A 219,227-nucleotide genomic window follows, 5' to 3' on the forward strand; every position below is an offset into this window, starting at 1 on the left:
GACGGACCCACATAAGAGTTTGCATAGTATTTCCTTGATTACGCAATACTAACGATCGGCCATGACGGAGCGACCGCGCTCGAACTCGGCGCTATCACACGATCTTTGGCGTACACGCGAACTAGTAGAACTGTACGGCTGTTCGGTCCACCTGCAAGAACCGACATTCTTTTATTGGATGCACCGTTATTGTGCGGTAGCTCCAATACAGAGCAACCACGAACCAACTATGAGCACGGAATTCAACGTCACGGAGACGCTCGACGTGAAAGGCGCATCGTGTCCGATGCCGGTCGTGAAGACGAAGAACGCGATCGACGACCTCGGCGAGGGCGACGTCCTCGAGGTCCTGGCGACCGACTCGGGCAGCATGAGCGACATCCAGGGGTGGGCCGACGGTACCCCCGGCGTCAGCCTCCTCGATCAGGTCGAGGACGGCGACGTCTACAGACACTACGTCGAGAAGACCGAGTGAAATGAGCACGGAGACGGACGAGTCCGGCGGGGAACCCGAGGCGCTCGACGAGGACGCGCTCCGCGCGCGCGTCGAGGAACTCGACGACCGGCTGGCGGAACTCGAAGCGGCAACGGGCGACGAGCAGAAGAAGATGACCATCGTCGCCACGAAGGGGAGTTTCGACATGGCCTACCCGCCGCTGATCCTCGCGAGTACGGCCGCCGCCTTCGGCTGGGAGGTCGTGGTCTTCCACACCTTCTGGGGGCTCGACATCCTCCACGAGGAGAAGTCGAAGAACCTCAAGCTGAGCGCCGTCGGCAACCCGAACATGCCGATGCCGAACGCGCTCGCGGCCCTGCCGGGGATGGACTCGATGGCGACGAAGATGATGCAAAAGCGCATCGACGAGAACGGCACCGCGACGATCGAGGAGCTGATCGAACTCTCGCTCGAAAGCGGCGTCGACCTGCAGGCCTGCCAGATGACCATCGAGCTGATGGAGTACGACGAGGACGACTTCTACGACGGCGTCACCACCGGCGTAGGCGCGGCGACCGCGCTCCAGCACATGGCCGAATCCGACGTCCAGTTGCTGGTCTGAGACGTTCCCGGTGACGCGACCTCCCGGTAGCACCGAGTTCCGACCACCGCGGCCGCGGCGAGCGCGGGCGCGAGTCCGAACGGTTCGAGCCGACGTCCGTACCCGATTCTGCCGTCCGCGTCACGCCTCCAGGACGTGATCCAGTAACTTCGCCTGGGCGGTCGCGAGGTGTTCTCTGAACGTCGCCGACGAGATTTCGAGTTCGGCGGCGACCTGCGCGGCGTTGGCCGAGCGCGGGTGCGCGAAGTACCCCATCTCGTGGGCGGTGTGGAGGACCTGTCGTTGCCGGGCGGTCAGGCCGCTTCCGTCGAGGACGAGCGGACCGTCGTCGCTCCGGTCGGGACCCGATCGGGTCAGCCGCCGGATCGCCACGTCGTCGAACGCCCGATCGAGTTCGCTCACGACGTCGCGGACCTCGTCGACGTCGCTCGCGTAGAACGAGAGCACGAGCGCGCCGTCGACGGCGTGGACGTCCCACACCGGGTGGCCCGTCTCCTCGACGACCTCGCAGACGCACCCCTGGCGGGCCTCGCGAGCGTACTGGTAGACGGTCCGCGAGTCGTACGAGAACGCCTCCTCGAACTCGCGGGCGGTGACCTCGGCGTCGGTGGCGAACTCCTCGATCACCCGCCCGGAGCGGTCGGCGGGCGCGCTCCGGGCGACGTCCGTGACTCGCGCGCCGTCCGTCGTCAGGGGGGCGAGCTGGCAGTGTTCGGGGCTTCCGACGTACACCTCCACCCGGATCCTCGACGCCATGGGGTGGTCTGCCCACGTCCGGCCGCATAAAGGGCCACGGTAGCGTGGGGGCCGTCATATCCCCGTCCGCGGCTTCACGTAGCGGTGTGACAGTACGGCACCTGCGGGTCCTCGTGCGCCCGCCGTCCGGGCGGCTCACCGGCGGATCCGTGGAGCGCCCGCGACGCCCGGCCGGCGCCGTCGACGGAGGGGCGCGATGAGGCGGGAACTCCTCGTTATCGGCGCGGTAGTCGCCAGCGTACTGCTGCCGATGTGGTTCGTCGCGATGCAGGGCGAACCGCCGTCGGAGGAGATCGCGATCGATCGGAGCGTCTCCGACATCCGGCCGCTCGACGGGTTCGTCGACGCGCCGAACAAGCTCTCGCCGAGTCAGGTCGGCACGATCGTCTGGATCGCGCTGTTCGCGCTCGTCGGCGTCCTCGCCGCCGCCCACCGGTTCATGAACTACGCCGTCCGCCCGAGCGCCGAGCGGACCGAGGGGGCGGCGGAGACCGACGGCGGTCGGACCGGCACGTCCTGGCTCGCGACGGACGAACGCTGGGTCGTCGAGTACGCCCGCCCCGCCGAACAGGCCGAGGGGCTGATCGCCATGGCCGGGTTGACGATCGTCGCGATCGTCTTCGCCGCGCTGTTCATCGGCGAGTACCTGACGCTCGCACGCACCCAGTACTTCGGCGTCTACGCCGCCGCGATGTTCCTCGCGCTCGCCGGGTCGACCGTCGCCTACTACGCGTGGTTCATGCCCCACGTCGAGGTGGCCGAGTACCGCGACCACCGCCGGGGTGAACGATGAGCGACGACGCCGACGGCTCGCGTCCGGGCTGTCCCGGTGAGTGCGAGGGGACGTCGGCGCCCCGGCGGCCGTCGCTGTTCACCGACGACCGCGCCGAACTGGGCAGGCGCGACGTCGCGAAGGTGCTCGCGACGATCGGCGGGCTGACCGCCCTCGGGAGCCTCGCCGTCCCGCTGGCGGGGCTGACGCGCGTGTTCGAGCGCGGCTACAGCGGCCCGATCTACGGCGACGGCGTCGCCCTCGTCGACGAGGAGGGCGAACCGGTCGACGAGAACGCGCTCGCCGTCGGCGAGCACATGACCGTCTTCCCCGAGCCGCGACCCGGGATCGCCGACGCGCCCACGCTGCTCGTCCGCTTCGAGGAGGACGCCTACGGCGGCGAGACGAAACTGGAGTTCACCATCGGCGGCTACGCCGCCTACTCGAAGGTCTGTCCGCACGCGGGGTGTATGGTCTCCGACCGGGACGACTCGGTCCTCGTCTGCCCGTGTCACTCCGGCAAGTTCGACCCCCTCACGGGCGCCGAGGTGGTCGGCGGCCCGCCGCCGCGGCCGCTCCCCCAGCTTCCGCTGACGTTCTCGGCGGAGGGCGCGCTGATCGCCGCGGGCGACTTCGACGGGGCCGTCGGCCCCGGTGGTGGGTGATGGCCGCCGACGGGCGGTCCGCGACCGGGCGCGTCGTCGACGCCGGCAGACGCGCCTACGGCTGGGTCGACGCCAGGCTGGACCTCGACCGCGACGCGACGCTGCTCGGAAAGGCGTTCCCCGCCGAGGACTCGTTCCTGCTGGGCGAGGTGGCGCTGTTTTGCTTCCTCGTGCTCGTGCTGTCCGGGATCTTCCTCGGCTTCTTCTTCGAACCGAGCACGACCGAGGTCGAGTACGAGGGAAGCGTCGACGAGTTCCAGGGCGAGGAGCTTCCGGCCTCCTACGTCAGCGTCCTGAACGTCACCTACGACGTCCCCTTCGGCATGTTCCTCCGGCGGATACACCACTGGGCGGCGCACTTCTTCGTCGCCTCGCTGGGGTTGCACATGTTGCGGGTGTTCTTCACCGGCGCCTACCGCAACCCCCGGGAGCCCAACTGGCTGGTCGGGAGCGGCCTCGCGGTGCTCGCGATGGGCGCCGCCTACACGGGGTACGCGCTGCCCTACGACGAGTTCGCCAGCACGGCGACCGGAATCGGGTTCAACGTCGTGCAGTCGATCCCGGTGATCGGGGAGACGTCGGCCGACATCGTCTTCGGCGGACGATTCCCGTCGAGCGCGACGATCCCGCGGCTGTACTTCCTGCACGTGCTCGTGATCCCGGCGACGATCGGCGTGCTCCTGGCGGCGCACCTGTGGATCCTCGTCCGGCAGAAACACACCGAAGCGCCCCGCGACGGCGACGTGACCGGCGGGGACGAACGCGTCGACCGGGACGACGACGGCGTCGTCGTCGGGCTGCCGGCGTACCCGAACCAGACGGCGGTGAGCGCGGTCGTCTTCTTCCTGACGCTCGCGGCGCTGTCGCTGCTCGCGGGGTTCCTGCCGGTCCACAACGTCGCCGAGTACGGGCCGAACGACCCCGCCTCGACGCCCGAACTCATCATGCCCGACTGGTTTCTCATGTGGGGGTACGGCTTCCTGAAGCTGATCCCCTCCTGGATGAGCTTCGACGTCCCGCTGGTCGGCGTACACGTCAGCTCCGAGTTCCTCGGCGGCGTCGTCCTGCCGGGGCTTGTCTTTCTCGCCGTGTTCGTCTGGCCGTTCGTCGACTACGAGTCGGAGCCGACTCACTTCACCGCCGACCCGCTCGAACGCCCCTGGCAGACCGCGGTCGGGGTCGCGGGCGTCGTCTTCGTGATGATCGCCTCGCTGGCCGGGATGGACGTGATCCTCGCCGACGTCCTCGGGACGGACTCGACGGCGCTGCACGCGCCGCTGACGGTGGCGCTGTTCGTCGGACCGCTCGTCGCCGGCGCGATCACCTACTGGACGCTCGGCGGGTTCGGCGAGGAGGGTGGGGGCGGCGACCCGGTAGCGGCCGACGGCGCCGGTGACGAGGAGGTGACCGGCGGTGAGTGAGGGCGAGCGCCGGGCCGTCGCGCTCTCGCCGCGCGCGTACGGCTGGCTCGACCGGACGACGAAGCTTCTCGGCGTGGCCCTCGTCGGGGCCGGCCTCGAGGTCGGCGGCGGCACCGCGGGCGGGGTGATCCTCGCGGTCGCGGGCGCTGCAGCCGCGCTCGCGACCGTCTTCGTACAGCGAGACGACGAACGGGACCGATCGACCGACGGAGATCCGACGAATGAGTGATCGAGAGCACGACACCGAGGAGGCGAACCGCGAGGAAACCGACCGCAGTCGCGCGACCGCCGACCGGCGATCGTTCCTGCAGGGGATCGGCGCGAGCGCCGTTCTCGGCGCGACGGGCGGCGCGCTGGCCGACGACCTGTTCGCGATGGAGCGGCTACAGGTCGTCGACGACCCCATCGGCAACTACCCCTACCGCGAGTGGGAGGACCTCTACCGCGAGAAGTGGGAGTGGGACGACGTCGCGAGGAGCACCCACAGCGTCAACTGCACGGGGTCGTGTTCCTGGGACGTCTACGTCAAGAACGGACAGGTGTGGCGCGAGGAGCAGGCCGCCGACTACCCGACGTTCGACGACGACCTCCCGAACCCCAACCCGCGTGGCTGTCAGAAAGGCGCCTGCTACACCGACTACGTCAACGCCGACCACCGCATCACCACCCCGCTGCGCCGAACCGGCGAGCGCGGCGAGGGCAAGTGGGAACAGCTCTCGTGGGACGAGGCGCTGACCGAAATCGCCGAGAAGGTCGTCGACGAGGTCGAGGCGGGCAACTACGACGCCATCTCGGGGTTCACGCCGATTCCGGCGATGAGCCCGGTCTCCTTTGCCTCCGGCTCGCGGCTGCTCAACCTGCTGGGTGGGGTCTCACACTCGTTTTACGACTGGTACTCGGACCTGCCGCCGGGGCAGCCGATCACGTGGGGCGTCCAGACCGACAACGCCGAGAGCGCCGACTGGTACAACGCCGACTACCTGATCGCCTGGGGCTCGAACGTCAACGTCACCCGGATCCCAGACGCCAAGTACTTCCTCGACGCGGGGTACAACGGCACCAAACGGGTCGGGATCTTCACCGACTACTCGCAGACGGCCATCCACTGCGACGAGTGGCTCTCGCCGGACCCGGGCACCGACTCGCTGCTGGCGCTCGGGATGGCCCGGACCATCGTCGAGGAGGACCTCTACGACGAGGCCCACCTCAAAGAACAGACCGACATGCCACTGCTCGTCCGCGAGGACACCGGGAAGTTCCTCCGGGTCGCCGACGTGCCGGGGCTGGGCGGGGACGTCGACCGTCCCGAACACGCGATGGTCATGCGCGACGGGGGCGGCGACCTCCGCGTCGCGCCGGCGTCGCTTGGCGACCGCGACGGCAAGAACGACCCCGACGCGAGCATCGAACTCGGCTTCGACCCGCGACTCGACGTCGACGGGACGGCCGAGACGGGGGACGGAAGCGTCGCGGTGCGGTCGGTCTGGAACCGCCTGCGCGAGGAACTCGACGAGTACACGCCGTCGTACGTCCACGAGGAGACCGGCGTCGGCGAGCGGACCTACCAGCGGGTCGCCCGGGAGTTCGCGACGGTCGACCGGGCGAAGATCATCCACGGCAAGGGCGTCAACGACTGGTACCACAACGACCTCGGCAACCGCGCCATCCAACTGCTCGTCACGCTGACCGGCAATCTGGGTCGTCAGGGGACCGGCCTCGACCACTACGTCGGACAGGAGAAGATCTGGACCTACGAGGGGTGGCAGAAGCTCACGTTCCCGACCGGGGACGTCCGCGGCGTCGCGACCGCGCTGTGGACCTACTACCACGCCGGCATCCTCGACCGGGTGGAGACCGGAACCGCCGAGCGGATCGAGGAGGCGATCGATCGCGGGTGGATGCCGCTGTACCCCGAGGAGCGCGAGGACGGCTCGCGACCCGACCCGAGCGTCCTGTTCGTCTGGCGTGGCAACTACTTCAACCAGTCCAAAGGCGGCGCGGCGATCCAGGAGAACCTGTGGCCGAAACTCGACCTCGTGGTCGACGTCAACTTCCGGATGGACTCCTCGGCGCTGTACGCCGACATCGTGCTCCCGACGGCGAGCCACTACGAGAAGTACGACCTGTCGATGACGGACATGCACACGTACGTCCACCCGTTTACCCCCGCCGTCGAACCGCTCGGCGACGCGAAGTCCGACTGGCAGATCTTCCGCGACCTCGCGGCGAAGATTCAGGAACTCGCCCGCGAGCGCGGCGTCGAACCCGTCCCCGATCGGTCGTTCGACCGCGAGATCGATCCGACCACCGTCTACGACGACTTCGTCCGCGACTGGGAGACCGGCGAGGAGGGCGCTCTGGAGGACGACCGCGCGGCCTGCGAGTTCATTCTCGAACACTCCGAGGAGACCAACCCGGAGGGAAGCGACGAGCGGATCACCTTCGAGGACACCGACGAGCAGCCCCGGCGGTTCCTGGCGGCGAGCGACCACTGGACCTCGCCGATCGAGGACGGCGAGGCGTACACCCCCTGGAAGCGGTTCGTTCGGGGGAAACGCCCCTGGCCGACGTACACGGGTCGCCAGCAGTACTACATCGACCACGACTGGTTCCTCGACTTCGGCGAGGAGTTGCCGACGTTCAAGGCGCCGCCCGAGCCACAGGACCCCGAGGAGTATCCGCTGCGGTACAACACGCCCCACGGCCGGTGGTCGATCCACTCGACGTGGCGCGACAACGAGACGATGCTCAGGCTCCAGCGGGGCGAGCCGCTGGTCTACCTCCACCCCGAGGACGCCGCCGAGCGCGGCATCGAGAACGGCGACACGGTCAGAGTCTACAACGGCTTCGACTCGGTCGAGTTGCAGGCGAAGATCTACCCGAGCAGCGAACCGGGCGTCGCGCGGATGTACTTCGCCTGGGAACGGTTCCAGTTCCCGAACCGCGGCAACTTCAACACGCTCGTCGGCATGTACCTGAAGCCGACGCAACTGATCCAGTACCCGGAGGAGACCGGCGAACACCTCTCGTTCGTCCCCAACTACTGGGGGCCGACCGGGGTGAACAGCGACGCCCGCGTCGAGGTCGAGTTCGTCGAGGCCGGCCCGCGCCGCGAGGAGGGCGGCGAGGACGTGCCGGACGGGCTGTCGGTCCCCGAGGCCGCCGCGGAGGACGCCGGCGACGGTAACGAGACGGACGCCGGAAACCGGACGGACGCCGACGGCGCCGACAACGCGACCGAGGGCGAGGGAGGTGAGGGGACGTGAGTTCCGACGGCGACCCCGCCTTCCAGGTCGACCTCGCCGACGGCATCGACCACCAGGTCGCGATGGTGATGGACCTGAACAAGTGCATCGGCTGTCAGACCTGCACGGTCGCGTGCAAGACGCTGTGGACCCGCGGGGGCGGCCGCGAGTACATGTACTGGAACAACGTCGAGACCCGACCCGGCGAGGGTTACCCTCGCGACTGGGAGGGCTCCGGCGGCGGCTGGCAGGGCGACGATCCGGACGGCGAGGGCGGCCAGCCCCCCGAAGAGCGCAGCGTCGGCAACGTCCGGCCCAAGCGCGACTTCGGCGGCGACTGGGCGTTCAACCACGACTCGGTGTTCTACGACGGAACCGACGAACCGCTGCGCCCGCAGGCCGACCCCGAGTGGGGGCCCAACTGGGACGAGGACGAGGGCGGCGGCGAGTACCCCAACTCCTACTACTTCTACCTGCCCCGGATCTGCAACCACTGTACGCACCCCTCCTGCGTCGAGGCCTGTCCGCGCTCGGCGCTGTACAAGCGATCCGAAGACGGCATCGTGCTGGTCGACCAGGAGCGCTGTCGCGGCTACCGCTACTGCGTCGAGGGCTGTCCCTACGACAAGGTCTACTACAACGCGATGACCAAGCTGTCGGAGAAGTGCATCTTCTGTTACCCCCGCATCGAGGGGGCGGGTCCCGACGACGAGGTCCACGGCCCCGCCTGCGCGACCGAGTGTCCGCCACAGCTACGGTTCGTCGGCTTCCTCGACGACGAGGACGGCCCCATCTACCGGCTCGTCGAGGAGTGGGAGGTCGCCGTGCGCCTCCACCCTGAGTACCGCACGCAGCCCAACGTGTACTACATCCCGCCGTACGCCCCGCCCCAGCACAACGACGACGGCGAGACCGTCGACGTCGACCGCATCCCCCGCGAGTACCTCCGCGAACTGTTCGGCCCGGCGGTCAACGACGCGCTCGACACCATCGAACGCGAGCGCGAGACCGTCATGCAGGGCGGCGAGAGCGAACTGATGGAGCTGCTGATCCACACCGACTACGCCGAGCAGTACCGCCTCGAGGTGTTCGACGGTGACTGACGGCGGGCGCGCCCGCGGGTTCGCCCCCCTCGTGGTCGCCGTGGCGGTCTGTCTCGTCGCGTTCACCGTGCTCGTCCCGACGCTCGGCGAGGGGCGCCCGGCAAACGAGATCGCGCTCGTCGACCTCTCGGACGACCGCGACCCCGCCTCGCCGACCGCCGAGGCGTGGGACGACGTTCCGACGACGGACGTGCCGATGGCGAGCGCGCAGGCGGACGTCCCGAACGCCGAGGACGTGACCGTCGAGTCGGTCGCCGTCGAGGCCGCCAGCACCGACGACCGGCTGTACCTCCGGCTGTCGTGGAACGACTCGACCGTCGACGACGAGAGCGGCGCGCCCGAGGCGTTCGCGGACGCGGTCGCGGTCCAGTTGCCCACCGACGGCACCGAACAGCCCCCGATCACGATGGGCGGCGACGACAACACCGTGAACGTCTGGTACTGGAACGCCCGGGCGGGCGGACAGGAACTGCTCGCCGGCGGCCCGGGGACGACGACGGCGCTGGGGAACTCGACGGTCGAGACCGAGGCGGTCCGCGACGGCGACCGCTGGCGCGTCGTCTTCGTGCGCGACCGCACGGTCGACGGGGCCGACAACCGGACGGCGATCGGCGGCGACCGCGACGTCGACGTCTCGCTTGCGGCCTGGAACGGGTCGAACGCCGAGCGAGCCGGCCAGAAGAGCGTCAGCGAGTGGTACTACCTCCCGTTCGGGCCGGGCCCGGCGGGGCCGCCATACGAGGCGATCCTCTGGACGGTCGCCGGCCTCGCCGTCGCCGTCGTGATCGCCGTGACCATCCTCGGCGTCAGGAGGACCTGACCGTGAGCGAACGCACGGACCGGGACGTCGGCGGGTTCGAGGTGGACGAGCCAGCGGCCGCCCGCGGTGCCCTCTACGCGCTGCTGGCACGCGGGTTCGAGGCGCCGGGCGAGCGGTTCGCCGCGGCGGCCGCCGACGGGACGCTCGCGGCGACGTGCGAGCGCCTGCTCGCGGCGTCCGCCCTCGACGTCGACGCCCCGACCCTCGACACCGCGGACGACCGCCGGACGCTCCAGGCACGCTACAACGACCTGTTCGTCACCGGCTACGTCGAGTACGAGGACCGCACCGACGGCACCCTCGACGCGACCGGGCCGGCCGTCTCGCTGTACGAGTCGTCCTACCGGTCCGACGTCGCCTGGACCGACGTCAACCTCGACCTCGCGCGGGCGTACGAGTACTTCGGGCTCGCCGTCGACGAGTCGCGCCGGGAGCACCACGACCACCTCCGACTCCAACTGGAGTTCGCGGGGTACCTCGCCCGGCGGGAGGCGGCCGTCTCGGCGGACGCCGCCGGCGCGAGGCTCGACCTGCACGACCGCCACCTGCGGTACGTCGCCGCGGGCGTGGCCGAGCGCCTCGACGCCGAGCCGGGAACGGGCCTGTACGGCGACCTCGGACGGCTCCTGGACCGGTTCACGGCGGCCGATCGGGCGGACCTCGTCGAGCGCCTCGACGACGGCGGCGTGGGCGCGGGCCGCCCCGACGCCGGGGGTGGCGACCGGTGAGTTCCCGCTCGCTCGGCGCGGACGCGGCCGCGTTCGTCCGGCTGGTCGAACGCGCCGGCGACCGCGCGCGCACGGCCCTCCCCCTCTCCGTCCGGGAGGGCGCGGGGGCGCTCGCGCTCGCGACCGTCGGCGCGGCGCTCCTCGTTCGGCTGGTCGTCGAGGCGCCGGTCGACGGCGCCCCGGTCGTCGGCCTCCGGAGGCCGGCCGCCGCGGCCGCCCTCGCGGGGACGGCGGTCGCCGCGCTCGGGCTGGCGACCGTCGCACGACGCGACGCGGGCGCGTTCGGCCTCGTCCTCGTCGCCGTCTTCGCCGGGGCGGCCGCGGCCGACGACGCGGCCGTCGTGCCGGCGACGGGCGCGCTCCTCCTTGGCGCCGCCGCGGTCGTCGCCCCCGCCCTCGAACGGCGGCCGAACGACCTCGCGGCCCCCGCCGTCGCCGCCCTCGCGCTCGTCGCGCTCGTCGCGTCGGCACTCGCGTTCCTGGGGATCGAACCGCCGTCGCTGCGCCCGCTCGGCTCGCGCGCGTGGCTGCTCGCGCTCGCGGCCCTCGGCGGCGTCGCGCTCGAACGCCGGGACGGCGCCGCCGTCGCCCTCGGGCTGGTCGCCGCCGCGGGCGTCGCGTGGGCGGGAGCCGCCGCGCCCTTCGCGTTCGGGGCGGCGGCCCTGATCGCCGGCGGCGTCGTCGGCGCGCCGGGGGTCGCGGTCGCGCTCGCGGTCGGCGGCGCGGTCGCCGGCGCCGTCGCGTTCGCACGGGCGGGCGAGCGCGCCCGTTCGCTCGGCGCCGGCGTCCTGCTCGCGACCGGCGTCCCGGTCGGCATCGCGGCGGGGCTCGCCGCCGTCGTCGGCCTCGCGCTCGTCCGCGGACCCGGAGGTGAGCGGTCGTGAAAGACCCCGACGAGGCCACCGACGGGCCGCCGGACCCGCAACTCGACCCCGAGCGCAGCCCCGGCTTCGGGGCGGATCCGGACGGACTCGAGAGCATCGAGGTGAGCCGGCCGGACGTGACCATCGGCGAGGCGACGCCGCGGGAACTCACCGCGAGCGACACCGAACCGCTCGCCGACGAGCCGACCGAGCGCGTCCTCGCGCTGCTCTCGGGCGACGACCCGGTCGAGCGGCGGCGGGCCGCGCTCGCGCTCGCGGACGGCCCCGACGACGACGTCGTCGACGAGGCGCTCGCGCGGGCGGTCGCGTCGGACGCCGACGCGGACGTCCGCCAGTTCGCGGTCGAGGCCCTCGGCAAACGCGGCGGCGAGGTCGCGTCGGCGGCGGCACGTTCCGCGCTCGCGGACGGGAACCCGTGGGTGCGCGCGGAGGCCGTCGTCGCGCTCGACCGGATCGACCGCGAGGCCAACGCCGACGCCGTCGACCGCGCGCTCGGGGACGACCACCACGCCGTCCGGCGCAACGCGGCTATCTCCGCGTTCAAGCGCCGCGGCGAGGGCGCCATCGAGGTGTTGCTCGAACAGGCCGACGACGAGAGCGAACGCGTCCGCGAGTGGGCGGCGCACCTGCTGGCGGGCGTCGACGACGACCGGGCGCGCGAGAAACTCCGCGCGCTGGCCGCCGACGAGGCCGAAGCCGAGGTCGTCCGCGCGACGGCGGCGCGCTCGCTGGCGGCCGACCCCGCGCGCTTCCGCCGGACGTTCCGCGGCGCGCTCTCGGACCGTCGGCGGACGATGCGCGGCGAAGACGTGCTCAACCGAACGCCGGACCTGTAACCGTGACACGTGACGCACACACCCCGAACGCGAGTGGCGCCGACGAACCGGACGGCGACGTTCGAGAGCGCGTCGAGGCGGCGCTCCGGCGGGTCGTCGATCCGGACGTGGGGACGAACGTGATCGAAGCCGGACTGGTCGAACGGATCCGCGTCGACCGCGAGGCGGACGCGGCGCCGGCGGTGACCGTCGAGGTGGCCCTCGACGGGTTCGACGCTCGCGACGGCCGGTCGGTGATGGACGCGATGCTCCGGTCGGTCCGCCACGAGGGGATCGAACGGGTCCGCGTCGAGCCCGCCGCGGCACCCCCGAGCGAGGGACGGACGGCGGGCGTCGCCGGCTTCGACGCCGTGATCGCCGTCGCGAGCGCGAAAGGCGGCGTCGGCAAGTCGACCGTGGCGACGCACCTCGCCTGCGGGCTGGCCGCCGACCGCTCGGTCGCCCTGTTCGACGCCGACGTCCACGGCCCGAACGCGCCGTCGCTGCTGGGCGCGACCGGACCCGTCCGCTCGGACGACGAGGGCCACCCGCTGGCGATCGACGCCGGCGGCCTCGAGATCATGAGCGTCGGCCTGATGGAGGAGGGGGCGCCGCTGGCCTGGCGCGGCGCGATGGTCCACGACGCGGTGACGGAACTGTTCCGCGAGACGGCCTGGGAGGCGAGCGACGTGCTCGTGATCGACCTGCCGCCGGGCACCGGCGACGTCGTGTTGACGACGCTCGACGAGGTGCCGGTCGACGGCGTGCTGTTCGTGACCACGCCGTTTCACGCCAGCGTCGCCGACACCCGCCGGAGCCTCGCGCTGTTCCGCGAGAACGGCGTGTCGGTGATCGGCACCGTGCGGAACATGGCCTACAGCGAGTGTTCCCACTGCGGGGAGCGCGAACCGCTGTTCGAGCCGACGGACGCCGGAGGAGACGACTCGATCGACGCGGCGACGGTCGCCGAACTGCCGTTCGACCGCGCCCTCCAGCGGACCGCCGAGCCCGGCGTCGCGCCCGACGCCGTCGAACCGGTGGTCGAGGCGGTCGCGGACCTGCTCGGGCCGGCGGCCGTCCCCGACGCGGCCGTCGACATCAGGGGGCTGTCCCCGGGCGAACGGCGGGAACGGGTTCGAACCGCCTTCGAGTCGACCGCGCCGGGTGACCCGTTCGTCCTCGCGAGCGACCGCGACCCGTCGCCGGTACGCGGGTTCCTCGCGGACGTCGCGGGGGTCGACGAGCGCGACGGCTTCCCGAGGTTCGACGTCGAGCGCGCCTCGCTCGGGACGTGGCTGCTCCGGACGGTCAGGCCCTGACGCCGATCAGCTCATCCGGGACGGCGGCACGATCAGCACGTTGCCGTTCGCCCGGGCGACGACCTGCTCGGAGACGCTGCCGATCAGCAGGCGGCGCAGTCGGCTGTGACCGCGCGAGCCGAGCAGGATCACCGTCGGATCGACCGCCGCCTCGGTCGCGAGGATCTCCTCGGCGGGCTTGCCCTCGCGCACCTGCGTCGTCGTCTCGATCCCCCACTCTTCGAGGTCGGCCGCGAGGTCGTCGAGGCGCGTCTCGGGGTCCTCGACGGCCGCGTCCGTCCGCCGCTGCTCGGGGCCGGCGACGTGGAGCAGCGTCGCCTCCTGGGTCGCATCCTTGAGGTGGCGGAACTGCTCGAACGCCCGTTCGGCGTTCTCCGAGAAGTCCGTCGCGTACAGCACGCGCTGGAAGAGGTGCTCGCGGACGACCTCGTGGTCGCCGTCGTCCTCGGCGATGCGCTCGATCAGCAACGGCGCGACGGTCGTCCGCGCGATGTTGCGCGCGGTGCTGCCGATCAGCCGCCGTTCGAGCGGGCTCTGCCCGCGCGAGCCGACGATCACGAGGTCGGCGCGGATTCGCTCGGCGAGGCCGTTGATCCGCCGGTGGGGCGTGCCGCGGACGACGTGCGTCTCGACGTCGAAGCCCGCCTCCTCGAAGAGTCGGCGCTGGGCCGCGAGCGCGCGCTCGCGTTGCTCGTCGAAGTTGATGCCCGGCATCCCGTAGTGGACGTTCGCGCTCAGGACGGTGATCAGGTGTACCTCGTCGATCCCGATGCGTTCGAGGCACTCGAGGCAGGTCCGCGAGGAAATCGCCGTCTCGCTCGCCTCGGAGAGGTCGGTCGCGAATATGGCCCTCATAGTCGGAGGAAGGGGCCGACGACACATGAATATTGCGCGTAATTCCCACTATCGCACACATCGTGTCGCCGGCCCGCAGTTCCTTTCCGCGCGATTCGGTTCCGACGGGACGGAACTCGCTGGCGTCCCCGCCGCTCGAAGGTCGGGGTAGGGCTCCCCGTCGGCGTCGACGGCCGGCGTACGACCGCCCAACGGCTATCTCGCCTGCCGTGTAACCCCCTCCGACGCGGCGCCGTCCGCGGATCCGCGTGCGGCCCGGTGAACGCCCATGCAAGACCTGAACGTCGCGCTGGTGACGATCGGCGGCCTGACGCTGGTGTTGAGCCTGATCGCCGGCCTGCTGCACGACAAGTCTTACCTCCTGTCGGAGCCGCTGGCGGCGCTGCTGCTCGGCGTGGTCGTCGGCCCGGCCGGGCTGGACCGCCTCGGGGTCGCCGGTCTCGGGGACCCGCACGTCGTCGCCGAGCAGTTCGCGCGCCTCACCGTCGGCGTCGCCGTCGTCGGCCTCGCGCTGCGGCTGCCGCGGGGGTACTTCCGCGAGCACGCGACGGGGATGGCGGTCGTCCTCGGCCCGGGGATGGCGGGGATGTGGCTCGTCAGCGGCCTGCTGGCGTACGCGCTGCTCGACCTGTCGTTCTGGGTCGCGATGCTGCTCGGGGCGGTGGTGACGCCCACCGACCCGGTACTCGCGGGAACCATCGTCACGGGGGCGACGGCCGAACGGAACATCGCCGCGGAGACCCGCCACGTGCTCTCCGCGGAGGCGGGCGCGAACGACGGCCTCGCGTACCCGTTCGTCTTCCTCTCGATACTGGCCCTCGAACACCCGCCGGCGACGGCACTTCGCGACTGGCTGACCGAGACGCTGCTCTGGGAGGTCGGCGCGGCGGTGGTCCTCGGGCTGGCGGTCGGCGCCGCGGCCGGCCGGCTCGAACGCTGGTCCCGCGAGCACGAGTACCTCGAGGAGACGTCGATGCTGACGGTCACGGTGGCGCTGACGTTCGCCGTCCTCGGCGGCGTCAAACTCCTCGGCAGCGACGGCATCCTCGCGGCGTTCGTCGCTGGGCTCGCGTTCAACCGGCTCGCCGACGCGCGTGACGAGGCCGACGAGCAGCGGGTCCAGGAGACGCTCACGCGGCTGTTCACCTTCCCCGTCCTCGTCGTCTTCGGCGTCGTCCTCCCGTGGGACGGGTGGGCGTCGCTGGGGTGGACCGGCGTCGCGCTCGCCGTCGGCGTCCTGCTGTTGCGCCGGGTCCCGATGGTGATCGCGTTCCGCTGGTTCGTCGAGCCACTCGAGAACGCGCTCGACGCGCTCTTCGCGGGCTGGTTCGGCCCGATCGGCATCGCGGCGCTGTTCTACGCGATGGTCGCGCTCCGCGAGGTCGGCCACGAGGTGGTCTGGACGGCCGCCAGCCTCGTCATCGCTGGCTCGATCGTCGTCCACGGCCTCACGTCGACGCCGTTCACGAAGCTCTACGGGCGGGTGGCCGAGCGCGCGGGGCCGCGTCAGGGCGCGGCCGCGGCACCGACCGAGAAGTGAGGCGACGGCCGGGCCAAGCTATTTCGACGCGCGTCGGGTAGACGGCCACCATGACCACGACGTTCGACCCCGACGCGGTCGAGGCGGTCGCGTTCGACTCCTACGGCACGCTCGTCGACGTCGACGCGGTCGTCGACTCCCTCGCCGAACACGTCGCCGAACCGGAACTGGTGGCGACGATCTGGCGGGAGCGGTCGCTCGCGTACGCGATCGTCGGCGACGCGGTCGGCGAGTACGACGCCTTCTACGAGTTGAACCGCCACGCGCTGCGGTACGCGCTCGAAACCGCCGGCGCCGACGTCGACGAGGCCGACCGCGAGGCGATCCTCTCGACGTACCGCGACCTGCCCGCCTTCGACGACGTCCGCGGCGGGATCGAGCGGCTTCGCGAGGCCGGCTACGAGTGCTACGTCGTCTCGAACGGGGACGCGGCGATGCTGGAGTCGACGATCGAGGGGGCGGGTCTCGGTGACCTCCTCGCCGGGACCGTCAGCGCCGACGAGGTCGAGCGGTTCAAACCCCGCCCGCGGCTGTACCGCCACGCCGCCGACCGGATCGGCGCGCCGCCGGCGTCGCTCGCGTACGTCGCCGCGGGCTGGTGGGACGTCCCCGGCGCGATCACCGCCGGGATGCAGGGGGTGTGGCTCGACCGGGCGGACGGCCGCTGGGGGCCGTACGAGGTCGACCCGGACCTGCGGATCGAGAGCGTCCACGACCTCGCCGACGAACTCGGCGCGTGATCGGTGCCGATCCCGTCGCGGTCCTCACGCCGACGTTCGCGGTCGGCCTCGCGGTCGTCCACCTGTTCGGCGCGCGACTCCTCTCGCTGGACGTGATCCCGCGCAGTCCGTGGCTGTCGCTGGCCGGCGGCGTCTCGGTCGCGTACGTCTTCGTCCACGTGTTGCCCGAACTCGCGGCGGCCGCCGAGACGATCGAGCGCAGCGAGAGCGCGCTCGCGGCGATCGAGTACCACGTCTACCTCGTCGTCCTGACGGGGTTCGTCGCCTTCTTCGGCCTCGAACGGTACGTCCGCGAGGCGAGCGGCGAGGGCGACGGCGAGCGGGAACCGGACGGCGTCTTCTGGCTCCACACAGCCTCCTTCGGGGCGTACAACGCGCTCGTCGGCTACCTGCTCGTCCACCGCGACGAGCGCGGCGTCACGGCGCTCGCGCTCTTTTTCGTCGCGATGGCGCTGCACTTCGTCGTCAACGACTACGGCCTCCGCTCGCACCACGGGCGGACCTACCACCGGTACGGCCGGTGGGTGCTCGCCGGGGCGGTGCTCGTCGGCTTCGCGGTCGGGTACACCGGCCCCGTGAGCGAGGTCCTCGTGGCGGTCCTGTTCGCGTTCCTCGCCGGCGGCGTCATCCTGAACGTGATGAAAGAGGAACTGCCCTCGGAGCGCCGGAGCCGCTTCTGGGCGTTCGCCGGCGGCGTCGCGGGCTACGCGCTCGTCCTGCTGGCGATCTGAGCCGACCGTTTATCCCGTTCGAACGCGCAGGGTACGGCAACGTGACCGATCGACGGAGCCGTGACGACCGCTGTACGCTGTGTGGGACGGCCCTCGCCGGGTCGGCCGTCGAGGCGGACGCCGGCGAGCGGTTCTGCTCGTCCGGCTGTCGCGACGTCGCCGCCCTGTACGGGAGCGACGCGGACGAGGCGGACGCCGACAGCGAGCGCCCGCGCTCGGACGGCACCGTCCGCACGTTCCTGCGCGTCGACGGGATGCACTCGGCGACCTGCGAGGCGTACCTCGAATCGGTCGCCGAGGCCGAGGACGGCGTCGTCGACGCGGCGGCCAGTTACGTCACCGAGACGGTCCGGGTCGACCACGACCCCGACCGCGTCTCGCCGGCCGCCCTCGAAGCGACGCTGACCACGACCGGCTACACGGCCTACCGCCGCGACGAGGCGGCCGCCGCCGACGGCGAGACGGGCGGCACCCGCCGGTCCCGGGAGGTGACGGGGATGCGAAAACGCCGGGCCGACGACGTCTTCGAGATGCGGTACGTCGTCGGCGTCGTCTTCGGCTCGTTCCTGCTGTTGCCCTACGTGGCGGTGCTCTACCCGGTCTACCTCTCGTCGTTCGCCGACTGGGGGATGCTGGCGCTGTTCGGCGAGGCGTTTACCGGCCTCGACGAACCGCTGTTCCTCTCGGCGTTTTTCGTCCTGACGGGCATCGTCCTCTATCTGACCGGGATGCCGCTGCTGCGGGGGGCGTACGTCGGCCTGAAGATGCGCCGGCCGAACGCGGCGCTGCTCGCGGCGCTCACCATCGTCGGCGCCTACGCCTACGGCACCCTCGCGGGCGTGACCGGCGGGCTCGACGTCTACTACGATCTGACGGTCGCCGTCGCGGCGGTCGTGATGGCCGCCTCGTTCTACGAGGCGACGGCCAAGCGCCGGGCGACGGACCGCCTCACCGACCTCACGGTCTCGCAGGTCGACGAGGCCCGCCTGTACGACGCCGACGGGACGACGGCGACGGTCCCCGTCGAGGAGGTGGCCGCCGGCGACCGCGTGCTCGTCCGCCGGGGCGAGCGCGTCCCGGTCGACGGCACCCTCGCGGAGGGGTCGTGTACGGTCGACGAGGCCGTCGTCACGGGCGAGTCGCTCCCGGTCGCGAAGGAGGCCGGCGACGCGGTCGTCGGCGGGTCGGTCGTCACCGACGGCGCCGCGGTCGTCGACGCGGGCGAACGGACGACGAGCAGCATCGACCGGCTCACGCGGGCCGTCTGGGACGTCCAGAGCGCCGACCACGGCGTCCAGCGCCGCGCCGACGACCTCGCCTCGCGGCTCGCCCCGCTCGTCGTCGGCGCCGCCGTCGTCGTCGGCGCGGGGACGCTCGCGCTCGGCGCCGACCCGACGGCCGCCGCGATGGCGTCGCTGCTGACGCTCGTCGTCGCGAGCCCGTGGGGGCTCGGCTTCGCGGCGTCGCTCTCGGTCGCCGCCAGCATCGAGGAGGCCGTAGAGCGGGGGCTCGTCGTCTTCGACGAGACGGTCTTCGAGCGCCTCCGCGCGGTCGACGTCGTCGTCTTCGACAAGACGGGGACGCTCACCGCCGGCCGCACGGAGGTACTCGAAGCGGACGCCCCCGCGGACCTCCTGCGGGCCGCCGCCGCGCTGGAGGAGCGGGCGTCCCACCCCGCCGCCGAGGCCATCGCGAGCGCGTTCGCGGGAGAGGGGACCCGGGCGGACGGCGGTTCGCTGGCGGACGACGTTCGCGTGTGCGACTTCCGGAGCCACGCGACGGGCGTCGAGGGGGTCGTCGACGGGCGGCGTACCCTCGTCGGCCACCCCGACCTCTTCGCCGAGCGCGGGTGGACGGTCGACGAGGCGCTCGAACGCCGCGTCGCGGACGCCCGCGGGGTCGGCCGCCTGCCGGTCGTCGTCGGCCGCGACGGCGCCGCGGAGGGCGTCGTCGTCGTCGGCGACGAACCCCGTGCGGGCTGGGAGGAGACGGTGACGAGCCTGCACGAGAGCGGCCGCGAGGTCGTCGTGCTCACCGGCGACGACGAGGCCGCCGCCGACGCCTTCGCGCGCCACCCGGCCGTCGACCGCGTCTTCGCGGGCGTCCCGCCCGACGGGAAGACCGCCGCCGTCCGCCGCCTGCGCGCCGGGAACCGCGTCGCGATGGTCGGCGACGGGACGAACGACGCGCCCGCGCTCGCGGCGGCGGACCTCGGGATCTCGCTGGGCGGCGGCACCGCGCTGGCGGCCGACGCGGCGGATCTGGCGATCGTCGACGACGACCTCGCGGCCGTCGAGCGGGCGTTCGCGCTCTCGGCCGCGGCGGGCGAGCGCCTCGACCGGAATCTCCGGCTGGCGGGCGCGTACAACGCGGTCGCGATCCCCGCGGCGCTGCTGGGCGTTCTCAACCCGCTGGTCGCGATGGTCGGCGTCGTCGCGACCGGCGCGCTCGTCGCCGCGAGCGCCTGGCGGCCGCTCCTCGAGGAGTAGCGATCAGTCCGCGGTCCGGTTCTCGGCCCGGTCGGGGCCGGCCCCGTTCCCGGGCGCGTCGATCGGCGCGCCGGGGTCGCGGTCGCCGGTGACCGGTTCGCCGACCGAGTCCCCGGCGATCGAGCGCGCGATTTCGGCCGTCTCGGGGCCGCCGAGGCTGCTCGCGCGCTCGCGCACCTCGCGGATCGACGCGGCGTCGACGCCGCGCTCGCGCAGGACGTCCGCGGGGAGGCCGTCGGCGGTGGCCGCCGCCGCCGCGACCTGTCGCTCCACGGCCCGCGTCTCCGCTTCTATCGTCGCGACCTCCGCGCGGTACCGGCCCTCGCCGATCTCGCCCGCCTCGCGGGCGGCCTCCAGTTCGTCGAGTCGCGTCTCCAGTTCGTCGAGTCGCGCGTCGGCCGCCGCGACGCGCTCGGCGACGACGTCGGCCCGCTCCTGGTCGGTTTCGGCGTTCGCGACCGCGACGCCGTGTGACCGCTCGGCCACCTCGCCGTGCAGTTCCGCCCCCTGAACGCCGACGACGCCCGCGAGGCGTTCGCCGGGCCGGACGCCGTCGTCGCTCGCGTTCACATCTCCTGTGGTCCCGTCGCCCTGGACGCCACCGGCCGCGAACCCGCCCGCCGCGGCGAAGGGGACCGCCGCCAGCGCGACGGCGGCCGCGAGCGCCAGCGCGATCGACGTGCTCCGTCTCATTGCGCGGTCGTACGGACTCGCCCGCCATATACGTCCGCGATCGTGATCCCGGTTCGACGACCGTCAACGCCGTTCAACGCCGTTTTCGACGCGACGCGGGCGGGCGATTTCGCGGCGTTTCGTTCGCGCATCGTTTGTCACTCGTCGGACTCGTCCTCGTCGGGCAACGAGAGCACGTTCTCCCGGCCGAGGCGGAACGACTCCAGTTTCCCCGCCTCGCGCAGGCCGGTCACGACCTTGCTCGTCTTCGCGTCGGTCCAGCCGAGTTCGGAGACGACCTCCTGTTGTTTCATCCGGCCGCCACGCTCCTCGACGAGGCGGAGCACCTGCTCCTCGTTGCTCAGGAGGTCGGTCGCGGGCTCCTCGCCCGCCGGGGGCTCGGCTCGCCCGCCGCGGTCGTCGCCGCGGTCGTCGTCGTCCGTCCGCGTGGCGAGCGGGGCCCTGCGCTCGTGGGTACGGTACCAGTAGACCGCCGCGACGCCGACCGCGCCGACGAGCGTCGCGGCCGCGACGAGCGCGAGTCCCGGCCCCGCCGGTGAGACGACGACCCGCGGCTCCCCGGCGACGAAGTCCGTCCGTCCGCCCCGCCAGATGACCGCCCGCTCGCGCCGGTCGTCCGGGTCCGGGGCGACCGCGTCGAGTTCGTACCCCTCGGGCCACGCGATCAGCAGCCGCGTCCCGTCGTCGAGGTAGATCCCCTCGACGGCGTCGCCGACGCGCAGTTCGTCGCCCTCGACGGCGGCGAACCCGCGCCAGACGAACGTGTACCTGACGACGCCGTACTCCCGCGGGACCGACTGTCGCTCGGTTTCGACGGCGAACTCGTCGGCCGACATCTCCCGGCCGGTCGCCTCGCTCGCCGCCGCGACGGTCTCCTCCATGCGGCCGGCGAACTCCCCGACGTGTCCCTCGGAGTCGTTCTCGACGTCGCTCCTGAGCGACTCGAACGCCGCCTCGCTCTCCTCGTCGTCCAGACGAATCCAGAACTCGAGGGTCCACTCCGCGTCGCCGTTCTCTCGGACGGCGACGTCCATTCGCACCTCGTCCGCGTCGACCTCGTCGAACTGCGGGGCGAGGGCGTCCTGTGACCCCGCCGGATCGGCGGCCGCGGCGGGGGCCGGAACCGCCCCCGCGAGGACGGTCGCGATCACCAGCACCGCCGCGAGACCGACGCGAACGCGCATACGGGTCGGTGTTCGTATCATCGCTTAAATCGTCCGAAAGTCGTTCGTTCGCTCGGTTCTACACGCCGGGGACGCCGAACGCGCCGACGCCGACGCCGAAGAGACCGTCGAGGACGGACAGGATGACGGCCGCCGCGAGCCAGGCGACGACGCCGATCAGCGCGGCCGTCGCCCACCCGCCGGGGTACCGCCGCTCGATCACCCAGACCCAGGCGACCAGCGCGAGCAGCGGTCCGACGAGCGGGACCCAGGCGGTTAGCGCCCACGCGAGCGCCCCGACGAGGGCCGTCACGACCGCGTGGCCGTAGTCCTCGACGCCGACGATGATCGTCGCGCCGACGAAGATAGCCAGTCCGCCGACGAGCAGCGCGACGACGAACGCGACGATCGATCCGACGAAGGGAACCATTTCGTGACTCCCTTTCGAACTGGAAGGTAAAGTTGTGGTGGTCTCGGGAGCGGAGCATCGGCGAGAACCGGCGGCCGTCAGGCCCCCGGCACGCCGAGCGCGCCCGCCGCGCCGAGGCCGAGCAGGTCGAGCGCCGCGAGGGCGACGACCGCGGCGGCCCAGGCGGCGACGCCGATCGCGGCCGAGCGGAGCCAGCCGCTCCGGTAGCGCCACCGGACGACGCCGACCCAGGCGACGAGCGCCAGGAGGCCGCCCAGCAGCGGTACCGGCTCGAACAGCGCCCAGACGAGCGCGCCGAGCAGCGCGGTGACCACCGCGTCCGCGTAGCTCCGCGCCTCCGCCACCGCGTAGGCGCCGGCGTGGATCGCGGCGCCGCCGAGCAACAGGCTCGCCGCGAACGTCACCAGACGATCATCGAGGCCGACGGCGGCCGGAGTAGCCGGCATAGGTTGGGGGATGGCGTGTCGGACTACGCGTCCTCGTCGTCACCGTCGTCGGCGTCACTCGGCGTCACGTCGCTGATGGCGTCGCCGAGCGGGCCGCCGAGGTCGCCGCTCAGGAACGCCGTGATCCGGTCGTGGATCTGGCTGACGTGATCGGGCACCTGGTCGGGGAGGTCGACCGGGGGCCCGCGAACGCCGTCGGCGTTACCGTTGGCGTTCTCTGCGGGTGCGTTCTCTGCGGGTGCGTTCCCGGGGTGTTCGTCCGCGTGCTGTTCGCTGTCGTTGGCGGCGTCCGCGGGCGCGTTCCCGGGGGCCGCGGCGGCCACGCCGGCGGTCACCACGAGCACCGCGAACGCGATCGCGAGCAGTTTCGTTCGGATCATGCTGCACTCGATCGTCGGGGGTCGGACCGACTTCAACCCGGTCGGAAGTGGACGCCGTTTTCCGACGTTTGACGGACGTTTGCGCCCGTTTGTCGCGCTTTTCGGTACGATTCGAACGGCGTTGAATCGGCGAAAACGTGTCGTTCGGGCGGCGACCGAACCGCCTGCCGTCCGGGGTCCACCTCGATCCCTCGCTCGCCGGCCGGCCGAGTGCCGATCGTTCTCGATTTCTGGAAATCGGTGTCGCGTCTTATCCGCAGTTAGTTCGAACGTCTAGGCGTGATGACCCCCCGGAGTCCCCCCGCGGCGACGCCCGACCGCCCGCTGCCGCCCGTTCGCCTCGTCGACGACGAGGGGGTCACCGTGCGCGTCAGGCCGTACCGGCCGTCGGATCGCGATCGGCTGTTCGAGATGTACGAGGACTTCGACCCGAACCACCGCGCGCAGGGCATCCCGCCGCTGACCGCTACCCGACGGGAGAACTGGCTCGACCGCCTGCTCGAGGAGGGGACGAACTTCGTCGCCGAGCGCGAGGGACGGATCGTCGGCCACAGCCTCTACGTCCCGAGTTCGCGCCCGGAGCCCGAACTCGCGGTGTTCGTCCACCAGGCGTTCCACGGCCGCGGCATCGGGACGGCGCTGTGTGAGTGCGTCGTCGCCTCCGCGGCCGCTCGCGGGCGCGACGCGCTCGTGCTCGAAGTCGAACAGTGCAACCGCGTCGCCGTCCGCCTCTACCGCTCGCTCGGGTTCGAGACGGTCGAGACCCGGCGGGGCGAGATGCAGATGCGTCTGCCGCTGTCCCCCGCCGACGCGATCCGCGTCCGGATTCCGGCCGCCGCGGCGACCCGTGACTGGCGGCCGGCGGACTAGTCCCCCGCGAGGTCGTCGAGATAGCCGTCCTCCCACTCGCGCCGATCCTCGATCTCTCGCCGGCCCCGGTCGGTGAGCGAGTAGACGTTCGTCCGCCGGTCGAGTGCCCCCTTCTCGATCAACCCCTTCTCGACGAGTTCGTCGAGGTTCGGGTAGAGCCGGCCGTGGTGGACCTCCGAGGAGTAGTAGCTCTCGAGTTCGTCCCTGATCGCGAGCCCGTGGGGGTCGTCGAGCCCCGCGGTCACGTACAGGAGGTCGCGCTGGAAGGCGGTGAGATCGTACATCGTCCGTCACGTTGTTCCTCTGACAGTCACCACTGTAAGTCTCTCCCGCGATTCGGTCGACAGTCACGCTCGCCGACCCGTTCGCCCGCGGCGAGGGGGTTCCTCGCTCGTCGTCGGACCGCGCCGTATGCGCGTCACCGTTCTGGCGACGGGCGAGACCATCGAAGGCCGGGCCGACTCACTCCCCGCGAGACGCGACGCTCGGCGCCTCGAACTCCGGGAGTCGGGCTTCGATCCCTTCGCGGTCGTCTTCGAGCCACTCCGGGAGGGTCAGGCGCGAGCCGAGGTTCTCCACGTCCTCGTCGACCGCGAAGCCGGGGCCCGTGGTCGCCACCTCGAAGAGGACGCCGCCGGGTTCGCGCGAGTAGATCGATCGGAAGTACTTCCGGTCGACGACCCCGGTGACGGTCAGCCCGCGGTCGGCGAACGCCTCGCGCCAGCGCTCCTGTTCCTCGACGTCGCTCGCCTCGAACGCGACGTGGTGGACCGTCCCGACGCCCGTCTGCCCGCGGTCGGCGTCGGTCTCGACGAGGTCGACGACCGATCCCGGCCCGCCCCCTGCCGCGCGGTACCGTCGGCGGCCGTCCGCCTCGGCCTCGAACTCGTAGCCGAGGACCGCCGCGAGCACGGACGCGGTCGGCTCGAACGACGCGACCGCGAGCGTGACGGAGTGGAAGCCGCGAAGCTGACGCTCCTCGGGGACGGGCCCGTCGGTCCACGGCGTCGCGTCCGACTCGCGGGCCGCGTCGCTCGCGACGAGTTCGAGGCCGACGCCGTCGGGGTCGGCGAACCGGAGGACGGGGTCGCCGAACCGTTCGGCTCGGTCGACGTCGACCCCCGCCGATTCGAGCCGATCGACCCAGTAGTCGAGCGCGTCCGGGGGGATCAGGTACGCGGCGTCGCGGGTCTGTCCGGCGCCGAACCGACCCCGCGGACCGCCGTCGGTCCACGGGAAGAAGGTGACGTTGGTTCCGGGCGTCCCCTCGCGGTCGCCGAAGTAGAAGTGGTACGTCCCCGGGTCGTCGTGGTTGACCGTCCGCTTGACGAACCGCAGGCCGAGCGTCCCGACGTAGAAGTCGGCGTTCTCCCGTGGGTCGCCCGCGATGGCGGTCACGTGGTGCAGGCCGGGCGTCGTCGGTGTCATGGGAGGCGGTACGGGCCCGAGGCAGGTAGGGGTTGCTCGGACGCCGGCGTCACCCGGTTGCGTCGGGGATACCGTCGCCCGGTTCGGCGAACGGTTCACGCTCGCTGAACCGTAAGCCGGCCGGCACGTCCCGTGCGAGCCGCGGCGTTCACGGCGCGAAAACGGCGCCGAACGGTTCGTAAACCGTCTTGCCGCCAGTAAAGAGTTTCAACGGAGGCGGACGTTCATGGGGCCCTGACGCCGAGCGCGGGACACGATGCGACCGAAACCGACTCACGTCGCGATACGCGAATCGTTCGGCGGTCGAGAACGCGTCCGCGCGATGAGCAAACTGGTGCTCGCGGCGTTCTCGACCGTCTTCGTGCTGTATCTGCTCGCGCTCCTCCCGGGGATCGACCGGCTGCTCCCCGAGACGCGCGTCTCCGTCGCCGCGCTCGCGAGCGCCGTGGCGACGTTCGCCGTCGTCGCGCTGCTGTGGTACCTCGCGTCGGGGCTCGCGGCGCTCGTCCGGACCCTGCTCGCGCCGCGGGACCTCGCGGCCAACGTCGCCTCGATCGTCCACTGGGTCGTCGTGCTCGTCGCGGTGCTGGTCGCCCACCGGGGCCTCGCGCCCGCGGTCGTCCCGCTGCTCGGGGAGGCGGCCTGGGCGTACGACGTCGCGTTCCTGCTGGTCGCGCTGGCGCCGCTCTCGTTCGTCGCGGCCGTGCTGTACGTCACCCTCGACCCGGCCGCGGACCTGATCGCCGGCCGGGTCGCCGGCGAGCAGTCGGCGGAAGCCAACGGCGGGAGTGCGAGTACGGACGGACGCGACGACGACTCGCGCCGCCGGATCGACGTCGGCCCCGAGCGGCCGGCGTCGAACACGCAGTCGAACTCGGACGACGAAACGGCGGACGGCGGTGACGACGCCGACGATGCGGTCGGGGACGGTGTCGCCGGGACCGGCGACAAAGCCGGCGGCGACGAGTCGGCCGAACCGAGCGACGACCCGGCTGACGAAACCGACGAGCGATAGCACGGTCCGTCGCGGGTACTCCCCGTCCCGGCGCGGATGGTGTCGATTCGAGAAACTATTTACTGCCGCCGACACACTCGACGGATATGTACGACTTCGTCGTGGTCGGCGTCGGCCCGCCGGGCGCGCGCTTCGCCCGGCGCGCGGCCGCGGAGGGGTACGACGTACTCGCCCTCGAAAAGGGGCGGATCGGCGAGCCGCTGGCGTGTTCGGGCCACGTCAGCACCGACGTCTGGTCGTTCGCCGGCGCGGACGCCCGCGCGGCCCTCCTCCAGAACGAGGTCCGCGGCGCCCGGTTCCACGTCGGCGGCCCGGGCAGCGACTCGTACCCGTTCTACAAGCGCGAGGTCGTCTCGAACGTCATCGACCGCGTCGGCCTCGACCGCCACCTCGCGGACCGCGCCCGGGAGGCGGGCGCGGACGTCCGCGAGGGCCACACCGTCACCGAAGTCGACGAGCGCCGCGACCGCGTCCGCGTGACCGCGACGGGCCCGGACGGCGTCGAGACCTACGAGGCGAAGATGGTCGCCGGCTGCGACGGCCCGCGCTCGCGGGTGCGCGACGCCCTCTCGCTGCCCGAACCCGGCGAACTCCTCCACGGCGTGCTCGCGTTCGACGAGGACCCCGACGACGAGGAGTTCGTCGACGTCCACCTCACCGCGCCGCGCTTCTTCGCGTGGCGCATCCCCCGCGGCGAGGCCGGCGTCGAGTACGGGCTGGCCGCGCCGCCGGGCGCCCACGTCGGCAAGCACTTCGAGGACCTGATCGACGGCTACGAGGTCGACGTCTCGGGTCGCTGCTCGGGCGCGATCCCGATCGGCCCGCCCGAGCGGGTCACCTCCCGGCGAGGCTTCCTGATCGGCGACGCGGCCGCCCAGACCAAGCCGTTCACCGGCGGCGGCATCCTCTACGGGATGACCTGTGCCGACCACGCCGTCCGCGAGATCGACCCCGACCGGCCGACGACGCTCGCCGCCTACGAACACGCGTGGCGGGCCGACCTCGAACGCGACATCCGGCTCGGCCACCTGCTTCGCCGGGCCTACTCGCTGCCCGAACCCGTCCAGCGGCTCGGCCTCGGGGCGCTCTCCGGCGAGATCGGGGTCCACATGGACCGGCCGACGTCGGTCCTCTCGGTCGAGCACCTGAAGGCGACGCTCACGAGGTCGTAACCGCTCGACCCGTTACCGCCCGAGGAGGCTGCCGTCGGCGTACTTCTCCTCGTACTCGCGTTCGTCGGCGACGAGCATGAGGATTCCCTCGACGATGCCGAGCAGCGCCGGAATGCCGGTCCAGAAGAAACACAGGTAGATCAACCCGAGCTTCACGTTGCCCTGATAGAACTTGTGCGCGCCGAGTCCACCGAGCAACAGGGCGAGGACGCCGGCGGCGATCTGGTCCGAACTCGAACCGCCGGTCAGGTCGGGTTGTCGTACCCCACACTCGGGACAGACCTCCGCCTGTTTGGCGATCAACTCGCCGCAGTCGACGCAGTACTTCTGGTTCTCGCCGCGCTCCTCGTACGCGCCTTCGAGCGGCTTCGTCTGGTTGACACCGCAGTTCGAACAGAGTTCGGCCTGATCGTCGATTTCGGCGCCGCAGTTCACACAGTGTTTCATCACTGTGTTTCACGTCTCAGCCGGATTGTAAATACCTGTCCTCCGGGCCGTCAGTACTCGTCGTTTACGTACAGTAACGTTCCGGCAGCGACCGCGTAGACGGCACCGACCGCCACCACCGGGAGCGCCGCCTCGAAGAGCAGGCGCGCGACGCCGAGGCCGTAGCCGTAGCCAAGCGCCGCGCCGGTCGCCGTTCGAACGGGGTTGGTGCCGCGGCGGTCGGTGAACGTCGTGACCGTCCAGTCGACGAGTGCCGGTGCGGGAACCGCGGCGACGACGGCAAGGCCCGTGACCGCGCCGGGAGCGAGGAAGTAAGCGAGCACCCCCAGCGCGATTCCGGGATAGACGCCCGTACAGCGGGCACAGAGTCTGATCCGCCGGCCGAAGACCACCGGCGCGTAGCACCGGTACCACTCCTCGGGTTCGTGGTGCGAGAGGACGTACCGTCGGGTCTCGGCGAGGCCCTCCCCGAGTTCCGCCGGATCGAGTCCCACACGCGAGGGTCGCGCCGATGTCAGTTGAACGTGTGGGTTCGCGCCGCGCGACCCTCGCCTGCGGTGCTCGGCGTTCCGATCGAACGTCGCCTTCGCCGCTCAGGCGTCCGGGTACTCGGGGAGCCGTGCGGACGGCTCCGACCCCTCGACGAACGGGAGGGCGGTCCGGCGGGCGGGGACCGCCGCGCCGTCGACGCGCACCGCGAGGGCCTCGTCTGCGAGGTCGAACTCGACCAGCGCGAGCGCGACCGGCGCCTCGCGGATCGGGCTGGTCCCCGCGCGGGTCACCTCGCCGACGGTCGCGTCGCCGGCGACGACGGCCGCGCCGTCTTCGGGAACCGCGTCCGCTTCGACCGTCAGCCCGACGAGCCGTCGGCTGGGCTGGCCGCGGTTCTCGACGCGCGAGACGACCTCCTGACCGACGTAACAGCCCTTCTCGAAGTCGAGTGCGACCCGCAGGCCGAGCACGTTCGGGACCGTCCCCGCGAGTTCGGTCGCGAACAGTGGCGTGCCCGCTTCGAGCGTGAGGGTGTCCCAGGTGCGGTAGCCGAACGGGGCGGCGTTCATCCCGCGGGTCAGGAGGTCGTCGAAGACCGTCCCGGCGTCGGCGGCCGCGCAGACGACCTCGTAGCTCTCCTCGCCGGCGGGTGCGTCGGTGCGGATCACGCTCACGCCCGCCTCGCCGATCGAGCCGCGGACGAACGAGAGGCGCCGGTCGGGGGAGGCGGCGCCGCCGAGGACGCTCGCGACCTTCTCGGTCGCCGTCGGGCCGTGGACGCCGAAGACGGCGAACTCGTCGGTCGCCTCGCGGATCTCGACGTCCTGGATGAACACCTTCCCGGACCAGTCGGCCGCCAGCGCCCCGGCGCGGTCGGGCGCGGTGAACAGCAGCAGGCGCTCGCCGGCGTTGTAGACGTACAGTTCGTGCTCGATCCGTCCCTGCGGGTCGAGCACGAGCGCGTAGCAGCCCTCCCCGTCCTCGCTCGGGACGCGGTTGGTGACGACGTTGTCGACGTACTCGACGCGGTCGTCGCCCTCGACGACGACGACCCCGTAGGCGGGTTCGAACAGGCCGACGGCGTTGCGGACGGCGCGGTGGGCGCGCTCGGGCCGCCCGTAGTGGTCGACGACCCGCCGGCCGGCGCGCTCGCCGAACGTCGCGCCGAGGTCCTCGTGTGCCGACTCGATGACGCTCATGGGGAACCGGAGGCGTCGGAGCCTCTCGGGCGTTTCGGTGTCGCGTCACCCGCCGCTCGCCGCCAGTCAGAAGGGCATCCGCCGGCGGAGCCAGTCGGCGATCGACTCCTCGTCCTCGACGGTCGGTTCGTCGGGGATCACCCGGTCGGCGGGCTTGATCACGGTCCGGTCGGTGCTGGCGTCGACGACGATCAGGTCGTCGTCTTTCAGCGTCGCCAGCGCCGCCTCGAGTTCGTCGATGCCGACGGACACCGCCGCCCGGAGTTCGAAGATGGTCATCCCGTCTTCGGCTCGATTGACGAGCACGTCGAGCACCGCAACCTGCGTCGCCTCCCGGTCCCGGTACTCACGCTTCGCTCTCATCCACGTGGATATTCGTCGACCCGGGATTTGACGTTTGCCGTTACCGTCGACCCTGTCAACCGACCTATCGGATTCGGTACGTTTTTCATACTAGGCTTGGTACAGTGGAGCAATGGTCGTGCGATGTTCGCTGCTCGGGCACGACTTCGGCGACCCCGAGGTCGAACGCGAGCGGGAAGAACGGGGCAGCGAGGTCGTCGTGGTCGTCACCGAGTTCGAGGAGTGTGACCGCTGTGGCGAGCGTCACGTCCTCAGCGAGAACACCGAGGTGACGAGCCTCGACGCCGGGGCGGGGGCGGACGACGAGGCCGACGCCGACGCGGCCGAGGGCTTCGACGACGGATCCGGGGTACCGACCGACGAACAGGGCGACCCGATCACCGACGACGCCGAGATACTCGACGACGGGCCGACCGCCTCCGAGCGCGGCCACGGCGAGTGGCCCGACTCCGACGACGTCGGCCCGCCGGTCGGCGCGCGGGACGAACCCGCCGCCTGGCCCGACGCCGACGACGGTGCCAGCGACGTCGACGTCGGCGAGGCGTTCTCCTTCGAGGAGGACGACCCCGTCGACGCGGCCGAGGACGACGCCGTCTTCGTCGACGCCGACCCGGACCCGGCCGAGGTCCAGACCGAGGCCGAGACGGGCGAGGCCGACACCGGCATCGCCAGCCCCGGCGCGGCGCCGGCGCCCGGCGAGAGCGCCCCGCGGGAGAGCGTCCCCACCGAGTTCTTCTGCCCGCGCTGTGAGTTCGTCGCCCCCGGCGACCGGGGGTCCTTGCGCCCCGGCGACATCTGCCCCGAGTGTCGCAAGGGCTACCTCGGCGAGCGCGAGCGCTGACGGCCCCCTCGCAGGGGGCCGACGCGACCGCTCTCGCTCCTGTCGACGGACGAAAACGTTGGCTATGAAAAGAGGTATACACGCCCACGTGTACCATCGAGCCATGAAGGAGTACAAGATGCGTCGCGGCGAACACCTCGAAGACCGTATCCCCGACATGGAAGCCACCGTCGAGGAGTACTTCGGCTCGATCACGAGCACGGAGGAGTACAAGGGCAGCGAGCTGTACGTCGTCGACGAACCCGACAACCCCGTCTTCGAGCGGATCGTCGTCGGGGCCGTCCAGTACTCCGGCAAGAAGGACAAACTCGGCGTCGAGTTCTACGAACGCGACCCCACCGAACTCGGCCCCGACGAACTCGAGGCCGCCGGCGAGGCCGTCTCCGCGAAGAACGAGTTCCTGCTCGAAGCCACGGGCCGGGACGCGAAGGCCCGCCGCGACTCGCTGAAGCGCTCGGTCGAGGACGACCCGGACCACGACTTCTGAGGACTCACCGTTCGTGTTGCGTGCGGCCGCGGAGCGACCGCACTCGGCAAACGCTTGCCAAAAACCTCCGCCTTTCGCTCCACTCGCTTCGCCCGTTCCGGGTCGGTCGTCGGCCCGCTCTCCCGGTCAGTCCCGGTTCTCGCGGCGCCGGTGGACCGAGATGACGCCCGCGCTGGCGTCGCCGTACCGAACGTCGACCACGTCGCCGACCTCGACTTCGTTGAAGTCAGAGCGGACGACCGGGGCGGCCCGACAGCCCTCCGCCTCGCCCGGGCCGGCCAGCGACTCGCCACAGCCCCGGACGGCAAAGCGGACGGTCTCGAACTGTCCGTCGAGTTCGCTCGCGAGGGCCTCCGAGACGACCAGCGGGTCGTCCGTTCCGATCTCCGGGGCCAGCGGCTCGCGGATCTCGCCGTCGTAGTACGGCCCCTCGTCGGGATCGAACCGCCGGACGGCGAGTTCGTCCCGGGCGCTTCCGTCGCTCGCCTGCACGACCTTCTCGACGATCTCGACCCTGTCGGCGAGTCCGAGGCGGGTCGCACAGCCCGCGAACGCGACCGTCGGCGCGGAGACGAGGAACGCTCGTCGGTTCACTACCTCCCCCACTCTGGGGCGTCGCCGAGTACTTTTCCCCTGCGGCCGACTCCGAAACCCCTAAGCGCGCGTCGGCGAACCCTCGGGCGATGAAGCTCCGGACGTTCCTCGTCGCGACGGCTGTCGCCCACGCGGGCCTCGCGGTCGGCGTGACGGTCCACGCGAACGCGACCGACCGCGACCCCGGCAGGTGGCCGCTTCTCACCCTCGTCTTCGGCGTGTTCGGGGCCGCAGGCTACCTCCGCTCGGATGACGCGGCGAAGTCGGGACGACGTTGATCGCTCGGCCGTGTGCCGGAACGCCGGCGTCGTCGGCCGCCGCCACCCCGCCGGCCCGCGCGCCGCCGTCGAATCGATCGTCGGCCTGCATTTCGGGCGGGCGTATCAGGCGGTGTCGCCGTCGATGGGACTCACCGTGACCTGCGACGCGGCGAACCGGACGATAGGCCGTGGAGCGTGCCGGTTGCGGCTCAGGCGAGGAAGACGTGTCGCGGCCGGTCGGCGAGCACGTCCCGACCCCACTCGACGGTCTCCCCGAACTCGTCGCTGCGGAAGAACGCCATCGCGTCCTCGCGGGAGTCCCAGCGGCTGGCGATGAACGTGTCGTTCTCGTCCTCGCGGTTGACGAGCAGGTCGCTCTTCCGGTGGCCCTCCATGTCCGCCAGCACGTCGGCGACCTCCTCGAAGGTCTCGACGAACTCCTCGCGGTAGTCGGGTTTGACCGTGTAGAACATCCCCATCGTCCCCCACGAGTCCTCGTCGTCGCCGGCCTGCCGGACGATTTCGGGGAGGTCGGCGAGAAAGCCCGCCGCGGTGTTCGCCGCCTGTTCGGTCTCCCAGAGGCTGACGACCGCCGTCTCGGAGGCGCCGGTCTCGGACTCGTAGACCGCGGTTTTGACGTGGGTGTCGTAGTGGTCGAAGTTCGACCGCAGGCCCTCGACCTCCTCGAACAGGTCGTCGGGGTCGGCCGCCGAGTAGAGGACGACCGCGTGGACGTCCTCGCCGTGGGGCGTGCCGGCGTAGACGCCCATCTCGTCGAGTTCGTCGCGGACCCCGTCGTCGCCGGTGCCGTGGCCGTGCGGGTGGCCGCCCTCGTCCGCGCCGTGGGACGACCCGTGGCCGCGTGCGGACCCGCCGTGTGGGTCGGTCGCGGCCGCCTCGGGCACCCGCTCGCCGGCGAGGTACGCCCCGAGGTTCTCGGGGGCGAGTCGGCGGCCGAAGCGGAAGCGGCCGAACTCGCCAAAGCGGGAACTCGCGGGGTCGAAGCGCATCTCGTAGAGCAGGTCCTTGACGTCGGTGGGATCGTCGGCGAAGAGCGTGACGCCCCACTCGTGGTCGTCGAAGCCGACGCTGCCGGTGATGATCTGGCTGACGCGGCCGGCGTAGCCCTTACCGATCTCGCCGTGAGAGCCCATGTACTCGGCGCGCTCGTCGAACGGCGTGTCGTACCAGTTCCACTCCGGCCCCCGGCGCTTGTCCATCGGGTAGAAGGTGACGTACTCGGCGTCGGGAATCTCGGGTTTCAGCTTCGACTCGATGTAGCTTTCGAGCCCGGCATCCACGTTCTCGGGGTTCTCGAAGTACTCCTGTGAGACGTAACCCGACACCTCGGTCACCGAGAGGTAGGAGTCGACCCGCTCGGTGAACTCGGCGACGGCGGTCCGCTCGAACTGCCGTTCGAGGGCCTCCAGCTCGGCGATCGACGGCCGCAGGTGTACCAGCATGAGGTCGGCCTCGTGGCCGACGACCGCGTAGGTGGCCGACGCGCCCTCCGCGGCGTCGTCGACGCGCTCGCGGGCCGTGAGGTAGTCGATCCCCTCGTCGATCGCCCGCTCGCGGCGGTGGTCGGGTGCCTCCCGCCAGGCGTCCCAGTCGACCGAGCGGAAGTCGTGGAGGGCGTACCAGCCCTCGGCCGTCCGTGGCGGTCTCCGTCGTTCCATACCCGCGAGTTCGGGCGGAGCACAAAAGAACGAACGGTTTCCGCGCCGCGGCCGGACCCGTCGTTTCGAGGGCCGCGAAACGGCCACATCGGGCCGCTCTCGGCCGCGAATCCGGTACGTCGTCACCCCGACCGAAACCCTTTACCCTCGTCCGTTTAAATCACAGGTCACATGCGGAAAAGTGGGCCGCCGAAAGGACTCATCGCCTATCTCGTGCTCGAACTGCTCGAGGAGAAACCGCGGTACGGGTACGAGATCCTCAAGGAGATCCGCGACATCAGCGGCGGCCACTGGGAGCCCTCGTACGGCTCGGTCTACCCCATCCTCTACAAGTTCGAGGAGAAAGGGTGGGCAGAGCGGATCGACCGCGAGGACGAACCCGACCGGAAGTACTTCGAACTCACGGACGCGGGCCACGAGGAACTCGCCGAGCGCCGCGAGTCCAGCGCGGAGAAGGCCCGCGACTTCGCCGACGTCATCCTCGGGTTCTTCCACGTCTACGCCGCGTTCTCGACCGACGAGCGCTTCGAGATTCCGGAACTGGAAGCCGAGTGGCGCTTCGACGAGACGTTCAGCGCCTGGATCGTCGAACAGGTCGTTCGCCACCACGAACACTACTTCGACACCGAGTTCGAGCGCACCGACGAGACGCCGGAGGAGTTCTACGACCGACAGGGCGTCGACCACGAGTGACTCGCCCCCGATCAGCCGGCGAGTAACTGCGGCCCGAACAGCATCGTCAGGAAGCTGATCAGCATCGTCAGACCGACGGTCGTCGTCACGACCCGGACCATCCCGCGGGTGGCCTCGATCGGGAGCCGCGAGATGACGGCCTCGGTGCTCGTCCGGAGGATGTGCCCGCCGTCGAGCGGGAACGCCGGGACGCAGTTGAAAAAGCCCAGTTGGACGTTGATCCAGCCGGTCCAGAACAGCGCGTTCGCGAGCCCGAAGACCACCCAGTCGCCGAGCAACGCGAGCGGCCCCTGCACCTGATAGAAGTTCTCGATGCCGCCGACGAAGCCGGCGAAGTTGAACGGGAAGACGCCGACGACCGACGCCAGCGGCAGGAACAGCGCGAGACCGATCTTTCCGAGGAAGCTGTCGGCGACCTCGGCGCCGGCGCCGTCGCCGCCGAGCGCGGCGAGGAACTGGTCTGCGGGGTAGGCTTCGACGCCGATCGCCGTCGCCGAGAACCCGGAGACGCCGGGCGTCCCGAGGATGCCGAGGAAGCCGGCGTCGGTCCGGGGGTGCTCGCCGAGGGTGACCTCGTAGGAGACGCGCTCGCCGTCGCGGTAGCCGGCGACGGCGACCGTCTCGCCGGGCTCGCGGTCCGACAGCGCCCCCGCGAGTTCCTCGTACGCGTAGATCCGCTCGCCGTCGAACTCGGTGATCACGAGGTTCGCCCCGCCCGGGGCGCCGCTCGCGGCCAGCGGGCCGTCGGCGTCGACCTCGACCGCGGCGCCGATCGGCACCTCGCGGTCGACGCGGTCGCCGCCGTCGGCGCGCTCGATCGTCAGCGTGACGACCTCCGCGTCGCCGACGGCCGCCAGCAGGCCGTCCTCGGTCGCGATCGACTCACCGTCGACCGCGAGGATCGAGTCGCCGACCGCGAGGTCGGCCGGGTTCGTCGACGCGGCCGCCGTCACGACCAGCGAGCGCTCGATCGTTACCGTCTCCTCGCCGTTGCGCTCGACGGTGATCGTCTCGCCCTCCGCGGCGTCGAGGCGTTCGAGGAGGTGGTCGTTGTCCGCGACGGCGACCCCGTCGATTGCGGTGATCCGGTCGTTCGGCTGGACGCCCGCGTCCGCCGCCGGCGAGCCGGGGGCGACGCCGCCGACCGCGGCGCCCGGGGCGACGGCGATCGAGCCGGCGACCGGGCCGAAAAGCAGCGCGAACGCGACGACCGTGACCGCGAAGTTGAACGTGACGCCGGCGGCGAACATCCGGGTCTGCCCGCCGCGGGAGGCCTGCTTGCTGCTCTCCTGGTTGGGTTCGACGAACGCGCCGATCGGGAGGATCGCGAGGGTCGCGACGCCCATCGACTCGATGTCGATGCCCTCGACGCGACAGAGCAGGCCGTGGCCGCCCTCGTGGACGACGAGGCCGACGAGCAGGCCGATCACGATGCCGGGCGCCGCCGACAGCGGCAGGAAGTCGTTGACGCCGGGGATGACGAGGGCGTTGCGGGGTTGCTGGACCGGCGAGGCGGGCTGTGGGTTGGTGAGCGTGCCGACGGCGACGATCACGAGGAAGACGAACATGCTCACCATCACGACGAGGGCGATGCCGACGCCGAGGTTCGCCCACGCGCGCCAGAACCGCTTCGGCCGGGAGAGCCGGTCGAGTAGCTCCCGGCCCCGTTTCGTGTGAATCGTCAGGATCGGCCCCTGCGTCCCGACGTACGACGGGAGGAGGCCTCGCTGGCGGAGGGCGACGATCGCGAACCAGTAGACGGCGACGCCGGCCAGAACCCACGTGAGCGTGCTCGAACCGGTCACGTCGGGAACGCCGACCGCCGCCGGGGGACCGTACTCCATCGGTGTTACTTCCGGGGGGCGCTTTCAAATGGCTTTTGTCTGTCCCTCAGCGCTCGCGGCGAAGCCTGTCGACGACGAACTCCCGGTCGACGTTCGCGAGGAACGGCCCCAGCTTCGGCCCCTGCTCCTCGTCGAAGAACAGGCGGTAGCCGGCGGCGAAAAAGTCGCCGACGGGGACGTCGTGACGTTTCGCGGTCTCGTAGATCTCGCCCTGGATCTCGTCGGGGCCGTGGCCCGCCGCGACGAAGTCGGCCAGTTCGTCGAGGGCGTCCTCGGTCGCCGCGTCGAACTCGTGGTCCGGCAGTTCCGAGCGCTTGAGTTCGTAGTCGAACTGGTTGCCCGTCCGGCGGGCCCACGTGCGGGCGCGTTCGACGCGTTCGAGGGCGTCCTCGATGGCCCACTCGGGGGCGTCCTCGGGAACGTGGCCCTCCCGGCGGGCGATCTTCTCGCGCAGGTCGGGGTCGTCGGTCATCCCCAGCACCGCGGCGAACGTGTACGGGAGGCGGAGCCGCTCTTCGCGGGGTTCCTCGACCACGAGCGGGTACACCCGCTCGGCGAACGCCCGCTCGTCCTCGCTCGCGTCGACCTCGCCGAAGTAGATCGCCTCGAACCGGTCGAACTCGTCGACCAGCAGGTCGAGGCGTTCGACGCTGAAGTCCCGGGCCTTCGAGGGGTCTTTCGCGAAGAAGTACCGCAGCACCTCGGGTTCGAGCAGTTCGAGGACGTCGGAGACGAGGATGACGTTGCCCGCCGAGGAGGAGAACGGTTCGCCGTCGAGGGTGAACCACTCGTAGACCATCGGCACCGGCGGTTCGATCCCGAGGACGTTCCGGGCGACGTCCTCGCCGCTGGGCCACGACCCCTCGGCGTGGTCCTTGCCGAACGGCTCGAAGTCGACGCCGAGTACCTGCCACTGGCCGGGCCACTCGAAGCGCCACGGCATCTTCCCCTCGCGGAGGGTGGCGGTCCCCTCGTGGCCACAGCCCTCGATGGTCCGGTCGCCGGCCTCCATGTCGGTACAGCGGTAGTCGACCGTGCCGACCTCGCCGGCGTCGAGGTCGACGCCGGTGACGGTCTCGGTCACCTTCCCGCACTCCTCGCAGATGGGGTTGAACGGGACGTAGTCGTCGTCGACCTTGTCCTGGTACTTCGAGAGCACCTCGCGGGCGTGCTCGCGGTTCCCGAGGACGTGGCGGGTCACCGCGTCGAGGTCGCCGGACTCGTAGAGGTCGGTCGTCGAGACGAGGTCGATCGGCACGTCGACGGCGTCGGCGCTGTCCTGGATGATCGTCGAGAAGTGCTCCCCGTAGGAGCCACAGCAGCCGAACGGGTCGGGGATGTCGGTGTAGGGCGCGCCGAGGTTCCGGCCGAGCGCGCCCGCGTCCACGTCACCGAGGTCGACGAGGTTCCCGTCGAGGTCACAGAGGGTGCGCGGAAGTTTGCGGAGGGGGTCGCGGTCGTCGGCCGTAAACACCTGCCGGACCTCGTGGCCGCGCTCGCGCAGCACCGCGGCGACGTAGTAGCCGCGCATGATCTCGTTGACGTTGCCGAGGTGGGGGACGCCCGAGGGGGAGATGCCGCCCTTGATGACGATGGGTTCGTCGGGGTCGCGGGCCTCGATCCGGTCTGCGACCTCGTCGGCCCAGAAGACGTGGTGTTCCTCGCCTCCCTCGCGCTCGCGCTGGAGGGTGTAGGGGCTCTCGGCGTCGGCGTCGTCCTCAGCGCTCATCGCTGGCCCAGTATGTCGGTTCCTCGCCCGCCCCCGCGGGGACGACGTCCGTGCCGTCGTGGTCGCCGTGGCGGACGGCGCGGGCGATCCGCTCGGGGTCGGTGCCGTCGAGGACGATGGTCCGCATCCCCGAGCGCTGGATGATCTTCGCCGCCAGCAGGTCGACGGGCGCCGAGGCGCCGGCGTTCATCTCGAGGCCGGCGATCACGTCGACCAGTTCGGCGGCGGTCAGTTCGTCGTACTTCGTCGCCTCGTCGTCCTCGTTCGGGTCGGCGCTGTAGACCCCGGGGACGCTCGTCGCGTACACCAGCAGGTCGGCGTCGACGTACTCGGCGAGGGCGGCGCCGACGGCGTCGGTCGTCTGGGCCGGGGCGACCCCGCCCATCACGCAGACGTCGCCCTGCCGGAGCGCCTCGCCGGCCTCCTCGTAGTCGAGCGCGGGCGCCCGGACGGACTCCTCGCCCAGCGCCGCGATCAGCAGGCGCGCGTTCAGCCGGGTGACGTCGATCCCTAGCTGGTCGAGTTCGATCTCGTTCGCTCCGAGGTCGCGGGCGGCGCCGATGTACTCGCGGGCGACGCCGCCGCCCCCGACGACGGCCCCCACTCGACACCCGTCCGCGACGAGGTCTTCGACGACGGCGGCGTGCTCGGCCACCCGGTCGGCGCCGGGTTCGGGCACGAGCACGCTCCCGCCGATAGAAACGACCACTTTCATACTATGGCCGAGTAACCGGGTTGCTCTCTTAAGGGTTGCCAACTGACCGGCGACAGCTACAAAGCCCGAGCGCGCTATCTCACCACCATGCACGTACTCGGGGTTCTCGACGGCGGGGCGGGCGCCGATCCGCTCGAACGGACCGTCGATCGACTGGTCGACGCGCTCTCGCGGCGCGGCCGCGTCGGCGTCGTCCGCTACGACGCGACCATCGCCGACGGGACGGCCGCGTTCGGGGAGTCCGCCGCCCGCGCGGGCGGGGACGTCACCTACGCCCTCGGCGCCGACGGCGACTGGTCCGCCTGCGGCACCGGCCTGTCCGTCGACGACGCGCTCGCGTCGCTGGCGACCGACTGCGCGTACGCCGTCGTCGTCGGCCTCTCGCCGCGCCGACACCCGTCGGTCGTCGTCGGCGACGAGGACGCGGCGGACGATGCGCTCGCGACGGTCGACTCGCCCGCGGATCTCGACGCCGAGGCGGTCGCCGACGCGCTCGACGCCCGCGACCCGTACGAGACGCTCGACTCGCTGGTCGCCCGCGTGAAGGCCGCGCCCGGCGCCGACCGCTCGGGTGCGATCGCGACGTTCACCGGCCGCGTCCGCGCGAAGGACGGCCCGGACGACCCGCGGACCGAGTCCCTCGAGTTCGAGAAGTACGACGGCGTCGCCGACGAACGACTGGCGGCGATCCGGGAGGACCTCGAGGCGCGCGAGGGCGTCCACGCCGTCGAACTCCACCACCGGACGGGCGTCGTCCGCGACGGCGAGGACATCGTCTTCGTCGTCGTGCTCGCGGGCCACCGCGAGGAGGCGTTTCGCACCGTCGAGGACGGGATCAACCGGCTGAAAGACGAGGTGCCGCTGTTCAAAAAGGAAGTGACAGTCGAAGAGGAGTTCTGGGTTCACGACCGCTCGTGAGCCGTTCGTTCTGTCCGCGTCCGTTCGAAATATAATCGGGCCGTGTCACGGAATGACACGCGATCCGGGGCCCGATCCGGCGAGCCGAGATAACGAATCTCAGGCGATTTTAAAACGTCTACGGCGATCTAAGACACTCGTAAAACATCGCGAAACGGGGCGCAAAACGTATTCGTTACGGCCCGATCCGCTGAACGCAACCGAAACGCCGCTAACCATCCCGCCTTTATAATCCATCTCCGCCGCTACGGTTCGATGTCGATGAGCACGACAGCCCACCCCTCCACGGACAGCAAGGAAAGCCGCCTGAAGCGATACCTGCACGAACGCGCGAAAGACGGTGAGCTCTACTTCAAGGGCAAGTTCATCGCCGACGACGTCGGCCTGTCCCCGAAGGAGATCGGCGCGCTCATGGTCAAACTCTCCGAGTCGTGCTCCGACCTCGAGATCGAGAAGTGGTCGTACACCAGCGCGACCACGTGGCGCGTCGAGCCGGCCTGAGGTTCCTGCGCCCTCCGTCGACGCACGAACCGCTCCGAACCGACCCGCCGACGGCTCCCCGCTCGGCCGACGCGCGATCACACGCGCGGATTCTCGGCAGTCGATTTATAGCCGGCGGCGCCGAATGACCGACGATGTACGACGTTGACCCGCCCGAGTCCGGCCCTTCGCTCGAGCGGATCGAGTCGGTCTTCGCCGTCTACGACGTCGAGACCGACGGCGACGAGCTTCGATACTACGGCGACCCGTTGCTCGACCCGGAGGCGGCGATGCGCGAACTCTGGCCAGCGTTTCGCGAGGCGGGCTACGAGGCCCAGCTCCGGCTTCGCCACGGCGAGTACGTCGTCGTCGCCGAACCGATCTCGATCGGCGTCGAGGGCGTCCCGTGGACGAACGTGATCCTCTTTCTCGCGACCGTCGGCTCGACGCTGTTCGCCGGCTCGCAGTGGTACTACATCGACCCGTTCGCGAACCCGACGGGGATGCTTCGGGCGTGGCCGTTCACCGTCGCCATCCTCACCGTGCTTGGCGTCCACGAGATGGGCCACTACGTCCTGAGCCGCTACCACCGGGTCGAGGCGTCGCTGCCGTACTTCCTGCCCGTCCCGACGCTGATCGGGACGATGGGGGCGGTGATCAAGATGAAAGGCCGGATGCCCGACCGCAAGGCGCTGTTCGACATCGGCGTCGCCGGCCCGCTGGCCGGCCTCGCGGCGACGGTCGTCGTCACCGTGATCGGCCTGCACCTGCCGCCGGTCCACGCGCCGCCCGAACTCGTCGACAGCACGAACACGATCGAGATCAGCCTCGGCTACCCGCCGCTGCTCGAACTGCTCGCGGCGGCGTTCGACCAGCCGCTGTACCGCGACGACCCGACGACGGTCGTCCACCCGGTCGTCATCGGCGGCTGGGTCGGGATGTTCGTCACGTTCCTCAACCTGCTGCCGGTCGGTCAACTCGACGGCGGCCACGTCCTCCGGGCGATGGCCGGCGAGTTCCAGGAGACCATCGCCGCGCTCGTCCCCGGCGCGCTGTTCGCGCTCGCCGCCTACCTCTACTACGTCAGCGGCTACAGCGGCAACTCGGTGTTCATCTGGGTGTTCTGGGGGCTGTTCGCCACCCTCATCGCGGCGGTCGGGCCGGCCCAGCCGGTCGACGACTCCCGGCTCGGCGTCGGCCGGTTCGTCGTCGGGGTCGTCACCTTCGCCCTCGGCGTGCTCTGTTTCATGCCGGTGCCTATCGCCGTCGTCAGCTGATCGTCAGTGCGTGTAGCCCCGATCCGGCAGGGGTTCGCCGTCGAGCGTGATCCCCTCGGCTTCCGCCTCGACCGTCCCGATTTCGGCGATCGGTACGTCCGCGTCCTCCCGGGCGGCGTCGAGGTCGGCCTCGCGAACGGTGACCACGAGTTCGAAGTCCTCGCCGAAGGTCATCGCCGTCTCCAGTGGCTCGTCGACGACCTCGCGTACCGTCTCGTCGACGGGGACCCGGTCGGCGTCGACGGCGAAGCCACAGCCCGAGGCCTCGGCGAGTTGGTGTAGCGAGCGCGCGAGGCCGTCGCTCGAATCCATCATCGCGGTCGCGTACGGCGCGAGCGCGCGGCCGGCGGCCACCCGCGGCTCGAAGCGGAAGAGGTCGTTCGCCCGGTCGGCGTCCCCGCGCTCGAAAAGCTGGAGGGCGGCGGCGCTCCGGCCGAGCGTCCCGGTGACGCAGACGACCTCGCCCGGCCGGGCGCCCTCGCGGTAGACGGGGTCGTCGGTCCGACCGATCGCGGTCGTCGCGACGGTGAACTCCTCGTGGGCGTCGAGGTCGCCGCCGACGTAGTCGGCGCCGACGCGCTCGCAGACGTCCCGGGCGCCCCGGACGAACGCGAGCAGTTCCTCGCGGTCGAACGCCGGGGCGGCGTAGGCGGCGACGGCGGCCGTCGCCTCGGCGCCCATCGCGGCGACGTCCGACAGCGACGCACCGACGGCCCGCCAGCCCGCGGCGTACCGCGTCGTGCCGGCGGGGAAGTCCGTCCGCTCGTGGAGCATGTCGGTCGTCACGACGAGGTCGTCGACGACGGCGGCGTCGTCGCCGGCCGCCTCGAGTTCCTCCGCGAGGGCCGCCAGCGCGTCGCGTTCGTCCATAGGGTCACGTTCGATGCGAAGCCGAAAAGGGACTCGGAAATCGGCCGGCCCCCGCGGGATCGACACTCCGGTGGCTTGAAGCGTCCGGTGGTCCTCCGAACCGATATGTCAGCGCCAGCGCGGCGGCGGTCGATGATCGCGGGGTTTGCGGGCGCGCTCATCGTGCTCGCGGTCCTGCTGTGGCTCGTCGGGGTCGGGGAGGTCGTCGCGACGCTCCGGCGCGCCGACGTCGACGTGCTGGCGCTGGTCGCGCTGGCCGCGCTCGGCTGGCTGCTCGCGTGGTCGCTCGCGCTCCGGACGGTCCTCGCCATCCTCGGCATCGACGTCAGCGTGAGGCAGGCGACGGCGGTGTTCGCGGCGACGGTCTTCGCGAACAACGTCACCCCGTTCGGCCAGGCCGGCGGCGAACCGGTGAGCGCCCTGCTGATCTCGTCGGTCGCCGACACCGAGTACGAGACCGGCCTCGCGACGATCGTCAGCCTCGACGCGCTCAAACTGTTGCCCCCGATCGGGTTCGGCCTGCTGGGGATCGCCTACTACGCGACGACGATCACCCTCTCCGAACGCCTCGAAACCGCCGCGGTGGCGCTCTGTGCGCTCGCGGTCGGCCTCCCCGCGGTCGGGCTGGCGCTGTGGCGCCGGCGCGACGGCGTCGCCTCGGGAACCGCCCGCGGCCTCGCGGCGGTGCTGGGCGGCCTCGGGCGCGTCATTCCGCGGTGGCGGCCGCCGACCGCCGCCGCGCTCGAACGCCGCGCCCGGGGGTTCGTCGGCGCGCTCGAACGGGTCGCCGGCGAGCCCCGCGCGGTCGCGTTCGCCCTCGCGTACGTCTCGCTGGGCTGGCTCGGGCTGATCGCCTCGCTGTGGCTGTCGCTGGCCGCGCTCGGCTTCGGCGACCCGCGGCTGCTCGCGGCGGCGTTCGTCGCGGTCCCGCTGGGAAGTGTCGCCTCCGCGACGCCGTTTCCCGGCGCGCTCGGTGGGATGGAGGCGGCGCTGGTCGTCCTGCTGACGCCGATCACGGGGCTGCCGGCGTCGGCGGTCGGCGCCGCGGTCCTCTGTCATCGGTTCGCCACCTACTGGCTGCCGACGCTGCTGGGCGGGGCGGCCGCGTTCGCGTTCGGCTCGACGGCGCGCTGGTGAGCGAGAGCGCCTTCAACCGGACAACGATGCTCTTAAATGGCGCCGAGGGGAACGAAACCCCAATGGCTACGATGTACGACGTTCCGGCGGACGCGCTCATCGACGCGCTCGCCGACGACCTCGCGGAGCGACTCGACGAACCAGACTGGGCCAAGTTCGCCAAGGCCGGCGCCGACCGCGAACTGCCCCCCGAGCAGGAGGACTTCTGGGCGGTCCGGGCCGCCAGCCTGCTCCGGAAGGTCGCCGACAACGGCCCCGTCGGCGTCGAGCGCCTCGCGACCGAGTACGGCGGCTCCAAGGGCGGCTCGAACCGCTACCGCGTCGCCCCCGACCGCCGCGCCGACGGCTCGCGCAGCGTGATCCGGACCATCCTCCAGCAACTCGAAGCGGAGGACCTCGTCGAGACCGCCGAGGGCGAGGGCCGCCGGATCACCCCCGAGGGACAGAGCCTGCTCGACGAGACCGCCGGCGAGGTCCTCGCGGAACTCGACCGCCCGGAACTCGAACGCTACGCGTAGAGCTATTCTCGCTCGTTTCGACGGCGATTCGTTCCGCAAGCGACGCGGCGGAACGGACCGGTCCGTAACGCTTGTATTCGCCCTACGACCACGTAGTTCAGGAACGTGACTCTCGTAACCCGGCGACGAGCGGACATCGCCGTCGGCGCCCTGATCGCGAGTATTCTGCTGGCTGGCGCCGTCAGTGCCGTACAACTGTCCCTGATGGACGGTTCGGCGATGGGGCAGATGGAGTCGGCGCCCCTGCTCCACTCCGTCGGGCCCTTTCTCGGCAGTCTCGTCGTCGCCAGTCTCGTCGGAGGCGTCTACGTCCTCGTCCGCGGGCAACTGATCCCGGACGCGTCGGATCGCGCGACGCAAACGACGGGTGATGCCGCCGAAGAATCCGCCGAAATCGACGCGACGGAGGGCGCGAACGCGGCCGATCCGTCGCCAGCCGACGCGGCCGCGAAGCCGCGGATTCTGGCGGTGCTCCCGGACGACGAGCGCCGAATCCTTGAACCCGTCGTCGAGTCGCCCGGCCTGACACAGAGCACGGTCGCCGACCGGTCGGGATTTTCCAGAAGCAAAGTCAGCCAGACCGTCACCGACCTCGAAGAGCGCGGCTTGCTGTATCGGGAGCCACAGGGGCGGACGTACCGCGTGTATCCCGCCGACGACCTCGACGAGCGCGCGTGAACCGCCGAATTCGCTTCGGACAAACGGTTACGGGAGAAATAAACGTTTAGGACGTCGTAGAACGCGTCTCGAACGGTCTCCTCGATGAATTCACGCCCTCCTTCATAACAGTCTCCCGTCCGTAGTGGCTCCCGTGGTGAACACCGATGCGATCAAACGCGACGATACGGCGGACGATTCGGCCGCCAGCAAGCACCCGGCGAGTCGGACGGGGGGAGCGACGATGACGAACGGCCGGTCCGCCCTCCGGACGTCGGTGCTCGTGCTCGCGGCCGTCGTGGCCATCCCGGTACTCGCGATGGCCCTCGGAGTGTCGACCATGGCGATCGGAGGCTGGGGTCACATGGCGGCCGGGACCGGCGCCTGGGGCGGAGCGATACCGGCGGTGCTCCCGCTTCTCGTGCTCGTCGGTCTCGGCTACGTCCTGTACGCCGGCCTGAACGAGGGGGACAGTCGGCGGACGGACGGCGCGCTCGAAGAACTCGAGGTCGCGTACGCTCGCGGGGAGTTGTCCGACGAGGAGTTCGAGCGTCGACGAGAACGACTGCGCGAGGGCGAGTAGCGCGCTTCGGCACGGGCGCCCATCCAATTCTGTGTGATGCGGTGAAAATTGCGTGACGTCAGCGGAATCTGGCGATATACGGAGCGCGCACTGTTCGACGTGCGCTACTACGTGGCACTCCTATCACACCATCACCATAACTGCTTATGGAGCGAGGAGATGTCTCCCCTCTATGGCCGATTCGGGTAACGACGAGTTCGACCCAACGGCACCGGACCAACGGGAGATCGGCCGCGAAATGGTCGACGACAGTACGGGACTCGGTCCGGTGATGGCCCACGCCTATCGCGGAGAGATAGACCGAGTGGGGACGTGGCGCCAGCGCCTCGACGAGACGACGACGTGGGCGGTGACGCTGATGGCAGCAATCCTGACGTGGGCGTTTTCGAGTACCGATAACCCACACTATATCTTGCTGATCGGGATCGTCGTCGTCACCGTCTTCCTGGGCATCGAAGCACGGCGGTACCGGGACTACGATGTCTTTCGCTCTCGTGCTCGAGTCATCCAAGAGAACCTGTTCGCAAACGCTCTCGATCCGTCCCAGGGCACTGAAAGTCACGACTGGCGAGCGGAACTGAGCAGGGACTATCGCAGGCCGACGCTGAAAGTCTCGTTCTACGAAGCACTCACGAACCGGCTCCGACGTGTGTACCTCGCTCTGCTCGGTGTCCTGCTGGTCGCGTGGGTCTTCAGGATTACAGCGTTCGCGCCGCGCCAGGACTGGCTGACAACCGCTGGAATCGTCCGTATCCCCGGGATCGTTGTGGTCGCCGTTGTAGGTGTGTTCTACGTCGTACTGCTGGGTGTCACCTTCTGGCCCCGCGAGCGCCATGCCAAGGGTGAATTCCGTGAAGGGGACCCGGACGACTGGAAAGAGACGGACCGATAACTCTGTTCTCCGCACTGACCGCGGCGGTCACGGCAGTTCGAGGTGGATAACCCGACCCTCGGGATCGGAGAGGAAGCCGCGCCGCCGAGTGAAATGCGATTCCGTTCTTCCGCGTACCGAAGACGCGCTACCGGGGCAGGTGAGATGCCCGCGTCTCGCGGCTCCGGCGAGCGAGTTCGCCGGACGGCGTCGTCGGTTCGCACGGCCGAACCGAAAACGGCGCTCCGTAATCATTTTCCCCTGCGCCGGACAACACGGATGCATGAGCGGCACACCGGACGACGACGATCTCGAGGAGCTCCGGCGCAAGAAGATGGAAGAGCTTCAGGAACGCGCCGAGACTCAGGGGGCCGACGAGGAGGCCCGCGAGGCCGCCCAGCAGCAGGCCGAAGCCCAGAAGCAGGCGCTGTTGCGCCAGTACCTCACCGACGAGGCCCGCAAGCGGCTCAACACGGTCAAGATGAGCAAGCCCGGTTTCGGCGAGCAGGTCGAACAGCAGGTCGTCGCGCTCGCGCGCAGCGGCCGCATCCGGGACAAGATCGACGACGAGAAGATGAAACAGCTGCTAAAGGAGCTACAGCCCGAGAAGAAACGCTTCGACATCCGGCGGCGCTGATGCGGCTCGGGCTGCTCTACAGCGGCGGCAAGGACTCGACGCTCGCGGCGCTGCTCCTCGACGAGTTCTACGACGTCACGCTGACGACGGCACACTTTGGCGTCACCGACGACTGGGAGCACGCCCGCGCGACCGCCGAGGCCGCCGGCTTCGCGTTCGAGCGTCTGCAACTCGACCCGGGCGTCGCGAACGAGGCCGTCGAGCGCATCCGCGAGGACGGCTTCCCGCGAAACGGCATCCAGCACGTCCACCAGCACGCCCTGGAGCGGGTCGCAGAGGAGGGTTACGACGCGGTCGCCGACGGCACCCGCCGGGACGACCGCGTCCCGACGGTCTCGCGGGCGCAGGCCCAGAGTCTCGAGGACCGACACGACCTCGACTACATCGCCCCGCTGTCGGGGTTCGGCCGGCGCGCGGTCGACCGGCTGGTCGAGGAGACCCTCGACGTGACCGTCGGCCCGAGCGAGGAGATCGCCCGCGCCGACTACGAGGCCGAACTGCGGGCGATCATCGCCGAGGAGGACGGCGAGGAGGCGGTCGCCGACCTCTTCCCCGACCACGAACAGACGCGCGTCAACCGGATCCACGAGGGCTGACGCCCGGGAGCGGCGGCCGGCGGGCGAATCGCGGGGTTCATGTCGCCCCGACGGAGTCCCGTAACTAGATGGACCCCGGACTCGGCTACTCGGTTCTCGCGGCGGTCGTCTGGGGGGTGTACCTGTTCGGGCTCAAGCAGTACTTCGAGGGGTATCCGGCGACGACCCTGTCGGTCTGCATCAACGCCTTCGCGATCGCCTTCTACCTCCCGGTGACGCTGCGGGCGCTCTCGGACGGTGCGGCGGCCTCGCTCTCGGATGCGGGGGCGACCCACGTCGGCGTCGTCGCGCTGACCGTCTGCGCGACGGCGGCGGCGTTCGTGCTCTTCCTGTACGCGATCGCCGACGGCGACGTCTCCTACGTCGCGCCGATCAACAAGGTCGTGCCGGCGTTCGTGTTGCCGATCGAGGTGCTCGTCCTCGGCCAACTGCTCGCGCCGCTGCAGGTGGTCGGCGTCCTCGTGGCGACGCTGGCGATCTACGTGGCGAACTACCGCGCCGGCGGCCTCCTCGACCCGTTCCGCCGGGCCGCCCGCTCGCGGCCCGCCCAACTCGCGTTGCTGTCGGCGGCGCTGTTTGCCGTCAGCGACGTCGGCAAGCGCGTGGCGCTGCAGGAACTGGCGATTCCCACGGCGCTGTGGGTACCGCTGTTGCTCGCGGGGGTGCTCGTCGTCTTGCTCCCGTCGGCCGTCCGCGAGCGCCCCGACGACCTGCGTGGCGACCTCCCGAAGTTCGCCGCCGCGGGCGCGGTCGTCGCGCTCGGCGAGCACACCACCACGGTCGCGTTCTCGCTGGTGCCCGCCAGCGTCGCCTCGCCGATCATCAACACGCAGGCGATCGTCGCGGTGTTGCTCGGGGGCGTGTTGCTGGGCGAGGAGCACTTTCGCGTCCGGATCGTCGCGGCGGTGCTGGCGGTCGCGGGCGTGACGCTCATCGCGCTGTGATCGCCGTCGAGACGCGAAAGACAGGTTTCAAGCGTCCGCTCCGCTAACCCGCTCGCATGTACGAGGGCATCAAGGGGTTTCGAGACTTCTACCCCGAGGAGATGCGGGCCTACCGCGAGACGATCGACGAGATCGAGGCGACGGCCCGCCGGTACGGCTTCCGCGAGATCGGAACGCCGGCGATGGAACGCGCGCAGATGTATGTCGACAAGAGCGGCGAGGAGATCGTCGAGGAACTCTATAGCTTCGAGGACCAGGGAGGACGGCACGTCGCGCTCACCCCCGAGTTGACGCCGACCGTCGCGCGGATGGTCGTCGCGAAACAGCAGGAACTGTCGAAGCCGATCAAGTGGTACTCGACGCGGCCGTTCTGGCGCTACGAGGAGCCTCAGCAGGGTCGGTTCCGCGAGTTCTACCAGACCAACGTCGATATCTTCGGGTCGAGCGACCCGTCCGCCGACGCCGAGATTCTGGCGGTCGCCGGCGACACGCTCACGAACCTCGGTCTGGAGCGCGAGGACTTCGAGTTCCGCGTCTCCCACCGCGACATCCTCGGCGGCCTGCTGGAGACCTTCGAGGGCGAGGTCGACACCCGCGAGGCGATCCGCGCGGTCGACAAGAGCGCGAAAGTCGAGCGCGCGGAGTACTACGACCTGCTGGCCGAGGCCGGCCTCTCGTACGATCAGGCCGAGCAGTTCGACGACCTGCTCGCCGTCGGCGAGGGGAACCTGGACGAACTGGTCGAGTTCGCCGGCACCGACCGCATCGAGGCGGCGGTGACGAACCTGCAGGAGGTGCTGTCGGCGGCCGAGGACTTCGGCGTCCGCCAGCACTGTACGCTCTCGCTGGAGACCGCGCGGGGGCTCGACTACTACACGGGCGTCGTCTTCGAGTGCTTCGACTCCGCGGGCGAGGTCTCGCGTGCGGTCTTCGGCGGCGGCCGCTACGACGACCTGATCGAGAGCTTCGGCGGCCAGCCGACGCCCGCGGTCGGCTTCGCGCCGGGCGTGATGAACTCGACGTTGCCGCTGTTGCTCCAGCGCGCCGGCGTCTGGCCCGAGGAGGCGCTGCGGACCGACTACTACGTCCTGCGGGTCGGCGACACCCGGCCGGTCGCCGCCCGGATCGCCCGCGACCTGCGCGAGCGGGGCCACGTCGTCGAAACCGACGTCGCCGGCCGGTCGTTCGGCGCACAGATGAACTACGCCGACTCGATCAACGCCGAGACGGTCGTCATCGTCGGCGAGCGCGACCTCGAAAACGACGAGGTGACGGTCAAGGACATGGAGTCGGGCGATCAGGTGCAGGTGCCCGTCGACGAGTTCCCCGGGGACCGCACGCGGCCGACGTACGACGACTTCGCCTGACGGCGGCCGCTCACCCGTCTTCGAGCAGGCCGACGATCGATCGGGTCCGGGGCCGGACCCGTCGCGGCGCGTCGCGACCGGCGCCCGTCCGTTCGATCGGCGCGTGACCGGTCTCGACGTGGTGTTCGATCATCGCGCGGTCGAGGTCGGTCCCGGTCCCGTCCTCGCCCGCTCGCGCCTCCCAGCCACACTCGCGGCAGTACGCTCGGCTCACGGTGGGACGTTTCGAGGCCGGCCCCTTAGCCGGTCGGCTCGATCTGGACAGCGTTGACGGTCGGCGCCGGCGCTGGGCGTAGCGTTAACTGCCGGGGTGGTGTACGTCGTCCGATGGCCGACAGCCGCCCCAACGTCCTGTTCGTTCTCACCGATCAGGAGCGCTACGACTACACGGCCCCCGACGGGCCGCCGGTCGAGACGCCGGCGTTCGACCGCCTCTCGCGGGCGGGGATGCGCTTCGAGCGGGCGGTCACGCCGATCGGCATCTGCACGAGCGCCCGCGCCTCCCTGCTGACCGGGCTGTGGCCCCACGCCCACGGGATGCTCAACAACGCCCACGAGGCGGACGCGATCCGGGCGAACCTCTCGACTGCCCTGCCGACGTTCTCCGGGCGACTCGCCGCGGCGGGCTACGACACCACCTACACCGGCAAGTGGCACGTCGGCCGCGACCAGACCCCCGAGACGTTCGGCTTCGAGTACCTCGGCGGCAGCGACAGACACCACGACGACATCGACGAGGCGTTCCGGGAGTACCGCCGCCAGCGGGGGACGCCGGTCGAGGAGACCGACCTCGACGACGAGATATACACCCACGGCGGCCCCGACGAGGGCGTGCTCGCCGCGGCGACGACGCCGGTCGACGTCGAGGACACCCGGGCGTACTTCCTCGCCGAGATGACCCTCGACGCGCTCGACGCGTACGCCGACGGCGACCGGGAGGGACCGTTCTTCCACCGGACGGACTTCTACGGCCCCCACCACCCCTACGTCGTCCCCGAGCCGTACGCCTCGATGTACGACCCCGACGAGATCGATCCCCCGGAGAGCTACGCCGAGACGTTCGACGGCAAGCCCGCGGTCCACGAGCAGTTCCTGCGTTACCGCGGCGTCGACGGCTTCGACTGGGAGACGTGGGCCGAGGTGATCGCGAAGTACCGGGGGTTCGTCTCGCTCATCGACGACCAGTTCGGCCGCGTCCTCTCGGGGCTCGACGACCGCGGACTCGCCGAGGAGACGGTCGTCGTCCACGCCGCCGACCACGGCGACTTCGTCGGGGGCCACCGCCAGTTCAACAAAGGTCCGCTGGCGTACGACGACACCTACCGGATCCCGCTGCAGGTGCGCTGGCCCGGCGAGGTCGACCCCGGGTCGACCTGCGAGGCGCCGGTCCACCTGCACGACCTCGCGCCGACGTTCCTCGAGATCGGCGGGGTGTCGGTCCCCGACTCGTTCCAGTCGCAGAGCCTCGTGGCGCTCCTCCGGGGCGAGGCCGCCGACCGCCGGGACTCGACGTTCTCCGAGTACCACGGCGACGAGTTCGGCCTCTACACCCAGCGGACGGTCCGCACTCGCGAGCACAAGTACGTCTACAACGGCCCCGACCGCGACGAACTGTACGACCTCGCGGCCGACCCCGCCGAGTTGCGGAACCTGATCGACCACCCCGACTACGCCGACGTCCGCCGCGAGATGCGCGAGCGACTCGTCGCGTGGTTAGACGAGACGGCGGACCCGAACCGGACGTGGGTGTCGAAGGCGCTCGGCTGAGGTCGCCGCGCTCGGCGACTCGAACCGACCTCGAACACCGCGTCGGCTACGGCGTTTGCATCCCCCGGTGGCTCAGGACGACCCCGATCACGAACGCGCCCGCCGCGAGGTAGATCGGCCCGAGGTGGGTCACCCAGTCGTGTTCGAACCCCCCGACCCAGTGCATCGGCAGGGCGATGGCCAGCCCGACGACCGCGGCGACGGTCGCGGTGGCCCACGCCCACCGCTGGCGCCGACGGACCCCGTACCACGAGAGCGCGGCGACCGCGATTCCCGTGGAGATGATGAACGCCGCCGTGGCGACGTGCAGGTGCCCGATGTAGAACGCGACTGTCGGATCCAGATCCGCCCGGGCCGCCCCGTCGAGGCTCGCGACCCCGAGTTCGAAGCCGCTCCCCGCGAAGTTCATCGCGAGGAAGACGATCCCGTAGCCGACGAAGCCGACGCCGGCGAGCGCCATCAGCACCGATCCGGTTCGAAGCTCCGCGTTGCGTTCGACCTGTCCTACCCGATCCGCGACCCCTTTCGTGACTCCCATGATATTCCCCGCCGGAGGCGACGCGCTCCACGTCCGTCCGCCACGCGGTGGCCGCCGGCCCCGGCGGGAGACGCTACGGGGACCCGGGTTAGGTAGCTATCCGGTGCCGGTTCGGCAGCCGCTGCCGTTCGGGCGGCCGGTGAACGGCGAGCACCGGCCGCCGCCCGGTCGCCGTGCCCGTGCGAGTCGTCCCCGTCCCGCGACGCCGCGTCCCGCCGACCACGTCACTCCGCGACCGATTCCGGCGCCAGCGGCCGCGCCTCGTCCCGGAACGACGCGTACGTCGCCGTCGCCCACTCGCGGGCCGCCGGCGCGTCGGTGTCGATCAACACCCGGACCGCCCCGCTGCCCTGATCGTAGCAACTGACGGCGATCCGGTCGTCGAAGAGCCCCAGCCCGTAGGGCGGCAACTCGTCGTGTAGCAGGACCGAGAGGTTGCCGCTCTCGAGGGGGGCGGCGCAGTGGTCCGGATACGTCGAGAGGATGTACCGCGCGACGCTCGGCGGGTCGACGATCTCCGTGTGCATCCCGTCGACGATGCGCCGACGGAGCACGTCCTTGCAGGGTTCGAGCAGGGCGACGTCGGACCCGACGAACCGGAACTCGTCCGTCTCGGCCAGCAGCAACAGGAACCGGTTCACCGGGCGGTACGGGGCGTCTGGCTCGGCGACGGTCACGACCGCGTCCGAACACATCTCGATCGTGAAGCCGCTTTCCTCGCCCGGGAGCCACTGCCAGACGCCGCGGAGCGCCCGCTCGGCCTCGATCCGGTCGATCAGCGCCTCCATCGCGGCCGCGACGAACGCTCCGGGCTGTGTCGCCCCGTATCGCGGCCCCTCCCTGCGAACCCAGTTGCGGTCCTCGAACTCGCGGAGCGTCCGTCGCACCGTCGACGACGAGACCCCGGTCAGATCCCCCAGTTCGGCCCGGCTCAGGGGCCCTGTGGCCAGCGCGACGAGCGTCGGGATGCGGTGTTCGGCTCGCGCGAGGTACGCGATGTCGTCGATCGGCGACCCCGCCGTGCTCGAACTCGTGGCTCGCAGAACCATGTTACTCGTACGCACACTGGGGGTATAGAACTATTCGGTGTCCGGGGCCGACGGCGCTCGTCGGCCCTAGACGGTCTCCATGTACTCCTGGCGGAGTTCGTCGTCCGTGTAGTCCTGTCCGTGCACCTCCCGCATGTGGCTTCGCGCCAGTTCGACGGCCTCAGTTTCGTCCTCCGACTGGACGATGAACCGGCAGTCGGCGGCTTCCTTCTCGCAGTCGAGTCTGTGTGCCTGTGTCATAACGGTCACCTCCTCGCAGGGGACGCTACGCGGTCCGGGAGTAGGTAGTTATCCGCTGCCGGTCCGGCAGGGGGTGCCGGTCGTGCAGCCGGTGGCGACCGGGCGCCGAGCGCCTAGAGGTACCCCAGGTCGGCGAGTCGCTCCTTCGTCGAGTTGCGCATCGAGACGCTCCCCGACGCGTCGGCCACTTCGACGCCCTCGAACCGCCGGTCGAGGCGCTCGCGGAGGTCGGCGGCGACGCGGAGTCGTTCGTCGGCGAGGTTCGTCTTCTCGTCGGGGTCGGTCGGGACGCGGTGGAGGCGCTCGAAGCCGTCGTCGCCGGTCACGTACTTGTACTCCGACGTGCGGATCGCCCGCAGCCGCCGGTCGAACGCGCGGACGCGGTCGGGCACCTCGCCGAACCGATCCTCGAGGATCTCGATCGACGGCTGGGGCGTGACGTACTCCGCGACGGCGGCGTCGCGGGGCTCGCCCGCGGCGCGCGGGTGCAGCGACCGGCCGTGGCTCTGCTCGCGCAACTCGGGGTCGTCGACGCCGGCGGCGTCGAGCAGCGTGTCGGGCAGGTCGAGCAACTGGACGAACGCCTCGCGGCGGCCGCCGCGGTCGAACGGGCCGCCGGCGATCACCAGCGGGACGTGCAACAGCGTGTCGTAGAGGTTGTACTGGTGGCCGAAGAAGCCGTGTTCGCCGACGTTCTCGCCGTGGTCGCCGCAGACGACGACGACGGTGTCCTCCCACTCGCCGGCCCGGACGAGCGCGGCCCGGAGCCGGGCGAGCTGGTCGTCGACGTAGGCCAACTCGCCGCTGTACAGCGCCCGCAGCAGTTCGAACTCGCGCTCGTCGAGGTCGTACTCGCCGACGTCGTAGGCCCGCGGGGCCTGCCGGATCGCCGTCGCCTCCTCGTAGTCCGTGCCGTCGGGGAGGAACCGCTCGGCGTGTTCGCGGGGCGGGCGGTACTCGACGTGAGGTTCGAGGTAGTTACAGAACAGGAAGAACGGGCGGTCGTCGTCGCGGTCGGCGAGCCATCCCTCGATCCACTCGGTCGTCCGGTCGGCGCCGTCGTCGCCCTGTGGCCGGACGAACTCGCTGTAGACGACGTTCGCGGCGTTGATCAGCGGGTTGCCCTCGAAGAGCCGATCCCTGGCGGCCCGCAGTTTCGCGCGGAGGTGTTTCGCGCGGATCACCCCGCCCATGTCGACCTCCGACTGGAGGTACTGCCACCCCCGCCGGAAGCGCTCGAAGCCGCGGTCGAAGCCGAACTCCTCGGTGATCCACGTGTTGTTCGAGACGCCGACGGTCTCGTAGCCCGCCGCCGAGAAGGCCTCGCTTACGGTTCGCAGGGAGTCGTCGAGGTAGGTGTGGCCGCCGTGGGCGCCGTGTTCGGAGGTGTAGGTGCCGGTGAACAGCGACGCGTGCGAGGGGAGCGTCCAGGGCGCCGTCGAGAACGCCCGGTCGAAGGCCGTCCCCTCCTCGGCGAGCGCGGACAGCGTCGGCATCGTCCGCTCGTCGACGCTTCGCGCCCGGGCGGTATCGAGGACGACCAGCGCCACGTTCGGGCCGTCCTCGATCCGATCGGTGGAGTGGCTGGGTGCATCGCCCCCGTTGTCCTCATGTCTCGCCATAGTACCCCCACCTCCGCCGGTCGTTCGGAAGGCCACCCCCCCGGCGAGCGCAGGGCGTTGAGGTTGCGCGACGCCGCTTTCGCGGACCGACGCGATTAACGCCCCCGCGGCCCTCGGTCGAACCGATGCCGACGCGCGCCTTCCGGATCGCCTACGACGGCCGGGACTACTACGGCTTCCAGCGCCAGCCGGACGTCCCCACCGTCGAGGACGCCGTCTTCGACGCCCTCCGGGCGCTCGGGGTCCTCCCGGCGGAGGCCGACCGGCCGGCCGGCTACGCCGCCGCCGGCCGGACCGACGCGGGCGTCTCCGCGCTGGCCCAGACCGTCGCGTTCGAGGCGCCCGACTGGCTCACCCCCCGGGCGCTGAACGCCGACCTCCCCGCCGACGTCCGGGCGTGGGCCGCGGCCGACGCGCCCGCCGGCTTCCACGCGACCCACGACGCGACCCGCCGGGAGTACACGTACTACCTGTACGCGCCGGCCGACGCCGCGCCGCCCGCCGTCGAGGACGCCGCGCCCGTCGACGACGACCGGTTCGCCGCCGCGCTCGACGCCCTCTCCGGTCCGCAGGACGTCGCCAATCTCACGCCCGACGACGACAACACCGAGCGAGCGCCGACGCTCTCGGCGAGCCGCGAGGGCGACTTCCTCGCCGTCACCGTCGCCGCGGGCGGCTTCTCGCGGGAACTCGTCCGCCGACTCGTCTCGCTCGCCCGCGACGTCGGCGCCGGCGTCGAGCCCCCCGAAAAGATCGACCGCGTCCTCGATCCGGAACCGCTGCCCGGGCACGAGGGGGTCGCCCCCGCCCCGCCGGAGCCGCTGGTGCTGACCGCCGTCGACTACCCCGACCTCGCGTTCGCGGTCGACGAGCGGGCCGCCGCCGGCGCCCGCGCGGTGTTCGACCGCCGGCGCATCGACCGTCTGACGGGCGCGCGCGTCTCGCGGCGCCTGCGCGACGGCGTTCGGTGAGCGATCCCGCCGAACGGTTCGATGAACGGGTTCACGCGCCGACGGGCGGCGGTGGGTGCGTTTTTTGTCGGCCGAACACACTGGTCGACGCATGGAACTCTCTCCCGAGGAGTACGGCGCCTACTGGGGGGCGGCGACGCGCGTCGCGGCCGGCGCGCTCGTGCTCTTCTTCGGCTACCGGTTCGCGGCGCCGTTGCTCGACCACCCCGAGGCGGGCGCGACGGTGCTCGGCGTCGTCCTGTTCGCCGGCATCGTCTTCGTCGGGTGCTTCCTCGGCGTGCTGGGGGTCGCTCGCGTCGTCAGAACCGCCGTGGACGCCGAGATGCGCCGCTGATCACTTCCACTTCGGCGGCCAGATCCCCGATGCTCGCATTCCGGGCTCGTAGGCCTGCTCCCGGAGCGCGTCCCGGAGGTCGTCGTCGTCGATCCGCGGGACGTCCGTCCGGGTCAGGTCGCGGACCAGCAACGCGGTCAGGACGGCGTGCTCGCGGAGGTTCCGCGGGTCGACCTTGTCGCGGGTGTCGGCCGCCGTGTGGCCCCAGCCGCGGCCGCGCTCGCCGCCGTCGGCGGGGTCGCTGTGCAACTGGAGGGCTGGGACGCCCGCACGCAGGAACGGCCAGTGGTCGCTGAACGGGTGCGGGTCGCGCTCGTGGACGACCGGCTGGCCGTAGCGGTCGGTCACGCGGTCGGCGAGCGACGCGAGTTCCGGGGCGGCGTGGCTGTACGCCTTCAGGCCGCGGAACCGGCCGGCGCCGTCGACGTTGACGACCGCGTGGACGGCGCCGAGGTCGAGGTCGTCGGCGAGCGCCTCGGCGCCCAGCAGGCCGACCTCCTCGCAGCCGACGGCCGCGATCCGCACCCGGCGGGCGAGGTCGTCCTCGATCCGCGCGAGCAGGCGGGCCGCGCCGAGGACCGTCGCGATCCCACAGCCGTTGTCGAGTGCCCCCTCCGCGACGTCGTGGGCGTCGTAGTGGGCGACGACGACGATTTCCTCATCCGTGTCGGGGCCCACGGTGCCGACGACGTTCCGACTCGTCCCGGCCTCGGTCGTCGCGTCGACGCGCAGGCGGGCCCGACCGCCGTCGCGGGCGTACTCGGAGAGCCAGTCGCCGGTCTCGGCGCTGACGCCGACGCCGGGCATCGCGGCCTCGCCGTCGAACGCGAGCGCGCCCGTCGGCGGCAACTGGCCGGGGACGTGGTTCGCGAAGACGAACGCCTCGGCGCCCGCGGCGACGGCGTGGCCGAACTTCTCCATCCGGTGGACGAACCGCCGGCCCGGCGGGGTCGTCGTGCTCGCGACCGCGATGCCGCCGCGCAGCGTTTCGCCGGCGGCTTCGATCTCCTCGGGGGTGCCGTAGCCGACGTCGACCAGCGGTCCCTCGACGTCGCCGGCCGGCGAGTACGGCAGCGCGATCGCCTCGAAGGACCGCTCGTCGGGCCCGACGACGGCGAACTCGCTCGTCCCGCGCTCCCAGTAGCGCATCGGGAACTCGTCGACGTCGACCTCCCGGAGGCCGGCGTCCGCGAAGGCGTCGCGGACGAGTTCGGCCGCCCGACGCTCGCCGGGCGAACCGCCCATCCGGTGGTCGAGGGCGGTCAGTTCCGTCAGCAGTTCCCACGGGGCGTCGTCGGCCCACGCGCGACCGATCGCGCGTTCGAGGGCGGGGTCGCGGTCGTCGGCGTCCGTCATGGCCCCCGTTTCTCCGGGCGGCGACAAAAGCCGTCGGGTCGTCGTTTCCGGGTTCGACACCCTTTACCACCCTCGTTTCGAAACGGGTGCCATGAGTTCCGTGCCGGAACGCTCCGAGGTCGACCGGGAGTACACCTGGGACCTCGAGAGCATCTACGCGAGCGACGAGGACTGGGAGGCGGCCTACGAGGCCACGGCCGAGCGGGTCGACGACCTCGCAGCGTACGAGGGGCGGACCGTCGAGGACGCCGCGACGCTGCTTGCGGTGCTCGAACTGCGCGACGACCTGATGCGGGAAGTGTCGACCGTCTTCGCCTACGCCCGGATGCGAAGCGACGAGGACACCCGCGATCAGGAGTATCAGGCGATGTCGGCGCGCGCGCAGTCGCTCGTCGCCGACGCGCAGTCGGCGGCCTCGTTCATCGAGCCCGAACTCCAGGAGCTGACCCGCGAGGAGTTCGCGGCGATGGTCGACGAGGAGCCGTCCCTCGAAACCTACGACCACTACGTCGACGACGTGTTGCGGATGAAACCACACACCCGCTCGGCGGAGGTCGAGGCGCTGCTGGCGGACCTCGGCGAGGTCACGGGCGCCACCGGCGAGGTCTACAACATGCTCTCGAACGCGGACATGGAGTTCCCGACCGTCGACGATTCGGACGGGGAGCCGGTCGAGATCACCCAGAGCAACTTCACGAACCTGCTGAAGCGGCCCGACCGCGCGTTCCGCCGGCGGGTCTACGGGGCCTACTTCGACGAGTGGGAGTCGGTGCGCAACACCGTCGCGACCTCCTACAAGAACAGCGTCAAGGCCGACGTGAAGCTGGCGCGGGCGCGCGACTACGACACCGCCCGCGAGGCGGCCCTCGACGGCCCCAACGTCCCCGTCGCGGTGTACGACACGCTCGTCGAGAGCGTCCGGGACAACCTCGGGAAACTCCACCGCCACGCCGACCTCAAGCGCGAGGCGCTGGGGGTCGACGAACTGCAGATGTGGGACCTCTACATGCCGCTGACCGGCGACGAGGGCCCCGAGATCGAGTACGACGAGGCGGCCGAACACGTCGTCGAGGCCGTCGCGCCGCTGGGCGAGGAGTACCAGTCCCGCGTCGCCGAGGGCCTCGACTCGCGCTGGGTCGACGTCTACGAGAACGCGGGCAAGCGCTCGGGGGCGTACTCCGGCGGGACGTACGACACCCAGCCGTTCATCCTGATGAACTATCAGGACGACGTCGCCTCGATGTACACGCTCGCACACGAACTCGGCCACTCGATGCACTCCGAACTGACGACGGAGACCCAGCCGTACGTCTACTCGGACTACGAGATCTTCGTCGCCGAGGTCGCGAGCACCGTCAACGAGGCGCTGCTGACGAACCACCTGCTCGACGCCGTCGACGACCCCGCGTTCCGCCGGGCCGTCCTCAACGAGTTCCTCGAACGCGTGCGCTCGACGCTGTACCGCCAGACGCTGTTCGCGGAGTTCGAACGCCGCACACACGAACTCGAGGAGAACGGCGAACCGCTGACGGCCGACCGGCTCGACGACCTCTACGGCGGGCTCAAAGAGGCGTACTACGAGCCCGCGGTCGTCGACGACCGGATCGCCCGCGAGTGGATGCGCATCCCGCACTTCTACCGGGCGTTCTACGTCTACCAGTACGCCACCGGCATCTCGGCGGCGCTGGCCATCGTCGACCGCATCGACGAGGACGGCGAGGCGGCCGCCGAGGAGTACCGCGCGTTCCTCCGGCGCGGTTCGCGGGAGTACCCGCTCGAACTGCTGCGGATCGCCGGCGTCGACATGAGCACCTCCGGGCCGGTCGACCGCGCGCTGGCGACCTACGGGGAGCGTCTGGACGAGATGGCGGCGCTGCTGGAGTGACGAGCGTCCCCGCGGGCTGACTCGGCGCCGGGTCGGCGGCGTTCACCGGACGACCTTGCCGCTGCCTGCACCGGAAACCGGCCGGGACCCAAAGGCACATTTATCCTCGGCATCTTACCCGTGCACGTCAGGATGTCTCGAAGCCCGTCTCTCCCCGATCGTCCCCGTCGCGAGATCGACCCGGATCTCCCGCCCGACGAACGGCTCGAGGCGCTGCGCGGCCACTTCGAAGAGCTCGTCGAAGTCAACGCCCAGCTGTCGGACCAACTCGACGCCGCCACCGAGCGACGCGAGCGCCTCAAGGAGAAAGTCGACCGCGTCGAACGTGAGAACGACGCCCTCAAGAGCTCCTCGCTGTACGTCGCGACCGTCGAGGACCTCTTCGAGGGGGAGAACGAAGCCATCGTCAAACAGCACGGCAACAACCAGGAGGTGCTGACGGAGCTCTCCCCGCGGATGGAAGAGCGCGTCGACCCCGGCGACCGCGTCGCGGTCGACGACTCCTTCGGCGTCCAGCGGCTCCTCGACGCCGAGACGGACGCCCGCGCCCAGACGATGGAGATCACCGAGCGCCCCGAGGTGAGCTACGCGGACATCGGCGGCATCGACGAGCAGATCAGGGAGGTCCGCGAGGCGGTCGAACAACCCCTCTCGGATCCCGCGGTGTTCGAGGAGGTCGGCATCGAGCCGCCGTCGGGCGTGTTGCTGCACGGGCCGCCGGGGACGGGCAAGACGATGCTGGCGAAGGCCGTCGCCAACCAGACCGACGCCACCTTCATCAAGATGGCCGGCTCCGAACTGGTGCGCAAGTTCATCGGGGAGGGGTCGCGGCTGGTCCGCGACCTGTTCGAGATGGCCCGCCAGCGCGAACCCGCCATCATCTTCATCGACGAGATCGACGCCATCGCGTCGACGCGCACCGAGTCGAAGACCTCCGGCGACGCCGAGGTCCAGCGGACGATGATGCAACTGCTCTCGGAGATGGACGGCTTCGAGGCCCGCGGGGAGATCCGGATCATCGCGGCGACGAACCGCTTCGACATGCTCGACCGCGCCATCTTGCGTCCGGGCCGGTTCGACCGCCTCATCGAGGTGCCCGAACCCGACCGCGACGGCCGCGAGCGGATCTTCGAGATCCACACCCGCGAGATGAACGTCGTCGACGACGTCGACTTCGACGGACTGGCCGACGCCACCGAGGGCTACTCCGGGGCCGAGATCGAGAGCGTGGCGACCGAGGCCGGCATGTTCGCCATCCGGAACGACCGCGACGAGGTGTGCCAGGAGGACTTCGAGGACGCGCTGAACAAGATCGAGAACGACGACACGACGGACGTGATCCCGTCGGAGAACTACTTCTTCCAGTAGCGACCGGGACGACGGGCGGGCGGTGTCCGACCCGCTTTCGTCCGCCGATATCAGTTTTCGTCGGCCGGCGAGCGGTTTCGGGCACTCGTGGGGCTCTCGCTCGTCGAGCGTACCGGGTCGGAGCGGCCGCGGACGCCGGCTAACGGCGAGGCGAGGAGCGCGAGCGCGGCGAGGACGATGATCCCTGCCTCGATCGCGAGCACGCGAGCGGCGCCGACCGCCTCGAGCAGCGGCCCCGCGACGGCGATCGCCAGCGGCGGCGTGGCCAGCGCGAGCGCTTTGACGATGGAGAAGACCCGCCCGCGGTGATCGTCCGGGACGAGCGCGTGCATCAGCGTCCGGCCGGGGACCTGAACGGCCGCGATACCCGCGCCGAACGCGGCCATACAGAGCGTCCCGGTCACGAGCGGGAGGGGTGCGCTCGCGGCGGCGATCGGGAGTGTGGCGAGCGCGACGCCGCTGACGGCCAATCCGACGATCATGACCGGCCCTCGCGATTCGGTGACCGCGTTCGGTTTCGCGCCGACGAGCACCGACCCGCAGATCGTCCCGACGAAGGTGCTCCCGTAGAGGAGGCCGTAGGCGGCACTCCCGCCGTCGAGTTGCGTCTCGACGAAGAAAGGGAGGACGACGGCGAGAGGGCCCGTCGCGACGCCGGCGATCATCGAGAGGAAGACGACCGACACCACGATCGGCGTTCGAACGACGTATCGAAGCCCGTCGACGGCGTCGCGGAGCACGGTTCGACTCGTCCCGTCGCTCGCGTCGCTCTCGGGTACGCCCGCGCTCGTCGGAACGCGACCGAGGAGGACCGCGGCGAGGAGAAAGCTCGCCGCGTTGATGCCGAACGCGACGGTCGTCCCGAGGACGGCTATCAGCGCCCCGCCGAACACGTAGCAGATGCGCGCGGCGTTCGTCGTGAGGGCTAACAGCCCGTTCGCTGCGTCCAGCCGTTCCCGGTCGACGATCGCCGGGATCACGGCGCTCCGGGCGGGCGTCACGAACGCCGCCATCGACCCCTCGACGACGGCGGCGGCGACGACGGCGGGGAGGAGCCACGACTCCGGCCCGTAGAGCGCGACGACCGGGAGCGCTCCGACGGCAACGGCCCGGGTGAGGTCGGCCGCGATCATCACCCGCTTTCGGTTCCAGCGGTCGACGAGCGCCCCGGCCGGCACCGAAAAGAGGAGGTCCGGAACGAGCGCCGCAACCGCGACGGCGGAGACCACCAGCGGATCGCCCGACACGTCGTACGCCAGCCAGATGACGGCGATCGAGTGGACGCTCGATCCGACGCTTGAGACCAGGTTGGCCGCCCAGAGGGCCGCGAAGCGGCGATTCTCTAAGGCGCGTCCGAGCCCCTCGGTCATCCTGACTCGTCGGCCCGCCCCCTCGTGATCGTCTCGAGGTGGTCCGCGGACGCCACCCGGTCGGCGAGGGCTTCGTTGACGACCTCCTTTTCGGGGACGCGGGGGACGTAGAGCGTCTGGACCGCGTTGATCTCGTCCGACATGGCCTCGAACTCCGAGAGGGCGAACGTCAGCCGTCGCGACTCCGTGAACGGGTACGTCGCCGTCTGCAGGAGGTGTACCTCGTGGTCGTCCGGATAGAACCGCTGGAGGTACCGCCGGATCCGGGAGAACCGCTCCGGGCGGTGGTCGGCCTCCGTGTACCGCAGCGTTTCGACGATCCCGATCTGCCAGATCATCGCTGGCGCTCGCGGTTCGAGGTCGTACTCGTGGAGGAGCAGGTCCGTCGCCTCGTACATCTGCACCCCGTTCGCCGCCGGATCCAGCGGGAGGTCGGCGTACAGGCAATCCATCGAGGAGACGCCGGGACGCTTCTCGACGCACAACCCGCGTTCCGGGGCCTTCTCGACGATCCAGCGGCTGGGCGAGACGAAGACGAACGGGTGACCGTACAGCGCGAGCGTGACCGGCTCGTCGCTCGCCTCGGCCGCGTCCAGAACGGTCTCGGCCATCGCCTCGTACGAGTTCTCTCGAAGGCCGCCCTCGTCGTACAGCTCACGGAGGTCCGTGACCTCGGCGTCGAACGAGTCGAGGTGTCGGCGCATGATCTCTGGCTGGTGATCCAGCAGGTACACCTCGCTCGACGACTCGAAGGCGAGTTCGACTTCGCGGGTCAGCTGTCGGGTGCCGACCATTCCGGTACCGACTACGTAGATGTCGCACAGGTGTTCTGACATGTGAGGAGGTAGGTGGTGGGCGTTCGGGGGCGGTCTAGACGACCACGATGATGACGACGGTCGAGGTCTCGATGGAGAAGACGTCGACCGCCGCCTCTTCGTCCCGGGCCGCGACCGCGTCGGCGGCGTCACCGTCCAGGTCGTACTCCTCGACCACCGCCTCCGGGTCCGAGCGCACCTTCGCGAGGAAGGATTCGTCGTTCATCGAGCGATCGATCATCGCGTCTGCCATGCGTGCGGACATAGCACCCCGGGTTACCCCCGTGTTAGTATTTAAACCTGTTTCCGAGCTGACCTGCGGCGACCGTCCCGCAAAATCGCAAGCCCTTACGCCGTCGAACCCCCAGCCCGACTATGGGAACGATCCGAATCGTCTGGGGCTCAGGCTCCGCGCCGACGGCGATGGCCTCCTACGACGCCGCGCTCGCGGACGCGGGGGTCGAGAACTACAATCTCGTGCCCGTCTCCTCGGTGATCCCCGCGACCGCCGACGTCGAGGCCGTCGGCACCGCGCCGGACCTCGGGCCGGCCGGCGAACGGCTGACGGTCGTCGAGGCGCGCGCGACGACCGCCGGCCCGGGGCGGGTCAGCGCCGCCCTCGCGTGGGCGCAGTCCGACCGCGGCGCGGGACCGGGGCTGTTCTACGAGGTGGCCGACGAGACCGACGCCGCGGACGTCGAGACCCGCGTCCGGGAGGGGCTGGCCGCGGGCCAGGAACTGCGCGACTGGGCGTTCGACGACCCGACGGTGCGCGCCGAGAGCGCGGCGGCCGAGTCGGGTTCGTACACGACGGCGCTCGTGCTGGCGGTCTACGGCGAGAGCGAGCCGATCGTCTAGGTCGGCGTTGTCGGAAGGCGAACCCTTTTTGCCGCCGGTCCCTTTGTACTGTTTAACGAATTCTCATGAACGGAAACACGCCGTACGCGGGGCTGCCGGGTGTGACGCAGGCCGGCCAGCGAGCAGCGGCGGACGTCCCGGCTCTCTCGCGCGACCAGAAGCGGGTCCTCCACCGCGACGTCTCCCGGATCGCCGCCCGGACGCGCGAACTCCTCCCCGACGAGTACGCGGTCGACTCCCAGATTTCGGCGGGCGTCGCCGGGCCGCAGGTGACCGTCGCGGTCCAGCCGCCGGTCGGCCACCCCGTCAGCGCCGGCTTCTCGCCCGACGTCGACGAAGCGACCGAGATCACGGAGGCGATCATCGACGCCGACGAGCGCGACGAGGTCGCCCGCGGACTGGCCGCCAGCGCGGCCCTGCAAGTCAAGCAGGCCGTTAGCGACGACGTGAAGCCGACGGCGCGGTAGGCCGCCGCCGTCACCCGCGGTTCAGGGACGCGGTGACCGCCTGCGGCAGGAAGACGCCGACGACGAGCAGGATCGCGACGACCGCCCGCGACCCCCAGTCCGTGACCGTGACCGCGAGTACCGTGAGGGCGAGCGCCAGCGCGACGAAGCTGGCGACGACGCGGTTTTCGCGGGAGACCATGCGGTCGCTTCCGCGTCGGTCGGACAAAAAACTACTCGCCTCTCACTTCCCCCAGAAGCCACCGAATTGTACAACAGATTGTTCACACAAAAATATCGGGGCGAATCGCGCTCCCGTCTGGCGATTTCACCCCTATCAACGGTCTGTTCGAGTACCGACGGAACTATCAGAATGAGTTTATCAGAATAGTTATCACCGCGCTGTACGGCGATTCACGTCTCAAGGGTAGTGCGACCCCACCGTGGCAAAATTAGGTCTTACAGAGGGGGTGCACACGCGGCTGGTGGGCCATCAGACTGCGCGCTCTCTCCCGCGCTTTGATGTATCACAGTTGCAAAGAGCGGGTATGGTCTCAGAGACAGTGCTCAGCACACTCGGGGGCGTTATTGTCGGTTCGCTTCTGACTGGTGGGTTCAACTATCTCAATACACAGCAGCAGGTACAGTCAGCCAACCAGCGACAACGGGCCGAATTTGTTGCAGAGAGGAAAGTTAACGAACTGTTGGACTTGTCTTCAGAAATCAGCCATTCATACAAATTTATACTGAAATGTCTCTCACTCGCTGTTGATGACGAAAGTCTTCCTGTGGAACGGCTTCTACAACTGCCTTCAGAAGTCGAAGCGAAGGGCAACGCTGCAGGGATGTTTTTGGATAATGAGAAGATGGAGCCAATTGACACCTATCACTTTCAGTTAGTGAATGCTCAGTTATTCCTTCTTGAAGCCACTGAAGAGAACATTAGTGAGATTGAAAATCATTTACTACATTCAGAATTTTTACATGAAGAAGAGATTGAAAGGCGCGCATCGATGTTCGATTTTGACGAATTCAACGAAGCCTACGCGGAAGCAAACTCCGTCCTCCGATGGGAAGTAGCGGAGCCGATAGAGAGGCTACGTTAACCCTGTAACCCGTTTCGTAGTTTCATCCAGAGATGCATAGCCGCCACACCAGCGGCAGCATATACGTCCGCGAGAAAAGCACGCACCCTACTCATCCCGCTCTAATTCCGCTCGAAACCCACACTGATAGGATAGTGACGGACACGACCCCCACTCTTTGATGTATCAAGGTTGTGAACAGCCGATATGGTCTCAGACACGGTTATCGGCGCTGTTATCGGTGTAAGCGGGGCTATAATAGGTTCATTGGTCACTGGCGCGTTCAATTGGCTATCTACACGGCAAAGAATGGAAGCCGAACGCGAAAACCTCCGAATCAGACAGCAAGCCGAGACAGAACGACGGAGAGGAGAGTATTATCTTCAGCAGAAGGTGGAGGCGCTGATGAGCCTCTATGCGATTCTCGAAGAGACACGGCGGGAGTACAAGAAAACGGCAGATAAGGCTGTGTACGGAGAGATTTCACAAGAAGAGTATGATGATGTGATTGACTGGTATCATAAGTATGAGCGAGCAATGGATAGGGCCGCAGTTTTTCTCAGCGACGAACAGCATGAGATTCTGCTGGAAGCCTTCAATAAAATTCACGACACTAACTCATTTCTCCACCGCAAGGTAGACAACCCCAAGCAAAGCGACTACTCTGAATTTGGACTATCAGAATACAACGACCGATTCAATACCGCAGAAGAGATGCTAAAAGAGGAAATCAGAGGGCCAATTGAAGCACTCCATTGCAGTCGCTACTAATGGCGCGTCTCATTTAGTCGTTGTACACAGTTGTGTGTACGATTTCGTCTACTTCCCCCAGAAGGGGTCGCGCTTGCGCCGCTTCTCGAGGTACATGTTCAGCGCTTCGAGTTCGTCGGCCGGAATCTCGCTCGCCAGTTCCTGCTCCAGAATCTTCGCGTGCTTCTCGGGAATCTCCGTCCAGAGTTCGTCGTCCTCCTTGACCTGCCGGCCGACCGTCGGGCCGTCGATGGCGACGGAGACGCGCTCGCCCGCGCGGGCCTCGTCGACGTCCTCGCCTTGCTCCTGTATCCCCTTGATCTGGCCGACCCGCTCGGGTTCGTTGTTCTCGAAGTTCACGACGAAGGCGTTGTTCCGGAGGGTGCCGGAGTTGACCTCGACGCCGACGACCGCGGGGTCGCTCTGGCGGAAGGTGTGATCCGGCAGCACCCGGAAGCGGGCGGGCCGGGTGATGTTCTTGAGGATGGTGTCCTGCTGGGCGCGTTCGATCCCTTCGACGTACTCCTCGTACTCCTCGATCAACTGGTAGATGACGTCGTCGGTGAAGATGCGGACGTCGTCGTCCTCGGCGCGGCGCTCGGCGTCCGGGAGGACGTCGACGCTGAACCCGAGGATGACCTGCTCTTTGGGGTCGTCGGCGGTCGAGGCGACCGAGACGTCCCGCGGCGCGACGTCGCCGACCTCCGCGCGGACGATGGGCACCTCGGCCTCGGAGAGCGCGTCGGCCATCGCTTCGAGGCTGCCGAGGGTGTCGGCCTTGACGACGACCCCCTCGTCTGCGGTGTCGACGGCGATGTCCGCGAGTTCGGCCTCGACCTCGCGGATCACTTCCTCGCGGTCGCGGTCGCGGACGACCCGGACGGGGGCGCCGGCCATCGCGTCCGCCAGGTCGGGGGCGGCGACCTTGATCCCGGCCGCGGCGCCGACCTCGTCGACCTTCTCGAAGCGGTTCTCGGTGCGGATCTCGGCGAGCGGGCGTGGCTGGAGCAGCGCGCGCACGTCGGTGACGATCGGATCGTTCATCCCCCCGACGACGATCGTGTCGTCGGTGCGGATCGTCCCGTCGTACATGACGGTGTCGATGGTCGTCCCGAACCCCTTCTCCTCTTTGACCTCGAGGACGGTGCCGACGCCGGGGCCGGCGACGTCGATCTCCATCTCCTCTTTCATGTACCGCTGGGAGAGGCCCATCATCACGGCGAGCAGGTCCGGCACGCCCTCGCCGGTCATCGCGGAGACGGGGACGACGCCCACGTTGCGCTGGAAGTTCTGTACCCGCCAGTAGAGGTCGGCGGAGAAACCCTCCTCGGAGAGGTTGCCGATGATCTCGTAGAGGCTCTCGTCGAGTCGCGAGCGGACCCGGTCGGACTGGTCCTCGTAGGTTCGGGTGATCGGCGCGTCCTCGGTCGGGTTCCAGCCGGGTACGGTGTCGATCTTGTTCGCGGCGACGATAAAGGGCGTCTGCGAGCGTTTCAGGATGTCGAGCGCTTCGAGGGTCTGGGGCTGGAAGCCGTCGTTGACGTCGACGACGAGGATGGCGATGTCGGCGAGCGCGCCCCCGCGGGAGCGAAGCGTCGTAAAGGAGTGGTGCCCCGGGGTGTCGATGAACAGCAGACCGGGCAGGTCGAAGTCGTCGGGGTCGACGAGTTCGCCGGCGATCGAGGAGATGACGGAGAGCGGGACGGCCGTGGCCCCGATGTGCTGGGTGATCGCACCTGCTTCGCCCTCGATGACCGCGGAGCCGCGGATCTTGTCGAGGAGACTCGTCTTACCGTGATCGACGTGTCCGAGGACGGCGACGATCGGCGTTCTGAGAGACGTGGGGTCGCGCGTATCCGTATCCGACATAGTGAACCACCCGAGAAGGTCCTTGCAAAAACGTCCGTACGCCCGTAGTTAAACCCATCGTCATCCGGGTCTCCCCCGCGAACGACGCGACGCCGACGCGCGTCAGACACCCCCGTGGTTTTTAATATCGACTACCCGAAACGGGGGTGTATGAGCGAGATACTCGCCGAGAACCTCTCGGGGAAGGCCGTCATGGGATCCGACGGTACGGAACTCGGGATGCTCTACAACATCACGATGGACCTCAAATCGGGCAGCCTCCACGACCTCGTCGTCGAACCCGACGAGGAACTCGCCCTCGACGCCGTCCGGTTCAAGTACGACGACGCCGGCCGGTTTCTCGTCCCCGTCAGCCGCGTTCAGGCGGTGAAAGACTACATTGTCGTCACGCGCTAAGGGTATGTACGTTCTCGACTCGTCGGCTTTTATCCACGACTTCCACACGACCGAACAGACCGCGACGATCCCGCTCGTCCGCGAGGAACTCGAAGACGAGAGCGCCTACCGCTACGACGCCATGGAGGGGTCGGGGATGCACGTCCACATCCCCAACGACGACACCACCGAGACGGTCCACCGGGCCGCCCGCGAGTCCGGCGACCTCGACGTGCTCTCCGAGACCGACGTCCGCCTCGTCGCCGCCGCGTTCGAACTCGACGCCACGCTCGTCACCGACGACTACGCGATGCAAAACGTCGCCGAGAAGCTGAACGTCGACGTCGAGGTGATCGCCCGCGAGGGCATCTCCGAGGTGCGCGACTGGCGGTTCCAGTGTCGGGGCTGTGGCCGCGAGTTCGACGAGGAGAAAGACCGCTGTCCGATCTGCGGCTCCGGGCTGGCGCGGAAGAACCCGACGTAGCCCGGCCTCGACGCGCTTCTCAGGCGTACGCGCCGTAGAGGTTGGCGAAGACGATGGCGTTGTAGAGGCCGTGGACCGCCGCGGGGACGAGCAGGTTCTCCGTGCGCTCGTAGACGATTCCGAGCGTCAACGAGAGCCCGAAGACGGTCGCGAGGCTGGCGAGGACGGCCCCGAACGCGGCCGTGTCGTAGGCCGTCAGGTGGACCGCGGCGAAGATGACGCTCGCGACGACGACCGCGCCCGCCCGCGAGAAGACGCCGTACAGCGACTTCTGGATCACGTTGCGGTAGAGCAACTCCTCGAACGGCCCGATGACCAGGATCGCCGCGGGGACGTACACCAGCATCAGTTCCGGGTTCTGCTCGGCCTGCTGGGCGGTCCCGTGCTGTGAGCTCTCGGCCCCGACCGCGGCCATGAGCTCCGTGATCGCCACCACCGCGGCGAACAGCGCGATCACGCCCCCGATTCCCCACGCGAGGTCGCGCAGCGACGGGACGCGCAGGTCGACGAAGCCGAGGTCGTACCCCTTCAGCCGGAGGTAGCCGACCACGAGGGCGAGCGTACCGACGGCCCGGCCGACCTGACTCAGCGCGACGAGCCCTCCCTGGGTCGGCTCGCCGACCGCCGCGAAGACGGGCAACGCGACGAGCACCGTCCCGATCTGGGTCGCGATCAGGCCGGCGGCGCCGACGATCGTCAACTCGACCGCGAGCGTCGTCCGCCGCCACAGCCCCGCGTTCGACACGCCCGCGTACTGGGCGACGCCGAGGCCGGCCGCCCCGCCGCCCGCGAGGAACGTCACGAACACGAACGGGAGCGTCCCCGAGAGCCCCGGCAGCCCGACGTCGCCGGTCGCGCCGACGTTGAGCGCGTACCCCGACGAGAGGACGACGCCGACGCTGGCGGCGACGGCGACCGCTCCGGCGCGTCGCCGCTCGACGACGCCGTACCGGCGGGCGAGGAACGCGCCGAGCGCGACGAGCGCGAGGACGGTCGCCGTCGCGACGGCCGGCTCCGCGACGCCGCGACGGATCGGGACGGCGACGCCGCCGGCGGCGACCGCCGCGAGGGCGGCGCCCGCGGCGGAGGCGGCGCCGTCGGCCGCGAGAGGGCCGTCGTCGGCCCGCGCTGTCTCGTTCATGGGTGATCGTTCGGCCGGACCCTCATAGGATCACCGTTCGACGCGCAGTTCCGTCTTCTCGGCGACCGCCTCGGCCGCCCCGTCATCCCCGCCGAGCAGCCCGCGGGTGGCCTTCTTCGCCCACTCGACGGCCGGCTGGTCGAAGGCGTTCACGCCGTAGAGTTCGCCCGCGAGGACGCAGGCGGCCTCCATCCCGTACAGCAGCCCGCCGAGTTCGCGCGCGTCGACGCGCTCGATTTCGACGCGGACGTTCGGCCGGCCCGCGGCCGCCAGACTCGCCTCGGTCGCCGCGAACTCGGCGTCGAGCAGTTCCCGGAGCGTCGCGTCCCCGAGGTAGGCGAGGGCGTCGACCTCGGTGGCGGGGATCGGCCGATCCGCGCCCGCCCGCGGCCGGACGAACGTCACCAGTTTGTCCCGCGGCCCGGCCCGGTAGAGCTGTAGCTGGGAGTGCTGGTCGGTGACCCCGAGCGCGCGCACCGGCGTCTGCCCGAGGTCGTCCTTCCCGAGGCTCTCGGCCCACAGCTGGGCGAACCACTCGGCGTAGGTTTCGAGCGACTCCGCGTACGGCATCATCGCGTTGATCCCGGCCCCGCGCCCGTCGAGGGCGTACGCCGTCGCGCCGTAGGCGTAGGCGGGACACTCGAACAGCGACCCCGTCAGGCTCTCGGCCTCCGCCCGCGCGCCGTCGAGCAGCGCTTCGAGGTCGACCCCGCAGACCGCGGCGGCGACCAGCCCGACCGCCGACAGCGCCGAGAACCGGCCGGGGACGCCGTCCGGGACCGCGAGCGCGGGCAGGCCGTGGCGGTCCGCGAGGTCCCGAAGCGGCCCCGCGTCGCCGGTCGTGACGACCGTCCGCTCGGTCCAGTCGACGCCCGCCGCCGCGAACGCCTCGCGGACGACGAGGAAGTTCGCGAGCGTCTCCGCGGTCGTCCCCGACCGGGAGACGACGTTGACCGCCGTCCGCTCTAACGGCAGGTCGGCGAGGCGCGCGGAGACCCACGCGGGGTCGACGTTGTCGAGGAAGACGGTCTCCGTGTCGTCGCCGAGCGCGTCCGTGATCGTGGCGGCGCCCAGCGCGCTGCCGCCGATGCCGACGGTCACGAGCGCGTCGGCGTCCGCGACGGGGTCGACCGCCGCGCCGACCTCGTCCGGGTCCGTCCGTTCGGGGAGGTTCAGCGCGGCGTAGCCGTGCTCGTCGTTCGCCCGCCCGGCCTCGATGCGCTCGTGGGCGTCCGCGACCCGCTCGTCCAGCCGTTCGAGGGCGTCCCGCGAGACGCCCGGCGAGGCGACCGACGCGAGCGCGTTCCCGATGTCGACGTCCATGCGCGAGACGGCGACGGCCGGGGCCAAAGGCGTTCCGTCATGGCCCCGCTCTCGGCGCGCGCGGGCCGGCGCGGGGTATATTCGCCCGCGGGCCGAACGTCCCGGCGATGGGCGAGGACGGCTACCGGGGGTTGCCCGGGGCGCTCTGGTTCGCGTTCCGCCACAGCGACTCCCTCCTGTTCAGACTCTACGCCCTCGTGGGCGCGGCGCTCGCGGCCCTGATCGCGCTGCTGTTCGCGCTCGGGCTGATCGTCGTCATCGACGCGACCGCCGACGCCTCCGCGACACTCGCGTTCTCGCGGTCGTTCGTCCTGCTGGTCGGGGTGGCCCTGCTCGTGCCGATCCTCGCGCCGATCCTGCTGGTCGCGCGCCGGCACCGCCGCGGCGCCGACGACGCCCGCTACGACCGCCGGCTGGCGCTCGCGGGCTTCTGGTTTTGCGGCTGGCTCTACGTCGGCCTCGTGGCGACGGTCCCGCCGGAACACCGGGAGGCCGCCGGCGGCCCCCTCGGGCCGGTCGTCGCCCGGCTGTACGAACTGCCGCCGACCGTCGGCCTCGCGGTCGTCTGCGCCGCCGCGGCGTCGATCTACGCCGTCCACCGGCTCTCGCGGTGAGGCCGCGCCGGAGGTACGCTTAGGTTCACACCCCGCGTACCACCGGTGGGGATTCAGATGACAGTCGAGGACTCGATAGCCATCGTGACCGGCGGTGCGAGCGGGATCGGCTACGGTATCGCGGAGGTGCTCTCGAACGACGGGGCGACGGTCGTCGTCGCCGACGTCGACGAACCGGCCGCCGAGGCGGCGGCCGACGACCTCCCGGGGCCGGCGACGGCCGTCGGGGTCGACGTGACCGAGCGCGAGTCGACCGAGGCGCTCGCCGAGGCCGTCGTCGACGAGTACGGCCGCATCGACGTGCTGTGTGCGAACGCGGGCATCTTCCCGTCGGCGCCGCTCGAAGAGCTGTCGGTCGACGACTGGGACCGGGTCAACGACGTCAACGTGAAGGGGGCGTTCCTCTCCGTGCAGGCGTGTCTGCCGTACATGCGCGAGCACGATTACGGCCGCATCGTGCTCACCTCCTCGATCACGGGGCCGATGGTCGGCTACCCCGGCTGGGCCCACTACGGCGCGAGCAAGGCCGCGATGCTCGGCTTCGTGCGGACCGCCGCCATCGAGGTCGCCGACGCGGACATCACGATCAACGCGGTGCTCCCGGGGAACGTCCGCACGGGCGGGCTCGACGACCTCGGCGAGGAGTACCTCGACCGGATGCGCGAGTCCATCCCGAAGGGGGAACTCGGCACGCCCGAGGACGTCGGCCACGCGGTGGCGTTTCTCGCCTCCGACCGGGCCGGGTACATAACCGGGACGACGCTCGTCGTCGACGGCGGCCAGACGCTCCCCGAGTCGCAACTGGCCCTCGAAGAGGTCGAGTAGCGTCGGCGGCGGCCGCGAGACGAAACCCCAAAAGCCGTCGCCGACGAACGCCCTCCCATGACCGAGAAGACGGGCACGTTCGTCGTCACTCACGCCGAGTCCGAGTCGGCCGTGGTCCGCGACGTCGACACCGCGCAGGTACACACCCTCTCGTCTAACCCGGGCGTCGAGGTCCACGACGTCATCGAGGCGACCGTCGCGCCGGACCCGCCGCTGTCGGTCACCTGGAAGGTCGTCGAGGTCGACGAACGACGGACGATCGACCTCGTCGACAGCGACCTCGAACCCACCCGCCAGTCCGTCGAGGCCGCGGGCGAGGCCGACGTCGGGGATCTGGTCCGGACCGAGCGCGCCGGTGCCGGCGAGATCCACGTCCTCTCGCTCCCGCCGGCGGAGACCGAGAGCGCGGCCCGCGACGTCCTGGAGGACGTCGAGACGGTCGCGCGGGCGGCCCGCCTCGGGGCCGTCCGGGTCGAGGTGCGCCGGTCGCCCGAGGAGGGCGTACTCAGCGTCCGCTACCTCCCGGACTGAGCGGCATCGGCCTCGCTCGCCGGCCCGGCCGACCGCGCGCCGCAGGAATAACCGTTCGAGTGGTCGCTCACGCCCTGCCCGGCCCGCCCTGACTCTGGACGCGCCAGCTTCCCTGAATGTCACAGGCCTCGCGCACGTCGTACTCGATGTCGGTGTCCTCGTCGACCCGCGGGCCGCCCTCGACGCGCTCGACGTGCAGAGGGACGTCGAGGGTGTTGCCACAGCAGCCGACGCCGACGAACTCCTCCCAGACGTCGCCCTCGCGGGCCTCCTCGCGGGTCTTGCGCAGGAACGCCCGGAACGAGGGTTTCTCGACCTGAAACCGCCCCCAATTCGAGAGGTCCTCGGGGTAGGAGACGACGACTCGCTTTGCGGTCCCGTCCGCGCGCTCGCTCGGATCGGCGCTCATGCGCGACGGTAGGGGATCGACGGGCAAAGGTGTGGCGTGCCCCGCGGACGGGGGTCCCGTCACAGCGGTAGCGAACCCACGGCGAAAGCCGTGGGAGGAACGCGTACGCGCCGTGCCACGGTTCCGCCGACGATGGCAGGGCCGACTCCCCACCGGAGTCATCCGAACGGAACTGCTTCGGCGGTGGGTGGCTGACGAATTGAGAAGGCTTACTTTGGCCGGGGGACACAGGGCGAATATATGGGCTATTTCGAGGTACCGGAGATCGACTACTCACGGTACACGAACCGTCAACTTGCGGCGGTTCCGCTCGCGCTTCTCGCGGTCGCGTTGCTCGTCCTCGCGGGCGGCTGGGTCGTCTACGGGACCCCCGTCCAGCTGGGGATGGACTTCTCCGGGGGCTCGGAGCTCACCGTCCAGACGTCGACGCCGGAAGGGGACATTCCGGCCGCGTTCGACGAGGAGCCCGAGTCGATCCAGTCGATCCAGACCGAAGACCAGTACATCGTCAAGTTCCCCGCCGCCGACGACGTCGACGGGGAGGCAAGCGGCGACGGGGAGAACCGCCTCACCCAGCTCAGGGAACAGGCGGCGTCGAACCTCCAGCCGATCGAGGGCTCCGACGAGGTCGTCCTCTCGGCGTCGTCGACCTCGGCCAGTTTCGGCCTCGAGACCCTGCGGACCGCGCTGCTGGGCCTCTCCGCCGCGTTCGTCGGCATGAGCCTCCTCGCGTTCGTGCTCTTTCGGACGTTCGTCCCGTCGATCGCCATCGTCGTCTCGGCGTTCTCCGACGTGATGATCCCGCTCGCGTTCATGAACGTCGTCGGTATCCCGCTCTCGCTGGGGACGATCGCCGCGTTGCTGATGCTGATCGGCTACTCGGTCGACTCAGACATCCTGCTGAACAACCACATCCTCCGCCGGAGCGGTAGCTTCTACGAGAGCACGTACCGGGCGATGCAGACCGGCGTCACGATGACCGTCACGTCGATGTCGGCGATGTTCGTGATGGCCATCTCGGCGTGGGCGTTCGGCATCGACCTGCTCGCGTCGATCGGGATCATCCTCGTCGTCGGCCTCGCGACCGACCTGCTGAACACCTACATGCTGAACCTCAGCCTGCTTCGCTGGTACAAGTTCGAGGGGGTGGCCCGATGATCGGGGCCCTGCGCGAGAACTGGCGGATCGCCCTGCTCGGGGTCTTCGTCGCGTTCGCGCTCGTCGCGCTGTTCGTCCCCGGGGGCGTCTTCGCCGACGACAGCTACGCCGGGGCGGAAGACGAGAGCTTCCGGGAGAGTCCGACGAACCTCGAGTACGGCCTCGGCCTCGACGGCGGCACCCGCGTCAGCGCGCCGGTCGTCGGAATGACCGTCGAGGACGTCGACCTCGGGGTCGACCCGACGACGGACGACCCGCAGGTCGTCGCCGACCGCGAGGACGAGGTCGAGGCGACGCTCTCCGAGGAACTCGACCTCGAAACCGGCGACGCGGCCGTCCGCTACGACGAGGGCAGCAACGAGTTCACCGTCGAGGTGTTCGTCGAGGACGTCACGAAAGCGGAGTTCGCCGCGGCGCTGAACGAGGCCGGCGTCGACGCCACCGAATCGGACGTCCGCGACGGGGTCACCGCCCAGACCCGCGACGAGATCGTGACGACCGTCGAGACGAAGGTCAACGAGGCGGGGCTCAGCGGTGCGCGCGTCTTCGACTCGTCCTCCGGGTCGGGCAACCAACACTACATCGTCGTCGAGGTGCCGGACATGACCTACGAGGAGGTCCGGGGCCTGCTGGAAGACCGCGGCGTCGTCGACGTCGTCGCCCACTACCCCGGCGAGGACGGCGAGCACGTCAACGAGGTCGTCCTCACGCGCGACGAGATGGACACGATCAGTCCCCCCCAGTACAACGACCGGGAGGGGTACTACTACGTCGCGGTGACCCTCGAGGACGACGCGGCCGAGCAGTTCGAGCAGAAGATGGTCGACACGGGCTTTACGAGCGACCCCGTCTGCCGCTACGAGGAGAACGGCTCCAGCGAGGGCCACTGCCTGCTCACCCGGGTCGACGGCGAGGTCGTCGACGCCCGTGGGATGAATCCCGACCTCGGCGCGGACATGGAGTCCGGCCAGTGGAAGAACAGCCCGACGTACATCCTGCCCACGCAGGACCGCCAGGAGGCGCAGGTGCTGTCGGTCAACCTCCAGGCCGGCGCGCTGACCGCGCCGCTTGACTTCGAGAACGATCAGGTCTACTCGCTCCAGCCCGCACTGGCCGAGCAGTTCAAGGTCTACTCGCTGTTCATCGGCCTGTTCTCGGTCGTGACGGTCAGCGGCGTCGTCTACCTGCGCTACACCGACGCGCGCGTCGCCGTCCCGATGATCCTGACGGCGGTCTCGGAGGTCGTCATCCTGCTCGGCTTTGCGGCGCTGATCCGGATGCCACTCGACCTCTCGCACGTCGCCGGCTTCATCGCCGTCGTCGGGACGGGGGTCGACGACCTCGTCATCATCGCCGACGAGGTGTTAGACGAGGGCGACGTCAACTCCCGGCGCGTGTTCGAGTCGCGGTTCAAGAAGGCGTTCTGGGTCATCGGCGCCGCCGCGGCGACGACGATCGTCGCCCTCTCGCCGCTGGCGCTGCTCTCCCTCGGGGACCTCCGCGGGTTCGCGATCATCACGATCCTCGGCGTCCTCGTCGGCGTCCTCGTGACCCGGCCCGCCTACGGCGACATCCTCCGGCGGCTGCTGACCGACCGCTAGACACCGGGTCACCGTTCTTCGCGACACCGGCCGGCCGCAGTTCGTACAGGTTGGCATCCGGCTCGACTCCGTGCCGGACGGGTAGCCACGACGGTTGCACACGCACGCACCGCTCGACTCAGAACTCCCCCAGACTCGCCTGCTCGGCGGTCGCAAGCACCTCCTCGCAGGTCGCCCACGACGACCGCGCGCACGGGGGTAACTCGCCCCGGTCGTCGACGTACGCTTCGAGGAACGCCCGCGTCGCCGGGTCGCTCGGGTAGCCGCTGCCGACGCCGCCGTACTCGTCGTACTCGGCCGCGATGGCGGCGACGTGGGCGTCGCGTTCGACCTTCGCGATCACGCTCGCCGCGCCGACGAGGGCGTCCTCGTCGTCGGCGCCGTGGCGCGCCTCGACGGTCGCGTCGATCCCGCAGGCGTCGGCGACCCGCCGCGCGAAGCGGTCTGCGTCGGTGTCGCAGGCGTCGCACAGTCCCGCGGGTCCCTCCGTTCCGGCCGCGTCGGCGGCGGCCTCGATGGCCTCGGCGTGGGCCGCGACCGCCAGCGAGTTCATGTCGGTCTCGGGGTCGTCGATCCGCGCGGGGGTGACCTCGGCGACGCCGATCCGGACCCCGTCGCTCGCGCGCATCCGCCCCGCCAACTCCTCGCGGCGTGTGGGCGCGAGACGCTTCGAGTCGGCGATTCCGTCGGGCAGGCGCGCGCGGTCGTCGACCCAGACCGCCGCCGCGAACATCGACCCGAGCGCCGGCCCCTTCCCCGCCTCGTCGACGCCGAACGGCATGGCCGATCCCTCGTAACCGGCCGGCATAACGGTTGTGACTCCACGGCGGGTACGTGAGACGGGCGCGCGGACGGACGACGAAGAACTCGACGAGCGACCCGGAAGCCGGTCCCGCTCAGTCGTCCCGGGGTTCGTCCCGGAAGTACGCCTCGCGCTCGAACGGCTCGTCCTCGCCCTCGACCCCCGTCACGTCGAGCGCGGTGACCTCGGCGCCGACGCCGAGCAGTCCCGCGAGGCTCGGCTCCGTGCGGCCGTCGTCGCCGCTTATCAGCTCCTTGACGTAGAGCCCGCCCTCGCCGTGGATGTCGACCTCGGCGCGGTCGGCTTCGAGCAGTTCGCCGTCGATCTCGTAGACGGTCCGCGTGCGGGTCAGGTTCGCCCGCCGGTGGTCGACGCGCTGGGGGGTGTACTGCTCGACGGTCGTCCCGCCGAGTTCGGCCAGTGCGGCCTCGAACTCGTCGGCGGAGACGGGTTCGTCGAAGGCGACGTCCGCGCGGTAGCGCTTGCTCGCGTCGTGTTCCTTGACGCGCTCGACCATCTCGTAGGTCGCCAGCCGCAGCCCCTCGACCTCGACCGCGCCGGCCGTGGCCTCGTTGATCTCGCGTTCGAGGGCCTCGACGTCCGGGCGCCGCTTTCGGGGGCGTTTCACTTCGAGGACGAACGGCCGGCCCGCGCCGAGCATCCGGGCGTCGACGTCCTCGCGACCGGCGCCGTGGAACTTGCCCTCGTCGCCGTCCATCGCCTCGACGACGTGCGGGCGGACGGCCTGCTCGACGCTCGTCTCGTACATGTACCCCGAGCCGCCACAGTGCTCGCAGGGTTCCTCGCCCTCGTCGCCGAGCTGGACGCCGTCGCCGCCACACTCGCGGCAGGGCCACTCCGTCTGCGGGATCTCCCGTTCGAGCTTCCGGTAGCGACCGTAGACGAACGCCGGGTTCACCTGGACGTCGACCGCGTGGCTCGTGACCTCGTCGTCGTCGCGCGGGTCGAACGCCTCGAGGTCGAGGACGACGAGCACGTCGGGCCGTTCGAACTCGACGTCGGCACCGGTCGCCGCGCCGACGCGGCGGCCGACCTCGCGGTTGACCTCGCGCTTGAGCGGTTCGCCGGCGTCGGCGGGGAGGCCGGCGTCCTCGCGCAGCAGTTCCTCGTTCTCCTCGACCAGCGGCGGGACGCGGCTGCCGACCTGATAGGTCTCGAACCCGACGCCGTCGAGGGCGTCGACGACCGTCTCCGCGAGCGCGTCGAAGGCGCCGCAGTACCCCTCACAGACCCAGCAGTCGGCGGGCTCGACGGCCTCGAAGGGCTCGTCGTCTTCCATGGCGACGGTCGTCCGCAGCGCCCGCCCCCGCTCGGCGTTTGCCAGACCGAAACTCCGGTCGGCGAACGGGCGCCCGAGACAGGAGTCACAGACCGGCCCCGTCGCGAGCGCCGCGCGGGCGTCGTCGGTGAGCGTCATGTCCACCCGTGGGCGCGCCGCCGGTAACACGCTTTCCCTTCGGCGCTCGCCGCCGAGCGGTCGAATAGCCGAGGTTGAAATACGTGGCGTCCGACCGATCGCGTATGCGACAGGCACCACTCGGTCGCCGCGCGTTCCTCGCGGCCGGCGCCGCGGTCGCCGGGACGCTCGCGGGGTGTGCAGGGCCGCGGAGCGAGGCGTCGGACGCGTCGATGCGCGGCAACTCCTCCGTCGGGGCGGGAATCGACCGCGAGAACCGCGCGGACGGGTCGACGTACACCGACGTCTACGAGGCGACGATCGACTCCGTCGCGCTCGTGCAGGTCGACGGCGTCACCGACCCCGCGACCGGCGAGGAGGGACGCGGCTCCGGGTCCGCGTTTCGCTACGGCGACTCGTACCTGCTCACGAACCACCACGTCGTCGCCGGCGCCGACGCGGTCGACCTCCAGTACGTCACCGGCGACTGGAGCGGCACGACGGTCGTCGGTACGGACCCCTACAGCGACCTCGCGGTGCTCGACGCCGACTACGTCCCCGACGCCGCGGCGCCGCTGTCGCTGTCCGAGCGCCGGCCCGTCGTCGGTCAGGAGGTGCTCGCGATCGGCAACCCGCTGGGGCTCAAAGGCTCGATGTCACAGGGGATCGTCAGCGGCGTCAACCGGTCGTACGCGCCGCCGGGCGCGCGGTTCTCGCTACCGAACGTCGTCCAGACCGACGCCGCCCTCAACCCGGGCAACAGCGGCGGGCCGCTCGTGGACCTCGACGGCGACGTCGTCGGCGTCGTCCACGCCACGGGCGGCGAGAACGTCGGCTTCGCCGTCTCGGCGGCGCTGGCGCGGCGCGTCGTCCCGTCGCTGATCGAGACCGGCAGGTACCGCCACTCCTTCCTCGGGGTCGAACTCGCGACCGTCGACCGGCGGATCGCCGCGGCGAACGACCTCGACGAGGCGTCGGGGGTCATCGTCGTGGACGTCCTCCGGGAGGGGCCCGCGGCGGGCGTCCTCGACGGGAGCGACGGGACCGACGGGACCGACGGGTCCGGCCTCCCCGTCGGCGGCGACGTGATCCGCGAGATGGCCGGGCAGCCGATCCCCGACATGCACGCGCTCACGACGTTCCTCGCCCTCGACACGAGTCCGGGCGATACCGTGCCGATCCGCCTCCTGCGCGACGGCGACCCGACGACCGTCGAGGTGACCCTCGGCGAGCGGCCCGCCCCGAACGGGTGGGCGTCGGGGTGAAAACCGTTCGAAAGCGGTGCTTACCCCGGCGGAAGACCCCTCCTACTGGCGGGCTGTGGCCCGTAGCGCGGTCGTCCGCGCCGATCGCCGCCGTCGCTCGACCCCGGTCAATTCGACTGAATTCGGAGCCAACGGGGCCGGTTCGTCGCGCCGGGAAGGTATAGCCTATCGATAACAATACCCCGCTCGGCCGTACCGAAGACCCGTCATGAGCTCGGACCCCGACGTCGACACCCGGCGCGACGGCGCCGACCCGCAGTCGCCGCCGATCGATCACGTCACGGTCGAGAACGACGACGCGCCGAACGAGTGTGCGCTCTTCCCGCGGGAGGCGAGCGAGGAGGAGCTACTGACGACCTGGATCACGGCCCACGAAGGCTCGTACGTCGACCTCGAGTCGATGCGGTGACGGATGCGACGCGGACCCGGGCGAGCGATCACCGTCGTCGGCTTCTGGCTCGGCGCTCCTGCCGGTCGCCTACCTCCCGGTGTTCGTCCTCGGGGTGGACTCGCTCGCGCGGCTCTGGCTGGTCCTCGGGCTGCTTGCGGTCAACGCGCTCGCGCTGATCGTCGGCCACGACTATCCGGCGAGTCGCACCCGGTGAGGGTGGCAGATCGGCGCACCCCTGTCGGGTCGACCGCGGCCCGTGGCACCGGCCCCCGCCGGCCGCGACGGCCCGATCACTCGCCCGAAATCGCCCAGAACTGCGCCCGGGGCGTGCCGCAGCTATCGCAGACGGCCGCCCTGTTTCCCTTGTACCGCTCGCGGACGAGCGTCCCGTCCGCGCAGAACTCGCAGCCCCGCCCTTCGAGCGCCGACAGCACGCCGCGCCCGCTCGACAGTGATTCCGCCATACACCGAGGTGTCGCCCGACGCGGCGGAAACCGTTGGCCCTGCCCCTGCAATGTGGGTTCGGCTGACGGTCACGGCTCGCGACGCGTCGGGAGCCGAAGCGCCTATGCCGCCGGTGAGCGAAGCCCGGGCCGATGTGGCCCTGGGGACACCTCGCCGTCGCGTACCTGTGCTACCGCGTCTACGCCCGTCGACGCTACGGCCGGACGCCGCGAGCGCTGCCGGCGGTCGCGCTCGCCGTCGGCTCGCAGGCGCCGGACCTGCTCGACAAGCCGCTGGCGTGGACGGCCGGCGTCCTCCCCGCCGGCCGGACGCTCGCGCACTCGCTTTTGTTCGCCGCGCTGGCCCTGCCCGTAGTCTACGCGCTCGCCCGTTCGGCGGGCCGCGCCGAGGCGGGGGTCGCGTTCGTCGTCGGGCACCTCTCGCACCTGCTCGCCGACGTCCCGCCCGCGGCGTTCGCCGGCGACCCCGCGACCGCGGCGTACCTCGTCTGGCCGCTGCTCCCGGCGCCCGAGGAGGTTGCCGTCGCCGGCATCCTCGACGCCATCCTCACCTACTACGCGATGGGGCCGTTCGAGTGGCTCCAGCTCGGCCTGTTCGCCCTCGCGGTCGCCGCGTGGGTCCGCGACGGCGCACCCGGCCTCGAGTACGTCCGACTTACGGGGCTCGACGCGACGGGCGCGGGGCGGTAGGCACCGGTCGACGTCCGCCGGCCGCGTCGCGTACGGCTCGCGTACTCCGGGTCGGCTCGCCGGCCCGTTCGCGGCCCGCGGACGGGGACGGCGGTAACCTCGACCCCTCGAATCGGTACGCGCCAGATAGTGATAGGGGTCGCCGTCGTCCGTCGAAACGCGCATCCGCCGGCCACGGATGCGCCGTGTCCCACCGTCCGTGATCGTCGCCGTGGGCGCGGCCGGGTCGCCCGTCCCGCGCCGTCTCCTTTCGCCTTCCGTCCTGCCCCCGCCCGACCCGGATGCGAACCGGGGCGCCTATTCCCGCCGCGCCCGTCGATCCGCCATGCGCCAGTTCGTGCTCATCGGCCACGACGTCCCCACCGAGCCAGACTTCTCGCTCGACGACCTCGCCGGCGGCGCCGGTCGCCTCGACGCGCTCTGCCGGTCGATCACCGCCTCGCTTCTGACCTCCCACGGCATCCGCGAGGACGTCCGCGTCCACCTCGTCGCCCGCGACGAACTGACGATCGTCTTCGACGGGGCCGACCTGCGGCGACTCAACCCCGACGAGCGAAGCACCGCCGCGCTCGTCCGGAAGGCCTTAGAGCACCGTGAGGAGGCCATCGGGGCGCTCCCCGCCGAACCCAGCCCCGGCGTCGAACTCTACCGCCGGGGCGTCGCCGAGACGCTCGCGGCCGTCGCCGACGAGGGGACCGTCGTCCAGCTCCACGAGGACGGCGAGCCGATCGTCGACGCGTCCGTCCCCGAGGACCCCGTCTTCGTCCTCTCGGACCACCGGGACTTCACCGACGAGGAGGCCGCCGAACTCGAATCGGCGGCCGACCTGCGGGTTCGCCTCGGGCCGACACTGCTACACGCCGACGACGCGGTCGCGGTCGCCCACCACTTCCTCGACACCGACGGCTACGAGCGGTTCTGACCGTCGGGAAGCGCAACCGACAAGACCCCGCCGTCGCATCTTGCGACGAACGACATGTCCGAGCGAACGCGACTGGTCGTCGTCTGCGGGCTGCCGGGGACGGGGAAGACGACGGTCGCCAGGACCGTCGGCGAGCGCCTCGGGGCGACGCTCCTGCGGACCGACGTGGTGCGAAAGGACCTGTTCCCCGAGCCGTTGTACGCCGACGCCGAGACCCGCGCGACCTACGACGCGGTGTTCGAGCGCGCGAGCGACGCCCTCGACCGCGGCCGTCCCGTCGTCCTCGACGGCACCTTCCGGCGGGCGCCGCTGCGCCGGCGGGCCCGCGCGCTCGCGGCCGGCGCGGACGCGGCCTTCGACCTCGTCCGGGTGACCTGCGCCGAGGACGTCGTCCGCGAGCGGATCGCCGCGCGCGAGGGCGACGAGAGCGACGCCGACTTCGAGGTCCACCGCCTCCTGCGCGCGGAGTTCGAGCGCCCGGCGATCGACCACCACGTCGTCGACAACTCGGGGACCGAAGCCGAGACCCGCCGGCAGGTAGAATCGCTGCTCTGACCGCGCGGGTGGCGTCCAGGCGTCCCGGCAGGGGGTTTTCGGAAGCGTTAAACGACCGGACGCCCACGGTTCGAGTGCGGGCCGGTGGGGTAGCTTGGTATCCTTCGGCCTTCGGGTGGCCGTAACCGCAGTTCGAATCTGCGCCGGCCCACTTCTCCCGCACTTCAAACCGCCGAGCGGCGCGGCTGCGACGCGAGGCAACCGACGTGCGGGAGTCGACGACGGCGCGCAGATTCGAATCAGGGAGGAGCTTCGCTCCGACCGTGGTTCGACATCTGCGCCGGCCCACTTCTCCCGCATCGCAACGCGAGGACCGGAGTGACGAGTCTGCGCGGGCGAACGGACCCGAGCAGCAGCGAGGTCGTGGTCAACGACGACGGTACGGTCCGGCTCTTTTCCGAGAAGAGCCGTCGGGTGATCGCAGCGCTCGCCGCGGACCTCGAACGGAAAGATAACCAACGCCGCCCCGCGTCGCTCCCGTCTTGTACTACCTCTCGTCGAACGCCCGCTGATCCGTGTCAGCGAAGTCGAGGATTTCGGATCACGCCGTCTCCGTAACGACCACCTCCAATCGCTCGGATTCAGCCGACAGAACCGCGTCGGTCAGGCGAACGACCGCCGCGTAATGTTCGGGCGGATTCGACTGCAACACGGCGGCTTTGAACTCACCGAACCACTGCTCGAGGTGGTCCCGGATGAACGTACGCTGCCGTTCGACGCTTTCGACGTCGCCGCTCGCTTCCCTGGCCCGCAACTCGCCGAGAAACTGGAGTTCGATACCGACGTGGTCCGCCGGTTCGTGTTCGTCGTCGTCCGTGATGTCCAGACCGGCTTCCCTGTACTCGTTGCGCACTGCCGTGGTCGACGCGCCGTAGATGGTCCCCTCACGATAGAGGGACTCGTACGGCGGGTCCGGTGACGCCTCGGAAAGTCCCCGGAAGAGACGCGGAAAGGCTGGCGAGACGTCTTCGACGTCGTCGCGGTCGGTCTCGCGAATCGTTTCCAGGGGGGATTCGACGTTCGCGGGCAGTGTTCCGTCGGCGTGGGTGAGCCAGGCGTCGGCCCACTCGCCGAGTGCGTCGAGTTGGTCGGCCGTCGGTGGTTCGAGATATACCTCTCCGAGGGTCCGATAGACGCGGGCGGTCGCAGTCGTGGTGATGGCCGTCATGGTGGTGCTATCTCTCGTGACTATTCACCGGCCTGTTCGACTGTCCCCACTGGAACCAGCGGCAGGAGCTTCGACAGGACGACGAACCCCAGGACCACCAGCGACACCGTTCCGATCACGTGGGCCCACTCCGCCAGTGACGGGACGTACTCGCTGACCGGGTACAACATTTCGGGGTACGTCAGACCCCCGACGACCAGGACCGTCTCCATTCCGAGGATGCCGACGAGCAGAACGACGCTCGACAGCAGGGTGGCCGTCCTGTTGTACGTGTCGGAGGCGATCTGTACGGCGAGTACGACCGCCGGGATGGCGATTGCTGCGATGGCGAGTAGCATCATCGTCGACAGCGGACCGGCCGTCATCGCGGAGGCGACGTTCGATGGGGCCATCGACGCAGCGAACGATCCCGACTGGATGGCAAAGAGCGCAGCGACGAGGTAGAAGAACCCGACGCCAGCCGTCACACCGCCGAGGACGGCGAGTCGCCGATCCGAGAAAACCGACGACCATCCGTAGACGACACGGAGGACGCCGGCGGCGAGCAGCACCATCGCGAACCCGCTCGTCAGGCTCATCAGGAGGAACTCCGGCCCCTGGACCGCGCCGAACCAGTTCATGTTGACCCCGAGCTGGGACCAGGCCCACGGAACGAGGCCACCCCCGACCACGGGCACGAAGGCCAGGATGATTCCGGCAATCCAGCGAGACGCCGCCGACCTCTCACGCTGCGCCGGCGTTCCGGCGAGCCACCCGTGGAGTCCGTTGTCGTCCAGATTGCCTTCCGCCACGAGGCGACTTACGTCTTCACGAACTGTGACGACGAGGAAGACCACACTCAAGACCACGAGCCCACCGACGAGAACGATGTCCCAGAACAGCGGCGATTGCAGTTGCGGATAGAGAACGGTGTTGACGACTCGGCCCGGGCGACCGAGGTCGTAGAGGATGTGGAGGAAGCTCGCGAGGAACGCGAGCGGTGCCAGGAACTCTCCGACGCGGGCGAAACCGAGGTAGCTATCGATCCGCAGGACCCGAATCGCTGCAGCGAGGAGGAGCGCGCCGATAGCGATCCCTGTCCACCAGCCGAACGCGCCGATGTCGAGCCCCCAGGGTACCCCTGCCGACGTCCCCCAGTTGCCGAGATTGGTCACGTGGCCGCCAGTCACCTCGATGAGCCACGCAGCGATGCCGACGACGGCGAGAATCGCCGTCACGATGACGATGCCGTAGAATCTGCTTCCTCGCCTCTCGAGTGGGGCGAGGAACCGGTCCATGTCCGTGGGGAGTTGCGTACTCATTGTTCGACCTCCGTCTCGACCGATTCAGGCGGGTGGTTCTCGATCTCGATCGCCGTTTCCGGATCCTTGAACGTGTCCGCGTCTTCGATCGGTCGTGCGTCCGCCGACGGCTCTTCGCCGAGATAGACGACGTTCGGCTTCGTCCCGCGGTCTTCCATCAGCTTGAACCGGGATTTCCCCTGGTTCTGGCGGAGATACCGCCGCGGTTCGCTGTTCGGGTCGTCCATGTCGCCGAACTTGATGGCATCTGCCGCACACGTCTCCGCACAGGCGGTCGTTCCCCGTTTCGACTCGGAGTCCTGACGGTGGACACACAGCGTACACTTCCCCATGACGCCCCGTGGCTGGTTGCCGGAGGCGTTGGTCTGTCGAGGCGCTACCGGTTCGTCGTGGACGGGGTTTCTCCACGGCGTGGAGTCCGAATCCACCTCGTCCGCGAGGCTGCCGGAACCGTACCAGTCGGCCCCGGCGTTCTCGTTTGCGAACCCGTACTGTGCCTCCTCCGGGGAGCGGAACTGTGCGTAGTTCACGCCGTAGGGGCATCCGACCTCACAGTACCGGCAGCCGATACAGCGGTCGTAGTCGGTGAGGACGATACCGTCTTCCTCCCGTTTGAACCGCGCACCGGTCGGACACACGTCCGCACAGGACGGTTCCGAGCAGTGCTGGCACGGGCGGGGCATAAACTCCTGGTCGACGTCGGGGTACTCGCCCTCCTCGTACCGGAAGACGTGCATCCAGAACGCCCCTCGTGGGGTGTTGTTTTCGACTTTGCAGGCTTCGACGCACGCCCGACAGCCGAAACAGGCGTCCGTGTCGATGACCATTCCGAGTTGCGTCATTAGCTGTCACCTCCCTTTTTCGTCACCTTCGTCATCACGTGGAACGAATGACCGTTGTCGAGAGCGATGTAGCCCGGCCCGTTCGGGAACGCCGAGTTGACGTTCGGGCCTTCGTCGAGTGCCTCGCTCGTCGGGTCTTTCCACGTACCGTGGTGGGCGGGGACGTCGATGACGCCCGGCTTCATTCCCTCCATCACCATGGCGAGGCCTTCTATCTGATAGGTTTCGCCGGTCTGTGCGTTGTGGCTCTCGACGACGACTTCGTCACCGTCCTCGATACCGAGGTCCTCGGCATCCGAGGCGTTCATGCGGATGTGACTTCGCGGCGTGATCTCGTTGAGGAGCTTGTTGTTCGCCGTCCGGGACTGCTTTTGCTCGATCTGGTGGGCGCTGATCATCGAGAACTCGTACTCGTCGGGCGACTGCCACATCGTCGGCTCCCGCCAGGTCGGGAAGGCGTTGTAGTCCTGGAGGTACGGGAAGTCGCTCTCGTCGTACCCCTCCTGGGCCATGAGTTCCTCGACGCGCTCACCCATCTTCAGCAGCGTTTCGCTGTAGAAGTCGTGTTTGACCGCGTACGGGTTGTACTCGCCCCACTCCTCGCGGTCGCCCCACGTGTACGCGTACCGATTGCCGTCGCCGACCTCCCACTCGTTGACGATGACGTTGCCCTCGCGGAACCACTCCAGGCTCTTGCCCTTGCTCTTCGCCCAGCGGTCCAGCCCTTCTTCGAGGAAGGTGTGTGGTTCCTCGAAGAGGTCCTGATCGTCGACGGGGTCGAAGGCGTAGTCGGTCCCGTCGATACCGAGTTCGTCGTTGATGTCGGCGAGGTACTCCTCCTCCGCGTCGACCGCCGCCGCCATCTGAATGAAGATTTCGGCGTCGGGCAACGAGTTCCACATCGGCTCCATCGCCGGGAACCGGATGTGGCTGATGTCCCTGTAGCCGTCCCAGCCGCCGGTCGGCCCCTGTAGCTTGTCAGCCGTCGCCGCGGGCAACACGTAATCGGCCCCGACGTCCGCGGTCTCGCTCATGAACGGATCGACCACGATGACCGTGTCGAGTTTGCTGTAGGCCTCGATCTGCGATTGCGTGTTCGGCCCCGACATCACCGGATTCGCCATCTGGACGACGAAGGCCATCTCCTCCGGGCCGTAGGGCAGGTTATACTTATCGGGGTTGTTGAGACTGACCGGCGTCTGCGTGTACCCACCCGAGTCGATGGGGTGGAACATGCTGCCACCGAGCGACGGACCGTCGGGCTCCGGCGTGATCTTCTCCGGGTTGTAGGCCAGATCGCGGAAGTCGGCGCGGTAGTCCTTGGGACCGTCGTATTTCGCCTTCCGGACGCGCGTCGAACCGACCGCGTCGACGGCACCGACGAGCATGCTCGCGTGGTACTGGGCTATCGTCGCCATCACGCCCTGCTCTTCCTGAGCCACGTGGTACCCGTGGACGCCGACCGGTCGGTAGGGGAGTTCTTCGCCGTCGATCTCCACTGTTGCGCCGATCTGTGCGGTTTCGCCCCACTCGATGGCGATTCGCTCGATGTCCTCGGCGGTGATGCCGGGCGTATCGTCGAGGTCTTTCCGGTTGACGATGGCCTCTGCCCATTCGGGGGTGTACTCCTCGATGTGTTCCGTGTACAGCTGGAAGGCGGGTTTCGCCTCGACGCCGTCCACCGTGACGGAACCGGTGAGTGCCGGATCGTCGGCCTCTTCGTGGGGAACCGGCTCGCCAGCCGCTTCGTCCCACACCAGTTCGCCGCGTGGCCACTTCCACGACTCCGCCGGGTCTTCGGCGTCCGCAGCACGCAGGATTTCGCCCTCCCCGTCGCCTTCAGTCGCCACCAGGCACGGCGCGTTCGTCGAACGGGTGAGGTACTCTTCGTCGATGTACCCCTCGCGGACGAGGACGTGGTTGAACGCACTCCAGAACGCGAGGTCCGTCCCGGGTTCGATCGGAAGCCACTCGTCGGCGTACGACCCCGCGGACCGCCGCTGCGGGTCGACCGAGACGACGCGCATGCCCTGATCGTTCCGGGCCTGCGAGATCTGGCGGGGCCACGAGAGCGCACAGTGGTGGGCGCCGCCGCCGCGGGTGATGTTGTGTCCCCACGCGATCATCATCTCGCAGTTCTCGAAGTCGGTCTCCGAGACGCCGTGGGTTCCGAAGGTGAGTTCCTGACCCCGGTAGCCCGAATCGGAACAGGTCGCGCCGTGGCCGTACTTCTCCATCGATCCGTACTTGTTACTCGCTCCGGTCACCCACGCGTCTTCCTGCCACTGTGGCGATTTCTTCCGGCCGACCTGGAAGACGACCCGCCGGGGGTCGTCTTCGAGTTTCGCTTTCAGGTCGTCGCCGATTTCGGCCATCGCCTGGTCCCAGGAAATCTCCTCCCACTCGCCGTGCTGGCCCTTCTCGTTCGTTCGCTTCAACGGAGCCTTCACGCGGTACGGGTCGTAGATCTGGGAGATCTGGGCCTGACCTTTCGGACAGAGGCCGCCTCCGGTGCGTGGTTCCTCCGGGTTGCCCTCGAACTTCACCACGCGGTCGCCGACCTTGTGGGCGGTCGCCGAGCAGTCCATCTTGCCGATCCAGCAGGCGGTCGGGACTGTGTCTTCCGAGAGTTGGGCCGCCGTGGCATCCGCGTTCAGGCTGCCGAGTTTCGTGGATGTGCCGCCGAGACCGATGCCGGCGGCGGCAACTCCACCGGCCTTCAATGCGTCACGTCGTGTGAGGTCGTGTCCGTCGTCGTTTTCGTCACTCATCGTCGAATCCCTCCGGTTTGGAGTTTCGTTCGTCGCGACCGAACTCGCGCACGACTGCTTCGTGGTGTTTTTCGTGGAACTTCTCGCGTGAGAGTTCCCCGTTCGCTACCCGACGTGCGTCTTTCGCCAGTCGCTTCCCGAGTTCCGTATCGAACGGTACGTCACCGAGAATCGCCTCGGCACGCTCTTCGACGTCGTCTTCGAATATGTCGTGGGCCCCGCTTTTGTTGTACACAATTACACCCCCTACTTCACTCGAATACAGACATCTGAGGGGGATATCCCTTCCAGTCAACATCTGAACGGGTTTATAGGGAGACGAAATAGCGAAGGGAGTATGTTACGAGAGCTACATCAGACGATGGTTCGACGCCTGTCAGTGATGCGAGTTGACGTAGAGCTACACCACAATACCGCCCCGAACGTCTGATTCTGGTGGCCGTGCCACGATCCATCGACGCCACGAACTCGCCCGTTGGTAACTGCGTTTTCTCACTTCCGGGCGGGGTGTCGGTGGTCCGACGCAGTTGTCGGGCGATCGTGTGGACGACGGATAGCGTCGGCGTGAGACGTTGTAGCGGGCGATCGAAACTCGGTCCCAGAGTGGTGGCCGTTATTCCTCACACACTTCTCGAAAGGCGGATTCGCTGACCTGTGTTCCACACAGATAACAGCCATTCGCGAGCATGTCCGCTCGAATCACCGCGTCCACGATCGGTGACATTTCACAGGCCGGGCACGTGAACCGAAACATCGTCTCCGTCCCGGCTTTCCCACTCATTTCCGTCCCTCCCGGCGGGTCCGTCTCGGCCAGGAATCGGCGCCTGTCCTTTCTGGTACCCTCGCCTGATAGGCGCAGTTGGACTGCACTCGAACCGTCCCCGAGTGAACGTGCGACGGAGCGAATCGGCCCACGAGGGGGTCTCGAATACCGGGCTTGCACGTGGACGTGGTGATGGAGTGCACTCTTGAGCCTCCCGTTTTCTTACTCTGTCGGCGGGTATCTGGATAAAGACGGGACTCAACGTTCGAACATGTTTAAAAAAAGATCGGGAAACGGACGCTCCCGGTATCGAAATTTCGAAGGCGCGCAGCTATTATTTCAGGCCGAGAGCCGGTTCGATCTGTTCGAACAGTCGCTGTTCGATCGAACGAACCCGTCGAGAGACCATCGAGGGGGATATCCCCAGTTTGTCCGCGAGTTCGGCCTGTGAGATGCCGCGGGGTGATGCGAAATACCCTTCTTCGAGAGCGAGCTGGAGGAACTCCTGTTGCGTATCGGTCAGGACGCTCACGTCCACCGATGTCGAGGTGTGTTCGCTCTCCGTGGACCTCGTTTCCCGGAGACTGTCGATCCGGACGGACCCGGCGGCACTCTTGAGGTCGGTGACGAGCGCTCTGAAGTGCTCCCGGTCCGGGGACAACGCCCTGATGACGATACTGCCATCGGCGTATCCCTCGATCTTCGGGGTGCAACCGTGCCGCTTGAACGTCGAACAGATACACCGCTTCGGACGGCGCAACGACAGGCGGACGACCCCCTCTTCGTCGGCGTCCTCACAATCTTCGGGAGGACAGATCCCATCGTGACGTTCGACGGTGTGACAGTGTTCGTCGAGATCGTCGGTAGAGTATTCCACGATACATTCGTCGTCACCGACCTCGACGTGGCGAACTGACCCGTTGCAGCCGAGAACCGACATCGGACAGTCCTGATCGACCGAAACCCGAACCGTCGTTTCGAGGCGTTGCACTTCGCTCTGCAAGCCACTGCCCCGTTCGGCCTCGTTCGAAACGACGACTGGTTCTACGAGGCGATTGTAGAAGGGCATGTCCGTATCACGTGTTGGGTGGCCCATAGGGTTGGCCTCGATTTCTACGATTTGGGAACGCTACACTCGACTGCGGGATTTTGCGATGGACGACGTCGAGGCCCGGCCGAGTCCCGCTCGCGTACGCGACCATCGACGGCATCTCGTCGGTGGGGGTTATCGTCACGCCGACGAACACCGCACCGATGGCGATGTTGCCGAGGTGGCGGGAGAACGGTAGTTCGTCGCCCCTGACCTCATCGGTCTTTCAGGACCGCGTTCGCCAGCGCCGCGCCGAAGCCCAAGGGGAGGTCGATGCCTACGGGGAGTCCAGCAAAGCGGATCCGGAGCGGTCCCTCGACGCCGTGGACCTCACGGTGTGCATCGACGGCGAGGCGGTCGACGATCCGGTCCGGCACTGGGGTGCGTTCGAGCGAAACGACGAGGGGAACTGGATCGTGTGGTGGAGCTACGTGACGCCGCCGAAGTCACCCGGCCTGCACGGGTTCGAGGTCGTCTTCGCCTATCCCGACGGCTACACCGACGCGGACCTCGTCATCGAACCGGGGCACCGACGGGCGTGGGCGGGTTACTACGAGGTCGTCGCGGGGAGAGGCAGGTAGGGCTCGTTCCGCTCTCGCCTGCCGGAGATGGTTTCCGAATATTCGGGTCGAAACAAGCGCGTCCAGCTAACCGGGTCACGTTCATCGGGTGCTTGAACGACTCGCTCGCGGCGGGCGAGCGAGAGGTGGCCGACCCCATCGACGACTCGTCCGCGGCCGCCCGTGCGAAGGGGGACTCGGTTTCAAAGCGGTGCCGTTTTCCCGTCACGAAACGCTCTCCGCCGCCTGCGGGGCGAACGGAAACCGGCCGACGGGGCGGCTTCAAGAGAGCGCTGTACGGCTTCTGTCTGACGCTGGTTATCAGATATGAAAACGGTTCTTGTTGGCGTAAATGCAGTATTACTTGACTTTCAGGTAGCTTTATTACCAGTGGCTTCAGTGAGTCTATCCAACACCAGACGCGGCAGGAAGGTGACGGTGATGGGTGCGGGCGGTGGTCTACTCCCCAACCCCGTCGCCCTCAGCCTCCACGTGCAGCGGAATAAGCCTTCCGTACGCGAGAAGGTGTTGTGGTAGATACCATGCAATTCGCAAAAAAGCTAATCGGCGACGAAGAGGAACGGGCTGTATCGCCAGTCATCGGGGTAATCCTGATGGTGGCGATCACGGTGATTCTCGCGGCCGTGATCGCGGCATTCGTGCTGGATATGGGGAATCTGGGAGAACCTGCTCCAAACGCGCAATTAAGCCATTCGGATTCAGAAACGGAAGTCAGTGGCGTTACTATTCCACAAATCGTGACGACACACGACGGTGGAGATGAAGTCTCTTCGGATGAAATCCGTATTGTTGTCAGAGACTCTAGTGATAATAGTGCAATTCAAACATTAACTCCTGATGGGGCTAATGGGTTCAACACGACAGATTATACCTCTGACGCCGTTGGTACCACCGATGACTGGTACGTAACCAAGAACGGTGATGAGGTCAGTGGCACTATTTCGACTGGTGATACGCTCGTTGTCACTTCCTCGATGGATACTAGTACTACTGGTTCGAATCCCGACCTTCATGACACGGATGTAGAAATTCAGATCATCCATGATCCTAGTGATAGCATGATTAGCAACAGCAACCTGAGCTTCGGCGAATACGAGACGCCGTAACAACTTCTCCCCTCTATTTTATAGGCCAACAAAATAATAATTAGATAGTGATATATATATATAGGTACTAATTTATTAGCACATTCTACATTTAGAATCCCCTAGCTATAACTCCATTAATAAATTTGGAAATATAAATCTAATTGCGACAATAATACCCTATCAAAATTGTCAAAACCCATCCGAACCAACACGAACGCCCGCCACTACATTCCACTCGGCCGCAACAATAATCAGCTCTCACCCGTCATTCGATTATAATGGTCGCGTCCCGATTGCTACCGTGGGTACTCGCAGCAGGCGCCGTGCTCGCCGTTCTCCTGACCTATCCGTTCGTCGCGACCGCGATCTCCTACCGGCGGAGCGACAACGGGTTGGCCTACATCCTCTTCGTGATCGGCATCGGCCTCTGGAACGGGATGTTCGCCGCGCAGTTGCTCGACCCGAACGCGCTGGTGAAGGGCTTCTTCTTCGCGCTCGCCGCCGTCGGGGCGTCGCTGGCCGCTCTCGGCTGGTTCCTGTTCGCGGCCACCGCGAGCAGCACGCGCCGCGTCCCGCGGCGGGGGCCGGTGTACGGGGCCGCGGCCGTCCTCGTCGGCGTCGACATCTCGCTCATCATCACCGCCCCCGTCCACGACCTCTACTGGGCGATCCCGGCCGGGGCGACCCCGTCGGCGTTCGCCGTGATCGTCCCCGCGGTGGGCTACTGGCTGCACACGCTGTTGCTGGTCGTCCTGTTCGCCGCCGGAACCGTCCTGTTCGGGTTCGCGTGGGAGGCCGGCACCACCGTCCGGTTCACGCGCGCGTACGCCGTCGCGGGCGCGGCCACCGCCGCGGCCGTCGCCGCGAGCAACGTCGTCTTCCTCGGCGGCGGGTCGTTCGCGCCGCTGGTCGCGGCCGCGCTGACGACCGTCGGCTGGGTGCAGGCCGACGACGGGCGGACGCTCTACCGCGTCCGGCCGTACCTCCAGCCGATTCGCTCGATCAAGTAGCGCGCCGGATCGCCGCGCCCGCCTGCATCGACCGCGGGAGGGCACCCCGGCGGGACGCACTCGCCGCTCGCGGTCGGCGGTCACCTCCGGTATCGTGACCGTACGTCCGCGGCGACCGTCCCCGAAGCCTGTCCCTCCGGATCGCTCATCAACTCCTTACTGACCGTTCACCTCGCCTACCCGAACGCGGCCGAGAGGCGGCCGTCCCGTTCGCTCGAAATAACAATCGGGTACTCCGTTGGCCGAACGTCACGCACGATGAAACGACGAAAGTACCTCGCGGCCGCCACGGCGGCCGCCGTTCTCGCTGGCTGTGCGGGCGGCGAAGAAACCGACGATCCGACGAACGAGACCGACAACGACGAGGAGTCGACGAACGAGACGGACGACGAGGAGGAGTCGACGAGCGAGACCGACGAGGAAACGGAGGAGTCGACCGGCGCGGACGTCGAGACGTTCGACGACTTCGAGGACCTCGACGCGTGGGAGACGGTGATGGGGTCGCTGTCGGCCGACGAGGAGCGTTACTACGACGGCTCGCAGTCCGCGCTGCTCGAAGCCGCGACCGGCGACCAGCAGGTCCGGATCGTCCGGGAACTCGACTCGACCGAGGACTTCTCGGGGATGCGTCCCGGCCTCGCGATGACCGCCGAGACGACCGTCGACCCGGTGATCCAGCTGATCGACGACGACGGGAACCGCATCGACTTCCGCCAGGAACTCGACGGGGGGCTGCCGATGACGCGGTGTAACTTCGGCGTCGCCGAGGTCGACGGCGACCCGGACCTGAGCGAGGTCGCCGAGATCCAGATCGCCCTCTGGACGGGGACGGAGTACGAGGGCCGCCTGTGGGTCGACGACCTCCACTTCGTCCCCACGCCCGAGACCGGGAAGGTGATGCTCCAGTTCGACGGGGGCTACGAGACCGACTACACGAGCGCCCTCCCGCTGCTCGATGAGTACGGCTACCCCGCGACGTCGTTCATCACGACGGGCCGACTCCGCGGGGACGAGGAGCACGACGGCGACCGCCTCGTCGAGGACCACGTCGGCGAACTCGCCGACGCGGGCTGGACGATCGCCAGCCACACCGCCCACGGGACGATCCTGACCGATCCCGGCGAGCGCGACCGCGAGGCGGAGGTCGCCGACGCCAAGGAGTGGCTCGAGGACGAGGGCTTCGAGGACGGCGCCCGGTTCTTCTCCTACCCCGGCGGGCAGTACGACGTCGAGACCTACGAACTGGTCGAGGAGTACCACGACGTCGCCTTCGCCGGCCGCTACCCCGCCCAGGGGTACGCCGCGAACCCCCTCCTGTGCTCGCGGGTCACCGATCCCGGACCCGACGAGGCCCGGCGCGCGCTCGACCTGACCGCGGAGTTCGGTGGGATCACCTCGCTCTGTTACTACCGGCTCGACGGCGGGTCGCGCTCGGCGCTGGAGGCGGCGCTCGCGCACCTGAGCGACCTGGAAGAGGCGGGAGAAGTCGAGGTGATCACGCCGACGGAGTTCGAGGAGTATATGGCCTGAGACGCCGGGCTCAGACGGGCTGATCCGGCGTCTGCGGCTCGCTTCGTTCCGTACCGTTCAGTTCGGTCATCACGAGCGCGCGGTAGGCCCGCCGGAACCGCTCGGAGAGCGCCTGGTGGGAGACGCCGAGTTCGTCGGCGAGTTCCTCCATCGACGTCTCGCGCGGGATCGTGAAGTAGCCGTGATCGAGGGCGACCAGCAGCGTCTCGTACTGTTTGGCCGTGAGCCCGCAGGCCGCCGGCGTCTGCTCGCGCAGTTCCGAGAGCCGGACGAGGTTCGTCCCGATCCGTCCCTCCCCGAGGCGGTCGTAGAGCCGACTGGCGTCCTCGCGGTCGACGAACCGCACCCGGAGGTGCCAGCGGCCGTCGGCGGCCGAGGCCGCCAGCACCGTCCCGCCCTCCGAGAGGATCAGCCCGAACACGTCGGTCGCGTCCGCGGCGAACGAGACGTCGAACAGCCAGCGGTCGTCGCCCTCGCTGACCAGCGACGCCTCCCGGACCGTCTCGTCGGCGTCGAGGGCCGCCTCGACCGTCTCGCGGTCGGCCCCGTCGAACCACAGCCCGTAGCCGTCGGAGGCGATCACCTGCTCCATCTCGCAGGTCGCCGCCGGCGCTCGCTCGAACGTCGTCCCGAGCACCGTCTCCGCCGCCGGAAGCTCGAATTCTGCGATCGTGGTCATGATCGGATGCCCCGACGTATGCCGACCGGTACGATAACCTCGTTTCCAAAAATTTTAGCCCGATTCGGACTGAAATTCACCCCACGGAGAACGACCCGTCGATTCGCCGGCCGCAGGCGTTATGCGCGTCCGTCCCGTCTCGCCGCGGGATGACCGACGAACCCGGACTCGACCTCGCGCTGTCGGGGGACGCGGCCGCGGTCGCCGCCCGGCGCGACGAGGTGGCCGCCACCATCAGGGCCCACGCCGGCGAAGTCGCGCGCGAACTCTCGCTGCTCGGCGGCGGCGACTACGGCCGCGAGACGTTCGAGACCGACGCCGGGGAGTGGACGCTGAAGTACGAGGCGGGCGACGTCGAGTACCTGCGATTCTCGCCGGCCGGCGGCGGCGAGACGTACGTCGTCTCGACGAAACAGCCGCCCGAACCCGACGCGCTGGCCGACGCCGCCGCCGACTATCCCGCGTTCGTCGAGGCCTACAACCGCCACCTCGACGCCTACGAGGGCGTCCTCGACGACGTCCCCTCGACGTTCCCCGAAGTGCGCCCGGTGGGCCCGCTGGTCGCCGAGCGCGACCGGATCGTCGGCCGCATCCGCGACGTCGCCGACGCGATGGCGTCCCGCCTCTACCGCTACGAGGGCGAGTACGGGACGTTCGCCCGCCGCGTCTCGGGGACGCGCTGGGAACTGAAGTGGGACGGCGAGGCCGCCTCCTATCTCCGCGTCGGCGGCGAGGGCGGCACCTACCTCGTCTCCCAGTACGATCCGCCGGCGGCGACGGACGTCCGCCGGTACGCCGACGACGTCGCCGGCTTCGTCGAGGCGTTCAACGCGTTCGTCGACGAACTCGAGGCGGACCTCTCGCGGGTCTCCTTCGACGAACCCTAGCTCCCCCGCTCTCGCCAGCCGTACGGAGCGCTCTATACGTCACCTAGAAGCGTGTTTACGTCCGCCGCACGGATCGTCGGCCGAGGCGTCACGGGACGCCCGGACGATACACATGACCGGGACCGCCGACGTTTCCGACGACAGCACCGTTCGCCAGCGACCGTCCCCCCGCGCGGCCGACGGTCCGATCGACCTCGAAGCGGTCGTCGTACGCTACGACGACCGACCTGACCGCTGTACGCTCGTCCCCCGGGGGTGTCCGGACGAGCGGAAACTGACCACCTGGTACAGCGCGAACCTGACCGCGTTCGTCGACCTCGGCGACGCCCGGTGAGCGGCCGTCGCCGCCGGCCCGGCGGACGTTGGAAACCGTGGCCCCCGCCGCGTCGCGGCGGGCGACGTGAGGGTTAGACGTCGACGTACTGATTCACCCACTCCTGTCGCTGTTCGAGGGCTCGCTGCCCCTTCGGGGTCAGCGCGTAGTAGTTCGTCCGGCGGTCGAGTTGCCCCTTCTCGACGAGTTCCTGCTCGACGAGCGCGTCGAGGTTCGGGTAGAGCCGGCCGTGGGTCACCGGCTGGTCGATGTACTCGTTGATCCTGTCGAGAATCTCCTGACCGGACGGACGGTCCATCCCCGCGATGACGTACAGCAGGTCGCGTTGGAAGCCTGTGAGCTGATCCATGGATCACCCTCTGAGTGGCGACCTTCACCGATTTGTGGCTTTGTTATAGGGCTGGTACGTGCCGTCGGGCGATCGGAACGGCCGACGTATGGTCGGTAAGCATCGACGTTCCGACCGATCGGTCGCGCCGGCCCCTCGCGGGCGCGTCGCGGCGCTTTTGAACGCACCGGTCGTAGCAGCGGCCATGTCGAGCGATCCGCTCGCCTGGGAGACCCTCGACCGGCGAGTAGCGTACACCTGTCCGGGTTTCGACGTGGTTAACGAACGCGTTCGACTCCCCGACGGGAGCGAAACCGACTTCGATTACCTCTCCGAGCCACCGAGCGTCTGCATCCTCCCGTTGACGCCCGACGGCGACGTCGTCTGCATCGAGGAGTGGCGCCAGGCCGTCGACCGCGTCAGCTACGGGCTCCCCGCCGGCGGCGTCGAACCCGACGACGGCGACCTGACGGCGGCCGCCCGCCGGGAACTCGCCGAGGAGACGGGCTACGAGGCCGGGTCGCTCGACTCGCTGGTGACCGTCGAACCGGCCAACGGCATCGCCGACGCGCTCTTGCACGTCTTCGTCGCCGCCGACTGTCGGCCGACCGCGGAGCAACGGCTCGACTTCAACGAGAGCATCCGCGTCCGGCCGACGCCGTTCGAGGACCTCCTCGCGGCGGTCCGCGACGGCGCGGTCCGGGACGGCCGGACCGTGCTCGCGGTCTCGTACTACCGGCTGTTCGACGACGGCGCCTAAAACGGGAGTCGGGCGAAAGCGATCCGCAACGTCTCGCCCGCGTCGCGTCGGTTACGCGCTCTCGTTGTCGGCTGCCTCGTCGGTTTCGTTGTCTGCGGTCTCGTTCTCGGCTGTCTCGTTCTCGGCGGTTTCGTTCTCGGCGGTTTCGTTCTCGGCAGTCTCGTTGCCGCCGTCCTGGAGTTGCTCCTGGAGCCCCTCGGCGTCGCCGACGGTGATCGTCTGCGCCGTGGAGTCCTCGACCGTCATCTGGCTGGCGGCCGCGGACGTGACGGTCTCGGTGGTGCCGGTCTCGTCGTCCATCGTCTCGTTGTCCATCGTCTCGTTGTCCTCGCCGTCCATCGTCTCGTTGTCCTCGCCGTCCATCGTCTCGTTGTCCTCGCCGTCCATCGTCTCGTTGTCCTCGCCGTCCATCGTCTCGTTGTCGGCGGTCTCGTTGCCCGCGTCGTCCGCCTCCTCGGCGCTCTGGAGCGACTCGATCGTCATCGACTCGAACGTGACCTCCTGGACGCCGAACTGCTCGACGGTGAGTTCGTCGATCTCCTGCGTCGTCATCTCGCCGTCCTGCGCGGTCTCGTTGTCGGCAGTTTCGTTGTCGGCGGTCTCGTTGTCGGCAGTTTCGTTGTCGGCAGTTTCGTTGTCGGCAGTCTCGTTGCCGTCCTCCTCTTCCTCGTCGTCACCGCCGAGCAGTCCCTCGAAGAAGTCGCCGATCCCCGAGAGGATGCCGTCGTCGCTCTCCTCGACGGTCAACTGCTCGATGGTCATCTGCTGGACGTCCATCCGCTCGATGGTCATCTGCTGGACGGTGAGCTGGTCGGCGTCCTCGTCGATCAGGTCCTGCGTGCCGGCCGTCTCGTTGTCCTCGGTTTCGTTGTCCTCCTGGACGGAGATGGCGGCCGCCTCGTCGGTCTCGTTGTCCTCGCCGTCCATCGCCTCGTCGGTTTCGTTGTCCTCGGTTTCGTTGTCGGCGGTTTCGTTGTCCTCGTCGTCCATCGCCGCGTCGTCCATCGCCTCGTCGTCGACTTCGCCTTCCTCGATCCGGAGGTCCTCGATCGAGACGTTCTCGAGTTCGAGTCGCTCTATCTCGATGTCGGAGATGGTCACCGCCTGGGTGGCGTTGTCCTCCTGGGTGGCGTTGTCCTCGCCCTCGTCTTCGGTCTCGTTGAGTTGCCCCTCGAGTTCCTCGCCGTTTTGCACGTCGAGCTGTTCGACGTTTAGCTCCTCGATGGTGGCGTTCTCGACCGTGATGTTCTCGAGTTCGAGTGTCTCCACCTGGAGGTTCTCGATCGTTGCGCTCACGTCTCCAGCGTCGCCCTCGTCGGTCGCCGTCGTCCCTGCGCCCGCGGCTCCCGCGAGAGCGGGCCCGCCCGAGAGGGCGACCAGCAGGGCGACGAGTGTGACGCCGATTGCCTGCGTTCGTGATGCCATACGAACGAGCCTAACGCGTAAGCGCGGGCTAAAACGAGGCGACTGTTACGTCGTTGTCTCGGTCCAAAGGACTGTTAGGTCCACGTAACGGTCGCTAATCGTCGCTTCACATGTCCGACCCGGAGACCGTCGTCCGCCACCCGACGCCACACCCCGCGGGGGCTCGACCCCGGGAACGGAACGTTTACCGGCACGCTCGCGAACAGTCGCTCGATGCGCGAGCACTTCGAACTCCGGGAGACCGACGCCGGCGGGCGGATCGGCGAGCTGTACGTGCCGCGCGCGGACGTCACCGTCGAGACGCCCGCGCTCCTGCCCGTGATTAACCCGAATTTGCGGACGATCCCGCCACGTCGGCTCGCCGACGAGTTCGGCGCCGAGATTCTCATCACCAACTCCTACATCGTCCACGGCACCGACGACCTCCGGGAGCGGGCCCGCGAGGATGGCCTCCACGAGGTGCTCGACTTCCCCGGCGCGATCATGACCGACTCCGGCTCGTTCCAGCTCGCCGAGTACGGCGAGATCGACGTCACCACCGAGGAGATCCTCGCCTTCCAGCGCGAGATCGGCTCGGACATCGGCACGCCCGTCGACATCCCGACGCCGCCGGACGTCCCCCGCGAGCGCGCCGAAGCCGAACTCGAGACCACCAACGAGCGCCTCGAAGTCGCCGACGCGGTCGAGACGGGCGACATGCTCGTCAGCGCGCCCGTCCAGGGCTCGACCTACCCCGACCTGCGCGAGGCGGCGGCCCGTCACGCCGACGCGACCGACCTCGACGTCTTCCCGATCGGTGCGGTCGTCCCGCTGATGAACGACTACCGCTACGACGACGTGGTCGACGTCGTCGCCGCCGCCAAGCGCGGCCTCGGCGCCGACGCGCCCGTCCACCTCTTCGGCGCCGGCCACCCCATGATGTTCGCGCTCGCGGTCGCCGCGGGCTGTGACCTCTTCGACTCGGCGGCCTACGCGCTGTACGCCCGCGACGACCGGTACCTCACCGTCCGCGGCACCCGCCACCTCGACGACCTCGAGTACCTCCCCTGCTCGTGTCCCGTCTGCACCGAGTACGCCCCGGACGACCTCCGCGCCCTCCCGGACGAGCCGCGAGAGGCGGAACTCGCCGCGCACAACCTCCACGTCACCTTCGCCGAGATCCGCCGGATCAAGCAGGCGATCCGCGCCGGCAACCTGCTGGAACTCGTCGAGGCCCGCGCCCGCGCCCACCCGACGATGCTCGACGGCTACCGCGCGCTGCTCGATCACGCCGCCCAACTCGAACGCACCGACCCCGTCTCGAAGGGCGCGTTCTTCTACGTCTCCCACGAGAGCGCCCGCCGGCCCGAGGTGCTGCGCCACCGCGAGCGCATAGAGCGCCTTTCGGTCCCCGACTCGGTTTTTCTCACCGAGGGCGAGCCGTCGAGCGGCGACGAGTACGACGCGTCGTGGCGGGTCGTCCCGCCGTTTGGCCCCTTCCCGCGGGCGCTCTCGAAGACCTACCCGCTGACGGCGGAGGTGCCCGACCGGACCGACCGCGCGGCGGTCGAAGCCGCCGCGGAGGGGGTCGCCCGCCTCGTCGAGGCGAACCCCGGGAGCGAGTTCGCACTCGGCCACCGCGGCTGGCACGAGGCCGCGCTCGCGCTCGTCCCCGACTCGGTCGCCCTGATCGACCTCACCGTCGACCGCGTGTAGCCGCCGTACCGGAAGGGCGAAGTTCCGCCGGCGGCGTCGGTACCGTATGATCGGAACGGGATCGCTCGCGATCGGCCTCGTCGTCGGCGTCGTCGCGGTCGCGTGGGCGCTCCGGCGGCTCCGCGGCCGGCCGTCGGCCGACGAGCGCGCGTCCGCGCGCCGCCACCGCGAGGCGCAGGCGCGTGACCCGCCGGTCGAGATCGGCGACGAGTTCGAGGCGGGGGTCGTCGACTTCTCCCGGCACCACTCCGGCGAGCGCCACGCCGTCTGCAAGGTCGAGGGGTTCGTCGTCTTCGTCGAGGACGTTCCCGACGACCTCGAACGGGCGGACGCGATCCGCGCGAAGGTCCTCTCGTTCAACCGCGGGCACACCTCGGCGACGGCGACGTTCCTCGGACGGGCGTGACTCGCCGGCTATCGATAGCCTCTTTCACGCTCCGCCACCCAGTTCGGGTATGACCGACTACTTCGAGATCCACGAGCGCGACGGGGCCGCGCGACTGGGCGAACTCCGCCTCGAGTCGCCGCTCTCGACCCCGGCGCTCGTCGACGACGTCCTCGTCGACGCCGGCAGCCTCTGGTCGGCCGACCGCGAGGTACCCGACGGCGACGAGTCGCGGCTCACGGTCCTCCCCCACCGCGGGTTCCCCGGCGGCACCGCCGCCGAGGTCCGCGAGTCGTTCGCCGTCGACCACCCCGACGTCGACTACCCGAGCGCGGCCGTGATTTCCAGCGAGTCGCCCGCGGATCACGGAACGGACGCCTACGTCGTCTCCGACGTCCAGTCGATCGTCGGCCACGGCGAGGCGCTCGTCGAGGCCGTCGTCCGGGTCCGCGAGGCGATTCCCGCCGACACCGCGCTCGTCTGCTCGGGCGTCGCGACCCCGCGGAACGTCGCCGTCCTCGCGTACGCCGGCGTCGACGCCGTCGACGCGACGCGGGCGGTCGTCAAAGGGACGCAGGGCAAGTACCTCACGACCGAGGGCGAGTACTTCCTCGAGGACCTCGACGAACTCCCCTGCTCGTGTCCGGCCTGCCGGGGTCCGCGCGAGGACTTCTCCCGCGAGGACTGCGTCGAACACAACCGCAACGCGCTCGCGGCCGAACTCGCGGTCGTCCGCCGCCGGATCCGCGACGGCCGCCTGCGCGACTACGTCGAGGGGCAGGCCCGCCACGAGCAGTGGCTCACGGCCGCGATGCGCGAACTCGACTCGCAGTGGTCCTACCTCGAAGAGCGCACGCCGATCCTCCGCGACGCCGCCCTCGACGCCGCCACCGAGGACGCCCTCCGGCGGGTGGAGATCCAGCGCTTTGCCGACCGGGTGACGACGCGCTACCGCAACCGCTTTGCGAACCCGCTCGTGCTCGTCCCGTGCTCGGCGCGGAAACCCTACAGCGAGTCCCAGAGCCACGAGCAGTTCCACCGCGCGATCCAGTGGCGCGCCCACCTCGTCTCGATCACGAGTCCCATCGGCGTCGTCCCGCAGGAACTCGAGACGACCTACCCCGCCCAGCACTACGACACCGTCGTCACGGGTCGGTGGTCGGAAGACGAGAAGCGGTTCGTAAGCGAGGCCCTCCGGCGCTACCTCGAACGCAACGAGTACCCGCGGATCGTCGCGCACGTCCCCGACGAGGGCTACCGCGACGTCGTCGAACGGGTCGAGGCGGAACTCGACCTCGACGTCGAGTACACCGTCCCCGAGGGCGGCCACCCCACGGACGACGACTCGCTATCGAACCTCTCGGCGGCGCTGTCGGGCGAACTCAAGTACTCGAAGCGCGAGCGCGAGCACAACACCGTCCGCGCGATCGCGGACTACCTGCTCGGCGACGGCGCGGGCGACGCCCTCTTCGACGACGTCCGGACGACGAGTCGCTATCCCCGCCTGCAGGTCCGCGACGCCGACGAGACCCAGCTCGCGACGATGGTCCCGCAGTACGGCACCCTCTCGTTCACGCTGGAGGGGGCCGAGCGCTGGGTCGAGAGCGACGCCCCGGTCAAGCGCGTCGAGATCGACGGCTTCGTCCCGCACGGCAGCGTCCTCGCGCCGGGGGTCGTCGACGCCGACGAGGAGATCCGGGTCGGCGACGAGGTGGTCGTCGAGGGGCCGAAGGCGTTCGGCGTCGGCCGCGCCGAGATGTTCGGCCGCGAGATGGTCGAGAGCACCCGCGGCGTCGCCTGCGAGATCCGCCACGTCGAGGAGACGTAACTACTCCCGCTCGCCCGGACACGCCTTCAGCAGGTGCTCGCGGTAGACGGGCGCGGGGACGGATGCGCCACAGGCCTCGCACTCGATCCGTCGTCCCTCGTGGTCGCGGCGCTCGTCGCTCACGTCCACGCCGTCTCCGCCGCGACGGGTAACGGTTTCCCCGCCTCGCCGCCGTCGGGTCCCGTCTCCCCTCGTCGACCGCCCTCGCCCCCGTTCGTCCCGGTTTCGGACTGGTCCGTTTGCCCGACTTACTGTCAACCGAGCTATCTGTTTTATCATCTCACACGTCGTACGACTAGTGTGGTTACAATGAGCACAGTTACTCCCGACGCCGACTCCCCCGGCTACTCACTCCGGACCGGCTGGCGCACCCTCGCGCTCGCCGGCGGTATCGTCGCCCTCCTCGGCATCGCCGCGATGGCGTTCCCGTTCGTCTCGAGCATCTCGGTCGCGATCGGACTCGCCGCGGTATTTCTCGTCTCGGCGGTCGTCCACGCGGCCCACGCGTTCACCGCCCGCGGCTGGCGCGGCAGGCTGTGGCAACTCGCGCTCGCGGCGATCACCGCCATTGCCGCCGTCGTCTTGCTCGCGAACCCGATCCTCGGCCTCGCGAGCCTGACGCTCCTGCTCGTCGCCTACCTGATCGTCGACGGCGCGGCGGAACTCTGGATGTCGGCCCGGATGGCCGGCGAGTCCGGCCGCGTCGGCATCGCCGCCAGCGGCGCGATCTCGCTCGTCCTGGCGGCGATGCTCTGGATCGGCTTCCCCGCCGACGCCGTGTGGGCGATCGGCCTGCTCGTCGGCGTGAGCCTGTTCGTGACCGGCCTCTCGATGGCGTTCGTCGCCTACGCGGGCCGCGCGGTCGACGACACCGCCCGGGCGCCGGCCCAGCCCCGCGGCGCCTGAGCATCCGGGCCTCCCTCTTTTCCCCTTACTCCGAGCGTTCGCTCTCCTCGGCCTCGCCGAAGACCTCCTCGAAGAACTTCCGCTCGGCCGCCCGGAGGTGCTGGGTGAACGTCGCCGGCGAGATGTCCAGTCGCTCGGCGACCTCCTTGCCGCTCGTCGTCCGCGGCCACTCGAAGTACCCCGCCGCGACGGCCGTCTCGAGGGCGGCGTGTTGTTTCTCCGTGAGCTTCCGTTCGAGGGTCGCGTACTCCGGGAGCCGGTTCTCGTCGCGCTGGATCGTCCGCTGGGCGACGTACTCGACGCCCGCGAACGCGCTCTCGACCGTCTCGATGAACTGGCCCGTGTCGCTGCGCTGGGGGAGTTCGACCACGACCCGGAACTCGCCGTCGTCGACGGTCGCCGACTGCACCCGGCCGCCGTGGGTCGCGACCGTCTCGAACAGCGGCACCTCCCGCGAGGCGATCAGTTCGAACTCGTAGTCGGTCCGCCCCTGCGTGAGCGCGCGCATCTCCTCGAGGAAGTCGGTTCGCTCGACGGCCTCCGCGAACGGCTCCCGCGGGACGTCCGTCGCCGAGCCGTAGATCAGCGTGTCCTCGCCGCTGCGGATCAGCCGCTCGAACCGCAGGCACCCCTCCTCGGCCGCCGAGAGGTCGACGAGCGGCTCCGCGACGCCCCCGACCCGGAACTCGAGTTCGAGCGCCGCGTCCGTCAGCAGCGCGTCCTTGCGTTCGAGCGCGGTGATCGCGTGGCCGACGATCTCCCCCAGTCGGGCGAGGACCTCGACTTCGGTCTCGGAGAACGCGTCGGGCGTGCCCGCGTAGACGTTGAGCACGCCGTGGAGCAACTCCCCGTAGACGATCGGGATCGCCGCCGACGACCGGTAGCCCCGCTCTCGGGCGTCCTCGCGCCACGGTTCGAACGACGGGTCCGTCTCGATGTCGCGGACGACCTGCAGTTCCTTCGTGCGGACCGCCTCCCCGGCGGGGCCGCGTGCGGTCGGGCTATTGTCGACCGTGACCGTGATCTCGTCGAGGTACCCCTCCTCGACGCCGGCCGAGACCGTCGGCGTCACCTGCTGTCGGCCGGGCGCCACCTCGCCGATCCAGGCGAACCGGTAGGCGTCCGACTCCGCGAGGCGGTCACAGACCACCTGTTCGAGCTCCTCCCGCGTCGACATCCGGATGACGGCGTGGGTGACGTCCTGTCCGATCCGGTTGAGCCGGTTGAGCGCCTCTAGCTGGCGGCGCCTGCGGGCGCGCTCGAGTTCCTGTTGCTTGCGCTCGATCGCGTGCTGGATCGAGCGCACGAGCAGCGCGCTCGTCACCTCGTCTTTGACGAGGTAGTCCTCGGCGCCCCGTCCGATCGCCTCGATCCCGGTCCGCTGGTCGCGCAGGCCCGTGAGGACGACGATCGGCGCCTCCTCGTCCGCGCTCTCGACGGCCTCCAGCGTCTCGAGGCCGTCGCTGTCGGGCAGGTTCAGGTCGAGCAGGACGACGTCCGGGTCGTGCTCCTCGAGGTACTCGAGGCCGTCGGCCAGACGGTTCTCGCGGTGGATTCGGGGACGACCCGCCGTCGACCGCTCCGGATCGATCCGCCGGGGGAGTTCGCGGACGTCGCTCAGCATCTCCTCGATGAGGCGGGCGTCGCCGGGGTTGTCCTCGACGAGGAGGACGTCGAGTTCGTCGTCGTCGTTCGCGTCGGTCATTGCGGATCCCCGTTCGGCGGGAGGCGCACGACGCTGAACCAGAAGGTCTCGAAAGACCGGATCGTGTCGATGAACGCCTCCGGGTCGATCGGCTTCGTGAGGTAGGCGTTGGCGTGGTGTTCGTACGACTTCACGATGTCCTCCTCCGCTTTGGAACTGGTCAGGACGACGACCGGGATGCACTTGAGGTCGTCGTCGCTTTTGAGTTCCGCGAGCACCTCGTCCCCGTTCTTGCGCGGCAGGTTCAGGTCGAGGAGGACGAGGTCCGGCCGGGGGGCGTCCGCGTACTCGCCCTCCTGCCGGACGAACGAGAGCGCCTCGACCCCGTCGGTCGCGACGTGGAGGTTGTTCTCGATCCGCCCCTCCTTGAACGCCTCCCGCGTGAGTCGAACGTCGCCGGGGTTGTCCTCGACGAGGAGGATATCGATCGGCTCGCCGTCATCGCCCGCGTCGGGCGCGTCGTTCTCGTCGGTCATCGGCGCACCTCCGCCGCCGCCGGGAGCGCGACCGGGAACGTCGACCCCTCGCCGGGGTCGGACGCTACGCGAATCTCGCCGCCGTGGCGCTCGACGATTCGCCGACAGAGCGCCAGCCCGATCCCCGTCCGCAACACCAGCGTCTCGCCGTCCGGTCGGAGTTCGAGCGCCTTCGCGTACTCGCAGTCGAGCGTCTCCGCGACGGCGGTCGCCTCCGCCAGCAGTCGGTCGAGGGACCCGGCTTCGAGCGCCCGCTGGCCGAGGTCGGCCACGACCTCCTGCTGGCGAATCCGGGTGCGTAGCTCGGCTTCCCGCGGCGGCCTGGCGGTCATCGTGGAACTGTCGTCACAAGAGGCCGCGAGTACGTGTAAATGTAGTGCTCACCGTGGGGGCGTCTCACTCGTTTCCGGCGCCGTGGCCGCCGCGGACCGGCGGTCTCCGGTCACCGGTCGTCGGTCACCTTCCCGTCTCGGCGGTCGCGCTCGCGCAGGTCGGGGTCGCGCGCGTCCGGGTCGCCGTGGCCGCCGCCGCCGGGCGTGCGGACCGCGACCACGGTGCCGGGGGCGACGTCGACGGTCGTCTTCGGCGCCACGACCTCGCCGTCGATCAGGTTCTCGCCGCGGGCGCCCGGTTCGCCGCCGTCGACGCCCCGCGGCGGGTGCCGGCGGCGTTCGGTGAGCAGCGAGACCGTCGCCTCGGCCTCGACCCGGACGCGCCGTTCGAGGCCGAGGCCGCCGCGGTGGGCGCCGGCCCCGCCGCTGTCCGGGCGCAGGGCGTAGCGCTCGACGCACAGCGGGTACGCGGATTCGAGCGCCTCGACCGGCGTGTTGAGCGTGTTGGTCATCCCGACCTGTACGCCGTCGGCTCCGTCGCCGCCGGCGCGGCCGCCGGCGCCGCCGCCGACGGTCTCGTAGTAGGTGAACGAGCCGTCGCGGGCGCCGATCGTGAGGTTGTTCATCGTCCCCTGACCCTGCGCCGGGACCCGTTCGGGGGCGGCCCCCGCCAGCGCGAGGAAGACGACGTCGGTCACCCGCTGGCTGGTCTCGACGTTGCCGCCGACGACCGCCGCGGGCGGCCGCGGGTTCAGCAGGCACCCCTCCGGCGCCGAGACCGTCACCGGCTCGTAACAGCCCGCGTTCGGCGGGATCTCGGGGTCGGTCAGACAGCGGACGACGAAGTAGACCGCGCTCCGCGCGACCGACGGCGGCGCGTTGAGGTTCCCGTCGACCTGCGCGGCGGTGCCCGCGAAGTCGACCTCGATTTCGCTCCCGTCGACCGTCGCGGTCGCGTGCACCTCGACGTCCTCGTCGGTGACCCCGTCGCCTTCGAGGACGTCAGTCGCCTCGTAGACGCCGTCCGGGAGGGCGTCGATCTCCCCCTCGATCCGCTCGCGGGAGTAGTCGATCACGGCGTCGAACCCCTCGCGCACCCGGGACGCGCCGTGTTCGTCGAGCAGTTCGTCGAGGCGGCGCTCGGCGCGCTCGTTGGCCGCCAGTTGCGCCCGGAGGTCCGCGCGCCGCTCCTCGGGGCCGCGCACGTTCGCCAGCAGCAGCGAGAACAGGTCCTCGTCGCGCTCGCCCTCGCGGACGAGCCTGATCGGCGGGATCCGCAGCCCCTCCTGGTGGATCTCACGGGCGCCGGCCGGCATGCTCCCGGGGGTCGACCCGCCGACGTCGGCGTGGTGGGCCCGCGAGACCGCGTAGCCGAGGATCTCGCCCCGGGGGGCCAGCGGCGAGACGATCGTCACGTCCGGGAGGTGCGTCCCGCCGGCGAACGGGTCGTTGAGCGCGAACGCGTCGCCGGGGCGGGGGTCGCGCTCGACGACGGCGTCGACGGCCTCCGGCATCGCCCCGAGGTGGACCGGGATGTGCTCGGCCTGGGCGACCATCCGGCCCTCGCGGCCGAACAGCGCCGTCGAGCAGTCCCGCCGCTCCTTGACGTTCGGGGAGTAGGCCCCGCGGATCAGCACCTGCCCCATCTCCTCGGCCGCGCTCTCCAGTTGGTTGCGGAAGACTTCCAGCGTGACCGGGTCGAGCGCGTCGCTCACCGCGGCCCACCTCCGTCGGCCGCGTCCGTCCCGTCCCGCTCGCGGTCGAGCACGAGCGCGCCGTCCCGTCGCACGCTCGCCCCCCAGTCGGGCGGGACGACGGTGGTGCTCTCGGCTCGCTCGACGACCGCCGGGCCCGCCACCGACGTCCCGGGCGCGAGCGCGGCACCGTCGTACATCGCGGTCTCGACGGCCCCCGCGCCGGGGAACCGCGCCTCGCGCTCGCCGCGGCGGGCGTCGCCCGCGCCCTCGCGGCGGATCTCGGGCGCGGCGCGGTCGATCGTCGCGGTCGCGCGCAGGGTGACGACCTCGACCGGCGCGTCGAGCGCGTAGCCGTAGGCCCGCTCGTGGCGCGCGCGGAACCGGCGTGCGACCGCCTCGGGGTCGAAGCCGTCGACGGGCACGGTCAACTCGAAGCTCTGGCCCTCGTACCGGCAGTCGGCCGCCAGTTCGACGCGCGCGGCGTCGGGCTCCGTGGCGTCGGCCAGCGCCGTCTCCGCGAGGTCGTCGTAGACCGACTCGACGGCCTCCGGGTCGGCCTCGGCGAGCGTCGTCCCGACCGTCCGGAGGGCGTCGTGGGTCTCGTCGGCCGCCAGCAGCCCGTACGCCGAGAGGACGCCAGCCGGCGCGGGGACGATCACCCGCTCGATATCGAGGCGGGCGGCGAGCGCGGCGGCGTGCATCGGGCCGGCGCCGCCGAACGCGACGAGGTCGAACTCCCGGGGGTCGCGGCCGCGCTCGACCGTCACCGACCGGATCGCCCGGGTCATCGTCGCGTTCGCGACGCGGAACGCGCCGCGGGCGGCCTCGGCGGCGCCGTCGAGGCCGGCTTCCTCGGCCAGCCGTTCCAGCGCGGCCCGCGCGGCCGCCGGGTCGATCCTCAACTCGCCGCCGAGGGCGGTCTCCGGCCCGACGTACCCGAGGACGACGTCCGCGTCGGTGACCGTCGGCCGCTCGCCGCCGCGGCCGTAGCAGGCCGGGCCGGGGTCGGCGCCGGCGGACTCGGGGCCGACGCGCAGCGCCCCGCCGGCGTCGGTCCAGGCGATCGAACCGCCGCCGGCGCCGACGGTGGCGACGTCGACCGTCGGCGTCCGGATCGGGACGGCGCCGATTTCGACGTCGGTCGTCCGCTCGGCCGCGCCGTCGCGGACGAGGCTCACGTCGGTCGAGGTGCCACCCATGTCGAAGCTGACGGCGTCGGCGGCCGCCTCGCCCTCGCCCTCGCCCTCGCCGGCGGTCGCCGCGGCGCCGACGACGCCCGCGGCGGGGCCGGACAGCGCCGTCGCCACGGCGCGCTCGCGGACGGCGTCGGCGGTCGCGACGCCGCCGTTGGCCTGCATCACCAGCGGCTCCGGGACGTCCACCTCCCGGGCGCGCTCGGTCAGTCGGCCGAGGTAGCCCTCGACAGCGGGCGCGAGGTAGGCGTCGGCGGCCGTCGTCGCCGTCCGCTCGTACTCGCGAAACTCCGGCAACACCTCGTGGGAGGCCGACACCGGCACGTCCAGTTCCTCGCGGAGGACGCTCGCCGCGCGGCGCTCGTTCTCGGGGTGGGCGTAGGCGTGTAAGAAGCAGACCGCGACGCTCTCGGCGTCGACGGCCTCGATCTCCGCGGCGATCGCCCGGACCTCCTCGGGGTCGACCGGCCGCTCGACGCCGTCGACGGTCGCCCGCTCGTCGACCGCGAACCGGCGGCGCCGCGGCACGAGCGGCGCCGGCTTCTCCGCGTCGAGGTCGTAGAGGGCGGGTCGGTCCTGTCGGGCGATTTCGAGGACGTCCCGGAAGCCGGCGGTCGTGACGAGCGCCGTCCTCGCGCCGGCGCGTTCGAGCAAGGCGTTGACCGAGACGGTCGTCGCGTGGACGAACGAGTCGATCCCCGCCGGTTCGATCCCGGCGCGGCCGCAGGCCTTCCGGATCCCGTCGAGCACGCCGACGCTCTGGTCGGCCTCGGTGGTCGGTACCTTCGCCGTCGTCAGCGAGCCGTCGACGTGCAGGGCCACGTCGGTGAACGTCCCCCCGACGTCGACGCCGATTCGTACGTCCGTCATCGCCCGCGCGTTCGGTCGCGGGCCGTCCGGCTGTCGATCACGGTCGCGACGAACGGTTCGCGCGCCCATAGCCGTTCCGCCGTCCGACCGGGCTCACCGGACGCCCTCGTCGACCAGCCGGTAGGTTCGCCCGCGCTTCTCGCCGACGGCCTCGATCAGGTCGTAGTGGACCATCTTCGTCAGGTAGTTGCGCAGCGTCCGGCTGGTCTTCGGGTCGTCGACGCGGCGCTCGTACTCGTCGTAGAGGTCGCCGGGGGCGATCTCGCCGGCCTCGGCGATCACGTCGTAGAGCACCCGCTGGTGTTCGATCAGCCCCTCGACGGTCTTCCGGCGGATCGCGGTTCTGGCGTTCGGCACCGCCTCAGCCAGCACCTCGTCGGTGATGCGCTCGTCGCTGCGGCGGTCGGCAAGCCGCGCCGCCGACCGGAGGACGCCGATGGCCACCCGGGCGTCGCCGGCCGCCGCGTCCGCGATCGTTCGCAGCTGGGCCTCGGTCACGACGTCGGGTTCGAGCCCCTCGGTCGCCCGGCGTTCGAGGATGGCCACGAGTTCGTCGGTGCCGTAGCGGTCGAACTGCACCCGCGTCCCCGCGAGCAGGCGCGAGCGCACCCGGTCGTCGAAGCTCGCGAACAGTTCCTCCTCGCGGTTGGCGATGCAGACGAGCGAGACGTGGCCCAGCCGGTTGAGGTCGTACAGCGCCTCCGTCTCCTCTAGCTGGTCGACCTCGTCGAGGATCGCCACGATCGGCCCCTCGTCGACCCGCCGGAGTCGCTCGAACAGTTCGTCCTTCGGCGTCGAGCGGTGGACGTCGAACGACCGGTCGGTCGCCTCGAGCAACCGGTAGAGCACGCGAAACCGGGTGTACTCCTGCCAGCAGTTGACGTAGGCGACGCGGACCGCCGGCAACTGCTCGCGCAGGCGGCCCACGGTGTAGCGGGCGATGCAGGTCTTGCCGACGCCGGTCGGCCCGAACAGGAACGCCGTCTCCGGCCGTTCGTCGTACAGCAGCGGCTCTATGGTCTCCGAGAGGTGGCTCACCTCGTCGTGGCGGTGGACCACCTCGCTCGGCACGAAGTCCTCGCGGAGGACGCGCCCGTCGACGATCACACCCTCCCGGTTTTCCCTCCAGCCCCTTAAGCGACCGCGCGCCGTTTCCGAAATTCCGATACCGCCGCAGCTTTTCCCTGCCGCCGGGCGACGGTCGCGCATGGACGTCGCCGTACAACTCTACTCGCTTCGCGGCCTCGACCGCCCGACCGCCGACCTGCTCGACCTCGTCGCGGACACCCCCGCCTCGGGTGTCGAGTTCGCCGGCGTCGACGACCCGGACGCCGTCGCCGACGCGCTCGACCGCACCGGCCTCGCCCCGGTCGCCGCGCACGTCCTGATCGATGATCCGGAAGCCGACCTCGCGGGCGTCGCCGAAACGTACCGCGCGATCGGCTGCGAGACGGTCGTCGTCCCGTGGCTCGACGCCGAGCACTTCGCGGAGCCGGCCGCGGTCGACGCGGCCGCCGACCGCCTCTCGCGGCTCGCCGACGAACTCGCCGCCTACGACCTCGACCTCGCCTACCACAACCACGATCAGGAGTTCACGGCCCTCGCCGACGGGGACGCCTTCGACCGCCTCGCGGCCGGCCTCGACGCGGGCCTCGAACTCGACGTCGGCTGGGCCGTCGCCGCCGGCCGCGACCCCGTCGCGTTGCTCGACCGCCACGGCGACGCGGTCGACCTCGTCCACCTGAAGGACGTCGACGGCGACCGCCCCTGCGCGCTGGGAACCGGCGACGTGCCGCTCGACGCCTGCGTCGACGCCGCCCGCGCCGCCGACGTCGAGTGGTCGATCTACGAACACGACGAGCCGGCCGACCCCGAGGCGGCGCTGCGCCGGGACGTCGACCGGGCGACGGCTCTGCTCGAGTAGCGCCGCCCGGGCCGACCGTTCGCGCCGTCTCGCCCCGTCGTCGGGCGCGGTTTCGTCGCGTCGCACCCGGTTTCGTATCGCAACATTCGATTTATCAGGCCCGCCCCGATCGGCCGACGGACCGCCGAGAGGCACTCTCGCGGCCGCGTGGGCCCGGATACCGGCGACAGGTGCGACGTCGGCGTGGGTCGGGGCGAGGGGACCCGGCGCGCGGATCGACTGCTTTCGAGGCTTCGAATCCGGGGGTGCGGGGCGACGGACCGGGTTCCACGCGCCGCGACGATACGTCGGGGTAGCTTGCGGCCCGGTTTCGCGGGTTCAGTTCGGTCGGCTGAGAACGCACGCGCGACCGGCCGCTCTCGGAGTCGCCCGTGTGCGGGGGCCGTACGCTGTCGCCTCCAGTTGGGGTACTGCCGAATCACGGCCGTCGTTCGTACGCCGGGGTCCGACCGTGCCGTCGGCTCGCGGGAAGAACGCGACCGGACGGGTCGGGCCGTCGAGAGAAGCCCGCGGGAGTTGCGGTAGGTGGTGTGTCAGAATGACGGCTCCCGGGGCGTCCCGACGGTGATTTCGTGGTAGTATAAATCCGGGGGTCGATTTATCCCGGTATTATAGTCGTTGAATTTATCACCGGCCGATTTCCGCCGCCCTCGGTTCGGTTCGCGCGGGTAATCTCTCACTTCCGGACTCGCGTGGCGGCATCTCCGACCTCGGGCGCAGAATCGGCGCGGCGAAACGGTTCGCCGGGCGCTTCTCGGCGGTCGGTCGTCGCCCGGCGAACAGTCGTCGTCGCGTCGGTTCGCCCGGTGAGAGCCGCGCTCGCCACAGACGGACGAGCGAAGCCGTGACGCCGACGTTTCGGGACCCGCTCAGTTCGGGCCGGTGTGGAGATAAACGGCATACCGGTATATCGAATCGCGCCGGTGTCGCCGGGCGCGGCGCCTCGAAGCCGGCGGCCCGCCGGGTTCGACGGCCGTCGCTCCCCGGATCGGGTGGTTTCTTGACCTCGGCGGCGTTACTTCCGGATATGGACGGAGTGTCACTCGGTGTGCCGGAACCGCTGCTCGAACGCCTCCCCGAGGACGGCGACGACGCGGCGACGGACATGCAGCAGGCGGTGTCGGGGTGGGAGACGCGGCTCAACCGCGCGATCGAGGAGGCCGACGACGAGGCCGAGGCCGCGGGGTACGTCCTCGACGCGGTCGAGCGGTTCGAGGACCGTCTCGAGACGTACGACGAACTGGTGCCGGAGTTGCGCGCGTGGGGGCAGTCGCCGATCTACGCCATCGCCTGGCGGACCCTCTACGCCGACCTGATCGCCCAACTGTACGAACACGAGGACCTCGCGGCCCACCTCGACCGCGAACGGAACGCGCGGCTGGTCGAGGACGGCATCCGACTGCAGGACCTGTAACCCCGACGCCAGTTCCGCCGCCGGGATCGACCGCGCCCTCCGGTCGCCTCGGCCGGCGTTGCACCGATCGAGCGAACCCACAAAGCCTTTGCTCTCGGCATCGCTAGCTATCCTCGTGCCGACCAGCGACGAGACCGACACCGCCGGGGACGACCTCGACCTGACGACGCGGCTCCGCCGACGCGTCCTCCCGACCGTCCACCGGATCAAGGAACCCTTCGGCGGCTTCGCGCAGTGCACCCAGCACCCCGCCGAGTACGTCGGGACGGTCCACCGCGAACTGCGGGAGTTCCACTCGGAGCTCGAGGCGATGGAGTTCGACCCCGAACCGGTCGCCTCGCTGAAGGTCCACGAGGACGGCCACTTCTCCGCCGGAAGCTGGGTCAGGCGAAACTCGCCGCTCGCGAAGTGGCAGCTACACGTCACGCTGTTCCGCGAGCAGCGCCACGAGATCGAGGTCTTCGCCCACCGCGAGTACTCCTGGTTGCGTCACCCGTACAAACACTACACCGGAGAGGGCTGGGACACGACGGGCGGCGTCGAGCGAATGCGGTCGCTGCTGTCCGATCACGGCGTCACGTTCGTCGTCGACTGAGCCCGGACCGCTCGTTCACCCTACACAATATATTCGTCCCTCGATACCCAAGCGGCCGACGATGACGCGAGTCGACACCGTCGCGGCGTTCACCGATCTCTACCTGCCGACGGTCAACGGCGTCACGTACACTGTTCAACTCTGGCGCGAGCGCTGGCCTCGCTTCCGCGGAGCGATGCCCGTCGTCTACCCCGAGATGGACGGCCACGAGCCCCGGGACGGCGAGTACCCGATCCCGAGCGTGCGCGCGCCGCTGTACCCCCAGTACCGCCTCGGCCTCCCGACGATCCCCGAGGACATCGGGTCGCCCGACCTGGTTCACGTCCACACGCCTTTCACCATCGGCTTCGCGGGCATCCGCTTCGCCCGCAAGCACGACCTCCCCGTCGTCGCCTCCTATCACACCCTGCTCGACGACCGCGCCGACCAGCACGTCTCCGGCAACGTCCTCGACGGCGTCAAGCGCACCTGCCGGCTGTACGAACGGTCGTTCTTCGAGCGCGTCGATCACGTCACGGCGCCGACGGCGTTCGCGCGCGACCACCTCCTCGAGGAGGTCGACGCCGACGTCGAGGTGACCGTCGTCTCCAACGGCATCGACACCGACTTCTTCCGGCCGGTCGACCCGACCAGCTTCCGCGAGCGCTACGACCTCCCCGACGACCGCCCGATACTCGGCTACACCGGCCGCCACGGCGAGGAGAAGAACATCGGCGAGGCCATCGAGGCCGTCGACGGCACCGACCTCGTGCTCGTCGTCGGCGGCGACGGCCCCGCCCGGGAGGACCTCGAAGCGAAGGCCGCCGAAGCCGACGCCGAGATTCGATTCCTGGGGTTCCTCGACCGCGAGGAACTCCCCGCGTTCTACTCCGCGCTCGACGTCTTCGTCTTCCCCAGCCCCGTCGAGACCCAGGGGCTCGTCGCGCTCGAAGCGACCGCCTGTGGCACCCCCGTCGTCGCCGTCGACGAGGGGGCGCTCACCGACTCGGTGATCCAGGGCGAGACCGGCTACCGCTACCGCCGGGGGAGCATCGGCGACCTCCAGTGGGCCGTCGCCAGAACTCTCGACGAGCACGACCGCCTCTCGGACCTCTGCCGGCGCCGCCGGGCGATGCTCTCGGTTGAGCACTCGCTCGAACAGCTGTCGCGGATCTACGACGACCTCGCGTAGGACGGTAAAAAGCCCGTACTGGGCGGCCCCAGCGTTCAAATCCTCGCGGCCCCTTACCGGACGGCATGGAGTACGCCGTCTCCCGCGAGGGAACGACGCTCGTGACCCTCCACGAGGGGACCGACACCACCGCCCGCGCCGCGGCCACCGAGGAGTTCGCGACCCAACTCGAAGCTCTCGCCGCCGCCGACCGCATCGCGGACTGGGCGGTCGCCGACGCGGACGTCTACGAGCACCCGACCGCCCCGTTCGACCCGTACACGATCACCGTCTCGTTCGCCGTCACGGTCGCCGTCGAGGCCGAAGACGCCGACGCCGCCGCGGTCGCCGGCGCGACGGCGATCGACGAGGCGCTCGCGGCCGCCGACGCCGACGCGCTCTCGTACACCTCGGAGGCGACCGCCTCGGCGGCGTCCTGACGGCGCCGACCGCCCGGACTTATGGTCTCCCGCGCCGACCCTTCGTGCATGGAACTCGACCTGCGGTTTTTCGCCACCTTCCGCGAGGCCGTCGGCCGGAAGGAACTCTCGCGGGAGTTCGACGACGACGCCTCCGTCGGCGACGTCCTCGCGGCGCTCGAATCGGAGTACGGCGGCCTCGACGGGCAGTTGCTCGCCGACGGCGAGATCCGGCCGCAGTTGAGCGTGCTGAAGAACGGCCGCGACGTCGTCCACATGGCCGGCGTGGAGACGTCGCTCGAAGAAGGCGACCGACTGTCGGTGTTCCCGCCGGTCGCGGGCGGCTGACATGACGCGCATCGAGCGGTCGTTTCGCGGCATCTCCGAGCGCCTCGCGATCCACTACCTGACGAACCTCGGGGGCGAACGCGTCGACGACGCCACCGTCGAGGGCGACGGCTGGACGGCGACGCTCTCCTCCGAGCGCGTCGACATCGGCCCGACGCTGTCGCTCACCGAGGTGACCGTCGTCTTCGAGGGCGACGAGGAGACCGTAGAGCCGCTGGTCGAACGATTCGCACAGAAGGCGATGCGGGCGGGTGGCTGACGGCGATGGCGGGCGATCCGATCGAAGGGCAGGTCCTGTTGCTCGCGGCGGCGAAGGCGAGCGTCCCGCCGACGCGGCTGCCGGAACTGGTCGACCGCGTGCGGGACGAACTCGACCCCGGGGTCGAGCGCTACCGCCGGGAGTACGAGTGCGTCCACGAGGACGACGAGCGCGCGGCGTTCCTCGTCGAGTGGGGCCACTGGGAGGACGTGGGCGAGCGCCTCGGGTTCTCGCGGCGGGAGGTCGCCGCGGTCCGGCGCGCCCACGAGGAGCAACTGCTGCGGATCGGCCGCCGGGCGGGCCGCGAGGCGGAGTTCGAGACCGCCCTCGAAATCCGAGAGCCGGTGATCGTGGCGACGGAAGCGGACGCGGAGACCGAGTGAGGCGCGTGCCCCCGCCGAGAAACGTTTTTACTCGCGACCGAGAGAACCCTACGGCATGAGCGACGAGCGCCGGGTGGCCTGCCTGTACCTCGAGACGCAGTCACGGGAGCAGCGGGCCGCCGTCGAGTGGGCGAGCGAGGCCGGCGAGGTCGAGGCCGTCCCGATGGCCGCGGTCCGCGACGGACGCGCCGACCTCGCCGCGTACGACGTCTGCTGGTGGCACCGCGACGCCCCCCTGTCGGTGACCGACCGCGTGGCCGCCTGCCGGCCCGCGATCGAGTCCTATCTGGAGGGCGGGGGCGGTCTGTTGCTGACGCTGCACGCCCTCTCGGCGGTCGCCGCCTGGGGGATCGACCCCGTCCCGCCGGACGCCGCCGGCCGCGAGGAACTGCCCGAGCCGACGGGCTACCTCCGGAAGGCCATCTACGCCGACCACCCCGTCTTCGACGGCTTCGAGCGCCTGCGCGTGCCGACGCGCGAGCCGACGCCGTCGAGCCCGTTCGCCCGCTACGAGCGTCTGCTCCCGGAGCGCGCCGACGTGCTCGGCTGTACGGTCCGCGGCCCCGACGACGTCCCCCACGAGGCGACGCTGTTCTCCTGGCGGGTCGGCGACGGCGCCGTCCTCGGCGCCGGGACGGCGCTCGCGTTCGCCGGCGACGCCGACCACGCCGGCAACGGCCGGCGGCTGGTCGGGAACGCCCTCCGGTACCTCGCGGGCGACGCGGACGGCGGGGGCTCGCCCGTCCCCACCGGCCGACCGAAAGCCGCCGCGGGCCTCCGGGCCATGCGCGCGGCGCTCGCGGACGACCCCCACCGGCCGCGTTACCACCTCGCGCCGCCGGCGAACTGGCTCAACGACCCCAACGGCCTGTTCGAGTGGAACGGCCGCTACCACGTCTTCTACCAGTACAACCCCGGCGGGCCGTACCACCACGCGATCCACTGGGGGCACGCCGTCAGCGACGACCTCGTGCGCTGGCGGGACGAACCCGTCGCGTTGACGCCCTCGCCGAACGGACCCGACCGCGACGGCTGCTGGTCGGGGTGTGCGATCGACGACGACGGCGTCCCCGCCCTGCTCTACACCGGCGGCCGCGACCGGAAGCAGTTGCCGTGTCTCGCCACCGCGGCCGACGACGACCTGCGGTCGTGGCACAAGCACGACGCCAACCCGATCATCGACGCCGCGCCGGCCGACCTCGACGTCCTGGAGACCGACCACTGGGCCGCCGAGTTCCGCGACCACTGCGTCTGGCGCGAGGACGGGACGTGGTACCACGTCATCGGCTCCGGCGTCCGGGACGTCGGCGGCGCGGCCCTGCTCTACCGGGGCGAGGACCTCGAAAGCTGGGCGTACGTCGGCCCGCTGCTCGTCGGCGACTGGGACGGCGCCGGCGAGGTCTGGGAGTGTCCCGAACTGCTCGACCTCGGCGCGCGCGACCTGCTGCACGTCTCGAACTACGAGGAGGTGCGCTACTTCCTCGGCGAGACCGACCTCGGGACGGGCACCTTCGAACCCGAGGAGCGGGGGCTGCTCGACTACGGCGACTACTACGCCCCGCAGTCGATGACTCTCTCGGACGGTCGGACCCTCACGTGGGGGTGGCTCCCCGAGGCCCGGTCGGCGGCGGCCCAGTGGGACGCCGGCTGGTCGGGGACGCTCTCGCTGCCCCGGGAACTCTCGCTCGGCGAGGACGGGACGCTCCGCCAGCGCCCCGCGGCGGAACTCGAGGCGCTGCGGGGCGACCCGCTCGTCGACGCGACGCTCGCGCCGTCGGCCGGCGAGCCCGTTTCGGTCGCCGACGGTCGCGCGCTCGAACTCGCGCTCGAAGTCGGCCTCGGAGGGGCCGAGGCGGTCGACCTGCGCCTGTTCGAGACGCCCGACGGCGCCGAGCGGACGGTCCTGCGGTACGACGGCGAGTCGGTCACGGTCGACCGGCGTCGGTCGAGCCGCGACCCGGAGGCGACCGAGACCGCACAGTCGATGCCGGTCGACGCCGACGGCCCGCTCTCGCTGCGGGTCTTCGTCGACGGCTCCGTGATCGAGGCCTTCGCGAACGAGCGCCGCTGTCTCACGAGCCGGGTCTACCCCACGCTCGCCGACGCGACCGGCGTCTCGCTGGCGGCCGACGGCGGCGACGCTCGCGTGGCGTGTACGGTCTGGCGGCTCGAGGGCGCGTGGGACCCGGAGTGAGCCGACGGCGCCGGCGTCAGCCGAACAGGTCGCCGAGCCCCTCCGCCGACACGTCCTCCGCTTCCTCCTCGGGTTCCGCCTCCGCTTCGGGCTCTTCTTCCTCGGCTTCGGCCTCCTCGGCCTCGGCGTCGGCTTCGGCCGGCTCGGCGGCGCCCGCGGCGGGGACGGCCGTCGCCTCGGCGACCGCTTCGTCGATGTCGACGTCCGCCAGCGCGGCGACGAGCGCGCGGACCCGCGAGTCGTCGACGTCGGCGCCGGCCGCCTCCAGGACCGCCGTCACGTTCTCCTCGGTCACCTCCCGGTCCGCCTCGTGCAGGATCATCGCGGCGTAGACGTACTCCATGGCTCCGCGGGCTCTTCCACCGAGGACCGCCTTAGAGCTTCCACCTTGCGGGTCGCCCCGCAAAGGAACTTGGCCCCGGTCGTGGTACGTCCGGCGGACGGCCCCGTATCGCCGTTCACTCCACCCATGACAGCCATCGCCAGACTCGAGGTCGTTCCGATCCGCGAGCAACGCATGTCCGAGGACATCGCCGCGGCGCTCGACGCCGTCGAGGCGTTCGACGTAACGTACGAACTGACGCCGATGGGAACCGTCCTCGAAGCCGACGACGCCGGCGAGATCTTCGCGGCCGCCCGCGCCGCCCACGACGCGATCGACGAGGATCGCGTGCTCACCTCGCTGGAGATCGACGACCAGCCCGACCGCGAGCAGGACCTCGGCGACCGGGTCGAGGCCGTCGAGCGCGAGCGCGGGCGCTCCTGACGCTTACGCCCCGAACGACAGCACGAGTTCCTCGCCGTCGCGCTCGAACTCGGTCCCGAACGGTTCCGATAGCTCCCGCATCCGCTCGCGGCTCCACCTCGCCGCCTCCGGTCCCGCCCGCTGGACGCGGCAGTCGTCGATCTCCGTCGGGAGCAGGCGGAGTTCCGTCGGCCGACCCTCGTCGTCCGCCGACAGTTCGAAGAGGAAGCCGCGGTCGTTTCGCAACCCGGGGTCGACCGCGTAGTCGTCGACGAAGTCGCCGGTGTCGTAACAGATCGGCGTTCCGTCGTACGCCTCGATCCCCTGGAAGACGTGGGCGCTGTGGCCGTGGACGACGTCGACGCCCTCGTCGACGAGCCAGCGGGCGAACTCGCGGAACGGCTCGGGCGGGGTCGTCCGCATGTTCGGCCCCCAGTGCAGCGAGGCGACGAGCAGGTCCGGATCGGCGGCCCGCGCCCGGCCGAGCGCCTCGCGGACGATCCGGCGGCTCCGGTCGTCGCCGGCGTCGATCTCGACCCACGCCGTCCCCGGCGAGTCCTCGTCGGCGGCGAACTCGGGCGTGTTGTCGGTCAGCGAGACGACCGCGACGTCGAGGTCGCCGGCGTCGAAGGTCGCGGGGTCGAGCGCCTCGTCGAGCGTCCGCCCGGCGCCCGCGCGGGCGATGCCCGCCCCGTCGAGGTGATCGAGGGTGTCCCGCAGCGCCGGCTCCTCGTAGTCGAGGACGTGGTTGTTCGCGAGCGCGCAGGCGTCGACGCCCGCGCGGGAGAGCGCCGGGACGGCCCAGTCGGGGTCCGCGCGGAAGTGAAACGGCCGGCGGGTCCGTCGCCACGGCCGCCCGCGCGTCGAGAGACAGCACTCGAGGTTGATCAGCAGGCCGTCGAGGTCCCGCAACCGGTCGTGGACGTCGCCCCAGACGGCGTCGACCGGCCGGCGTCGCTGGCGCCGGTCGACGACGCGCCCGAGCATGACGTCGCCGGTGAGTCCGATCCGGGCGACCATCGCGGCTCCGTTCGCCGCGAGGGGGGAAAAACCGTCCCCGTACCAGTCGGGGCGGCGACCGGTTGGGCGTCGCCTTCGGCTACGGATACGAGTATTCGTACGTCGCCGTCTCTTCTCCGCCCTCTCCGCCGAGCCGTCCGTCCGCGACGAGGTCGCCCAGCAGCGGCGGCAGGTCGTCGTCGCCCGCCGGCAGGTGCCAGTGGGCGAGTTTGCCGAGGAGTCGGGTGCGGTCGCCGTCGAGGCGCAGACGCATCGTCGGCGCCACGGTGCCGCCGAACCGGCGCAGTTGCTCCTCGCCGGGGAGGGTCCCGACGTCGTCGATGCCGAGGCCGCCGAGGTCGTAGTAGTTGAAGAAACTCGAAACCAGCAGTTCGCCCGCGTGCTCGTAGGCGAGCCACGAGTAGGTCTGGTACGGCGCGTTCGCGGGGTTGGTCAGCACCAGCCCGGAGCCGTTCAGCGGCCGGTACGGCCCGCGCAGCGAGTCCGCGACGAAGCCGTACAGCGCGTCGTGCCCCTCGAGGTCGGGCGCGAACGTGTGCAGGTGACTCGAGACGAAGAGGTGGTAGCGGCCGTCTCGCTCGACGACGTGGGGGCGCTCTAGCTCCTGATTGACCCCGACGGCGTCGAGGATCGGCTCCTCGAAGACCCAGTCGGTCGGGTCGCCGGTCGGCGACGTCGCGAGGCCGACCGAGCCGTTGAACGCCTGTCGTGCGGGGTCGCCGTCGGCGACCGCGGCACCCTCGGGGACGGGCGTGTTCGCCTCGAACAGGAGGTGGGTCTCGCCCGTCGCGGGGTCCTCGTAGAACCACGGGTCGCGGAAGGTGTAGATCATCCCGCGCGATTGCGCCTCGGTCTCGTAGCGGTCGCCGTCGGCCGCGAGCAGGATCTCGTGGTCGAACGGGCCGACGAGTTCGAGGCCGTCCCCGTCGGCGTCGATCCGGCCGCCGGCGCCGACGGCGATGCGCTGGTGGTAGGTAAGGTCGGCCTCGTCGCGGAAGCCGGCGGCGGTGTAGAAGAGGGACACGGTGCCGTCGTCGTCGTACAGCGCCGAACCGGCCCACTGCCGGGAGCCCAGGGCGCGTCCCGCCTCGAAGACGGGCCCGCCCGCGTGCCAGCGCTCGCCGTCGCGGGAGTAGAAGTACCGGATCGTCGCGACGTCGTGGCGTTTGCCCGGCAGGCAGTCCGCGGGGGCGGTCAGCGAGAAGATCACGCGCCAGCCGTCGACCTCGGCGATCGAACCGTCGCGCTCGCGCAGGAACCACGTGTCCCAGACGTGTACGTCCGGGGCCGGGTCGGCCGCCGGCGGGTAGACCACGGGGGCGGTGTTCGAAGGCGTCCGTTCGATTCGCTCGGCCTGCTCGCGGCTCCAGCCCGACCGCGCGCCGAACCCCGGCGCCGGGTCCGGGTCGTCGTCGACACTCATAGGCCATCGACCGCAGCGGGGCGAGTTAAACGTTTACTCGCGTCCGAGTCGCCGTTAAAAGGAGGGTCGCGATCAGTTGCAGTTCGAGCCGAAGTTCTGGGTGGCGTACAGCCGGCCGTCGTCGGTGACCGCGACGCCGATGCCCTCGGCGTCCCAGCGCGAGTCGAGCAGGTTCTCGCGGTGGCCGGGGCTGTCCATCCACTGCTGGACGCTCTTCTGGGCGACGGTCTCGGGGTCCTCGCCGGCGTGGTAGTTGTAGAGGGCGTTCTCGCCCCAGGCCTGACAGGTGACGCCGGCGCGGTCGTAGCGGTCGCCGACGGTCGACCCGTCGGAGCCGGTGTGCGAGAGGAACCGGTTCTCGGCCATGTCCTCGCTGTGCGCGCGGGCGACGGCGGCGAGGTCCTCGTCGTACTCGAGCGCACGGAGGCCGCGGTCGGTCCGCACCTCGTTTACCTCCTCGTGGATGGCGCGCTCGACCTGCTCCTCGTAGCTCAGTCCGTCGGCCGCGTCGTCGGTGTCGTCGGAGTCTTCGGGCTCGTCGGCGTCGGTCCCGTCGGAGTCTTCGAGTTCGTCCGCGTCGTCGGTCCCGTCGGAGTCTTCGAGTTCGTCCGCGTCGTCGGTCCCGTCGGAGTCTTCGAGTTCGTCCGCGTCGTCGGTCCCGTCGGAGTCTTCGGGTTCCTCGACGTCGGTCGAGTCGTCGGCATCGTCTGCGTCGTCGTCGACCTCGTCGTCAGCCTCGTCTCCCTCGTCGTCCGTCTCGTCGTCGTCGGACTCTTCGGACTCGTCCGCCCCGTCGTCGTCAGCGCCGTCGTCGGCAGGTTCGTCGGCGTCGCCGAAGTCGAAGTCGAACTCGAAGTCGTCGAAGGCGTCGAAGCTGTCCGAATCGTCGACGCCGACGGCGTCGTCGTCCCGATCCGTCGTGATCCAGTCGACGTCCACGACCGAGTCGCCGGACGCGCCGACGTCGACCTCGACGTCGAGGTCGCCGGTCTCGGTGACCGTCTCGACGGCGCCGTCCTCGGCGACGCCGTCCAGCAGGCTATCGACCCAGGCGAGGTCGACGTCGATCCGGTCCGCGAGCGCGTCGTTCGTTCCGTCCGTCGCGTCGTCCACACTCGCCGTCCCGGCCGCGGCGGCCGTCGGCGCGAGCAGACCCGCGAGGAGCAATCCGATACCCAGCCAGCACAGCGTTCGCGTCGCTGTCCGGCCTCTGGCGTGCAGTTCGCGTGCCATACGACTCCACCATTCGCTTTCGTTACTATGAACGTTTTCGAAGTAAAGTTAGATAACTTTCGGCGATACTCACTAAAATATTTATATCGTCGAAGACACGTGTCGCCCCGGCGGACGAACAGTCACCGTTTCATCGGGCGCGGCAGGGTGCCGCTGGAAGACGGTCGTTCACTCCGGGAGGAACTCGACGATGGCGTCGCTCACCCGCGCCGGACGGTCGACGTGGACCCAGTGGCCGGCGTCGGGGAACCGTTCGACGCGGACGTCGGTCGCGTACCGGTCGAGCCCCCGCGTCCGCTCGACGGCGAGCGCGGCGTCCCGCTCGCCCCACAGCACGAGCGTCGGCGCCGTCACGGGGTCGACCGGGTCGACGAGCCGCGGGCCGACGAGCGGAATCGCGCCGGGCAGGTGCTCGGGGACGGTCCTCCGGACGAACGCCCGGTAGTAGCCGAGCGCCGAGCGCAGCGCGCCCGGGCGTCCCATCGCCGCCGCGAACCGGCGCACGTCCTCGTCGGTGAACGCGTCCTCGCGGACCGTCCCCTCGCGGAAGAGGCGTTCGAGCGCGCGGAAGTCCCCCGCGCGAAGCCCGGCTTCCGGCAGTCGGGGGAGCTGGAAGTACAGCACGTACCACGACCGGGCGAGTTGTTCGAGCGAGAGTTCCCGGACGCCCTCGAACGGATGCGGCGCGTTCAGGACGACGAGGCGGTCGACGGCGTCGGGGTGAGCCGCGGCGGTCGCCCACGCGACGGCGCCGCCCCAGTCGTGACCGACGACGTGGGCGCTAGCGTCCGCACTCTCGCCCTCGCCCTCGCCCTCGCGGGCGACGGCCGCGATCAGGCCCGCGACGTCGCCGGCGAGGCGGTCGAGCCGGTAGGCGTCGATTCCGTGGGGTTTCTCCGAGCGGTTGTAGCCGCGCATGTCGGGCGCGACGACGCGGAAGCCGGCGTCCGCGAGCGCGGGAAGCTGGCGCCGCCAGGTGTACCAGCACTCGGGGAAGCCGTGCAGCAGGACCACGAGCGGGCCGTCCTCGGGGCCGGCCTCGACGTAGTGCAGGCGGACGCCGTCGGCGATCACCTCGCGGTGGGTCACGAGGGCGTCGACGTCGACCGCGGGACGGTCGGCCGTCGCCCGCGCGCTCCGAGTCGGTTCGGGCATACGCGGAGGGCCACCGGCCGCGGTGAAACCGTTTGGGTTCGCTCCGTGACGCGGGCGGGGAGAAGGGGGATGTGCAGGCCGCAGGCTTTAGCCGATGCCGGGGGTAGGGCGACGCCCTCCCACGATGATCGACGGAGACGACGAGCCTGCGGCGCGGTCGCCGACCCGGTCGTTCCACGGCGAGCGATCGAACGCCTACCTCTCGTGGGCGGCGGTCGTCGCGGTCCTGCTGGTCGGCGCGCGCGGCCTCCTCGACGGCGCGGTCCACGACGCCCTCTTCGCCGCGACCGTCGCGGCAGTGGCGCTCGTCCCCGTACTCGCGCTCGACTCGCGGCGGGCCGCGCTGCCGTGGGAGGTGACCGTCGTCGCGGTGCTCCCGGTCGTCGGCGCCGTCCTCGCGCCGGGCGGGTTCGCCCGACAGCTCACCCTCTACGCGGGGGCGGCGGCGCTCGCGCTCGCGCTCACCCTCGAACTGCACGCGCTCACCGAGGTCAGCCTCGAACGGTGGCTCGCGGTCGCGTTCGTGGCGATGCTGTCGGCCGCGCTCGCGGCCGGCTGGGCGACCGCCACGTGGCTGGGGGACCTCGTCGTCGGCACGGACGGCGTGCCGGGCAACGACCGGCTGATGTGGCTGCTGTTCGCGGCCACGGGGTCGGGGCTGGTCGCGGGCCTGCTCTTCGACCGCTACTACCGCCGGTTCCCCGGCGAGGAACTCGTCTCCGCGCCCGTCGACGGGGTCGACGAGGACGTCTTCGCGCGGCGGACGGACGTCGACGACTACCCGACGCTCGAGGACCGCCTCCCGGCGTCCGCGCGCCGCCAGCGGCTGGCGATCCGGGCGCTGCGTGTCGGCATCGTCGCCGTGCTGGCGTACGGCCTCGTCGCGTTCGAGGTCCGCGCCGCGGCGAACGCGGCCGGAATGCTCGTCGTCACCTACCTGCCCGCCGCCCTCCGGCGGCGGTACGGCCTCCCGTTCGACTCGGGGCTCGTCCTCTGGATCACGTTCGTGGCGTTCCTCCACGGGATCGGGTCGGCGGCGCTGTACGACCTGACATTCTGGTGGCACAACCTCACCCACCCGCTGTCGGCGACGCTCGTCGGCGGCCTCGGCTACGTCGCCCTCAGGACGCTCGACGCCTGCCGGGACGACGTTCACCTGCCGCCGCCGCTGCTCCCCGGCTTCGTCGTCCTGTTCGTCGTCGCGCTGGGCGTCTACTGGGAGTTCGGCGAGTTCGGGCTCGACGCCGTCGCCGGCGCGAGCGGTCTGGAGATGCCGCTGTCCCAGCGCGGCCTCCACGACACGATGACCGACCTCGTCTTCGACACGGTCGGCGGCGTCGTCGTGGCGCTGTGGGGCATTCCGTACCTCACCGATCTCACGGACGCCGTGATCGATCGGCTGGAGGACGGGTCGGTTCTCGGGCGGTGAGCCGCTGCGAGGACGGTCTCAGACCGTCGTGCCCATGTCGAGGACGAAAGCGCCGAGGATCGCCGCGAGGACCACGACCGTGGGGAGGTAGAGGACGAGGCCGAGTATCGCGGCGACGGCGGCCTTGCCCCCCGACACGTCGTGGAACGCGGAGAGCCCCTTGATCTGGAGGTAGAGGCCGTAGATGCCCAGCGCAAGGTTGACGATCGGCAGCCACCACAGCCCGAAACGGACGACCAGCGGGAAGGCGTACGCTTCGAGCGTCGTCGCGACCCCGCGTGCGCCGAACAGGTAGAGGACGCCGTGGGCGACGAGCGCCTCGACGACCGCCTGCACCCACAACAGCAGTCCGAACGCGACGGCGACTCCGGCCCCGAGGAGCGCCTCGCTGGGCGTCGAGAGGTTGCCGCCGACCCAGAGCAGGCCCAGCGGCACCATCGCCACCGCGCAGGTCAGCAACATGTACGCGAGCGGGTAGCCGACCCCGTGGGATTCGGCGTAGTTCGAGAAGAACGCGTCCGGATCCTTGATCATGTAGCCGGTGACCCCCCTCCACTGTTTCGTCAACTTCATGCCGAGAACCGTTCGGCTGATTTGATAAAAATCTATTGACCTGTTCGGGGGTTGACCCTGCAAATCGCGGCGAGAAGGAAGTCGCGTTATTCGTCAGCGACCGCGGGTCGGCGACGAGACGCCGCCCCGATCAGTCGTCGTCCTGCCCGTCCGAGACTGCGGGTCGGCGACGAGACGCCTCCCCGATCAGTCGTCGGACGGGGCCGCCGCCCCACCGTCGCCGCTGACGCCGGTGCCGGGGCCGATGTCGATCCCGAGTTCGTCGAGTTTCTCGTCGGGGACGACGCCGTCGACCCAGCCGCGGTGCTCGTAGTACTCTTCTTTCATCTCCTCGAGTTCGCAGTACTCGCCCTCGCTGGCGCCCTGACCGCGGACGCCGTCTTCGAGGAACCGCTCCGGCAGCGAGTCGTCGTCGCCGTCGAAGCCGACGAGGTTGTTGTAGTAGCGTTCGAGGTTGTAGATGCGCTTGCCGGCCTCCATCAGTTCGTCCTCGGTGACGTCGCGGCCGGTCATCCCGTTGTACTGGAGGACGTACTCCTCGATGCCCTCGGCGAAGGCGTTGAACTTGCAGATGTCGAAGCTGTCGGAGATGGCGTGGAGGTTCTGGAAGGCGGCCGTCAGTTCGCCCTTGCCCTCCCACTCGTAGGGATCGACCTTCTCGGGGACGCCGAGAATCTCCGCGGCGGGGGTGTACCCGCGCAGGTGGCAGGCCCCGCGGTTGGAGGTGGCGTAGCCGATGCCCATCCCCTTCATGCAGCGGGGGTCGTAGGCCGGAATCGTCTGGCCCTTGACGGCCAGCGAGTTGTCGTGGGCGTCGCGGGCCTCGGCGATCCGGCGGGCGCCCTCCGCCAGCAGGTCCGGGAGGCCGTCCTCGCGGTGGGCGATCCGCTCGATCATCTCGATCATGGTCTCGGTGTCGCCCCACTCCAACCCGCCGACGTCGTCGAGTTTGCCCTCCTCGGACATCTCCATGGCCATCGCCATCATGTTGCCCGTCTCGATGGTGTCGATGCCCATGTCGTTACAGCGGTCGATCATGAGCGCGACGTCGTCGCGCTCGCTGTGTCCGGAGTTCGGCCCGAGCGCGAACGCCGACTCGTACTCGTAGGACTCCATCCGGACGTTCATCTCCTCGCCTTTGTGCATCGCCTGCACTTCGACTTCCTTCTTGCAGGCGACCGGACAGGAGTGACACGTCGGCTCGTCGACGAGGATGTTCTCGCGGACGTTCTCGCCGGAGACCTCCTCGGCGTCGAGGTCCATCCCGAGTTCCTCGCGGGCGCTCTCGGTCGAGGTGTACCGGCCGTTGCGCGTCGGAAGGCCGTCCATCTCCTCGGTGATGTTCATCAGGACGTTCGTCCCGTACATCGAGAGCCCGCCCTCGTTGGGCGCGGTGACGTCCGACTCCTGGATGGCCTGCATCGCCTGCTGGTGGCCCTCCTTGAACGTCTCCGGGTCGGCGGGCTGGGGCATCCTCGTCGTCGACTTGACGACGATCGCCTTCAGGCCCTTGTTACCCATCACGCAGCCGGTGCCGCCGCGGCCCGAGGCGCGGTCGTCCTCGTTGATGATGCAGGCGTAGCGCACCTCGTTTTCCCCGCCGGGCCCGATGGCCATGATCGAGAGGTTCTTCCCGTAGGTGCCGTCGACCTCCTCTTCGATCGTGTCGCGGGTCTCGTGGACGCCCTTCCCCCAGAGGTGGGAGGCGTCGCGCAGTTCGACCTCGCCGTCCTCGACGAAGGCGTACACCGGGTCGTCGGCCTGTCCCTCGAACAGCAGGCCGTCGAAGCCGGACCACTTCAGTCGGGCGCCCGACCAGCCGCCGTGGTGGCTGTCGGTGACCGTGCCGGTCAGCGGCGACTTCGTCACGACGGCGATCCGGCCGCTCATCGTGGTCTGCGTGCCCGACAGCGGCCCGTTCACGAAGGCGAGCAGGTTGTCCGGTCCGAGCGGGTCGACGTCGGGTCCCTGCTCGAAGACGTACTTCACCCCGAGGCCGCGAGCGCCGATGTACTTCTCCGCGTCCTCGTCGTCGATCGACTCGTAGCCGACCGATCCCTCGCCGAGGTCGACGCGAGCAACCCTGTCTTGAAAACCACCGAGTTCTGTCATGGTAAACCCCGTACGTTGTCGTACGATCCGCATCCTGTTAGTCGTTCCCAACGATGTGTAACCAGTTCAGGTTACGCGAGGAGATCCGGCGGGACGCCGCCGCGGGGGCCGATCGGAACGACGTTGGCCGACCGTCGATCCGGCCCCGGCAGTGGCAAATCCTGTCACTTCGTAACCACAACTACCCACGACCGCCGACGGTCGCAGCGCTCGCTTGGGACCGTCCGCGATCTACAACAGCAGCGCGACGATCGCGAGGACGATGAAGATCAGCACGAAGATGCGCGCGATCTCCATCGAGATACCGGCGACGCCGCGGGCGCCGACGGCGGCGGCGACGAGCGCGAGGACGAAGAAGACGATCGCCCAGTACAGGAAGCCGCCACCGCCGAACTGAAGCGGGGTCGCGAGTTCGAGCATACGAACCCCGAGGCCGACCGGTCACATAAACCGGGGTGACCGTCCGGGACCGTTCGAGCGGCTAAGTGGGGCCTACACCCCGGTAAGGGCACGTTCAACGGTTCGTCAGTCGTCGCCGAAGAACGCCCGGCACAGTTTCGCCTCGGCCGTCCGCAGGTGCTCGTGGAACGTCGGGCGGGCGACGCCCATCGACTGGGCGAGTTCCTCGCCGGTCGTCGGCCGCGGCCACTCGAAGTACCCCCCGAGGTAGGCCCGCTGTAACGTGGCGAACTGGCGGTCCGTGAGGTCCGCTTCGAGTCGCGCCGCCAGTTCCCGGCGGGTGTCGCCGTCGCGCTCGCGCCCGCGGAACGAGGTGACGTCCGTCCCTGGGTAGCGTTCCTCGACGGCCTCGACGACCCCGCGGACGTTCTTCGAGCGGGGGACGTCGAGGGCGACGCTGGCGCTGCCTCCCTCGGCCTCGATGGACCTGACGACGACGCCGCGGTCCGAGAGCCACGAGACGAGGTCCGGGCCGTCCGTGCTGGCGAGTTCGACCACGCCGCCGTCCTCGCCCTCGACGAGCGTTTCGAGTTCGATCCCGTCGAGGTCGGCGGCCGCGGCCTCGATATCGGCCGTCGACGCGCCCGCGGCGGTGAACACCGCGGCCGTCGCGTCGGCCTCCTGCACCGATCGGTTGTACTCGAGGCGGCAGTCGGCGTCCGCCGAGAGGGCCACGGGCGCGAGCGAGCGGTCGACGACCTCGAGTTCGACGGCGACGACGGCGTCGGTCGCGAGCGTTCGGCTGGTCTCGCGGGCGTTGACGCCGCTTGCGACCGCGCGAGTGAGCGCCGAGAGGATCACCCGCTCGCGTTCCTCGACCGGCCGCTCGTCGGCCGTCCGAACCACGAGGACGCCGTACTCGACGTCGTTGTACTGCAGCGGGAACGCGGCCAGGGTCGCCCCGTCGACGCGCTCGACCGCGGCGTCGGCGGTCGCCAGCGTCGCCGCCGCCGGGTGGTCGCTGCCGGCCGGGACGTCCTCGGGGTCGACCGTGGCGGCCGCGCGGACCTCGACGGTCTCGGTCGCGGGGTTGCGCTCGCCGATCCACGCGCCCTCGTAGGCTGGTTCCTCCGCGACGCGCTCGCAGACGGCCGCTTCGAGGTCCGACCGCGAGGTCGACCCCGCGACGGCGGCGGTGACGTCCTGGATCAGCCCCTCGACCCGGTCGAGAATGTACTCGAGTTCCTCCCGGCGGCGTTCGGCTTCGAGTTCGGCCTCCTTGCGGGCGGTGATCTCGTTCTGGAAGCCGACGTAGTGGGTCAGGTCCCCGCGGTCGTCCCGCACGGGGGCGATGGTGACCTCGTTCCAGAACGGGGAGCCGTCCTTCCGGTAGTTTCTCACTTCGACGGTCACCGGCTCCTCGGCGTCGATCCCGCGGCGCATCTCGGCGACTGCCTTCGGGTCGGTGTCCTCGCCCTGCAGGAACCGGCAGTTCTGTCCGACGACCTCGTCGGCCGTGTAGCCCGTGATCTCCCGGTAGGCCTCGTTGACGTAGACAAGCGGGTTGTCCTCCCGCGAGGGGTCCGAGATTGTCACGCCGACCGGCGCCTCGTCGACCGCGCGCGCTTTCACCGCTCGGTCGGTGTCGGTCGGGCGGCCGTCGGCCGTCTCGAACGTGACGGTCGCGCCGTCCGCGCCGCGGTGGACCCGCGCGTCGTAGCCGTCGTGGTCGAGCGCGACGTGCCTGCTCGTCCCGACGGTCGCCTCCGCTATCTCCTCCTCCAGGGTCTCCCAGACGCCGTTCAGGACGGTTTCGGCGGGTCGCCCGTCGGCGTCCGGGGGCAGGTCGAACGCGTCGCGGGCGGCCTCGTTCGCGTACGCGACCGTCCCGTCGACGACCGCGACGACGGGGTCGACGACGTACGCGAGGGCCGCGGCCGCCCCCTCGCCACCTCCGACTGGCCGGGAGTTCCGTTCGGTGTCGACGTCCTCCATAACCCTACTAGCGTAGGTGGCGCTATTAACTGTGGGGCCAGCAGTTATGGGGTTCGATGCGGTATGATAAAACATGGCACTGGAGAAGGGGCGATCGCCGTTCGAACGGCTCCGTCGGAAGTTCGAGGCGTCGGAGCGGCGCTGTTCGGCGTGCGGGCACGTCGACACCGAGGGGGGCTGGCGGGTGACCGCCTCGGGGAGCCGCGTGCGCTACCAGTTCGTCTGCCCCGTCTGCGACGCCGTCGAGACGCGGGACCTCCGCCTCGGATGAGCGCCGCTCGCGGGCGGTCGGTGGCCGCCGAGCGCCGCTGCCGGCGGTAGACGAAGGCGCTTTACGCCCGCGGGCGCTTTTCCCGGTAATGAGTGAACCTACGCCCGAGGTCTACGAACAGGGCAGGGGTATGGACGCCCACAACCGGGTGATGCGCGAGATCCGCTCGCGCAAGGAGCGCAGCTACGACCCCCACGAGCCCACCCGCGTCTGGCTGGACGAGGACAACACCCCCGACGGCGTCACCGAGAGCCTGACGATCATCCTCAACACCGGCGGCTGCCGGTGGGCCCGCGCCGGCGGCTGTACGATGTGCGGCTACGTCGCCGAGAGCGTCGAGGGCGGCAGCGTCAGCCACGAGGCGCTGCTGGACCAGATCGACGTCTGTCTCGAACACGAGGCCGAGACTGCGGACGACCCGGCCGACCTGATCAAGATCTACACCTCCGGCTCCTTCCTCGACGACCGCGAGGTCGGCCCCGAAACCCGCGAGGCCATCGCCGAGACGTTCGCCGACCGCGAGCGGATCGTCCTCGAGTCCCTGCCCGACTTCGTCGACCGCGAGAAACTCGCCGCGTTCACCGACCGCGGCCTCCAGACCGACGTCGCCATCGGCCTCGAAACCGCCACCGACCGCGTCCGGCGCGACTGCGTGAACAAGTACTTCGACTTCGCGGACTTCGAGGACGCCTGCGCCGAGGCCGTCGCCGCCGACGCGGGCGTGAAGGCCTACCTCCTGTTGAAACCGCCCTTCCTCACCGAGTCCGAGGCGGTCGACGACATGATCTCCTCGATCGAGCGCTGTGCCGAGGTCGACGGCTGTCACACCGTCTCGATGAACCCCTGTAACGTCCAGCGCTACACCATGGTCGACGAACTCCACTTCCGCGGCGGCTACCGCCCGCCGTGGCTCTGGTCGGTCGCGCACGTCCTCGCGGAGACGGCCGACGTCGACGCCATCGTCGTCTCCGACCCGGTCGGCCACGGCTCCGATCGCGGCCCGCACAACTGCACGGACTGTGACGACCTCGTCCAGAAGGCGATCAAGGACTTCGACCTCCGGCAGGACCCCTCGGTCTTCGAGCAGGTCTCCTGTGAGTGCGAGGCGACCTGGGAGGCCGTGATGGACCTCGAACGCGGCTACAACGGGCCGCTGACGCGGTAATTTTAGGCCCGCTCGAACCCGCGGAGGACCCCCTGCCCGTCGGTGCCGCCGACGTCGGGCAGCGTCGCCCGCTCGGGGTGGGGCATCATCACCGCGACGGTGTCGCGCTCGCCGAGGACGCCCGCGACGTCGTGCTTCGAGCCGTTGGGGTTCGCCGCCGGCGTCACCTCGCCGTCGGCGTCGCAGTACCGGAAGAGCACGCGGTCGTCGGCTTCGAGTTCCGCGAGGCGGTCGTCGGCGACCTCGTAGCGGCCCTCGCCGTGGGCGATGGGAATCTCGATCACCTCGCCTTCCTCGTAGGCCGCGGTCCACGGGGTGTCCGCCCGCTCGACGCGCAGGTGGACGTGCTCGCACTGGAAGCGGGCGCTCTCGTTCGTGGTGAACGCCCCCTCGGTGAGCCCCGACTCGCAGCCGATCTGGGCGCCGTTGCAGACTCCCAGCACGGGGACGCCCTCGCTCGCGGCCTCGCGGACCTCGGCCACGACCGGCGAGCGGGCGGCCATCGCGCCGGCGCGCAGGTAGTCGCCGTAGGAGAAGCCGCCGGGGAGGACGATCCCCGTCGCGTCGGCGGGGAGGCCGTCCTCGTGCCAGACGATCTCGGCGTCGATGCCGAGGTGGGCGAGCGCGCGCTCGGCGTCGCGGTCGCAGTTCGAACCGCCAAAGCGGACGATCGCGACCGTCACGGGCGCCACCTCCCGGCGGTCGCGGTCGGCGTGATCGCGACGGTCATCTACCGCTCCTCGACCTCCACGTCGTAGTCGTGGATGGTCGGGTTCGCGAGCAGCCGTTCGGCCATCTCGCTCGCGCGCTCGGCGGCCTCCTCGCTCCCCTCGGCGTCGAGGTCGATCTCGAAGCGGTCGGCCGAGCGCAGCGCCTCGACCTCGAAGCCGAGGCGTTCGAGGGCACGCCGCGTCGTCTCGGCCTCGGGGTCGAGCACCCCCCGTTTGAGTCGGACGGTCACCGTCGCGGTGTAGGCGGTCATCACCCGAAACCCCGCATCCGTGCTCAAAAACGCTTTCGGCTTGCCTCGGTCATGCACGTTCGTGGATATGGGCGCGACGGCGGCGGGCGCGGGCGCCGATCCGTGAGGTTTTCGGTCGTCGAGCACCCATTTCGTTCGGTCATGGACTCCATTCGCACGGGCCTGAGTTACGGTGACGTGCTGCTCGTCCCGCAGCGGTCGCCGGTCGACAGCCGGGGCAACGTCGACCTCTCGACGAAGCTGACGCCGACCGTCGAGCTGGAGACGCCGCTGCTGTCGGCGGCGATGGACACGGTGACGGAGGCCGACCTCGCCGTCGCGCTCGGCGAGGCCGGCGGCTTCGGGACGATCCACCGCTTTCTCACCGTCGAAGAACAGCGCGCGGAGGTACGCGAGGCGGCCGACGCGGGCGTGCCGGTCGGCGCCGCCGTCGGGATCAACGAGGACTACGTCGGCCGGACCGAGGCCGCCCTCGAAGCGGGGGCGACGGCCGTCGTCGTCGACGTCGCCCACGGCCACCTCGAACGGACGCTCGAAGCCGTCTCGCGGCTCCGCGAGGAGTTCCCCGACGCCGAACTCGTCGCGGGCAACGTCGCCACGCCGGAGGGCGTGCGCGACCTCTACGAGGCCGGCGCGGACTGCGTGAAAGTCGGCATCGGCCCGGGATCGCACTGCACGACCCGGAAGGTCGCCGGCGCGGGCGTCCCCCAGTTGACGGCCGTCGACGACTGCGCCGAGGTGGCCCACGACCTCGGGATCACCGCCATCGCCGACGGCGGCATCCGGACCTCCGGCGACGCGGCGAAGGCGCTGATGGCCGGCGCGGACACGGTGATGATGGGCAGCCTCTTCGCGGGGACCGAGGAGGCGCCGAGCGAGGTACTCGAGATCGACGGCATCCGCTACAAGCGCTCGCGGGGGATGGCGACGACGGCCGCGGCGGAGGAGCGCCCGGACAAGGAGGAGAACGTCCGCGCCGACGAGGGCGTCGAGGGGTTGACGCCGTACAAGGGCCCCGTCGCCGACGTCGCCGAGGAGTTCTGTGCCGGCATCGCCTCCGGGCTCTCCTACTGCGGCGGCCACACGATCGAACGCGCCCGAGAGAACGCCGAGTTCATCCGGGCCGCCCCGAGCGCCAAGGAGCGCGAGGGCGCCCACACCGACCAGGAGTGGGAGACGATCACCGTCGACAGCATCGAGCGGGCTCGCGTGGACGACTGACGTCCGCTCGGTCAGGTTTACGCGGAAGGGAGGGCTTTTGACCGTCCGCCGCTTGAGCCCGTACTGATGTCTCGAACGCCGCTCGAGCGGAGGTGGAGCCGATGACGACCGATCTGACCGAGATCACGGTCGTCGGAGGAGACGACACCGGGCTCGTCGCCCGGGTGACCACGCTCCTGTTCGAGCGCGGAATCAACATCGAGGACGTAGATCAGGCGGTCCGCGACGGCGTCTTCCGGATGTACCTCGCCGTCGACACCTCGGAGATGGTCTGTACGCGGGAGAAACTCCGCGCGGACCTCCACGACCTCGGGGACGAACTCGGCCTCGACGTACAGGTGCGGTTCCCCGCCGACCGCGAGACCCAGCAGATCGCCGTCCTCGTCACGAAGGAGAGCCACTGCCTCGAAGCGCTGTTCGAGGCGTGGGCCAACGACGACCTCGGCGCGGACATCGGGGTCGTCATCGGCAACCACGACGACCTGCGGCCGCTGGCCGAACACTACGGCGTCCCGTTCCACGACGTCGGCACCGAGAACGGCCGGCAAAACGAGGAGCGACTGCTCGACCTGCTCGCGGAGTACGACGCCGACCTGATCGTCCTCGCGCGGTACATGCGCATCCTCAGCCCGAACGTCGTGTTCCGCTACGAGGACCGCATCATCAACGTCCACCCCTCGCTGCTGCCGGCGTTCCCCGGCGCGGAAGCCTACCGGCAGGCCCTCGAAGAGGGGGTACGGGTCGCCGGCGTCACCGCCCACTACGTCACGACGGACCTCGACCAGGGGCCGATCATCACCCAGCGGGCGTTCGACGTCCCCGACGACGCCGACCTCGCGGAGATGAAAGCCCGCGGCCAGCCCCTGGAGGCCGAGGCGCTGCTCGAAGCGGTCCGCCTGCACTTAAACGGCGACGTCTCGGTCCACCGCGGCCGGACGACGGTCCGCGAGAACGGCACCGGCTACCAGCTCGGCCTCCCGGCGGAGGTCGACGCGCTCACGCCGGACCGGCCGGTCGACGGGATCGGGTCGGCGGTCGCCGAGGACGACTAGACCCTCTCCCACGCCGCCAGACACGTCTCGTCGCAGAACTGCCGGTAGACGACCTCGCCATCCTCTACGGTGGTTTCGACCCGTCGGCGCCCGTCGGCCGCGATCCGGTCGCCGCAGGTCGCACACCGCGGCGAGGGGTCGTCCGCGTTCGAGTCGACCATCGGACGGGAGGAGGGCCGAGACGCACTTGAACGAACCTGTTGCGGCGGTATCGGCCGCCCGGGGGACCGCCGCGGCCGACCGACCTGACGGCTCAGTCGCCGTCCCGGCCGACGTCGACGTTCTCGAAGAACGGCCGGACGTCGTCGGTCAGTTGCGCCTTCAGGTTCCGGAGTTCGCCCTCGGTGAGCGTCGCCGTCAGCGCGTCCGTGACGGCGTCGGCGTACCGCTCGGCGTCGTCCGGTTCGAGGTCCGTCCCGCGGAGGCGCTCGGCGACGCGGTCGACGAACGCCGCGCGGTCGTAGCCGGCGGCGTCGTGGTCGGCGTGCTCGATGGTGCCCGCGAGGTCGTCGGGGAGCCGGGCGGCCACGTCCTCGGCCTGCCCGCCGCTGACCGTCTCGCCGAGCGTCCCGAGGACGGCCTCGCTCGCCGCCTGCGCCCGGTCGTCCCCGTCGACGTGGCCGTGCCGGCGAACGAGCGCGTAGAACTCAGTCTCCTGCATGCGCCTCGACCGAGGCCGGTGACGGGAATCGGCGTTGGGCAGTCAGGTGCAAGCCCGTCGGTGCGGTTCGACGCGCGGACCGACACGGTTTATCATCACGAACGGCGTACTATAGCATGGTATGGCACAACAGGAAGTACAACAGGAGCTGTACGTCGACCGGTACACGCTCGGACTCGTCGGGCCGGACCAGGAGTGGGCGGGAACGGTCGCCGACGGCGGGACGATCCGGACGTACACGCCGCCGGGTTGCTGGGGCCCGATGATCACGCCCTCGTTTCGCGGCGGCCACGAGGTGACCCGGCCGATCCGCGTCGAGGGGGCCGAGGTCGGCGACGCGGTCGCGCTGACGATCCGCGAGATCGAGGTGACGAGCATGGCGACGAGCACGGGCTCGATGGCCGAGCGCGAGGACGCCTTCGGCGACGACCCGTTCGTCGACCACCGCTGTCCGGAGTGTGGGACCGAGTGGCCCGAGACGGTCGTCGAGGGGACGGGTGAAGACGCGATCCGCTGTGCGGAGTGTGGCGCGAACGCCTCCTCGTTCGGCTTCGAGTACGGCTACACCGTCGCGTTCGACGACGACCACGCCGTTGGGATCACCCTCGACGACGCGGCCGCCCACGAACTCGCCGAGGACGCCGAAGACGTGATGGATATTCCCGAGAACTCCCGCCAGCACCCCATCCTGCTGTACGCACCCTCGGAGATGCCGGGGACGCTCGGACGGCTGCGGCCGTTCATCGGGAACGTCGGGACGACCCCGTCGGTCACGATGCCCGACTCGCACAACGCGGGCGACTTCGGCCAGTTCCTGATCGGCGCCGACCACGACTACGGCCTCGACGGCGAGGCCGACCTCGACGCCCGGACCGACGGCCACATGGACGTCCCCGAGGTCCGGGCGGGCGCGACGCTGATCTGCCCCGTCAAGGTCGACGGCGCCGGCGTCTACGTCGGCGACCTCCACGCCAATCAGGGCGACGGCGAACTCTCCTTGCACACGACCGACGTCAGCGGGGCGGTGACGATGGACGTCGAAGTGATAAAGGGCCTCGACGTCGACGGCCCGATCCTCCTGCCCAACGAGGAGGACCTGCCGTTTATCAGCCGGCCCTACAGCGACGAGGAGCGCGAGCGGGGCCGCGACCTCGCGGCCGACCACGGCGTTGACCTCGAAGAGGGGATGGGCCCGATTCAGGTGATCGGCTCGGGCGCGACGATCAACGACGCGACCCAGAACGCCTTCGACCGCGCGGGCGCCCTGCTCGACATGACCGAGGGCGAGGTCCGTTCGCGGTGTACGTTCACCGGCGGCGTCCAGATCGGTCGCCTGCCGGGGGTCGTCCAGCTCGACATGCTGGCCCCGATGGACGTCCTCGAACAGCGGGGGCTCGCCCACCTCGTGCGCGAGCAGTACGGCCTCTAACTCCTCACCCGCGGCCGCCCTGAACGGCCGGAAACAGCGTCAGCTCCGCGTCCGGCGGAACCGGCGTCTCGAGGGCCACGCGCTCGCCCTCGCGGGCGACGCGGACGCTCGGGCGCAGGTCGTCCCCGTCGTAGAGGTACGGCCGCGCGCGGGGGTAGGCCGCGACGAACGCCGCGACGGCGTCGGCGGCGATCCCGCCGTCGAACGCGACGCGAACGGTCTTCTCGCCGGTGGCGGCTCGCAGCGGTCCGTAGACGGTCAGTTCCACGGCGGCGCTTCGCTCGCGACGGAGAAATGACCACCGGTCGACGGGGGTCCGGAAGAAGTAGCGGTCGGTCGGCGCCGTAACGGTCGGGATTTGCGGGGTTCTCCGTCCGGCCGCTACAGCCGCCCCACGGCGCCGACGGCGTTCGACAGCGGCGGCGCGTCGAAGAACTCGCGGCCGGTGTAGGCGTTCGTCCCCGCGCAGTACAGCTCCCGGACGGTCTCGATCACGTCGTCGGCCAGCGGTTCCGGGCTCGCGTCGCACAGCGACTTCCAGTCGGCGACGTCGCGGCGTTTCGCCTCCGCCTTCGCCGCCTCGACCGCCCGCACCCACTCGGGCTGGGTGCGCTTGTGGTACTGGCGGACGACCTCCTTCGAGAGCTGGGTCCCCTCGTAGCTGAAGCGGTTCTCGTCGAACGTGCCGACGACGTCCGCCACCCGGATCTCGCCGTCGAAGTAGAGACACTCGATCTTGCCGTCCTCGTGGACGAGCCCCGCTGACTCCGCCCGGTCGGTGACGAGTCGGTTGACCTCGCGGGCGACCGCTTCGAGGTCGTCGACCGACGCCGCGCCGGCGACGTAATCCGCCTCCTCGCGGTCGAGGTAGCGGTCGCCCTCCTCGTACTTCGTCGAGAACTCGACGATCGGCTCGTCGAGGTCGACGGGGTCGTCGGGCCACTCGTCGAACGCGAGCCCGTGGTCCGCGGGGTCGGTTCGCGTACGCAGGCTCGATCCGACGGGGACGCGGTTGCGGAAGACGATCTCCAGCGGGATCAGGTAGTTCTCGCCGGCCGCGTCGTGGTAGGCCTCGTAGTCGTAGTCCCGGCCCTCGTGTGGGAGGTCGGGCACCTGCGTCAGGTCGATCGCCATCTCGCGGGGCGGCGCCGCCGCCTCGGCGAGGGGGGCCGGCTCGTCGGCGCCCGCCGGGAGGACGCCGCGGTAGTGGGTCGGGACGCCGGCCGCCTCGAGCAGTTCGAAGTTGAACGCCCCCATCGTACAGAGGCTCGCGCCCTTCTCCGGGATCTCGTCGGGCATCTTGCCCCAGTCGAAGACGGAGTAGTCGTCGGTGAAGACGAACGAGCCGCGTCCGAGGGCCTCGCCCGTGGGCGCGGCGTCGACGCGGAACTCCTTGACGCTGGTCATGGTTCAACTCGCGACAGCCCGGCCTATGTAGCTGCCGGAAGGCGGTCGTCACTCCCGGCTCGCCCGGAGCGCGGTACCGCCGAGCCGAGCGAGGGCGACCTCGACCGCGCGCCAGCCGACGCCGACCAGTATCACGAGGCCGGCGAGCGCGGTCAGCCCGAGCCACGAGCGGAAGACGACCGCCGCGCTCGCGCCGGCGGCCACCGCCGCCGGCCAGACGACGAGCGGGGAGAGCAGGCCCGCGAGCGCCGCCAGCGCCGCGAGGACGAACAGCAGGCGCTGGTGGCGGCGGAACCGGACGCCGGACTGGTCGTCGGCCGGGATGGCGAGCCCGATGGCGGTCACGATCAGGCCGGCGACGACACAGAGGTACAGAAAGAAGGCGACGACCCCATCGACGAAGCCGTTGCTGCCGACGGGCGGTTCGGGGAGCGTCAGCAGCCGGTAACCCGACGCCGCGACGAGGAGCAGGCCGACGCCCGCGACGGGAAGCTGGAGGGACGTGAGGAGGGCCCTGACTCGCATGCGTGTCACCACCCTCGCGCGACGAATAAGCCTTCTGCTGGCCGACAGGTTCCGATACTAATCAGTTCGGGCCGGCATCCCCACCGTTTTAACGGTGGACGGCGGTGGTAGGGACGATGCCAGACGGGTTCGAAACCGGGGCCGGTGCGGGGACCGAGACGGCGGTGCCCGGCGACGAGGAGCTATCGTTCGAGCACGTCCCCGAGACGGACCAGTCGTTCGAGAACGCCATCGCGAAGGCGCGTGACGGCGTTCGGCTGACCGTCGCGGACGCGGTCGAACTCCTGACGACGGGGACCGACGTGGAGGGGATCGACCCCCGGCGCAAGGAGCGGGTGCTGGAGGCCGCCGACCGCCGCCGGGCCGAGGTCGTCGGCGAGGAGGTGACGTTCGTCGCGAACCTGAACAACAACGTCACGACCGCCTGCAACGTCGGTTGCCTGTTCTGCAACTTCAAGGACGCCGCCCACACCTTCGAGCGCGGCTACGACGGCGAGACGCACGGATTCACGAAGACGCCCGCCGAGTCACGCGAAATCGTCCGCGACGCGGTCGAGCGCGGGATCTACGAGGTCACGTCGGTCTCCGGTCTCCACCCCGCGTTCGCGCTCGACGAGGACCACCGCGAGGCCCTCGAAGCGCACCCGAACCCGAAGGCGATCAACTACACCTCGCCCGAGGCCTACGAGACGAGCCCCGGCACCTACGTCGACCAGATTCGCGCGATGGACGTCGACGGGGTGCACGTCCACTCGATGACCCCCGAGGAGGCCGCCCACGCCCGCCGCGGCACCGACCGGAGCTACGAGGAGGTCTACCGCCGGCTGAAAGCCGCCGGTCTCGATACGGTCCCCGGGACGGCCGCCGAAATTCTCGTCGACGAGGTCCGGGACGTGATCTGCCCCGGCAAGATCGACACCGGGGAGTGGCTCGAAGCGATGGAGGCCGCCGCGAACGTCGGTCTCGGCCTCACCGCGACGATCATGTACGGCCACGTCGAGAACGAGGCCCACCGCGCGCTCCACCTGAAGCGGGTCCGCGACCTGCAAGAGCGCGTCGACGGCGCGATCACCGAGTTCGTCCCGCTCTCGTTCGTCCACCAGCGGACGCCGCTGTACGAACACGGCGTCGTCTCCGGCGGCGCCAGCCGCGACGAGGACGAACTGATGATCGCCGTCTCCAGACTGTTCCTCGACAACGTCGACCACGTCCAGTCCTCGTGGGTCAAGTACGGCGACGAGGGCGGGCTGAAGATGCTGACCTGCGGCGCCGACGACTTCATGGGCACCATCCTCTCCGAGGAGATCACCAAACGCGCCGGCGGCGAGTACGGCGAGTTCCGCTCGTTCGCCGACTACGTCGACCTCGTGGCGTCGATCGGCCGGACCCCCGTCGAGCGCTCGACGGATTACGAACGGCGCCGCGTCATCGACCCCGACGACCCGCCGTTCGGGCCGCGACTGGGGCCGAAAGCCGACGGGACGCCGCTGGTCGAACCGGAGGAGCGGCCGACCCCGGCCGACGACTGACCCGGGGCCGAGCGGGGACCCGCGATGGGGTCGACGCCGAACGGGCCGTGACAGGGGTCGGCCCGGCCCGTTCCGAGGAGGTCGGGTCGACGGACCCACCGGCCCGGCGGTTCCACGTCGCACCGCATATACGTTGGTTGTCATTCTCAGGCGCGGAAGTGCGCGGCGGCGGGCCGCGGCCGGAAACCGTTAAGGCCGCGGCGTGACACTCCCGACACATGATCGTATACCACGTCGCCTTCCTGATCCTCTTCGTCGGGACCGCGGCCTTCTTCACCCTCCTCTCGGCGCTCAACGTCCGCCACGGGCGGCGGGCCCTCGACCGCGAACGCGAGTGGGTCCGCGACCGGTTCGCCCTCGACGACCCCGACCGGGTCGCCGCCTACCAGCGCGCCCGGGCGCGGCTCTCGGCCGCCGAGACGTGGGCGTTCGTCGCGCTCGTCCTCGCGGTCCTCTACTCGGGCGCGCTCGCGTCCGTCGTCGACGCGCTCGAATCGCTGGGGTACGGTCCCGTCCTCACGGGGACCCTCTTTTTCGTCGGGGTCGTCGTCGCGCTCCAACTGTTCTCGGCCCCGTTCGACGCCTACGGCACGTTCGTCGTCGAGGAGCGGTTCGATTTCAACGAGCAGACGCCCGGCCTGTTCGTCAAGGACCTGCTGCTCGGGACGGCCATCGCCGCGGCGTTCGCGGCGGTCCTCGCCGGCGGCGTCCTCTGGTTCGTCGACGCCGTCCCCACCTACTGGCCGGCGGCGGCGCTCGCGCTGTACGCCGCGTTCTCGCTTTCGATGCTCGTGATCTACCCGCGGGTGATCGCCCCGCTGTTCAACGACTTCGAACCCGTCGAGGCGGGCGACCTGCGCGAGGCCGTCGAGCGCGTCTTCGAGCGCGCCGGCTTCTCCTGTGACGGCATCTACGTGATGGACGCCAGCAAGCGCTCCTCGCACTCGAACGCCTACTTCGTCGGCTTCGGCCGGACGAAGCGGGTCGTCCTCTTCGACACGCTGGTCGAGCGGATGGACCTCCCGGAGATCGAGGCCGTCCTCGCCCACGAACTCGCCCACTGGAAGAAAGCGCACGTCTGGAAGGGCTTTGCCGCCGGCCTCGTCCGCGTCGGCGCCATCCTGCTCGCGCTGTGGCTCCTGATCGAGACGACGTGGCTGTACGCGATGTTCGACCTCCCCGGGACGGCCTACGTCGGCCTCGCCGTCGGCGCGCTGTGGCTCCGGCCGCTGGCGCGGCTGACCCGGCCGCTGGAGAACCGGCTCTCGCTGGCCCACGAGCGCGAGGCCGACGCGTTCGCGACCGACGTGATGGGAAGCGGCGAACCGCTGGTCGAGGCGCTCTGTCGGCTCACCTCCGAGAACCTCTCGAACCCGTTCCCACACCCCCTGTACGCGACGTTCCACTACACGCACCCGCCGATCCCCGACCGAATCCGGTACATCCGAAGTCTCGACGACGGCGCGACCGAGGAGGCCCCGTCGGCGGGCGCCAGCGGCGCGGACTGATCGCCTCACGCCCGCTCGACGAGGGCGGGACGAACGCTCGGCGCCCGGTTCGTCACGGCGTCGCAGTGTCCGCGACCGCCGGGCGTCGCAGGCTGGCCGCTTATTCGCGCCGGACGCGGACGGACGCCCGATGAGCGAACTCGGCGACCGAATCCTGCTGTTGATCGTCGCGGCCACCGGCGTGTCCGTCCTGATCGCCGGCTGGGCGGGCGGACTGGTCGAAGCGGAGGCCGGCGGCTGGACGGAACTCGCGCTGTTCGGCTTCCTCGGCTTCCTCGTCTTCGTCCTCCTCGTGGGGCTCTGGCGCGGGTTCGGCGAGATCGGCTGACCTCCTACGTTCCGAGCACCGCCCGGTACCGCTCGCCGGCGTCGTCGTCGGCCTCGATGGCCGCCTCGATCCGTGACGGGAGCCAGCCCTCCTCGACGAACCGCTCGTACACCGGCAGCCGTTCGCGCAGCGGCACGTCCGCGGCCTCGGCGATCGACTCGAGTTCGCGTAGCGCGGGCCACGCGTAGTCGGGGTTGACGTGGTCGTCGGTGACCGGCGAGACGCCGCCGAGGTCGTCGATGCCGCAGTCGACGAGGTCGTCGGCGGCGACGAGGTTCGGCGGGACCTGGACCGAGATTTCGTCGGGAAGGGCCGCCCGCGCCATCGCCGTCGTCCGCCGGAGCGTTTCGAGATCGGGCGTCCCCCCGCGCCAGCGCTCGTTCTCCCGGACCGGCTGGACGATCACCTCCTGGACGTGGCCGTGGCGCTCGTGCAGTTCCCGGATGGCGAGCAGGCTCTCCGCGCGATCCGCCCAGCCCTCGCCGATGCCGACGAGGATGCCCGTCGTGAAGGGGACGCCGAGTTCGCCCGCGGTCTCGATCGTCCGCAGGCGCTGGCCCGGCACCTTCCGGCGGGGGCCGGCGTGGGCGTCGACGTCCGCGGTCGTCTCGAGCATCACGCCCATGCTGGCGTTGACGTCCGCGACCGCGGCCATCTGCTCGCGCGTCTGGTCGCCGGGGTTCGAGTGCGGCAACAGCCCCTCCTCTATGGCGACCTCGCAGGCAGCCCGGAGGTACGTGTGGATCGAGTCGTAGCCCCACTCGTCGAGTCGGTCGTGGATCGCCCCGTAGCGGTCGTCGGGGTCGTCGCCGAACGTGAACAGCGCCTCCGTACAGCCGGCGTCGGCCCCGCGCCGGCAGATCTCGCGGACCTCCGCGAGCGAGAGCAGCGACGCCTCCCCCGGCGGGTCGAAGTAGGTGCAGTAGGTGCAGGTGTAGCGACAGGCCGTCGTCAGCGGGACGAAGACGTTCCGGGCGAAGCTGAGTTCCGGCGCGGGCGCGACGTCGTCGGGGCCGACCGCGAGCAGTCGTTCGACGTCCTCGTCGGCGATCGTCACGTCGACGCCGTAGTCGGCCGCGCCGGGGATCATCACGTTGGAGCGTGGCCGCCGGGCTCAATAAGTACTTCACTTCGCGGCCGTCAGCCGGACGCGTCGCCGGGGCGTCGCTCGACCGTCACCCGACCGTCGGTCGTCGCGAGTTCGAAGCCGACGTCTTCGAGGAACGCCCGCGAGCGGCCGCCGCCGTGGAGCAACACCTCCGCGAGGTCCCCGGGTTCGTCGACGTCGGTCGCCAGCCGAAACGAGTCGACCGTCGTCAGGTCGGCGCCGACCTCGCGGGCGATCCGGCGGTGGTCGCGACACGACGCGCCGTGGTAGTCGACGCGGAAGTCGGGGTGGCGCGCGACGAGCGCGTTCGTCCCGCCGCCGCGGCCCGGCGCGAGGACGACGTCGCCGTCGGCCCCGAACAGCCGGTCGAGCGCGGCCGGGGTCGCGAGCGCGAGGTCGGCCATGACGACGGCGACCGCCTCCGGGTCCCGACGCTCGCCCGCCGCGGACAGGACGGCGTTGACGGCCCGCGAGAGCGGCCGGTCGTCGATCCGGACGTCGGCCCCGACGTCGAGGTCGACCGGCGCGGTCGCCAGCAGCGTCGGCTCCGCGCCGGCGTCCCGGATCGCCTCGCAGACGTCCGCGAGCATCGCCCGGGCGAACGCTCGCCGCTCGTCGGGCGTCAGCGCCGGCGAGAGGCGCGTCTTCGGCGAGTCGACCGCGAACGGGACGACGACCTGCATTCGTCGGACGTTCCGCGAGCGCGAGCAAAAACGCGTCGGAGTCGCGAGCGCCCCGCTGACCGCCGCGGGGACGGCGGCGAGCCGGCGGTCCGGCGTCGAGAAACGGTCGACGGGATCAGAACAGCGGTTCGAGTTCGTCCTCGCCGTCGTCGACGAGGCTCTCGAGGTTCTCCTCGCTTTGCTGCTGGATGTCCTCGATGTTGTCCTGGGCCTCGATGGCGACCTGCTGGAGCCGCTTGATCCGCGGGACGTCCGTGACGCCGGCGAGCAGGATCACCGCCGAGACCTCCGGCACGTTCCGCGGGTAGTCGCCGCCGCGGACCTCCATCGAGCCGGTCTCCTCTTCGAGCCACTTGCGCCCGCGTTCGATCCCTTTGCGGTTGAGGTACTCCGTGGGCCCGGAGAGCACGAGCAGGGCGCGCTCGGTGCCTTCGATCTCGCAGGGAAGGGTGAGTCGTCCGAGCGCCGCCTTGCGGACGAGGCTCGTGATCCGGTTTGTGGTGTTCGCGGCGTCGAGGCCGTCGTCGGCGCCCCCGTCCTTGTTCGTAAAGCGCGAGAGGAGCCCGCCGTTCGTGTTGAGTTCGACCTCCTCGCTGGCGAAGCCGACCGTGGAGACGCCGCCGCCGGAGAGCGTGTTGATGATCTCCGAGGAGTCGACGACGCTCTCCGCGACTTCCTGGCCGCCGCCGACCTCGCCGGCGCCGAAGAGGACGCCGAACCGGCGGACGATCTCCTCGTTGATCTTCTCGTAACCGCCCTCGACGGACTCGCCGGTCTGTCGCCACGAGTCGTTGTCGAAGACGAGCAGGTTGTCGACCTCGCGGACGAACGTCTGGAACGAGCGGGCGGCGTTGAGCGTGTAGATGCCACCCTCGTCCGTCCCGGGCAGCACCCCGAGCCCGTAGACGGGGATCGTGTAGATGCGCTTGAGGTGCTTCGCGAGCACGGGCGCGCCGCCCGAGCCGCTACCGCCGCCCATCCCGGCGACGATCAGGAACGCGTCGACCTCGTGGGTCGGGATCGAGTCGATAGCGTTCTGGACCTCGTCGATGTCCTCCTCGGCGACTTCCGCGCCGAGTTCGTTGTCCGCACCGACGCCGTGGCCTTTCACCCGGGCCTGGCCGATGAGGACGCGATTCTCCTGAGGAATGTTCTCCAGGCCCATGAGGTCCGCCTTCGCGGTGTTTACGGCGATCGCCGCGCGGACGATCCCGCTGTTCGTTCGATCGTCGTAATCGAGGAACCGATCGACGATTTTCCCACCGGCCTGTCCGAATCCGATCATCGCCAGCTTCATTGTTAGTCAGGGGGCTCCGTTGCATTGACACCAGAGCAATTGAGGATATAAACCTTGTGATGGTCTGACTTTCTCGCGTAATTTTATATTGTGGGAAATCGCCGCCGACACCCCTCGTGCGGCCAAAAATCGGTCCCGAGAAACTATCTTTAATCGACTAGTGATACGCCAGTGTCATTTGTGTGGCCGGGGGGTCTGTGCCCCCCGAGTCCGGGTTCACTCAGCGCCCGTCCGGGCCCGTCCGCGACGCGGTTCGAGGCCGAGGTACGACCGGAGCGTCCGCAGGTCGTCCTCGGAGCGGCCGAACGCGGTCACGTCGTTGTCGTCGACGGTGTTGTCGACCCCGAGCGCGCGGGCCTGATCGGGGCCGAACGGGACGAACGGCAACGGGCCCGCGGCGGCGAGGCCGATCCGGGCGAGTCCCATCGGGACCGGGAGGACCGTCACCGACTTCCCCTCGGCCTCGTAGGCGAGTCCGGTCACGTCTTCGAGCGTCAGCACCTCCGGGCCGCCGATCTCGTAGGTCTCGCCGGCGTGTGCGTCGTCCTCGACGGCGTCGGCCAGCATCGGGACGAGGTCGCCCACCCAGATCGGCTGGAACGGCGTCTTCCCGCCGCCGGGCAGCCCCGTCAGGTACGGCGTCGTCAGTTTCTTCGTGAACTCGACGAACTCCGCGCCGTCGCCGAAGACCACCGAGGGGCGGAAGATCGTCCACGCGAGGTCCGACGACCGGACGACGCGCTCGGCCTCGCCTTTCGCCCGGAGGTACTCGGTCGGCCCCCGCGGGTCGGCCCCGAGGGCGCTCATCTGGACGAAGCGGTCGACGCCGCCCTCTGCCGCGGCGGCTACGAGGTTCTCCGTCCCGCGGAGGTGGACGTCCTCGTGGCTCACCCCGCCCGGCGGTTCGAACAGCGGCGAGAGGGAGACGAGGTTGACGACGACGTCCTGTCCCTCGATCGCCTCGACGATGGAGTCGTACGCCTGCACGTCGCCCATCGTGACGTCGACGCCCGCCGGGAGGGCCGTCTTGTCGGGGTCACGCGAGAGCGCCGTCACGTCGTGGCCGCGCTCGTCTAACTCCGTACAGAGGGTCGTGCCGATGAAGCCGGTGCCGCCGGCGACGAGGACTCTCATGATCGAGACGTGTATTTCGAGCGGTAAATAGCTACGCGGCGACGCGGGCGCGCGGGCGAGACGCCCACTCGACAGATTGTAGTACTCGCCGCCGCGAGTCGAGGTATGCTCGTCACGCTCGAGGGACTGGACGGCAGCGGCAAGACGACGGTCTGGGAGGCCCTCCACGACGTCTACCCGGACGCGACGTTCACCCGCGAGCCGACGACGTCGTGGTACGGCGAGGCGGTCTCGCGGTCGATCGCCGACGACGACGCCGACCCGCTGGCGGAACTGTTCCTCTACACCGCCGACCACGCCGACCACCTCTCGCGGGTGATCGAACCCGCCCTCGAGCGCGGCGACCTCGTGATCTCGGACCGCTACTCGGACTCCCGGTACGCCTACCAGGGCGCGTCCCTCGACGGCGAACTGACCCGCCCGATGGAGTACGTGATCGGCGTCCACCGCGCGTTCTCGATCGACCCGGACCTCACGATCTACCTCGACGTCGACCCCGAGACGGCCGCCGCCCGGGCCGGGGCGACGAACAAGTTCGAGCGCGCCGGCTACCTCGCCCGCGTCCGGGACAACTACGAACGGCTGGTCGAGAACGACCCCGGCCGCTTCGTCCGCGTCGACGCGACGCTGCCCCCGGAGGACGTCCTCGACCGCGTCGAGGCGGTCCTCGCGGACGCCCTCGACGACCGCGAGGGCTGAGTCGCGCCGGAGCGCCTCCCTCACCGCTCGTCGTCCGTCTCCGCGACGTCGACCTCGTCGGGGTGGGGCATCCAGAAGACGTCGACGGTAGCGCCCAGCACGAGCGGCAGGACGATCGTGACGACGACCGCCAGTTCGGGCGAGCCCAGATCGGGGCCGAGGCGCAGCGGGCCGCTGACCAGCAGCGTCGAGGCCAGCAGGACGACCGGGATCACGAACGCGGCGTACAGCGCGGCGCCCCACCGGGTTTCGAGCCTGATCCGGAAGAAACGGGTGGCGACCGCCGCGAACAGCGTGTGCAGGCCCACGACGACCAGCAGGCCCACCGCGGAGACGAGCGACGCCATACCGTCCGTACCGCCCCGACGCCCTTCTGGGTATCGCAACCGCTTTCACGAGGGCTGATGATTCCCCGCCATGCACCGAGTCATCGGGGAACGCGGTCTCGACGGGTCGCGCTTTTCCGTCGAGGAGGCGCTCGCGCTCTACCGAGACGTGGTCCGGACGCGACGTTTCGACGAGCGGGCGCTCGCTTTGCAGCGTCGTGGCTGGATGAGCGGCTACCCGCCGTTCCGCGGCCAGGAGGCCTCCCAGGTCGGGGCGGCCCACGCGCTGGCCGAGGAGGACTGGTTCGTGCCGACCTACCGCTCGAACGCGATGCAGATCGCCCTCGGGGTGCCGATGAGCGACATTCTCCTGTTCCGGCGGGGGCACCCCGAGTTCGCCTCCGACCACGACCTGAACGTCCTCCCGCAGGCGGTCCCCATCGCCACCCAGATCCCGCACGCGGCGGGGCTCGGGATGGCCGCCGACTACGCGGGCGACGACGCCGCGATCTGCTGTTACTTCGGCGACGGCGCCACCTCGGAGGGGGACTTCCACGAGGGGCTGAACTTCGCCGGCGTCTTCGACGCGCCGGTCGTCTTCTTCTGCGAGAACAACGGCTGGGCCATCTCGCTGCCCCGGGAACGCCAGACCGCCAGCGAGACGATCGCCGGGAAAGCCGAGGCCTACGGCTTCGAGGGGGTGCGCGTCGACGGCAACGATCCGCTCGCGGTCCGCGAGACCGTCGCCGACGCGCTCGAACGCGCCCGCGAGGGCGACCCCGTGCTCGTCGAGAGCCTCACCTACCGGCAGGGTGCCCACACGACCAGCGACGACCCCTCCCGGTACCGCGACGACCCCGACGACCTCCCCGCGTGGCGCACTGCCGACCCGCTCGACCGCTACGAGACGTTCCTCCGCGAGGAGGGCGTCCTCGACGACCAGCTCGCCGACGCGATCCGCGAGGACGCCGACGCGGAACTCGAGAAGGCGGTCGACGTCGCCGAGGAGGCGCCGCGACCCGACCCCGCGGAGGTGTTCGACCCCGTCTACGCGGAGCCCTCGTCGCGGCTCCGCGAGCAGCGGGCGTGGCTGGAGTCGTTCGCGCCCGAGCACGACGTCTACGAGCTAGAGCACTGACCCTGCGTTCCTCCGTCGGCGCCGGCCCGCCGCCCCCGTGTTCCCGGCCGTAGTCGGTCAGCGAATCCCGGCCGGCGCGGCGGGCGACCGTCGCCTCGCCGCCGGCGAGGTCGCCCGCGAGCGAACGGCGAGGCGTGCTTTCGATCGAAATTCTCTCGGCGAGAGACGTCGTGTGGCGTCGCCGCCGGCGCGACAGACTGCGGCGCAAAACTTCCCGTTAGTCCATCGCGATGTACGTCTTCGTGTCGGTCACGCCGTCGAGGCTCTGCACGTCGGTGGAAGCGGTGTGGAGCACGTCGTACACCTCGGGGACGTCGGCCTCGGCGATGATGTCGAAGTTCCCGGCGACGATGTGGGCGTCCGAGACGGCTTCGAGGTTCCGGATGTCAGCGAGCAGTCCCTCCGACTTGCCCGCGGCCGTCTTCACCATGATGAACGCGTGGACCATCTGACTCGGGGTGTGGTACTCTGTGACACGACTAAAGCCTTTCCTCGCGGGGGCGCCTCCGCCGGGGCAAACTTATTCACGGGTGGCGGCGTACCTCCGGTCCATGCGGTTTGTCATCATTGGTGCCGGTCGGGTCGGCCTGCGGACCGCGCGCGTGTTGCGCGAGGAGGGCCACGAGGTGACGCTGCTCGAACGCGACGAGGTGACGGCGCGGCGGGCCCGCGATCAGGGGTTCGAGGTCGTTCGCGGCGACGGCGCGCGGGAGTCGCTACTGGAGGCGGCGGGGATCGAGGCGGCCGACGCCGTCGGCGCGCTGACCGGCGACCTGAACGTCAACTTCGCGGCGTGCATGATCGCCAAACACTACGACTGCCGGACGGTCATGCGCATCGACGAGGACTACCGCGAGGAGATCTACCGCAAGTACGCCGACGAGGTCGACGAGGTGATCTACCCCGAACGGCTGGGCGCGATGGGCGCGAAGAACGCCTTACTCGGGGGCACCATCCGTGCCATCGCCGACGTCGCCCCGCACCTCCAGGTGGTCGAGTTGACGATCACCGAGGACGCGCCCGTCCGCGGCTACACGATGGGCGAACTCGAACTGCCCGCCGACACGACGATACTCGCGTTCGGCAAGCGCGACGGCGCCCTGCGGATCCCGACCGCCGACGAGTCCCTCGAGGCGGGCGACCGGCTGGTGGTGCTCGCGGACTTCGCGGTACTGAGCGACGTGCGACAGATTCTGGTCGGCGAGACGGCCGACCTCGCGGCGGCCAACGCGGGTTCCGGAGGTGTCTGAACGTGGTCACGGCGTTCGTCATGGTGAAAGCGAACACGGGCGAGGCGGATCGGCTCCGGGAGAGCATCGAGGGGATCGACGGCGTCGAGTCGGTCCACATCGTCGCGGGCGACGTCGACCTCATCGCGAAGGCGCGCGTCGACGCCCCGGCCGCGGTCAAGGAGATCGCGGCGAACCGGATTCAGGGCATCCGCGGCGTCGAGGACACGCAGACGTACATCGCGATGGACTGAGACCTGCCTTTTACACCGGCGTTCGACCTCGCTCGCGGTCGCGTCTCCTCGAACGCTCACATCGGCATGCCGCCGCTCCCGCCCGGTTCGCCGCTGCGCTCGTCGTCGGCGGCCTGCCGGCCGTGGCGCTGGGCGTTCTCGACCAGCGCCTTCGCCGGGCCGCGGTACTCGTAGCCGGGGACGATCCCCTGTGCGAAGGTGCCCTCGACGTACTCGATCAGGGTCTTGGCGTCGTCGACGCCCTCGCCGGCGTCCCAGGCGACGTACTCGAGGATCACCCGGACCTCGTCGTCGTCGCGTTCGAGTCGCGGTTGCTCGTGGGTGCTCGTGTGTGCGACCGAGAAGACGTCGGCGAGGCGGCGTTCGAGGGTCTCGAACCAGCCGTCCTCGACGACCGGCGCGACGGTCTCGCCGGCGACGGCGGCGTCCAGCGTCGGGACGGCGACGACGACGCGGAACGCGCCGTCGCGCTCGCCCTCGGCCTCGTCGGCCGTCACGGCGGCGTCGAAGACGGTCGTCTCGAGGTCGTAGCCGTCGTCGGCCGGTTCGAACGCGTCGTGGGACTCGAGTTCGCGCGCGACGGGGTCGGGCAGGTCGGTCATCACGCGTGGGGAGGGGCGGCGAGCCAAAGGGCGTTTCGCGTTTCGGTCGGTGCGGGCCGGCGGACCGGCCGCGCGGGCGACCGTTTCGGACCGTTTCGGGCGGAAGTCACCCGTTTCCCCCGCGAACGAGCCGCATAACTACGGGGGTGATCGCCGTCTGTCGCCGGCATGGCTATCGACAGACACGTGGCCGAACGCCGGCGATTCGCCCGGCTACTGGGGACCGACGACCGACTCGGCTCCGGCTTACCGATCGGTGGGAACCGCGAGGAGACTGCAGACGAGGCGACCGACGACCGGGGAGCGGACTGACGGGTCAGGAGAGCGTTCGTTCTTCGAGCACCGACCGAACCGCGGTGGCGAGTTCCTCGAAGTCCTTGACTGTCAGCCCGTCGGTCGTGACGAACACGCCCTCGCGGTCGGAGGTGACCCGGATCAGAAAGCCGTTGTCGAAGACGCGGATCGTGTAGCGGTAGTCGCCGAGTTCGGTCCCCTCGTAGGCCGTCCGGGCGACCGTGAAGCCGCGCCACTCGTGGCCGATGAACGTCGAGAGGTCGGCGTCGCGTGTCAGGTCCTCGCGGAGGTACAGTTGTTCGAAGTCGTCGCGCGTGAAGTACGTGACCGACCGCAGGCTGTCGCCGACGGCGGTTCTGGCGGTCGTCACGAGTCGATCCGCGGTGTCCGGTGGGAGCAGCCCCGTGGCCATATCGACCCCTCGCGCTCGCCCACCTTAAGCGTCGGCGCCGCGCTCGGCGACGGGCGCGTACAGCGCCGCGGCCGAGGCCGCCAGCATCCGGACGACGAAGTACCTGCCCGTGAACCGCCCGATCCGTTCGAGCGCTTCGACGGCGCTCACGGCCGCTCCCCCGCACTGTCGTGCGAACGCATACCGCGACGCATGTCGGTCGGGCGTACTAAACGGTCCGCTGACGGCGCCGGTCAGGCCTGCTCGATCGCCCGGTCGAGGTCCGCGATCACGTCGTCGACGTCCTCGATGCCGACCGAGAGACGCACGAGGTCGTCGGTGACGCCGCTTGCGAGTTTCTCCTCCTCGGTGAGTTGCTGGTGGGTCGTGCTCGCGGGGTGGATGATCAGCGTCTTCGCGTCGCCGACGTTCGCCAGCAGGCTCGCGAGGTCGACCTCGTTGCAGACCGTCTCGGCGGCGTCGTAGCCGCCTTCGAGGCCGAAGGTGATCATCCCGCCGTAGCCGCCGTCGAGGTACTTCGTCGCCTCCTCGTGGGTCTCGTGACTTTCGAGGCCGGGGTAGGTGACCCACGCGACGTCGGGGTGGTCCTCGAGGAACTCCGCGACCGCCTGGGCGTTCTCGCAGTGTTTCTCCATGCGCACCGGCAGCGATTCGAGTTTCTGGAGGGTGACCCAGGCGTCGAACGGGGACTGCTGGTTGCCGAGGTCCCGCAGGCCGCGGGTGCGGGCGGCGACGGCGAACGCCTGCTCGCCGAACGTCTCGTAGAAGTTGACGCCGTGGTACGCCGGGTTCGACTCGGTGAGTTCGGGGTAGTCGCCCTCGTCCCACGGGAACGACCCGCCGTCGACGAGGATGCCGCCGACCGTCGAGCCGGCGCCGTGGAGCCACTTCGTCGTCGAGTTCCAGACGAGGTCCGCGCCGTGTTCGAGCGGCCGGCAGAGGTACGGCGTCGCGAAGGTGTTGTCGACGAACAGCGGGACGTCGTTCTCGTGGGCGATGTCCGCGATCCGTTCGATGTCCGGGGTGACGAGCGCGGGGTTGCCGATCGTCTCGAGGTGAACGAAGGCAGTATTCTCGTCGATGGCCGCCGCGTACGCGTCGTAGTCGAGCGTGTCGACGAACGTCGTCTCGACGCCCCGCTTGGCGACGGTGTGGGTGAGGTAGGTGTACGTGCCGCCGTACAGCGACGACGAGGAGACGATGTTGTCGCCCACGTCCGCGAGGATGAACGTCGCGAGGTCGAACGCCGCCATACCGCTCGCGGTCGCGAGCGCGCCGACGCCGCCTTCGAGGCTCGCGACGCGCTCTTCGAGCGCCGCGTTCGTCGGGTTCATGATCCGCGAGTAGATGTTGCCGAACTCCTCCAGTCCGAAGAGGGCGGCGGCGTGGTCGGTGTCCTCGAAGACGTAGGAGGTGGTCTGGTGGATCGGCGGCGCCCGGGCGCCGGTGGTCGGGTCGGGTTCGTGGCCGGCGTGGACGCTACGGGTCGCGAAGCGGTGGGGGTCGGTCTCGTCGCTCATACGCGCCGATTGGCCGGCGCGTACGTAAAGCTGTGAGTCGCGGCACCACTGGACGGTGCTCGCGAGAAGTGGCAAGGTTCGTCGCCGGTCGGAGACGTTCGGCCGCCCCGCGCCGTCAGGTCGCGACGACCGAGAGCGCGCCGACGCTCTCGAGGACCAGCCAGACGACAAACCCGCCGTACAGCGCCAGCAGCCCCCACGCCTCGCGCCCGGAGAGCAGCATCTCCGTCCGCGCGACGGCGAAGAAGGCGGTCGTCGCGAGGACCAGGTAGCCCATCATCGGCACGACGTGCGCGAACGTGACCGTCAGCGACCCCGCGACGAGGACGCCGACGGGGACGGCCACGAGGAGGTCGAACGTGTTGCTCCCGAGGACGTTCGCCACGGAGACCGTCGGCCGGCCGGCCCGCGCGGCCGCGATGCTGACGAACGCGTCCGGGAGGCTCGACCCCGCGGCGACGACGGTCATCCCCCAGAGGAACGTCGGGGTGCCGAACGCCTCGCCGAGGCCGATCGCCGCGCGGACGAGCGCCTCGACGCCGACGACGATCAGCGCCAGTCCGAGGCCGAACGCGAGCCACGTCCGGACGACGTCGACGTCGTCGCTCGACGCGGGTCCGTGATCCGCGGTGTCGAGGTACTGGGCGAACAGGTAGATGCCGTACAGCGCGAGCGGGAACAGCGCGAGCGACCGCGTGACGGTCCCCGGGAGCCCGCTCCCGTCGGCCGGGTTGTAGATGACCGCCATCGAGAACGTCAACAGCAGCGCCGCGACCGCGAGCATGTAGAACAGCGCCTCCTTGTAGACCAACTCGCGCGTCGTGGGGAGCGCCCCGCCGATCAGCGCCGCGGCGCTCGGGATCACCAGCAGGTTGAACACCGCCGATCCGACGACCGCGCCCACCCCGAGTTCGAACTCCTGGTGGAGCAGCGTCGCCAGCAACACGCTCGAGAGTTCGGGCGCGCTCGACCCCACGGCGGCGACGATCGCCCCCTGGACGACGACCGGCAACCCGTAGGCGGCCGCGAGGTCGTCGGCGGCCCCTTCCAGCGACTGGCTCCCCGTCCAGACGACGACCGTGCCGACCGCCGCGAGCAACAGCGACGTCGCGACCGCGAACATAGCGGGTCGTTCTCAGCGCGGTCGGATAAAAGAGTCGAGAAGCCGTGCGGGACCTCGCTACGCGCCGATCTCCGTGCGCTCGACGACGACGTTACCGGCCCCGTCCGCGACTTCGAGGGTCACGCGGTACGTATCGCCGGCGCCGTGTTTCACCTCGGTCGCGAACGACCCGCTCGCGGCGTCGCCGGCGACCGACTCCTCGGCGGCGTCGACGACCCGCCCGTCGCCGTCGCGGATCGTCACCGCGACCGACGAGAGGTCGCCGTCCGCGTCGGCGACGGCCCAGTCGACGGCCAGTTCGGCGTGCGGGTTCGACGAACTCTCGTCGACGCCCGCGAGTTCCTCGACGGTCGGGTCGTGCTCGGCGACGTCGGTCGTCAGGGTCGCGGTCGCGCCCGTCTCGACGACGCCGTCGGCGCGGACGACCGCGCGGTACTCGTACTCGGTCTCGGGTTCGAGACCCGTCAGCGAGGCGTCGAACGCGCCCGGCGCGGTCAGCGTCTCGCCGTCGGTCTCGACCCACGCGCTCTCGCCCGCCGCGCGGTACTGGACGGCGACGGTCGCGGCGTCGGCCCCGCCGAGGTCGACGAGGTCGCCGGCGACGGTCGCCGACGCGTCGTCGACGGCGGTCGCGGCGCCGGTCTCGACCGCGGGGTCGGGGAGCGTCTCGAACGACTCGACCGCGCCGACGTCGGCGTCGCCGTCGGTCGCCTCGGCGACGACGCGGAACTCGTAGGTCGTGCCGGGTTCGAGGGCATCGACCGCGGCGCTGACGCCGGCGGCCGAGTCCGGCGCGACCGCCTCCGTCGTGGCCCACTCGTCGGCCCCGCTCGCGCGGTACTCGAACCACGCGCTCGCGCCGTCGGCGCCGCCGAAGTCGACGACCTCGCCGGTCAGGGTCGCGCCCGTCTTCGAGACGTCGGTCGCGGGCCCGGTCGCGACGACGAACGGGTCGTCGGTCGTGAACGTCTCGTAGCCGGCCGAGTAACCCGTCTGATCGCCGTCGTCGATGTGGGAGGTGAACTCGTACTCGGTCCCGGGTTCGAGGCCGTCGACGACCCGGTCAGCGAGGCCGGTCGACGTGACCGTCACCGGGTCGGTCTCCGTCCAGTCGGAGTGTGGTTCGTCCTCGTCGGTCGGGCTGTAGGAGAACCACACCGTCGCCGAGTCGGCGCCGCCGAGGTCGGTCACGTTCGTGACGAGCACCGCACCGTCCTCGGTGACGTTCTCCGCGCCGACGGTCGTCGCCGCGGGCCGGTCCGGCAGCGTCTCGATCGTCCGGGTCTCGCCGCGGTCGACGCCGACCGCCGTCTCCGCGACGGCGCGGTACTCGTACTCGGTGCCGGGTTCGAGGCCCGTGAGGTCCTCCGTGACAGTCCCCGTCGCGTTCACCCGCTCGCCGTCGGAGACGGCCCACTCGTCGGTCCCGTTCGCGCGGTACTCGAACCGGACGGTCGCCTCGTCGGCGTCGCCGAGGTCGGTGAGGTTCCCGGCGACGATGAGGGCCTCGTCGCTCAGGTAGTCGGCCCAGAGGGTGTCGACCGACGGGCCGGCCTCGTCGGTCGCGGTCGTCGTCGCGTCCGTCGACGCCCCCGCGACCGGCGCCGCGAACGCGGCGCTCAGTGCGAGTACGGCGACGAACACTACAGTACGTGCGTCGGCTGGTTCGCTTCGACGTGTCATCCGACCGTCCGTTAAAATTCACGATACAATAACTTTTCTACGAAGTATAAGGTACGGCTGGTTGACGATACGGTCGACCGAACCGACCGGTCCAGCGTCCGCGGGGCGCCGCGTCACTCCAGCAGCGACTCGCCGGTCATCTCCGGGGGCTGCTCGACGCCGATCAGTTCGAGCAGCGTCGGCGCGATGTCGGCGAGCGTGCCGCCCTCGCGGACGGTCCGACCGCCGTCGGTGCCGTCGGGGGCGACGTAGACGAGCGGGACGTCGTTGTACGTGTGGGCGGTGTGGGGGTCGTCCTCGGTACCCATGTCGTCGGCGTTGCCGTGGTCCGCCGTCACGAGCACGTGCGAGCCGTTCGCTTCGAGGACGCGGACGAGTCGTCCGAGTTCGGTGTCGACGGCCTCGACGGCCTCGACGGCGGCGCGGTAGTCGCCGGTGTGGCCGACCATGTCGGGGTTGGCGTAGTTGAGCACGAGCACGTCCGGGTCGTCGGACTCGACGATCGAAATCGCGGCGTCGGTCACCTCGGCCGCGCTCATCTCCGGCTGGTGGTCGTAGGTCGGCACGTCGGGGCTCTCGACGATCTCGCGGATCTCGCCGTCGAACTCGACCTCGCGGCCGCCGTTTAAGAAGTAGGTGACGTGGGCGTACTTCTCGGACTCGGCGATCCGAAGCTGGGTCTTGCCGGCGTCGGCGAGTACCTCCCCGAGGACCTGCTCGGGCTGGTTCGGCGGGAAGGCGACGGGGAGGTCGAACGTCTTGTCGTACTGGGTCATCATCACGACCTCGACGTCCGGCGGGCTGGTTTCGAACTCCCACTCGGGGCGGATGTCCGCGAGCAGCCGCGTCAACTGGCGCGCGCGGTCCGAGCGGAAGTTGAACCAGACCGCGGCGTCGCCGTCTTCGAGCGCGGGACCGCCCTGCTCACGGCTTCGCCGTTCGCTTTCCGAGGCGCCGGGCGCCTCGCTTTCCACCAGCGTCGGCTCGACGAACTCGTCGGTCTGGCCGCGCTCGTAGGACTCCCGCACCGCGTCGACCGCCGATTCGGCGGTGAACTCGGCCTCCCGGTTCACGATGGCGTCGTACGCGCGCTTCGTCCGCTCCCAGTTCTGGTCGCGGTCCATGGCGTAGTAGCGCCCTGAGACGGTCGCGACGTCGCCCGTCCCGGCGTCGGCGGCCACTTCTTCGAGTTCCGCGAGGTACTCCTCCCCGCCGTGTGGCGAGGTGTCCCGGCCGTCGGTGAACGCGTGGGTGACCGCCTCGACGTCGCGGTCGGCGGCCATCCGGATCAGCGCGTGGAGGTGCTCGTGGTCGGAGTGGACCCCGCCGTCGCTGACCAGCCCGAGGAAGTGGACGCGGCCGCCGCCCTCGCGGGCGCGGTCGAACGCCGCGTTGATCGCGTCGTTCTCGCGGAAGGAGCCGTCGGCGATGGCGTCGGAGATCCGGGTGTACTCCTGGTGGACGACCCGGCCGGCGCCGATGTTGAGGTGGCCGACCTCGCTGTTGCCCATCTGCCCGTCGGGGAGGCCGACCCGCCGGCCTTTCACTTCGAGTCGCCCCCGCGCCCCGTTCGCCGAGAGCCGGTCGAACACCGGCGTGTGGGCGGCCTCGACCGCGTTCCTGCCCTCCGTGTCATCCTCACCGAGTCCCCAGCCGTCGAGGACGATCAGTGCCGCCTTCATGTGCGGAGAGTGTCGCCGGCGAGGTAACTAGCTGTCGTTCGGCGCCACCGTCGACGGCGTCCGGGCCCGGTCGCGCCCGCCCGACGGGGCTCCGGTCGAGATTTGTAGCTAGGTCTTGAAGTGGCGAGTCGACATCGGTCGAAATCCATGAACGTGCCGTCGCGTTCGCTCCCGACTCGCGAGCGAGTCGACGCCCGCCGGGCGCGCGTGTGGGGTCGATTCCCGTGAGGATCCGCGTCGACTGGCGAGTCAGCTGTAGCCTCGTCGGCACCATCCTGAAGTGGCTGGCGGTGCCGCTGGCGTTCCCGCTTGCGCTCGCCGTCTACGACGGCGTCGACGTGGTCCCGTTCGTCGCGACGATCCTCGTGACCCTGTCGCTCGGCGCCGGCCTCGAACGCCTCACCGACGACCGCGACCTCGGGGCCCGCGAGGCGTTCCTCATGGTGTCGCTCGCGTGGTTCTCGATCGCGGCGGTCGGGGCGGTTCCGTTCGTCCTCGCGGGGAACGGGTCGCTCGCGCACCCGCTCGACGCCCTCTTCGAGAGCATGAGCGGGGTGACGACGACGGGGGCGACGGCGATAACCGACTTCGACGCCCACTCGCGGGCGATCCTGCTGTGGCGACAGCTCATCCAGTGGCTCGGCGGGCTCGGCATCCTCGTGCTCGCGACGGCCATCCTCTCGCGGCTCGGCGTCGCCGGCGCGCAACTGATGGAGACGGAGACGCAGACGCGGGACGTGACGAAGCTCACGCCGCGGATCTCCGAAACCGCGAGGCTCCTCTGGAGCCTCTACATCGGCATCACCGTCGCGCAGATGGGGCTGCTCTACGTGCTTCACCTGCTCGGGCTGGCGCCGAACATGACGCTCTACGACGCGGTCGCCCACCCGCTGACGACCGTCTCCACGAGCGGCTTCTCCCCGCGACCGGAGAGCCTCGCGGCGTTCTCCCCGGCGGTCCAGTGGGTCACGACCGCGTTCATGGCGGTCGGGGCGACCAACTTCATCCTCATCTACCTCGTCTTGCAGGGGCGGTTCGAACGGCTCTACCGGAGCGACGAGTTCCGCTTCTACGTCGGCGTCCTGCTCGGGTTCGGCGCCGCCGTCGCCGCCCTGCTCGCCGTCGAGGGGCCGTCGCTCGGCGGCGTCGAGGCGACCGTCCGCCACGCGCTGTTTCAGGTGGTCTCCATCACGACGACGACGGGGTACGCCAGCGTCGACTTCAACGACTGGTCGGCGTCCGCGAAGAACCTGCTGTTCGTCTGTATGTTCATCGGCGGGATGGCCGGCAGCACGACGTGTTCGATCAAGGCGCTGCGCTGGCTCGTGGTGCTCAAGGCGTTCCGGCGGGACCTCTTCGTCGCCGGCCACCCGGCCGCCGTCCGCCCGGTTCGGCTGAGCGGCGAGGTCGTCGACGAGGGGACGATCAGGGACATCTACGCGTACACGCTGGTCAGCCTCGTGTTCTTCATGGCGGGGACGGTGTTCGTCGTCCTCGACACGGCCCGGTACGGCCTGACGATCGGCGAGTTCGACGCGATGAGCGCGGCGGCGGCGACCTTCTTCAACGTCGGCCCGGGGTTCGGCGTCGTCGGCCCCTTCGAGACCTACGAGGTGTTCCCGCCGGCGACGAAGGTCGCGATGATCCTGCTGATGTGGACCGGCCGCATCGAGATCATCCCGGTGCTGGTGTTGCTGACGCCGGCCTACTGGCGCCGGTGACCGCCGGCTCCCGGCGTCGAGCGCCCGTACCGCGGGATTTTTGCGGGTGGCCCCGGTGGGGACGGCCATGACGCTCGATCCGGTTCACTTCGACGGCATCGCGCGGCTCGCGCGACGGATCGACGGCGGCGCCGACGAGCGCGACCACCGCGAGTTCGCCGAGACCGTCTGGACCGAGTTCCTCGATCCCCTCACCGACGAGCGGGGGCGACTCGTCCTCGAACCCGTCGAGTCGCTCTCGCGGCACCTCGTCGACCGCGAGGGCGTCGCCCTCCGCGAGCGGCCGTTTCCGACCGAACACGGCCTCGACGCCGGGACGATCAACCCGACGACGTTCCGCAACGGGCTGGTCATCGACATCGCGCAGGCGGCGATGAGCGCGACGCCCTCGGACCTCGAACTGCACCGCTCGCGGACGGTCGTCGCGACGGTCCACTCGAACGACGAGACCGCGACCGTCGACGACCGCTGGGATCGCTTCGACGAGGGGTACAGCCGCTCGCGGGCGGTCAAGGTGCCGCCGCTGCCGCGGTTCGCCGAGGGGGTCGTCCACGCGCTCGCGCTCTACCTCGCCGAGAGCACCCACGCCCGCGAGCACGCCGGCGACGTGGACGACCTGCTCGTCCTCGACGGGCCGCTGTACCCCCGCGGGCTGTTGCGCTGGAGCGACCGCCACCCCGACCTCGCGGACTTCCTGCTCGAGGACCCCCGGCCGACGACGGTCCTCGAAAACTACGTCCGCCTCGTCGAGGAGTTCGTCGAGCGGGACGTCCCGCTCGTCGCGTTCGTGAAGAACCCGGCGACGCGGGTGCTCACCCGAACCGTCAAGCGGACAGGAGCCGACGCGCCGTGGGCCGACGACGCCGCCTTCTTCTCGCGGGTGCTGGAGCGCGGCGAGTACGTCGACGACGTCGACGGCCCGCGCTGGGAGCGCGAGGAGGACGCGCTCACGTACACCGGCTGGTTCCGCTCGCGCGGCGGCGTCGACCGGCCGCTATCGGCCGACGGCGACGCTCTGGGGGTCGAACGACGGCTCGACACCGAGCAGTACGAGGTGACGTTCTTCGTCGTCTACGATCCCCGCGAGGACCTCGTCTACCGGATCGAGGCACCGTACGCGTTCACCCGCGACCCGGAGGTCCGCGAGCGGCTGACGATGCAACTGCTGAGCGACGTCGCGATCGCCGGCGGCCCGCCGCGGATCGTCGAGAAGGCCGACGAACTCGCCCGGATCAGCGCACGCGAGAAGCGGTCGCTCCGGGAGACCCTCGAAGAGCGGTTCGAGACGACGTGGGACCGCAGCTACGACGACGTCCGCTGGCCCGAGGAGTACGACGCCTGACCCCTCAGACGGGCTCTAGACGCTCGATAGAGCGTTCGTACGCTCGCTCGACGCGCCGGCGCTCCTCCTCGTCGCCGTCGCGGCGGCGCTTGACGTCGTAGCCGTAGATACCCGGGCCGTCGTCGTCCCCGTCGCCCGACCGCAGGCGGACCCTGTCCGGGCGGTCTGCCGTCGTCGGCTCGGCGTAGTCGCGTTCGAGCCACTCCTCGACGGAGACGGCGTGGCGCTTCTGGGCCGGGTCGCGGTACAGCCCCGGCAGGACGTTGTACGCGCAGAACGGGGCGACGCGGCCGTCGGGCATGCTGTAGTGGATGTCACAGCGTTCGACCCGGTCGACGTCGTAGTTGTACGGGTCCATGAAGTGCATCGTGCCGAGGAACAGCGCGTTCCGGTGGAACTCGACGAGGCCCTCGTAGCTGCCGGCGGTCAGCGCTTCGAGCAGCCAGCGGCCGATCCGGGCGCCGTCGGGGGCGGCGTCGGCGTCGACCGTGCGGTGCAGTTCCCACGCGAGTCTGGCGGCCGCGCGGGCCCGGTCGAGGCGGCCGAGGTCGCCGTCGTAGTGGCCCGCGAGGTCGTCGAGCGCCGCGAGGAACGCGTCGACTTCGAGGAAGTCCGTGATGGGGACGAGGTCGTCGCCGTCGACGTACACGTAGGTCGCCATCCCGCAGGCGAAGTGATTCGAGAGCCGGTAGGACGGCTCGCCGGACCACGCCTCGACGAAGTCGCTGACCGCGGTCACGCTGGGGATCGGGTACCACGACGCCGCCGGGACCGCGCCGTCGGTGCCCCGTTCGATCGCCCGGATCACGTCGGGGATGGTGACCCGCTGGCGTGCGCGCTCGTGGTCGGGCATCCGCCCGACGAACGAGACGGGCTGGAAGTTCACGCCGCGGACGACGTCGCTGTTCGCGGCCGCGAACCGGACGACGTCGCCGAGTTGGTCCACGTTCTCGCCGCCGATGACCGTCGGCACGAGCACGACCGGGAGGTCGGCCTCGCGGTACGTCCTGATCGCCGCGGGCATCTCCCAGAAGTTTTTCACGTTGAACTCGGGGTCGAAGCCGTCGAAACTCGTGTAGATCGTGTTGACGCCGGCGTCGCGCAGGCGCTCGGCGAGGTCGAGGTCGCCCGCGAGCCGCCCGCTGTGGGTGTTCAACTGGACGTGGTCGACGACCTCCGAGACGGCCGCGACGACCTCGACGATGTCGTCGCGTACCGTCGGCTCCCCGCCGGTCAACTGGATCGCGTTGCAGCCGATCGGCTCCTCGTCGGCGACGGTCTCGACCATCTCGCGGATCTCCTCGACCGTCGGCTCGTACAGCGGGTCGTCCTCCTCCGCGTAGAAGAAACAGTACCAACACGAGAGGTCACACCGGTTCGTGACGGTCACGTTCCCGAGCCCCGTGTGGGACTCGTGGAGCGGACAGAGCCCGCAGGACGCCGGGCAGTCGACCCCCTCGGAGTCGACGGCGGCGTGGGCGGACGCGAGGTAGTCGCCCTCGTCGCGCCACCGCTTCGCGCGGTAGTAGAGCCCCGCGTCCCGCCAGTAGACGTCCCGGACGACGCCGTGGTCGGGACACTCCTTCGCCAGCCTGATCTCGCCGGCCTCCTCGTAGACGACCATCGGAATCGTCGTCGGAACCCCGTCGCCGTCGGCGACGCAGGCCGGACAGAGGCTCCCGGTCAGCTTCAGGTACCGCTCGGCCGTCGGCGCCACCCGCCGCGCGAACCGGGACGCTTCTCCGCCGTCGACTGGCGCGTGCTCGGACACCGTCGGTTCCTCCGCCGGCCGCTGGTCGGGTCGGCTCTTCATACGAAGTGATACGTGTGTCGAGCCGATACGTGTGTATTGGAGCACGCCAACCCGTCTCGGATTAGTTACACGAGGTGGCGCGAACGCCGCGAGGGCGGGCCGGCGTCGCGGCCCTCAGGACTCGGGGCCCTCGGTGAAGCCGACCGTCCGGTCGGCGTCCGTGAACCACGTCACCAGTTCCGACTCCGCCCGGCGGAGCCGGTAGGAGAGCGTCGACCGGGGCAGGTCGAGTTTCTCGGCCAGTTCCTCGAGGGTGATCCGCCGCGGCACGTCGTAGTAGCCGTACTCGACGGCGTAGTGCAGGACCCGGCGGTGTTTGAGGGGCAACAGCCGCTCGGTCCCCGTCCCGCCGAGCCGTCGCCCCTGCACGTCGGTGTACTGGCTCAGTTTCGCCCGGACCCGCCCGTCGAGGCTCCCGTGGAGGTCCTCGAGGAACGACTGGACCGCCGGGTCGCCGGGGAGGAGGAGCCGCCACGTGTAGTGGCGGCCGTCCCACTCCGTCTCGAAGACGATGCCGTCGCCGAAGTGGTCGAGGGCGAGGTGGGGCAGGGAGACGGCGTCCGGGGGCCGTCGCCACCAGGCGTAGGCGACGAACGACTCCTCGGTGCGGTCGAGGACGACCGTCTCGCGGTCGGCCGCCTCGGCGGCGTCGAGGCGGTCGATCGGCACGTCGTGATCGAGGTACCCGTCCTCGATAGCCGCCAGCGCCTCCCGGGTGCCCGCCGCGTAGTCGACCCGCCAGAGCGTCTCCGGGGTGGCGTGACACGCGAGCGACCGGACGGTGGCGCCGTGGTGGGCCGCCAGCGCGTCCGCCAGCGGCGACCGGCCCGAAGCGTACTCGAGGTCGACGACGAACTCCCGCATACCCGTTCCTATCGGCCGGTCGTAAAAAGCCGCGTCGCCTCTCAGGACGGCTCCCCTTTGGTGACCTCGATCTCGACCGCCTCGGGGTCGACGCCGACCCGGGCGAACTGGGTCCGGATGTGGTCTTTCGCGGCCCCGATCGCCTGCTCTCTGGTGTCGAAGCCGCGGGGCATCGGGGACTCGAACGCGATGTGTACTTCCCGGTCGTCGATGAGCTGGACGGTCCCGCCGCTGTCGACCTCGTAGAACTCGTCGCAGATCCAGACGTAGGGGGCGTCCTCGTCGGGCGACCCGGGGAACGTGGGCGCGCGCTCGCCCCGTTCGAATATCGTGCCCGTGAGGGTGGTCCCCCCGGCGGAACCCTCGACGAGTATCATGGTGCGGTCGGGGTTCGGTCGCCGCGCTCGTCGTGTGTCCCCGCGAGCCCGGGCGAGCCGGTTCGACCGCCTGCTCGGTGCATACCACCGTTCTACGCCCTCGCGACGGAAAAACCCGACGGGGGTGGTCCGAACCCAACAGTGCCCGTACAAACGCGAATCAACTCGCCGACGGATGTTCGACGGATCGGGCGAGAAACCGGGTATTCGGCGGCGTTCGGTCCCGTTCCCCGTCGCAGGCCGGACGTATCAGCTCCCGAACCCAAATTGTTTTGGGGACGGGTTTAACCCTGTACAGGGGATCGATCCGGTAATGAGTTCGGACGCCCACGGCGACAGCGGCGGCGGCGACCGCGGCCCCGCGTCGGGGCCGACGAGGGCCGAGTGTGACGTCTTCGGCCACTCGCGACGGATCACCGTCCTTCAGGTTCTCGAAGCCGAGTCGACGGCTACCGTCCGGGAACTGGCCGGCCGCATCGCCGCCCGCGACGTCTCCCGGGCGGTGTCCGACGTCACGCCCGCCGAGCGCCGACGCGTGACGATCTCGCTCGTCCACGACCACCTCCCTCGACTCGTCGATCACGGCGCCGTCGAGTGGGACCGCGAGGCGGAGACGGTATCGCTCGCGGCCGACGCCACGCCAGTCGACGGCTCGCTGCTCGAAGCGTGGGCGACGCTCGACGACGAGGCGTTCCGGACGCTCGCGCACCCGGCCCGACTGGCCGTCCGCGAGGTACTCGCCGGGGCGGAGTCGACGCTCTCGGTCGACGAACTGGCCCGTCGGCTCGCCGCCCGCGCGGGGCCGCCGGCCGGCGACGCGGACCGCCTCGCGGTCGAACTCCACCACGCCCACCTCCCCGCGATGGCGGCGGCCGGCCTCCTCGACTACGACGCCGCCGCGGGAGCCGTCTCGGCCCGCGACCCGCTGTCGATGCCCGGTCAGTAGCCGCGCCCGCCGTGAACGACGCCGAACTCGCCGCTCCCGTTTTCCCGACCCGCGCGCTCGCCCCGTCGGGCGACACGCGTATGCCGCTCACGCCGGTAGTGGGTGCCATGAGCGACGGCGCGACGCCCACCCGACGGCGGGTGCTCGCCTCCGGCCTCGCCGGCACCCTGCTGTTGGCCGGCTGTCTCGGCGAGGACGGCGACGACGCCGACGAGGACGCCCCGCCGTCGTTTCCGGCGGTCGAGGACCCGCCCGAGGCCGTCTACCGCCCGACCCACCGCGAGGCCGTCCGCGCGCTCGACCCGGTGCGCGCCGGCCCGTACGCCGTCGAGCCGATGGTCACCTACCCCCACCGGTTCTGGACCGTCACCGGCCGGGACGCCGAGCGCGTGGACCCCGCGGCCGGCGACGACGTCCACCTGATGGCGACCGTCCGCGACGCCGAGACGGGAACCGTCGTGCCGCTCGGCGCGGGCGTCGAGTTCTCGGTCTCGCGTGCGAGCGAGGGCGACGACGAGGGCGAGACCGTCGCGGAACGGCGGCCGTGGCCGATGCTCTCGCAGGGGATGGGCTTTCACGTCGGCGACAACGTCGCCCTCGACGGCGACGGCACCTACCGCGTCGAGGGATCGATCGACCCGCTCGACGCGACGCTGACCGGCGCGTTCGCCGACCGACTCGGCGGGGCGGCCGACGTCGCGTTCTCGTTCACGTTCGACGACGACCTCCGGCGACTCGCCGCCGAGGTCGACTACCTCCCGGAGTCGGAGTGGGGCGAGCGGGGCGCGCTCGACCCGATGCAATCGGCCGACGGCGACGCCCCCGCGGCGCTCCCGCCGGCCGAGGACCTCCCCGGCGCGCTTCAGGGGACCCCCGAGACCGGCGACGCGGTTCTGGCGACGACGCTGCTCGAACCGGGGTCGCGGGTCGCCGACGGCTGGTACCTCGCCGTCTCCGCGCGGACGCCGTACAACCGGTTCCCGCTCCCGGCGGCGACCCTCGAAGCGACCCTCGCGGGCGGCGAACCGATCGGCCTCTCGGCGGCGCTCGACCCCGAACTGGGGTTTCACTACGGCGCGGGCGTCGACGCGCCCGCCGACGGCGACGCCCTCGCGATCGAGACCCGGGCGCCGCCGCAGGTGTCGCGCCACCAGGGGTACGAGACCGCCTTCCTCGAGATGCCGCCGGTGACGACCACGATCACGCTATGACCCGGAGCCGATACCGCCGCCGACGAACCGCTCGCGCGCCCGGGCGACTCGCCGTCGCGCTCGTCGCCTGCGCCCTCCTCGGAGCCGCCGCCTTCGGGGCCGTCCTCGGGACCGTCGCCGCCGGCGACCAGCTCGCGACCGTCTCGCCGTCGCCCGAGGCGGTCGCGGCGTCGCCGGGCGAGGAGGTCGAGGTCGACGTGCTGATGCGGAGCAACGGCGGCCACGCCGGCGAGGGCGTCGTCTCGGTCGCGCTCGTCGCGCAGTACCACCCCGACTACCTCGAAGTGGTCGCCGTCGAGGCGGGGCCGTGGCTCGCGGGCGACGGGACCGAGGTCCGCGCCGAGGCCACGGTCGCCCACGAGGCGGGGACGGTCGTCCTCGACCAGCGCCGCGAGCCGCCCGCGGGCGGCGCGACCGGCGAGGACCGCCTCGCGACGCTGACCGTCGCGGTCGCCGAGGACGCCCCGCCGTCGACGGCGACGGTCTCGTTCGCCGAGACGGCCGTCGAACTGGAGGGCGACTGGCCGTTGCCGGTCTACGACCGCGACCTCGCCGTCGAGATCGACGGCGGCGGGGAGCCCGCCGGGACGTTCGACCACCCGGACCCGGACGCCGTCGACGGCGAGACGCGGCGCGTCGACGGCCCCGCGGACGACGGCGGCGACGCCGACCGGATCGCCGGACTCCCGCTCACGGCGGCGGCGCTCGCGGTCGCGACGGCGCTCGTCCTCGCGCTCGCGGCCCGGCGGCGCTCGTGAACGGAGGGAAACGCGTTTTACGGACCGTCCGGATATCACGTACATGACCGATCTGGGCGACTTCGGCGAGTTCGACGCCGACGGCGGCGACGAGGACGACGGGGCGCCGTCGGGCGACGCGGCGGAAACCGACGACCGCTTCGAGACGGTGCCCGTCGAACCGAGCGGCGCGGACGCCGGGATCGGGACCGTCTGCGTCTCGCGGGGGCTCCGGATCGCCGAGGACGAGGAGGACACGACACTGCAGGCGTACGTCACCGCCGGGAACCGCTCGGCGGTCCGGATCGGGACGTACCTGCTCGCGCCCTACCCGGACGGGGAGACGCTGTTCTGTCGCATCTCGGGGCTGGAGTACGCCCAGCAGTACCGCGCCGACGACGCGACGGAGATCCACGCCCGGCGGGCGATGCGCCGCGACGGCTTCGACGAGGACGACGAGGCCGACTACAAGTTCGTCGCCTCGCTCGACCCCGTCGCGGTCCTCTACGACGACGGGGACGACCTCAAGCGGCGGATGACTGACCGCGTCCCGAAGCCGGGGACGGTCGTCCGCGAGGCAAGCGACGTCGAGGAGATCAAGACCGGGCTGAAGATCCCCGAGGCGGGCGTCTTCCTCGGGCACCTCTCGGTCGGCGGCGAGAAGGTCCGGACCGCGGCCTCGCCGCCCACCATCGACTACCGGCTGAAAGACGACTACGAGGCCGGCGACCCGCTGGTCTTCCGACACACGCTGATCGCCGGCGGGACGGGGTCGGGCAAGACCCACGGCGCGAAGAACGTCCTGCGACAGTACCTGAGCGAGGCGCGGACCTACCCCATGGAGGACGGCCGCGAGGTCCAGCCGGCGGTCGTCCAGTTCGACCCGCAGGACGAGTACGCCCAGATGCACGACGACAACCCCGACCTCGACGGCGAGTTCGCTCGCCGACTGGAGCGCGAGGGGATCGCCTACGGCGGCCACGACGACACGGTCGCGTTCGTCCCGAAGGTCGGCACCGCCTCCTACGCCGCGGGCCACCACCGCGCCGAGCAGGTCGAGTTCACCGTCCCGTTCTCGATGGTCTACGACAACCCGTGGCTGGTCGCCGGCAGCGGGCTGAACGACAACCAGTACGGCGCGCTGGTGAGCGTCCTCCTGCCGCGGTTCCGGCGCCACTACGGCGACGGCGGCACCTACGAGGAGTTCACGACGTTCCTCGACGACCCCGCGCTGCGCGAGGAACTCGACGAGTCCGGCCGCGTCCACGAGGCGACGTTCGACGCCGTCCGCCGGCGCGTGCTCGGCTTCTCGCACGTCTTCGATCAGGACGCCCGGCCGATCACCGACCTCGTCGGCGAGTTCGTCCGACCCGGCCGGCTCTCGGTCGTCCCGACCTACCACGTCAACGACTCGCGCGCGACGGAGACGGTCGTCCTCGCGCTCTCCTCGCTGCTGATCGACCAGAAGCTCTCGAACGACCCCGACTACGAGCGCATCGAGGAGACGCCGCTCGTGCTCGGGATGGACGAGGCCCACAACTTCCTCTCGGAGGCCGACAGCGTGCAGGCGGGGAAGGTGATCCGGAAGTTCACCGAGGCGGCAAAGCAGGGCCGCAAGGAACGGCTCGGCCTCTTCCTGATCACGCAGGACCCACAGGACATCGACGACGCCGTCTTCAAGCAGATCAACACGACGATCGTCCTCAACCTCGGCGACGAGGACGCCATCAAGAGCGTCAACATCCCCTCGAATCTCGAATCGAAGGTGCCGTACATGGAGAAAGGTCAGATGGTCGTCTACTCGCCGGACAACTCCGAACCCGTCGAGTTGATCGGCCTCCCGAAGTGTCTGACCCGCCACGGGCGGGACTGAGTGCGGCCGGACGCGCGGCTTCCGCCCCCGTTACAGGTACCCCAGCAGCGTCCCGCCGAGTACCAGCACCCACGTCGCGGCGCCGGCGACGAGCATGTCGTTCCAGCGCGACTCGCGGGTCGCCCGCTTTGCGGCCCCGGCGGCGATCAGGCCGAGCGCGATCACGACGAGCATCCGCTGGCCGACCACGTCGATCGGCAGCGAGTCGACGCCGAGCAGGCCGTAGTCGAGCCAGATCGCGACCGCGAGGCCGCCACTCGCCGCCACGGCGGCGTCGAGGCGGCGTTCGAGCCCGGCGGCGAGCAGGTACGTCGCGGCGGGCAGGCCGACGCCGACGATCGGGTAGAGCAGCGCCGCGATGGCGTGCATCGAGAGGAAACCGGCGTGGCGTTCGAGGGCGATTCCGCCGATCCGGACCCCGAGGACGACCGCCACGGCCGTCACGACGAGCAGGAGGTGGCCGGTCTCCAGCCGGTCGGCCGCGGCGGCGAGGCGGCGCCGGTCCGTCTCGGTCAGCCGGTCGTCGACCGCCTCGCTCGCGCGCTCCCCCATCGTCGCGCCGACCAGCAGCGGCGCGAGCGCCAGTCCGAGGAGGTCGACGACCGTCGCCCAGCCGTCGGCGTCGGAGGGGCCGTCGTTGGCGAGGTAGACGCGGCTGACGTCGTCGCGCACCTCGATCCCGGGGAGGGCCATGAGGTCGGCTTCGAGGCGCGACTGGGCGGCCTCGACGCCGTCGACGCGGTGGCGCAGGGTGAACCAGTCGAAGTGCTCGGTGTGGGTCTGCATCGCGACCCAGTCGCCGTCGGGGCTCTCGTACAGCCGGACGTGGTAGCGCTGGCCGTAGTAGCTCCCGTCGTGGAGTTGCCCGCTCTCCTCGATCCACTGCCCGCCGTCGCCGTCGTGGACGTAGGCGTAGCGGGTCGCGCCGGTGGTCCGCGTCCACGCGATTTCCGTCGCGCCGAGTTCGAGCCCCTCGTCGACGGCGTCGACGCCGTCCTCGTCGGTCCCGTTTCCGACGTCCAGCGCGTGGGTTCCGGGGTCGGCCTCCTCGTGGGCCTCGTCGGTCTCCTCCCAGTCGGTGTCGCCGGCCTCGCGGAGGAGCCGCGTCACCTCGTCGGCGTCGCCGACGACGACGACGTTGATCGGACTGCGCTCCTCGAACGCCTGCCGCGAGTTGAGGTACGGCCAGAAGCCGCCGTCGCCGTCGTTCGGCCGCACGATCCCGGGGTCGTCGGTCTCCGCGGGGGCGACCTCGGCGGTCGACGGCGACAGCAACAGTGACGGGCCGCCGACGAACGCAGACGCGATCGCGAGCAGGACGGCCGCGACGACGACGGAACGGCGCATTCGACTCGGCGTTACGGGGGCAGCCGTATCAATCCTAGCCTCTCCGATACGTGCAGTGAGGGCGGCTCAGACGTCGGGACCGACGGTGAGGACGGGTGCGGGCGCCGTCCGGACGACGCGCTGGGAGACGCTGCCGACGACGTTGCGCTCGTAGTCGTCGCCGCTGGTTCCCATCACGATCAGGTCCGCACCGACGGCGGCGGCGTAGTCGACGATGCGCTCGGCCGGGTGGCCGGTGTCGACCGCCGTCTCGGCGGCGACGCCGCGTCCGTCCGCGGCGGTCGCCGCCCCGTCGACCGCTTCGAGCGCGCGCTCGCGGAGGTCCTCGCGAACCGCTTCGACCCGTTCGTCGTCGAGGACGAGGAACGCGCGGTCGTCGACGACGGAGAGGACGTGCAGCGTCGCACCCCGCGTCTCGGCGACGTCGATCGCGTGCTCGAGGGCGGTCGCCGACTGCTCGCTCCCGTCGGTGGGAAAGAGGATGGTCTCGTACATCCGTACCGATCGTTCGGTCGGGGCGGAAAAGAACTTCTCCATCCGTTCTCGTGCCGCGGGAACCCCGAAATCGGGGGGTTCAGGCGCCCGGAATGCCGAGCGCGTCCGGCGCGACGATCCCGAGGACGGAAAAGCCGTAGACGATCGCCACGGCGACCGCCCACGCGACGACGCCGATCGCCACCGCCGTCCCCCAGCCGCCGGGGTAGCGCCAGTTGATGATGCCGACCCAGGCGATCAGCATCAACACCACGCCCAGAAGCGGGATCCAGCCGACGAGGTAGCTCGCCGCCGCCCAGACGATCGCGCCGATCAGGGCGGTCAACACGGCGTTTCCGAGGCCGGCGTCCGAGTCGACGATCAGCCGCGCGCCGACGAGGATGGCGACCGTCCCGACGACCAGACTGAGCGCGAAGATCAGGGCTGCGTCTACCGCCGACATCTCAGGGTTTCCAGCTAAGTTCGAGTTCGATCGTCTCGCGCTGCCCGCGAATCTTCGACGATCGTTCGATGACCTCGATCGAGACGTCGACGTTGTTCGCCGGCTGGAGGTGTACCATCCGGTTCCCGACGCCGATGGCGATCTCGTCGTCCCCGCGTTCGAGTTCGTCCGCGAGATTCTGGAGGTACTCCGCCAGTTCGGGGCGCGTCATCGTCTCGTCGGCTGTCGTCCGTTGAGCCATGCCGGACAGTAAGCGGCGTCCGCGGGAAAAGTATGGTCAGCGAACACCCGCGTAACACGATTTTACTCCGATTCGGCTGTCATCCGGACGTTGCGCTCGCCGGCCGGGTCACGACAGGGGGCTTTTTGGCCGCCCGGGGGCTACCGGCGGACGATGGAGGTCGACGTCGGAATCGTCGCCCAGCGCGACAACGAGCGGGCCCGCACCCTCGCCGCGAGGCTGGTCGAAGCGATCGAAGACGGCGGCGACCGCGCGGTCGTCGACGAGTCGACCGGCACCGCGGTCGACGCCGAGACGGTCCCGGTCGCCGAGATGAACGGCTGTGACTTCGTCGTGAGCATCGGCGGCGACGGCACCTTCCTGTTCGTCGCGCGCGAGGCCGGCGACGCCCCGATCCTCGGCGTCAACCTCGGCGAGGTCGGGTTCCTCAACGCCGTCGCGCCCGAGGACGCCGTCGACGCGGTGACCGACCTCGTCGCGGACGTCCGCGAGCGCGGCGCGGTCGACGGCCGCGAGGTGAGTCGACTGCGCGCCTGCGGCGACGGCTGGGACCTGGCGCCCGCGCTCAACGAGGTCGTCGTCCACGGCCCCCGGCGGGGCCGCGGCGGCGGCGTCGACGTCGAGGTCCGCGTCGACGGCCGGACGTACGCATCGAGTCACGCCGACGGCGTCCTCGTCGCGACGCCGACGGGGTCGACCGCCTACAACCTGAGCGAGGGCGGGCCGCTCGTCCGCCCGACGGTCGACGCGCTCGTGGTCACCCAGATGTGCGCGGCCGAGGCGATGCCGCCGCTGGTCGTCGATCAGGGAAGCGACCTCTCGCTCGTCCTCTCGGGGACAGAAGCCGCCTACGTCATCAGCGACGGGCGCAACCGGCGGCGGGTCGACCCCCCGGCCGAGGTGACGGTCGAACTGGCCGACGACGCGGTCACGCTGGCCGGCCCGCCGGTGAGCTTCTTCGACGCGCTCGGAAAACTCGAGTGAGCCGGGTTACGAGCCCTCGACGAGTCGTTCCAGCCGTTCCGGCGGCACGACGCCGCGGGCGGCGTCGCCGTCGGCGACGAACGTCGGGACGCCCGTGACGCCGTCTCGCTGGGCCTCGGCGAACCGCTCGTCGAGGCGCTCGCGGAGACTCTCGTCCGCGGTCGCCTCGCGGACCTCGTCGGCCGGGAGGCCGACGTCGGCGGCGAGGTCGGCCAGCACGTCCGCGTCGCCGATATCGCGGCCCTCGCGCCAGAGCGCGTCGTAGATCGCGCGGTCGAAGGCGAGCCAGCGGTCGGGGTGCTCCTCGCGCACGTAGAGGGACGCCTGCTGTGCGAACAGCGAGTCGACCTCGGTCGCTATCTCCTGGGCCATCTCGACGTCGTAGCGCTCCTGGAGTCGGCGGACGTTCTCCCGCGCCCGCTCGTAGTACTGTTCGTCCTTGCCGTCGTCGGCCGAGCGGTCGATCGAGCCGTCCGGCCGGCGCTTATCGCGCCGGAGGTCGAACGGGTGCCAGTCGACTTCGAGGGGGTCCTCGCGGGACTCGCGGTACCGCCTCAGGGACTGTCGCCCGAGGAAACAGAACGGGCAGACGTAGTCGGCGTAGACGACGATCCGGTCCGTCGCGTCCGCGTCGGTGGACGTCACGGTCGGAGTAGGGCGTCGCCGCACAAAAGTCGCCGGAAGTCGGTCAGGCGTCGGCGCGGTCGCTCCCGTCGCTCGCCGTCTCGGGGAGGTTCGGGTCGCGGTGGGGGTTGCGACCGTACGCCGGCAGTTCGTCGTCGAGTTGGGCCTTCAGCACCCGACGGAGCCGGTTGAGGCTCGTCGTGTCGAGGCCGTGCTGGGCCGCGAGACGCTCGAACGTCGGGTCGTCGGTGATGTCGTGGGCGCGGTACTGGCCGAACAGTTCGTCCATCCGCTCGGGCGAGAGCGACCGCACGTCGAGGTCGTCCAGCCCGAAGTACGCCCGCCGGTCGACGTCGACGACGTGGCGGATCACCACGAGCGCGACCTTCGAGATGGCGCGCTGGCTACCGAACTCGGTGAGATCGATCTCGTCCATCACGCCCAGCGCGAGGTCGCGCTGCCACGGCGTCAGTTCGAGGGCGTTGCACAGCGCCTGCGTGGTCCGCAGTCGGTCGAGGCGGTGGGCGCGCTCGCCGTACCCCGGCGTGGCCGCGTGCTGTTCGTCGTGGAGTCGGCGGACGCTCTCGGAGAGGTCCGCGTTCGGCGACTCCGCTCGTCCGATGACGGTCGCACTCGGCGTGACGATCCCCCACCGGCGGACGGTCGCGTCCCGCTGGACCTCGGCCCGCGAGAGCGATCCGGACCCGGGACGCGTCTCGAGCCGTCGCTCGTCCTCGGCGGCCGTCGGTTCGACGCCGGCCCCGGTCGAGGCGCCGTTCCAGCTCATCTCGTTGGTGGCTCGGACGTAGACCGTCAAAAACCCTCGCTCGCATCCTCGCGGATTGATACGTTCCGTCGGACGAGCGTCGGACGGATTCGAGACCCGCGCCGGGGTCGGAGGGCCGGACGAACGACGAGAGCGAGGCTCGAACGGGCCGTACCGGCGGCTCGACGCGATCGGTCGACCGGCGAAAATCCCTTCGTAGCTTCAGCTTGTGACGAGAGGCACTTAAAGGGTCCCGGGGGTCGGGGTTCGATGCGGCAGTCGGACGAGCGAGCCCGGCCGCTCGGCGGAACGCGGAAGCGAGAGAACCGCGAAAAGCGACGATCTCCCGTCGTATCTCCACCTTGTGACCAGAGACACTTAAAGGCCGTCGAGGCCGCGCCCCGCTCTCGGACGGCCGAAGGCGCGGCTCGAAGCGACGAATCGTCCGAAAATCCCCTCGTATCTCCACCTTGTGACCAGAAGCACTTAAAGGACGCCGGCGACCGACCGCCGCGGCGGGTCGGACGCTCGACGGGAATGCTCCTTTCGAAAGGCCTAATCGGCCGCTGTCCCGAAGAAACGTCAATGAGTCACCAGCTGCCGGACGTGCAGGCGACGTCGCCCGAGGTCACCGTCGGACTGAACCGGGTCGGCGTCACGGGCGTCGACAAACTCGTCAAGATCGCCCGCGAGGACGACCGTCCCATCGTCCTGACCGCCGAGTTCGAGGTGTTCGTCGACCTCCCCTCGTGGCGCAAGGGGGCGGACATGAGCCGCAACATGGAGGTCATCGACGAGACCCTGGAGGAGGCGACCCGGGAGGAGGCCTACCGGGTCGAGGACGTCTGCGGCGACGCGGCCGAGCGGCTGCTCGAGAAACACGACTACACCTCGCGCGCGGAGGTGTCGATGACCGCGGAGTTCATGCGCCGCGAGCACACCCCCGCGAGCGACCGCGAGACCCAGCACACCGTCGACGTCGTCGCCTCCGCGACGGCGACCGACGAGGGCACCCGCGAGGAGATCGGCGCCCGCGTCACCGGGATGACCGTCTGTCCCTGCTCGCAGGGGATGTCCGTCGCCCGCGCGAAGCAGAAACTCGAGGACCTCGACGTCGAGGCGGAGGTCATCACGGAGTTCCTCGACGAGATCCCCCAGCCGGGTCACTCCCAGCGGGGCCACGCGACGCTCGCGATCGAGGCCGACGGCGCCCCCGACGTCGACCTCAACGACGTGATCGACGTCGCGCGCGACTCGATGAGCGCGCACATCTACAACCTCGCGAAACGCCCGGACGAGGACCACATGACCTACGAGGCCCACGCGAACGCCAAGTTCGTCGAGGACTGCGTGCGCTCGATGGCCGAGGGCGTCCTCGAGGAGTTCGGGCACCTGCCGGACGACGCCGTGATCACGATGAGCCAGTCGAACGACGAGTCGATCCACCAGCACAACGCCCACGCGGAGCGCGTCGTCGAGATGGGGACCCTGCGCGCGGAAGTCAACGGCGAGGACTAGAACTCGAGTGCCGTCGCCTCCTCCCAGCGCGGGAGGAACTCGTCGTGGACGTCGGTGGCGAACTCGGGGTCTTTGAGGTCGATCATGCCGAACGCCTCACCGGAGGAGAGCGGGTTCGGCACCTGGATGCAGACCTCGACGTCGTCGATGATGTCGAACGTCCCCGTCACGTCCTCGCTCGTGCGCACCGCGAAGTCCTCGCGCGACTGCAACGCCCGCTGGTAGCGCCGGCCGACGCTCGGCGAGAGCGAGTCCACGAGGTCGCGGCTCATCAGGACGTCGACCTCGACGCCGCGGTCGAGCGCGTCCTCGAGGTTGGCGAGCACCTCCTCCCCGACGGTGCGGATGTCGATCTGCGGGGAGGGGTCGGCGGCGACCATGACGATGTGGCGGTCGGCGGCGGTCAGCCGTTCGAGCAGGAGGTCGATGGTCTCCTCGGGGCCGACGGCCGCGGTCCAGAACTGATCCTCGACGGGTTCGGCCGCCTCGAGTTCGTCCGAGAGTTCGTCGACGATCGACTCGTACTGCTCGGCTTTCTCCTCGAGTTCGCGCTTCTTGTCGTCGAGCAGGCGGTCCAGCGCCGTCGCGGGTTCGACCGCGACGTACTTCTTGGGACGGCTCGCGGTCTGGCTGCGCACGAGGTTGTACTGCTCGATGCTGTTTAACACGTCGTAGATCCTCCCCATCGGGACGTCGCTCGCGCGGGACAACTCTTTGGCGGTTGTGGGCCCCGTATTCAGCAGCGCCCGGTACGCGCGCGCCTCGTACTCCGAGAGGCCGAGGTCCCTGAGAGTGGCCATGTCGATGTAACTTCCGACCGCGAAGATATAAACCCTGTGGTAGTTTTACAACCGAGGGATTGTTGACCCGCGGTCCGCCGCCTCACTCGAGCAGCGATCGGACCCGCTCGCCCACCGCCGCGGGGGTCTCGGCGGGGTCTGCCGTCCGGTCGCCGCGTTCGACCACGACGGTCCCCGCCGAGACCCCGTCGGCTTCGGGGACGACCACTTTCTCGTGGTCGGCGACGCGCAGCGCGGCCCGGTGGAGGTCCGCGCCCGCGTCGGTCCCGACCCGGACGACCAGCGGTTCCTCCAGGAGGCGCGCCGCGACCGAGGCGTAGCGGGCGACCTGCACGCCGAAGCGGTCGCTCGCGCCCGCGAAGTCTTCGAGGGTCTCGCGGGCGACCTCGCGGTAACGCGTCTCGCCGGCGTGGACCGAGAGGTCGAGCAGCGCGTCCGCAAGCGCCACGTTGTCGTCCAGCGGCCGGAGCGGCCGCGAGAGCAGCCCCGCGCCGGTCGCGGCCGCGTCGACGAACGAGTCGCCGTCGCGCAGGCGGTCGATCGTCGCGTCGGCGACCGCGACCGCCTCCGCGGTCGTCTCCGCCCCGAGGACGCTCCGGGCCGAGAGCAACGCGCCCAGCACGCGCGCCTGGTTCGCGAGCAGGCACCGCTCGCCCTCGTCGCCGTCCTCGCGGTAGTGGACGACGACGCCGTCGTCGAGCAGGTCCTCGCGCAGCGTCCGGAGCGCCCGCTCGGCGTACCGGCGGGCGCGCTCGTCGTCGGTGTAGGCGTGGTAGGTACACAGCGCCTCGACCGCGAGGGCGTTCGCGCCCGCGAAGACGGTGCCGTCGACCGGCGGGTCGGCCGCGGCCTCGCGGTCGCTCGCGTCGAGGGTGTAGTCCTCCGGGTCGCCGGGGGCCTGACTCGCGGCGAACGCGCCCGCGCCGCGGTCGGCCCGCCACAGCGTCGTCGTCAGGTACTCGATGGTCCGCTCGGCGGGCCCGCGGTACTCCTCGCGGCCCGTGTAGAGGTAGGCGTTCGCGAACGCGCGGACGAGCGCGGCGTTCGAGTCGAGCAGCTTCTCGTGCTGGAGGCCGGCCCAGTCGCGCTCGGTCGCGAAGCGGTAGAAGCCGCCCTCGTACTCGTCGAGGAGGTTGGCGGCGACGGCGTCGAACGACCGCAGCGCCATCTCGCGGTCGCGCTTGAGCGCGAACTCCAGTGCGTCCGGCAGCGGGAACTTCGGCGCCTCGTCCCAGCCGCCGGCGACCTCGTCGTAGCGCTCGGTCAACTGGCCGAGCATCGCCCGTTCGACGTCGGGCGTGAGCTCACCGGACGGGGGGTCGTCGTCCTGCAGGGGCCGGGGGATCCGTCCGGCGTCGGCGCCTTTCGTCTCCCACATCGTCCGGACGCTGTCGAGTACCTGCCGGAGGCCGTCGGGGCCGAGGTAGCCCGCGCCGGTCAGCAGCGAGCCGTCGGGGGCGAGAAAGACCGTCGACGGGAACCCGCCCATGTTGTACCGGTCGCGGACGCGCGGGCGGCGGTCGACGTCGACCCGGACGGGGACGAAGCCGTCGTTGACGTTCGCCGCGATGGTCGGGACGGCGTAGGTCTCCCGATCCATCTCGTGGCAGCCCTCGCACCAGCTCGCGGTGAGCGAGAGCAACACGGGGACGTCGGCCTCGGCGGCCGCCGCGAAGGCGTCCTCGCCCCACTCGCGCCACTCGACCCGCGTGACGTCTTCCATGCTCGGTTCGAGGCACGTCCGCGGGGTAAGACCTTCGTTCGCGGGCGGGACCGGCGTCGGCACGGGCCGTCAGCCCCCGCGGAGCGCGCCCCAGCGGACGACGCCGGCGTAGTCGACGAACAGCCCGTCGACGCCGGCGTCGACGAGTTGCTCGACCTCGTACCAGGTGTCGACCGTCCAGACGTTCACCGGCAGGTCGCGGTCGTGGGCCTCGGCGACGACGTCGACCGCCTCGTAGGACTCGTCGTCGAAGAACGGCGTGCCGTGGATCATCTCCATCGGCGGGTTGATCGCCTCGGTGTCGTACTCGTCGGTGACCGCGAGGCCCTCCTCGATCGAATCCCACAGGAGGTACGCCGCGGGCAGGGCCGGCGCGAGGTCCCGGACGGTCGCGAGCGCGCCCTCCCAGAACGTCGAGAACAGGAGGTCGTTCTCGTAGCGAGTGGCGACGTCGAGCACCGTCTCGAGCCACGCCCACTCCTCGCGCTCGGCCTCGGGGTCGTCAACGCGGCCGAACTCCACGTCCGGCGACCCGGCCTTGATGTCGACGTTGACGCCGACCGACGACGGTACGGCCTCCATCGCCTCCGCGAGCGTGGGGACCGTCTGGCCGCTCTCCATCACTTCCGCCGAGAAGACCGTCTCGGACGGCGTCTCGTAGATCACGCCGTCGACGTCGGTCAGGCTCCCGAGGTGTGCGTCGTGGAAGACGGCGATATCGCCGTCACCGGTGGGGAAGACGTCGAGTTCGACCCAGTCCGCTCCCCGCCGGGCGGCGCCGTCGTTCGACCCGCCCCGCGTCGAGAGTTCGAACGCCGCGACGGTGTTCTCGGGATAGGTGTCCGCGTAGCCGCGGTGTGCGATGACCGTCGCCCGGTCGTCGCGGCCCTCGCGACCCTCGCCCGCGGCGTCGGCGGCGCGCTCGCCGTCCGATCCGACCGCGCCGACCGCCGACGCCGCGGCGCTTCCGGCGACCGCCGCGCCCGTTCCAGCTACGAACCGCCGTCGGTTGAGCATGCTCGCGTCTCGCATGACGTCCGCGTGGCCCACGACCCGCGACGTATACGTTTCCGTGAGATACAGGAATTGATTACTACCGAAGGCGACTCGCAGGTTCGTTCGGCCGCGGCGCCGTCGCGGGAACCGTCGGGAGTCCGGCCGAATCCCGGGCCGAAACGAGAGTAAAGCGTTTTCACCTTTCGGAAGCTACCTGCGGGTATGCTCCGGTGGCTCTTCGCGCTGTTGCTCATCCCGCTTCTCGACGCGGTGTTGCTGGCGGTCCTCGTCAGCCAGTTCGCGGCGGTTAGCTGGGTCGCGATGGTGTTGCTGGTCGTCCTGACGGGCCTCGTGGGGATGTTGCTCGTCCGCGCGGAGGGCCGCCGGACGATCCGGAAGATCCAGCGGTCGCTCTCCCGCGGCGAGCCGCCGACGAACGAACTGCTCGACGGCGCGTTGCTGATCGCCGCGGGCGCGTTCCTGCTCACGCCGGGGCTGGTGACCGACCTCATCGGCTTCCTGCTGGTGTTCCCGGTCACCCGCATTCCGATCCGGGCGGGGATCAAGCGGTTCGTCGTCGTCCCGTACGTGGACAAGAAGGCCGACGGCTTCGCCTCCGGGAACGTCTGGACGTTCGGCTTCCCGCAGGGCGAGGGGTCGCCGGGCGGGACGACCGGCGGGTCACGTTCGACGGGAACGGGCGGCACCTACGACCTCTCGGAGGACGCCTACACCGTCGAGGAGGACGACGACTCGTACACGATCGACTTCGGCGACGAGTCGTCCGGGGACGAGGACGACCGCCGCGCTCGCTAGCGGTTCTCACGGGTCCCCGAGAAAGAAACGTTTAAACCTCCCACCGGGCAACGTGGTGATGCGAAGCGGGCCAATAGCTCAATTAGGTTGAGCGCCACTCTGATAAGGTGGAGGCTCTCGGTTCAAATCCGAGTTGGCCCATACTTCTGCGACGGACGATTTTGCGAGTGGCATCCTGCTCGGTCTCGAACGGTCCGTAGACGCCCGAAAACGCCGGGCAGGTCCAACACCGCGGCCGAGTCCGGCGGGCGCGGTCGAACGGTCCGGCCGATTGCACGGGGCCTCCGATCCGAGTCGGGTGTATCTTTATTACTGGTCAGCGGGACAGCAGTTCCATGGCCGATGGTAGCGCACCACGAGACGGGACGGATCCCATCGGACTCCTCGACGCCGTCGCGATCGAAGTCGGTCTCATCGTCGGCGGTGCGCTGTTCGCTCTCGTCGGCGTCGGCGTCTCGATCGCCGGTGCCGGGGTGCTCGTTTCCTTCGCCATCGCGATCGCCATCGCGGCGCTCGGGCTCGTTCCGACCGCGCTGCTGGGGGCGACGGTTCCCACGACCTGCGGTCACTACCGGTATCCCGCGCGGTTCGTGTCGCCGCCGCTCGCGTTTCTGGCGGCGTGGGGCCTGGGCGTCAGCATGTTCACCGGCGGCCTGCCGCTGTACGCGTTGACGGCCGGCGAGTATCTGACGTCGCTGGTCTCGCTCCCGCCGGCGGTACTCGGTCTCGCGGTGTTGACCCTGTTTTTCGTGCTGAACCTCTTCGGCATCCGGCTCGCCGCCCGCGTCCAGACGCTCATGTTCGTCGCGCTCGTGGCCGCGCTCGGATCCTTTATCGCGTTCGGCCTGCCCGCGGTCGACGGCGCGAACCTGACGCCGCTGTTTGGCGATCCCGTGGGCATCGTCGCCGGCGCGGGCGTCCTCTACTTCGCGTGTCTGGGCGCGAATTTCGTCATCGACGTCGGCGGCGAGGTACGGGACGCCACCGTCACGATCCCCCGGTCGTTTCTCGTCAGCGTGCCGCTCGTGTTCGTACTCTACGTACTCGTCGCGGCCGTCGCCATCGGTGCGGTCGGCGTCGAGACGATGGCGAACGAGACGCTCTTCGTGCCGGCCGAACTGGTCCTCTCGCCCGCGTTTCAGACGCTGTTCGTCGTCGGCGGGGCGCTCTTTGCCGTCGCGACGAGTCTCAACGCCGCGTTCATCCTGATCCCGCGGTACGCACGCGCGCTCGTCGAGGACGGCATCTTTCCCGCCGTGTTCGGCGTCACGAACGATCGGTTCGGGACCGCCCACTGGACCCTGCTCGCGACCTACCTGCTCGGCGCCCTCGTCATGCTCGCCCCGCTCCCGTTCGAAGCCCTCGGAACGATGCTCGCGTTCGGCGGCGCGCTGGTGGTCACCGCGGTGATGCTCGCGGTCGTCGCCGTCGTCCGCGATCCGCCGCCGGAGTTCGACCCGTCCACGTTCCCCGTCCCGACCCGGTACGTCCGCTGGATGGCCGGGCTCGCGGTCCCGTCGAACCTGCTTCTCATCGCGTTGCTGGCGACGCAGTCGACGCGGCTGTTTCTCGTCTGGCTCTCGCTGCTCGTCGCCGGATTCGGCGTTTACGTCGTCCGAACGAATTATTACGACGCGGAGGGCACCTCGCCCACGGAGCATCCGAGACGATGACCGTCGAGACTACGGGCGTGGTCGGCGCCGGGCTCATGGGGCGTGACATCGCCGGGCTGTTGGCGAACGCCGGATACGACGTGGCGCTCGTCGACGTCGATCCGGACGCGCTGGATCGAGCGCGGGCGGTTCACGAATCCGCTCTCGCGGACGAGTTACGGGCGGGCGGACTCGACGTCTCCGGGACGCCGGCCGACCGCATCGCCTACGGGACGGACCTCGAAGCGCTCTCGGACGCCGACTTCGTCGTCGAAGCGGTCCCCGAGGACCTCGAACTCAAACGCGACCTCGCCGGTTCGCTGGAGGGCGTGATCGACGACGACGCCGTCCTCGGAACGAACACGTCGTCGCTGACCCCCGGCGACGTCGCCGCTGGCATGGAGCGTCCCGAGCGGGTCGTCCTCTTTCACTTCGCGAACCCGGCGATGCGCCGCGACCTCGTCGAGGTCGCCGGCGACGACGCGACCGATCGCGCACTGGAGACGGCCCACGACGTCGCGCGGGCGATCGACCGCCGGCCGATCCGGCTCCGACGGGAGTACAGGGCAAACGGGCTGTCTCGTCTGTCGGCGAGCATCAAGTGCGCCGCGACGTGGGAACTCCTCGAAGCGGCGCCGGCCGCGGTCGACGTCGGGGCCCGAAACGTCGGGTTCGACCGCGGACCGCTGGAGTTGATCGATCTCATCGGTCTCGACGTTCACCTCGCTACCGTCGACAACCTGGCCGAGACGTACGGCGACCGGTACGCACCGCCACCGGAGTGGCGCACCCGGATGGAAGCGAGGGTCGCCGACGGCCGTCTCGGGAAGAAAACCGGCGCGGGATTTTTCGAGTGGGACGGCGAGACGTGTGTGATCCCGGAGCCGGCGGAACCGCACGACGTCACGCCGATCCTGGCGGCGCTGGTCAACGAGGCCCACCGTCTGGTCGACGACGGCGTCGGGGACCCGGAGACGATCGACGAGATCCTGAAACGCGGCTCCGGCGGCGACGTCGGGCCGTTCGACGTCGAGGCGATGTTCGGCCGCGAGTCGCTCCGCGAGACGCTCGAACGCCGGCGTCGAGAGACGGACGCGCCCGTCTACGAGCCCGTCTTCTGACCGCGGACCGGATACCGGCGGTGTCGCCCCCTCACACGAGTATCGGGGGCATGGCGTACGGATCGACCTGGACGTCGAGCAGCGTCGGCTCGTCGCTCCCGATCGCCCGTTCCAGTTCGTCGACCAGCGCCGCCGGCGTTTCGACTTTCGCTCCACGACAGCCGAATCCGCGAGCGACCTGCGCGTAGTCGACGCCCTCGTGGAACTCCGTCGAGAGCTGGAAGTTGTCCGTGGCGATCTGGCTCGCCTTCGAGGAGCCGAGCCCGTCGTTGTTCATCACGACGACGGTCACCGGGAGCGATTCCCGGACCGCGGTCTCGAGGTCCGCGACGTGATAGCCGATGCCGCCGTCGCCCGAGAGCGCGACGACGGGGCTGTCGGGACGGGCGACCTGAACGCCGAGCGCTTGCGGCAGCGCGGCGTTGATGCCGTCGCTGCCGCGTGCCTGAACGTACCCGAGTCCGGGCTCCTCGACCTCGTAGAACGCCCCGGTGAAGAACCCGGAGAAGCTCGTCGCACTGACCAGCACGCCGTCGCCGGGGACGAGGCGATTCAACTCGGCGACGACGCGCTGGGGGAGCACCGGTTCGTCGTCGCTCGCGAGTTCGTCCTCGTGGAACTCGCGCCACTCGGCGCGGTCGGTCGCGAGCCGTTCGATGCGGTCGGCCCGCGACTCGTAGTCGTCGGCGTCGACGCGTTCGAGCAGGCCGTGGAGGGTCTCGCGAACGTCCGCGAGGATTCCGACGTCGGGCTCGACGTTTCGGCCCAGCCACGCCGGGTCGAGGTCGACGTGGACGACGGACGCCTCGTCCGGAACGAGCGACCACCCCACCGTCGTGAGGTCGCCAAAGCGCGTCCCGAGGCCGATCACGAGGTCCGCGCTCTCGAGTGCGTCGTTCGCGACCTCGCAGAACCCCCACCGGCCGGCGACGCCGAGCGCGTACGGTTCGGTCTCCGCGACGGCGCCTTTCCCGTTGATCGACGTGACGACCGGCGTGTTCGTCCGCCCGGCGAACGCGGCGAGCGCGTCGCTCGCGCCGGCCCGGACGACTCCCTCCCCGGCGAGGACGACCGGCGCGTCGGCCTGCTGGAGTAACTCGACGGTCGAGGTCAGTTCGGTCTCGCCCGGTGCCGGCCGTTCGGCCGGATAGGTCGCGTCGAGGGCCTCGGACGGCGAGTAGTCGGACGACGCTTCGAGGACGTCGCCGGGGACGTTGACGTGGGCTGGCTTCGGTACGCCGGTCGTCATCCGCCGGAGTGCGGTCTCGACCGCCTCGACCGCGCGGCTCCCCGATTCGACGTCGTACGTGACGCTCGCGTGCGGTTCGAGGATGGCCTCGTTGTCGGCGTCCTGGATGACCTCGCGGCTGCGGATTCCGCGCTCGTTGTCCCCCGTGATCGCCAGGACCGGACTCGATGCGCCGTCGGCCTCGCACAGCCCCGCACCCATGTACGCGGCGCCGGGGCCGCCGACGCCGTCGACGACGCCGACACGCCGACCGGCGCGCGCGTAGCCGTCCGCCATCAGCGTCGCGCTCGCCTCGCTCCGGGCCAGGACGTGTCGAATCGACGACGCCGCGAGGCTCGAGTAGTAGGGATCCATCTGCTCGCACGGGAACCCGAACACCGTATCGATGCCGCTCGTTTCGAATACTCCGACGATCTGGTCTGTCGTGTCTGTCATCGTGGCTCAACTCGAACCGCGTCTCGATCCCCCATGCGAGTCAATCGCACAAAAAGATGTGCCCGAAAACTGACGTGACGCGTTACAGACGGCGATCCGGCGGGCGGATACGATACCCGCCGGAGGATTTATCCGTCGAATCGACGACGACCTCCGTGAGAATCGATGACAGAACGCGTTCTGGTTCTGGGTGCCGGTGGCGTGATCGGACGGAAATGCAAGACGCGACGAGTACGGCCGCGTCGGTCGGCACGGAACTCCTGCTCGACGGTCGACTCGACGGCGGCGCCGGCGTCCGACCGCCCGAGGTGGCCGTCCCCCCGGAACCGTTCGTCGACCGCCTCCGGTCGGAACCCGGGCTGGAGTTCTGGACCGGACGCTGTCGAAGAGTCGCGTGAGCGACGCCGACGACCGCACGATACAAGGGCGCGCTCCACTCGAACCCTGATATGGAACTCCTCGGCCGGTTGGCGGCGCTGCTCGTCCTGCTGGTGGCGGGGACCGGCCTGCGACTCGTCGGCCTCCTCGACGAGTCCCGGACGGCGCGGCTGAACGCCGTCGCCTACTACGTCGCGCTGCCGGCGCTCGTCTTCGTCTCCACGTACGACCGGGCGATCGGCGACCTCCTCTCGGCGGAGTTGCTGGCGGGGCTCCTCGCGGTGCTGTTCGCGACGGCGGCGCTGGCGTGGCTCGTCCACCGGAACCGCCCGTCGAGCGCGCGCCGGAGCGTCGCCATCGTCCAGTCGTACCACTCGAACCTCGGCTACCTCGGCCTGCCGCTCGTCGCGGCGACGTTCGACGCCGACGTCACCGCGATCGCGAGCGTGATCCTCGGCGTCTTCTCGCTGGCGCAGGTCCCGCTGACGATCCTCGTGCTCGTGCGGATCACCGACGGCGACGCGACGCTCGGCCACGAACTGGGACGGCTGGTCCGGAATCCGGTGCTGGCGGCGCTGGTCGCCGGCCTCGCGGTCGGGTCGACGGCGCTCGTCGTTCCGGGGCCCGCCGCGGCCGGCCTCGACGCGCTCGGCTCGGCCGCCCTCCCGCTCGCGTTGCTCTGTGTCGGCGCGTCGCTCGAACTCGACGCGCCCTCGCTGGACGTCGGGGCGACGGGTTCCGTGATCGCGCTCAAGGTCGGGTGCATGCCGGCGCTGGCGTGGCTCGTCTTCTCGCTGCTCGCCGTCGACGCCGCGACGTTCACCGCCGGCGTCGTGATGCTCGGGACGCCGACGGCCGTCTCGACGTTCGTGTTCGCGAGCGAACTCGGCGGCGACGCGGCGTTCGCATCGCTCAACGTCTTCGCCACGACGGTCGCGTCCGTCGGGACGCTGTTCGTGCTGATCCTCCTGGTGGCCTGAGGGGGCGACTCGTTCGTCGGCCGGTGTGACGCGGCTACGGCCGCTCGCGGAGACACTCCAACCGGCGACGACGCCACCGGCGTCGTCGCGCCGTCTCGCGGTCTAACGGCGCCGCGTCGACGAGGTCGCCGTCCTCGACGGTGACGAGCAGGACGTCGCCGTCCTCGACGTCCGGCAGGTCCTCGCGGGGGACGACCAGCTGATCGACCACCTCGCCGTCCGCCTCGAGCAGCAGGACGACGTGTTCGCCGTCGACGACCCGGTCGACGACCGCGACGGACGTGCGAGGGCGGTTCGCGCGGCCGGCGCCGAGGGTCGGTTCGGCGCCCCGTTCGAGCCGTTCGCAGGGCGGTGTGGCGGCTTCGGCCCGTACGCCGGCCGCGGCCGGGAGCGCCAGCGCGGCGGCGAGAAGCGAGGCGAGCGTTCGCAGTGCGGTTCGACGCGTGCTGGCTGTGCGCGACATGGGCCGTCTGGCCGCGGATTCCTACATAAACTCGCGGACGGGCCGACGGACGTGACGAGCCGTGACAGTCGGTTCGAGCGGAGTCTTTGCCTCGCTCACCAAAATACTCAACCCCGTGTCAGGAATACGTTCCACGGAGCGCGCCGGGGCTCCCGCGCGACTCAGGAGACCGATCCGATGAGCGAGACACCACAGCGCGAGCGCGACCGCATCGACCCGGAGTTCGACCACCTGCGGGCGGAGGGGGTCGACGAGGAGCGACTGGAGGAGTTGCTCGACCCCTACGCGATCGGCCGGGACGACCACGAGAACGCCCCGGCGTTCGTGATCCGCGCCGACGAGGTGCAGGCGGCGCTGACGACGCTGCGCGACGAGGCCGGCTTCGACCACCTCTCGTGTATCACGGCCCAGGAGTACGAGGACCGCTACGAATCGATCTACCACCTGACGAAGTACGACCAGCGGACCCACGAGGTGAGCCTCGTCGTCCCGCTGCCGACGGACGACCCGGTCTGCCAGACGGCCGAACCGGTGTTCAGGTCGGCCGACTGGGCCGAACGCGAGAACTTCGACCTCGTGGGCATCGCCTACGAGGGCCACCCCGACCCCCGGCGGATCCTCCTGCCGGAGACGTGGCAGGGCCACCCCCTCTCGCTGTCGTACGATCAGGACAGGCCACAGGTCGTCCGGTTCGCCGAGCACGCGAACCCGCTGGAACCCGACCACCGCGACGCCGAGTCGGACACGATGTTCCTCAACATCGGGCCACACCACCCGGCGACCCACGGCGTCTTGCACCTGAAGACGTCGCTTGACGGCGAGACGGTCGCCGACGTCGACCCGGACATCGGCTACCTCCACCGCTGTGAGGAGCAGATGTGCCAGCAGGGCACCTACCGCTACCAGATCATCCCGTACTCGAACCGCTGGCACTACACGTCGAACCTGCCCAACGAGTGGGCCGTCGCCCGCGCCATCGAGGACCTCGCCGACATCGAGGTGCCCGAGTACGCGCAGGTGCTGCGGACGATGTCGACGGAACTCGGGCGGATGCTGGGACACTTCCTCGCGCTGGGGACGTTCGCGCTGGACGTCTACGGCGACTTCACCGCCATCTTCCAGTACGCATTCCGCGACCGCGAGGAGGTCCAGAACATCCTCGAAGACCTCACCGGCCAGCGGATGATGTTCTACTTCTTCCGGCTTGGCGGGGTCGCCTGGGACCTGCCGGAGCCCCGCGAGGAGTTCATCGAGAAGACGCGCGACTTCCTCGACGGCCTGCCACGGAAGATGGACGAGTACCACGCGCTGCTGACGGGCAACGAAATCTTCCAGCTACGCTGCGTCGACACGGGCCACCTCGACCCCGAAACCGCCAAGCAGTACGGCTGTACGGGCCCCGTCGCCCGCGGTTCGGGGATCGACTACGACCTCCGCCGGGACGACCCCTACGGCTACTACCCGGAACTCGACTGGAACGTCGTCACCGAGGACGGCTGCGACAACTACTCGCGCGTGCTCGTCCGTCTGGGCGAAGTCGAGGAGAGCGCCAAGATCGTCGAGCAGTGTCTGGACCTGCTCGAAGATTGGCCGGCGGACGAGCGGACCGTCCAGAGCAACGTCCCCCGCACCCTGAAGCCGGAGGCGGACACCGAGACCTACCGCGCCGTCGAGATCGGAACGGGCGAACTCGGCATCTACGTCCGCTCGGACGGCTCGAACAAGCCCGCGCGGTTCAAGATCCGCAGCCCGTGTTTCCACAACCTCGCGGCGCTGCCGGAGATGGCCGAGGGCGAGTACGTCCCGGACCTGATCGCCTCGCTCGGCAGCCTCGACATCGTCCTCGGGAGCGTCGACCGCTGACGGCGACGCTGCGGCTCTCCTCGCGCTCGCGTCCGTGCTGCCGGCCCGCGACGCCCGCTCACCCCTCGGTTCGCTCCCTGAGGTAGGCCAGACAGTACTCCCGGGCCTCCTCGATCCGCTCGGCGGCGTCGCCTTCCGCCTCGTCCTCCAGCCCCGCCAGTTTCTCGGCCACCTCGGACACGCGGTCGACCTTCGGCCCCGGGTCGTCCTGGGTCCGCGCGCCGTCGAGTTCCTCGGCCAGCCCCTCCTGCAGCGAGTCGACCTGCGTCTGGACCGGCCGGTCGGCCGCGTCGCTCGCCCGCCGGAGTTCCTCGCGCGCCCGTTCGAGGGAGTCGGCTTCGCCCATAGCTCCGCTCACGGCCGCCGGACGGAAAGCGACCGGGCGGCGAGCGCCGGGCGCGGCCTCAGCCGTCGCGCCACTCGACGGGGCCCGCGGCCGCGAGGTCGGCGGCGAGCGCGTCGAACCGCTCGAACGACAGCGGCGGCGGGTGGGCCCGCCGCGCGCGTATCTCGTCGGGGAGGTCCGCGTGGTAGCGCACGAGCGTCTCGACGTCGTAGGGGTAGGCCGCCGGGTCGACGCCGACGAAGCCGCTTCGCTCCCGCGCGCGGTCGAGCGCCGCCCGCCACCGCGAGGCGGGGGCGAAGCCCGCCGACTCGACGCCGTGGGAGAACAGCGTCGCCCGGACGTCGTCGTACGGCCGCGTCCCGTCGAGGTACGATTCGAGGCGCCGCACGTCGGGCCGGGTGTTGAACGCCGCCCAGTACGGCACGGAGCCGGTTCGCAGCGTCCACCACGGCTCGACGAGCGCGAACGACTGGACGAGCAGCCGCCCCGACGGCCGCCCCCGCTCCGCGTACCGGCGCCGGTAGCAGTCGGCGACGAACGCGCTCAGTTCCCGGGGGTCGTCGAACGAGAGCCGGCGAACCTCGTAGCCGCGCTCGTCGGCGAGGCGCTCGACGTCCTCGCGGAGCGCGGGGTCGAAGCCCCACTCGGCCTCCGGGACCGTCCCGTCGGGGTCGGGGGTATCCCACGTCCGCCGGTCGGCGCCCCGAGCGGCGAGGAATCGAGCGATCCGCTCGCTGCCGTCGTAGTACTCCCGCGGGGCGAGGCCGCCGAGGCCGCCGACCTGGTAGGTGTGGCGGTCGCCGAGGTCGACCGCCGGCCACTCGTAGCCGCACTCGACGGTGACGACCGTCCCGCCCGGTTCGAGGACGGTCCCGAGGAACTCCTCGTAGGCCTCGCCGAGGCGACGGCTCTTCGTCCGGAAGTACGCGAGCCGCCGGACCATCAGCCGGTCCTGGTTCGGGTCGTGCATCTGGTGGAGGGCGACGTCGGGGTTGGCCGCGAGGAACGGCCCGGCGTGTCGGGCGCCCCACGCGGCGTCCTCGCGGATCGCGTCGGGGTGTAGCGACCGCCTGACGGGAACGAGGAACGTCTGGGGGAGCCACGGAATCCCGAGCAGGGCGGCGAGGAACACCGCGGCGCCGTTGCTCGACCCGATCAGCACCGCCGGGTACCCTCTGGCGGGGTACCGCTCGGTGACCCAGCGGCGGAAGGCCTCGACGTCGACGTCCCCCAGCCGTCCCGGCGGCGTCCCCTCGTTCGCTCCGCCCCACGTGTACGCCGAGGTCCGCACCCGGCGGGGGAGGCGGTTGAGAAGGGGCGTCGCCGCCGTCAGCTTCGGGTGGACCAGCCCGAGCGCGGGGAACTCCTCGCCGCGGAGGTAGCTGGCGGTCGCGCGGACGAAGACGGTCGTCGAGTCGAAGTTGGCGAGGCCGTGGGGGGTCGACCGGTCGGCGGCGAGCAGCCGCGAGAGCCTCATCGGTTCGACGGACCGGCGGTCGATGTCGGTGGCGCTGTCGGTCGCACGGAGCCGTCGCCTACCACGGCCGGACGGTTAATACCCGCCGGCTCAGGTGACGGGCCAAGCTTCAACCGTGCCCGCGGCGTACGTCGGCCGCCACGGAACGCGGTTCGTGGACGTGATACCATGGGATCCGAGACAACGGGAGGAGACGCACTGGATCGGCGGCTGGCCGACGGCGTGCCGGTCGCCGACGGCTCCGGCGAGACCGGACGGGACGAGACGGACGCGGAGTCGGACGACGAGGACGAAGACGAGGACGAGTGGGACCGGCAGGACGAGACCGACGCCGAGCCGCCGCGGGAAGGCGAGGACGAGGACGACGCGGACTCGTAACCGTCGAATGCGCGACCCGCTGGGCCTGCTCAGACGCGGTCTCCGACGCCCGCTGAAGATCCCGCGGTACGTCTTCGGACTTCTGGTCCCCTCCTCGCGGTGGGGGCCGACGTGGCGCAAGCGCGGCGGGGTCGTCCGCTTCGAACCCGGCGGCTACGCCGCGAGTCCGCGCGACCGGCCCGAGTTCGCCGCGAACCTCTACTACGAGGCCTCCGGGCTGTGGGCGGCGCTTGCGGCCCACCTCGACGAGCGGCCGGCGCGCTCGCTCGAAGTCGGCTGCGGCTACGGGCGGCTCTCGCCGTGGATCGCGGCGTGGTCCGACGAGTTCCTCGGCGTCGACCCCGACGAGGGGGCGCTCGACCGGGCGGCGACGCTGTACCCCGGCCTCGCGTTCGCCCCGGGGCGGGCGGACGCGCTGCCGGCGCCGGCGGACGCGGCCGGGCTGGTCGTCACGTGGACGGTCCTCCAGCACGTCGACGATACGGCGATTCGCGCGGCGGCGGCCGAGATCGAGCGGGTGCTCTCCCCCGGCGGGACGCTCGTCTGCTGTGAGCGAACCGGGCCGCCGGGCGACGGCCACCTCCACCCGCGGTCGGTCGGCGCGTACGACCGGCTGTTCGCCGGCCTCGACCTCGTCGACGTCCGCCAGCGGCCCGCCGAGCCGACGTGGGGCGAGTCGATGCCGTCGGCCCGGCCGCCCGAGCGCCTGCTGGTCTTCCGGGGGTGACGGCGGGGCGTCCCGATACCCAACTGGTTAGGCGCAGCCTTCCTGTCCGCACGTGCGCTACGGTAGCGTACCGTCCGGAGACGGACGGCGGCCCCGGGGGCGCACGTGGGAAAACGACGGGGCCGATTTTCGATTCCCTCCCTCCCTCCCGAGGAGACCCCGTGTGCCGGCGGACGGGGGCTGCCACGGACCCCGTTCCGTCACCCCTGCCGAACCCTCCGTCCACCTCGCCCGCGATCACCGCCGGTCGGCGCGTCCGGCCGGGCGGGCGGGGTCGATCACCGTCGCCGGGTGCGCCGGCTCGCGTGCCAGCAGGTCGTCGAGCTGGTCGCCACAGGAGGCGCCGCTGGCGACGACCCGCCGGTCGCGGGTCCCGTCGCTCGTGAACTGCGCCCGGAGACGGTCGCCGACGTCCAGACTCAGGTCGTAGTACTCCGCCTTGTAGCCGAAGCTCCCGGCCATCCCGCAGCACTCGACGTCGCTCTCGACCACGTCGTAGCCCAGCCGTTCGAGGACGGCCGTCGTGTAGGCATCGAGGCCGAGCGTCCGCGCCTGACAGTGGGCGTGGTAGGCGACGGCCTCGTCGCCGGCACGCAGGCCGTCGGGGTCCGCGTCCGCTTCCAGCAGGCCGTAGACGTACTCGAACAGTTCGTAGCTGGCGTCGGCGAGGCGCTCGAACGCGGGGTCGGGGAGGAACCGCTCGTAGTCGCGCCGGAACATCGCGAGGTCGGAGGGTTCGATCACGACCACGTCCCGGCCCGCGTCGAGGTGGTCGGCGAGCGCGGCGTACACCTCGTCCGCTTTCGCGTCGGCAGTCGCGATCATCCCCTGCGAGAGCGGCGCGCGGCCGCTCTCGGGGACCGCCGGCATCCGGACGCGGACGCCGAGGGCTTCGAGGACGCGGACGGCGGCCTGCCCGCGCTCGACGGCGACGTAGTTCGTGTAGACGTCGGGGTAGAGGACGACCTCGCGGTCGGCGTCGGAGACCCGGGAGCCGCGGTCGGCGTACCAGTCCCGCAGCGTCTCCCGCCTGAACTCGGGTAGCCGCCGGCGGGCGTCGATCCCGGCGACGCGTTCGAGGAGCGCGCGGGCCGGTCCCCAGCCGGCCAGCCGGTTCGAGAGCGGGGCCGTGGCGCTCGCCAGTTTGGCGAGGGTCTCGTAGTTGCCGAACAGCCGCTTTTGCAGGTCGAGACCCGCGGGCTCCTCGTCGGGGACCAGTTCGTCGTAGACGAACGCGAACCGCCCGGGGTCGTCGCCCCGGTTCAGCCGGTCGCGGACGACCGCGTTGATCCACGGGATGTCGATCTTCACGGGACACTGGTTCACGCAGCGCGTACAGCCCGTACAGAGGTCGTTGAACTCGGCCGCGGCGTCGTAGCCGTGGACGCCGGCCTCCCAGCCGGTGGCGATCCCGCCCGAGTAGGTCTCGCCGCCGAAGGCGTGGCCGCCGACCGACTGGAAGTTCGCACACGAGTTCGCACAGGCCGAACACCGGATGCAGTACAGCGTCTCCTTCAGGTGTTCGTCCTCGCGCATGGCCGTGCGGCCGTTGTCGACCAGCACGAGGTGGAACTCGCGTTCGTCGGCGGTCTCCGGCGAGAGGGGGTCGTCGTCGCCGCGGTCGAGCGACGGCGAGTCGACCGGCGGCGTCAGCACCGAGACGTACGACGTGATGTCCTGACCCGTCCCCGACTTGCCGATCAGTTCGACGAACGGCCGGAGGTCCTCGACGGCCGGCACGATCTTCTCGACGCCGGCGACGGCGACGTGGACGTCGGTCGCCGTCACCGTCTTGCGGGCGTTGCCCTCGCTCGTGACGAGCGCGATCGACCCCGAGTCGGCGGTGACGAAGTTCGCGCCGGTCATCCCGACGTCCGCCTCGCGGATGCGCTCGCCGAGGAACGCCCGGGCGAACCGCGTCAGGTCCGCGGCGGTTTCGAGGTCCTCGTCGGGGTCGAACCGCTCGTGAAACAGCTCTGCGATCCCCTCGCGGGACTTGTGGATGGCGGGGGCGACGATGTGCGAGGGGGCCTCGTCGGCGACCTGCAGGACGAACTCGCCGAGGTCGGTCTCCCAGACGTCGACGCCGTCGGCGTCGAGCGCCTCGTTGACGTCGAGTTCCTCGGTCGTCATCGACTTCGACTTCACGACCGTCTCGGCGCCCGCGTCGGCGACGACCTCCCGGACGTAGCGGTTGGCGTCCGCGGCGTCGTCCGCGAGGTAGACCGCCCCGCCGTTGTCCTCGACGGCCTCCCTCGTCGACTCGATCAACTCCGGGAGGGTCGCGATGGCGTGCTCTTTGATCTCCCGGGCGCGCGTCTTGAGCGCCTCGTACTCCTCGAGGTCGGCCACCGCGTCGTATCGCCCCCGGTTGAACGTCAGGGTGTTACGCTCGACGGCGTCGCCCTCGGTCGCCAGCAGGTGGCGGATGCGGGCGGCCTTCGCCTCGCGGGAGTCGGTGTCGGTGTCGGTGTCGGTGTCGGTGTCGGCGTCGACGTCGGCGCTCATCGGTCCTCGATCACCACCGCGCGAACCGCCTTCGGTCCGTGGGCACCCGTCACGAGCGCGCCCATGTCCGCCGTCGCGCTCGGGCCGGTCGCGAGCACCGTATCCGCGTCCCCGTCCCGGACGGCCTCGCCGAGGCGGTCGAACGCCGCCCCCATGTCCGGGAGGACGTCGCTCGCGGCGACGACCGCCACGTGGACGTCGGCGTAGAGGCTGGTCGGCTCCTCGCCGGCCGGCGAGGCCCGGATCGCGACCGAGCCGTAGTCGGCGACCGCGAAGTCGACGGCCGTGATCGCGGTCGTCGCCGCCTCCAGTTGCGCCGGCGTCGGCGCCGTCTCGACGCCCTCGGGGAGCGAGACGCCGTCGAACGGGAGGGGAACGCCGACGACGGGGGCCTCGACGCGGTCGGCGAGGACGGCCTCCGCGCCGGCGGCGTCCGTCCGCTCGACCGCCACGTCGAGTCGACGCAGGGACGCTTCGAAGGTCTCCGTGACGTCGGTCTCCATTGGTATCGCGTTATCACCTATCACAATGATCGTTTCGCCGGTCCGGCGCGCTCGCGCGATCGTTTCGAGTCGAAACGTACAAAAGAATATTATGTTCCTCCGTAGAATGTGCCACCGACTCTCATGAGTCTGGCTCGCACACACACGACATCCGACGTTCGGCATCGCAGATCACCGTCCGCGTTCGCGCGCCGCGTCGACGAGGTGAGCGCCGATGGCTAGCCCGCTCGAACTCGTCGCGGCGGCGTTCCCGCTCCTGGTCGTCGGGGCGTTGCTCGTCGGCCTCCTGTGGCCGGCGACGCGCGCGATGCCGCTCGCCTGGATCGCCGCGCTGGTCGTGGGCTATGCGGTGTGGGGGAACTCGGTGGATTACCTCGTCGGCGCCTCGCTCGTCGGCGCCATCACCGCCTTGGAGATCCTCTGGATCGTCTTCGGCGCGCTCGTGCTGCTGTACACGCTGATGCAGGCGGGCGCGTTCGACCGGATCAACCGGGGTTTCGCCGCCGTCTCCGACGATCGGCGGGTACAGGTCGTGTTGCTGGCGTTCTTCCTCGCGACGTTCATCGAGGGGGCGGCGGGCTTTGGCACGCCCGCCGCGGTCGTCGCGCCGCTGTTGCTGGCGCTTGGCTTCCCGGCGCTTGCGGCGGTGATCGCGGCGCTGATCGGCCACATCATCGCCGTCACCTACGGCGCCGTCGGGACGCCGATCATCGTCGGCATCGAGACGCCGCTGCGCGCCTACGAGGACGCCATCGTCGCCGACGGCGGGATGACCGTAGCGGAGTACGCGGCCGAGGTCGCCGCCTGGGCCGCGACCTATCACACGCTCGTCGGCTTCGCGATGCCGCTGTTCGCCGTCGGCATGGTCGTCTACTTCTTCGGGGAGGAGCGCTCGATCGAGCCCGCCCTGGAGGTGGCGCCGCTTTGCCTGTTCGCCGGGGTCGCGTTCGCGGTCCCGTACTGGGCGTCGGCGTGGTTCGTCACGCCGGAGTTCCCCAGCCTGATCGGCTCGATGGTCGGCGGCGCGGTCACGGTGGCCGCGCTGCGCGCGGGCTACTTCGTCCCCGACGACGAGTGGGAGTTCCCGCCCCGGGAGGAGTGGCCCGCCCACTGGCTCGGCACGATCGAACCGGGCAGCCCCAGCGAGATCGACGCGCCCGGCGTCGGCGGCGCTGGCGGCGACGCGCCGGCCGCTGACGGCGGCACGCCGTCGACGTCGGTCTCGGCCGCGGGCGAGATGTCGCTGCTCCGGGCGTGGTCGCCGTACGTGTTCCTCGTCCTCTTGCTCGTCGTCACCCGCGTCTCCGATACGATCAGCGAGTTCCTCACCGAGGGCGTGATCGTGCCGATCGAGACCGGCGTCGGCGAGTTCGTCGTCGGCGTCGTCCTCGCCTGGAACGGCATCCTCGGGTACGAGAACCTCGAAGCGGGCATCGGGTGGCTCAACGTGCCCGGCTTCTGGCTGATACTGAGCGCGCTCGTCGCCATCCCGCTGTTCGGGATGAGCCGCCGACAGGTGCGGGACGCGTGGTACGAAGCCGGCGAGAAGATCGTCTCGCCGTTTATCGCGCTGGTGTTCGTCATCGCGATGGTGCAGGTGATGATCAACGCCGGCTCCTACCCGGGGGCGGCGATCGAGGAGAGCATGATCGAACTCCTCGCGGTCGCGACCGCCGACGCGACCGGTGCCGCGTACCCGACGATCGCCGCGCTGATCGGCGCGCTCGGGGCCGCGATGACCGGTTCGAACACCGTCTCGAACATCACGTTCAGCGGCTTCCAGTTCACCGCGGCCCGGGAACTCGGCCTGTCGACGCAGCTCATCGTCGGCGCGCAGGCCGTCGGCGGCGCCATGGGCAACCTCGTGGCGATCCACAACGTCGTCGCCGCGCTGGCGACCGTCGGCCTCGTCGGTCAGGAGGGCCGGGTCATCCGGTTGAACCTCATCCCGCTGGCCTACTACGCCGCGTTCGTCGGCTTCTGGGTCCTGCTGTTCGTCTACGCGCTCGTGCCGGGCGCGTTCTGACCGCCTGACCGCGGCGGACGGCGGCGCGGACCGCGGCCGCGATCTGCCGTCCCATTCTTGTCGCCGCGGGCGCAATCGATATTCGACGACCGCCGACCGCCGACCGCCGACCGAAGGACACGTGATCCACATGGCTACCGACCCGACCGAACCGACCCCCGCGGCCGATCCCCGCGCCGACTACGACTACCGCAGCGACGACGTCGACCGACCCGCGCTCGTCGACGACATCGAACGCCTCGTCGACGGCGACGTCCGCGCCGACTCCTACTCCCGGCGGCTCTACGCGACCGACGCCAGCATCTACGAGGTGACGCCCATCGGCGTCGTCTTCCCGACGTCGACGGCGGACGTCGCCGCCGTCGTCGAGTACTGCGCCGAGCGCGAGATCCCCGTCCTCCCGCGGGGCGGCGGGACGAGCCTCGCCGGCCAGACGGTCAACGAGGCCGTCGTCCTCGACTTCACCCGGTACATGGACGCCGTCGTCGAGGTCGACTCCGACGCCCGCCGGGCGACCGCGCAGGCGGGCGTCTACCTCGGGACGCTGAACGAGGCGCTTTCCCCCCACGACCTCAAGTTCGCGCCCGACCCCGCGTGGGGTGACAAGAGCGCCCTCGGGGGCGCCATCGGCAACAACTCGACCGGCGCCCACTCGCTGCAGTACGGCAAGACCGACGCCTACGTCGAGGAGTGCGAGGTCGTCCTCGCCGACGGCACCGTGACGACCTTCGGCGAGGTCGCCATAGAGGACCTCCCCGACCTCGCGGCCGGCGACGACCTCGAATCGCGGATCTACGCGGAGGTCGCGCGGATCCTCGACGAGGATGGCGACCTGATCGAGGAGACCTACCCCGACCTCAAACGGAACGTCTCGGGGTACAATCTGGACTGGCTCGTCAGCGAGGCACGCGGCACCTCGGAGCGCGCGAACGGCGAAGCCGTGAGCGAGGACGCCCGCGGCGCCGAGCGGGGCGTCGGCGAACCCGACGCCGACGGCGGAACGATCAACCTCGCGAAACTGCTCTGTGGCAGCGAGGGGACGCTCGCGATCGTCACCGAGGCGACGGTTTCCCTCGAACCCGTCCCGGAGACCAAGAGTATGGCGCTGCTCGCGTACGACTCGGTGCTCGACGCGATGCGCGACGTCGCGCCCATCGTCGAACACGACCCCGCCGCCGTCGAGGTCCTCGACGACGTGCTGATCGACCTCGCCCGCGGGACCGCCGAGTTCGCCGGGGTGACCGAGATGCTGCCCGACGGCACCGGCGCCGTCCTGATCGTCGAGTTCTACGCCGACGATCCGGCCGACGGCAGGCGGAAGGTGGCGAACTTACTCGCCGACCGCTGCCCGGCCGTCGACCCCGAGGGCGAGGCCGACCCGACCGACGAGCGGACGAGCCTCGACGCCGACGTGCTCGCGTTCGACGCCCTCGAAGCCTACGACGAGGAGAACCGGGCGAAGATCTGGAAGCTTCGCAAGTCCGGGCTGCCGATCCTGCTCTCGCGGACGACCGACGAGAAGCACGTCGCGTTCGTCGAGGACACGGCCGTCCCGCCCGAGCACCTCCCGGAGTACGTCGCCGACTTCCAGGCGGTACTGGAGGACCACGACACCTACGCGAGTTTCTACGCCCACGCCGGCCCCGGCGTGCTCCACATCCGGCCGCTCGTGAACACGAAGACCGGGGAGGGCGTCGAGACGATGGCCTCGATCACCGACGCGGTGACGGACCTCGTCGTCGAGTACGGCGGCTCGGTCTCCGGCGAGCACGGCGACGGCCGAGCGCGCACGCAGTGGAACCGGAAGCTGTACGGCGAGGAACTCTGGGAGACGTTTCAGGAGCTGAAGACGGCGTTCGACCCCGACTGGCTCCTGAATCCCGGTCAGGTCGTCTTCCGCGAGGACGACCCGACGGACATGACCGAGAACCACCGGTTCGGCCCCGACTACGCGTTCGAGGCGGAGTTCGAGCCGGTCTTGCGGTGGGAGAACGACGACGGCTTCCGGGGGATGGTCGAACTCTGTCACGGCTGTGGGGGCTGTCGCGGCGAGCAGTCGACCACGGGCGGGGTGATGTGTCCCACCTTCCGCGCCAGCCGCGAGGAGATCACCAGCACCCGCGGCCGGGCGAACGCGCTCCGGGAGGCGATGAACGGCGAACTCGAACCGGGCGAGGCGTTCACCGACGAGTTCGTCGAGGAGGTGATGGGGCTGTGCGTCGGCTGCAAGGGCTGTGCGATCGACTGCCCGAGCGAGGTCGACATGGCCAAGCTGAAAGCCGAGGTGACCCACGAGCACCACCGGCGCAACGGCGCGACCCTGCGCGACAGGCTGTTCGCGCGCGTCCACGACCTCTCGCGGCTGGGCAGCGCGCTCGCGCCGCTGTCGAACGTCGCGCCGAAGCTACCCGGTGTGCGACGCCTGCTCGAATCGACGGTCGGCATCGACGCGGACCGGCCGCTGCCGACGTTCCACGCGACGACGTTCCGCGACTGGTTCGAGAAGCGCGGCGGCGCTCGCGTCCCCGAGGCCGACGCCGAGCGCCGGGCCGTCGTCTACCCGGACACGTTCACGAACTACAGCAACCCCGCGGCCGGGAAGGCGGCGGTTCGCGTCCTCGAAGCCGCGGGGGTCCACGTCGCCGTCCCGGATGCCCCCGGCGACACGGGTCGGCCCGCGTTCTCGAAGGGCTTCCTCGACCGGGCGCGCGAGACGGCCCGGGAGAACGTCGACGCCCTCGCGCCGTACGTCGAGGACGGGTGGGACGTCGTCGTGATCGAGCCGTCCGACGCGGTGATGTTCCAGTCGGACTACCTCGACCTCCTCGGCGAGGAGGCCCGGCCGCTCGCCGAGCGGACCGACGGCGTCTGCGAGTACGTCGACGTCTTCCGGCTCGACGAGCGCCTCGCGTTCGACGAGACCGGCGAGCGACTGACCTACCACGGCCACTGCCACCAGAAGGCGACGGCGAAGGACCACCACGCCGTCGGCGTGCTCCGGCGCGCGGGCTACGAAGTCGACCCGCTGGACTCCGGCTGTTGCGGGATGGCCGGCAGCTTCGGCTACGAGGCCGAACACGCCTCGATGAGCGACGCCATCGCGTCGGTGCTGTTCGAGCAGGTCGAGGAGGGCGACGGCGAGCGGGTCGTCGCCCCCGGCGCCTCCTGCCGGACCCAGCTGTCGACCCGGCCGGGCGGCGAGGAGCCGCCGACGCCGATCGAACTGGTGGCGGCGGCGCTCGAGTGAGCCGGCGACGCGCGCCCGCGGCGGCGTGTGAAAGGCGGCATTACTAAAGGACCGCCGGGGTGGAGAACGGTATCGCAATGCTCGAGGTCCCGCTGCAGCTGATCGACCAACTGCTTCTCGACTTCCACGTGGGGCACGTCCTGCTCGTCGCGTTCGTGCTGGCGATCCTGGCGACGATCCCGGTGGGGTCGCTGCGCGTGCTCGGGCTCACTATCATCACCTTCGGCGCGATCTTCCTGCTGACGCCGGTCGAGGCGGCCGGCGAGACGTACCTCTTCCGGCTCGCGGGCGTCGCGCTGCTGGTCGTCGGGCCGATGCTGTACGTGGGCGGGCGCTAGTCGCCGCCGAGCAGGTCGTCGTAGCGCGCGCCGGTCTGTTTCAGCGTCTCCGTCGAGTAGAGGCGCTCGTGGTCGAACGGGAGGTAGTCGGCCGCGAGTTCGTCGATCTTCGCGTCGACGGCCGCCGGGTCGCGGCCGTGGATCATCGTGAAGAGGTTGTACGGCCAGCCCTGCTCCGGCCGGCGCGGACGGTGGTAACAGAGGGTGACGTACGGCAACTCCCCGGCGGCCTCGCCGCGGGCGTCGCGTTCCCCGTCGGGGACGTCCCAGACGACCATGCAGTTGGCGTCGAAGCCCGTGACGACGTGGTTGACGACGCAGCCGATCCGCTTGATGCAGCCGTTCCCTCGCAGGCGGTCGATGGCCGCGAGCACGTCGTCGACGTCGGCGCCGAGCGCGTCGGCCACGTCGCGGTAGGGCGTCGCCGACGGCGGGAAGCCGTCCTGGATCTCGAGCAGGAGGTCCGCCTCCAGCGCCGAGAGGTCGCCCGCGGCGTCCTCGCTGATCCGGGTCGCCGAGGCGTCGGTCCCCTCGCCGGCGCTTACGGCGTCGCCGGTCGCCGGGTCAGCGCCCCCCCGGTCCGCGCTCTCGCGTGCGAACCGGTCGGCGTTGACGACGGGGAACTCGAGGTCGATGTAGTAGTCGGTGAGCATCGGCAGGACGAGCACCTCGCGGCCCGTTCGCTCCTCGATCTCGTCGAGGATGCGGTCGCGGGTCTCCCGGGAGCCCGCGGTCACCACGAACCACATGTTCCACTCGTGGTCGCGGGCGTAGTTGTGGTTCACCTGCCGGTAGCCGTTGATCACCTCGGCGATCTCGTCGAACCGCTCCTCGGGCGCCTGGACCGCCGCGAGCGTCGACGAGCCGATCACCGGCGGATTGAGAACCGCGCCGAACCGCCGGAAGATCCCGTCGTCGTACAGCCGGCGGACGCGCTCTATGGCCTCCGTCTCGTCGATCCCGAGGTCCTCCCCGACGGCCCGGAACGGGCGCTCCTCGACCGGGAACCCGCTCTGGTAGCCGTCCACGATCGCCGCGTCCACGTCGTCTACGGTTTCGCGCCAGTCGCCCGACCCCGTGCTCATTGGCGGCGCTAGGGACGTGCCGAACGTAGGGGTTTCGTCTCCGGTCACACCGCGTCCGCGCCGTAGAGCAACAGCAACACGCCCCAGCAGACCGACCACGCGCCGAGACCGTCGTCGCGCTCGATCCGGTCGAGTTTCCGGACGGGGGTAGTGGACGAAGACGAGCGTGGCGACTAAAAACTGCGGTCGAGACGGCCCCGAAAACGACGGGATTTAGGCCGCGCCGCACGAACGGCCGCACATGGCTCAGGCTACCCAGGAGTTCGGGGAGTGGCCGCTGAAGCGTCTCATGACCGAGGTCGTCGGCTCCGGCCACAAGTCGGCCGAGGACATGACCCGCGAGCAGGCCCGCGAGGCCTTCCAGCGCATCCTCGCGGACGAACCCGACCCGACGACGCTCGGGGCGTTCTGGCTGGCGAACCGCTGGAAGCGCAACACCCCCGAAGAGCTGGGGGCGTACGTCGACGTCATGCGCGAGGAGTCGGTCGTGGCCGCCGAACCCGACTGCGACCCCGTCGACTGCGGGGCGAACTACGACGGGAAGGGCCGGTCGGCCCTGCTCGGCGTCGCCGCGGGCGCCGTCGCCGCGGCCGCCGGCACGCCCGTCGTCGTCCACAGCGGCGACCGCGTCCCCACCCAGAAACAGGACGCCTACAAGCACGTGCTGGACGAACTCGGCGTGCGGACGGAACTCGACCCCGAGGAATCCGCCGCGATGGTCGACGAGACCGGCTTCGGCTTCTACTACCAGCCGGCGTTCAACCCCGGCATTCGGGACCTCTACGACCGCCGCGACCGGATGGGCGTCCGGACGTTCGTCAACACGATCGAGACCGTCGCCAACCCCGCGAACGCCGACGTCCACCTCGGCTCGTTCTACCACCTCGCGTTCGCGAAGAAGATGACCGACCTCGTCGCCGAGAGCGAGGCCCTCGATTACTCGCGGGTCATCATGTTCCAGGGGATGGAGGGCTACGACGACATCCGCCCCGGCTACACGAAGGTCGCCGACTGGAGCGAGGACGGCTTCGACGACTACGAGATCGAGACCGCCGAGTTCGGCATGGACTTCGAGAGCGAGGACCTCGCGGTCGACGACGTGGCCGGCGACTCCGCCCGCATCACCGAGGCGGTGCTCGCGGGCGAGCGCGAGGATCGGTTCGCCGACGCGGTCGCGCTCAACGCCGCGTTCCGGATCTACGCCCGCGGCGACGTCGACGATCTGGAGACGGGCCTCGAACGCGCCCGCGACGTGATCGCCGACGGCAGCGCCGAGGCGGTACTCGACGAACTGCGGGCGTTCTGAGCGCCCCGGAGGCGCCGCCACGCGACCGGCTCCTTACCACTGTTCGACGAGCGGTCGCGGAATTCAACCGGGGGAAACGCCTGTATCGAAAACAATGAACGATTTTATGTGCGACCCCCGCGACCACGGACCATGCGACTCGATGGCAAGACGGTGCTCGTAACGGGAGCGGGATCGGGAATCGGACGCGCGACCGCGACGCGGTGCGCCGAGGAGGGCGCCCACGTCGTCGTCACGGACGTCGATACCGCGGGCGGCGAGGAGACGGTCGAGCGGGTCGAGGCGGCCGGCGGCGCCGCCGAGTTCGCGGAACTCGACGTCACCGACGGCGAGCGCGTCCACGAGGTGGTAGACGCCGTCGAAGCGGAGCGCGGGCTGGACGTGCTGGTCAACAACGCCGGCGTCGGCCACCCGCCGTCGGCGCTGGAGGAGACCGACGACTCGATCCGCGACTACGTCTTCGAGGTGAACGTCGAGGGCGTCTGGAACGGCTGTCACGCCGCCCTGCCGCACATGAAGGCGCGCGGGGAGGGTGCGATCGTCAACGTCGGCTCGCTGGCGAGTTTCGTCGGCCTCCCCAAGCAGGCGGCGTACTCGCTGAGCAAGGGCGCGGTGCTCAACATGACGCGGGCGATCGCGGCCGAGGCCGGCCCCCACGGCGTGCGCGCGAACGCGGTCTGCCCGGGGTTTACGGACACGAGCCTCGTCGAGGCGATGCTCGCGGGCTACGACGACCCGGAGGCGGCCCGCGAGCGCATGGAGCGTCAGTACCCGCTGAAACGGTTCGGCGAACCCGAGGAGGTCGCCGACGCGATCCTGTTTCTCGCCAGCGACGAGGCCTCGTTCGTCACCGGCCACGGGCTGGTCGTCGACGGCGGCTACTCGAGTTGCTGAGCGCCGTCACTCCCGCTCCTGTGGGATCGCGACGCTCGCGAGCTGGTCGCCGGCACGGACGGTCGCCTCCCGGCGGTGGACGTAGAGGACCCCCTCGCGGTCGGTCGCGGCCTCGTGGAGGGGCTCGTAGGTCGTCGGGTCGTAGACGGTGCCGACGGGGGTCCCCGACGGGACGACGGCCCCGAGTTCGAGGTCGGCGTTCGGGCGGAACAGCCCCGACGCCGCCGCCTTGACCTTCCCGAGGTGGTCGCGGGCGACGGTCTGTGGCCGGTCGGCGGGCTCGCCGGGGAGCATCCCGAGGTGTCGCAGGGCGTCGAGCAACCCCTCGACGCCGAGTTCGACGGCCTCTTCGAGGATCCGCCTGTTGTACGCCAGTTCGGGCGTGATCGAGGGAATCCCCTCGCGGGCGGCGGCGACCCGCAGTTTCCCGGCGAACCCCCGGCGGTGCCACTCCTCGGAGGCGTCGTCGCCGGCGGCCTCCGCCAGCAGCAGGTCCGTGCCGAACGCCTCCGCGAGCGCCCGGGAGTCGGCGTCGCCTTCGAGGTAGACGACGTGGGGGTACATCAGCGGGCTGCCGGTGTGGAGGTCGACGACGGCGTCGGCCTCGCCGACGTACTCCCAGAGGCGGGCGGCCATCCGCTGGTGGATCGAGCCGTGTTCGTCGCCCGGCCAGACGCGGTTCATGTTCGGGTTGACGCTGTCGAGCGCCTCCGGCGTCGTGTAGGAGACGCGGTCGAAGGTCAGCGGGTCCGCGACCGGGACGGCGACGACGGTCCCCGACAGCGCCGACAGCGGGAGGCGGTCGTGGAACCGCCGGAGCACCTCCGTCCCGTTGACCTCCCGACCGTGCTGGGCGGCCTGAACGTAGAGGGTCGGGTCGCCCTCGCCGCCCTCGTAGGCGTGGACCGTCGTCGTCACGTCCACGCCCGAGGGCAGCGTCGCGAGCGTCACCTCCGTCGCGTCGTGGCCGTGGCTGCCGCCGCTCATGGGCTACGTTTCGACAGCGGAGGATATGTACGTGCGGGGCGGCCCGGACCACCACCGTTTTCACGCCGCCCGTCCTCCGCGGTGATATGGCGAATCCAACGGCCACGCTGCACACGAGCGAAGGCGACGTCGAAGTCGAACTCTTCGAGGAGCGCGCGCCGCGGACGGTCGCGAACTTCGTCGGTCTCGCGACGGGCGAGCGCGAGTGGACCGACCCGGAGACGGGCGAGCGCGTCACCGACCGACCGCTGTACGACGACGTGCTCTTTCACCGCGTCATCGACGACTTCATGATCCAGGGCGGGGACCCGACCGGGACCGGCCGCGGCGGCCCCGGCTACACCTTCGACGACGAGTTCCACGACGAACTCCGTCACGACTCCGAGGGGACCCTCAGCATGGCGAACTCGGGGCCCAACACCAACGGCTCGCAGTTTTTCATCACGCTCGACGCCACCCCGCACCTCGACGACCGCCACTCCGTCTTCGGGGAGGTGATCGACGGCATGGACGTCGTCCGCGAGATCGGTTCCGTCGAGACCGACGCCAACGACCGCCCGAAGGAGGACGTCGTCCTCGAATCGGTCACGGTCGACTACGAGTAATCACCCGGTTCGCCGACCGTTTTTCCGTCACGTCAGCCGATCGATGCCGACGCGAACGCCTACCGGACGACGATCGTCCGTGCCGGGCCGCGAAACGAACCGCCGCCCGTCGCAGGGCGAGCACCCGATCGTCGACGGGGCGACAACGAGCGCCGACGCTGCGTCGAGTTCCCTGTGTGAATCGCCGGAGACGTATAGGTTTAGTGTCGACGGACCAGGAGGAGCGGTATGAACTGGACAGCCGCGGACGTTCCCGATCAAAGCGGCCGAACGATCGTCATCACGGGCGCAAATAGCGGTATCGGACTGGAGGCCACCCGCGAACTCGCACGCAACGGGGCCACCGTGATCATGGCCTGTCGGAGCGTCGATCGGGGCGAGGCGGCCGCCCGAGACGTCCGCGAGGACGTTCCCGACGCCGATCTCCGCGTCGAGGCGTGTGATCTGGCGAGTCTCGACTCGATCCGGGCGTTCGCCGACCGTCTCGGCGACGAGCCGATCGACGGTCTGGTCAACAACGCGGGCGTCATGGCGATCCCGCGATCGGAGACCGACGACGGGTTCGAGATGCAGTTCGGCGTCAACCACCTCGGCCACTTCGCGCTGACGGGGCTGGTGCTCGAGAACCTGCTCGGCGACGACGGCGATCGGGAGTCGCGGATCGTCACCGTCTCCAGCCGGATGCACGAGCGCGGCGAGATCGACTTCGACGACCTGCACGGCGAACGATCGTACGACGGCTGGAACGCCTACGCCCAGTCGAAACTGGCGAACGTGCTGTTCGCGTACGAACTCGAGCGGCGACTCCGCGCCGCGGACGTGAACGCCCTGAGCGTCGCCGTCCACCCGGGCTATGCGAGTACCAACCTCCAGTTCCGCGGCCCAGAACAGCGCGGCCAGCGGGTCCGGAAAGCGATCATGACGGTCATGAACGCCGTGCTGGCCCAGTCGACCGAGCAGGGCGCGCTGCCGACCCTGTACGCCGCGTCCGCGCCGGATGTCGAGGGCGGCGCGTACTACGGCCCCGGCGGCGTTTTGAACATGCGCGGCGCACCCGAGCGCCAGCTGTCTTCGGACCGATCGCACGATCGCGAGAGTGCGCGCCGACTGTGGCGGGTGTCGCGGGACCTGACCGGGGTGGAGTACGATCTCCCGAAACCGACGATCGACGAAGCGACCGTCTAGTCGGGTTACCCCGGCGCTGTTGGGGGGTCGGCTCTTGCACCGGCGATTCGGCTTCGGATGGTCGAGTCGCCGATCGTAACGCGAAAGGTGACGCACGCCAAGGGGTACGTAATGAGCGACGACGAGGGCATTCAACGCGCCAGCGACGTCGGTTCGAGCGACGCGCCGCCCGTCGAGGAGAAACCGTACAAGATCATCTTCGAGGCGAACCGCTGTTTCGGGGCGGGCAAGTGCGCCGAGGTCGCCGACAACTGGGAGATGGACGTCCAGACGGGCCTCGCGCGAGCGAAGACGTACTTCGTCGGCGAGGACGACCTCGAAGAGAACGTCCGCGCCGCGGAGGCCTGCCCGGCGAAGAAAGGCGACGGCTGCATCCACGTCGTCGACCGCCGCGCCGACGAGGAGGTCGCGCCCGACCCTCACGGCGACGGGACGCTGAGCGTCGACTGGTGACCGGCGGACACCGAAATGCACATCCCACACCGGCATCTACTCCCGACCGCGTTCTGCGCGAGGGTAGCCAAGCAGGCCAACGGCGGTGGGCTTAAGACCCGCTCCCGCAGGGGTCCGAGGGTTCAAATCCCTTCCCTCGCACTCGGCGCTCACTCTTTCGTGAGCGCCGAGTGCGGACGTGGGATTTGAACTAGACCGAGGTTCTGCGAGCGAAGCGGGCAGGTTCTCGGGCGTGGTTCAAATCCCTTCCCTCGCATGCCGACTCGAACGACGGTGAAAGAGTGAGCCGTGCCGAATACAGAGCGCATATCGGTCACTTCCAGAAGTCACAGATACGAATTAGTTGTGCTCAATTTCGACAATATTATGCAAAAGTGGAGTCTACCGCATGATATGACGCCCCTCCAAGTGTTCGGAATCGACACACTCGGTAGTTCAGTGCTGGCGCTCATAGTCCCGTTCGTAATCGTCCTCTTTGGGACGTACTTGGGGGTTCTCGGGGCGCTACAGACGTTCTTCGGTGAGTCGTCGTGGCAGGACGTCTCGACCGTTGAGGAAGAGTGAAACGCTCCCCCGCCAACCGCCGATGCAGTGAGGTTGGTCAATTGACTTGAGTAGTTGGTGATAGATGTACGCCCTGTATTCAGCGCGCCGTTTCTGACAGCAATCCGGGGAGTAGGTGGGCCACTCCAGCAATTCCTTCGCCCGTACTGAACACGAGGTTCACGTAGAATCCTGACCAAATTCTAACTGCTGTTACTATCATATGCAACTCATAACGACGTCGGCCACCATCCACCGACGACCGGCAAAGAACACGAGTCGACACGTATTGGCGTGACGACGCGGACCGACGGCCGTCCCACAACGCCACCATTGATTATATCTCCAGCAGTACGGTCCGGCAATGGGAATTACGGAGGACGAACTCGCCAACTCGATCATCGACGAACATCGACAGTTGGGCGAGATAATGGAGTACGACTTCGACGCCTATCCCGAAGCCCATTACAACCACTACGGCAACCGTGGGGTGGCCGACCTGTACATCGTCGAGGAGAACGACGGTCGGCCAAACGCCAACGGATTCGTCTACGAGTTGAAGTCCGAATACGCGGTGCGGCAGGCGACCGGTGCGAACGAGATCATCCGACAGTTCAACAGGATGCGGGAGTTCTTTTTCGACGGGAGTTCCCACGAACGCCCCACGGATCTCGTGCGATTTACGCTCGGGTTCGCTGGCACCGAATACAATCTGCGACACATCTACGAGAATCTGGACATGTACGCGGCGACGGTCAAGAACTCGTACGAGTCGGACGATACCGTCGAATCCGAGTCCGTGATCCAGTTGAACGATCCGGATACGTTGTCCCCCGTCGTGGTACTCGGGAGGGCAAACGGCGAGACGGTCGAACCACTCGCCGCCGGTGACGAGTTCGGTCCGCACGTGGAGAGACGAAACGAGGAGATATTCGAACGGTGTGAAACCGTGATACGGGAGATAGCCGCCGAACAGTAGCTATACGGGTCCGTCGACTGGCCACGTTCTACGAAACGACCGGGGAGCGCGGAGGAGGACGGTGCCCGCCACGACGAGCGTACGACGCTTCGAACGGCCGTAGGCGTCGTCCGCGGTCGGCCTCCGCGTGACCGGTCGCCCGCCGCGCGCGATCGTAGAAAGTTCGGTGAACGAATCGAAAAAATTCCGCGAACCTGTCGCACGAGACGATATATTTCTCACGCTCCTAGCGTTAATTCGAAGGCAAAGCTTATACCGCGATAGTCGAGTTCGCATGGTATGGCACGCGATACGCCGGTACTGACCGAACACGACGAAGACGACCAACTGCCGAACCTCGTGACGATCGTCGGCCGGGGCGTCCCCGCGAGTTTCGAGATCACCGTCGACGGCGAGATCGAGATGGTCGCCGACGACCCGCTCGCCGAGGCGACGGTCGTCTCGGGGACGACCGCCGAGGGAGCGATCGACGTCGGCGTCACGCGCTTCCGCTTCGCCGGCGAGATGGCGAACGTGCGCGTCGTCGACTGGAACGGCGTCGCGCTGCCCGACTCCGCGAGCGCGCCGACGGTCCACGTCGAGTACGGCGCGCCCGGCCGGTAAGGCCCTCGTCCTTCGGCCGTCCTCGCCGACCCAGCCTCGCGGCCCCGCCGCTCAGAACGGGTACTCCCGGGGCTCGCGCTGGATCGAGATCCACTTCGTCGTCGTCACCTCGTCGAGGATCGACTCGGCGTTGTACCGGCCGAGGCCGGACTCCTTCATCCCGCCGAACGGGACGTGTGGCTCGTCGTTCATCGGCTGGTCGTTGACGTGGATCATCCCCGTGTGGATCCCGTCGGCGATCCGGCGGGCCTGTTCGAGATCCTGCGAGTGAACCGACCCCGAGAGCCCGTGGACCGTATCGTTTGCGACCTCGATCGCCTCGTCCTCCTCGGAGAAGGGGATCACCGGCGCGATGGGGCCGAAGTGCTCGTTGCACGCGGCTTCCATCTCGGGGTCGACGGCCGAGAGCACCGTCGGTTCGACGACGAGGCCGTCGGCGTCGCCGCCCGTCTCGAGGGTCGCGCCCGCGTCGACGCTCTCCTCGACGAACTCCAGCATCGTGTCGCGCTGGGTCTCGTCGATGACGGGGCCGATCACCGTCTCCTCGTCGGTCGGGTCGCCGGTCGGCAGCGCCTCGGCGCGCTCGACGAGGCGCTCGACGTACTCGTCGTACAGTTCCTCGTGGACGAGGTGGCGGTTGATCGAGATGCAGGCCTGCCCCTGGTGCATGAACGAGCCGAAGACGGCGCCGTCGACGGCCCGGTCGAGGTCCGCGCGGTCGGTGACGACGTGGACGTTGTTGCCGCCGAGTTCGAGCGCGGGCAGCGCGCAGTTGCCCGCGGCCTTCGCGGCGACCGTCTCGCCCACCTCGGTCGATCCCGTGAACGCGAGCACGCGCGGGGTCGGGTGTTCGGCCATCGCGGTGCCCACCTCGGAGCCGCTGCCGGTCACGACGTTCAACACCCCGTCGGGGAGGCCGGCCTCCTCGAAGAGCCGCGCCAGCAGCAGGCCACCCGTGATCGGCGTGTTCGACGCCGGCTTCAGGACGACCGCGTTCCCGGCGGCGACCGCCGGCGCGACCGCGCGCATCGAGAGGTGCAGCGGGAAGTTCCACGGCGAGATGACGCCGACGACGCCGGCCGGGACGCGCTCGACGACGTTCTCCTTGCCGGGGACGATCGAGTCGGCGTGCTCGCCGTTCATCCGGAACGGGTAGCTCGCGGCCTGTTGCATCATCCCCTTCGCGGTCTGCAACTCGGCGACGCCTTTGACCCGCGTGCTGCCCGCCTCGACCGCGAGCAGTTCGAGGATCCCCTCCCAGTTCTCGGTGACGTGCTCGATCGCCGCCTCGACGACGCCCGCCCGCCGCTGGGGCGGCTGGGCGGCCCACGACGCCTGGGCCTCGGCGGCGATCCCGTAGGCTTCGTCGACGTCCTCGCTCGTGCCGGCGGGGACGGCGGCGATCGCCTCCCGGGTGTAGGGGTTCTCGACGTCGATCAGGTCGCGGTCGCCGGGGCCGGTCCACTCGCCGTCGAGGTAGAGCGCGTTCCAGCCCGCGTCGGGGGTCAGCGGAAGGTCGTCGGTCATGCGGGCGGCCTACCACCGCACCGCGAAAAAGTCCCACACCGGAAGGCGCAACCCGTTCCCGTGCCCGACGCTCGCCGCCGCTACGCGCGCGGGACGACCCGCGACAACGCGGCGTAGACGACCGCCGCGATCACGACGACGGCGGCGACGCCGACGAGGACGTCGTCGGAGGCGAACCGCCACGCCAGCAACAGGATGCCGGCCGGCGCGAGCGCGAGGCCGGCCGCGGTGCGGTGGAACCCGCGGTCGGGCCGGGTCGATGTCCGCGTCCGTTCGGCCGCGTCGTCTGCCGCCTCCGCGTACATGAAGTACGGCAGGAACAGGTACGTCCCCCCGCCGACGAGGAGGCCGACGAGCGCGCCGAACGCCGGCTCCTCGAACAGCAGGTAAGCGACGTACGCGAAGACGGGCACGTCGAACGCGCCGGCGACCGCGGCGATGTGCTCGGGCGTGAGGAGGCTGTCGGCGAACGGCTCGTCGCTCCCGTAGGAGTCGGCGTCGCTCATGCGGCCGGGTTTCGATCGGAGGAAGTTATATCTTCGTGACCTGTTCCCGTTCTCACTCGTCTCCGCCCGGTCGCGCCGCCGAGAGGTACCGCGGCGGCACCGGCCCGGTCGTGTACGTCCCCTCGCCTCGCTTCGCGATCCGGCGGCCGTCCGCGAGCATCCCCGCGGCGTCGACGGCGAGCACGACCGGGTCGTCGGCGTGGCGGCGCCCGACGCGCCGCGCCGTCTCGCGGTCGCCCGAGAGGTGCACCCGCCGGCGGGCCATCGGCCGCAACCCCTCCTCGCGGATCGCGTCGAGGTTCTCGGGGGCCGTCCCGTGATAGAGTTCGTCGGGGACCGGCGCGTCCGTCGGTTCGAGGGCGACGTCGACGGAGTGGCCGTAGGCGGCCCGGGCGCGGCCGTCGGCGCGCTCGAACCGCCCCTTCGGGTCCGTCGCGATCACCGCGGCGACGTGCTCGGGTCGCGCCCAGTCGTACTTCCGTTCGGCCGCCCCGACGAGCGCGTCGTACTCGGTCCAGCCGTGGTCGTCGAGGGCGAGGCCGACGTCGTCGGGGAAGTGCCGGAGCGCCCCGCTGAGGAACGTCGAGAGCCGGCGACGCCGCTGGCCCGAGAGCACCGGAGAGCCGCTCGACTCGCAGGCGGGACAGGCCTCGCCCTCGAAGGGGCCGTGCTCGTCGCAGGCGCGGATCGGCTCGGTCACGCCCGGTCGTCGGCGTTCGAGCGGGAAAATTCGCTCGGCGTCACCGGTCGGTCGATCCGACGGCGTCGGTCGGCGCGGGATCGGTCTCCCGTCCGACGGCGGGTGCGGTTTCGGTCCCGAGTCGCGACCGCCCGGCGCCGCTCTCCGGTGTGGTCGGCAGCGGCCGGGGAGACGACCGAGCGGCGACGTGGAGGCCGACGAAGACGCTGCCGACGGCCCGGCCGAACGTGACGAGTCGGCTGCCGAAGACGCCGGCGACGGCACCGCCGACGTGGGTCGCCCGACGGGTGGGTCACTCGCCGGTTCGAAAGGACAGGTCGAGCGCCGGCGCCGAGTGGGTCAGCGACCCCATCGAGACGACGTCGACGCCGGTCGCGGCGTAGTCGGCGACGGTCTCGAGCGTGATGCCGCCGCTGACCTCCGACAGGACGTCGTAGTCGGCGAGCAGGTCGACGGCGTCCCGCGTTTCGGCGGGCGTCACGTTGTCGAGCAGGACGACGTCGGCGCCGGCCGCGGCCGCTCGCGGGGCGTCCTCGACGGACTCCACCTCGACCTCGATTTTGGTCGCGAACGAGACGCGCTCGCGGAAGTGCGAAACCGCGCCTTCGAGGCCCAGTTCGACGACGTGGTTGTCCTTGACCATGACCATGTGCGAGAGGTCGAGCCGGTGGGTGTCGCCGCCACCGGCGACGACCGCGCGCTTCTCGATGCCGCGGAGGCCCGGGGTGGTCTTGCGGGTCGCGGCGATCCGCACGTCGGGCGATTCGGCCCGGGCCTCGTCCACGACCGCTCGCGTCCGCGTCGCGATTCCCGAGGCGTGGGCCGCGAGGTTGACGGCGACCCGTTCGCCCCGGAGCACCTCGCGGGCGGGCCCCTCGACGCGGAGGAGGTCGTCGCCCGGTTCGACCGCGGTGCCGTCCGCGAGGCGCTCGCGGACGTCGACGCCGAGGTAGTCGAAGACCGCGCTCGCGGCGTCGAGGCCCGCGACGACGCCCGCCTCCGTCGCGACGAGGCGGCCGGTCGTCTCGCCCGGAACGTCGTTGGTCACGTCGTGGTGGCCGACGTCCTCGCGGAGCCAGCGTTCGACCTGTGCGTCGGTGATCATGTAGCTGGGCCGTCGACCGGGCCGCCGATAAACGACCCGTTTTCGACGACGTGCCCGGAGTCCGCTCGCCGAACGGGGCGGCGCGGCCACCGGCGAACGAACGGGTACGTTCACGTGCCGGTCGCGTGACCGCTCGCCATGCTGACTCCGGCCCGGCGTGGCTCCCGGCGGCGGTCGTCCTCGCCGGCGCCGGCTACGTCGTCGCGGCCGTCCTGATCACGGCGACGTACTACGGCGCGCAGTTGCTCATCGCCCGGAGTCCGGCCGACTTCGACTGATCAGGGCTGTCCGCCGGCGACCGGCTCCCGCTCGTCCCCGTCGACGACGTAGTGACAGCCCGTCGACTCCGGGTTCTCGCTCGCCGCCCGCGCGATCAGCAGCGCGACGACGCTGGCGTTTCGTAGCTCGTAGAGGTCGCGGGCGGTCCGGGTGCGGACGTAGGCGGCGACCTCGCCCTTGAGCCGCCGGAGGACGGCGCTCGCGCGGGCGACCTCGTCGGGGTCGCGTTCGAGGCCGAGCGCCTCGTCCACCGTCCGCCGCAGGCGGGCGAACTTCTCGGCGGCGAAGCGCGGGGGCAGGTCGGGGTCGCTGTCCCGGAGTTCGGGCGCCTCCACGAGTTCGGGCTCCGCGCCCGTTCCGGCGGCGTCCTCGCCGGCGCGCAGCCCCCAGACGAGCCCCTCCAGCAGGCTCGTGCTGGCGAGTCGGTTCGCGCCGTGGACGCCCGTCCGGGCGCACTCGCCGACGGCGTAGAGCCCGTCGAGGTTCGTCCGGCCGCAGTCGTCGACGTCGACCCCGCCGCAGAGGAAGTGCTCGCAGGGGGCGACGGGAATCTCGTCGCCGTCGATCCCACGGTCGCGACACGTCGCGGCGACGTTCGGGAAGTCGGCCGCGAAGTCGAGGGGGCTCACGTCGAGGACGACTTCGCCGGTTCGCTCGCGCTCGCGGGCGACCGCGCGGGCGACGACGTCCCGCGGGGCGAGGTCGGCGTCGGGGTGGTAGTCGGGCATGAACCGCTCGCCGTCGGCGTTCCGGAGGACGGCGCCGTCGCCGCGCAGCGCCTCGGAGAGCAGGAAAGTGTCGTCCCGCGCCGCGGGGTCGCCGCGTCGCGTCTCGTCCCCCGCGTAGGCGGTGGGGTGGAACTGGACGTACTCCATGTCCGCGACGTCCGCGCCCGCCAGCGCGGCCATCGCGATGCCGTCGCCGGTGGCGCCGTCGGGGTTGGTCGACCGCGAGTAGAGCGCGCCGATCCCGCCGGTCGCGAGGACCGTCGCGCCGGCGTAGACCGGACGGCCGACCGGGTCGTCGTCCGTGACGACGCCGTGGACGCGGCCCTCGCGGGCGATCAGTTCGAGCGCTGCCGTCTCCTGTCGCATCTCGATCCGGTCGTGGCCGTCGAGGTAGGTCAGGAAGGGCCGCAGCACGTGCCGGCCCGTCGCGGCGTCGACGTGGAGGATGCGACGCTCGGAGTGGGCCGCTTCGCGCGCGTAGTCGAACGCACCGTCGTCGGTCTCGTCGAAGGGGACCCCGAGGGTGTCGACGAGCACGTCCTCGACGGCGTCGTCGGCCTCGCACACGAGCACGTCGACCGCGTCGGGATCGGCCGTGCCGTCGCTTGCCGCGACGACGTCCCGTTTGAGGCTCTCCGGATCGCCCCGGGTCGTCGAGATGCCGCCCTGTGCCCAGTCGGTGCTGGCGTCGTCGGGACGGCTCGCCTTCGTCAGGACGAGCACGTCCGCGCCCTCGCGCGCGGCGGCGAGAGCCGCCGCACAGCCGGCGATGCCACTGCCCACGACGAGGACGTCCGTCGTTTCGCGTGTGCCGGTCATCTCAGACCTCCAGCATGCGGTCGAGCGCGACCTTCGCGAGTTCCGCCTCCTCGGGGTCGACCTCGATCACGTTTCGTTCCCGTCCCTCGGCGAGTTCCTCGAGCACCCACGTCAGGTAGTTGGGGTCGATCTGGCGCATCGCGTTGCAATCCATGCAGGCGTCGCCACAGAGCGGCAGGACCTCGACCTCCGGGTGCCAGCGCCGGAGGTGGCGGGTGAGGTGGATCTCGGTGCCGACCGCCCACGTCTCGCCGGGGTCGGCGTCGGCGATCGTCTCGCGGATCGTGCTCGTCGAGCCGACGACGTCCGCGGCCTCGACGACCTCGCGGCGACACTCGGGATGGACGACCACGTTCGCGTCGGGGTGTTCCTCACGGATCGCCGCGACGTGCTCGTCGGTGAACCGTTCGTGAACCTGACAGTAGCCGTCCCAGAGGATCACGTCCGCGTCGGCGACCTCCGCAGGGTCTTTGCCCTCGGGGTCCCACGGGTCCCACTCGGCGATGCGGTCTTCCACTCCCAGCCGATAGGCGGTGTTCTCGCCGAGGTGCTTGTCGGGCAGGAAGAGCACCGTGTCGCCGCGCTCGAAGGCCCACTCGAACGCGCGGTGGGCGTTCGAGGACGTACAGACGAGGCCGCCCTGACTCGCACAGAACGCCTTCAGGTCCGCGTAGGAGTTCATGTAGGTGACCGGGACGATGTTCGCGTCCGGCGCCGCGTCGGTGATCTCGGCCCACGCGGCGTCGACCTGCAGGGCCTCGGCCATCCCGGCCATCGGACACGACGCCTCCATGCTCGGGAGGATCACCGTCTGGTCGTCGTCGGTGATGACGTCCGCGCTCTCGGCCATGAACGTCACGCCGCCGAAGATCACGTACTCGGCGTCGGTCTCGGCGGCCCGCTTCGAGAGCCCGTAGGAGTCGCCGACGAAGTCGGCGTGCTCGACGACCTCCCGGCGCTGGTAGTTGTGGCCGAGCACGACGACGTCGTCGCCCAGTTCCTCGCGTGCCGCCTCGATCCGTTCCGTTCGCTCGTCTTCTTCGAGGTCGCGATACGCCGGCGGGAGCTGTTCGAGGTGGCCGTACTTGAACAGACTCAGTTCGGTCTCCAGGTTCGACGCGTGAACTTTCGCCATCGTTGACACCGTCGGTAATGGGCGTATCACGATGCCGTATTGAAAACGTTTTTCTTTCAATACGGTACTCGGAAGAGAACTCTTGGAACACGGCGCTCGGAAGAGGACTCTTGGGACACCATCGCGAGAACGGTCGACCGTCGACGCTACCGCCGCGCGCCGGTGCCGGGCCGGTCGAGTGCTTCCAGATCGATCCGCCCGCCGGGCAGCGGGACGCCGTCGACGGGGTCCTCGGCGAGCAGCAGCGAGCCGTCGAGGTCGGCGTAGTCGAGCAGCGGCGCGAGGTGGCAGGCGGCGGCGATGGAGGCGTTCGATTCGGACATACAGCCACACATCACCTGCAGGCCGTGGGCGCGTGCGGCGTGGACGATCCGGATCGCCTCCCGGAGGCCACCACACTTCATGAGTTTGAGGTTGGCGACGTCGCACCGACCCGCAACCTGTGGCACGTCGTCGGCGGTGATGCAGGACTCGTCGGCGGCGATCGGCAACGACGAGCGCTCGTAGACGTAGCGCAGTCCCCCGGGGTTCTCGGCGGGGACTGGCTGCTCGACGAACTCGAGGTCGTACGCGGCGAGGCGGTCGATCTTCCGTACGGCCTCCTTCGGCGTCCAGGCCTCGTTGGCGTCGACGTACAGTCGCGCGTCCGGTGCGGTCTCGCGGATCGTTCGAACGATCTCCTCGTCGCGGTCGGTGCCGAGTTTCACCTTCAGCGTCCCGTGGCCGCGTTCGAGGGCGAGTTCGGTCTTCTCGCGCATCGTCTCCGTGTCGTCGATGCCGATGGTGTAGGAGGTCTCGACGGTCTCGGCCGGGTCCAGCCCCCAGTAGCGGTACAGCGGCACGTCGAGACGCTTGGCGACGAGGTCGTGCAGGGCGACGCTGACCGCACAGCGGGCGGCGGGGTTGCGCTCGACCGTCTCGCGCATCCGGCGCTCGATCCGGGCGAGCTGGTGGGGGTCGCCGACGTCCTCGACGACCGCGAGCAGGTCGGGGAGGACGGCCTCGACGGTGGCGGCCGTCTCGCCGTAGTGTGCCGAGGGACCGGCGCCGCCGATTCCGACGGTGCCGTCGTCCTCGACCTCGACGAACACGACCTCCGCGTGGGTCTGCGTGCCGCGGGCGATGGTGAATGGGAACTCGAGCGGGAGCGAGCGGCGCTCGAAGGAGGTTTCGAGGCTCATAGGAGCGCGTCGAGCACCCCCTCGGCGCCGAAGCGGACGAGGTCGGTCGCGGGCGCGCCGAGAGCGTCCGCGTACTCCTCGACGGCGTCGCGGGCCGCCCCGTCGTCGTCGATCCCGTAAGTGTTGAGCGCGCCGGCGTGGACGCGTGCGGGCGAGACCGGTTCGGCCAGCCCCTCGTAGAGGTCGACGTAGGTGGGGATCGGCGGAATCGCGGTGTCGTAGCCGTGGGCGATCGTCTCGCGGCCGGCCTCGTGACAGAGCACCAGTTTGTCCGCCCGCGAGCCGTGGAGGATGCCGCAGGTGACCGCCGAGTAGGCGGGGTGGATAATGGTGCCCTGCCCCTCGACGAAGAGGTAGTCGTGTTCGTCGCCTTTCGCGACGATCATCTCCTCGACGGCGCCGGCGGTGAAGTCGCTGACGACGCGGTCGACCGGGTTCCCCCAGCCCTCGATCATGATGCCGGTCTGTCCGGTCGGGATCACGGCGGCGTCGTGACCTCGTTCCTCGGCCGCCCGCGCCAGTTCCATCGTCGCGGTCATCTTCCCGACGTTACAGTCGGTGCCGACGGTGAGGATCACCTCGGCGTCGACCTCGCCGGCGACCCCCTCGGCGACGGTGACGTCGTCGTGGGGCCTGCGGACGTCCCGCAGTTCGCCGCCGTACTCGGCCGCGAGGGCGGCGAACTCCTCGTCGTCTTCGAGGAAGTAGTGCAGCCCCGAGACGACGTCCCAGCCGCGTTCGAGCGCCGTCCTGACGTCCTCGCGCCAGCCGTCCTCGAAGCCGCCGCCGACGGGGGCGATGCCGATCAGCAGGGCGTCGGCGGCGTCGGGGTCGAGGTCGGACACCCCGGAGACGATGGGAGCGTCCCGAACGTCCGGGACCAGATCGTTCACCCGGTCTGCGGGCCGGTCGCGGTCGAGTACCGCGGCGACCTCGTAGTCGGCGTACCGGAGCACGCCGAGGGCGGTCTTGGCTCCGTCCGGAAACTTCTCGTGGGCGAGAATCGCGACGCGCATACCCGGGCCAAGGCGGACCGGGTACTTAACGGTAGATACCGCGGCAGACCGTCGACGACGGCCTCCGACGCCCCCTTAGACGACGTACAGTTCGGCCGTCCAGAACGAGCGGAAGGCGTCGTCGAGCGCGGCCGCCGGCTCACCCGTCGCGTCGACGGCGGCGGTCGCGTCCGGGTCGACGCCCCGGTCGACGAGCGCGTCGACCGCCCCGCGCTGGCCGACGAGGTACAGGCGGTCGGCGTCGCGGTCCGCGAGCGCCTCCCGGCACGCTTCGAGGTGGTCGTCGATCTGTTCGTCGCGGATGCGCTCGAAGCGCGCCTGCGAGAAGCCGCCCTTCGAGTGGTCGCCTTTCACGTCGCTCTCGAAGCCGCGGGTGTCGACGCGCTCGTCGCCCTCGTAGACGCCGAGCGCGAACAGGTCCGCGCGCACGAGCGCGAGGGCGAACCGGCCGCTCGGGCGGAACCACTCGCGGTCGAGGGCGAACCGGTCGCTCCACGTCGCCGCCACGTCGGGCGCGACTGGCGGGCCGAGGGCGACCGAGACGACGCCGGCGTCGTCGGCGCAGACGACGCAGGGGGCGGCCGCCTCGACGAGCGTCGCCCGCTCGCCGAGGGCGTCCGCGACCGCCTCGGGAACGTCGCCGTCGGCGCCGACGGCGGCCGTCAGCGCCCCCTCGGGCCCCGTCTCGAACGATTCGAGGCGGTCGAGCACCTCCGCGAGGCGGGGGCCGCGCAGGCGCTCGCGCCGGCGAAACGAGAGGTCGGCGCTGTCGTCGTCCTCGCGGCGTTCGAGTTCGCCTTCGAGCTGGGCGATGCGGTCTTCGAGGCGGTTCAGCCGCTCTTCGGCCGCCTGTCTTTCGGTGACGGCCTCGGCGCGGCGGTCGGACTCGGCCTCGTAGCGGCGTCGGAGCCGCTCGTTTTCCTCCTCGAGCTCGTCGATGCGCGCCTTCAGCGACGCGCGGCCGAGTAGCTCGTCGATCATCGGGTGAACGCGGGGAGTGACGGCACTTCTAGGTTCCGACGTCGGGCAGCCCCTCGCCGGCGAACGAGAGGAGCTGGCGGGCGCGCTCGCGGCGGGCGAGGAACACCTCGCGGAGGGCCGGCGGGTTGCGGATGCGCGTCCCGTCGAGCAGCGACTCGGGGACGGCGAGGGTGTCGGCGGGGACGCCGTCGTCGCCGTGGACGGGGAAGTGGTTCGACTCGAGTTTCATCACGAGCGGCGCGTCGAGGCGCTCGATCCCTTCTCCGGTCGCGTACACTTCCTCGTTGATCCGTTCGTGCTGGCGGCGCTGCATGACGGCGCGGTCGCCGTCGATGGGTGTCACGAAGAGGCGTCCGAGATAGTAGCTCCGCGAGAACACCTCGAACATGGTACCACTACACAGGGGGCGAACGCCCATAACTATTCCCCGGACGGCTTAAGTCCGAGCGCTTTCAGAGCGGTCCGCTACCGGCGTGACCACCGGAATCGGGTCGAACGCTTCGAACGACCCTGAACGGTTGATATCGCGGATTGAACGGTTCGAACGGAGGTCCGTCTTTTTAAGATATCCGTCGGTACGT

232 protein-coding genes, 3 tRNA genes and 1 pseudogene are annotated in these 219,227 nt (G+C 70.2%); 124 read left to right on the forward strand and 112 right to left on the reverse strand.

The window, feature by feature from the left end:
* Positions 1-229 precede the first annotated feature (229 nt).
* Together NKG98_RS14790 and NKG98_RS14795 are read left to right on the forward strand one after the other, a co-directional pair.
* Entirely contained in the window at positions 230-475 is a 246-nt protein-coding gene (locus tag NKG98_RS14790; protein ID WP_254766721.1) for a sulfurtransferase TusA family protein, read from the forward strand.
* 1 nt (position 476) lies between these two features.
* Positions 477-1,058: a DsrE/DsrF/DrsH-like family protein gene (locus NKG98_RS14795; protein ID WP_254766722.1), complete on the forward strand. Its 582-nt coding sequence runs from the start codon at positions 477-479 to the stop codon at positions 1,056-1,058.
* 120 nt (positions 1,059-1,178) lie between these two features.
* On the opposite strand, the gene NKG98_RS14800 is transcribed toward NKG98_RS14795, so the two are convergent.
* Complete coding sequence (locus NKG98_RS14800; protein WP_254766723.1) at positions 1,179-1,814, reverse strand: helix-turn-helix domain-containing protein; 636 nt, start codon at positions 1,812-1,814, stop codon at positions 1,179-1,181.
* 196 nt (positions 1,815-2,010) lie between these two features.
* Here NKG98_RS14800 and NKG98_RS14805 point away from each other — a divergent pair, with 196 nt between their 5' ends.
* Genes NKG98_RS14805 through NKG98_RS14855 form a run of 11 tightly spaced genes read left to right on the forward strand, consistent with a single transcriptional unit; the run spans position 2,011 to position 13,586 of the window.
* The gene (locus NKG98_RS14805) at positions 2,011-2,607 is read left to right on the forward strand and encodes a hypothetical protein (RefSeq protein WP_254766724.1); all 597 of its coding nucleotides are present in this window, start codon (positions 2,011-2,013) and stop codon (positions 2,605-2,607) included.
* Complete coding sequence (locus NKG98_RS14810; RefSeq protein WP_254766725.1) at positions 2,604-3,251, forward strand: Rieske (2Fe-2S) protein; 648 nt, start codon at positions 2,604-2,606, stop codon at positions 3,249-3,251. The genes NKG98_RS14805 and NKG98_RS14810 overlap by 4 nt, the downstream gene beginning before the upstream one ends.
* Positions 3,251-4,672 (forward strand): cytochrome b, encoded by a 1,422-nt coding sequence (locus NKG98_RS14815; protein ID WP_254766726.1) that lies wholly within the window; start codon positions 3,251-3,253, stop codon positions 4,670-4,672. Before NKG98_RS14810 ends, NKG98_RS14815 begins: the two co-directional genes overlap by 1 nt.
* The gene (locus NKG98_RS14820; RefSeq protein WP_254766727.1) at positions 4,665-4,901 is read left to right on the forward strand and encodes a DUF8120 family protein; all 237 of its coding nucleotides are present in this window, start codon (positions 4,665-4,667) and stop codon (positions 4,899-4,901) included. Before NKG98_RS14815 ends, NKG98_RS14820 begins: the two co-directional genes overlap by 8 nt.
* Positions 4,894-7,938, forward strand: coding sequence for a nitrate reductase subunit alpha (gene narG, locus NKG98_RS14825; protein WP_304612841.1), 3,045 nt, complete (start codon positions 4,894-4,896; stop codon positions 7,936-7,938). The genes NKG98_RS14820 and narG overlap by 8 nt, the downstream gene beginning before the upstream one ends.
* On the forward strand, positions 7,935-9,020 hold the full coding sequence (narH, locus tag NKG98_RS14830) for a nitrate reductase subunit beta (protein ID WP_254766728.1): 1,086 nt from the start codon (positions 7,935-7,937) through the stop codon (positions 9,018-9,020). Before narG ends, narH begins: the two co-directional genes overlap by 4 nt.
* A complete protein-coding gene (locus NKG98_RS14835; protein ID WP_254766729.1) occupies positions 9,013-9,840 on the forward strand; it encodes an ethylbenzene dehydrogenase-related protein in 828 nt (275 codons plus the stop codon). Before narH ends, NKG98_RS14835 begins: the two co-directional genes overlap by 8 nt.
* A 2-nt stretch (positions 9,841-9,842) precedes the next feature.
* The gene (locus tag NKG98_RS14840; protein WP_254766731.1) at positions 9,843-10,568 is read left to right on the forward strand and encodes a molecular chaperone TorD family protein; all 726 of its coding nucleotides are present in this window, start codon (positions 9,843-9,845) and stop codon (positions 10,566-10,568) included.
* Positions 10,565-11,452 (forward strand): DUF8068 family protein, encoded by an 888-nt coding sequence (locus NKG98_RS14845; RefSeq protein WP_254766733.1) that lies wholly within the window; start codon positions 10,565-10,567, stop codon positions 11,450-11,452. Before NKG98_RS14840 ends, NKG98_RS14845 begins: the two co-directional genes overlap by 4 nt.
* Positions 11,449-12,288 carry a HEAT repeat domain-containing protein gene (locus tag NKG98_RS14850; RefSeq protein WP_254766735.1) on the forward strand — a complete coding sequence of 280 codons (840 nt, stop codon included), beginning with the start codon at positions 11,449-11,451 and terminating at the stop codon, positions 12,286-12,288. Before NKG98_RS14845 ends, NKG98_RS14850 begins: the two co-directional genes overlap by 4 nt.
* Before the next feature lie 2 nt (positions 12,289-12,290).
* On the forward strand, positions 12,291-13,586 hold the full coding sequence (locus tag NKG98_RS14855; RefSeq protein WP_254766737.1) for a P-loop NTPase: 1,296 nt from the start codon (positions 12,291-12,293) through the stop codon (positions 13,584-13,586).
* 6 nt (positions 13,587-13,592) lie between these two features.
* On the opposite strand, the gene NKG98_RS14860 is transcribed toward NKG98_RS14855, so the two are convergent.
* Positions 13,593-14,441 (reverse strand): universal stress protein, encoded by an 849-nt coding sequence (locus NKG98_RS14860; RefSeq protein WP_254766739.1) that lies wholly within the window; start codon positions 14,439-14,441, stop codon positions 13,593-13,595.
* Positions 14,442-14,709: 268 nt separating this feature from the next.
* Here NKG98_RS14860 and NKG98_RS14865 point away from each other — a divergent pair, with 268 nt between their 5' ends.
* Genes NKG98_RS14865 through NKG98_RS14880 form a run of 4 tightly spaced genes read left to right on the forward strand, consistent with a single transcriptional unit; the run spans position 14,710 to position 19,941 of the window.
* Positions 14,710-15,981, forward strand: a complete 1,272-nt coding sequence (locus tag NKG98_RS14865; protein WP_254766741.1) for a cation:proton antiporter domain-containing protein — start codon at positions 14,710-14,712, stop codon at positions 15,979-15,981.
* Positions 15,982-16,031: 50 nt separating this feature from the next.
* Complete coding sequence (locus NKG98_RS14870) at positions 16,032-16,721, forward strand: haloacid dehalogenase type II (protein WP_254766743.1); 690 nt, start codon at positions 16,032-16,034, stop codon at positions 16,719-16,721.
* Complete coding sequence (locus NKG98_RS14875; RefSeq protein ID WP_254766745.1) at positions 16,718-17,452, forward strand: hypothetical protein; 735 nt, start codon at positions 16,718-16,720, stop codon at positions 17,450-17,452. The genes NKG98_RS14870 and NKG98_RS14875 overlap by 4 nt, the downstream gene beginning before the upstream one ends.
* Before the next feature lie 41 nt (positions 17,453-17,493).
* Positions 17,494-19,941, forward strand: a complete 2,448-nt coding sequence (locus NKG98_RS14880) for a heavy metal translocating P-type ATPase (protein WP_254766747.1) — start codon at positions 17,494-17,496, stop codon at positions 19,939-19,941.
* 3 nt (positions 19,942-19,944) lie between these two features.
* Here NKG98_RS14880 and NKG98_RS14885 read toward each other — a convergent pair whose 3' ends face one another.
* The 5 genes from NKG98_RS14885 to NKG98_RS14905 form a co-directional block, all read right to left on the reverse strand.
* Positions 19,945-20,634: a hypothetical protein gene (locus NKG98_RS14885; RefSeq protein ID WP_254766749.1), complete on the reverse strand. Its 690-nt coding sequence runs from the start codon at positions 20,632-20,634 to the stop codon at positions 19,945-19,947.
* Between the two features lie 137 nt (positions 20,635-20,771).
* Complete coding sequence (locus tag NKG98_RS14890) at positions 20,772-21,818, reverse strand: DUF7345 domain-containing protein (RefSeq protein WP_254766751.1); 1,047 nt, start codon at positions 21,816-21,818, stop codon at positions 20,772-20,774.
* A 58-nt stretch (positions 21,819-21,876) separates the two neighbouring features.
* Positions 21,877-22,227: a hypothetical protein gene (locus tag NKG98_RS14895; protein WP_254766753.1), complete on the reverse strand. Its 351-nt coding sequence runs from the start codon at positions 22,225-22,227 to the stop codon at positions 21,877-21,879.
* 77 nt (positions 22,228-22,304) lie between these two features.
* Positions 22,305-22,673, reverse strand: a complete 369-nt coding sequence (locus tag NKG98_RS14900; protein ID WP_254766755.1) for a hypothetical protein — start codon at positions 22,671-22,673, stop codon at positions 22,305-22,307.
* Between the two features lie 23 nt (positions 22,674-22,696).
* A complete protein-coding gene (locus tag NKG98_RS14905; RefSeq protein ID WP_254766757.1) occupies positions 22,697-23,053 on the reverse strand; it encodes a hypothetical protein in 357 nt (118 codons plus the stop codon).
* A 282-nt stretch (positions 23,054-23,335) separates the two neighbouring features.
* Here NKG98_RS14905 and NKG98_RS14910 point away from each other — a divergent pair, with 282 nt between their 5' ends.
* Positions 23,336-23,923, forward strand: a complete 588-nt coding sequence (locus NKG98_RS14910; RefSeq protein WP_254766759.1) for a GNAT family N-acetyltransferase — start codon at positions 23,336-23,338, stop codon at positions 23,921-23,923.
* Here NKG98_RS14910 and NKG98_RS14915 read toward each other — a convergent pair.
* Together NKG98_RS14915 and NKG98_RS14920 are read right to left on the reverse strand one after the other, a co-directional pair.
* Positions 23,920-24,207 (reverse strand): PadR family transcriptional regulator, encoded by a 288-nt coding sequence (locus NKG98_RS14915; RefSeq protein ID WP_254766761.1) that lies wholly within the window; start codon positions 24,205-24,207, stop codon positions 23,920-23,922. The two genes, NKG98_RS14910 and NKG98_RS14915, sit on opposite strands and share 4 nt — an antisense overlap.
* A gap of 178 nt (positions 24,208-24,385) precedes the next feature.
* Complete coding sequence (locus NKG98_RS14920) at positions 24,386-25,351, reverse strand: ring-cleaving dioxygenase (protein WP_254766763.1); 966 nt, start codon at positions 25,349-25,351, stop codon at positions 24,386-24,388.
* 322 nt (positions 25,352-25,673) lie between these two features.
* On the opposite strand from NKG98_RS14920, the gene NKG98_RS14925 reads away from it, so the two are divergent.
* Positions 25,674-26,366 (forward strand): hypothetical protein, encoded by a 693-nt coding sequence (locus NKG98_RS14925; RefSeq protein WP_254766765.1) that lies wholly within the window; start codon positions 25,674-25,676, stop codon positions 26,364-26,366.
* An 86-nt stretch (positions 26,367-26,452) separates the two neighbouring features.
* Positions 26,453-27,538, forward strand: a complete 1,086-nt coding sequence (locus NKG98_RS14930) for a geranylgeranyl reductase family protein (RefSeq protein WP_254766766.1) — start codon at positions 26,453-26,455, stop codon at positions 27,536-27,538.
* 12 nt (positions 27,539-27,550) lie between these two features.
* Here NKG98_RS14930 and NKG98_RS14935 read toward each other — a convergent pair whose 3' ends face one another.
* From NKG98_RS14935 to NKG98_RS14950, 4 genes are all read right to left on the reverse strand, one after another.
* Positions 27,551-27,985 (reverse strand): TM2 domain-containing protein, encoded by a 435-nt coding sequence (locus NKG98_RS14935; RefSeq protein WP_254769482.1) that lies wholly within the window; start codon positions 27,983-27,985, stop codon positions 27,551-27,553.
* Between the two features lie 50 nt (positions 27,986-28,035).
* Positions 28,036-28,479, reverse strand: coding sequence for a DUF2085 domain-containing protein (locus NKG98_RS14940; protein WP_254766767.1), 444 nt, complete (start codon positions 28,477-28,479; stop codon positions 28,036-28,038).
* 99 nt (positions 28,480-28,578) lie between these two features.
* Positions 28,579-29,676: a CAF17-like 4Fe-4S cluster assembly/insertion protein YgfZ gene (gene ygfZ / locus NKG98_RS14945; RefSeq protein WP_254766768.1), complete on the reverse strand. Its 1,098-nt coding sequence runs from the start codon at positions 29,674-29,676 to the stop codon at positions 28,579-28,581.
* Between the two features lie 66 nt (positions 29,677-29,742).
* Entirely contained in the window at positions 29,743-30,039 is a 297-nt protein-coding gene (locus NKG98_RS14950; protein WP_254766769.1) for a DUF6432 family protein, read from the reverse strand.
* 112 nt (positions 30,040-30,151) lie between these two features.
* On the opposite strand from NKG98_RS14950, the gene NKG98_RS14955 reads away from it, so the two are divergent.
* Together NKG98_RS14955 and NKG98_RS14960 are read left to right on the forward strand one after the other, a co-directional pair.
* Positions 30,152-30,880: a DUF7093 family protein gene (locus tag NKG98_RS14955; RefSeq protein ID WP_254766770.1), complete on the forward strand. Its 729-nt coding sequence runs from the start codon at positions 30,152-30,154 to the stop codon at positions 30,878-30,880.
* Positions 30,881-30,983: 103 nt separating this feature from the next.
* Positions 30,984-31,367, forward strand: a complete 384-nt coding sequence (locus NKG98_RS14960; RefSeq protein ID WP_254766771.1) for a DUF5611 family protein — start codon at positions 30,984-30,986, stop codon at positions 31,365-31,367.
* 126 nt (positions 31,368-31,493) lie between these two features.
* On the opposite strand, the gene NKG98_RS14965 is transcribed toward NKG98_RS14960, so the two are convergent.
* Complete coding sequence (locus tag NKG98_RS14965) at positions 31,494-31,961, reverse strand: hypothetical protein (protein ID WP_254766772.1); 468 nt, start codon at positions 31,959-31,961, stop codon at positions 31,494-31,496.
* 89 nt (positions 31,962-32,050) lie between these two features.
* Between NKG98_RS14965 and NKG98_RS14970 the strand changes: the two genes are divergently transcribed.
* Positions 32,051-32,239 (forward strand): hypothetical protein, encoded by a 189-nt coding sequence (locus NKG98_RS14970; RefSeq protein WP_254766773.1) that lies wholly within the window; start codon positions 32,051-32,053, stop codon positions 32,237-32,239.
* 191 nt (positions 32,240-32,430) lie between these two features.
* On the opposite strand, the gene NKG98_RS14975 is transcribed toward NKG98_RS14970, so the two are convergent.
* Entirely contained in the window at positions 32,431-33,900 is a 1,470-nt protein-coding gene (locus NKG98_RS14975) for a heme-binding protein (RefSeq protein WP_254766774.1), read from the reverse strand.
* Between the two features lie 171 nt (positions 33,901-34,071).
* On the opposite strand from NKG98_RS14975, the gene NKG98_RS14980 reads away from it, so the two are divergent.
* Entirely contained in the window at positions 34,072-34,593 is a 522-nt protein-coding gene (locus NKG98_RS14980) for a PadR family transcriptional regulator (RefSeq protein WP_254766775.1), read from the forward strand.
* A gap of 11 nt (positions 34,594-34,604) precedes the next feature.
* Here NKG98_RS14980 and NKG98_RS14985 read toward each other — a convergent pair whose 3' ends face one another.
* From NKG98_RS14985 to pyrH, 3 genes are read right to left on the reverse strand one after another with little or no spacing between them, the layout of a single operon-like run.
* Positions 34,605-36,437: a site-2 protease family protein gene (locus NKG98_RS14985; RefSeq protein ID WP_254766777.1), complete on the reverse strand. Its 1,833-nt coding sequence runs from the start codon at positions 36,435-36,437 to the stop codon at positions 34,605-34,607.
* A 46-nt stretch (positions 36,438-36,483) separates the two neighbouring features.
* Positions 36,484-38,166, reverse strand: a complete 1,683-nt coding sequence (lysS, locus tag NKG98_RS14990) for a lysine--tRNA ligase (RefSeq protein ID WP_254766779.1) — start codon at positions 38,164-38,166, stop codon at positions 36,484-36,486.
* On the reverse strand, positions 38,156-38,881 hold the full coding sequence (gene pyrH, locus NKG98_RS14995) for a UMP kinase (RefSeq protein WP_254766781.1): 726 nt from the start codon (positions 38,879-38,881) through the stop codon (positions 38,156-38,158). The genes lysS and pyrH overlap by 11 nt, the downstream gene beginning before the upstream one ends.
* 87 nt (positions 38,882-38,968) lie before the next feature.
* On the opposite strand from pyrH, the gene NKG98_RS15000 reads away from it, so the two are divergent.
* The 3 genes from NKG98_RS15000 to NKG98_RS15010 all read left to right on the forward strand — a co-directional run bounded on the left by NKG98_RS15000 (position 38,969) and on the right by NKG98_RS15010 (position 41,556).
* A complete protein-coding gene (locus tag NKG98_RS15000) occupies positions 38,969-39,799 on the forward strand; it encodes a molybdopterin synthase (RefSeq protein WP_254766784.1) in 831 nt (276 codons plus the stop codon).
* Between the two features lie 255 nt (positions 39,800-40,054).
* Positions 40,055-40,300, forward strand: coding sequence for a DUF7123 family protein (locus tag NKG98_RS15005; RefSeq protein WP_254766786.1), 246 nt, complete (start codon positions 40,055-40,057; stop codon positions 40,298-40,300).
* Positions 40,301-40,434: 134 nt separating this feature from the next.
* The gene (locus NKG98_RS15010; RefSeq protein WP_254766788.1) at positions 40,435-41,556 is read left to right on the forward strand and encodes a site-2 protease family protein; all 1,122 of its coding nucleotides are present in this window, start codon (positions 40,435-40,437) and stop codon (positions 41,554-41,556) included.
* Between the two features lie 3 nt (positions 41,557-41,559).
* Here the strand turns inward: NKG98_RS15010 and thiL are convergent, their stop codons facing one another.
* Positions 41,560-42,426 carry a thiamine-phosphate kinase gene (gene thiL / locus NKG98_RS15015; protein ID WP_254766790.1) on the reverse strand — a complete coding sequence of 289 codons (867 nt, stop codon included), beginning with the start codon at positions 42,424-42,426 and terminating at the stop codon, positions 41,560-41,562.
* 132 nt (positions 42,427-42,558) lie between these two features.
* Here thiL and NKG98_RS15020 point away from each other — a divergent pair, with 132 nt between their 5' ends.
* The 9 genes from NKG98_RS15020 (at position 42,559) to hisS (ending at position 49,736) form a co-directional block, all read left to right on the forward strand.
* Complete coding sequence (locus NKG98_RS15020) at positions 42,559-43,563, forward strand: lysylphosphatidylglycerol synthase transmembrane domain-containing protein (protein WP_254766792.1); 1,005 nt, start codon at positions 42,559-42,561, stop codon at positions 43,561-43,563.
* A 62-nt stretch (positions 43,564-43,625) separates the two neighbouring features.
* Positions 43,626-44,081: a 30S ribosomal protein S19e gene (locus NKG98_RS15025; protein ID WP_254766794.1), complete on the forward strand. Its 456-nt coding sequence runs from the start codon at positions 43,626-43,628 to the stop codon at positions 44,079-44,081.
* A 105-nt stretch (positions 44,082-44,186) separates the two neighbouring features.
* Positions 44,187-44,759, forward strand: coding sequence for a helix-turn-helix transcriptional regulator (locus NKG98_RS15030; RefSeq protein ID WP_254766796.1), 573 nt, complete (start codon positions 44,187-44,189; stop codon positions 44,757-44,759).
* Between the two features lie 223 nt (positions 44,760-44,982).
* Entirely contained in the window at positions 44,983-45,321 is a 339-nt protein-coding gene (locus NKG98_RS15035; RefSeq protein WP_254766798.1) for an SHOCT domain-containing protein, read from the forward strand.
* A gap of 172 nt (positions 45,322-45,493) precedes the next feature.
* Positions 45,494-46,213, forward strand: coding sequence for a DUF2270 domain-containing protein (locus NKG98_RS15040; RefSeq protein ID WP_254766799.1), 720 nt, complete (start codon positions 45,494-45,496; stop codon positions 46,211-46,213).
* A gap of 262 nt (positions 46,214-46,475) precedes the next feature.
* Complete coding sequence (locus NKG98_RS15045; RefSeq protein WP_254766800.1) at positions 46,476-46,829, forward strand: DNA-binding protein; 354 nt, start codon at positions 46,476-46,478, stop codon at positions 46,827-46,829.
* Positions 46,829-47,425, forward strand: a complete 597-nt coding sequence (locus NKG98_RS15050) for a DUF7411 family protein (protein ID WP_254766801.1) — start codon at positions 46,829-46,831, stop codon at positions 47,423-47,425. The genes NKG98_RS15045 and NKG98_RS15050 overlap by 1 nt, the downstream gene beginning before the upstream one ends.
* Before the next feature lie 68 nt (positions 47,426-47,493).
* The gene (locus NKG98_RS15055; protein ID WP_254766802.1) at positions 47,494-48,369 is read left to right on the forward strand and encodes an EamA family transporter; all 876 of its coding nucleotides are present in this window, start codon (positions 47,494-47,496) and stop codon (positions 48,367-48,369) included.
* A 56-nt stretch (positions 48,370-48,425) separates the two neighbouring features.
* A complete protein-coding gene (hisS, locus tag NKG98_RS15060) occupies positions 48,426-49,736 on the forward strand; it encodes a histidine--tRNA ligase (RefSeq protein WP_254766803.1) in 1,311 nt (436 codons plus the stop codon).
* Between the two features lie 10 nt (positions 49,737-49,746).
* Here hisS and NKG98_RS15065 read toward each other — a convergent pair whose 3' ends face one another.
* Positions 49,747-49,950, reverse strand: a complete 204-nt coding sequence (locus tag NKG98_RS15065; protein ID WP_254766804.1) for a hypothetical protein — start codon at positions 49,948-49,950, stop codon at positions 49,747-49,749.
* A 113-nt stretch (positions 49,951-50,063) separates the two neighbouring features.
* Here NKG98_RS15065 and NKG98_RS15070 point away from each other — a divergent pair, with 113 nt between their 5' ends.
* Positions 50,064-51,503, forward strand: a complete 1,440-nt coding sequence (locus tag NKG98_RS15070) for a sulfatase family protein (protein ID WP_254766805.1) — start codon at positions 50,064-50,066, stop codon at positions 51,501-51,503.
* Positions 51,504-51,549: 46 nt separating this feature from the next.
* Here NKG98_RS15070 and NKG98_RS15075 read toward each other — a convergent pair whose 3' ends face one another.
* The 4 genes from NKG98_RS15075 to NKG98_RS15090 all read right to left on the reverse strand — a co-directional run bounded on the left by NKG98_RS15075 (position 51,550) and on the right by NKG98_RS15090 (position 54,952).
* Positions 51,550-52,041, reverse strand: coding sequence for a hypothetical protein (locus tag NKG98_RS15075; protein ID WP_254766806.1), 492 nt, complete (start codon positions 52,039-52,041; stop codon positions 51,550-51,552).
* A gap of 224 nt (positions 52,042-52,265) precedes the next feature.
* Positions 52,266-53,090, reverse strand: a complete 825-nt coding sequence (locus tag NKG98_RS15080) for a helix-turn-helix transcriptional regulator (RefSeq protein WP_254766807.1) — start codon at positions 53,088-53,090, stop codon at positions 52,266-52,268.
* 66 nt (positions 53,091-53,156) lie between these two features.
* Positions 53,157-53,330, reverse strand: coding sequence for a DUF1059 domain-containing protein (locus NKG98_RS15085; RefSeq protein ID WP_254766808.1), 174 nt, complete (start codon positions 53,328-53,330; stop codon positions 53,157-53,159).
* A 113-nt stretch (positions 53,331-53,443) separates the two neighbouring features.
* Positions 53,444-54,952: a sulfatase gene (locus NKG98_RS15090; protein ID WP_254766810.1), complete on the reverse strand. Its 1,509-nt coding sequence runs from the start codon at positions 54,950-54,952 to the stop codon at positions 53,444-53,446.
* Positions 54,953-55,077: 125 nt separating this feature from the next.
* On the opposite strand from NKG98_RS15090, the gene truA reads away from it, so the two are divergent.
* Positions 55,078-55,923: a tRNA pseudouridine(38-40) synthase TruA gene (truA, locus tag NKG98_RS15095; protein ID WP_254766812.1), complete on the forward strand. Its 846-nt coding sequence runs from the start codon at positions 55,078-55,080 to the stop codon at positions 55,921-55,923.
* 91 nt (positions 55,924-56,014) lie between these two features.
* Complete coding sequence (locus NKG98_RS15100) at positions 56,015-56,257, forward strand: hypothetical protein (protein WP_254766814.1); 243 nt, start codon at positions 56,015-56,017, stop codon at positions 56,255-56,257.
* On the opposite strand, the gene NKG98_RS15105 is transcribed toward NKG98_RS15100, so the two are convergent.
* A complete protein-coding gene (locus tag NKG98_RS15105) occupies positions 56,258-57,613 on the reverse strand; it encodes a M28 family metallopeptidase (RefSeq protein WP_254766816.1) in 1,356 nt (451 codons plus the stop codon). It abuts the gene before it with no gap.
* A gap of 91 nt (positions 57,614-57,704) precedes the next feature.
* Between NKG98_RS15105 and pepF the strand changes: the two genes are divergently transcribed.
* Together pepF and pan2 are read left to right on the forward strand one after the other, a co-directional pair.
* A complete protein-coding gene (pepF, locus tag NKG98_RS15110) occupies positions 57,705-59,498 on the forward strand; it encodes an oligoendopeptidase F (RefSeq protein ID WP_254766818.1) in 1,794 nt (597 codons plus the stop codon).
* A gap of 132 nt (positions 59,499-59,630) precedes the next feature.
* Positions 59,631-60,866, forward strand: a complete 1,236-nt coding sequence (gene pan2, locus NKG98_RS15115; RefSeq protein ID WP_254766820.1) for a proteasome-activating nucleotidase Pan2 — start codon at positions 59,631-59,633, stop codon at positions 60,864-60,866.
* A gap of 50 nt (positions 60,867-60,916) precedes the next feature.
* On the opposite strand, the gene NKG98_RS15120 is transcribed toward pan2, so the two are convergent.
* Genes NKG98_RS15120 through NKG98_RS15130 form a run of 3 tightly spaced genes read right to left on the reverse strand, consistent with a single transcriptional unit; the run spans position 60,917 to position 63,304 of the window.
* Positions 60,917-62,236 carry an MFS transporter gene (locus tag NKG98_RS15120; protein WP_254766822.1) on the reverse strand — a complete coding sequence of 440 codons (1,320 nt, stop codon included), beginning with the start codon at positions 62,234-62,236 and terminating at the stop codon, positions 60,917-60,919.
* On the reverse strand, positions 62,233-63,072 hold the full coding sequence (locus tag NKG98_RS15125; RefSeq protein ID WP_256558426.1) for an SAM-dependent methyltransferase: 840 nt from the start codon (positions 63,070-63,072) through the stop codon (positions 62,233-62,235). The genes NKG98_RS15120 and NKG98_RS15125 overlap by 4 nt, the downstream gene beginning before the upstream one ends.
* A gap of 34 nt (positions 63,073-63,106) precedes the next feature.
* Positions 63,107-63,304, reverse strand: coding sequence for a hypothetical protein (locus tag NKG98_RS15130; protein ID WP_254766824.1), 198 nt, complete (start codon positions 63,302-63,304; stop codon positions 63,107-63,109).
* Positions 63,305-63,426: 122 nt separating this feature from the next.
* Between NKG98_RS15130 and NKG98_RS15135 the strand changes: the two genes are divergently transcribed.
* Positions 63,427-63,909 (forward strand): pyruvoyl-dependent arginine decarboxylase, encoded by a 483-nt coding sequence (locus tag NKG98_RS15135; RefSeq protein WP_254766825.1) that lies wholly within the window; start codon positions 63,427-63,429, stop codon positions 63,907-63,909.
* 65 nt (positions 63,910-63,974) lie between these two features.
* Positions 63,975-64,376, forward strand: a complete 402-nt coding sequence (locus tag NKG98_RS15140; RefSeq protein WP_254766826.1) for a DUF5811 family protein — start codon at positions 63,975-63,977, stop codon at positions 64,374-64,376.
* Positions 64,377-64,386: 10 nt separating this feature from the next.
* Here NKG98_RS15140 and NKG98_RS15145 read toward each other — a convergent pair whose 3' ends face one another.
* Positions 64,387-64,557, reverse strand: coding sequence for a DUF7987 family protein (locus NKG98_RS15145; protein WP_254766827.1), 171 nt, complete (start codon positions 64,555-64,557; stop codon positions 64,387-64,389).
* Between the two features lie 241 nt (positions 64,558-64,798).
* Here NKG98_RS15145 and NKG98_RS15150 point away from each other — a divergent pair, with 241 nt between their 5' ends.
* Positions 64,799-65,461, forward strand: coding sequence for a hypothetical protein (locus tag NKG98_RS15150; protein ID WP_254766828.1), 663 nt, complete (start codon positions 64,799-64,801; stop codon positions 65,459-65,461).
* A 186-nt stretch (positions 65,462-65,647) separates the two neighbouring features.
* Complete coding sequence (locus NKG98_RS15155; RefSeq protein ID WP_254766829.1) at positions 65,648-66,211, forward strand: hypothetical protein; 564 nt, start codon at positions 65,648-65,650, stop codon at positions 66,209-66,211.
* A gap of 48 nt (positions 66,212-66,259) precedes the next feature.
* Here the strand turns inward: NKG98_RS15155 and infB are convergent, their stop codons facing one another.
* Positions 66,260-68,059, reverse strand: coding sequence for a translation initiation factor IF-2 (gene infB / locus NKG98_RS15160; RefSeq protein WP_254766830.1), 1,800 nt, complete (start codon positions 68,057-68,059; stop codon positions 66,260-66,262).
* Positions 68,060-68,209: 150 nt separating this feature from the next.
* Between infB and NKG98_RS15165 the strand changes: the two genes are divergently transcribed.
* Both NKG98_RS15165 and NKG98_RS15170 read left to right on the forward strand, forming a co-directional pair.
* Positions 68,210-68,455 (forward strand): PRC-barrel domain-containing protein, encoded by a 246-nt coding sequence (locus NKG98_RS15165; protein WP_254766831.1) that lies wholly within the window; start codon positions 68,210-68,212, stop codon positions 68,453-68,455.
* Between the two features lie 4 nt (positions 68,456-68,459).
* The gene (locus NKG98_RS15170) at positions 68,460-68,918 is read left to right on the forward strand and encodes an NOB1 family endonuclease (protein WP_254766833.1); all 459 of its coding nucleotides are present in this window, start codon (positions 68,460-68,462) and stop codon (positions 68,916-68,918) included.
* 19 nt (positions 68,919-68,937) lie between these two features.
* On the opposite strand, the gene NKG98_RS15175 is transcribed toward NKG98_RS15170, so the two are convergent.
* Both NKG98_RS15175 and NKG98_RS15180 read right to left on the reverse strand, forming a co-directional pair.
* Entirely contained in the window at positions 68,938-70,059 is a 1,122-nt protein-coding gene (locus NKG98_RS15175; protein ID WP_254766835.1) for a CPBP family intramembrane glutamic endopeptidase, read from the reverse strand.
* A gap of 30 nt (positions 70,060-70,089) precedes the next feature.
* The gene (locus NKG98_RS15180) at positions 70,090-71,382 is read right to left on the reverse strand and encodes a glucose-6-phosphate isomerase (RefSeq protein WP_254766837.1); all 1,293 of its coding nucleotides are present in this window, start codon (positions 71,380-71,382) and stop codon (positions 70,090-70,092) included.
* A 107-nt stretch (positions 71,383-71,489) separates the two neighbouring features.
* Between NKG98_RS15180 and NKG98_RS15185 the strand changes: the two genes are divergently transcribed.
* From NKG98_RS15185 to NKG98_RS15195, 3 genes are read left to right on the forward strand one after another with little or no spacing between them, the layout of a single operon-like run.
* Positions 71,490-71,996 carry a DUF8056 family protein gene (locus NKG98_RS15185; RefSeq protein ID WP_254766839.1) on the forward strand — a complete coding sequence of 169 codons (507 nt, stop codon included), beginning with the start codon at positions 71,490-71,492 and terminating at the stop codon, positions 71,994-71,996.
* Between the two features lie 57 nt (positions 71,997-72,053).
* Positions 72,054-72,821, forward strand: coding sequence for a 3-oxoacyl-ACP reductase FabG (fabG, locus tag NKG98_RS15190; protein WP_254766841.1), 768 nt, complete (start codon positions 72,054-72,056; stop codon positions 72,819-72,821).
* Positions 72,822-72,878: 57 nt separating this feature from the next.
* On the forward strand, positions 72,879-73,352 hold the full coding sequence (locus NKG98_RS15195) for a DUF5812 family protein (protein ID WP_254766843.1): 474 nt from the start codon (positions 72,879-72,881) through the stop codon (positions 73,350-73,352).
* 67 nt (positions 73,353-73,419) lie between these two features.
* Here the strand turns inward: NKG98_RS15195 and NKG98_RS15200 are convergent, their stop codons facing one another.
* Positions 73,420-73,761, reverse strand: a complete 342-nt coding sequence (locus tag NKG98_RS15200) for a DUF7968 family protein (RefSeq protein ID WP_254766844.1) — start codon at positions 73,759-73,761, stop codon at positions 73,420-73,422.
* Between the two features lie 240 nt (positions 73,762-74,001).
* On the opposite strand from NKG98_RS15200, the gene secF reads away from it, so the two are divergent.
* Positions 74,002-74,919: a protein translocase subunit SecF gene (secF, locus tag NKG98_RS15205; protein WP_254766846.1), complete on the forward strand. Its 918-nt coding sequence runs from the start codon at positions 74,002-74,004 to the stop codon at positions 74,917-74,919.
* Positions 74,916-76,520 (forward strand): preprotein translocase subunit SecD, encoded by a 1,605-nt coding sequence (locus tag NKG98_RS15210; RefSeq protein ID WP_254766847.1) that lies wholly within the window; start codon positions 74,916-74,918, stop codon positions 76,518-76,520. The genes secF and NKG98_RS15210 overlap by 4 nt, the downstream gene beginning before the upstream one ends.
* A gap of 118 nt (positions 76,521-76,638) precedes the next feature.
* Here NKG98_RS15210 and rnhB read toward each other — a convergent pair whose 3' ends face one another.
* Together rnhB and NKG98_RS15220 are read right to left on the reverse strand one after the other, a co-directional pair.
* Positions 76,639-77,301, reverse strand: a complete 663-nt coding sequence (gene rnhB, locus NKG98_RS15215) for a ribonuclease HII (RefSeq protein WP_254766848.1) — start codon at positions 77,299-77,301, stop codon at positions 76,639-76,641.
* 115 nt (positions 77,302-77,416) lie between these two features.
* Positions 77,417-78,760 carry a tRNA pseudouridine(54/55) synthase Pus10 gene (locus NKG98_RS15220; RefSeq protein ID WP_254766849.1) on the reverse strand — a complete coding sequence of 448 codons (1,344 nt, stop codon included), beginning with the start codon at positions 78,758-78,760 and terminating at the stop codon, positions 77,417-77,419.
* Between the two features lie 104 nt (positions 78,761-78,864).
* On the opposite strand from NKG98_RS15220, the gene NKG98_RS15225 reads away from it, so the two are divergent.
* The 3 genes and pseudogenes from NKG98_RS15225 (at position 78,865) to NKG98_RS15235 (ending at position 80,609) form a co-directional block, all read left to right on the forward strand.
* On the forward strand, positions 78,865-80,004 hold the full coding sequence (locus tag NKG98_RS15225; protein ID WP_254766850.1) for a S1C family serine protease: 1,140 nt from the start codon (positions 78,865-78,867) through the stop codon (positions 80,002-80,004).
* A 208-nt stretch (positions 80,005-80,212) separates the two neighbouring features.
* The gene (locus tag NKG98_RS15230; protein WP_254766851.1) at positions 80,213-80,413 is read left to right on the forward strand and encodes a DUF7511 domain-containing protein; all 201 of its coding nucleotides are present in this window, start codon (positions 80,213-80,215) and stop codon (positions 80,411-80,413) included.
* A 3-nt stretch (positions 80,414-80,416) separates the two neighbouring features.
* Positions 80,417-80,609, forward strand: a pseudogene (locus NKG98_RS15235) (DUF8028 family protein).
* Between the two features lie 76 nt (positions 80,610-80,685).
* On the opposite strand, the gene NKG98_RS15240 reads toward NKG98_RS15235, so the two are convergent.
* Entirely contained in the window at positions 80,686-80,859 is a 174-nt protein-coding gene (locus NKG98_RS15240; protein WP_254766852.1) for an HVO_A0556 family zinc finger protein, read from the reverse strand.
* Between the two features lie 132 nt (positions 80,860-80,991).
* On the opposite strand from NKG98_RS15240, the gene NKG98_RS15245 reads away from it, so the two are divergent.
* From NKG98_RS15245 to NKG98_RS15260, 4 genes are all read left to right on the forward strand, one after another.
* Positions 80,992-81,549 (forward strand): metal-dependent hydrolase, encoded by a 558-nt coding sequence (locus tag NKG98_RS15245; RefSeq protein WP_254766853.1) that lies wholly within the window; start codon positions 80,992-80,994, stop codon positions 81,547-81,549.
* 325 nt (positions 81,550-81,874) lie between these two features.
* Positions 81,875-82,471: a tRNA (pseudouridine(54)-N(1))-methyltransferase TrmY gene (trmY, locus tag NKG98_RS15250; RefSeq protein ID WP_254766854.1), complete on the forward strand. Its 597-nt coding sequence runs from the start codon at positions 81,875-81,877 to the stop codon at positions 82,469-82,471.
* 54 nt (positions 82,472-82,525) lie between these two features.
* Positions 82,526-83,026 carry a P-loop nucleotide/nucleoside kinase family protein gene (locus tag NKG98_RS15255; protein WP_254766855.1) on the forward strand — a complete coding sequence of 167 codons (501 nt, stop codon included), beginning with the start codon at positions 82,526-82,528 and terminating at the stop codon, positions 83,024-83,026.
* 78 nt (positions 83,027-83,104) lie between these two features.
* Positions 83,105-83,177 (forward strand) — tRNA-Pro (locus tag NKG98_RS15260).
* A gap of 390 nt (positions 83,178-83,567) precedes the next feature.
* Here the strand turns inward: NKG98_RS15260 and NKG98_RS15265 are convergent.
* From NKG98_RS15265 to NKG98_RS15290, 7 genes are all read right to left on the reverse strand, one after another.
* Positions 83,568-84,194: a TorD/DmsD family molecular chaperone gene (locus NKG98_RS15265; protein ID WP_254766857.1), complete on the reverse strand. Its 627-nt coding sequence runs from the start codon at positions 84,192-84,194 to the stop codon at positions 83,568-83,570.
* Positions 84,195-84,214: 20 nt separating this feature from the next.
* Complete coding sequence (gene nrfD, locus NKG98_RS15270; RefSeq protein ID WP_254766859.1) at positions 84,215-85,495, reverse strand: NrfD/PsrC family molybdoenzyme membrane anchor subunit; 1,281 nt, start codon at positions 85,493-85,495, stop codon at positions 84,215-84,217.
* A complete protein-coding gene (locus tag NKG98_RS15275) occupies positions 85,492-86,337 on the reverse strand; it encodes a 4Fe-4S dicluster domain-containing protein (protein WP_254766861.1) in 846 nt (281 codons plus the stop codon). Before NKG98_RS15275 ends, nrfD begins: the two co-directional genes overlap by 4 nt.
* Positions 86,337-89,108: a molybdopterin-containing oxidoreductase family protein gene (locus tag NKG98_RS15280; RefSeq protein WP_254766864.1), complete on the reverse strand. Its 2,772-nt coding sequence runs from the start codon at positions 89,106-89,108 to the stop codon at positions 86,337-86,339. The genes NKG98_RS15275 and NKG98_RS15280 overlap by 1 nt, the downstream gene beginning before the upstream one ends.
* On the reverse strand, positions 89,101-89,316 hold the full coding sequence (locus NKG98_RS15285; protein ID WP_425504413.1) for a 4Fe-4S ferredoxin N-terminal domain-containing protein: 216 nt from the start codon (positions 89,314-89,316) through the stop codon (positions 89,101-89,103). Before NKG98_RS15285 ends, NKG98_RS15280 begins: the two co-directional genes overlap by 8 nt.
* A 405-nt stretch (positions 89,317-89,721) precedes the next feature.
* Positions 89,722-89,889 (reverse strand): DUF7560 family zinc ribbon protein, encoded by a 168-nt coding sequence (locus NKG98_RS19135; protein ID WP_425504351.1) that lies wholly within the window; start codon positions 89,887-89,889, stop codon positions 89,722-89,724.
* A gap of 316 nt (positions 89,890-90,205) precedes the next feature.
* Positions 90,206-90,940 (reverse strand): helix-turn-helix domain-containing protein, encoded by a 735-nt coding sequence (locus NKG98_RS15290; RefSeq protein WP_254766868.1) that lies wholly within the window; start codon positions 90,938-90,940, stop codon positions 90,206-90,208.
* An 80-nt stretch (positions 90,941-91,020) separates the two neighbouring features.
* Between NKG98_RS15290 and NKG98_RS15295 the strand changes: the two genes are divergently transcribed.
* The 4 genes from NKG98_RS15295 (at position 91,021) to NKG98_RS15310 (ending at position 95,170) form a co-directional block, all read left to right on the forward strand.
* On the forward strand, positions 91,021-91,542 hold the full coding sequence (locus NKG98_RS15295) for a hypothetical protein (RefSeq protein ID WP_254766870.1): 522 nt from the start codon (positions 91,021-91,023) through the stop codon (positions 91,540-91,542).
* A gap of 521 nt (positions 91,543-92,063) precedes the next feature.
* On the forward strand, positions 92,064-92,648 hold the full coding sequence (locus NKG98_RS15300) for a type IV pilin domain-containing protein (protein ID WP_254766872.1): 585 nt from the start codon (positions 92,064-92,066) through the stop codon (positions 92,646-92,648).
* 260 nt (positions 92,649-92,908) lie between these two features.
* The gene (locus NKG98_RS15305) at positions 92,909-93,640 is read left to right on the forward strand and encodes a histidine kinase N-terminal 7TM domain-containing protein (RefSeq protein ID WP_254766874.1); all 732 of its coding nucleotides are present in this window, start codon (positions 92,909-92,911) and stop codon (positions 93,638-93,640) included.
* A 258-nt stretch (positions 93,641-93,898) separates the two neighbouring features.
* On the forward strand, positions 93,899-95,170 hold the full coding sequence (locus NKG98_RS15310) for a polysaccharide deacetylase family protein (protein ID WP_254766876.1): 1,272 nt from the start codon (positions 93,899-93,901) through the stop codon (positions 95,168-95,170).
* Positions 95,171-95,180: 10 nt separating this feature from the next.
* Here the strand turns inward: NKG98_RS15310 and NKG98_RS15315 are convergent, their stop codons facing one another.
* Complete coding sequence (locus NKG98_RS15315) at positions 95,181-95,849, reverse strand: helix-turn-helix domain-containing protein (protein ID WP_254766878.1); 669 nt, start codon at positions 95,847-95,849, stop codon at positions 95,181-95,183.
* 149 nt (positions 95,850-95,998) lie between these two features.
* Between NKG98_RS15315 and NKG98_RS15320 the strand changes: the two genes are divergently transcribed.
* Positions 95,999-96,736 carry a profilin-fold protein gene (locus NKG98_RS15320; RefSeq protein ID WP_254766880.1) on the forward strand — a complete coding sequence of 246 codons (738 nt, stop codon included), beginning with the start codon at positions 95,999-96,001 and terminating at the stop codon, positions 96,734-96,736.
* Between the two features lie 112 nt (positions 96,737-96,848).
* A complete protein-coding gene (locus tag NKG98_RS15325) occupies positions 96,849-97,070 on the forward strand; it encodes a DUF7511 domain-containing protein (protein WP_254766882.1) in 222 nt (73 codons plus the stop codon).
* A 73-nt stretch (positions 97,071-97,143) separates the two neighbouring features.
* Here NKG98_RS15325 and NKG98_RS15330 read toward each other — a convergent pair whose 3' ends face one another.
* Positions 97,144-97,419, reverse strand: a complete 276-nt coding sequence (locus NKG98_RS15330; protein WP_254766884.1) for a PadR family transcriptional regulator — start codon at positions 97,417-97,419, stop codon at positions 97,144-97,146.
* Positions 97,420-97,603: 184 nt separating this feature from the next.
* On the opposite strand from NKG98_RS15330, the gene NKG98_RS15335 reads away from it, so the two are divergent.
* A complete protein-coding gene (locus NKG98_RS15335; RefSeq protein ID WP_254766886.1) occupies positions 97,604-98,158 on the forward strand; it encodes an NUDIX hydrolase in 555 nt (184 codons plus the stop codon).
* A gap of 51 nt (positions 98,159-98,209) precedes the next feature.
* Here NKG98_RS15335 and NKG98_RS15340 read toward each other — a convergent pair whose 3' ends face one another.
* Entirely contained in the window at positions 98,210-99,583 is a 1,374-nt protein-coding gene (locus NKG98_RS15340; protein ID WP_254766888.1) for a midas domain-containing protein, read from the reverse strand.
* A gap of 213 nt (positions 99,584-99,796) precedes the next feature.
* Here NKG98_RS15340 and tgtA point away from each other — a divergent pair, with 213 nt between their 5' ends.
* From tgtA to arcS, 3 genes are read left to right on the forward strand one after another with little or no spacing between them, the layout of a single operon-like run.
* On the forward strand, positions 99,797-101,278 hold the full coding sequence (tgtA, locus tag NKG98_RS15345; protein ID WP_254766890.1) for a tRNA guanosine(15) transglycosylase TgtA: 1,482 nt from the start codon (positions 99,797-99,799) through the stop codon (positions 101,276-101,278).
* 46 nt (positions 101,279-101,324) lie between these two features.
* Positions 101,325-101,684: a TRAM domain-containing protein gene (locus NKG98_RS15350; RefSeq protein ID WP_254766892.1), complete on the forward strand. Its 360-nt coding sequence runs from the start codon at positions 101,325-101,327 to the stop codon at positions 101,682-101,684.
* A 49-nt stretch (positions 101,685-101,733) separates the two neighbouring features.
* Entirely contained in the window at positions 101,734-103,491 is a 1,758-nt protein-coding gene (gene arcS / locus NKG98_RS15355; RefSeq protein ID WP_254766894.1) for an archaeosine synthase subunit alpha, read from the forward strand.
* Here arcS and NKG98_RS19025 read toward each other — a convergent pair whose 3' ends face one another.
* A complete protein-coding gene (locus NKG98_RS19025; protein WP_256558427.1) occupies positions 103,492-103,614 on the reverse strand; it encodes a hypothetical protein in 123 nt (40 codons plus the stop codon).
* A 186-nt stretch (positions 103,615-103,800) separates the two neighbouring features.
* On the opposite strand from NKG98_RS19025, the gene NKG98_RS15360 reads away from it, so the two are divergent.
* Positions 103,801-104,397 carry an HdeD family acid-resistance protein gene (locus tag NKG98_RS15360; RefSeq protein WP_254766896.1) on the forward strand — a complete coding sequence of 199 codons (597 nt, stop codon included), beginning with the start codon at positions 103,801-103,803 and terminating at the stop codon, positions 104,395-104,397.
* Positions 104,398-104,422: 25 nt separating this feature from the next.
* Here NKG98_RS15360 and NKG98_RS15365 read toward each other — a convergent pair whose 3' ends face one another.
* The 6 genes from NKG98_RS15365 to NKG98_RS15390 form a co-directional block, all read right to left on the reverse strand.
* On the reverse strand, positions 104,423-106,102 hold the full coding sequence (locus tag NKG98_RS15365; protein ID WP_254766898.1) for a bacterio-opsin activator domain-containing protein: 1,680 nt from the start codon (positions 106,100-106,102) through the stop codon (positions 104,423-104,425).
* Positions 106,099-106,578 carry a response regulator gene (locus NKG98_RS15370; protein ID WP_254766900.1) on the reverse strand — a complete coding sequence of 160 codons (480 nt, stop codon included), beginning with the start codon at positions 106,576-106,578 and terminating at the stop codon, positions 106,099-106,101. Before NKG98_RS15370 ends, NKG98_RS15365 begins: the two co-directional genes overlap by 4 nt.
* Positions 106,575-106,910: an ATP-binding protein gene (locus NKG98_RS19060; protein ID WP_304612842.1), complete on the reverse strand. Its 336-nt coding sequence runs from the start codon at positions 106,908-106,910 to the stop codon at positions 106,575-106,577. Before NKG98_RS19060 ends, NKG98_RS15370 begins: the two co-directional genes overlap by 4 nt.
* 110 nt (positions 106,911-107,020) lie before the next feature.
* Positions 107,021-108,625, reverse strand: a complete 1,605-nt coding sequence (locus tag NKG98_RS15380) for a hydantoinase B/oxoprolinase family protein (RefSeq protein ID WP_254766902.1) — start codon at positions 108,623-108,625, stop codon at positions 107,021-107,023.
* Complete coding sequence (locus NKG98_RS15385) at positions 108,622-110,670, reverse strand: hydantoinase/oxoprolinase family protein (RefSeq protein WP_254766904.1); 2,049 nt, start codon at positions 110,668-110,670, stop codon at positions 108,622-108,624. Before NKG98_RS15385 ends, NKG98_RS15380 begins: the two co-directional genes overlap by 4 nt.
* A gap of 93 nt (positions 110,671-110,763) precedes the next feature.
* The gene (locus NKG98_RS15390) at positions 110,764-111,777 is read right to left on the reverse strand and encodes a Cdc6/Cdc18 family protein (protein ID WP_254766906.1); all 1,014 of its coding nucleotides are present in this window, start codon (positions 111,775-111,777) and stop codon (positions 110,764-110,766) included.
* Positions 111,778-111,877: 100 nt separating this feature from the next.
* On the opposite strand from NKG98_RS15390, the gene NKG98_RS15395 reads away from it, so the two are divergent.
* The 9 genes from NKG98_RS15395 (at position 111,878) to NKG98_RS15435 (ending at position 119,356) form a co-directional block, all read left to right on the forward strand.
* Positions 111,878-112,594: a sugar phosphate isomerase/epimerase family protein gene (locus tag NKG98_RS15395; RefSeq protein WP_254766908.1), complete on the forward strand. Its 717-nt coding sequence runs from the start codon at positions 111,878-111,880 to the stop codon at positions 112,592-112,594.
* Between the two features lie 1,027 nt (positions 112,595-113,621).
* Positions 113,622-114,008 carry a DUF7971 family protein gene (locus NKG98_RS15400; RefSeq protein WP_254766910.1) on the forward strand — a complete coding sequence of 129 codons (387 nt, stop codon included), beginning with the start codon at positions 113,622-113,624 and terminating at the stop codon, positions 114,006-114,008.
* Between the two features lie 115 nt (positions 114,009-114,123).
* The gene (locus NKG98_RS15405) at positions 114,124-114,603 is read left to right on the forward strand and encodes a hypothetical protein (RefSeq protein WP_254766912.1); all 480 of its coding nucleotides are present in this window, start codon (positions 114,124-114,126) and stop codon (positions 114,601-114,603) included.
* A 61-nt stretch (positions 114,604-114,664) separates the two neighbouring features.
* On the forward strand, positions 114,665-115,774 hold the full coding sequence (locus NKG98_RS15410; RefSeq protein ID WP_254766914.1) for a glycosyltransferase: 1,110 nt from the start codon (positions 114,665-114,667) through the stop codon (positions 115,772-115,774).
* Positions 115,775-115,839: 65 nt separating this feature from the next.
* Positions 115,840-116,193 (forward strand): hypothetical protein, encoded by a 354-nt coding sequence (locus tag NKG98_RS15415; RefSeq protein WP_254766916.1) that lies wholly within the window; start codon positions 115,840-115,842, stop codon positions 116,191-116,193.
* Positions 116,194-116,241: 48 nt separating this feature from the next.
* Positions 116,242-116,520, forward strand: a complete 279-nt coding sequence (locus NKG98_RS15420; RefSeq protein ID WP_254766918.1) for a ubiquitin-like small modifier protein 1 — start codon at positions 116,242-116,244, stop codon at positions 116,518-116,520.
* A gap of 1 nt (position 116,521) precedes the next feature.
* Positions 116,522-116,779 (forward strand): MoaD-like domain-containing protein, encoded by a 258-nt coding sequence (locus NKG98_RS15425; protein ID WP_254766920.1) that lies wholly within the window; start codon positions 116,522-116,524, stop codon positions 116,777-116,779.
* Positions 116,780-116,784: 5 nt separating this feature from the next.
* Complete coding sequence (locus NKG98_RS15430; protein WP_254766921.1) at positions 116,785-117,162, forward strand: DUF8048 family protein; 378 nt, start codon at positions 116,785-116,787, stop codon at positions 117,160-117,162.
* 55 nt (positions 117,163-117,217) lie between these two features.
* A complete protein-coding gene (locus NKG98_RS15435) occupies positions 117,218-119,356 on the forward strand; it encodes a glycoside hydrolase family 32 protein (protein WP_254766922.1) in 2,139 nt (712 codons plus the stop codon).
* A 16-nt stretch (positions 119,357-119,372) separates the two neighbouring features.
* Here NKG98_RS15435 and rpl12p read toward each other — a convergent pair whose 3' ends face one another.
* Complete coding sequence (gene rpl12p / locus NKG98_RS15440; protein WP_254766923.1) at positions 119,373-119,699, reverse strand: 50S ribosomal protein P1; 327 nt, start codon at positions 119,697-119,699, stop codon at positions 119,373-119,375.
* Positions 119,700-119,825: 126 nt separating this feature from the next.
* Here rpl12p and NKG98_RS15445 point away from each other — a divergent pair, with 126 nt between their 5' ends.
* Positions 119,826-120,122 (forward strand): thiamine-binding protein, encoded by a 297-nt coding sequence (locus NKG98_RS15445; RefSeq protein ID WP_254766924.1) that lies wholly within the window; start codon positions 119,826-119,828, stop codon positions 120,120-120,122.
* Between the two features lie 3 nt (positions 120,123-120,125).
* On the opposite strand, the gene NKG98_RS15450 is transcribed toward NKG98_RS15445, so the two are convergent.
* The 4 genes from NKG98_RS15450 to NKG98_RS15465 form a co-directional block, all read right to left on the reverse strand.
* Positions 120,126-121,121 carry a CapA family protein gene (locus NKG98_RS15450; RefSeq protein ID WP_254766925.1) on the reverse strand — a complete coding sequence of 332 codons (996 nt, stop codon included), beginning with the start codon at positions 121,119-121,121 and terminating at the stop codon, positions 120,126-120,128.
* Positions 121,122-121,200: 79 nt separating this feature from the next.
* Positions 121,201-122,544: a glycoside hydrolase family 68 protein gene (locus NKG98_RS15455; RefSeq protein WP_254766926.1), complete on the reverse strand. Its 1,344-nt coding sequence runs from the start codon at positions 122,542-122,544 to the stop codon at positions 121,201-121,203.
* Positions 122,545-122,616: 72 nt separating this feature from the next.
* Positions 122,617-123,777, reverse strand: a complete 1,161-nt coding sequence (locus NKG98_RS15460; RefSeq protein WP_254766927.1) for a CAP domain-containing protein — start codon at positions 123,775-123,777, stop codon at positions 122,617-122,619.
* Positions 123,778-123,945: 168 nt separating this feature from the next.
* Positions 123,946-124,932 carry an alpha/beta fold hydrolase gene (locus NKG98_RS15465; protein ID WP_254766928.1) on the reverse strand — a complete coding sequence of 329 codons (987 nt, stop codon included), beginning with the start codon at positions 124,930-124,932 and terminating at the stop codon, positions 123,946-123,948.
* Positions 124,933-125,056: 124 nt separating this feature from the next.
* On the opposite strand from NKG98_RS15465, the gene NKG98_RS15470 reads away from it, so the two are divergent.
* On the forward strand, positions 125,057-126,361 hold the full coding sequence (locus NKG98_RS15470) for a DUF2238 domain-containing protein (protein ID WP_254766929.1): 1,305 nt from the start codon (positions 125,057-125,059) through the stop codon (positions 126,359-126,361).
* A gap of 18 nt (positions 126,362-126,379) precedes the next feature.
* Here NKG98_RS15470 and NKG98_RS15475 read toward each other — a convergent pair whose 3' ends face one another.
* From NKG98_RS15475 to NKG98_RS15490, 4 genes are all read right to left on the reverse strand, one after another.
* Positions 126,380-126,934, reverse strand: coding sequence for a YIP1 family protein (locus tag NKG98_RS15475; RefSeq protein WP_254766930.1), 555 nt, complete (start codon positions 126,932-126,934; stop codon positions 126,380-126,382).
* Between the two features lie 186 nt (positions 126,935-127,120).
* Entirely contained in the window at positions 127,121-129,046 is a 1,926-nt protein-coding gene (locus NKG98_RS15480; protein WP_254766931.1) for an aldehyde ferredoxin oxidoreductase family protein, read from the reverse strand.
* Between the two features lie 231 nt (positions 129,047-129,277).
* Positions 129,278-129,466, reverse strand: a complete 189-nt coding sequence (locus NKG98_RS15485) for a DUF1328 family protein (RefSeq protein WP_254766932.1) — start codon at positions 129,464-129,466, stop codon at positions 129,278-129,280.
* Positions 129,467-129,571: 105 nt separating this feature from the next.
* Positions 129,572-131,440 carry a bacterio-opsin activator domain-containing protein gene (locus NKG98_RS15490; RefSeq protein WP_254766933.1) on the reverse strand — a complete coding sequence of 623 codons (1,869 nt, stop codon included), beginning with the start codon at positions 131,438-131,440 and terminating at the stop codon, positions 129,572-129,574.
* 73 nt (positions 131,441-131,513) lie between these two features.
* Between NKG98_RS15490 and NKG98_RS15495 the strand changes: the two genes are divergently transcribed.
* Positions 131,514-131,711 (forward strand): HVO_0649 family zinc finger protein, encoded by a 198-nt coding sequence (locus NKG98_RS15495; protein WP_425504352.1) that lies wholly within the window; start codon positions 131,514-131,516, stop codon positions 131,709-131,711.
* Positions 131,712-131,799: 88 nt separating this feature from the next.
* On the forward strand, positions 131,800-132,876 hold the full coding sequence (locus NKG98_RS15500; RefSeq protein ID WP_254766935.1) for an archaeosine biosynthesis radical SAM protein RaSEA: 1,077 nt from the start codon (positions 131,800-131,802) through the stop codon (positions 132,874-132,876).
* A gap of 2 nt (positions 132,877-132,878) precedes the next feature.
* Here NKG98_RS15500 and purQ read toward each other — a convergent pair whose 3' ends face one another.
* Together purQ and purS are read right to left on the reverse strand one after the other, a co-directional pair.
* The gene (gene purQ, locus NKG98_RS15505) at positions 132,879-133,559 is read right to left on the reverse strand and encodes a phosphoribosylformylglycinamidine synthase I (protein ID WP_254766937.1); all 681 of its coding nucleotides are present in this window, start codon (positions 133,557-133,559) and stop codon (positions 132,879-132,881) included.
* 47 nt (positions 133,560-133,606) lie between these two features.
* Positions 133,607-133,858 (reverse strand): phosphoribosylformylglycinamidine synthase subunit PurS, encoded by a 252-nt coding sequence (gene purS, locus NKG98_RS15510; RefSeq protein ID WP_254766939.1) that lies wholly within the window; start codon positions 133,856-133,858, stop codon positions 133,607-133,609.
* A 141-nt stretch (positions 133,859-133,999) separates the two neighbouring features.
* Here purS and NKG98_RS15515 point away from each other — a divergent pair, with 141 nt between their 5' ends.
* A complete protein-coding gene (locus NKG98_RS15515; protein ID WP_254766941.1) occupies positions 134,000-135,079 on the forward strand; it encodes a guanosine monophosphate reductase in 1,080 nt (359 codons plus the stop codon).
* 101 nt (positions 135,080-135,180) lie between these two features.
* Positions 135,181-136,131: a formyltetrahydrofolate deformylase gene (locus NKG98_RS15520; RefSeq protein WP_254766943.1), complete on the forward strand. Its 951-nt coding sequence runs from the start codon at positions 135,181-135,183 to the stop codon at positions 136,129-136,131.
* On the opposite strand, the gene NKG98_RS15525 is transcribed toward NKG98_RS15520, so the two are convergent.
* Together NKG98_RS15525 and NKG98_RS15530 are read right to left on the reverse strand one after the other, a co-directional pair.
* Positions 136,128-136,292 carry a DUF7576 family protein gene (locus tag NKG98_RS15525; RefSeq protein WP_254766945.1) on the reverse strand — a complete coding sequence of 55 codons (165 nt, stop codon included), beginning with the start codon at positions 136,290-136,292 and terminating at the stop codon, positions 136,128-136,130. The two genes, NKG98_RS15520 and NKG98_RS15525, sit on opposite strands and share 4 nt — an antisense overlap.
* A gap of 92 nt (positions 136,293-136,384) precedes the next feature.
* Positions 136,385-136,792: a DUF2267 domain-containing protein gene (locus tag NKG98_RS15530; protein ID WP_254766947.1), complete on the reverse strand. Its 408-nt coding sequence runs from the start codon at positions 136,790-136,792 to the stop codon at positions 136,385-136,387.
* Positions 136,793-136,913: 121 nt separating this feature from the next.
* Between NKG98_RS15530 and NKG98_RS15535 the strand changes: the two genes are divergently transcribed.
* Entirely contained in the window at positions 136,914-138,221 is a 1,308-nt protein-coding gene (locus NKG98_RS15535) for an acetamidase/formamidase family protein (protein WP_254766949.1), read from the forward strand.
* A gap of 4 nt (positions 138,222-138,225) precedes the next feature.
* Here the strand turns inward: NKG98_RS15535 and NKG98_RS15540 are convergent, their stop codons facing one another.
* The 3 genes from NKG98_RS15540 to NKG98_RS15550 form a co-directional block, all read right to left on the reverse strand.
* Complete coding sequence (locus NKG98_RS15540; protein WP_254766951.1) at positions 138,226-138,489, reverse strand: MoaD/ThiS family protein; 264 nt, start codon at positions 138,487-138,489, stop codon at positions 138,226-138,228.
* Between the two features lie 113 nt (positions 138,490-138,602).
* Positions 138,603-139,628, reverse strand: coding sequence for a phosphoribosylaminoimidazolesuccinocarboxamide synthase (locus NKG98_RS15545; protein WP_254766953.1), 1,026 nt, complete (start codon positions 139,626-139,628; stop codon positions 138,603-138,605).
* Positions 139,629-139,676: 48 nt separating this feature from the next.
* Positions 139,677-140,153: a hypothetical protein gene (locus NKG98_RS15550; protein WP_254766955.1), complete on the reverse strand. Its 477-nt coding sequence runs from the start codon at positions 140,151-140,153 to the stop codon at positions 139,677-139,679.
* Between the two features lie 116 nt (positions 140,154-140,269).
* Here NKG98_RS15550 and cofH point away from each other — a divergent pair, with 116 nt between their 5' ends.
* The 3 genes from cofH to NKG98_RS15565 all read left to right on the forward strand — a co-directional run bounded on the left by cofH (position 140,270) and on the right by NKG98_RS15565 (position 143,518).
* A complete protein-coding gene (gene cofH / locus NKG98_RS15555) occupies positions 140,270-141,682 on the forward strand; it encodes a 7,8-didemethyl-8-hydroxy-5-deazariboflavin synthase subunit CofH (protein WP_254766957.1) in 1,413 nt (470 codons plus the stop codon).
* 218 nt (positions 141,683-141,900) lie between these two features.
* Positions 141,901-143,190: a M48 family metallopeptidase gene (locus tag NKG98_RS15560; RefSeq protein ID WP_254766959.1), complete on the forward strand. Its 1,290-nt coding sequence runs from the start codon at positions 141,901-141,903 to the stop codon at positions 143,188-143,190.
* Between the two features lie 130 nt (positions 143,191-143,320).
* The gene (locus NKG98_RS15565; protein WP_254766961.1) at positions 143,321-143,518 is read left to right on the forward strand and encodes a hypothetical protein; all 198 of its coding nucleotides are present in this window, start codon (positions 143,321-143,323) and stop codon (positions 143,516-143,518) included.
* A 4-nt stretch (positions 143,519-143,522) separates the two neighbouring features.
* On the opposite strand, the gene cofG is transcribed toward NKG98_RS15565, so the two are convergent.
* The 4 genes from cofG to NKG98_RS15585 form a co-directional block, all read right to left on the reverse strand.
* Positions 143,523-144,608: a 7,8-didemethyl-8-hydroxy-5-deazariboflavin synthase subunit CofG gene (gene cofG, locus NKG98_RS15570; protein WP_254766963.1), complete on the reverse strand. Its 1,086-nt coding sequence runs from the start codon at positions 144,606-144,608 to the stop codon at positions 143,523-143,525.
* 50 nt (positions 144,609-144,658) lie between these two features.
* Positions 144,659-145,309, reverse strand: coding sequence for a 2-phospho-L-lactate guanylyltransferase (cofC, locus tag NKG98_RS15575; RefSeq protein WP_254766965.1), 651 nt, complete (start codon positions 145,307-145,309; stop codon positions 144,659-144,661).
* 115 nt (positions 145,310-145,424) lie between these two features.
* Positions 145,425-146,606 carry a tubulin/FtsZ family protein gene (locus NKG98_RS15580; protein WP_254766967.1) on the reverse strand — a complete coding sequence of 394 codons (1,182 nt, stop codon included), beginning with the start codon at positions 146,604-146,606 and terminating at the stop codon, positions 145,425-145,427.
* A gap of 216 nt (positions 146,607-146,822) precedes the next feature.
* Complete coding sequence (locus NKG98_RS15585; RefSeq protein ID WP_254766969.1) at positions 146,823-147,740, reverse strand: complex I NDUFA9 subunit family protein; 918 nt, start codon at positions 147,738-147,740, stop codon at positions 146,823-146,825.
* 105 nt (positions 147,741-147,845) lie between these two features.
* On the opposite strand from NKG98_RS15585, the gene tmk reads away from it, so the two are divergent.
* The gene (gene tmk / locus NKG98_RS15590; RefSeq protein WP_254766971.1) at positions 147,846-148,439 is read left to right on the forward strand and encodes a dTMP kinase; all 594 of its coding nucleotides are present in this window, start codon (positions 147,846-147,848) and stop codon (positions 148,437-148,439) included.
* A 20-nt stretch (positions 148,440-148,459) separates the two neighbouring features.
* On the opposite strand, the gene NKG98_RS15595 is transcribed toward tmk, so the two are convergent.
* Positions 148,460-148,786, reverse strand: a complete 327-nt coding sequence (locus NKG98_RS15595) for a DUF7991 family protein (protein WP_254766973.1) — start codon at positions 148,784-148,786, stop codon at positions 148,460-148,462.
* A 70-nt stretch (positions 148,787-148,856) separates the two neighbouring features.
* Between NKG98_RS15595 and pdhA the strand changes: the two genes are divergently transcribed.
* Positions 148,857-149,903, forward strand: coding sequence for a pyruvate dehydrogenase (acetyl-transferring) E1 component subunit alpha (gene pdhA / locus NKG98_RS15600; protein ID WP_254766975.1), 1,047 nt, complete (start codon positions 148,857-148,859; stop codon positions 149,901-149,903).
* 217 nt (positions 149,904-150,120) lie between these two features.
* Here pdhA and NKG98_RS15605 read toward each other — a convergent pair whose 3' ends face one another.
* Positions 150,121-150,351 carry an Lrp/AsnC ligand binding domain-containing protein gene (locus NKG98_RS15605; protein WP_254766977.1) on the reverse strand — a complete coding sequence of 77 codons (231 nt, stop codon included), beginning with the start codon at positions 150,349-150,351 and terminating at the stop codon, positions 150,121-150,123.
* A 103-nt stretch (positions 150,352-150,454) separates the two neighbouring features.
* Between NKG98_RS15605 and NKG98_RS15610 the strand changes: the two genes are divergently transcribed.
* Both NKG98_RS15610 and NKG98_RS15615 read left to right on the forward strand, forming a co-directional pair.
* The gene (locus NKG98_RS15610) at positions 150,455-151,153 is read left to right on the forward strand and encodes a potassium channel family protein (RefSeq protein ID WP_254766979.1); all 699 of its coding nucleotides are present in this window, start codon (positions 150,455-150,457) and stop codon (positions 151,151-151,153) included.
* Positions 151,154-151,155: 2 nt separating this feature from the next.
* On the forward strand, positions 151,156-151,386 hold the full coding sequence (locus NKG98_RS15615; protein ID WP_254766981.1) for an Lrp/AsnC family transcriptional regulator: 231 nt from the start codon (positions 151,156-151,158) through the stop codon (positions 151,384-151,386).
* Between the two features lie 56 nt (positions 151,387-151,442).
* Here the strand turns inward: NKG98_RS15615 and NKG98_RS15620 are convergent, their stop codons facing one another.
* Positions 151,443-151,988, reverse strand: a complete 546-nt coding sequence (locus NKG98_RS15620) for a DUF5813 family protein (protein WP_254766983.1) — start codon at positions 151,986-151,988, stop codon at positions 151,443-151,445.
* Between the two features lie 168 nt (positions 151,989-152,156).
* Between NKG98_RS15620 and NKG98_RS15625 the strand changes: the two genes are divergently transcribed.
* Positions 152,157-152,300, forward strand: a complete 144-nt coding sequence (locus NKG98_RS15625; protein ID WP_254766985.1) for a hypothetical protein — start codon at positions 152,157-152,159, stop codon at positions 152,298-152,300.
* 4 nt (positions 152,301-152,304) lie between these two features.
* Here NKG98_RS15625 and NKG98_RS15630 read toward each other — a convergent pair whose 3' ends face one another.
* From NKG98_RS15630 to gpmI, 6 genes are all read right to left on the reverse strand, one after another.
* Positions 152,305-152,694: a DUF7522 family protein gene (locus NKG98_RS15630; protein ID WP_254766987.1), complete on the reverse strand. Its 390-nt coding sequence runs from the start codon at positions 152,692-152,694 to the stop codon at positions 152,305-152,307.
* 24 nt (positions 152,695-152,718) lie between these two features.
* On the reverse strand, positions 152,719-152,844 hold the full coding sequence (locus tag NKG98_RS19030; RefSeq protein WP_256558429.1) for a hypothetical protein: 126 nt from the start codon (positions 152,842-152,844) through the stop codon (positions 152,719-152,721).
* Positions 152,845-152,927: 83 nt separating this feature from the next.
* Positions 152,928-154,214 carry an O-acetylhomoserine aminocarboxypropyltransferase/cysteine synthase family protein gene (locus NKG98_RS15635; RefSeq protein ID WP_254766989.1) on the reverse strand — a complete coding sequence of 429 codons (1,287 nt, stop codon included), beginning with the start codon at positions 154,212-154,214 and terminating at the stop codon, positions 152,928-152,930.
* A gap of 115 nt (positions 154,215-154,329) precedes the next feature.
* On the reverse strand, positions 154,330-155,337 hold the full coding sequence (locus NKG98_RS15640; protein WP_254766991.1) for a sodium:calcium antiporter: 1,008 nt from the start codon (positions 155,335-155,337) through the stop codon (positions 154,330-154,332).
* A gap of 57 nt (positions 155,338-155,394) precedes the next feature.
* Positions 155,395-156,981: a fibronectin type III domain-containing protein gene (locus NKG98_RS15645; protein WP_254766993.1), complete on the reverse strand. Its 1,587-nt coding sequence runs from the start codon at positions 156,979-156,981 to the stop codon at positions 155,395-155,397.
* A 152-nt stretch (positions 156,982-157,133) separates the two neighbouring features.
* Positions 157,134-158,702: a 2,3-bisphosphoglycerate-independent phosphoglycerate mutase gene (gene gpmI, locus NKG98_RS15650; RefSeq protein ID WP_254766995.1), complete on the reverse strand. Its 1,569-nt coding sequence runs from the start codon at positions 158,700-158,702 to the stop codon at positions 157,134-157,136.
* Between the two features lie 224 nt (positions 158,703-158,926).
* On the opposite strand from gpmI, the gene NKG98_RS15655 reads away from it, so the two are divergent.
* Together NKG98_RS15655 and NKG98_RS15660 are read left to right on the forward strand one after the other, a co-directional pair.
* Positions 158,927-160,423 (forward strand): TrkH family potassium uptake protein, encoded by a 1,497-nt coding sequence (locus tag NKG98_RS15655; protein WP_254766997.1) that lies wholly within the window; start codon positions 158,927-158,929, stop codon positions 160,421-160,423.
* 67 nt (positions 160,424-160,490) lie between these two features.
* On the forward strand, positions 160,491-161,765 hold the full coding sequence (locus tag NKG98_RS15660; protein ID WP_254766999.1) for a DNA double-strand break repair nuclease NurA: 1,275 nt from the start codon (positions 160,491-160,493) through the stop codon (positions 161,763-161,765).
* A gap of 4 nt (positions 161,766-161,769) precedes the next feature.
* Here NKG98_RS15660 and tes read toward each other — a convergent pair whose 3' ends face one another.
* The 3 genes from tes to NKG98_RS15675 form a co-directional block, all read right to left on the reverse strand.
* A complete protein-coding gene (gene tes / locus NKG98_RS15665) occupies positions 161,770-163,578 on the reverse strand; it encodes a tetraether lipid synthase Tes (protein ID WP_254767001.1) in 1,809 nt (602 codons plus the stop codon).
* 114 nt (positions 163,579-163,692) lie between these two features.
* A complete protein-coding gene (locus NKG98_RS15670; RefSeq protein WP_254767003.1) occupies positions 163,693-164,442 on the reverse strand; it encodes a helix-turn-helix domain-containing protein in 750 nt (249 codons plus the stop codon).
* Positions 164,443-164,483: 41 nt separating this feature from the next.
* Positions 164,484-164,819, reverse strand: a complete 336-nt coding sequence (locus NKG98_RS15675) for a DUF7113 family protein (protein WP_254767005.1) — start codon at positions 164,817-164,819, stop codon at positions 164,484-164,486.
* A gap of 313 nt (positions 164,820-165,132) precedes the next feature.
* Here NKG98_RS15675 and NKG98_RS15680 point away from each other — a divergent pair, with 313 nt between their 5' ends.
* The 4 genes from NKG98_RS15680 to NKG98_RS15695 all read left to right on the forward strand — a co-directional run bounded on the left by NKG98_RS15680 (position 165,133) and on the right by NKG98_RS15695 (position 169,586).
* Positions 165,133-165,765 carry a DUF7344 domain-containing protein gene (locus NKG98_RS15680; protein WP_254767007.1) on the forward strand — a complete coding sequence of 211 codons (633 nt, stop codon included), beginning with the start codon at positions 165,133-165,135 and terminating at the stop codon, positions 165,763-165,765.
* 107 nt (positions 165,766-165,872) lie between these two features.
* Complete coding sequence (locus NKG98_RS15685) at positions 165,873-166,976, forward strand: DUF7350 domain-containing protein (protein WP_254767009.1); 1,104 nt, start codon at positions 165,873-165,875, stop codon at positions 166,974-166,976.
* Positions 166,973-167,734: a cellulosome anchor protein gene (locus NKG98_RS15690; protein ID WP_254767011.1), complete on the forward strand. Its 762-nt coding sequence runs from the start codon at positions 166,973-166,975 to the stop codon at positions 167,732-167,734. Before NKG98_RS15685 ends, NKG98_RS15690 begins: the two co-directional genes overlap by 4 nt.
* A 43-nt stretch (positions 167,735-167,777) precedes the next feature.
* Positions 167,778-169,586 (forward strand): ATP-binding protein, encoded by a 1,809-nt coding sequence (locus NKG98_RS15695; protein ID WP_254767013.1) that lies wholly within the window; start codon positions 167,778-167,780, stop codon positions 169,584-169,586.
* A gap of 30 nt (positions 169,587-169,616) precedes the next feature.
* Here the strand turns inward: NKG98_RS15695 and NKG98_RS15700 are convergent, their stop codons facing one another.
* From NKG98_RS15700 to NKG98_RS15715, 4 genes are all read right to left on the reverse strand, one after another.
* Positions 169,617-170,933 (reverse strand): hypothetical protein, encoded by a 1,317-nt coding sequence (locus NKG98_RS15700; protein WP_254767015.1) that lies wholly within the window; start codon positions 170,931-170,933, stop codon positions 169,617-169,619.
* Between the two features lie 66 nt (positions 170,934-170,999).
* Entirely contained in the window at positions 171,000-171,428 is a 429-nt protein-coding gene (locus tag NKG98_RS15705; protein ID WP_254767017.1) for a universal stress protein, read from the reverse strand.
* 79 nt (positions 171,429-171,507) lie between these two features.
* Positions 171,508-171,870 carry a hypothetical protein gene (locus NKG98_RS15710; protein WP_254767019.1) on the reverse strand — a complete coding sequence of 121 codons (363 nt, stop codon included), beginning with the start codon at positions 171,868-171,870 and terminating at the stop codon, positions 171,508-171,510.
* 1 nt (position 171,871) lies between these two features.
* Positions 171,872-172,111 carry an amphi-Trp domain-containing protein gene (locus tag NKG98_RS15715; RefSeq protein ID WP_254767021.1) on the reverse strand — a complete coding sequence of 80 codons (240 nt, stop codon included), beginning with the start codon at positions 172,109-172,111 and terminating at the stop codon, positions 171,872-171,874.
* Between the two features lie 153 nt (positions 172,112-172,264).
* Between NKG98_RS15715 and NKG98_RS15720 the strand changes: the two genes are divergently transcribed.
* Positions 172,265-173,095 carry an NAD(+)/NADH kinase gene (locus NKG98_RS15720; RefSeq protein ID WP_254767023.1) on the forward strand — a complete coding sequence of 277 codons (831 nt, stop codon included), beginning with the start codon at positions 172,265-172,267 and terminating at the stop codon, positions 173,093-173,095.
* Positions 173,096-173,101: 6 nt separating this feature from the next.
* On the opposite strand, the gene NKG98_RS15725 is transcribed toward NKG98_RS15720, so the two are convergent.
* A complete protein-coding gene (locus NKG98_RS15725; RefSeq protein ID WP_254767025.1) occupies positions 173,102-173,740 on the reverse strand; it encodes a DsbA family oxidoreductase in 639 nt (212 codons plus the stop codon).
* A gap of 43 nt (positions 173,741-173,783) precedes the next feature.
* The gene (locus NKG98_RS15730) at positions 173,784-174,506 is read right to left on the reverse strand and encodes a DNA-directed RNA polymerase subunit epsilon (protein WP_254767026.1); all 723 of its coding nucleotides are present in this window, start codon (positions 174,504-174,506) and stop codon (positions 173,784-173,786) included.
* A 564-nt stretch (positions 174,507-175,070) separates the two neighbouring features.
* Here NKG98_RS15730 and mptA point away from each other — a divergent pair.
* Positions 175,071-176,003, forward strand: a complete 933-nt coding sequence (mptA, locus tag NKG98_RS15735) for a GTP cyclohydrolase MptA (RefSeq protein WP_254767028.1) — start codon at positions 175,071-175,073, stop codon at positions 176,001-176,003.
* Here mptA and NKG98_RS15740 read toward each other — a convergent pair.
* The 3 genes from NKG98_RS15740 to NKG98_RS15750 form a co-directional block, all read right to left on the reverse strand.
* The gene (locus NKG98_RS15740; RefSeq protein ID WP_254767030.1) at positions 176,000-176,803 is read right to left on the reverse strand and encodes a TrmB family transcriptional regulator; all 804 of its coding nucleotides are present in this window, start codon (positions 176,801-176,803) and stop codon (positions 176,000-176,002) included. The genes mptA and NKG98_RS15740 overlap by 4 nt on opposite strands.
* 82 nt (positions 176,804-176,885) lie before the next feature.
* The gene (locus NKG98_RS15745) at positions 176,886-178,526 is read right to left on the reverse strand and encodes a DUF255 domain-containing protein (protein WP_254767031.1); all 1,641 of its coding nucleotides are present in this window, start codon (positions 178,524-178,526) and stop codon (positions 176,886-176,888) included.
* Between the two features lie 69 nt (positions 178,527-178,595).
* Positions 178,596-179,558 carry a glycerophosphodiester phosphodiesterase gene (locus NKG98_RS15750; RefSeq protein WP_254767033.1) on the reverse strand — a complete coding sequence of 321 codons (963 nt, stop codon included), beginning with the start codon at positions 179,556-179,558 and terminating at the stop codon, positions 178,596-178,598.
* A gap of 186 nt (positions 179,559-179,744) precedes the next feature.
* Between NKG98_RS15750 and NKG98_RS15755 the strand changes: the two genes are divergently transcribed.
* From NKG98_RS15755 to NKG98_RS15770, 4 genes are all read left to right on the forward strand, one after another.
* A complete protein-coding gene (locus NKG98_RS15755) occupies positions 179,745-180,338 on the forward strand; it encodes an FxsA family protein (RefSeq protein ID WP_254767035.1) in 594 nt (197 codons plus the stop codon).
* A gap of 67 nt (positions 180,339-180,405) precedes the next feature.
* Positions 180,406-180,479, forward strand: a tRNA-Ile gene (locus NKG98_RS15760).
* Between the two features lie 194 nt (positions 180,480-180,673).
* Positions 180,674-182,011, forward strand: a complete 1,338-nt coding sequence (locus NKG98_RS15765; protein ID WP_254767037.1) for an APC family permease — start codon at positions 180,674-180,676, stop codon at positions 182,009-182,011.
* Positions 182,008-183,111, forward strand: a complete 1,104-nt coding sequence (locus NKG98_RS15770; RefSeq protein WP_254767039.1) for a 3-hydroxyacyl-CoA dehydrogenase — start codon at positions 182,008-182,010, stop codon at positions 183,109-183,111. Before NKG98_RS15765 ends, NKG98_RS15770 begins: the two co-directional genes overlap by 4 nt.
* Positions 183,112-183,142: 31 nt before the next feature.
* Here the strand turns inward: NKG98_RS15770 and NKG98_RS15775 are convergent, their stop codons facing one another.
* Complete coding sequence (locus NKG98_RS15775; protein ID WP_254767041.1) at positions 183,143-184,795, reverse strand: thiamine pyrophosphate-binding protein; 1,653 nt, start codon at positions 184,793-184,795, stop codon at positions 183,143-183,145.
* 215 nt (positions 184,796-185,010) lie between these two features.
* Here NKG98_RS15775 and NKG98_RS15780 point away from each other — a divergent pair, with 215 nt between their 5' ends.
* Both NKG98_RS15780 and NKG98_RS15785 read left to right on the forward strand, forming a co-directional pair.
* Positions 185,011-185,193 (forward strand): hypothetical protein, encoded by a 183-nt coding sequence (locus NKG98_RS15780; RefSeq protein WP_254767043.1) that lies wholly within the window; start codon positions 185,011-185,013, stop codon positions 185,191-185,193.
* 51 nt (positions 185,194-185,244) lie between these two features.
* Positions 185,245-186,153: an AEC family transporter gene (locus tag NKG98_RS15785; protein ID WP_254767045.1), complete on the forward strand. Its 909-nt coding sequence runs from the start codon at positions 185,245-185,247 to the stop codon at positions 186,151-186,153.
* 34 nt (positions 186,154-186,187) lie between these two features.
* Here the strand turns inward: NKG98_RS15785 and NKG98_RS15790 are convergent, their stop codons facing one another.
* A complete protein-coding gene (locus NKG98_RS15790) occupies positions 186,188-186,616 on the reverse strand; it encodes a DUF3006 family protein (RefSeq protein ID WP_254767047.1) in 429 nt (142 codons plus the stop codon).
* 177 nt (positions 186,617-186,793) lie between these two features.
* Between NKG98_RS15790 and NKG98_RS15795 the strand changes: the two genes are divergently transcribed.
* On the forward strand, positions 186,794-188,479 hold the full coding sequence (locus tag NKG98_RS15795; protein WP_254767049.1) for an NADH-quinone oxidoreductase subunit D: 1,686 nt from the start codon (positions 186,794-186,796) through the stop codon (positions 188,477-188,479).
* A gap of 58 nt (positions 188,480-188,537) precedes the next feature.
* Here NKG98_RS15795 and NKG98_RS15800 read toward each other — a convergent pair whose 3' ends face one another.
* Entirely contained in the window at positions 188,538-188,825 is a 288-nt protein-coding gene (locus NKG98_RS15800) for a DUF7553 family protein (RefSeq protein ID WP_254767051.1), read from the reverse strand.
* Between the two features lie 58 nt (positions 188,826-188,883).
* Positions 188,884-190,302: a hypothetical protein gene (locus tag NKG98_RS15805; protein WP_254767052.1), complete on the reverse strand. Its 1,419-nt coding sequence runs from the start codon at positions 190,300-190,302 to the stop codon at positions 188,884-188,886.
* A 168-nt stretch (positions 190,303-190,470) separates the two neighbouring features.
* Between NKG98_RS15805 and NKG98_RS15810 the strand changes: the two genes are divergently transcribed.
* Together NKG98_RS15810 and NKG98_RS15815 are read left to right on the forward strand one after the other, a co-directional pair.
* A complete protein-coding gene (locus NKG98_RS15810; protein ID WP_254767053.1) occupies positions 190,471-190,680 on the forward strand; it encodes a hypothetical protein in 210 nt (69 codons plus the stop codon).
* A 7-nt stretch (positions 190,681-190,687) separates the two neighbouring features.
* A complete protein-coding gene (locus tag NKG98_RS15815) occupies positions 190,688-191,407 on the forward strand; it encodes a class I SAM-dependent methyltransferase (RefSeq protein WP_254767054.1) in 720 nt (239 codons plus the stop codon).
* Between the two features lie 237 nt (positions 191,408-191,644).
* Here NKG98_RS15815 and NKG98_RS15820 read toward each other — a convergent pair whose 3' ends face one another.
* Together NKG98_RS15820 and NKG98_RS15825 are read right to left on the reverse strand one after the other, a co-directional pair.
* Positions 191,645-193,915 (reverse strand): LUD domain-containing protein, encoded by a 2,271-nt coding sequence (locus tag NKG98_RS15820; protein ID WP_254767056.1) that lies wholly within the window; start codon positions 193,913-193,915, stop codon positions 191,645-191,647.
* Entirely contained in the window at positions 193,912-194,418 is a 507-nt protein-coding gene (locus NKG98_RS15825) for an LUD domain-containing protein (RefSeq protein ID WP_254767058.1), read from the reverse strand. Before NKG98_RS15825 ends, NKG98_RS15820 begins: the two co-directional genes overlap by 4 nt.
* Positions 194,419-194,632: 214 nt before the next feature.
* Here NKG98_RS15825 and NKG98_RS15830 point away from each other — a divergent pair, with 214 nt between their 5' ends.
* From NKG98_RS15830 to NKG98_RS15840, 3 genes are all read left to right on the forward strand, one after another.
* Entirely contained in the window at positions 194,633-196,444 is a 1,812-nt protein-coding gene (locus NKG98_RS15830; RefSeq protein WP_254767060.1) for an L-lactate permease, read from the forward strand.
* A 130-nt stretch (positions 196,445-196,574) separates the two neighbouring features.
* A complete protein-coding gene (locus NKG98_RS15835; RefSeq protein WP_254767062.1) occupies positions 196,575-199,691 on the forward strand; it encodes an FAD-binding and (Fe-S)-binding domain-containing protein in 3,117 nt (1,038 codons plus the stop codon).
* A 77-nt stretch (positions 199,692-199,768) separates the two neighbouring features.
* Entirely contained in the window at positions 199,769-200,029 is a 261-nt protein-coding gene (locus tag NKG98_RS15840; protein ID WP_254767063.1) for a DUF8006 family protein, read from the forward strand.
* Here the strand turns inward: NKG98_RS15840 and ahbB are convergent.
* On the reverse strand, positions 200,026-201,114 hold the full coding sequence (ahbB, locus tag NKG98_RS15845) for a siroheme decarboxylase subunit beta (protein WP_254767064.1): 1,089 nt from the start codon (positions 201,112-201,114) through the stop codon (positions 200,026-200,028). The genes NKG98_RS15840 and ahbB overlap by 4 nt on opposite strands.
* 241 nt (positions 201,115-201,355) lie before the next feature.
* Between ahbB and NKG98_RS15850 the strand changes: the two genes are divergently transcribed.
* Together NKG98_RS15850 and NKG98_RS15855 are read left to right on the forward strand one after the other, a co-directional pair.
* Complete coding sequence (locus NKG98_RS15850; RefSeq protein ID WP_254767065.1) at positions 201,356-202,420, forward strand: anthranilate phosphoribosyltransferase; 1,065 nt, start codon at positions 201,356-201,358, stop codon at positions 202,418-202,420.
* A 132-nt stretch (positions 202,421-202,552) separates the two neighbouring features.
* A complete protein-coding gene (locus tag NKG98_RS15855) occupies positions 202,553-203,314 on the forward strand; it encodes an SDR family NAD(P)-dependent oxidoreductase (protein ID WP_254767066.1) in 762 nt (253 codons plus the stop codon).
* Positions 203,315-203,320: 6 nt separating this feature from the next.
* Here the strand turns inward: NKG98_RS15855 and NKG98_RS15860 are convergent, their stop codons facing one another.
* Positions 203,321-204,301, reverse strand: coding sequence for a succinylglutamate desuccinylase/aspartoacylase family protein (locus tag NKG98_RS15860; RefSeq protein ID WP_254767067.1), 981 nt, complete (start codon positions 204,299-204,301; stop codon positions 203,321-203,323).
* Between the two features lie 86 nt (positions 204,302-204,387).
* On the opposite strand from NKG98_RS15860, the gene NKG98_RS15865 reads away from it, so the two are divergent.
* From NKG98_RS15865 to NKG98_RS15895, 7 genes are all read left to right on the forward strand, one after another.
* Positions 204,388-204,906 carry a peptidylprolyl isomerase gene (locus NKG98_RS15865; RefSeq protein ID WP_254767068.1) on the forward strand — a complete coding sequence of 173 codons (519 nt, stop codon included), beginning with the start codon at positions 204,388-204,390 and terminating at the stop codon, positions 204,904-204,906.
* A gap of 228 nt (positions 204,907-205,134) precedes the next feature.
* A complete protein-coding gene (locus NKG98_RS15870; RefSeq protein ID WP_254767069.1) occupies positions 205,135-206,091 on the forward strand; it encodes an oxidoreductase in 957 nt (318 codons plus the stop codon).
* Between the two features lie 111 nt (positions 206,092-206,202).
* Positions 206,203-206,544 (forward strand): ferredoxin, encoded by a 342-nt coding sequence (locus tag NKG98_RS15875; protein ID WP_254767070.1) that lies wholly within the window; start codon positions 206,203-206,205, stop codon positions 206,542-206,544.
* Positions 206,545-206,601: 57 nt separating this feature from the next.
* A tRNA-Leu gene (locus NKG98_RS15880) sits at positions 206,602-206,685 on the forward strand.
* A 252-nt stretch (positions 206,686-206,937) separates the two neighbouring features.
* A complete protein-coding gene (locus NKG98_RS15885) occupies positions 206,938-207,108 on the forward strand; it encodes a hypothetical protein (RefSeq protein ID WP_254767071.1) in 171 nt (56 codons plus the stop codon).
* Positions 207,109-207,451: 343 nt separating this feature from the next.
* Positions 207,452-208,066: a hypothetical protein gene (locus NKG98_RS15890; protein WP_254767072.1), complete on the forward strand. Its 615-nt coding sequence runs from the start codon at positions 207,452-207,454 to the stop codon at positions 208,064-208,066.
* Positions 208,067-208,345: 279 nt separating this feature from the next.
* Positions 208,346-208,669 carry a hypothetical protein gene (locus tag NKG98_RS15895; RefSeq protein WP_254767073.1) on the forward strand — a complete coding sequence of 108 codons (324 nt, stop codon included), beginning with the start codon at positions 208,346-208,348 and terminating at the stop codon, positions 208,667-208,669.
* A gap of 51 nt (positions 208,670-208,720) precedes the next feature.
* On the opposite strand, the gene NKG98_RS15900 is transcribed toward NKG98_RS15895, so the two are convergent.
* The 4 genes from NKG98_RS15900 to nadC form a co-directional block, all read right to left on the reverse strand.
* Positions 208,721-210,196, reverse strand: a complete 1,476-nt coding sequence (locus NKG98_RS15900) for an aldehyde dehydrogenase family protein (RefSeq protein ID WP_254767074.1) — start codon at positions 210,194-210,196, stop codon at positions 208,721-208,723.
* 80 nt (positions 210,197-210,276) lie between these two features.
* The gene (locus NKG98_RS15905; protein WP_254767075.1) at positions 210,277-210,702 is read right to left on the reverse strand and encodes a hypothetical protein; all 426 of its coding nucleotides are present in this window, start codon (positions 210,700-210,702) and stop codon (positions 210,277-210,279) included.
* A 52-nt stretch (positions 210,703-210,754) separates the two neighbouring features.
* Complete coding sequence (locus NKG98_RS15910; protein WP_254767076.1) at positions 210,755-211,402, reverse strand: RNA 2'-phosphotransferase; 648 nt, start codon at positions 211,400-211,402, stop codon at positions 210,755-210,757.
* Positions 211,403-211,694: 292 nt separating this feature from the next.
* Positions 211,695-212,507 carry a carboxylating nicotinate-nucleotide diphosphorylase gene (gene nadC, locus NKG98_RS15915; protein WP_254767077.1) on the reverse strand — a complete coding sequence of 271 codons (813 nt, stop codon included), beginning with the start codon at positions 212,505-212,507 and terminating at the stop codon, positions 211,695-211,697.
* Between the two features lie 125 nt (positions 212,508-212,632).
* On the opposite strand from nadC, the gene NKG98_RS15920 reads away from it, so the two are divergent.
* Complete coding sequence (locus tag NKG98_RS15920) at positions 212,633-212,785, forward strand: hypothetical protein (protein WP_254767079.1); 153 nt, start codon at positions 212,633-212,635, stop codon at positions 212,783-212,785.
* Here NKG98_RS15920 and NKG98_RS15925 read toward each other — a convergent pair whose 3' ends face one another.
* The 6 genes from NKG98_RS15925 to NKG98_RS15950 form a co-directional block, all read right to left on the reverse strand.
* A complete protein-coding gene (locus tag NKG98_RS15925) occupies positions 212,786-214,333 on the reverse strand; it encodes an L-aspartate oxidase (RefSeq protein WP_254767081.1) in 1,548 nt (515 codons plus the stop codon).
* Between the two features lies 1 nt (position 214,334).
* Entirely contained in the window at positions 214,335-215,468 is a 1,134-nt protein-coding gene (nadA, locus tag NKG98_RS15930; protein WP_254767082.1) for a quinolinate synthase NadA, read from the reverse strand.
* 146 nt (positions 215,469-215,614) lie between these two features.
* Positions 215,615-216,649 carry a dipeptide epimerase gene (locus tag NKG98_RS15935; RefSeq protein ID WP_254767084.1) on the reverse strand — a complete coding sequence of 345 codons (1,035 nt, stop codon included), beginning with the start codon at positions 216,647-216,649 and terminating at the stop codon, positions 215,615-215,617.
* Complete coding sequence (locus tag NKG98_RS15940; RefSeq protein WP_254767085.1) at positions 216,646-217,665, reverse strand: N-acetyltransferase DgcN family protein; 1,020 nt, start codon at positions 217,663-217,665, stop codon at positions 216,646-216,648. Before NKG98_RS15940 ends, NKG98_RS15935 begins: the two co-directional genes overlap by 4 nt.
* Positions 217,666-217,740: 75 nt before the next feature.
* Positions 217,741-218,646 (reverse strand): Vms1/Ankzf1 family peptidyl-tRNA hydrolase, encoded by a 906-nt coding sequence (locus NKG98_RS15945; protein ID WP_254767087.1) that lies wholly within the window; start codon positions 218,644-218,646, stop codon positions 217,741-217,743.
* A 28-nt stretch (positions 218,647-218,674) separates the two neighbouring features.
* Positions 218,675-219,034 (reverse strand): DUF5802 family protein, encoded by a 360-nt coding sequence (locus NKG98_RS15950; RefSeq protein ID WP_254767088.1) that lies wholly within the window; start codon positions 219,032-219,034, stop codon positions 218,675-218,677.
* Positions 219,035-219,227 lie beyond the last annotated feature (193 nt).

The sequence above is a fragment of the Salinilacihabitans rarus genome (assembly GCF_024296665.1).
Lineage (GTDB): Archaea > Halobacteriota > Halobacteria > Halobacteriales > Natrialbaceae > Salinilacihabitans > Salinilacihabitans rarus.

Bases quoted from the DNA above. Each gene is read 5' to 3' on its own strand.
- NKG98_RS14790 (WP_254766721.1), top strand. From the start codon at position 230: ATGAGCACGGAATTCAACGTCACGGAGACGCTCGACGTGAAAGGCGCA.
- NKG98_RS14795 (WP_254766722.1), top strand. From the start codon at position 477: ATGAGCACGGAGACGGACGAGTCCGGCGGGGAACCCGAGGCGCTCGAC.
- NKG98_RS14800 (WP_254766723.1), bottom strand. From the start codon at position 1,814: ATGGCGTCGAGGATCCGGGTGGAGGTGTACGTCGGAAGCCCCGAACAC.
- NKG98_RS14805 (WP_254766724.1), top strand. From the start codon at position 2,011: ATGAGGCGGGAACTCCTCGTTATCGGCGCGGTAGTCGCCAGCGTACTG.
- NKG98_RS14810 (WP_254766725.1), top strand. From the start codon at position 2,604: ATGAGCGACGACGCCGACGGCTCGCGTCCGGGCTGTCCCGGTGAGTGC.
- NKG98_RS14815 (WP_254766726.1), top strand. From the start codon at position 3,251: ATGGCCGCCGACGGGCGGTCCGCGACCGGGCGCGTCGTCGACGCCGGC.
- narG (WP_304612841.1), top strand. From the start codon at position 4,894: ATGAGTGATCGAGAGCACGACACCGAGGAGGCGAACCGCGAGGAAACC.
- NKG98_RS14860 (WP_254766739.1), bottom strand. From the start codon at position 14,441: ATGAGGGCCATATTCGCGACCGACCTCTCCGAGGCGAGCGAGACGGCG.
- NKG98_RS14865 (WP_254766741.1), top strand. From the start codon at position 14,710: ATGCAAGACCTGAACGTCGCGCTGGTGACGATCGGCGGCCTGACGCTG.
- NKG98_RS14870 (WP_254766743.1), top strand. From the start codon at position 16,032: ATGACCACGACGTTCGACCCCGACGCGGTCGAGGCGGTCGCGTTCGAC.
- NKG98_RS14885 (WP_254766749.1), bottom strand. From the start codon at position 20,634: ATGAGACGGAGCACGTCGATCGCGCTGGCGCTCGCGGCCGCCGTCGCG.
- NKG98_RS14890 (WP_254766751.1), bottom strand. From the start codon at position 21,818: ATGCGCGTTCGCGTCGGTCTCGCGGCGGTGCTGGTGATCGCGACCGTC.
- NKG98_RS14895 (WP_254766753.1), bottom strand. From the start codon at position 22,227: ATGGTTCCCTTCGTCGGATCGATCGTCGCGTTCGTCGTCGCGCTGCTC.
- NKG98_RS14900 (WP_254766755.1), bottom strand. From the start codon at position 22,673: ATGCCGGCTACTCCGGCCGCCGTCGGCCTCGATGATCGTCTGGTGACG.
- NKG98_RS14905 (WP_254766757.1), bottom strand. From the start codon at position 23,053: ATGATCCGAACGAAACTGCTCGCGATCGCGTTCGCGGTGCTCGTGGTG.
- NKG98_RS14910 (WP_254766759.1), top strand. From the start codon at position 23,336: ATGACCCCCCGGAGTCCCCCCGCGGCGACGCCCGACCGCCCGCTGCCG.
- NKG98_RS14915 (WP_254766761.1), bottom strand. From the start codon at position 24,207: ATGTACGATCTCACCGCCTTCCAGCGCGACCTCCTGTACGTGACCGCG.
- NKG98_RS14920 (WP_254766763.1), bottom strand. From the start codon at position 25,351: ATGACACCGACGACGCCCGGCCTGCACCACGTGACCGCCATCGCGGGC.
- NKG98_RS14925 (WP_254766765.1), top strand. From the start codon at position 25,674: ATGAGCAAACTGGTGCTCGCGGCGTTCTCGACCGTCTTCGTGCTGTAT.
- NKG98_RS14930 (WP_254766766.1), top strand. From the start codon at position 26,453: ATGTACGACTTCGTCGTGGTCGGCGTCGGCCCGCCGGGCGCGCGCTTC.
- NKG98_RS14935 (WP_254769482.1), bottom strand. From the start codon at position 27,985: ATGAAACACTGTGTGAACTGCGGCGCCGAAATCGACGATCAGGCCGAA.
- ygfZ (WP_254766768.1), bottom strand. From the start codon at position 29,676: ATGAGCGTCATCGAGTCGGCACACGAGGACCTCGGCGCGACGTTCGGC.
- NKG98_RS14950 (WP_254766769.1), bottom strand. From the start codon at position 30,039: ATGAGAGCGAAGCGTGAGTACCGGGACCGGGAGGCGACGCAGGTTGCG.
- NKG98_RS14955 (WP_254766770.1), top strand. From the start codon at position 30,152: ATGGTCGTGCGATGTTCGCTGCTCGGGCACGACTTCGGCGACCCCGAG.
- NKG98_RS14960 (WP_254766771.1), top strand. From the start codon at position 30,984: ATGAAGGAGTACAAGATGCGTCGCGGCGAACACCTCGAAGACCGTATC.
- NKG98_RS14970 (WP_254766773.1), top strand. From the start codon at position 32,051: ATGAAGCTCCGGACGTTCCTCGTCGCGACGGCTGTCGCCCACGCGGGC.
- NKG98_RS14975 (WP_254766774.1), bottom strand. From the start codon at position 33,900: ATGGAACGACGGAGACCGCCACGGACGGCCGAGGGCTGGTACGCCCTC.
- NKG98_RS14980 (WP_254766775.1), top strand. From the start codon at position 34,072: ATGCGGAAAAGTGGGCCGCCGAAAGGACTCATCGCCTATCTCGTGCTC.
- NKG98_RS14985 (WP_254766777.1), bottom strand. From the start codon at position 36,437: ATGGAGTACGGTCCCCCGGCGGCGGTCGGCGTTCCCGACGTGACCGGT.
- lysS (WP_254766779.1), bottom strand. From the start codon at position 38,166: ATGAGCGCTGAGGACGACGCCGACGCCGAGAGCCCCTACACCCTCCAG.
- pyrH (WP_254766781.1), bottom strand. From the start codon at position 38,881: ATGAAAGTGGTCGTTTCTATCGGCGGGAGCGTGCTCGTGCCCGAACCC.
- NKG98_RS15000 (WP_254766784.1), top strand. From the start codon at position 38,969: ATGCACGTACTCGGGGTTCTCGACGGCGGGGCGGGCGCCGATCCGCTC.
- NKG98_RS15005 (WP_254766786.1), top strand. From the start codon at position 40,055: ATGTCGATGAGCACGACAGCCCACCCCTCCACGGACAGCAAGGAAAGC.
- NKG98_RS15010 (WP_254766788.1), top strand. From the start codon at position 40,435: ATGTACGACGTTGACCCGCCCGAGTCCGGCCCTTCGCTCGAGCGGATC.
- thiL (WP_254766790.1), bottom strand. From the start codon at position 42,426: ATGGACGAACGCGACGCGCTGGCGGCCCTCGCGGAGGAACTCGAGGCG.
- NKG98_RS15020 (WP_254766792.1), top strand. From the start codon at position 42,559: ATGATCGCGGGGTTTGCGGGCGCGCTCATCGTGCTCGCGGTCCTGCTG.
- NKG98_RS15025 (WP_254766794.1), top strand. From the start codon at position 43,626: ATGGCTACGATGTACGACGTTCCGGCGGACGCGCTCATCGACGCGCTC.
- NKG98_RS15035 (WP_254766798.1), top strand. From the start codon at position 44,983: ATGACGAACGGCCGGTCCGCCCTCCGGACGTCGGTGCTCGTGCTCGCG.
- NKG98_RS15040 (WP_254766799.1), top strand. From the start codon at position 45,494: ATGGCCGATTCGGGTAACGACGAGTTCGACCCAACGGCACCGGACCAA.
- NKG98_RS15045 (WP_254766800.1), top strand. From the start codon at position 46,476: ATGAGCGGCACACCGGACGACGACGATCTCGAGGAGCTCCGGCGCAAG.
- NKG98_RS15050 (WP_254766801.1), top strand. From the start codon at position 46,829: ATGCGGCTCGGGCTGCTCTACAGCGGCGGCAAGGACTCGACGCTCGCG.
- NKG98_RS15055 (WP_254766802.1), top strand. From the start codon at position 47,494: ATGGACCCCGGACTCGGCTACTCGGTTCTCGCGGCGGTCGTCTGGGGG.
- hisS (WP_254766803.1), top strand. From the start codon at position 48,426: ATGTACGAGGGCATCAAGGGGTTTCGAGACTTCTACCCCGAGGAGATG.
- NKG98_RS15070 (WP_254766805.1), top strand. From the start codon at position 50,064: ATGGCCGACAGCCGCCCCAACGTCCTGTTCGTTCTCACCGATCAGGAG.
- NKG98_RS15075 (WP_254766806.1), bottom strand. From the start codon at position 52,041: ATGGGAGTCACGAAAGGGGTCGCGGATCGGGTAGGACAGGTCGAACGC.
- NKG98_RS15080 (WP_254766807.1), bottom strand. From the start codon at position 53,090: ATGGTTCTGCGAGCCACGAGTTCGAGCACGGCGGGGTCGCCGATCGAC.
- NKG98_RS15085 (WP_254766808.1), bottom strand. From the start codon at position 53,330: ATGACACAGGCACACAGACTCGACTGCGAGAAGGAAGCCGCCGACTGC.
- NKG98_RS15090 (WP_254766810.1), bottom strand. From the start codon at position 54,952: ATGGCGAGACATGAGGACAACGGGGGCGATGCACCCAGCCACTCCACC.
- truA (WP_254766812.1), top strand. From the start codon at position 55,078: ATGCCGACGCGCGCCTTCCGGATCGCCTACGACGGCCGGGACTACTAC.
- NKG98_RS15100 (WP_254766814.1), top strand. From the start codon at position 56,015: ATGGAACTCTCTCCCGAGGAGTACGGCGCCTACTGGGGGGCGGCGACG.
- NKG98_RS15105 (WP_254766816.1), bottom strand. From the start codon at position 57,613: ATGACGGACGCCGACGACCGCGACCCCGCCCTCGAACGCGCGATCGGT.
- pepF (WP_254766818.1), top strand. From the start codon at position 57,705: ATGAGTTCCGTGCCGGAACGCTCCGAGGTCGACCGGGAGTACACCTGG.
- pan2 (WP_254766820.1), top strand. From the start codon at position 59,631: ATGTCTCGAAGCCCGTCTCTCCCCGATCGTCCCCGTCGCGAGATCGAC.
- NKG98_RS15120 (WP_254766822.1), bottom strand. From the start codon at position 62,236: ATGACCGAGGGGCTCGGACGCGCCTTAGAGAATCGCCGCTTCGCGGCC.
- NKG98_RS15125 (WP_256558426.1), bottom strand. From the start codon at position 63,072: ATGTCAGAACACCTGTGCGACATCTACGTAGTCGGTACCGGAATGGTC.
- NKG98_RS15130 (WP_254766824.1), bottom strand. From the start codon at position 63,304: ATGGCAGACGCGATGATCGATCGCTCGATGAACGACGAATCCTTCCTC.
- NKG98_RS15135 (WP_254766825.1), top strand. From the start codon at position 63,427: ATGGGAACGATCCGAATCGTCTGGGGCTCAGGCTCCGCGCCGACGGCG.
- NKG98_RS15140 (WP_254766826.1), top strand. From the start codon at position 63,975: ATGAACGGAAACACGCCGTACGCGGGGCTGCCGGGTGTGACGCAGGCC.
- NKG98_RS15145 (WP_254766827.1), bottom strand. From the start codon at position 64,557: ATGGTCTCCCGCGAAAACCGCGTCGTCGCCAGCTTCGTCGCGCTGGCG.
- NKG98_RS15155 (WP_254766829.1), top strand. From the start codon at position 65,648: ATGGTCTCAGACACGGTTATCGGCGCTGTTATCGGTGTAAGCGGGGCT.
- infB (WP_254766830.1), bottom strand. From the start codon at position 68,059: ATGTCGGATACGGATACGCGCGACCCCACGTCTCTCAGAACGCCGATC.
- NKG98_RS15165 (WP_254766831.1), top strand. From the start codon at position 68,210: ATGAGCGAGATACTCGCCGAGAACCTCTCGGGGAAGGCCGTCATGGGA.
- NKG98_RS15170 (WP_254766833.1), top strand. From the start codon at position 68,460: ATGTACGTTCTCGACTCGTCGGCTTTTATCCACGACTTCCACACGACC.
- NKG98_RS15175 (WP_254766835.1), bottom strand. From the start codon at position 70,059: ATGAACGAGACAGCGCGGGCCGACGACGGCCCTCTCGCGGCCGACGGC.
- NKG98_RS15180 (WP_254766837.1), bottom strand. From the start codon at position 71,382: ATGGACGTCGACATCGGGAACGCGCTCGCGTCGGTCGCCTCGCCGGGC.
- NKG98_RS15185 (WP_254766839.1), top strand. From the start codon at position 71,490: ATGGGCGAGGACGGCTACCGGGGGTTGCCCGGGGCGCTCTGGTTCGCG.
- fabG (WP_254766841.1), top strand. From the start codon at position 72,054: ATGACAGTCGAGGACTCGATAGCCATCGTGACCGGCGGTGCGAGCGGG.
- NKG98_RS15195 (WP_254766843.1), top strand. From the start codon at position 72,879: ATGACCGAGAAGACGGGCACGTTCGTCGTCACTCACGCCGAGTCCGAG.
- NKG98_RS15200 (WP_254766844.1), bottom strand. From the start codon at position 73,761: ATGAGCGCCGATCCGAGCGAGCGCGCGGACGGGACCGCAAAGCGAGTC.
- secF (WP_254766846.1), top strand. From the start codon at position 74,002: ATGGGCTATTTCGAGGTACCGGAGATCGACTACTCACGGTACACGAAC.
- NKG98_RS15210 (WP_254766847.1), top strand. From the start codon at position 74,916: ATGATCGGGGCCCTGCGCGAGAACTGGCGGATCGCCCTGCTCGGGGTC.
- rnhB (WP_254766848.1), bottom strand. From the start codon at position 77,301: ATGCCGTTCGGCGTCGACGAGGCGGGGAAGGGGCCGGCGCTCGGGTCG.
- NKG98_RS15220 (WP_254766849.1), bottom strand. From the start codon at position 78,760: ATGACGCTCACCGACGACGCCCGCGCGGCGCTCGCGACGGGGCCGGTC.
- NKG98_RS15225 (WP_254766850.1), top strand. From the start codon at position 78,865: ATGCGACAGGCACCACTCGGTCGCCGCGCGTTCCTCGCGGCCGGCGCC.
- NKG98_RS15230 (WP_254766851.1), top strand. From the start codon at position 80,213: ATGAGCTCGGACCCCGACGTCGACACCCGGCGCGACGGCGCCGACCCG.
- NKG98_RS15240 (WP_254766852.1), bottom strand. From the start codon at position 80,859: ATGGCGGAATCACTGTCGAGCGGGCGCGGCGTGCTGTCGGCGCTCGAA.
- NKG98_RS15245 (WP_254766853.1), top strand. From the start codon at position 80,992: ATGTGGCCCTGGGGACACCTCGCCGTCGCGTACCTGTGCTACCGCGTC.
- trmY (WP_254766854.1), top strand. From the start codon at position 81,875: ATGCGCCAGTTCGTGCTCATCGGCCACGACGTCCCCACCGAGCCAGAC.
- NKG98_RS15255 (WP_254766855.1), top strand. From the start codon at position 82,526: ATGTCCGAGCGAACGCGACTGGTCGTCGTCTGCGGGCTGCCGGGGACG.
- NKG98_RS15265 (WP_254766857.1), bottom strand. From the start codon at position 84,194: ATGACGGCCATCACCACGACTGCGACCGCCCGCGTCTATCGGACCCTC.
- nrfD (WP_254766859.1), bottom strand. From the start codon at position 85,495: ATGAGTACGCAACTCCCCACGGACATGGACCGGTTCCTCGCCCCACTC.
- NKG98_RS15275 (WP_254766861.1), bottom strand. From the start codon at position 86,337: ATGACGCAACTCGGAATGGTCATCGACACGGACGCCTGTTTCGGCTGT.
- NKG98_RS15280 (WP_254766864.1), bottom strand. From the start codon at position 89,108: ATGAGTGACGAAAACGACGACGGACACGACCTCACACGACGTGACGCA.
- NKG98_RS19135 (WP_425504351.1), bottom strand. From the start codon at position 89,889: ATGAGTGGGAAAGCCGGGACGGAGACGATGTTTCGGTTCACGTGCCCG.
- NKG98_RS15290 (WP_254766868.1), bottom strand. From the start codon at position 90,940: ATGCCCTTCTACAATCGCCTCGTAGAACCAGTCGTCGTTTCGAACGAG.
- NKG98_RS15300 (WP_254766872.1), top strand. From the start codon at position 92,064: ATGCAATTCGCAAAAAAGCTAATCGGCGACGAAGAGGAACGGGCTGTA.
- NKG98_RS15305 (WP_254766874.1), top strand. From the start codon at position 92,909: ATGGTCGCGTCCCGATTGCTACCGTGGGTACTCGCAGCAGGCGCCGTG.
- NKG98_RS15310 (WP_254766876.1), top strand. From the start codon at position 93,899: ATGAAACGACGAAAGTACCTCGCGGCCGCCACGGCGGCCGCCGTTCTC.
- NKG98_RS15315 (WP_254766878.1), bottom strand. From the start codon at position 95,849: ATGACCACGATCGCAGAATTCGAGCTTCCGGCGGCGGAGACGGTGCTC.
- NKG98_RS15320 (WP_254766880.1), top strand. From the start codon at position 95,999: ATGACCGACGAACCCGGACTCGACCTCGCGCTGTCGGGGGACGCGGCC.
- NKG98_RS15325 (WP_254766882.1), top strand. From the start codon at position 96,849: ATGACCGGGACCGCCGACGTTTCCGACGACAGCACCGTTCGCCAGCGA.
- NKG98_RS15330 (WP_254766884.1), bottom strand. From the start codon at position 97,419: ATGGATCAGCTCACAGGCTTCCAACGCGACCTGCTGTACGTCATCGCG.
- NKG98_RS15335 (WP_254766886.1), top strand. From the start codon at position 97,604: ATGTCGAGCGATCCGCTCGCCTGGGAGACCCTCGACCGGCGAGTAGCG.
- NKG98_RS15340 (WP_254766888.1), bottom strand. From the start codon at position 99,583: ATGGCATCACGAACGCAGGCAATCGGCGTCACACTCGTCGCCCTGCTG.
- tgtA (WP_254766890.1), top strand. From the start codon at position 99,797: ATGCGCGAGCACTTCGAACTCCGGGAGACCGACGCCGGCGGGCGGATC.
- NKG98_RS15350 (WP_254766892.1), top strand. From the start codon at position 101,325: ATGATCGGAACGGGATCGCTCGCGATCGGCCTCGTCGTCGGCGTCGTC.
- arcS (WP_254766894.1), top strand. From the start codon at position 101,734: ATGACCGACTACTTCGAGATCCACGAGCGCGACGGGGCCGCGCGACTG.
- NKG98_RS15360 (WP_254766896.1), top strand. From the start codon at position 103,801: ATGAGCACAGTTACTCCCGACGCCGACTCCCCCGGCTACTCACTCCGG.
- NKG98_RS15365 (WP_254766898.1), bottom strand. From the start codon at position 106,102: ATGACCGACGCGAACGACGACGACGAACTCGACGTCCTCCTCGTCGAG.
- NKG98_RS15370 (WP_254766900.1), bottom strand. From the start codon at position 106,578: ATGACCGACGAGAACGACGCGCCCGACGCGGGCGATGACGGCGAGCCG.
- NKG98_RS19060 (WP_304612842.1), bottom strand. From the start codon at position 106,910: ATGACCGCCAGGCCGCCGCGGGAAGCCGAGCTACGCACCCGGATTCGC.
- NKG98_RS15385 (WP_254766904.1), bottom strand. From the start codon at position 110,670: ATGACGGACGTACGAATCGGCGTCGACGTCGGGGGGACGTTCACCGAC.
- NKG98_RS15395 (WP_254766908.1), top strand. From the start codon at position 111,878: ATGGACGTCGCCGTACAACTCTACTCGCTTCGCGGCCTCGACCGCCCG.
- NKG98_RS15400 (WP_254766910.1), top strand. From the start codon at position 113,622: ATGGACGGAGTGTCACTCGGTGTGCCGGAACCGCTGCTCGAACGCCTC.
- NKG98_RS15410 (WP_254766914.1), top strand. From the start codon at position 114,665: ATGACGCGAGTCGACACCGTCGCGGCGTTCACCGATCTCTACCTGCCG.
- NKG98_RS15415 (WP_254766916.1), top strand. From the start codon at position 115,840: ATGGAGTACGCCGTCTCCCGCGAGGGAACGACGCTCGTGACCCTCCAC.
- NKG98_RS15420 (WP_254766918.1), top strand. From the start codon at position 116,242: ATGGAACTCGACCTGCGGTTTTTCGCCACCTTCCGCGAGGCCGTCGGC.
- NKG98_RS15425 (WP_254766920.1), top strand. From the start codon at position 116,522: ATGACGCGCATCGAGCGGTCGTTTCGCGGCATCTCCGAGCGCCTCGCG.
- NKG98_RS15430 (WP_254766921.1), top strand. From the start codon at position 116,785: ATGGCGGGCGATCCGATCGAAGGGCAGGTCCTGTTGCTCGCGGCGGCG.
- NKG98_RS15435 (WP_254766922.1), top strand. From the start codon at position 117,218: ATGAGCGACGAGCGCCGGGTGGCCTGCCTGTACCTCGAGACGCAGTCA.
- rpl12p (WP_254766923.1), bottom strand. From the start codon at position 119,699: ATGGAGTACGTCTACGCCGCGATGATCCTGCACGAGGCGGACCGGGAG.
- NKG98_RS15445 (WP_254766924.1), top strand. From the start codon at position 119,826: ATGACAGCCATCGCCAGACTCGAGGTCGTTCCGATCCGCGAGCAACGC.
- NKG98_RS15450 (WP_254766925.1), bottom strand. From the start codon at position 121,121: ATGGTCGCCCGGATCGGACTCACCGGCGACGTCATGCTCGGGCGCGTC.
- NKG98_RS15455 (WP_254766926.1), bottom strand. From the start codon at position 122,544: ATGAGTGTCGACGACGACCCGGACCCGGCGCCGGGGTTCGGCGCGCGG.
- NKG98_RS15460 (WP_254766927.1), bottom strand. From the start codon at position 123,777: ATGGCACGCGAACTGCACGCCAGAGGCCGGACAGCGACGCGAACGCTG.
- NKG98_RS15465 (WP_254766928.1), bottom strand. From the start codon at position 124,932: ATGCCCGAACCGACTCGGAGCGCGCGGGCGACGGCCGACCGTCCCGCG.
- NKG98_RS15470 (WP_254766929.1), top strand. From the start codon at position 125,057: ATGATCGACGGAGACGACGAGCCTGCGGCGCGGTCGCCGACCCGGTCG.
- NKG98_RS15475 (WP_254766930.1), bottom strand. From the start codon at position 126,934: ATGAAGTTGACGAAACAGTGGAGGGGGGTCACCGGCTACATGATCAAG.
- NKG98_RS15480 (WP_254766931.1), bottom strand. From the start codon at position 129,046: ATGACAGAACTCGGTGGTTTTCAAGACAGGGTTGCTCGCGTCGACCTC.
- NKG98_RS15485 (WP_254766932.1), bottom strand. From the start codon at position 129,466: ATGCTCGAACTCGCGACCCCGCTTCAGTTCGGCGGTGGCGGCTTCCTG.
- NKG98_RS15490 (WP_254766933.1), bottom strand. From the start codon at position 131,440: ATGGAGGACGTCGACACCGAACGGAACTCCCGGCCAGTCGGAGGTGGC.
- NKG98_RS15495 (WP_425504352.1), top strand. From the start codon at position 131,514: ATGGCACTGGAGAAGGGGCGATCGCCGTTCGAACGGCTCCGTCGGAAG.
- NKG98_RS15500 (WP_254766935.1), top strand. From the start codon at position 131,800: ATGAGTGAACCTACGCCCGAGGTCTACGAACAGGGCAGGGGTATGGAC.
- purS (WP_254766939.1), bottom strand. From the start codon at position 133,858: ATGACCGCCTACACCGCGACGGTGACCGTCCGACTCAAACGGGGGGTG.
- NKG98_RS15515 (WP_254766941.1), top strand. From the start codon at position 134,000: ATGGACTCCATTCGCACGGGCCTGAGTTACGGTGACGTGCTGCTCGTC.
- NKG98_RS15520 (WP_254766943.1), top strand. From the start codon at position 135,181: ATGACGACCGATCTGACCGAGATCACGGTCGTCGGAGGAGACGACACC.
- NKG98_RS15525 (WP_254766945.1), bottom strand. From the start codon at position 136,292: ATGGTCGACTCGAACGCGGACGACCCCTCGCCGCGGTGTGCGACCTGC.
- NKG98_RS15530 (WP_254766947.1), bottom strand. From the start codon at position 136,792: ATGCAGGAGACTGAGTTCTACGCGCTCGTTCGCCGGCACGGCCACGTC.
- NKG98_RS15535 (WP_254766949.1), top strand. From the start codon at position 136,914: ATGGCACAACAGGAAGTACAACAGGAGCTGTACGTCGACCGGTACACG.
- NKG98_RS15545 (WP_254766953.1), bottom strand. From the start codon at position 139,628: ATGACCAGCGTCAAGGAGTTCCGCGTCGACGCCGCGCCCACGGGCGAG.
- NKG98_RS15550 (WP_254766955.1), bottom strand. From the start codon at position 140,153: ATGCGAGTCAGGGCCCTCCTCACGTCCCTCCAGCTTCCCGTCGCGGGC.
- cofH (WP_254766957.1), top strand. From the start codon at position 140,270: ATGCCAGACGGGTTCGAAACCGGGGCCGGTGCGGGGACCGAGACGGCG.
- NKG98_RS15560 (WP_254766959.1), top strand. From the start codon at position 141,901: ATGATCGTATACCACGTCGCCTTCCTGATCCTCTTCGTCGGGACCGCG.
- NKG98_RS15565 (WP_254766961.1), top strand. From the start codon at position 143,321: ATGAGCGAACTCGGCGACCGAATCCTGCTGTTGATCGTCGCGGCCACC.
- cofG (WP_254766963.1), bottom strand. From the start codon at position 144,608: ATGATCCCCGGCGCGGCCGACTACGGCGTCGACGTGACGATCGCCGAC.
- cofC (WP_254766965.1), bottom strand. From the start codon at position 145,309: ATGCAGGTCGTCGTCCCGTTCGCGGTCGACTCGCCGAAGACGCGCCTC.
- NKG98_RS15580 (WP_254766967.1), bottom strand. From the start codon at position 146,606: ATGAAGCTGGCGATGATCGGATTCGGACAGGCCGGTGGGAAAATCGTC.
- NKG98_RS15585 (WP_254766969.1), bottom strand. From the start codon at position 147,740: ATGAGAGTCCTCGTCGCCGGCGGCACCGGCTTCATCGGCACGACCCTC.
- tmk (WP_254766971.1), top strand. From the start codon at position 147,846: ATGCTCGTCACGCTCGAGGGACTGGACGGCAGCGGCAAGACGACGGTC.
- NKG98_RS15595 (WP_254766973.1), bottom strand. From the start codon at position 148,786: ATGGCGTCGCTCGTCTCCGCGGTGGGCCTGCTGGTCGTCGTGGGCCTG.
- pdhA (WP_254766975.1), top strand. From the start codon at position 148,857: ATGCACCGAGTCATCGGGGAACGCGGTCTCGACGGGTCGCGCTTTTCC.
- NKG98_RS15605 (WP_254766977.1), bottom strand. From the start codon at position 150,351: ATGGTCCACGCGTTCATCATGGTGAAGACGGCCGCGGGCAAGTCGGAG.
- NKG98_RS15610 (WP_254766979.1), top strand. From the start codon at position 150,455: ATGCGGTTTGTCATCATTGGTGCCGGTCGGGTCGGCCTGCGGACCGCG.
- NKG98_RS15620 (WP_254766983.1), bottom strand. From the start codon at position 151,988: ATGACCGACCTGCCCGACCCCGTCGCGCGCGAACTCGAGTCCCACGAC.
- NKG98_RS15625 (WP_254766985.1), top strand. From the start codon at position 152,157: ATGGCTATCGACAGACACGTGGCCGAACGCCGGCGATTCGCCCGGCTA.
- NKG98_RS15630 (WP_254766987.1), bottom strand. From the start codon at position 152,694: ATGGCCACGGGGCTGCTCCCACCGGACACCGCGGATCGACTCGTGACG.
- NKG98_RS15635 (WP_254766989.1), bottom strand. From the start codon at position 154,214: ATGAGCGACGAGACCGACCCCCACCGCTTCGCGACCCGTAGCGTCCAC.
- NKG98_RS15640 (WP_254766991.1), bottom strand. From the start codon at position 155,337: ATGTTCGCGGTCGCGACGTCGCTGTTGCTCGCGGCGGTCGGCACGGTC.
- gpmI (WP_254766995.1), bottom strand. From the start codon at position 158,702: ATGAAGGCGGCACTGATCGTCCTCGACGGCTGGGGACTCGGTGAGGAT.
- NKG98_RS15660 (WP_254766999.1), top strand. From the start codon at position 160,491: ATGACGCTCGATCCGGTTCACTTCGACGGCATCGCGCGGCTCGCGCGA.
- tes (WP_254767001.1), bottom strand. From the start codon at position 163,578: ATGAAGAGCCGACCCGACCAGCGGCCGGCGGAGGAACCGACGGTGTCC.
- NKG98_RS15670 (WP_254767003.1), bottom strand. From the start codon at position 164,442: ATGCGGGAGTTCGTCGTCGACCTCGAGTACGCTTCGGGCCGGTCGCCG.
- NKG98_RS15675 (WP_254767005.1), bottom strand. From the start codon at position 164,819: ATGATACTCGTCGAGGGTTCCGCCGGGGGGACCACCCTCACGGGCACG.
- NKG98_RS15680 (WP_254767007.1), top strand. From the start codon at position 165,133: ATGAGTTCGGACGCCCACGGCGACAGCGGCGGCGGCGACCGCGGCCCC.
- NKG98_RS15685 (WP_254767009.1), top strand. From the start codon at position 165,873: ATGAGCGACGGCGCGACGCCCACCCGACGGCGGGTGCTCGCCTCCGGC.
- NKG98_RS15690 (WP_254767011.1), top strand. From the start codon at position 166,973: ATGACCCGGAGCCGATACCGCCGCCGACGAACCGCTCGCGCGCCCGGG.
- NKG98_RS15695 (WP_254767013.1), top strand. From the start codon at position 167,778: ATGACCGATCTGGGCGACTTCGGCGAGTTCGACGCCGACGGCGGCGAC.
- NKG98_RS15700 (WP_254767015.1), bottom strand. From the start codon at position 170,933: ATGCGCCGTTCCGTCGTCGTCGCGGCCGTCCTGCTCGCGATCGCGTCT.
- NKG98_RS15705 (WP_254767017.1), bottom strand. From the start codon at position 171,428: ATGTACGAGACCATCCTCTTTCCCACCGACGGGAGCGAGCAGTCGGCG.
- NKG98_RS15710 (WP_254767019.1), bottom strand. From the start codon at position 171,870: ATGTCGGCGGTAGACGCAGCCCTGATCTTCGCGCTCAGTCTGGTCGTC.
- NKG98_RS15715 (WP_254767021.1), bottom strand. From the start codon at position 172,111: ATGGCTCAACGGACGACAGCCGACGAGACGATGACGCGCCCCGAACTG.
- NKG98_RS15720 (WP_254767023.1), top strand. From the start codon at position 172,265: ATGGAGGTCGACGTCGGAATCGTCGCCCAGCGCGACAACGAGCGGGCC.
- NKG98_RS15730 (WP_254767026.1), bottom strand. From the start codon at position 174,506: ATGAGCTGGAACGGCGCCTCGACCGGGGCCGGCGTCGAACCGACGGCC.
- mptA (WP_254767028.1), top strand. From the start codon at position 175,071: ATGAGTCACCAGCTGCCGGACGTGCAGGCGACGTCGCCCGAGGTCACC.
- NKG98_RS15740 (WP_254767030.1), bottom strand. From the start codon at position 176,803: ATGGCCACTCTCAGGGACCTCGGCCTCTCGGAGTACGAGGCGCGCGCG.
- NKG98_RS15745 (WP_254767031.1), bottom strand. From the start codon at position 178,526: ATGGAAGACGTCACGCGGGTCGAGTGGCGCGAGTGGGGCGAGGACGCC.
- NKG98_RS15750 (WP_254767033.1), bottom strand. From the start codon at position 179,558: ATGCGAGACGCGAGCATGCTCAACCGACGGCGGTTCGTAGCTGGAACG.
- NKG98_RS15755 (WP_254767035.1), top strand. From the start codon at position 179,745: ATGCTCCGGTGGCTCTTCGCGCTGTTGCTCATCCCGCTTCTCGACGCG.
- NKG98_RS15765 (WP_254767037.1), top strand. From the start codon at position 180,674: ATGGCCGATGGTAGCGCACCACGAGACGGGACGGATCCCATCGGACTC.
- NKG98_RS15770 (WP_254767039.1), top strand. From the start codon at position 182,008: ATGACCGTCGAGACTACGGGCGTGGTCGGCGCCGGGCTCATGGGGCGT.
- NKG98_RS15775 (WP_254767041.1), bottom strand. From the start codon at position 184,795: ATGACAGACACGACAGACCAGATCGTCGGAGTATTCGAAACGAGCGGC.
- NKG98_RS15780 (WP_254767043.1), top strand. From the start codon at position 185,011: ATGCAAGACGCGACGAGTACGGCCGCGTCGGTCGGCACGGAACTCCTG.
- NKG98_RS15785 (WP_254767045.1), top strand. From the start codon at position 185,245: ATGGAACTCCTCGGCCGGTTGGCGGCGCTGCTCGTCCTGCTGGTGGCG.
- NKG98_RS15790 (WP_254767047.1), bottom strand. From the start codon at position 186,616: ATGTCGCGCACAGCCAGCACGCGTCGAACCGCACTGCGAACGCTCGCC.
- NKG98_RS15795 (WP_254767049.1), top strand. From the start codon at position 186,794: ATGAGCGAGACACCACAGCGCGAGCGCGACCGCATCGACCCGGAGTTC.
- NKG98_RS15800 (WP_254767051.1), bottom strand. From the start codon at position 188,825: ATGGGCGAAGCCGACTCCCTCGAACGGGCGCGCGAGGAACTCCGGCGG.
- NKG98_RS15805 (WP_254767052.1), bottom strand. From the start codon at position 190,302: ATGAGGCTCTCGCGGCTGCTCGCCGCCGACCGGTCGACCCCCCACGGC.
- NKG98_RS15810 (WP_254767053.1), top strand. From the start codon at position 190,471: ATGGGATCCGAGACAACGGGAGGAGACGCACTGGATCGGCGGCTGGCC.
- NKG98_RS15815 (WP_254767054.1), top strand. From the start codon at position 190,688: ATGCGCGACCCGCTGGGCCTGCTCAGACGCGGTCTCCGACGCCCGCTG.
- NKG98_RS15820 (WP_254767056.1), bottom strand. From the start codon at position 193,915: ATGAGCGCCGACGTCGACGCCGACACCGACACCGACACCGACACCGAC.
- NKG98_RS15825 (WP_254767058.1), bottom strand. From the start codon at position 194,418: ATGGAGACCGACGTCACGGAGACCTTCGAAGCGTCCCTGCGTCGACTC.
- NKG98_RS15830 (WP_254767060.1), top strand. From the start codon at position 194,633: ATGGCTAGCCCGCTCGAACTCGTCGCGGCGGCGTTCCCGCTCCTGGTC.
- NKG98_RS15835 (WP_254767062.1), top strand. From the start codon at position 196,575: ATGGCTACCGACCCGACCGAACCGACCCCCGCGGCCGATCCCCGCGCC.
- NKG98_RS15840 (WP_254767063.1), top strand. From the start codon at position 199,769: ATGCTCGAGGTCCCGCTGCAGCTGATCGACCAACTGCTTCTCGACTTC.
- ahbB (WP_254767064.1), bottom strand. From the start codon at position 201,114: ATGAGCACGGGGTCGGGCGACTGGCGCGAAACCGTAGACGACGTGGAC.
- NKG98_RS15850 (WP_254767065.1), top strand. From the start codon at position 201,356: ATGGCTCAGGCTACCCAGGAGTTCGGGGAGTGGCCGCTGAAGCGTCTC.
- NKG98_RS15855 (WP_254767066.1), top strand. From the start codon at position 202,553: ATGCGACTCGATGGCAAGACGGTGCTCGTAACGGGAGCGGGATCGGGA.
- NKG98_RS15860 (WP_254767067.1), bottom strand. From the start codon at position 204,301: ATGAGCGGCGGCAGCCACGGCCACGACGCGACGGAGGTGACGCTCGCG.
- NKG98_RS15865 (WP_254767068.1), top strand. From the start codon at position 204,388: ATGGCGAATCCAACGGCCACGCTGCACACGAGCGAAGGCGACGTCGAA.
- NKG98_RS15870 (WP_254767069.1), top strand. From the start codon at position 205,135: ATGAACTGGACAGCCGCGGACGTTCCCGATCAAAGCGGCCGAACGATC.
- NKG98_RS15875 (WP_254767070.1), top strand. From the start codon at position 206,203: ATGAGCGACGACGAGGGCATTCAACGCGCCAGCGACGTCGGTTCGAGC.
- NKG98_RS15885 (WP_254767071.1), top strand. From the start codon at position 206,938: ATGACGCCCCTCCAAGTGTTCGGAATCGACACACTCGGTAGTTCAGTG.
- NKG98_RS15890 (WP_254767072.1), top strand. From the start codon at position 207,452: ATGGGAATTACGGAGGACGAACTCGCCAACTCGATCATCGACGAACAT.
- NKG98_RS15895 (WP_254767073.1), top strand. From the start codon at position 208,346: ATGGCACGCGATACGCCGGTACTGACCGAACACGACGAAGACGACCAA.
- NKG98_RS15900 (WP_254767074.1), bottom strand. From the start codon at position 210,196: ATGACCGACGACCTTCCGCTGACCCCCGACGCGGGCTGGAACGCGCTC.
- NKG98_RS15905 (WP_254767075.1), bottom strand. From the start codon at position 210,702: ATGAGCGACGCCGACTCCTACGGGAGCGACGAGCCGTTCGCCGACAGC.
- nadC (WP_254767077.1), bottom strand. From the start codon at position 212,507: ATGATCACCGACGCACAGGTCGAACGCTGGCTCCGCGAGGACGTCGGC.
- NKG98_RS15925 (WP_254767081.1), bottom strand. From the start codon at position 214,333: ATGACCGGCACACGCGAAACGACGGACGTCCTCGTCGTGGGCAGTGGC.
- nadA (WP_254767082.1), bottom strand. From the start codon at position 215,468: ATGGCGAAAGTTCACGCGTCGAACCTGGAGACCGAACTGAGTCTGTTC.
- NKG98_RS15935 (WP_254767084.1), bottom strand. From the start codon at position 216,649: ATGAGCCTCGAAACCTCCTTCGAGCGCCGCTCGCTCCCGCTCGAGTTC.
- NKG98_RS15940 (WP_254767085.1), bottom strand. From the start codon at position 217,665: ATGCGCGTCGCGATTCTCGCCCACGAGAAGTTTCCGGACGGAGCCAAG.
- NKG98_RS15945 (WP_254767087.1), bottom strand. From the start codon at position 218,646: ATGATCGACGAGCTACTCGGCCGCGCGTCGCTGAAGGCGCGCATCGAC.
- NKG98_RS15950 (WP_254767088.1), bottom strand. From the start codon at position 219,034: ATGTTCGAGGTGTTCTCGCGGAGCTACTATCTCGGACGCCTCTTCGTG.